The sequence below is a fragment of the Micromonospora sp. BS32 genome, from assembly GCF_059089345.1.
On the sequence record NZ_JBSSHR010000006.1, the window covers coordinates 55,280 to 278,224 of the forward strand.

The 222,945-nt window shown below is 73.4% G+C and carries 211 protein-coding genes, 3 tRNA genes, 2 pseudogenes and 2 riboswitches (2 of these 218 only partly in view); of the genes and pseudogenes, 83 read left to right on the forward strand and 133 right to left on the reverse strand.

The window, feature by feature from the left end; all coding sequences use genetic code 11:
• The 7 genes and pseudogenes from AC5RWQ_RS11760 to AC5RWQ_RS11790 all read right to left on the reverse strand — a co-directional run.
• Positions 1-187: the 5' portion of a hypothetical protein gene (locus tag AC5RWQ_RS11760; RefSeq protein ID WP_494282776.1), read on the reverse strand. 167 nt of this gene lie to the left of the window's left edge; 187 of the gene's 354 nt are visible here — the first part of the coding sequence; its start codon is at positions 185-187; the stop codon falls past the left edge of the window.
• A 551-nt stretch (positions 188-738) separates the two neighbouring features.
• Positions 739-813 (reverse strand) — tRNA-Val (locus AC5RWQ_RS11765).
• A gap of 85 nt (positions 814-898) precedes the next feature.
• Positions 899-1,366 carry a peroxiredoxin gene (locus tag AC5RWQ_RS11770; protein WP_334485760.1) on the reverse strand — a complete coding sequence of 156 codons (468 nt, stop codon included), beginning with the start codon at positions 1,364-1,366 and terminating at the stop codon, positions 899-901.
• Between the two features lie 82 nt (positions 1,367-1,448).
• The gene (locus AC5RWQ_RS11775; protein WP_334485758.1) at positions 1,449-1,886 is read right to left on the reverse strand and encodes a DUF3052 domain-containing protein; all 438 of its coding nucleotides are present in this window, start codon (positions 1,884-1,886) and stop codon (positions 1,449-1,451) included.
• A gap of 111 nt (positions 1,887-1,997) precedes the next feature.
• Entirely contained in the window at positions 1,998-4,307 is a 2,310-nt protein-coding gene (locus tag AC5RWQ_RS11780; protein ID WP_494282972.1) for a thiamine pyrophosphate-dependent enzyme, read from the reverse strand.
• A 21-nt stretch (positions 4,308-4,328) separates the two neighbouring features.
• Positions 4,329-4,760, reverse strand: a pseudogene (locus AC5RWQ_RS11785) (transketolase); the annotation flags it as partial.
• A 51-nt stretch (positions 4,761-4,811) separates the two neighbouring features.
• Complete coding sequence (locus AC5RWQ_RS11790) at positions 4,812-5,291, reverse strand: MarR family winged helix-turn-helix transcriptional regulator (RefSeq protein ID WP_494282777.1); 480 nt, start codon at positions 5,289-5,291, stop codon at positions 4,812-4,814.
• A 176-nt stretch (positions 5,292-5,467) separates the two neighbouring features.
• Here AC5RWQ_RS11790 and AC5RWQ_RS11795 point away from each other — a divergent pair, with 176 nt between their 5' ends.
• Positions 5,468-7,114 (forward strand): alkaline phosphatase D family protein, encoded by a 1,647-nt coding sequence (locus tag AC5RWQ_RS11795; protein ID WP_494282778.1) that lies wholly within the window; start codon positions 5,468-5,470, stop codon positions 7,112-7,114.
• Positions 7,115-7,150: 36 nt separating this feature from the next.
• On the opposite strand, the gene AC5RWQ_RS11800 is transcribed toward AC5RWQ_RS11795, so the two are convergent.
• Positions 7,151-7,555: a YjbQ family protein gene (locus AC5RWQ_RS11800; protein WP_494282779.1), complete on the reverse strand. Its 405-nt coding sequence runs from the start codon at positions 7,553-7,555 to the stop codon at positions 7,151-7,153.
• Positions 7,556-7,578: 23 nt separating this feature from the next.
• Complete coding sequence (locus tag AC5RWQ_RS11805) at positions 7,579-7,992, reverse strand: hypothetical protein (RefSeq protein WP_494282780.1); 414 nt, start codon at positions 7,990-7,992, stop codon at positions 7,579-7,581.
• Positions 7,993-8,172: 180 nt separating this feature from the next.
• Between AC5RWQ_RS11805 and aceE the strand changes: the two genes are divergently transcribed.
• Positions 8,173-10,917 carry a pyruvate dehydrogenase (acetyl-transferring), homodimeric type gene (aceE, locus tag AC5RWQ_RS11810; protein ID WP_494282781.1) on the forward strand — a complete coding sequence of 915 codons (2,745 nt, stop codon included), beginning with the start codon at positions 8,173-8,175 and terminating at the stop codon, positions 10,915-10,917.
• 144 nt (positions 10,918-11,061) lie between these two features.
• Here the strand turns inward: aceE and AC5RWQ_RS11815 are convergent, their stop codons facing one another.
• The gene (locus AC5RWQ_RS11815) at positions 11,062-11,508 is read right to left on the reverse strand and encodes an SRPBCC family protein (protein WP_334485748.1); all 447 of its coding nucleotides are present in this window, start codon (positions 11,506-11,508) and stop codon (positions 11,062-11,064) included.
• Positions 11,509-11,692: 184 nt separating this feature from the next.
• Between AC5RWQ_RS11815 and AC5RWQ_RS11820 the strand changes: the two genes are divergently transcribed.
• The 3 genes from AC5RWQ_RS11820 to gltX are packed head-to-tail and all read left to right on the forward strand — an operon-like array spanning position 11,693 to position 15,745.
• Complete coding sequence (locus tag AC5RWQ_RS11820; protein WP_494282782.1) at positions 11,693-13,018, forward strand: GH1 family beta-glucosidase; 1,326 nt, start codon at positions 11,693-11,695, stop codon at positions 13,016-13,018.
• Entirely contained in the window at positions 13,015-14,292 is a 1,278-nt protein-coding gene (locus tag AC5RWQ_RS11825) for an MFS transporter (protein ID WP_494282783.1), read from the forward strand. Before AC5RWQ_RS11820 ends, AC5RWQ_RS11825 begins: the two co-directional genes overlap by 4 nt.
• Before the next feature lie 43 nt (positions 14,293-14,335).
• Entirely contained in the window at positions 14,336-15,745 is a 1,410-nt protein-coding gene (gene gltX, locus AC5RWQ_RS11830) for a glutamate--tRNA ligase (protein ID WP_494282784.1), read from the forward strand.
• Between the two features lie 22 nt (positions 15,746-15,767).
• Here the strand turns inward: gltX and AC5RWQ_RS11835 are convergent, their stop codons facing one another.
• Entirely contained in the window at positions 15,768-16,316 is a 549-nt protein-coding gene (locus AC5RWQ_RS11835) for a copper resistance CopC family protein (RefSeq protein WP_494282785.1), read from the reverse strand.
• Positions 16,317-16,591: 275 nt separating this feature from the next.
• Here AC5RWQ_RS11835 and AC5RWQ_RS11840 point away from each other — a divergent pair, with 275 nt between their 5' ends.
• Positions 16,592-17,248: a hypothetical protein gene (locus AC5RWQ_RS11840; RefSeq protein ID WP_494282786.1), complete on the forward strand. Its 657-nt coding sequence runs from the start codon at positions 16,592-16,594 to the stop codon at positions 17,246-17,248.
• A 15-nt stretch (positions 17,249-17,263) separates the two neighbouring features.
• Here AC5RWQ_RS11840 and AC5RWQ_RS11845 read toward each other — a convergent pair whose 3' ends face one another.
• Positions 17,264-17,632 (reverse strand): hypothetical protein, encoded by a 369-nt coding sequence (locus AC5RWQ_RS11845; RefSeq protein WP_494282787.1) that lies wholly within the window; start codon positions 17,630-17,632, stop codon positions 17,264-17,266.
• 165 nt (positions 17,633-17,797) lie between these two features.
• Here AC5RWQ_RS11845 and AC5RWQ_RS11850 point away from each other — a divergent pair, with 165 nt between their 5' ends.
• From AC5RWQ_RS11850 to AC5RWQ_RS11880, 7 genes are all read left to right on the forward strand, one after another.
• Positions 17,798-19,099, forward strand: coding sequence for a PucR family transcriptional regulator (locus AC5RWQ_RS11850; protein ID WP_494282788.1), 1,302 nt, complete (start codon positions 17,798-17,800; stop codon positions 19,097-19,099).
• 78 nt (positions 19,100-19,177) lie between these two features.
• On the forward strand, positions 19,178-20,347 hold the full coding sequence (locus AC5RWQ_RS11855) for an acyltransferase domain-containing protein (protein WP_494282789.1): 1,170 nt from the start codon (positions 19,178-19,180) through the stop codon (positions 20,345-20,347).
• Positions 20,347-21,291, forward strand: coding sequence for a beta-ketoacyl-ACP synthase III (locus AC5RWQ_RS11860; RefSeq protein ID WP_494282790.1), 945 nt, complete (start codon positions 20,347-20,349; stop codon positions 21,289-21,291). Before AC5RWQ_RS11855 ends, AC5RWQ_RS11860 begins: the two co-directional genes overlap by 1 nt.
• Positions 21,292-21,357: 66 nt before the next feature.
• A complete protein-coding gene (locus AC5RWQ_RS11865) occupies positions 21,358-21,597 on the forward strand; it encodes an acyl carrier protein (RefSeq protein ID WP_334485728.1) in 240 nt (79 codons plus the stop codon).
• Position 21,598: 1 nt separating this feature from the next.
• Complete coding sequence (fabF, locus tag AC5RWQ_RS11870) at positions 21,599-22,825, forward strand: beta-ketoacyl-ACP synthase II (RefSeq protein WP_494282791.1); 1,227 nt, start codon at positions 21,599-21,601, stop codon at positions 22,823-22,825.
• Positions 22,826-22,847: 22 nt separating this feature from the next.
• Positions 22,848-24,272, forward strand: a complete 1,425-nt coding sequence (locus AC5RWQ_RS11875; RefSeq protein ID WP_494282792.1) for an acyl-CoA carboxylase subunit beta — start codon at positions 22,848-22,850, stop codon at positions 24,270-24,272.
• A 163-nt stretch (positions 24,273-24,435) separates the two neighbouring features.
• On the forward strand, positions 24,436-25,149 hold the full coding sequence (locus AC5RWQ_RS11880) for a class I SAM-dependent methyltransferase (RefSeq protein ID WP_494282793.1): 714 nt from the start codon (positions 24,436-24,438) through the stop codon (positions 25,147-25,149).
• 16 nt (positions 25,150-25,165) lie between these two features.
• Here the strand turns inward: AC5RWQ_RS11880 and AC5RWQ_RS11885 are convergent, their stop codons facing one another.
• From AC5RWQ_RS11885 to AC5RWQ_RS11895, 3 genes are all read right to left on the reverse strand, one after another.
• On the reverse strand, positions 25,166-27,442 hold the full coding sequence (locus tag AC5RWQ_RS11885) for a hypothetical protein (protein WP_494282794.1): 2,277 nt from the start codon (positions 27,440-27,442) through the stop codon (positions 25,166-25,168).
• Between the two features lie 120 nt (positions 27,443-27,562).
• Entirely contained in the window at positions 27,563-29,305 is a 1,743-nt protein-coding gene (locus AC5RWQ_RS11890) for a glycoside hydrolase family 3 protein (RefSeq protein ID WP_494282795.1), read from the reverse strand.
• Positions 29,306-29,402: 97 nt separating this feature from the next.
• On the reverse strand, positions 29,403-29,894 hold the full coding sequence (locus AC5RWQ_RS11895; RefSeq protein WP_334485715.1) for a DUF3145 domain-containing protein: 492 nt from the start codon (positions 29,892-29,894) through the stop codon (positions 29,403-29,405).
• A gap of 319 nt (positions 29,895-30,213) precedes the next feature.
• On the opposite strand from AC5RWQ_RS11895, the gene AC5RWQ_RS11900 reads away from it, so the two are divergent.
• Positions 30,214-30,543: a hypothetical protein gene (locus AC5RWQ_RS11900; protein WP_088960914.1), complete on the forward strand. Its 330-nt coding sequence runs from the start codon at positions 30,214-30,216 to the stop codon at positions 30,541-30,543.
• Between the two features lie 80 nt (positions 30,544-30,623).
• Here AC5RWQ_RS11900 and AC5RWQ_RS11905 read toward each other — a convergent pair whose 3' ends face one another.
• A complete protein-coding gene (locus AC5RWQ_RS11905) occupies positions 30,624-31,250 on the reverse strand; it encodes a carbonic anhydrase (protein WP_494282796.1) in 627 nt (208 codons plus the stop codon).
• A gap of 152 nt (positions 31,251-31,402) precedes the next feature.
• Here AC5RWQ_RS11905 and AC5RWQ_RS11910 point away from each other — a divergent pair, with 152 nt between their 5' ends.
• From AC5RWQ_RS11910 to AC5RWQ_RS11930, 5 genes are all read left to right on the forward strand, one after another.
• Positions 31,403-32,326: an alpha/beta fold hydrolase gene (locus tag AC5RWQ_RS11910; RefSeq protein ID WP_494282797.1), complete on the forward strand. Its 924-nt coding sequence runs from the start codon at positions 31,403-31,405 to the stop codon at positions 32,324-32,326.
• A gap of 133 nt (positions 32,327-32,459) precedes the next feature.
• Positions 32,460-34,577 carry a HelD family protein gene (locus tag AC5RWQ_RS11915; protein ID WP_494282798.1) on the forward strand — a complete coding sequence of 706 codons (2,118 nt, stop codon included), beginning with the start codon at positions 32,460-32,462 and terminating at the stop codon, positions 34,575-34,577.
• Positions 34,578-34,671: 94 nt separating this feature from the next.
• Positions 34,672-35,586: a cation diffusion facilitator family transporter gene (locus tag AC5RWQ_RS11920; protein ID WP_494282799.1), complete on the forward strand. Its 915-nt coding sequence runs from the start codon at positions 34,672-34,674 to the stop codon at positions 35,584-35,586.
• 154 nt (positions 35,587-35,740) lie between these two features.
• Positions 35,741-35,871, forward strand: a riboswitch (cyclic di-AMP (ydaO/yuaA leader).
• 4 nt (positions 35,872-35,875) lie between these two features.
• Positions 35,876-36,949: a coiled-coil domain-containing protein gene (locus AC5RWQ_RS11925; RefSeq protein ID WP_494282800.1), complete on the forward strand. Its 1,074-nt coding sequence runs from the start codon at positions 35,876-35,878 to the stop codon at positions 36,947-36,949.
• A gap of 112 nt (positions 36,950-37,061) precedes the next feature.
• On the forward strand, positions 37,062-37,568 hold the full coding sequence (locus AC5RWQ_RS11930; protein ID WP_494282801.1) for a hypothetical protein: 507 nt from the start codon (positions 37,062-37,064) through the stop codon (positions 37,566-37,568).
• An 11-nt stretch (positions 37,569-37,579) separates the two neighbouring features.
• On the opposite strand, the gene AC5RWQ_RS11935 is transcribed toward AC5RWQ_RS11930, so the two are convergent.
• Both AC5RWQ_RS11935 and AC5RWQ_RS11940 read right to left on the reverse strand, forming a co-directional pair.
• On the reverse strand, positions 37,580-38,047 hold the full coding sequence (locus AC5RWQ_RS11935) for an SRPBCC family protein (protein WP_494282802.1): 468 nt from the start codon (positions 38,045-38,047) through the stop codon (positions 37,580-37,582).
• Between the two features lie 303 nt (positions 38,048-38,350).
• On the reverse strand, positions 38,351-38,713 hold the full coding sequence (locus tag AC5RWQ_RS11940; protein WP_334485701.1) for an STAS domain-containing protein: 363 nt from the start codon (positions 38,711-38,713) through the stop codon (positions 38,351-38,353).
• 281 nt (positions 38,714-38,994) lie between these two features.
• Between AC5RWQ_RS11940 and AC5RWQ_RS11945 the strand changes: the two genes are divergently transcribed.
• Entirely contained in the window at positions 38,995-39,138 is a 144-nt protein-coding gene (locus AC5RWQ_RS11945; RefSeq protein ID WP_494282803.1) for a hypothetical protein, read from the forward strand.
• A 119-nt stretch (positions 39,139-39,257) separates the two neighbouring features.
• On the forward strand, positions 39,258-39,665 hold the full coding sequence (locus AC5RWQ_RS11950; protein ID WP_494282804.1) for a hypothetical protein: 408 nt from the start codon (positions 39,258-39,260) through the stop codon (positions 39,663-39,665).
• Positions 39,666-39,889: 224 nt separating this feature from the next.
• Here the strand turns inward: AC5RWQ_RS11950 and AC5RWQ_RS11955 are convergent, their stop codons facing one another.
• Positions 39,890-41,605: a hypothetical protein gene (locus AC5RWQ_RS11955; RefSeq protein WP_494282805.1), complete on the reverse strand. Its 1,716-nt coding sequence runs from the start codon at positions 41,603-41,605 to the stop codon at positions 39,890-39,892.
• 189 nt (positions 41,606-41,794) lie between these two features.
• Between AC5RWQ_RS11955 and AC5RWQ_RS11960 the strand changes: the two genes are divergently transcribed.
• Genes AC5RWQ_RS11960 through AC5RWQ_RS11970 form a run of 3 tightly spaced genes read left to right on the forward strand, consistent with a single transcriptional unit; the run spans position 41,795 to position 43,572 of the window.
• A complete protein-coding gene (locus AC5RWQ_RS11960; protein WP_494282806.1) occupies positions 41,795-42,475 on the forward strand; it encodes a BON domain-containing protein in 681 nt (226 codons plus the stop codon).
• A 54-nt stretch (positions 42,476-42,529) separates the two neighbouring features.
• A complete protein-coding gene (locus tag AC5RWQ_RS11965; RefSeq protein WP_494282807.1) occupies positions 42,530-43,027 on the forward strand; it encodes a redoxin domain-containing protein in 498 nt (165 codons plus the stop codon).
• Positions 43,024-43,572, forward strand: a complete 549-nt coding sequence (locus tag AC5RWQ_RS11970; protein WP_494282808.1) for a DsbA family protein — start codon at positions 43,024-43,026, stop codon at positions 43,570-43,572. The genes AC5RWQ_RS11965 and AC5RWQ_RS11970 overlap by 4 nt, the downstream gene beginning before the upstream one ends.
• A 23-nt stretch (positions 43,573-43,595) precedes the next feature.
• Here the strand turns inward: AC5RWQ_RS11970 and AC5RWQ_RS11975 are convergent, their stop codons facing one another.
• Positions 43,596-46,325, reverse strand: a complete 2,730-nt coding sequence (locus tag AC5RWQ_RS11975) for a helix-turn-helix transcriptional regulator (RefSeq protein WP_494282809.1) — start codon at positions 46,323-46,325, stop codon at positions 43,596-43,598.
• A gap of 183 nt (positions 46,326-46,508) precedes the next feature.
• Between AC5RWQ_RS11975 and AC5RWQ_RS11980 the strand changes: the two genes are divergently transcribed.
• A complete protein-coding gene (locus tag AC5RWQ_RS11980) occupies positions 46,509-46,946 on the forward strand; it encodes a hypothetical protein (protein ID WP_494282810.1) in 438 nt (145 codons plus the stop codon).
• Positions 46,947-46,975: 29 nt separating this feature from the next.
• Positions 46,976-48,157: a saccharopine dehydrogenase family protein gene (locus AC5RWQ_RS11985; RefSeq protein WP_494282811.1), complete on the forward strand. Its 1,182-nt coding sequence runs from the start codon at positions 46,976-46,978 to the stop codon at positions 48,155-48,157.
• A gap of 4 nt (positions 48,158-48,161) precedes the next feature.
• On the opposite strand, the gene AC5RWQ_RS11990 is transcribed toward AC5RWQ_RS11985, so the two are convergent.
• Complete coding sequence (locus AC5RWQ_RS11990; protein ID WP_494282812.1) at positions 48,162-48,842, reverse strand: lysophospholipid acyltransferase family protein; 681 nt, start codon at positions 48,840-48,842, stop codon at positions 48,162-48,164.
• 86 nt (positions 48,843-48,928) lie between these two features.
• Here AC5RWQ_RS11990 and AC5RWQ_RS11995 point away from each other — a divergent pair, with 86 nt between their 5' ends.
• The 3 genes from AC5RWQ_RS11995 (at position 48,929) to serS (ending at position 52,478) form a co-directional block, all read left to right on the forward strand.
• Complete coding sequence (locus AC5RWQ_RS11995) at positions 48,929-49,546, forward strand: TetR/AcrR family transcriptional regulator (protein ID WP_494282813.1); 618 nt, start codon at positions 48,929-48,931, stop codon at positions 49,544-49,546.
• 46 nt (positions 49,547-49,592) lie between these two features.
• Complete coding sequence (locus tag AC5RWQ_RS12000; protein WP_494282973.1) at positions 49,593-50,678, forward strand: DNA polymerase III subunit beta family protein; 1,086 nt, start codon at positions 49,593-49,595, stop codon at positions 50,676-50,678.
• Between the two features lie 513 nt (positions 50,679-51,191).
• The gene (gene serS / locus AC5RWQ_RS12005; RefSeq protein ID WP_494282814.1) at positions 51,192-52,478 is read left to right on the forward strand and encodes a serine--tRNA ligase; all 1,287 of its coding nucleotides are present in this window, start codon (positions 51,192-51,194) and stop codon (positions 52,476-52,478) included.
• On the opposite strand, the gene AC5RWQ_RS12010 is transcribed toward serS, so the two are convergent.
• From AC5RWQ_RS12010 to AC5RWQ_RS12025, 4 genes are read right to left on the reverse strand one after another with little or no spacing between them, the layout of a single operon-like run.
• The gene (locus AC5RWQ_RS12010) at positions 52,462-53,343 is read right to left on the reverse strand and encodes a cytochrome c biogenesis CcdA family protein (RefSeq protein WP_494282815.1); all 882 of its coding nucleotides are present in this window, start codon (positions 53,341-53,343) and stop codon (positions 52,462-52,464) included. The two genes, serS and AC5RWQ_RS12010, sit on opposite strands and share 17 nt — an antisense overlap.
• On the reverse strand, positions 53,343-53,981 hold the full coding sequence (locus AC5RWQ_RS12015) for a TlpA family protein disulfide reductase (protein WP_494282816.1): 639 nt from the start codon (positions 53,979-53,981) through the stop codon (positions 53,343-53,345). The genes AC5RWQ_RS12010 and AC5RWQ_RS12015 overlap by 1 nt, the downstream gene beginning before the upstream one ends.
• Positions 53,982-54,004: 23 nt before the next feature.
• A complete protein-coding gene (locus AC5RWQ_RS12020) occupies positions 54,005-55,471 on the reverse strand; it encodes an NADH-ubiquinone oxidoreductase-F iron-sulfur binding region domain-containing protein (protein ID WP_494282817.1) in 1,467 nt (488 codons plus the stop codon).
• Complete coding sequence (locus AC5RWQ_RS12025) at positions 55,468-57,006, reverse strand: ferric reductase-like transmembrane domain-containing protein (RefSeq protein WP_494282818.1); 1,539 nt, start codon at positions 57,004-57,006, stop codon at positions 55,468-55,470. Before AC5RWQ_RS12025 ends, AC5RWQ_RS12020 begins: the two co-directional genes overlap by 4 nt.
• A gap of 295 nt (positions 57,007-57,301) precedes the next feature.
• Here AC5RWQ_RS12025 and AC5RWQ_RS12030 point away from each other — a divergent pair, with 295 nt between their 5' ends.
• Together AC5RWQ_RS12030 and AC5RWQ_RS12035 are read left to right on the forward strand one after the other, a co-directional pair.
• A complete protein-coding gene (locus AC5RWQ_RS12030) occupies positions 57,302-58,747 on the forward strand; it encodes an alpha-amylase (RefSeq protein WP_494282819.1) in 1,446 nt (481 codons plus the stop codon).
• Between the two features lie 121 nt (positions 58,748-58,868).
• Positions 58,869-59,312 carry a DUF4362 domain-containing protein gene (locus tag AC5RWQ_RS12035; protein WP_494282820.1) on the forward strand — a complete coding sequence of 148 codons (444 nt, stop codon included), beginning with the start codon at positions 58,869-58,871 and terminating at the stop codon, positions 59,310-59,312.
• Positions 59,313-59,351: 39 nt separating this feature from the next.
• On the opposite strand, the gene AC5RWQ_RS12040 is transcribed toward AC5RWQ_RS12035, so the two are convergent.
• The 4 genes from AC5RWQ_RS12040 to AC5RWQ_RS12055 are packed head-to-tail and all read right to left on the reverse strand — an operon-like array spanning position 59,352 to position 62,848.
• The gene (locus AC5RWQ_RS12040; protein WP_494282821.1) at positions 59,352-59,975 is read right to left on the reverse strand and encodes a response regulator transcription factor; all 624 of its coding nucleotides are present in this window, start codon (positions 59,973-59,975) and stop codon (positions 59,352-59,354) included.
• Positions 59,972-61,105 (reverse strand): sensor histidine kinase, encoded by a 1,134-nt coding sequence (locus AC5RWQ_RS12045; RefSeq protein ID WP_494282974.1) that lies wholly within the window; start codon positions 61,103-61,105, stop codon positions 59,972-59,974. The genes AC5RWQ_RS12040 and AC5RWQ_RS12045 overlap by 4 nt, the downstream gene beginning before the upstream one ends.
• Positions 61,106-61,134: 29 nt before the next feature.
• Positions 61,135-61,941, reverse strand: a complete 807-nt coding sequence (locus AC5RWQ_RS12050) for an ABC transporter permease (protein ID WP_494282822.1) — start codon at positions 61,939-61,941, stop codon at positions 61,135-61,137.
• A 1-nt stretch (position 61,942) separates the two neighbouring features.
• Positions 61,943-62,848: an ABC transporter ATP-binding protein gene (locus tag AC5RWQ_RS12055; RefSeq protein ID WP_494282823.1), complete on the reverse strand. Its 906-nt coding sequence runs from the start codon at positions 62,846-62,848 to the stop codon at positions 61,943-61,945.
• 147 nt (positions 62,849-62,995) lie between these two features.
• Between AC5RWQ_RS12055 and AC5RWQ_RS12060 the strand changes: the two genes are divergently transcribed.
• Together AC5RWQ_RS12060 and AC5RWQ_RS12065 are read left to right on the forward strand one after the other, a co-directional pair.
• On the forward strand, positions 62,996-63,847 hold the full coding sequence (locus AC5RWQ_RS12060; protein WP_494282824.1) for an alpha/beta hydrolase: 852 nt from the start codon (positions 62,996-62,998) through the stop codon (positions 63,845-63,847).
• Positions 63,848-63,893: 46 nt separating this feature from the next.
• Positions 63,894-65,033 (forward strand): site-2 protease family protein, encoded by a 1,140-nt coding sequence (locus tag AC5RWQ_RS12065; RefSeq protein ID WP_494282825.1) that lies wholly within the window; start codon positions 63,894-63,896, stop codon positions 65,031-65,033.
• Positions 65,034-65,045: 12 nt separating this feature from the next.
• On the opposite strand, the gene AC5RWQ_RS12070 is transcribed toward AC5RWQ_RS12065, so the two are convergent.
• A complete protein-coding gene (locus AC5RWQ_RS12070) occupies positions 65,046-66,326 on the reverse strand; it encodes an FAD-binding protein (RefSeq protein ID WP_494282826.1) in 1,281 nt (426 codons plus the stop codon).
• A gap of 6 nt (positions 66,327-66,332) precedes the next feature.
• Between AC5RWQ_RS12070 and AC5RWQ_RS12075 the strand changes: the two genes are divergently transcribed.
• The gene (locus tag AC5RWQ_RS12075; protein WP_494282827.1) at positions 66,333-66,731 is read left to right on the forward strand and encodes a hypothetical protein; all 399 of its coding nucleotides are present in this window, start codon (positions 66,333-66,335) and stop codon (positions 66,729-66,731) included.
• A 319-nt stretch (positions 66,732-67,050) separates the two neighbouring features.
• Here the strand turns inward: AC5RWQ_RS12075 and AC5RWQ_RS12080 are convergent, their stop codons facing one another.
• Positions 67,051-67,980, reverse strand: coding sequence for an LLM class F420-dependent oxidoreductase (locus tag AC5RWQ_RS12080; RefSeq protein WP_494282828.1), 930 nt, complete (start codon positions 67,978-67,980; stop codon positions 67,051-67,053).
• Between the two features lie 112 nt (positions 67,981-68,092).
• Here AC5RWQ_RS12080 and AC5RWQ_RS12085 point away from each other — a divergent pair, with 112 nt between their 5' ends.
• Both AC5RWQ_RS12085 and AC5RWQ_RS12090 read left to right on the forward strand, forming a co-directional pair.
• Positions 68,093-68,401, forward strand: coding sequence for an ArsR/SmtB family transcription factor (locus AC5RWQ_RS12085; protein ID WP_494282829.1), 309 nt, complete (start codon positions 68,093-68,095; stop codon positions 68,399-68,401).
• 2 nt (positions 68,402-68,403) lie between these two features.
• On the forward strand, positions 68,404-68,937 hold the full coding sequence (locus tag AC5RWQ_RS12090) for an SRPBCC family protein (protein ID WP_494282830.1): 534 nt from the start codon (positions 68,404-68,406) through the stop codon (positions 68,935-68,937).
• 5 nt (positions 68,938-68,942) lie between these two features.
• On the opposite strand, the gene AC5RWQ_RS12095 is transcribed toward AC5RWQ_RS12090, so the two are convergent.
• On the reverse strand, positions 68,943-70,151 hold the full coding sequence (locus AC5RWQ_RS12095; RefSeq protein WP_494282831.1) for an FAD-dependent monooxygenase: 1,209 nt from the start codon (positions 70,149-70,151) through the stop codon (positions 68,943-68,945).
• Between the two features lie 72 nt (positions 70,152-70,223).
• Between AC5RWQ_RS12095 and AC5RWQ_RS12100 the strand changes: the two genes are divergently transcribed.
• On the forward strand, positions 70,224-70,808 hold the full coding sequence (locus AC5RWQ_RS12100; protein ID WP_494282832.1) for a TetR/AcrR family transcriptional regulator: 585 nt from the start codon (positions 70,224-70,226) through the stop codon (positions 70,806-70,808).
• Between the two features lie 44 nt (positions 70,809-70,852).
• On the opposite strand, the gene AC5RWQ_RS12105 is transcribed toward AC5RWQ_RS12100, so the two are convergent.
• The 6 genes from AC5RWQ_RS12105 to AC5RWQ_RS12130 form a co-directional block, all read right to left on the reverse strand.
• Entirely contained in the window at positions 70,853-71,815 is a 963-nt protein-coding gene (locus AC5RWQ_RS12105; protein WP_494282975.1) for a TIGR03560 family F420-dependent LLM class oxidoreductase, read from the reverse strand.
• Between the two features lie 31 nt (positions 71,816-71,846).
• Complete coding sequence (locus AC5RWQ_RS12110) at positions 71,847-73,826, reverse strand: GTP-binding protein (RefSeq protein WP_494282833.1); 1,980 nt, start codon at positions 73,824-73,826, stop codon at positions 71,847-71,849.
• A gap of 180 nt (positions 73,827-74,006) precedes the next feature.
• Positions 74,007-75,044, reverse strand: a complete 1,038-nt coding sequence (locus tag AC5RWQ_RS12115; RefSeq protein ID WP_494282834.1) for a hypothetical protein — start codon at positions 75,042-75,044, stop codon at positions 74,007-74,009.
• On the reverse strand, positions 75,044-75,313 hold the full coding sequence (locus AC5RWQ_RS12120; RefSeq protein ID WP_334485635.1) for a hypothetical protein: 270 nt from the start codon (positions 75,311-75,313) through the stop codon (positions 75,044-75,046). The genes AC5RWQ_RS12115 and AC5RWQ_RS12120 overlap by 1 nt, the downstream gene beginning before the upstream one ends.
• 422 nt (positions 75,314-75,735) lie before the next feature.
• Positions 75,736-76,122 carry a hypothetical protein gene (locus AC5RWQ_RS12125; RefSeq protein WP_494282835.1) on the reverse strand — a complete coding sequence of 129 codons (387 nt, stop codon included), beginning with the start codon at positions 76,120-76,122 and terminating at the stop codon, positions 75,736-75,738.
• A 65-nt stretch (positions 76,123-76,187) separates the two neighbouring features.
• Positions 76,188-76,982 (reverse strand): class I SAM-dependent methyltransferase, encoded by a 795-nt coding sequence (locus AC5RWQ_RS12130; RefSeq protein WP_494282836.1) that lies wholly within the window; start codon positions 76,980-76,982, stop codon positions 76,188-76,190.
• A 174-nt stretch (positions 76,983-77,156) separates the two neighbouring features.
• Here AC5RWQ_RS12130 and AC5RWQ_RS12135 point away from each other — a divergent pair, with 174 nt between their 5' ends.
• The gene (locus AC5RWQ_RS12135; protein WP_494282837.1) at positions 77,157-78,332 is read left to right on the forward strand and encodes a zinc-dependent alcohol dehydrogenase; all 1,176 of its coding nucleotides are present in this window, start codon (positions 77,157-77,159) and stop codon (positions 78,330-78,332) included.
• Positions 78,333-78,362: 30 nt separating this feature from the next.
• Here the strand turns inward: AC5RWQ_RS12135 and AC5RWQ_RS12140 are convergent, their stop codons facing one another.
• Positions 78,363-78,803, reverse strand: coding sequence for a VOC family protein (locus tag AC5RWQ_RS12140; RefSeq protein ID WP_494282838.1), 441 nt, complete (start codon positions 78,801-78,803; stop codon positions 78,363-78,365).
• A 92-nt stretch (positions 78,804-78,895) separates the two neighbouring features.
• Between AC5RWQ_RS12140 and AC5RWQ_RS12145 the strand changes: the two genes are divergently transcribed.
• From AC5RWQ_RS12145 to AC5RWQ_RS12160, 4 genes are all read left to right on the forward strand, one after another.
• The gene (locus tag AC5RWQ_RS12145) at positions 78,896-79,867 is read left to right on the forward strand and encodes a helix-turn-helix transcriptional regulator (protein WP_494282839.1); all 972 of its coding nucleotides are present in this window, start codon (positions 78,896-78,898) and stop codon (positions 79,865-79,867) included.
• 150 nt (positions 79,868-80,017) lie between these two features.
• Positions 80,018-80,728 (forward strand): alpha/beta hydrolase, encoded by a 711-nt coding sequence (locus AC5RWQ_RS12150; protein ID WP_494282840.1) that lies wholly within the window; start codon positions 80,018-80,020, stop codon positions 80,726-80,728.
• Positions 80,729-81,031: 303 nt separating this feature from the next.
• The gene (locus AC5RWQ_RS12155; protein ID WP_494282841.1) at positions 81,032-81,550 is read left to right on the forward strand and encodes a hypothetical protein; all 519 of its coding nucleotides are present in this window, start codon (positions 81,032-81,034) and stop codon (positions 81,548-81,550) included.
• Between the two features lie 147 nt (positions 81,551-81,697).
• Complete coding sequence (locus tag AC5RWQ_RS12160; RefSeq protein WP_494282842.1) at positions 81,698-82,339, forward strand: GNAT family N-acetyltransferase; 642 nt, start codon at positions 81,698-81,700, stop codon at positions 82,337-82,339.
• A gap of 335 nt (positions 82,340-82,674) precedes the next feature.
• Here the strand turns inward: AC5RWQ_RS12160 and AC5RWQ_RS12165 are convergent, their stop codons facing one another.
• Entirely contained in the window at positions 82,675-84,003 is a 1,329-nt protein-coding gene (locus AC5RWQ_RS12165) for a hypothetical protein (protein ID WP_494282843.1), read from the reverse strand.
• 7 nt (positions 84,004-84,010) lie between these two features.
• Positions 84,011-84,313, reverse strand: a pseudogene (locus AC5RWQ_RS12170) (tyrosine-type recombinase/integrase); the annotation flags it as partial.
• Here AC5RWQ_RS12170 and AC5RWQ_RS12175 point away from each other — a divergent pair.
• From AC5RWQ_RS12175 to AC5RWQ_RS12190, 4 genes are all read left to right on the forward strand, one after another.
• On the forward strand, positions 84,258-84,632 hold the full coding sequence (locus AC5RWQ_RS12175) for a hypothetical protein (protein ID WP_494282984.1): 375 nt from the start codon (positions 84,258-84,260) through the stop codon (positions 84,630-84,632). The pseudogene AC5RWQ_RS12170 and the gene AC5RWQ_RS12175 overlap by 56 nt on opposite strands.
• 44 nt (positions 84,633-84,676) lie before the next feature.
• Positions 84,677-85,312 carry a hypothetical protein gene (locus AC5RWQ_RS12180; protein WP_494282844.1) on the forward strand — a complete coding sequence of 212 codons (636 nt, stop codon included), beginning with the start codon at positions 84,677-84,679 and terminating at the stop codon, positions 85,310-85,312.
• Between the two features lie 406 nt (positions 85,313-85,718).
• Positions 85,719-85,898, forward strand: coding sequence for a hypothetical protein (locus AC5RWQ_RS12185; protein ID WP_494282845.1), 180 nt, complete (start codon positions 85,719-85,721; stop codon positions 85,896-85,898).
• 6 nt (positions 85,899-85,904) lie between these two features.
• Entirely contained in the window at positions 85,905-86,468 is a 564-nt protein-coding gene (locus AC5RWQ_RS12190) for a site-specific integrase (protein ID WP_494282976.1), read from the forward strand.
• Between the two features lie 14 nt (positions 86,469-86,482).
• On the opposite strand, the gene AC5RWQ_RS12195 is transcribed toward AC5RWQ_RS12190, so the two are convergent.
• The 4 genes from AC5RWQ_RS12195 to AC5RWQ_RS12210 all read right to left on the reverse strand — a co-directional run bounded on the left by AC5RWQ_RS12195 (position 86,483) and on the right by AC5RWQ_RS12210 (position 90,484).
• A tRNA-Ile gene (locus AC5RWQ_RS12195) sits at positions 86,483-86,559 on the reverse strand.
• 149 nt (positions 86,560-86,708) lie between these two features.
• On the reverse strand, positions 86,709-87,950 hold the full coding sequence (locus tag AC5RWQ_RS12200; protein ID WP_494282846.1) for an FAD-dependent oxidoreductase: 1,242 nt from the start codon (positions 87,948-87,950) through the stop codon (positions 86,709-86,711).
• Entirely contained in the window at positions 87,940-90,063 is a 2,124-nt protein-coding gene (locus tag AC5RWQ_RS12205) for an MMPL family transporter (RefSeq protein WP_494282847.1), read from the reverse strand. Before AC5RWQ_RS12205 ends, AC5RWQ_RS12200 begins: the two co-directional genes overlap by 11 nt.
• 348 nt (positions 90,064-90,411) lie before the next feature.
• A tRNA-Asn gene (locus tag AC5RWQ_RS12210) sits at positions 90,412-90,484 on the reverse strand.
• Between the two features lie 288 nt (positions 90,485-90,772).
• On the opposite strand from AC5RWQ_RS12210, the gene AC5RWQ_RS12215 reads away from it, so the two are divergent.
• From AC5RWQ_RS12215 to AC5RWQ_RS12230, 4 genes are all read left to right on the forward strand, one after another.
• Entirely contained in the window at positions 90,773-91,153 is a 381-nt protein-coding gene (locus AC5RWQ_RS12215; RefSeq protein WP_494282848.1) for a hypothetical protein, read from the forward strand.
• Positions 91,154-91,412: 259 nt separating this feature from the next.
• On the forward strand, positions 91,413-94,748 hold the full coding sequence (locus AC5RWQ_RS12220) for a ThuA domain-containing protein (RefSeq protein ID WP_494282849.1): 3,336 nt from the start codon (positions 91,413-91,415) through the stop codon (positions 94,746-94,748).
• An 88-nt stretch (positions 94,749-94,836) separates the two neighbouring features.
• Positions 94,837-95,907 carry a sugar phosphate isomerase/epimerase family protein gene (locus tag AC5RWQ_RS12225; RefSeq protein ID WP_494282850.1) on the forward strand — a complete coding sequence of 357 codons (1,071 nt, stop codon included), beginning with the start codon at positions 94,837-94,839 and terminating at the stop codon, positions 95,905-95,907.
• A 108-nt stretch (positions 95,908-96,015) separates the two neighbouring features.
• Positions 96,016-97,200 (forward strand): ROK family transcriptional regulator, encoded by a 1,185-nt coding sequence (locus AC5RWQ_RS12230; protein WP_494282851.1) that lies wholly within the window; start codon positions 96,016-96,018, stop codon positions 97,198-97,200.
• A 93-nt stretch (positions 97,201-97,293) separates the two neighbouring features.
• On the opposite strand, the gene AC5RWQ_RS12235 is transcribed toward AC5RWQ_RS12230, so the two are convergent.
• The 25 genes from AC5RWQ_RS12235 to AC5RWQ_RS12355 all read right to left on the reverse strand — a co-directional run bounded on the left by AC5RWQ_RS12235 (position 97,294) and on the right by AC5RWQ_RS12355 (position 127,558).
• Positions 97,294-98,304, reverse strand: a complete 1,011-nt coding sequence (locus tag AC5RWQ_RS12235) for a sugar phosphate isomerase/epimerase family protein (RefSeq protein WP_494282852.1) — start codon at positions 98,302-98,304, stop codon at positions 97,294-97,296.
• A gap of 234 nt (positions 98,305-98,538) precedes the next feature.
• A complete protein-coding gene (locus AC5RWQ_RS12240; RefSeq protein WP_494282853.1) occupies positions 98,539-99,366 on the reverse strand; it encodes an ABC transporter permease in 828 nt (275 codons plus the stop codon).
• Entirely contained in the window at positions 99,363-100,301 is a 939-nt protein-coding gene (locus tag AC5RWQ_RS12245) for an ATP-binding cassette domain-containing protein (RefSeq protein WP_494282854.1), read from the reverse strand. The genes AC5RWQ_RS12240 and AC5RWQ_RS12245 overlap by 4 nt, the downstream gene beginning before the upstream one ends.
• A gap of 100 nt (positions 100,302-100,401) precedes the next feature.
• Positions 100,402-101,082, reverse strand: coding sequence for a response regulator transcription factor (locus AC5RWQ_RS12250; protein ID WP_494282855.1), 681 nt, complete (start codon positions 101,080-101,082; stop codon positions 100,402-100,404).
• A complete protein-coding gene (locus AC5RWQ_RS12255; protein ID WP_494282856.1) occupies positions 101,079-102,356 on the reverse strand; it encodes a sensor histidine kinase in 1,278 nt (425 codons plus the stop codon). Before AC5RWQ_RS12255 ends, AC5RWQ_RS12250 begins: the two co-directional genes overlap by 4 nt.
• 139 nt (positions 102,357-102,495) lie before the next feature.
• Positions 102,496-104,607, reverse strand: coding sequence for a ThuA domain-containing protein (locus AC5RWQ_RS12260; RefSeq protein ID WP_494282857.1), 2,112 nt, complete (start codon positions 104,605-104,607; stop codon positions 102,496-102,498).
• Between the two features lie 62 nt (positions 104,608-104,669).
• On the reverse strand, positions 104,670-107,528 hold the full coding sequence (locus AC5RWQ_RS12265) for a PQQ-dependent sugar dehydrogenase (protein ID WP_494282858.1): 2,859 nt from the start codon (positions 107,526-107,528) through the stop codon (positions 104,670-104,672).
• 367 nt (positions 107,529-107,895) lie between these two features.
• On the reverse strand, positions 107,896-108,963 hold the full coding sequence (locus AC5RWQ_RS12270) for a polyprenyl synthetase family protein (protein ID WP_494282859.1): 1,068 nt from the start codon (positions 108,961-108,963) through the stop codon (positions 107,896-107,898).
• On the reverse strand, positions 108,960-110,366 hold the full coding sequence (locus tag AC5RWQ_RS12275) for an alkaline phosphatase family protein (RefSeq protein WP_494282860.1): 1,407 nt from the start codon (positions 110,364-110,366) through the stop codon (positions 108,960-108,962). The genes AC5RWQ_RS12270 and AC5RWQ_RS12275 overlap by 4 nt, the downstream gene beginning before the upstream one ends.
• The gene (gene eboE, locus AC5RWQ_RS12280; RefSeq protein WP_494282861.1) at positions 110,363-111,553 is read right to left on the reverse strand and encodes a metabolite traffic protein EboE; all 1,191 of its coding nucleotides are present in this window, start codon (positions 111,551-111,553) and stop codon (positions 110,363-110,365) included. The genes AC5RWQ_RS12275 and eboE overlap by 4 nt, the downstream gene beginning before the upstream one ends.
• Positions 111,553-112,404, reverse strand: a complete 852-nt coding sequence (locus tag AC5RWQ_RS12285) for a TatD family hydrolase (RefSeq protein ID WP_334492337.1) — start codon at positions 112,402-112,404, stop codon at positions 111,553-111,555. Before AC5RWQ_RS12285 ends, eboE begins: the two co-directional genes overlap by 1 nt.
• Positions 112,405-113,004, reverse strand: a complete 600-nt coding sequence (locus tag AC5RWQ_RS12290; protein WP_494282862.1) for an EboA domain-containing protein — start codon at positions 113,002-113,004, stop codon at positions 112,405-112,407.
• Between the two features lie 60 nt (positions 113,005-113,064).
• Complete coding sequence (locus AC5RWQ_RS12295; RefSeq protein ID WP_494282863.1) at positions 113,065-114,012, reverse strand: sugar phosphate isomerase/epimerase family protein; 948 nt, start codon at positions 114,010-114,012, stop codon at positions 113,065-113,067.
• The gene (locus tag AC5RWQ_RS12300) at positions 114,009-114,857 is read right to left on the reverse strand and encodes an SCO3242 family prenyltransferase (protein WP_494282864.1); all 849 of its coding nucleotides are present in this window, start codon (positions 114,855-114,857) and stop codon (positions 114,009-114,011) included. Before AC5RWQ_RS12300 ends, AC5RWQ_RS12295 begins: the two co-directional genes overlap by 4 nt.
• Positions 114,854-116,002, reverse strand: a complete 1,149-nt coding sequence (locus tag AC5RWQ_RS12305) for an inositol-3-phosphate synthase (protein ID WP_494282865.1) — start codon at positions 116,000-116,002, stop codon at positions 114,854-114,856. Before AC5RWQ_RS12305 ends, AC5RWQ_RS12300 begins: the two co-directional genes overlap by 4 nt.
• Positions 116,003-116,421: 419 nt before the next feature.
• On the reverse strand, positions 116,422-117,630 hold the full coding sequence (locus AC5RWQ_RS12310; protein ID WP_494282866.1) for a Gfo/Idh/MocA family protein: 1,209 nt from the start codon (positions 117,628-117,630) through the stop codon (positions 116,422-116,424).
• Between the two features lie 20 nt (positions 117,631-117,650).
• Positions 117,651-118,700 (reverse strand): substrate-binding domain-containing protein, encoded by a 1,050-nt coding sequence (locus tag AC5RWQ_RS12315; protein ID WP_494282867.1) that lies wholly within the window; start codon positions 118,698-118,700, stop codon positions 117,651-117,653.
• 128 nt (positions 118,701-118,828) lie between these two features.
• Positions 118,829-119,947, reverse strand: coding sequence for an ABC transporter permease (locus tag AC5RWQ_RS12320; RefSeq protein ID WP_494282868.1), 1,119 nt, complete (start codon positions 119,945-119,947; stop codon positions 118,829-118,831).
• A 31-nt stretch (positions 119,948-119,978) separates the two neighbouring features.
• Entirely contained in the window at positions 119,979-121,490 is a 1,512-nt protein-coding gene (locus AC5RWQ_RS12325) for a sugar ABC transporter ATP-binding protein (protein ID WP_494282977.1), read from the reverse strand.
• Positions 121,491-121,636: 146 nt separating this feature from the next.
• Positions 121,637-122,815 (reverse strand): ROK family transcriptional regulator, encoded by a 1,179-nt coding sequence (locus tag AC5RWQ_RS12330; protein ID WP_494282869.1) that lies wholly within the window; start codon positions 122,813-122,815, stop codon positions 121,637-121,639.
• 267 nt (positions 122,816-123,082) lie between these two features.
• A complete protein-coding gene (locus AC5RWQ_RS12335) occupies positions 123,083-124,198 on the reverse strand; it encodes a YihY/virulence factor BrkB family protein (protein ID WP_494282870.1) in 1,116 nt (371 codons plus the stop codon).
• 66 nt (positions 124,199-124,264) lie between these two features.
• Entirely contained in the window at positions 124,265-125,074 is an 810-nt protein-coding gene (locus AC5RWQ_RS12340) for an ABC transporter permease (RefSeq protein WP_494282871.1), read from the reverse strand.
• 9 nt (positions 125,075-125,083) lie between these two features.
• On the reverse strand, positions 125,084-125,872 hold the full coding sequence (locus tag AC5RWQ_RS12345) for an ABC transporter permease (RefSeq protein ID WP_494282978.1): 789 nt from the start codon (positions 125,870-125,872) through the stop codon (positions 125,084-125,086).
• A gap of 78 nt (positions 125,873-125,950) precedes the next feature.
• Positions 125,951-126,550, reverse strand: a complete 600-nt coding sequence (locus AC5RWQ_RS12350) for a dihydrofolate reductase family protein (RefSeq protein ID WP_494282872.1) — start codon at positions 126,548-126,550, stop codon at positions 125,951-125,953.
• A gap of 75 nt (positions 126,551-126,625) precedes the next feature.
• Positions 126,626-127,558, reverse strand: coding sequence for an ABC transporter ATP-binding protein (locus AC5RWQ_RS12355; RefSeq protein ID WP_494282873.1), 933 nt, complete (start codon positions 127,556-127,558; stop codon positions 126,626-126,628).
• A 370-nt stretch (positions 127,559-127,928) separates the two neighbouring features.
• On the opposite strand from AC5RWQ_RS12355, the gene AC5RWQ_RS12360 reads away from it, so the two are divergent.
• The 5 genes from AC5RWQ_RS12360 (at position 127,929) to AC5RWQ_RS12380 (ending at position 135,036) form a co-directional block, all read left to right on the forward strand.
• Entirely contained in the window at positions 127,929-130,133 is a 2,205-nt protein-coding gene (locus AC5RWQ_RS12360; RefSeq protein ID WP_494282874.1) for a TRAP transporter permease, read from the forward strand.
• Positions 130,130-131,149 carry a TAXI family TRAP transporter solute-binding subunit gene (locus AC5RWQ_RS12365; protein ID WP_494282875.1) on the forward strand — a complete coding sequence of 340 codons (1,020 nt, stop codon included), beginning with the start codon at positions 130,130-130,132 and terminating at the stop codon, positions 131,147-131,149. The genes AC5RWQ_RS12360 and AC5RWQ_RS12365 overlap by 4 nt, the downstream gene beginning before the upstream one ends.
• A 64-nt stretch (positions 131,150-131,213) precedes the next feature.
• Positions 131,214-133,682, forward strand: coding sequence for a sensor histidine kinase (locus tag AC5RWQ_RS12370; protein ID WP_494282876.1), 2,469 nt, complete (start codon positions 131,214-131,216; stop codon positions 133,680-133,682).
• Positions 133,679-134,071 (forward strand): roadblock/LC7 domain-containing protein, encoded by a 393-nt coding sequence (locus AC5RWQ_RS12375; RefSeq protein WP_334492366.1) that lies wholly within the window; start codon positions 133,679-133,681, stop codon positions 134,069-134,071. Before AC5RWQ_RS12370 ends, AC5RWQ_RS12375 begins: the two co-directional genes overlap by 4 nt.
• Positions 134,068-135,036, forward strand: coding sequence for a TAXI family TRAP transporter solute-binding subunit (locus AC5RWQ_RS12380; RefSeq protein ID WP_494282877.1), 969 nt, complete (start codon positions 134,068-134,070; stop codon positions 135,034-135,036). Before AC5RWQ_RS12375 ends, AC5RWQ_RS12380 begins: the two co-directional genes overlap by 4 nt.
• A gap of 4 nt (positions 135,037-135,040) precedes the next feature.
• On the opposite strand, the gene AC5RWQ_RS12385 is transcribed toward AC5RWQ_RS12380, so the two are convergent.
• The 6 genes from AC5RWQ_RS12385 to AC5RWQ_RS12410 form a co-directional block, all read right to left on the reverse strand.
• A complete protein-coding gene (locus AC5RWQ_RS12385; protein ID WP_334492370.1) occupies positions 135,041-135,577 on the reverse strand; it encodes a hypothetical protein in 537 nt (178 codons plus the stop codon).
• Positions 135,577-137,451: a DNA primase gene (gene dnaG, locus AC5RWQ_RS12390; RefSeq protein WP_494282878.1), complete on the reverse strand. Its 1,875-nt coding sequence runs from the start codon at positions 137,449-137,451 to the stop codon at positions 135,577-135,579. Before dnaG ends, AC5RWQ_RS12385 begins: the two co-directional genes overlap by 1 nt.
• Positions 137,452-137,533: 82 nt before the next feature.
• Complete coding sequence (locus AC5RWQ_RS12395) at positions 137,534-139,174, reverse strand: BCCT family transporter (RefSeq protein WP_494282879.1); 1,641 nt, start codon at positions 139,172-139,174, stop codon at positions 137,534-137,536.
• 93 nt (positions 139,175-139,267) lie between these two features.
• Positions 139,268-140,101: a siderophore-interacting protein gene (locus tag AC5RWQ_RS12400; protein ID WP_494282880.1), complete on the reverse strand. Its 834-nt coding sequence runs from the start codon at positions 140,099-140,101 to the stop codon at positions 139,268-139,270.
• A 14-nt stretch (positions 140,102-140,115) separates the two neighbouring features.
• Complete coding sequence (locus AC5RWQ_RS12405) at positions 140,116-141,432, reverse strand: deoxyguanosinetriphosphate triphosphohydrolase (protein ID WP_494282881.1); 1,317 nt, start codon at positions 141,430-141,432, stop codon at positions 140,116-140,118.
• Positions 141,433-141,435: 3 nt separating this feature from the next.
• The gene (locus tag AC5RWQ_RS12410) at positions 141,436-141,786 is read right to left on the reverse strand and encodes a VOC family protein (protein WP_494282882.1); all 351 of its coding nucleotides are present in this window, start codon (positions 141,784-141,786) and stop codon (positions 141,436-141,438) included.
• Between the two features lie 230 nt (positions 141,787-142,016).
• Between AC5RWQ_RS12410 and AC5RWQ_RS12415 the strand changes: the two genes are divergently transcribed.
• Positions 142,017-142,508, forward strand: a complete 492-nt coding sequence (locus AC5RWQ_RS12415; protein WP_494282883.1) for a roadblock/LC7 domain-containing protein — start codon at positions 142,017-142,019, stop codon at positions 142,506-142,508.
• Between the two features lie 80 nt (positions 142,509-142,588).
• Here the strand turns inward: AC5RWQ_RS12415 and ppdK are convergent, their stop codons facing one another.
• On the reverse strand, positions 142,589-145,297 hold the full coding sequence (ppdK, locus tag AC5RWQ_RS12420; protein ID WP_494282884.1) for a pyruvate, phosphate dikinase: 2,709 nt from the start codon (positions 145,295-145,297) through the stop codon (positions 142,589-142,591).
• Positions 145,298-145,609: 312 nt separating this feature from the next.
• Here ppdK and AC5RWQ_RS12425 point away from each other — a divergent pair, with 312 nt between their 5' ends.
• Both AC5RWQ_RS12425 and AC5RWQ_RS12430 read left to right on the forward strand, forming a co-directional pair.
• Positions 145,610-147,472, forward strand: coding sequence for a beta-N-acetylhexosaminidase (locus AC5RWQ_RS12425; protein ID WP_494282885.1), 1,863 nt, complete (start codon positions 145,610-145,612; stop codon positions 147,470-147,472).
• Positions 147,473-148,358: 886 nt separating this feature from the next.
• Positions 148,359-149,006: a C39 family peptidase gene (locus AC5RWQ_RS12430; protein WP_494282886.1), complete on the forward strand. Its 648-nt coding sequence runs from the start codon at positions 148,359-148,361 to the stop codon at positions 149,004-149,006.
• Between the two features lie 67 nt (positions 149,007-149,073).
• Here the strand turns inward: AC5RWQ_RS12430 and dusB are convergent, their stop codons facing one another.
• The 7 genes from dusB to AC5RWQ_RS12465 form a co-directional block, all read right to left on the reverse strand.
• Complete coding sequence (gene dusB, locus AC5RWQ_RS12435; RefSeq protein WP_494282887.1) at positions 149,074-150,246, reverse strand: tRNA dihydrouridine synthase DusB; 1,173 nt, start codon at positions 150,244-150,246, stop codon at positions 149,074-149,076.
• Between the two features lie 103 nt (positions 150,247-150,349).
• On the reverse strand, positions 150,350-151,177 hold the full coding sequence (locus AC5RWQ_RS12440) for a hypothetical protein (RefSeq protein WP_494282888.1): 828 nt from the start codon (positions 151,175-151,177) through the stop codon (positions 150,350-150,352).
• Positions 151,170-152,105, reverse strand: a complete 936-nt coding sequence (locus AC5RWQ_RS12445) for a hypothetical protein (protein ID WP_494282889.1) — start codon at positions 152,103-152,105, stop codon at positions 151,170-151,172. The genes AC5RWQ_RS12440 and AC5RWQ_RS12445 overlap by 8 nt, the downstream gene beginning before the upstream one ends.
• Positions 152,106-152,178: 73 nt before the next feature.
• Positions 152,179-153,021: a hypothetical protein gene (locus AC5RWQ_RS12450; RefSeq protein ID WP_494282890.1), complete on the reverse strand. Its 843-nt coding sequence runs from the start codon at positions 153,019-153,021 to the stop codon at positions 152,179-152,181.
• A gap of 161 nt (positions 153,022-153,182) precedes the next feature.
• Positions 153,183-154,562, reverse strand: a complete 1,380-nt coding sequence (locus tag AC5RWQ_RS12455) for a glycine--tRNA ligase (protein WP_494282891.1) — start codon at positions 154,560-154,562, stop codon at positions 153,183-153,185.
• Between the two features lie 114 nt (positions 154,563-154,676).
• Entirely contained in the window at positions 154,677-155,150 is a 474-nt protein-coding gene (locus tag AC5RWQ_RS12460; RefSeq protein WP_494282979.1) for a hypothetical protein, read from the reverse strand.
• A 117-nt stretch (positions 155,151-155,267) separates the two neighbouring features.
• Positions 155,268-155,609, reverse strand: coding sequence for an antibiotic biosynthesis monooxygenase family protein (locus AC5RWQ_RS12465; RefSeq protein ID WP_494282892.1), 342 nt, complete (start codon positions 155,607-155,609; stop codon positions 155,268-155,270).
• 27 nt (positions 155,610-155,636) lie between these two features.
• Here AC5RWQ_RS12465 and AC5RWQ_RS12470 point away from each other — a divergent pair, with 27 nt between their 5' ends.
• Genes AC5RWQ_RS12470 through AC5RWQ_RS12505 form a run of 8 tightly spaced genes read left to right on the forward strand, consistent with a single transcriptional unit; the run spans position 155,637 to position 160,085 of the window.
• A complete protein-coding gene (locus AC5RWQ_RS12470; RefSeq protein ID WP_494282893.1) occupies positions 155,637-155,894 on the forward strand; it encodes a DUF6703 family protein in 258 nt (85 codons plus the stop codon).
• 54 nt (positions 155,895-155,948) lie between these two features.
• A complete protein-coding gene (locus AC5RWQ_RS12475) occupies positions 155,949-156,893 on the forward strand; it encodes a metal ABC transporter substrate-binding protein (protein ID WP_494282894.1) in 945 nt (314 codons plus the stop codon).
• Positions 156,890-157,651: a metal ABC transporter ATP-binding protein gene (locus tag AC5RWQ_RS12480; RefSeq protein ID WP_334493105.1), complete on the forward strand. Its 762-nt coding sequence runs from the start codon at positions 156,890-156,892 to the stop codon at positions 157,649-157,651. The genes AC5RWQ_RS12475 and AC5RWQ_RS12480 overlap by 4 nt, the downstream gene beginning before the upstream one ends.
• Position 157,652: 1 nt before the next feature.
• Positions 157,653-158,519 (forward strand): metal ABC transporter permease, encoded by an 867-nt coding sequence (locus AC5RWQ_RS12485; RefSeq protein ID WP_494282895.1) that lies wholly within the window; start codon positions 157,653-157,655, stop codon positions 158,517-158,519.
• 43 nt (positions 158,520-158,562) lie between these two features.
• Positions 158,563-158,862: an ArsR/SmtB family transcription factor gene (locus AC5RWQ_RS12490; RefSeq protein ID WP_334493112.1), complete on the forward strand. Its 300-nt coding sequence runs from the start codon at positions 158,563-158,565 to the stop codon at positions 158,860-158,862.
• The gene (locus AC5RWQ_RS12495; protein WP_334493115.1) at positions 158,859-159,251 is read left to right on the forward strand and encodes a Fur family transcriptional regulator; all 393 of its coding nucleotides are present in this window, start codon (positions 158,859-158,861) and stop codon (positions 159,249-159,251) included. The genes AC5RWQ_RS12490 and AC5RWQ_RS12495 overlap by 4 nt, the downstream gene beginning before the upstream one ends.
• 51 nt (positions 159,252-159,302) lie before the next feature.
• A complete protein-coding gene (locus tag AC5RWQ_RS12500; protein ID WP_334493118.1) occupies positions 159,303-159,908 on the forward strand; it encodes a hypothetical protein in 606 nt (201 codons plus the stop codon).
• A 9-nt stretch (positions 159,909-159,917) separates the two neighbouring features.
• Complete coding sequence (locus tag AC5RWQ_RS12505; RefSeq protein ID WP_334493121.1) at positions 159,918-160,085, forward strand: hypothetical protein; 168 nt, start codon at positions 159,918-159,920, stop codon at positions 160,083-160,085.
• A gap of 112 nt (positions 160,086-160,197) precedes the next feature.
• Here the strand turns inward: AC5RWQ_RS12505 and AC5RWQ_RS12510 are convergent, their stop codons facing one another.
• The 4 genes from AC5RWQ_RS12510 to AC5RWQ_RS12525 all read right to left on the reverse strand — a co-directional run bounded on the left by AC5RWQ_RS12510 (position 160,198) and on the right by AC5RWQ_RS12525 (position 164,486).
• A complete protein-coding gene (locus AC5RWQ_RS12510) occupies positions 160,198-162,168 on the reverse strand; it encodes an acyl-CoA dehydrogenase family protein (protein WP_494282896.1) in 1,971 nt (656 codons plus the stop codon).
• 132 nt (positions 162,169-162,300) lie between these two features.
• Positions 162,301-162,804: a DUF6328 family protein gene (locus tag AC5RWQ_RS12515; RefSeq protein ID WP_494282897.1), complete on the reverse strand. Its 504-nt coding sequence runs from the start codon at positions 162,802-162,804 to the stop codon at positions 162,301-162,303.
• Positions 162,805-162,892: 88 nt separating this feature from the next.
• The gene (locus tag AC5RWQ_RS12520; protein WP_494282898.1) at positions 162,893-163,642 is read right to left on the reverse strand and encodes a sugar isomerase domain-containing protein; all 750 of its coding nucleotides are present in this window, start codon (positions 163,640-163,642) and stop codon (positions 162,893-162,895) included.
• 13 nt (positions 163,643-163,655) lie between these two features.
• Complete coding sequence (locus AC5RWQ_RS12525) at positions 163,656-164,486, reverse strand: alpha/beta fold hydrolase (protein WP_494282899.1); 831 nt, start codon at positions 164,484-164,486, stop codon at positions 163,656-163,658.
• A gap of 98 nt (positions 164,487-164,584) precedes the next feature.
• Positions 164,585-164,690, forward strand: a riboswitch (TPP riboswitch).
• Between the two features lie 74 nt (positions 164,691-164,764).
• Between AC5RWQ_RS12525 and AC5RWQ_RS12530 the strand changes: the two genes are divergently transcribed.
• The 3 genes from AC5RWQ_RS12530 (at position 164,765) to AC5RWQ_RS12540 (ending at position 167,727) form a co-directional block, all read left to right on the forward strand.
• Complete coding sequence (locus AC5RWQ_RS12530) at positions 164,765-165,355, forward strand: ECF transporter S component (RefSeq protein WP_494282900.1); 591 nt, start codon at positions 164,765-164,767, stop codon at positions 165,353-165,355.
• Between the two features lie 93 nt (positions 165,356-165,448).
• Entirely contained in the window at positions 165,449-166,930 is a 1,482-nt protein-coding gene (locus AC5RWQ_RS12535; protein WP_494282901.1) for an ABC transporter ATP-binding protein, read from the forward strand.
• The gene (locus tag AC5RWQ_RS12540) at positions 166,927-167,727 is read left to right on the forward strand and encodes an energy-coupling factor transporter transmembrane component T family protein (protein WP_494282902.1); all 801 of its coding nucleotides are present in this window, start codon (positions 166,927-166,929) and stop codon (positions 167,725-167,727) included. The genes AC5RWQ_RS12535 and AC5RWQ_RS12540 overlap by 4 nt, the downstream gene beginning before the upstream one ends.
• A gap of 95 nt (positions 167,728-167,822) precedes the next feature.
• Here AC5RWQ_RS12540 and AC5RWQ_RS12545 read toward each other — a convergent pair whose 3' ends face one another.
• Positions 167,823-168,092: a hypothetical protein gene (locus AC5RWQ_RS12545; RefSeq protein ID WP_494282903.1), complete on the reverse strand. Its 270-nt coding sequence runs from the start codon at positions 168,090-168,092 to the stop codon at positions 167,823-167,825.
• A gap of 244 nt (positions 168,093-168,336) precedes the next feature.
• Between AC5RWQ_RS12545 and AC5RWQ_RS12550 the strand changes: the two genes are divergently transcribed.
• Together AC5RWQ_RS12550 and gnd are read left to right on the forward strand one after the other, a co-directional pair.
• On the forward strand, positions 168,337-168,633 hold the full coding sequence (locus AC5RWQ_RS12550; protein ID WP_334493146.1) for an MTH1187 family thiamine-binding protein: 297 nt from the start codon (positions 168,337-168,339) through the stop codon (positions 168,631-168,633).
• A 122-nt stretch (positions 168,634-168,755) separates the two neighbouring features.
• Complete coding sequence (gene gnd / locus AC5RWQ_RS12555) at positions 168,756-170,198, forward strand: NADP-dependent phosphogluconate dehydrogenase (RefSeq protein WP_494282904.1); 1,443 nt, start codon at positions 168,756-168,758, stop codon at positions 170,196-170,198.
• 39 nt (positions 170,199-170,237) lie between these two features.
• Here the strand turns inward: gnd and AC5RWQ_RS12560 are convergent, their stop codons facing one another.
• From AC5RWQ_RS12560 to recO, 5 genes are all read right to left on the reverse strand, one after another.
• Complete coding sequence (locus tag AC5RWQ_RS12560; protein ID WP_494282905.1) at positions 170,238-171,005, reverse strand: pirin family protein; 768 nt, start codon at positions 171,003-171,005, stop codon at positions 170,238-170,240.
• Entirely contained in the window at positions 171,002-171,223 is a 222-nt protein-coding gene (locus AC5RWQ_RS12565; RefSeq protein WP_494282906.1) for a thioredoxin reductase, read from the reverse strand. Before AC5RWQ_RS12565 ends, AC5RWQ_RS12560 begins: the two co-directional genes overlap by 4 nt.
• A gap of 136 nt (positions 171,224-171,359) precedes the next feature.
• Positions 171,360-171,545, reverse strand: a complete 186-nt coding sequence (locus AC5RWQ_RS12570; protein WP_334493157.1) for a hypothetical protein — start codon at positions 171,543-171,545, stop codon at positions 171,360-171,362.
• Between the two features lie 69 nt (positions 171,546-171,614).
• On the reverse strand, positions 171,615-172,391 hold the full coding sequence (locus tag AC5RWQ_RS12575; RefSeq protein ID WP_334493168.1) for an isoprenyl transferase: 777 nt from the start codon (positions 172,389-172,391) through the stop codon (positions 171,615-171,617).
• Between the two features lie 32 nt (positions 172,392-172,423).
• Complete coding sequence (gene recO / locus AC5RWQ_RS12580; protein WP_494282907.1) at positions 172,424-173,329, reverse strand: DNA repair protein RecO; 906 nt, start codon at positions 173,327-173,329, stop codon at positions 172,424-172,426.
• A gap of 102 nt (positions 173,330-173,431) precedes the next feature.
• On the opposite strand from recO, the gene AC5RWQ_RS12585 reads away from it, so the two are divergent.
• The gene (locus tag AC5RWQ_RS12585) at positions 173,432-174,208 is read left to right on the forward strand and encodes a DUF4097 family beta strand repeat-containing protein (RefSeq protein ID WP_494282908.1); all 777 of its coding nucleotides are present in this window, start codon (positions 173,432-173,434) and stop codon (positions 174,206-174,208) included.
• On the opposite strand, the gene AC5RWQ_RS12590 is transcribed toward AC5RWQ_RS12585, so the two are convergent.
• From AC5RWQ_RS12590 to AC5RWQ_RS12630, 9 genes are all read right to left on the reverse strand, one after another.
• Entirely contained in the window at positions 174,195-175,322 is a 1,128-nt protein-coding gene (locus AC5RWQ_RS12590) for an acyltransferase family protein (protein WP_494282909.1), read from the reverse strand. The genes AC5RWQ_RS12585 and AC5RWQ_RS12590 overlap by 14 nt on opposite strands.
• A gap of 130 nt (positions 175,323-175,452) precedes the next feature.
• On the reverse strand, positions 175,453-176,346 hold the full coding sequence (locus AC5RWQ_RS12595) for an NAD-dependent epimerase/dehydratase family protein (RefSeq protein ID WP_494282910.1): 894 nt from the start codon (positions 176,344-176,346) through the stop codon (positions 175,453-175,455).
• Positions 176,346-177,242, reverse strand: a complete 897-nt coding sequence (gene era, locus AC5RWQ_RS12600; protein WP_494282911.1) for a GTPase Era — start codon at positions 177,240-177,242, stop codon at positions 176,346-176,348. The genes AC5RWQ_RS12595 and era overlap by 1 nt, the downstream gene beginning before the upstream one ends.
• Complete coding sequence (locus AC5RWQ_RS12605) at positions 177,239-177,625, reverse strand: cytidine deaminase-like protein (RefSeq protein WP_334490920.1); 387 nt, start codon at positions 177,623-177,625, stop codon at positions 177,239-177,241. Before AC5RWQ_RS12605 ends, era begins: the two co-directional genes overlap by 4 nt.
• A complete protein-coding gene (locus AC5RWQ_RS12610) occupies positions 177,618-179,018 on the reverse strand; it encodes a hemolysin family protein (RefSeq protein WP_494282980.1) in 1,401 nt (466 codons plus the stop codon). Before AC5RWQ_RS12610 ends, AC5RWQ_RS12605 begins: the two co-directional genes overlap by 8 nt.
• Complete coding sequence (ybeY, locus tag AC5RWQ_RS12615; protein WP_494282912.1) at positions 178,994-179,467, reverse strand: rRNA maturation RNase YbeY; 474 nt, start codon at positions 179,465-179,467, stop codon at positions 178,994-178,996. The genes AC5RWQ_RS12610 and ybeY overlap by 25 nt, the downstream gene beginning before the upstream one ends.
• A 15-nt stretch (positions 179,468-179,482) precedes the next feature.
• The gene (locus AC5RWQ_RS12620) at positions 179,483-180,538 is read right to left on the reverse strand and encodes a PhoH family protein (RefSeq protein WP_494282913.1); all 1,056 of its coding nucleotides are present in this window, start codon (positions 180,536-180,538) and stop codon (positions 179,483-179,485) included.
• A gap of 278 nt (positions 180,539-180,816) precedes the next feature.
• Entirely contained in the window at positions 180,817-182,187 is a 1,371-nt protein-coding gene (locus AC5RWQ_RS12625) for a serine hydrolase domain-containing protein (RefSeq protein WP_494282914.1), read from the reverse strand.
• Positions 182,184-182,543, reverse strand: coding sequence for a histidine triad nucleotide-binding protein (locus AC5RWQ_RS12630; protein ID WP_334490924.1), 360 nt, complete (start codon positions 182,541-182,543; stop codon positions 182,184-182,186). Before AC5RWQ_RS12630 ends, AC5RWQ_RS12625 begins: the two co-directional genes overlap by 4 nt.
• Positions 182,544-182,589: 46 nt before the next feature.
• Between AC5RWQ_RS12630 and AC5RWQ_RS12635 the strand changes: the two genes are divergently transcribed.
• Positions 182,590-183,351, forward strand: a complete 762-nt coding sequence (locus tag AC5RWQ_RS12635; protein WP_494282915.1) for an SDR family NAD(P)-dependent oxidoreductase — start codon at positions 182,590-182,592, stop codon at positions 183,349-183,351.
• A gap of 73 nt (positions 183,352-183,424) precedes the next feature.
• A complete protein-coding gene (ppk2, locus tag AC5RWQ_RS12640) occupies positions 183,425-184,339 on the forward strand; it encodes a polyphosphate kinase 2 (protein WP_494282916.1) in 915 nt (304 codons plus the stop codon).
• 9 nt (positions 184,340-184,348) lie between these two features.
• On the opposite strand, the gene AC5RWQ_RS12645 is transcribed toward ppk2, so the two are convergent.
• The 3 genes from AC5RWQ_RS12645 to hrcA form a co-directional block, all read right to left on the reverse strand.
• Positions 184,349-185,083 carry a 16S rRNA (uracil(1498)-N(3))-methyltransferase gene (locus AC5RWQ_RS12645; protein ID WP_494282917.1) on the reverse strand — a complete coding sequence of 245 codons (735 nt, stop codon included), beginning with the start codon at positions 185,081-185,083 and terminating at the stop codon, positions 184,349-184,351.
• A gap of 1 nt (position 185,084) precedes the next feature.
• Positions 185,085-186,230, reverse strand: coding sequence for a molecular chaperone DnaJ (gene dnaJ, locus AC5RWQ_RS12650; protein WP_494282981.1), 1,146 nt, complete (start codon positions 186,228-186,230; stop codon positions 185,085-185,087).
• A gap of 75 nt (positions 186,231-186,305) precedes the next feature.
• Positions 186,306-187,328 (reverse strand): heat-inducible transcriptional repressor HrcA, encoded by a 1,023-nt coding sequence (gene hrcA / locus AC5RWQ_RS12655; RefSeq protein WP_334490928.1) that lies wholly within the window; start codon positions 187,326-187,328, stop codon positions 186,306-186,308.
• A gap of 211 nt (positions 187,329-187,539) precedes the next feature.
• Here hrcA and AC5RWQ_RS12660 point away from each other — a divergent pair, with 211 nt between their 5' ends.
• A complete protein-coding gene (locus tag AC5RWQ_RS12660) occupies positions 187,540-188,148 on the forward strand; it encodes a DUF4870 domain-containing protein (RefSeq protein ID WP_494282918.1) in 609 nt (202 codons plus the stop codon).
• A gap of 41 nt (positions 188,149-188,189) precedes the next feature.
• Here AC5RWQ_RS12660 and hemW read toward each other — a convergent pair whose 3' ends face one another.
• Positions 188,190-189,413 (reverse strand): radical SAM family heme chaperone HemW, encoded by a 1,224-nt coding sequence (hemW, locus tag AC5RWQ_RS12665; protein WP_494282919.1) that lies wholly within the window; start codon positions 189,411-189,413, stop codon positions 188,190-188,192.
• Between the two features lie 19 nt (positions 189,414-189,432).
• On the opposite strand from hemW, the gene AC5RWQ_RS12670 reads away from it, so the two are divergent.
• Both AC5RWQ_RS12670 and AC5RWQ_RS12675 read left to right on the forward strand, forming a co-directional pair.
• Positions 189,433-190,215 (forward strand): enoyl-CoA hydratase-related protein, encoded by a 783-nt coding sequence (locus tag AC5RWQ_RS12670; protein ID WP_494282920.1) that lies wholly within the window; start codon positions 189,433-189,435, stop codon positions 190,213-190,215.
• 95 nt (positions 190,216-190,310) lie between these two features.
• Entirely contained in the window at positions 190,311-191,177 is an 867-nt protein-coding gene (locus AC5RWQ_RS12675) for a hypothetical protein (RefSeq protein ID WP_494282921.1), read from the forward strand.
• 13 nt (positions 191,178-191,190) lie between these two features.
• Here the strand turns inward: AC5RWQ_RS12675 and AC5RWQ_RS12680 are convergent, their stop codons facing one another.
• From AC5RWQ_RS12680 to AC5RWQ_RS12710, 7 genes are all read right to left on the reverse strand, one after another.
• A complete protein-coding gene (locus tag AC5RWQ_RS12680; RefSeq protein ID WP_494282922.1) occupies positions 191,191-191,832 on the reverse strand; it encodes an MOSC domain-containing protein in 642 nt (213 codons plus the stop codon).
• Positions 191,833-191,878: 46 nt separating this feature from the next.
• Positions 191,879-192,709, reverse strand: a complete 831-nt coding sequence (locus AC5RWQ_RS12685; RefSeq protein ID WP_494282923.1) for a carbohydrate ABC transporter permease — start codon at positions 192,707-192,709, stop codon at positions 191,879-191,881.
• Positions 192,706-193,692, reverse strand: a complete 987-nt coding sequence (locus tag AC5RWQ_RS12690) for a carbohydrate ABC transporter permease (RefSeq protein ID WP_494282924.1) — start codon at positions 193,690-193,692, stop codon at positions 192,706-192,708. Before AC5RWQ_RS12690 ends, AC5RWQ_RS12685 begins: the two co-directional genes overlap by 4 nt.
• Complete coding sequence (locus tag AC5RWQ_RS12695; RefSeq protein WP_494282925.1) at positions 193,689-194,978, reverse strand: sugar ABC transporter substrate-binding protein; 1,290 nt, start codon at positions 194,976-194,978, stop codon at positions 193,689-193,691. The genes AC5RWQ_RS12690 and AC5RWQ_RS12695 overlap by 4 nt, the downstream gene beginning before the upstream one ends.
• 234 nt (positions 194,979-195,212) lie before the next feature.
• Positions 195,213-195,497: a GlsB/YeaQ/YmgE family stress response membrane protein gene (locus AC5RWQ_RS12700; RefSeq protein ID WP_494282926.1), complete on the reverse strand. Its 285-nt coding sequence runs from the start codon at positions 195,495-195,497 to the stop codon at positions 195,213-195,215.
• A gap of 657 nt (positions 195,498-196,154) precedes the next feature.
• The gene (locus AC5RWQ_RS12705; protein WP_494282927.1) at positions 196,155-196,697 is read right to left on the reverse strand and encodes a 2'-5' RNA ligase family protein; all 543 of its coding nucleotides are present in this window, start codon (positions 196,695-196,697) and stop codon (positions 196,155-196,157) included.
• Between the two features lie 126 nt (positions 196,698-196,823).
• The gene (locus tag AC5RWQ_RS12710; protein ID WP_494282928.1) at positions 196,824-197,351 is read right to left on the reverse strand and encodes a PadR family transcriptional regulator; all 528 of its coding nucleotides are present in this window, start codon (positions 197,349-197,351) and stop codon (positions 196,824-196,826) included.
• A gap of 62 nt (positions 197,352-197,413) precedes the next feature.
• Between AC5RWQ_RS12710 and AC5RWQ_RS12715 the strand changes: the two genes are divergently transcribed.
• On the forward strand, positions 197,414-198,166 hold the full coding sequence (locus AC5RWQ_RS12715; protein ID WP_494282929.1) for an alpha/beta fold hydrolase: 753 nt from the start codon (positions 197,414-197,416) through the stop codon (positions 198,164-198,166).
• Positions 198,167-198,476: 310 nt separating this feature from the next.
• Here the strand turns inward: AC5RWQ_RS12715 and AC5RWQ_RS12720 are convergent, their stop codons facing one another.
• The 3 genes from AC5RWQ_RS12720 to AC5RWQ_RS12730 form a co-directional block, all read right to left on the reverse strand.
• A complete protein-coding gene (locus AC5RWQ_RS12720; RefSeq protein WP_494282930.1) occupies positions 198,477-198,761 on the reverse strand; it encodes a GlsB/YeaQ/YmgE family stress response membrane protein in 285 nt (94 codons plus the stop codon).
• A 302-nt stretch (positions 198,762-199,063) separates the two neighbouring features.
• On the reverse strand, positions 199,064-200,941 hold the full coding sequence (lepA, locus tag AC5RWQ_RS12725) for a translation elongation factor 4 (protein WP_494282931.1): 1,878 nt from the start codon (positions 200,939-200,941) through the stop codon (positions 199,064-199,066).
• 118 nt (positions 200,942-201,059) lie between these two features.
• On the reverse strand, positions 201,060-201,596 hold the full coding sequence (locus AC5RWQ_RS12730) for a DUF4240 domain-containing protein (protein ID WP_494282932.1): 537 nt from the start codon (positions 201,594-201,596) through the stop codon (positions 201,060-201,062).
• A 106-nt stretch (positions 201,597-201,702) separates the two neighbouring features.
• Between AC5RWQ_RS12730 and AC5RWQ_RS12735 the strand changes: the two genes are divergently transcribed.
• The gene (locus AC5RWQ_RS12735) at positions 201,703-202,707 is read left to right on the forward strand and encodes a phosphotransferase family protein (RefSeq protein WP_494282933.1); all 1,005 of its coding nucleotides are present in this window, start codon (positions 201,703-201,705) and stop codon (positions 202,705-202,707) included.
• Positions 202,708-202,823: 116 nt separating this feature from the next.
• Positions 202,824-203,090, forward strand: a complete 267-nt coding sequence (gene rpsT / locus AC5RWQ_RS12740; RefSeq protein ID WP_494282934.1) for a 30S ribosomal protein S20 — start codon at positions 202,824-202,826, stop codon at positions 203,088-203,090.
• Between the two features lie 96 nt (positions 203,091-203,186).
• Here the strand turns inward: rpsT and AC5RWQ_RS12745 are convergent, their stop codons facing one another.
• From AC5RWQ_RS12745 to pepN, 10 genes are all read right to left on the reverse strand, one after another.
• Entirely contained in the window at positions 203,187-203,672 is a 486-nt protein-coding gene (locus AC5RWQ_RS12745) for a hypothetical protein (protein ID WP_494282935.1), read from the reverse strand.
• Entirely contained in the window at positions 203,669-204,658 is a 990-nt protein-coding gene (gene holA, locus AC5RWQ_RS12750) for a DNA polymerase III subunit delta (RefSeq protein WP_494282982.1), read from the reverse strand. Before holA ends, AC5RWQ_RS12745 begins: the two co-directional genes overlap by 4 nt.
• A gap of 147 nt (positions 204,659-204,805) precedes the next feature.
• Positions 204,806-207,202, reverse strand: coding sequence for a ComEC/Rec2 family competence protein (locus AC5RWQ_RS12755; protein ID WP_494282936.1), 2,397 nt, complete (start codon positions 207,200-207,202; stop codon positions 204,806-204,808).
• Positions 207,199-208,161 carry a ComEA family DNA-binding protein gene (locus AC5RWQ_RS12760; protein WP_494282937.1) on the reverse strand — a complete coding sequence of 321 codons (963 nt, stop codon included), beginning with the start codon at positions 208,159-208,161 and terminating at the stop codon, positions 207,199-207,201. Before AC5RWQ_RS12760 ends, AC5RWQ_RS12755 begins: the two co-directional genes overlap by 4 nt.
• A gap of 126 nt (positions 208,162-208,287) precedes the next feature.
• Complete coding sequence (locus AC5RWQ_RS12765) at positions 208,288-209,055, reverse strand: SDR family NAD(P)-dependent oxidoreductase (RefSeq protein ID WP_494282938.1); 768 nt, start codon at positions 209,053-209,055, stop codon at positions 208,288-208,290.
• Between the two features lie 41 nt (positions 209,056-209,096).
• Positions 209,097-209,966 (reverse strand): DegV family protein, encoded by an 870-nt coding sequence (locus tag AC5RWQ_RS12770; RefSeq protein ID WP_494282939.1) that lies wholly within the window; start codon positions 209,964-209,966, stop codon positions 209,097-209,099.
• Positions 209,967-210,014: 48 nt separating this feature from the next.
• Entirely contained in the window at positions 210,015-210,662 is a 648-nt protein-coding gene (locus AC5RWQ_RS12775) for a histidine phosphatase family protein (protein ID WP_494282940.1), read from the reverse strand.
• Entirely contained in the window at positions 210,659-211,069 is a 411-nt protein-coding gene (rsfS, locus tag AC5RWQ_RS12780; RefSeq protein ID WP_334490958.1) for a ribosome silencing factor, read from the reverse strand. Before rsfS ends, AC5RWQ_RS12775 begins: the two co-directional genes overlap by 4 nt.
• 110 nt (positions 211,070-211,179) lie before the next feature.
• Positions 211,180-211,776, reverse strand: coding sequence for a nicotinate-nucleotide adenylyltransferase (nadD, locus tag AC5RWQ_RS12785; protein ID WP_334490959.1), 597 nt, complete (start codon positions 211,774-211,776; stop codon positions 211,180-211,182).
• A 69-nt stretch (positions 211,777-211,845) separates the two neighbouring features.
• The gene (gene pepN / locus AC5RWQ_RS12790; RefSeq protein ID WP_494282941.1) at positions 211,846-214,362 is read right to left on the reverse strand and encodes an aminopeptidase N; all 2,517 of its coding nucleotides are present in this window, start codon (positions 214,360-214,362) and stop codon (positions 211,846-211,848) included.
• Between the two features lie 66 nt (positions 214,363-214,428).
• Between pepN and AC5RWQ_RS12795 the strand changes: the two genes are divergently transcribed.
• Entirely contained in the window at positions 214,429-214,647 is a 219-nt protein-coding gene (locus tag AC5RWQ_RS12795) for a DUF397 domain-containing protein (RefSeq protein ID WP_334490961.1), read from the forward strand.
• A 14-nt stretch (positions 214,648-214,661) separates the two neighbouring features.
• On the opposite strand, the gene AC5RWQ_RS12800 is transcribed toward AC5RWQ_RS12795, so the two are convergent.
• On the reverse strand, positions 214,662-215,069 hold the full coding sequence (locus AC5RWQ_RS12800) for a hypothetical protein (protein WP_494282942.1): 408 nt from the start codon (positions 215,067-215,069) through the stop codon (positions 214,662-214,664).
• Between the two features lie 231 nt (positions 215,070-215,300).
• Here AC5RWQ_RS12800 and AC5RWQ_RS12805 point away from each other — a divergent pair, with 231 nt between their 5' ends.
• Positions 215,301-216,569, forward strand: a complete 1,269-nt coding sequence (locus AC5RWQ_RS12805) for a cytochrome P450 (protein ID WP_494282943.1) — start codon at positions 215,301-215,303, stop codon at positions 216,567-216,569.
• Between the two features lie 49 nt (positions 216,570-216,618).
• Here the strand turns inward: AC5RWQ_RS12805 and AC5RWQ_RS12810 are convergent, their stop codons facing one another.
• From AC5RWQ_RS12810 to AC5RWQ_RS12830, 5 genes are read right to left on the reverse strand one after another with little or no spacing between them, the layout of a single operon-like run.
• Positions 216,619-217,077 carry a hypothetical protein gene (locus tag AC5RWQ_RS12810; protein WP_334490964.1) on the reverse strand — a complete coding sequence of 153 codons (459 nt, stop codon included), beginning with the start codon at positions 217,075-217,077 and terminating at the stop codon, positions 216,619-216,621.
• A 1-nt stretch (position 217,078) separates the two neighbouring features.
• On the reverse strand, positions 217,079-219,553 hold the full coding sequence (locus AC5RWQ_RS12815; protein WP_494282944.1) for a molybdopterin oxidoreductase family protein: 2,475 nt from the start codon (positions 219,551-219,553) through the stop codon (positions 217,079-217,081).
• Between the two features lie 3 nt (positions 219,554-219,556).
• The gene (locus AC5RWQ_RS12820) at positions 219,557-220,096 is read right to left on the reverse strand and encodes an HPP family protein (protein WP_494282945.1); all 540 of its coding nucleotides are present in this window, start codon (positions 220,094-220,096) and stop codon (positions 219,557-219,559) included.
• A 57-nt stretch (positions 220,097-220,153) separates the two neighbouring features.
• Positions 220,154-221,329: a zinc-dependent alcohol dehydrogenase gene (locus AC5RWQ_RS12825; RefSeq protein WP_494282946.1), complete on the reverse strand. Its 1,176-nt coding sequence runs from the start codon at positions 221,327-221,329 to the stop codon at positions 220,154-220,156.
• On the reverse strand, positions 221,326-221,967 hold the full coding sequence (locus AC5RWQ_RS12830; protein ID WP_494282947.1) for an SRPBCC family protein: 642 nt from the start codon (positions 221,965-221,967) through the stop codon (positions 221,326-221,328). Before AC5RWQ_RS12830 ends, AC5RWQ_RS12825 begins: the two co-directional genes overlap by 4 nt.
• Before the next feature lie 137 nt (positions 221,968-222,104).
• On the opposite strand from AC5RWQ_RS12830, the gene AC5RWQ_RS12835 reads away from it, so the two are divergent.
• Positions 222,105-222,945, forward strand: the 5' portion of a protein-coding gene (locus tag AC5RWQ_RS12835; RefSeq protein WP_494282948.1) for a glycosyltransferase family 2 protein. Its footprint extends 227 nt past the window's final position; the window shows 841 of its 1,068 coding nt (coding positions 1-841); the start codon lies at positions 222,105-222,107; its stop codon lies beyond the right edge, outside the window.

Sequence of the window (222,945 nt, forward strand, 5' to 3'; positions counted from 1 at the left end):
CCAGCACTCCGACCACTGCCGCGATGTAGACCCAGAACTCGGTTGTCCGCAGCGACGGCTTCGTCTCCGTTCCGGGCGCCTGAACCGGCCGCTCGCCGTCCATCACCATGGGCATCTGGCGCGGTGCCTCCCGCGCCCCCGCCGCCCGGTCGGGTGCCTGCTGTCTGGATGCAGCCTGTGTGCTCATCTTTCCTCCTGGATGCGATGAGTCATTCCCTGCATTCCCCCGCCCTGATGCCGAGTTCCGGCCACGTACGTTCGCTGGTTCACGGCGAGGTCATCCGTGTCTACCCGACCCCCCGAAGCGGTAACTCCCACCACCGAACGGGGATCCGTAACTCGTTGTGACGCACCAGACAGGTCAGCCGCGCCAGCGGCGACCTGGTACAACGGGGCCTATCGCAGCGCGGAGCCCCGCCGGACCTTCGATGATGCAGACCGACGGGGCTCCGTGTTGCTTCGGGCGACCTACCGGTTGGTACGCGGGTCGTTGTCGCGCGTGCGGCTGCCGGCCTTGGCCAGGCCCCGGCTGATCAGGTAGCCGACGGTCAGCAGGGTGATGAACCACCAGGCCTTGTCGCACGTTGAAGATCTACGCGCATACGAACCTTGAGGCGATGCGGGCGGCGGTGAAGCGTCTTGACGACGAACTGGACTAAGCCGTCCTCGTTGCTACATGCGCTGCTACAAACGAGGCGCGAGCGTGATCTTGTGATTGGCTCCATTGCTGGTCAATCGTGGTGGGCGCGGCAGGTTTCGAACCTGCGACCCCTCGCTTGTAAGGCGAGTGCTCTCCCACTGAGCTACGCGCCCGGAACGCCCGTAGGAGCGGGCCGGAGGCTGGCAAGCTTACCTGCCGGCCACCGGCCCGGTCGAACGGTGTGCCCCGGTCAGGGCGTCAGGCGGCGACGGCCTCGGCGAGGGCCTTGCGCCAGCCCTGCTGGTCCCGCGCCTCGCCCGGCATGTTCATCTCGGCGAACCGGACGACGCCAGCCTTGTCGATGACGAAGGTGCCCCGGTTGGCGATGCCGGCGACGTCGTTGAAGACGCCGTACGCCTGGGCGACCGCGCCGTGCGGCCAGAAGTCGGCCAGCAGCGGGAACTGGTAGCCCTCCTTCTCGGCCCAGATCTTGTGGCTGTACACCGAGTCGACGCTGACCGTGAGCACCTGGACGTCGTCGTTGACGTACTCGTTGAGGTTGTCCCGCACCTCGCAGAGCTCGCCCTGGCAGATGCCGGTGAACGCGAGCGGGTAGAAGACCAGCAGCACGGTGCGCTTGCCGCGGAAGTCCGAGAGACGGACCTCCTGGTTGTTCTGGTCCTTGAGCACGAAGTCCGGCGCCTCGGCGCCAACCTCGATCGGCATGCAAGCTCCTCGGGAGTTGAGTCTCGGTGGCATCAGCCTGCCACACCCGGCGGCGTCCGCCGCCGGGCCTCCGACGTGCCGGTTACTTCTTGTTCTTGGAGCCGCGGCGCAGCACGAGGCGGGCGCCGCTCCAGTCCCGGCCCGCGTTGATCGTCGAGGTCTGCTGCAGCCCCGCGGTCTGCGCCGACTCGGCGACCTCGCTCGGCTCGACGTGCCCGTCGCGCCCGGCCTTGGGGGTCAGCAGCCACACGACACCGGCGTCGGCCAATGGGCCGAGGGCGTCCACGAGGAGTTCGAAGAGGTCACCGTCGCCGTCGCGGTACCAGACCAGCACCGCGTCGACCACCTCGTCGGTGTCCTCGTCGACCAGCTCTCCACAGCGGTCGGTCAGGGCGTCCCGGAGATCCTGGTCGACGTCGTCGTCGTACCCCATCTCCATGACGACCATCCCCGGTTCGATCCCGAACCGGTCCGCCAGGCTGCGTACCCCGTCGGCGGCCTGACCAGCGGTCGCGCTCACTGTCGCGTGCCTCCTCATCTCATCCCTGCTCGCGGCGTCGGGTGACGCCGTCAGGCAAAGTCCACACAGTTGCGGCCCACCGCGCAAGTGGCGCACCGGGTGGAACGGAATTTACCGTGCCAGCAGCGTACGGGCACCCTGGGTAATGGCTTCCTCCGACACCAGAACCTGTCGAGCGGCCGGACCTAATGGTACAAACGAGTCAACTGCGGCTACTCGCCGCGCCGCGCCCACATATCCGGCATCCACCAGCGCCGCGATGATCCCCTCCCCCACCCCGCCGGAGCGGCGCGTCTCGTCCACCACCAGCACCCGGCCCGTCGCCGAGGCCTCCCGGATGATGTCCGCCACCGGCAGCGGGGCCAGCCAGCGCAGGTCCACCACCCGGCTGCCGATCCCCTCGTCGGCGAGGGTGGCCGCCGCCCGCAGCGAGAGTCGTACCCCGTTACCGAAGGTGAGAATCGTGATGTCCTCGGCCGACCCGACGCCGTAGACCCGGGCCCGGCCGATCGGCACGTGCCCGGCCGCCCAGGCACCCGGCTCCGCGTACCGCCCCAGCCACTCGCCGTCGCCCGGGGAGTACAGGTCACGGGTGTGGTAGAGCGCGATCGGCTCCAGAAAGACGCAGACGGTGCCGTCCACCGCCGCGCTGGCCAGGCAGGTCCGCAGCATCGGCGCGGCGTCGTCCGGCCGCGCCGGCACCGCGACCACCAGCCCCGGCACATCCCGGAGTACGGCCACCGAGTTGTCGTTGTGGAAGTGCCCGCCGAACCCCTCCTGGTACGCCAGCCCCGGCACCCGCACCACCATCGGATTGCGGAACGCCCCGGCCGAGAAGAACTGCATGGTGGCCGCCTCGCCGCGCAGCTGGTCCTCGGCGTTGTGCAGGTACGCCAGGTACTGGATCTCCGGCACCGGCAGCATCCCGGCCAGGCCGGCGCCCAGCCCGAGGCCGAGGACCGACGTCTCGTCCAGCAGGGTGTCGAAGACCCGGGCCGCGCCGAACCTTTCGCGCAGACCCTTGGTCACCCCGTACACCCCGCCCTTGGCGGCGACGTCCTCGCCGAAGACGGCCATGCCGGGGTGGTCGAGCATCCCGTCGGCGAGCGCGGCGTTGATGCTCTGCGCCAGGGTGAGCGGGCCGGCCAGTTCCGGTGGCCGGTCGGCGAACGCGGCCGCCCGGGCGGCCGCGTCCGGGCCGACGGCCCGGGCCGCCGCCTCGGCCACCGCGGTGGAGACCCGCGACGGCCGGCGCGGGGCGAGCGGGGCGACCACCTCGGCGGGGGTGGCGAGCTTCGGCTCGTCCAGCACCTCCTCGGCGATCCGGCGCACCTGCCAGCCCCGCTCGTCGTACCGGGCGAGCAGTTCCGCACCGGCGGCCACCCCGGCCTCCACCAGCAGCCGGGCGGTGGCCAGCACCGGATCGCGGGCCTCGTCGGCGGCGATCTCCGCGGCGCTGCGGTACGCGGTCTCCGCGTCGGCGCCCGCGTGCCCCATCAGCCGTACCGTCCGCAGGTGCAGCACGGCCGGCCGGCGGTGCCGGCGCACCCAGGCCGCGGCCTCGGCCGCCGCCGCGTACGTCCCGACCGGGTCGTCCCCTTCCGCGGAGAAGTACCGGATGCCGGGGCGGGCCCGCAGCGTCCGCTCCACCCACCCCTGCGGGGAGCGGACGCTGATGCCCAGCCCGTTGTCCTCGCAGACGAAGAGAACCGGGATGCGCAACCCGGTGTGGTCGTACCAGCCGGCGGTGTTCAGCGCGGCGGTGGCGCTGGCGTGGTTGACCGAGGCGTCGCCGAACGAGCAGACCACGATGGCGTCGCGGGGCCACGGCGAGCGGAGCGTGTCGCCTCCGTCGCGGCGCCCGGCGGTGTCGAGCCGGCGCAGCCGTTCCACGGCCAGCCCAAGCCCGACGGCCCGGGGCAGGTGTGAGGCGACGGTGGAGGTGGTGGGGACGACGGCCAGGTCGGCCCGGCCGAACACCTTGTGCCGGCCGCCGGCGATCGGCTCACTGGCGGAGGCGACCATCCCGCGCAGCACGTCCCGCGCCGCCCCGGCGTACGCGTCCTCCCGGCCACCGGCAGGGTCCCCGGTCGGCCCGCCCGGCAGGACGTCGGCGTCACCGCCAGCGCGCGGCTCGAAGCCGGCGCGCGGCTCGAAGCCGGCCGGGGCGGCGATGTCGACGTCGAGCGGTTCGGTGACGCCGTCGGCGTCGACCTGGTAGGCCGCCGCCCCGAGCTGACGGGGCACGGGTGCCGACAAGGTGACGACCGGGCCGCCCGCCGCCGGCGCGCGGTCTCCCCTGCCCTCGGCGCGCGCGCCCTGGTCGCCGGTCACCGCGGCGGCGCCCGGGTCGGCACCGGGACCGGTCGAGCCGGCCTCGACGTCAGGGTCGACATCGGGACCCGCGGACCCGGCACCCACGCCAGGGGCGGTCCCGGCCTCCCCGGCCGCGTCCTCGCGGACCGCGCCCTCCGGGCCCGCGACCTCGCCCCTCTCGCCGGCCGGGCCCGTGGTGGCGGGGAACTCGTCGGCGGCCTGGGCGGCCCGCAGGCAGAAGAACGCGCCGGAGCGATAGTGCAGCAGCGCCGGGTCGGACGGGCGCAGTGCGGCGGCGACCGCCGCGTTGCTCTCGTGCCCGGCGGAGCCGATCGTGTAGAAGCCCTCGTCGAAGCTGCGCAGCCAGCGCCCGGCCAGGTCGAGCTGGCGGCTGGTGACCTGCGCGTCGAAGAGGGCGAGCAACTGCCGCCCGGTCAGCGCGGCGCCCGCACCGACCGGCTCGGCCGGGTCACTGCGCCGCTCGGGCTCGGGCAGCGCGCCCAGGGCCTCCCGGAACCGGTCGTCGAGATCTTGCGGCGTGGTCACGTCGGACAGCATTACCGACGAACGCCAGGGTCGCCCACTCAGACACGATCCGCCCGCGCGGGGTCACTCCGCCGCGCACTGCTCCGGGCAGCCACCGTCGGAGACCTTGAAGACCAGGTCGCGCAGGGTGGCGAGCTCGTCGGTGCTCAGCCCGGCGAGCAGCCGCGAGTCGGACATCACCCGGTGCACCCGGTCGCGCGTCCGGCGACCCGCCTCGGTCACCAGCAGCGTCTTCTGCCGCCGGTCGGCCGGATCGACCCGCCGCTCGACCAGGCCGGCCTGCTCCAGCTTGTCGACCAGTGCGGTCACGTTGGACCGGTCGCAGCGCAGCTGCTCGGCCAGGTCGCGGGCGGGCAGCGGGCGGTCCGGGTCGAGTTCGGCCAACGCCCGGGCGGCGGCCGGGGTCAGCCCCAGCTCGCCGATCTCGACGTCCTGGTAGTGCCGGATCGCGGAGGCGATGTGCATGATCCGCCGCACCGTGTCGCCGGCGAGCCCGGAGCGGTCGCCCAGGTCAGACCCGGCGGGAACGGTGCTCTGCGTCATGCCTCACATCGTACTTGCGGCTCAATAGTTGAATAGCTCCACTACACGCGTGTGTGGTCGCACGGGTTGTTGTTAGGCGAAAAGCGACAGACCGGCACCCCTGCTCTTCACCTCGCGGCCATCGATGCTCGCCAGGCTCTCCAGGTCGAGAAGGAACAAACCTGGGGAGGCCATCCGTGACCCTGTCCCGACGTACCATCCTGCTCTCCGGCGCCGCGCTCGGCGCCGCCGGCGCGGTGACCGGCCTGACCACGGCGGCCGGCGCAGCCCCGGCCGGCCCGCTGCGGCGCGACCCGTTCACCCTCGGGGTGGCCTCCGGCGACCCGGACCACGAGGGCTTCGTGCTCTGGACCCGACTAGCGCCGGAGCCCCTCGCGGAGGACGGCCTCGGCGGGATGCCGGGCCGGATCGTCCCGGTGCACTGGGAACTCGCCGCCGACGAGGGCTTCCGGCACGTGCTACGGCGCGGGGTCGAGCTGGCCCGGCCGGAATCGGCGCACAGCGTGCACGTCGAGCTGGACGGGCTGCTGCCCGCCCGGGAGTACTTCTACCGGTTCCGGGTCGAGGGCTGGCTCTCCCCCGCCGGCCGGACCCGGACCGCGCCGGCACCGTGGGCGATGCCGGCCGCGCTGGCCATGGGCTTCGTCTCCTGCTCCCAGTACGAGCACGGGTACTTCACCGCGTACCGGCGGCTGGCCGAGACCGAGCCGGAGCTGATCCTGCACCTGGGCGACTACCAGTACGAGTACGCGAAGGACACCTACACCGTCCCGGGCGGCAACCCGCGCGACCACGAGGGGCCCGAGACCCGCACGCTGGCGAACTACCGGCAACGGCACGCCCAGTACAAGACCGACGCCGACCTGCAGGCCGCGCACGCGGTCGCCCCCTGGGTGGTGGTCTTCGACGACCACGAGGTGGAGAACAACTGGGCCGACGAGGTACCCGAGGCGCCGGACCCGGAGTTCTTGGCCCGGCGGGTGGCGGCGTTCCAGGCGTACTACGAGAACATGCCGCTGCGCCGGATTTCGGTCCCCCGCGGCATCGACATGCAGCTCTACCGGCGGGTGCGCTGGGGTCGGCTGGCCACCTTCCACATGCTCGACACCCGGCAGTACCGCGACGACCAGGCCTGCGGCGACGGCTACAAGAACTGCGCGGCGGCGTCCGACCCGACCCGCTCGATCATCGGGGCGGAGCAGGAGGCCTGGCTGTTGGACGGCTTCCGCCGCTCCGAGGCCCGCTGGGACATCCTCGGCCAGCAGGTCTTCTTCGCCCAGCGGGACAACAACGCCGGCCCGCTGACCGTGACCAGCATGGACGCCTGGGACGGGTACGTCGCCTCCCGCGACCGGATCACCCGGGGCTGGGTGGCCGCCGGGGTCCGCAACCCGGTGGTGCTCACCGGCGACGTGCACGCCCACTGGGCCAGCGACCTGAAGCTGGACTACGCCGACCCGACCTCCCGCACGGTCGGCAGCGAGCTGGTCTGCTCCTCGATCACCTCGGGCGGGGACGGCGCCGACTCGGCCAGCGGCTCGCACCCCTGGCTGAAGATCAACCCGCACCTGCGCTTCCAGAACAACCTGCGCGGGTACGTCCGCACCACGATCACCCCGAGCCAGCTCGCGGCCGACTTCGACGTGCTGCCGTACGTCAGCCGGCCGGACGCGCCGGCGTACACCCGGGCGTCGTTCGTGATCGAGAACGGGGCGCCCGGCCTGCACCAGACGTACGACCGCCCGCCGGCGTCACCCCGCGCCCTCTCCCCCAACCCCGACCTGGCCGACCAGACCGTCGACTCCGAAACCACCCGCCCCTAACCCCCCGCCCACCGGGGGCCCTCGCAAAGGGCGGGGTTAGGCGGGGAGGAAGGAGAAGCGGATCTGGCGGGTGGGGTTGTCGCCGTTGGGGTCGACCAGGCAGATCGACTGCCAGGTGCCGAGTTGGAGGCGGCCGCCGAGCACCGGCAGCGTGGCGTACGGCGGGACGAAGGCGGGGAGCACGTGGTCGCGCCCGTGGCCCGGCGAGCCGTGCCGGTGCCGCCAGCGGTCGTCGGCGGGGAGCAGGTCGTCGATCGCCCGGAGCAGGTCGTCGTCGGAGCCGGAGCCGGTCTCGATGATCGCCAGCCCGGCGGTGGCGTGCGGGACGAAGACGTGCAGCAGGCCGTCGCCCTGTCCGGAGACGAACCGCTCGGCCTCGGCGGTGATGTCCTGGACGGTCGGCCGGGACCCGGTCCGGACGGTGATCACCTCACTACGCATACCGCGCATTCTGCCCCAGCGGCTCAGTTGCCGCCGCCACCGGACCCGCCGCCGTCACCACCACCCGACCAGCCGCCACCCGACCAGCCGGTGTCGCCGCCGCCGGACCCGCCGCCCGCCGACGGACTCGGACCGCCGTCACCGGGACCTCCCCCACCGCCGTCCCCGCCGCGACCGCCGCCGTCGGGAAGGCCGAAGCCGAAGATCCCGGTCGGGCCGCCCGCGGACGGTTCGATCCGGGGCGCCCCGATCAGCGGTGGCACCGGGGACGGCGCGGGGGTCCGGGCCGTCGCCAGCCCGACGCCGAGCAGCAGGAGCCCGAGCACCCCGAAGGGCGCCACGGCCAGATCGCCACGGACCACGCCGGCCAGCGCGACGATCAGGCCGACGGCGCCGAGCAGAGCCGAGCCGGCGCCGAGCACCCGTCGCGTCGTCATGGCCGCACGGTAGGGGGCCGGGGCAAGACGGCTCGCGTGGCGCCGCCGCCGATCGCGCAAAGTTACTGGTGGGTACCTGTGTTGAGCGTCGCGTCTGGGGGAGGGAGACGTGACGACGAGCGCCACGAGGGGGCAGGATGGCGCTAGAGACCTATCCCACACACAACCGAGGGAACGCCTGTGGCTACGGAACGCAAGCGCCCGGTGATCACCGCTGGTCTGCCGAGCCAGCTTCCGGACATCGACCCTGAAGAGACCGGCGAATGGGTCGAGTCGCTCGACGGTGTCATCGACGAACGCGGGACCAAGCGCGCCCGCTACGTCATGCTGCGCCTGCTGGAGCGGGCCCGCGAGCGCCAGGTCGGGGTGCCGTCGCTGACCACCACCGACTACATCAACTCGATCCCGCCGGAGCGCGAGCCCTGGTTCCCGGGTGACGAGCACGTCGAGCGGCGGATCCGGGCGTACGTCCGGTGGAACGCGGCGATGCTGGTGCACCGGGCGCAGCGCCCGGAGATCGGCGTCGGCGGGCACATCTCCACCTTCGCCAGCTCCGCCTCGCTCTACGAGGTGGGCTTCAACCACTTCTTCCGGGGCAAGAACCACCCCGGCGGTGGGGACCACATCTACTACCAGGGCCACGCCTCCCCCGGCATGTACGCCCGGGCGTACCTGGAGGGCCGGCTCTCCGAGCACCAGCTCGACGGGTTCCGCCAGGAGCTGTCCCACCCGGGCGGCGGCCTGCCGTCGTACCCGCACCCGCGGCTGATGCCGGACTTCTGGGAGTTCCCCACCGTCTCGATGGGCCTCGGCGGCCTGAACGCCATCTACCAGGCCCGGTTCAACCGCTACCTGCACCACCGCGGCATCAAGGACACCTCCGACCAGCACGTCTGGGCGTTCCTCGGCGACGGCGAGATGGACGAGCCGGAGACGCTCGGCGCGATCGGGGTGGCCGCCCGCGAGGAGCTGGACAACCTCACCTTCGTGATCAACTGCAACCTGCAGCGGCTGGACGGGCCGGTCCGGGGCAACGGCAAGGTCATGCAGGAGCTGGAGGCGTTCTTCCGGGGCGCCGGCTGGAACGTCATCAAGGTGGTCTGGGGCCGCGAGTGGGACCCGCTGCTCGCCGCGGACACCGACGGTGCGCTGGTCAACCTGATGAACACCACCCCCGACGGTGACTACCAGACCTACAAGGCGGAGTCCGGGGCGTACGTCCGGGAGCACTTCTTCGGCCGCGACCAGCGGACCCGCAAGATGGTCGAGCACCTCAGCGACGACGAGATCTGGAACCTCAAGCGGGGTGGCCACGACTACCGCAAGCTCTACGCGGCCTACAAGGCGGCGACCGAGCACACCGGGCAGCCGACGGTCATCCTGGCCAAGACGATCAAGGGCTGGACGCTCGGTTCGCACTTCGAGGGCCGCAACGCCACCCACCAGATGAAGAAGCTGACGCTGGAGGATCTCAAGCTCTTCCGCGACCGCCTCTACCTGGACATCCCGGACAAGCAGCTGGAGGACAACCCCTACCTGCCGCCGTACTTCACCCCGGGTGAGAAGTCCGACGAGATGGCGTACCTCAAGGAGCGGCGGCAGCAGCTCGGCGGGTACCTGCCGTCCCGGCGGACCAGTTTCAAGTCGCTGGCGATCCCCGGCACCGAGCGGTTCTCCGACGTCAAGCGGGGCTCGGGCAAGCAGAAGGTGGCCACCACGATGGCCTTCGTCCGCCTGCTCAAGGACCTGATGAAGGACAAGGAGTTCGGCAAGCGCTGGGTGCCGATCATCCCGGACGAGGCGCGCACCTTCGGCCTGGACTCGATCTTCCCGACCGCGAAGATCTACTCGCCGCACGGCCAGCGGTACACCTCGGTCGACCGGGAGCTGTTCCTGTCGTACAAGGAGTCGACCGTCGGGCAGATCCTGCACGAGGGGATCAACGAGGCCGGCTCGGTCGCCTCGTTCACCGCGGCCGGGTCGTCGTACGCCACGCACGACGAGCCGATGATCCCGATGTACATCTTCTACTCGATGTTCGGGTTCCAGCGCACCGGCGACGGGTTCTGGGCGGCGGCGGACCAGATGACCCGTGGCTTCGTGCTCGGCGCGACCGCCGGCCGGACCACGCTCAACGGCGAGGGGCTCCAGCACGAGGACGGCCACTCGATGCTGATCGCCGCCACCAACCCGGCGGTGGTCGCGTACGACCCGGCGTTCGCGTTCGAGATCGCGCACATCGTGGAGAACGGCCTGCACCGGATGTACGGCGAGAAGCAGGAGAACGTCTTCTACTACCTCACCGTCTACAACGAGCCGATCCACCAGCCGGCGGAGCCGTCCGGCGTGGACGTGGAGGGGCTGCTCAAGGGCATCTACCGCTACTCCGCCGCGCCGGAGGTGGGCGGGGACGCGCCGAGGGCGAACATCATGGCCTCCGGCACGGGCATGCAGTGGGCGCTCAAGGCCCAGCAGCTGCTCGCCCAGGACTGGGGGGTGGCCGCCGACGTCTGGTCGGTGACCTCCTGGACCGAGCTGCGCCGCGACGCGGTGGAGTGCGAGGAGCACAACCTGCTCCACCCGGGCAGCGAGCCGAAGGTGCCGTACATCCAGCAGAAGCTGGCCGACGCCGACGGGCCGAAGGTCGCGGTCAGCGACTGGATGCGCGCGGTGCCGGACCTGATCGCCCGCTGGGTGCCCGGCGACTTCACCTCGCTCGGCACCGATGGCTTCGGCATGTCGGACACCCGGCACGCGCTGCGCCGGCACTTCCACGTCGACGCCGAGTCGATCACGGTCGCCGCGCTGCGGCAGCTCGCTCTGCGTGGCACCGTACCGGCGAACGTGCCGGCCGAGGCCGCCAAGAAGTACGCCATCGACGACGTCAACGCCGCCCCGGTCGGCGAGACCGGCGGCGACAGCTAGTCCCCGCGTACGCGAGAAGGGGCCCGGCGCACGACGCGCCGGGCCCCTTCTCGCGGGCGACCCGCGACAACGGCGGTGGTCCGGCGTCCCTGGCGGGGAGGCCGGGCCACCGCCGGTGCGGGTGACGCCGGGGATGTGACTCGGTCAGCCGACGGCGGCCAGGTCGGTGAGCCGGGCCAACGAGTCCTCCAGGTCGGCGCCGACCCGACGCAGCCCGAGCCGCAGCAGCGCGGCCTTGACCGGGCCGGCCGGCCAGCGGACGACGATGAGCCGGACGATCGTGCCGCCCTCCTCCTCGTCCGCGGTGAGCTGGACGTAGATCTCGGTGCGCGCCTCGGCCCGGGCACCGGCGCCCTTGGCCCGCTCCCGCCAGCCGATCAGGGTCGGCTCCTGGTAGGCGATCACCTCGGCCTCGTGCGCCGAGCCACGCCCGGCCTGGACCAGTTGCCGCCGCCCGAAGCCCTCCCCCGAGAGGACCTCGGCCGCCCGAACCCCCGCCAGCCAGGCCGGCAACTGCTCGGCCCGCTGTACGACGTCCCAGACCGCTTCCACCGGCGCCATCACGTGCGCACTGCGTTCCACGAGGATCATTCTGTTCTTCCCCCACTGAGGACATCCGCGATATTCCGCACTCTATGCGCAAATTTGGACTTACCCGGACGGGTTCGGTAAAGACACGCCGAAAACCCTTGCGCCCGGATCGTCGCCGGCCTATGGCGCGCCGCCACGCCCGAGCCCTAGAGTGCGAGCACGCTTCGCGTTTCCAGGAGGGCGAATGACGACCGCGCCGCTGCCCCACTTCCCGGCCGGCTTCGGCTGGGGGGTCTCCACCTCCGCGTACCAGATCGAGGGCGGCGCGGACGCCGACGGCCGCGCTCCGTCCATCTGGGACACCTTCGCCCACGCCCCCGGCCGGATCGCCGACGGCAGCACCGGCGACGTGGCCTGCGACCACTACCACCGGCACGCCGAGGACGTCGCGTTGATGGCCGGGCTGGGCGTCTCCGGGTACCGGTTCTCAATCTCCTGGCCCCGGGTCCAGCCGACCGGCTCCGGGCCGGTCAACCCCGCCGGGCTGGACTTCTACGACCGCCTGGTGGACGACCTGCTCGCCGTCGGGATCGACCCGGTGGCCACGCTCTTCCACTGGGACCTGCCGCAATCCCTGGAGGACGCCGGCGGCTGGCTGAACCGGGACACCGCGCACCGCTTCGCCGAGTACGCCGACCTGGTCGCCGCCCGTCTCGGTGACCGGGTGAAGCTCTGGATCACCCTCAACGAGCCGTTCATCCACATGAGCCTCGGGCACGGCACCGGAGTGCACGCCCCGGGGCGGTTCCTGCTCTTCGACGCCTTCCCCGTGGCCCACCACCAGCTCCTCGGGCACGGCCTGGCGGTCGCCGCGCTGCGCGCCCGCAGCACCAGCCCGGTCGCCATCGCCAACAACTACTCGCCGGTGGTGCTCAAGGGCGACACCGACGCCGACCGGGCCGCCGGCCTGGCGTACGACGCGCTGCACAACCGGCTCTTCACCGACCCGCTGCTCGGCCGGGGCTACCCGCCCGGCTTCGACCCCGCGGTGGTGCGCGACGGCGACCTGGAGGTGATCGCCGCGCCGATCGACGTGCTCGGGGTGAACTACTACAGCCCGACCGGCATCCGGGCCCCGGAGGAGGACGCGCCGCTGCCGTTCGACCTGGTCCCGCTGGACGGGTACCCGCGCACCGCGTTCGACTGGCCGGTGGTCCCCGACGGGCTGCGCGACCTGCTGGTCGGCCTGCGCGACCGGTACGGCGACGCACTGCCGGAGATCCAGATCACCGAGGGCGGCTGCGCGTACGACGACACCCCGGACGCCGAGGGCCGGGTGCACGACCCGGAGCGGATCGCGTACCTCGACGGCCACCTGCGCGCGGTGCGCGCGGCGATCGACGCGGGCGTCGACGTGACCGGGTACTTCGTCTGGTCGCTGCTGGACAACTGGGAGTGGGCGGAGGGCTTCACCAAGCGCTTCGGCCTGGTGCACGTCGACTTCGCCACCCAGGTCCGCACCCCGAAGTCCTCGTACGCCTGGTACCGGGACCAGGTCGTCCGGCGATGACCACCGTCAACCCGACGCCGACCTCGTTGCCGGCGGCGCTGGCCGAACCGGTCGTGCCGGTGCGCCGCGGCTGGATCGCGCTGATCTTCGCGGCCAACCTGGGCGTCTGGATGGCCTTCTTCACCCCGATCCAGGTGCTCCTGCCGCAGCAGGTGGAACGGATCGCGCCGGCCGACAAGGAGGCGATGCTGGCCGTCGTCACCGGGCTGGGCGCGCTGGCCGCGGTGCTGGTCAACCCGCTCGCCGGGGCGCTGTCGGACCGTACCTGCCTGCGGTTGGCCGGGCGGGAGTTCGGCCGGCGGCACGTCTGGACCGCCGGCGGCGCGGTGCTCGGCGCGCTCGCCCTGGTGCTGCTGGCCCGGCAGCAGACCATCGCCGGGGTGGCGCTGGGCTGGGTGGCCGCCCAGGTCTGCTTCAACGCGATGCTGGCCAGCCTGACCGCCGCCATCCCGGACCGGGTGCCGGTCGTGCAGCGCGGCGGGGTCTCCGGCTGGGTGGGCATCCCGCAGGCCCTCGGGCTGGTCGTCGGCGCGGTGCTGGTCACCACCCTGGTCCGCGGCACCCTCGCCGGGTACGCGGTGATCGCGCTGGCGGTGCTGCTGTTGTCGCTGCCGTTCGCGCTGCTCACCGCCGACGACCCGCTGCCCCGGGCGCACCGGCCGGCGCTGCGGCTGCGGGAGCTGGCCGCCTCGATGTGGATCGACCCGCGCCGGCACCCGGACTTCGCCTGGGCCTGGATCACCCGGTTCCTGGTCCAGATCGGCAACGCCCTGGGCACCCTCTACCTGCTGTACTTCCTCACCGACGGGGTGCGCCACCCGGATCCCGAGGGCGCGCTGCTGGTGCTGATCCTGCTCTACACCCTCGGCATGATCCTCACCGCCGTGGTCGCCGGCCGGCTCTCCGACCGCTCCGGCCGGCGCAAGGTCTTCGTGATCACCTCGGGCGTGGTGATGGCGGTGGCGGCGCTCCTGCTGGCCGCCGCGCCGGTCTGGTCCATGGCGATCGCCGCGGCGTTGCTGCTCGGCGCCGGCTACGGGGTCTACCTGTCGGTGGACGCGGCGCTGATCACCGAGGTGCTGCCCCGCGCCACCGACCGGGCCAAGGACCTCGGGGTGATCAACATCGCCAACTCGGCGCCGCAGGTGCTCGGCCCGGCGATCTCCGCCCCGATCGTGGTGCACCTGGGCGGCTACCCCACCCTGTACGCCGTCACCGCCGCGGTCACCCTGCTCGGCAGCGCCCTGGTCCTCAAGATCCGCTCGGTCCGCTGACCCCTGGGGTAAACGGCTGGCCGACCGCCGTAGGCTTGGGGACGTGACGGTACGTGTGCGATTCGCCCCCTCCCCGACCGGTATGTTCCACGTCGGCGGCGCCCGCTCGGCGCTGCAGAACTGGATCTACGCCAAGCAGCAGGGCGGGGTGTTCGTGCTGCGCATCGAGGACACCGACGCCGCGCGCAACAAGCCCGAATGGACCGAGGGGATCCTCTCGGCGCTGGACTGGATCGGCATCGCCCGGGGCAGCTACGAGGGCCCGTACTTCCAGTCGACGAATGCCGGCGAGCACCGCGCCGCCGCCCAGCGGCTCCACGAAGCCGGCCGGGCGTACTACTGCGACTGCACCCGGGAGGCCGTCCAGGCCCGCACCGGCTCGCAGTACCAGGGCTACGACGGCTTCTGCCGGGACCGGGGCCTGGAGCCGGGCGAGGGGCGCGCGCTGCGCTTCCGTACCCCCGACGAGGGCGAGACCGTGGTGGTCGACCTGATCCGCGGCGAGCCGACCTTCGAGAACAAGCTGATCGAGGACTTCGTCATCGCCCGCGGTGACGGCTCGCCGGTCTTCCTGCTGGCCAACGTGGTCGACGACATGACCATGGGGATCACCCACGTGATCCGGGCCGAGGAGCACCTGCCGAACACCCCGAAGCAGCAGCTCCTCTGGGACGCGCTGGGGGTCAAGCCGCCGGTCTGGGCGCACGTTCCGGTGGTGGTCAACGAGAAGCGGCAGAAGCTGTCCAAGCGGCGCGACAAGGTGGCCCTGGAGGCGTACCGGGACGAGGGCTACCTCGCCGACGCGATGCGTAACTACCTGATGCTGCTCGGCTGGGCGCCGTCCGGCGACCGGGAGATCGTGCCCTGGTCGGTCATCGAGGAGGAGTTCCGGCTGGAGGAGGTCAACCCCTCCCCCGCGTTCTTCGACGAGAAGAAGCTGCGCGCCTTCAACGGCGAGTACATCCGGGCGCTGCCGGTCGACGAGTTCGTCGCCGCCTGCCAGCCCTGGCTCACCGGCACCGACACCATCCCGCCGCCGCCGTGGCAGCCGGAGGAGTTCGACGCCGCGGCGTTCGCGGCGGTCGCCCCGCTGGCGCAGACCCGGATCGCGGTGCTCAGCGAGATCGTGCCGAACGTCGACTTCCTCTTCCTGGCCGACCCGCTGATCGACGAGGGCGCCTGGGTCAAGGCGATGAAGGAGGGCGCCGCCGAGCTGCTCGACGCGGCGATCGCCGGGTACGAGGGGCTGGGCTCCTGGAACGCGGAGACGCTGAAGTCGACGCTGGAGGCGGTGGGCGCCGAGCGCGGCCTGAAGCTGGGCAAGGCGCAGGCCCCGGTCCGGGTCGCGGTCACCGGCCGCACCGTCGGGCTGCCGCTGTTCGAGTCGCTGGAGGTACTCTGCCGCGAGCGCACCCTGGCCCGCCTCCGCGCTGCCCGGCTCCGCCTGATCTGACGCACCGCCGGGCCCTCCGCCGTCAGGGGCGGGGGGACCGGCGGCGCAGGAACAGGGTGGCGAGCGCGGCGAGCGCCACCAGGGCGCCGACGGCCCAGAGCCAGCCACGACCGCCCCCGTCGGCCGCGTCGTCGGCGGCCGGCACGGCCTGGGCCGGCGGGGTGGATCCGACCGTGGTCGGGGCGGCGGACGGCGTGGTGGGGGTGGACGGCGTCGCGGTGGGCGGCTGGGCAGCCGTGCCGGTGGTCAGGGTGAACCGCACCTCCCCCTGCACCGGGTGGCCGTCGCTGGACGCCAACTGGTAGCCGACGATGTACAGGCCGGCCTTCCCGGCCCTGAACGGCACGCTGACCCGGCTGCCGGAGAAGCTCGGCGCGCCCCCGGCGGCCGGCACGTTGTCCGGTCCGACCACTGTGATCTTCGTCGTTTCCGGCTGCGGCCGGGCCAGGAAGCGCAACTCGATCCGCTCCGGCGCCGCCGCCACCCGGGCCCCGTCGGCCGGGTTGCTGCCGGTCAACGAGTTGTGCGCGAACGCCGGCGTGGCCGGCAGCAACGAAACACCCAGCGCCACGCCGACAAGCGCTGGAAACGTGTACGCCGCACGTGCGACCCTGCCCCCCATGGGACCCTCCGCGAAGGTACGATCCGCGCGCTGATCACGCGGCTGCCCATTAGTCGGCCCGGGATCCCAGATAGTTCCAAAGACAGTTCCCACAGCTGCAACCGAACGACGTTCCGCGGAGTCTCTGAGGTGATGGCCCGGCCTGCCGGCACGGTCACCGACGTCGACCACCCGACGCGTGGCCCGCAGCACAGCCATCCATCGAACGGGGCGAGGAGGCGGCGATGGTCACAAGGGTGAGGCGACTGCTCGTCACGGTTGCGGCGGTTGTGCTGGCGCTGACCGTCGGGACAGCGACGGCGGCACAGGCGCACCGGGTCCCGCCGAAGCCGGCGCCACCGGCCGGCGTGGACATCACCGGCGACGGGCTGACCGAGCCGCTGCGACTGCGGGCCGACACCCAGCCCGCGTACGTGCTGGCGGTGCTCGACCAGGTCAACTGGTTCGGCCGCACCGGTTCCCGCACCGGGCCGGCGCCGGCGAACCTCGGTCCGAAGTACACGGTGGTGGTGCTCTCCGGCGACGTGCCGAAGCAGACCTTCGACCTCTACCCGCTGGCCAAGGGCGGGCCGCGGGTCTACCGGCCGGCGAAGCAGCCCGACCGGCGCAAGACCAACGCCGGGTGGTTCCTGGGCCGGCTCACCATGTCCGAGACGCTGCGTACCGCCGGGGTGCCGCTGGAGCGGCAGTTCGACACGCTCAGCGGCGGAATCGGCGGCGGCGAGCGGGTCATCCCGGAGGACTCCCTCAACCCGGGCAAGGACATCGGGGCCGCCTTCGGCGAACTCCAGCGGCTGCTGCTGCTCAACGCCGGCGTGATGCTGGTGATCACCTGCGGGTTGGCCGGGATCGCGCTGCTGATCCGCCGCCGTACCCGCTGATCCCCTCCCCGGTGGTCAGCACCAGCGGTGCGGCGGCCGCTCCCGGCGCTGCGGCCGGCGGCTGGGGCGGACCGGGCCGTGCCGGTGCGCCCCGGCCCAGCCGGCCAGGTCGCTGCGGCAGCTACGGGGGGCGGAGTGGTCGGGCTCGGCGGCGTGCGGAGGCGGGCCCGGCTCGACGCCGCCCGGCACGGCGGTCTCGGCGTCGCGCTGCCGGGGCAGCGACACCTCCTCGTCGGCCCACTCGGGCGCCCAGCAGACCTGGTCGATCGGCACGGGCAGCGCGACCAGCCGACGGTGCGGCCGGACGGCCCCCGACTGGTCGTGGTGGCCCGGCCGGCAGGGCTCGCCCTGGGCGCAGCCGTGATCGGCCTCCCCGTGCGCCATCCCGGTCTCTCCTCACGCTCGCCTCGCGCGCCGGGAGGACGCCCCGGCAGCAGTGCCACGGTACTGGCCGGCACCGACGGCGCATACAGCCGCACCCCCGGGTCGCCGCCGCCCTCCGACCGGCGAGATCGTCATCGCTGCGCGGGGCGAGGCCGGTAGGCCGACGTGGATGACCTGCGCAAAACGTGTCAGGCTGGTCCGGTGAGCGAGCCGGGCGGTACCGAGCTGTCGGCCACCCTGCGCCGGATCGAGCGGGCGGCGGGGGCGTTGGCGACGGCCAGCGTGGCCCGGATGGACGAGACGCTGCCCTGGTTCCGGGAGCTGCCGGCCGACCAGCGCTCCTGGGTCATGCTCGTGGCGCAGGCGGGTGCCCGGTCGCTGGTGCAGTGGCTCCGGGAGGGCGGGGGCACCGCCGACAGCACCCAGGAGGTCTCCGACGAGGTCTTCGCCACCGCCCCGCAGGCCCTCGCCCGCTCGATCAGCCTCCAGCAGACCGTGGCCCTGATCAAGGTGACCATCGACGTGGTCGAGGAGCAGGTGTCGCACCTGGCCGTGCCGGGCGAGGAGCAGCAGCTCCGCGAGGCGGTGCTGCGCTTCTCCCGCGAGATCGCCTTCGCCGCCGCCCGGGTCTACGCCCGGGCCGCCGAGTCGCGCGGCTCGTGGGACGCCCGGCTCCAGGCGTTGCTGGTCGACGCGCTGCTGCGCGGCGACTCCCCGGACGTGCTGGCCAGCCGGGCCGCCGCGCTGGGCTGGCCGGACGCGCCGCCGGTGGCGGTCGCGGTGGGCCGCTCCCCGGGCGGCGAGGTGGCCGCCGTGCTGCACACCGTCTACCGGCAGGCCCGCCGGATCGGCGTGGAGGTGATCGGCGGCGTGCACGGCGACCGGCTGGTCATCGTGCTCGGCGGCGCGGCGGACCCGCTGGCCGCCACCGAGAAGCTGCTCACCGCGTTCGGCGAGGGACCGGTGGTGGTCGGGCCGGCCGTGCCCAGCCTGGACGAGGCGACCGAGTCGGCGCGGGCCGCGCTGGCCGGCTACCGCGCCGCGCCGGCCTGGCCCACCGCGCCGCGCCCGGTGCCGGCGGCGGACCTGCTGCCCGAGCGGGCCCTCGCCGGGGACGCCGAGGCCCGCCGGCGGCTGCGCCACGACGTGTACGCCACACTGGCCCGCGCCGGTGGGGAGCTGCTGGAGACCCTGGACGCCTTCTTCGCAGCCGGCGGGACGCTGGAGAGCGCCGCCCGGGCGCTCTTCGTGCACCCGAACACGGTCCGTTACCGGCTGCGCCGGATCTCCGAGGTGACCGGCTTCTCGCCGCTGTCGCCGCGGGACGCGTTCGCCCTCCAGGTGGCGCTGACTGTGGGTCGGCTGGACCCGGTCGTCCCGGCCGTCGCAGCGGTCCCGACCCAGACATTGGGCCCAGCCGTCAGGAAAACATCACAGACAGGTGATGATCCTCGCCGATCTTTGTAGGATCCCTCCAAAGGTTCTAGTGCGGTTTGGTCGGGGGCGGCACAGCGCTACCCATTGGTATCCGGGAGAGTCATAGACGTGCTCGCCGTACTCTCGCCCGGCCAGGGTTCCCAGAAACCCGGCTTCCTGACTCCCTGGCTCGACCTTCCCGGCACCGAGGCGCGACTGCGCTGGTGGTCGGCGCTCGCCGGGGTCGACCTGGTGCACCTCGGCACGAAGGCCGACGCCGACGAGATCAAGGACACCGCGCGCACCCAGCCGCTGCTGGTCGCCGCCGCCCTGCTCGCCGCCGAGCACCTCCCGATGTACGACGTCGGTCTCACCGCCGGGCACAGCGTCGGCGAGTTGGGCGCCGCCGCGCTCGCCGGGGTGCTCCCCGCCGAGGCGGCGATCACCCTCGCCGGGGTACGCGGCCGGGAGATGGCCGCCGCCTGCGCGCTGGAGCCCACCGGGATGGCCGCCGTGCTCGGCGGCGACCCGGACGAGGTGCTCGCCGCGCTGGCCGCCCACGGGCTGCACCCGGCCAACCGCAACGGCGCCGGCCAGATCGTCGCCGCCGGCGCGCTGGACGCGCTGGACAAGCTCGCCGCCGAGCCGCCGGCGAAGACCCGGATCATCCGGCTCCAGGTGGCCGGGGCGTTCCACACCCCGTACATGGCGCCCGCCGAGGCCGCTCTGGCCGGCGTGGCCGCCGGGATCACCCCCACCGACCCGGCCCGTATCCTCGTCTCCAACCTGGACGGGTCGGCGGTCAACCACGGCCGGGAGATCCTCCAGCGGCTGGTCCGCCAGGTCACCGCGCCGGTGCGCTGGGACCTGTGCATGCGTACCCTGGCCGACCTCGGGGTCACCGGCGTGATCGAGCTGCCGCCGGCCGGCACCCTGGCCGGCCTGGTCAAGCGGGAGCTCAAGGGCGCCGGCGCGCCGGAGATCGTCACCCTGAACACTCCTGACGACCTGCCCGCCGCGCGGGACCTGATCGCCCGGCACAGCGGCCTGCGCGGCCACGAGCCGGTGATCCAGTTCCGGGTGGTGGTCTCCCCCGCCGCCGGCACCTTCGCTCCGACCGAGGAGCTCACCGAGGGCGCCGACCTGCGCGCCGGCCAGGTGATCGGGCACGTCGCCACCCGCCAGGGGCCGGTCGAGGTGACCGCGCACGACAGCGGGCTGCTCACCGAGTGGCTCGCCCACCACGACGACCCGGTCGCGCCGGGCCAACCGCTCGCCCGCATCGGAGGACAGCACTGATGGCCGGTTCCCGGATCGTGTCCATGGGGCACTACCAGCCGTCCCGGGTGGTGACCAACGACGACATCGCCCAGTTGGTCGACACCAACGACGAGTGGATCAGGGACCGGGTCGGCATCGTCACCCGGCGGATCGCCGGCGACGAGACGGTGGCCGACATGGCGGCGGCCGCCGCCGACAAGGCCCTGGCCAACTCCGGCCTCACCGCCGCCGACATCGACCTGGTCGTGGTGGCCACCTGCACCTCGGTCGACCGCAGCCCCAACGTGGCCTGCCGGGTCGCCGCGAAGCTCGGCATCACCGCGCCGGGCGCGTACGACCTCAACACCGCCTGCTCGGGCTTCGCCTACGCGCTGGGCACCGTGGACCACGCCATCCGGGCCGGCGCGTCGCGCAACGCGATCGTCATCGGCGCGGAGAAGCTCTCCGACTTCACCGACTGGACCGACCGCTCCACCTGCATCATCTTCGGCGACGGCGCCGGGGCGGCGGTGGTCACCGCGACCGCCGACGACGAGCCGGCCGGGGTGGGTCCGGTGGTCTGGGGTTCGGTGCCGGAGAAGAGCGACGCGGTCCGGATCGAGGGCTGGCGGCCGTACATCCAGCAGGAGGGGCAGTCGGTCTTCCGCTGGGCCACCACCGCGCTGGCGCCGCTGGCCCTGCAGGCCTGCGAACGGGCCGGGGTCGCCCCGTCCGAGCTGGCCGCGTTCGTGCCGCACCAGGCCAACGCCCGGATCATCGACGGCATCGTCAAGCGGCTCAACATCCCGAACGCGATCATCGCCAAGGACATCGTCGAGTCCGGCAACACTTCCGCGGCGAGCGTCCCGCTCGCCCTGTCCAAGCTGGTGGAGCGGCGGGAGGTGCCCTCGGGCGCCCCGGTCCTGCTCTTCGGCTTCGGCGGCGGCCTGACCTACGCCGGTCAGGTCATCCGCTGCCCGTGAACCCGGCGCGTCCCGCGCCGTCCCGCCGACCGGCGGGAAAACCCCCTATGAGAGGAACCAACCGCAATGACCCGTGACGAGATCACCGCCGGCCTCGCCGAGATCCTCGAAGAGGTTGCCGGGGTGAACCCGGACGACGTGGCCGAGGGGAAGTCCTTCACCGACGACCTGGACGTCGACTCGCTCTCCATGGTGGAGGTCGTGGTCGCCGCCGAGGAGAAGTTCGGCGTCAAGATCCCGGACAACGAGGTGCAGAACCTGAAGACCGTCGGGGACGCCGTCAGCTTCATCGAGGCGCAGTCCTGATATGAGTCGCCCCGACGTCGTCGTCACCGGGCTCGGCGCGACCACCCCGCTGGGCGGGGACGTCGCGTCGACCTGGGACGCCATGCTCGCCGGCCGCTCCGGGGTGACTGCCCTCACCCAGGAGTGGGCCGAGCAACTGCCGGTCCGGATCGCCGCCCCGCTGGCGGTGGATCCGGCCGGGCTGATCGACCGCGTGAAGCTGCGCCGGTTGGACCGCTCCGAGGCGATCGCGATCATCGCGGCGCAGCAGGCCTGGGCGGACGCCGGCCTGGCCGACTCCGGGCTCGACCCGGAGCGGTTGGGCGTCAGCGTCGGCTCCGGCATCGGCGGCGCGCTGACCCTGCTCGCCCAGGACGACATCCTGGAGGCGTCCGGTCCGCGCCGGGTGTCCCCGCACACCATCCCGATGCTGATGCCGAACGGCCCGGCCGCCTGGGTCGGGCTGGAGCTGGGCGCCAAGGCCGGCGTGCACTCGGTGGCCAGCGCCTGTGCCACCGGCGCGGAGGCCATCGCGCTGGGCCTGGACATGATCCGCGCCGGCCGGGCCGACGTGGTGGTGGCCGGCGGCACCGAGGCGGTCATCCACCCGCTGCCGATCGCCGGCTTCGCGTCGATGCGGGCCATGTCGACCCGCAACGACGAGCCGGAGCGGGCCTCCCGCCCGTGGGACAAGGGCCGGGACGGCTTCGTGCTCGGCGAGGGCGCCGGGGTGATCGTGCTGGAGAGCGCCGAGCACGCCGCCGCCCGCGGCGCCCGGGTGTACGCGCGCCTCGCCGGCGCGGGGATCACCTCCGACGCGTACGACATCGTGCAGCCGCACGCCGAGGGTGCGGGCGCCATTCGGGCGATCGCGAAGGCCATCGCCGACGCGGACGTGGCGAAGACCGACATCACCCACGTCAACGCGCACGCCACCTCCACCCCGGTCGGCGACATGCTGGAGATCGGCGCGCTGCACAAGGCGCTCGGTGACCACCCGGTGCTGTCGGCGACCAAGTCGATGACCGGTCACCTGCTCGGCGCGGCCGGGGCGCTGGAGTCGATCGCCACCATCCTGGCCATCCGCGACGGTGTCGTCCCTCCGACGATCAACCTGGATGACCCGGACGATGGTCTGAGCCTGGAGGTGGCCGCCCACAAGGCGCGCCACATGGAGATCCCCGCCGCGTTGAACAACGCGTTCGGCTTCGGCGGTCACAACGTGGCTCTCGTCTTCACGCGTGCCTGACACCACAGCCTTGGAGGCTCAAGTGACAGCGACCGCCGTCAGCGCGGGCAGCTCGACAGTCGATTACCGGGATCCCGAGGTCCGGCTCCGGGCCCTGTTCGACGCGGGTTCCCTGCGTCTGCTGGCGCCGCGGGACACCTCCGGCGTGCTCTGGGCGCGGGGCGAGATCGACGGCACGCCGGCGATCGCGTACGCCACCGACGCCACGAGGATGGGCGGCGCGATGGGCACCGACGGGTGCCGGCACGTCGTCGACGCGATCGACACCGCCGTTCGGGAGCGGGTGCCGGTGCTCGGCCTCTGGCATTCCGGCGGGGCTCGGCTGGCCGAGGGCGTGGTCGCGCTCGACGCCGTCGGGCAGGTCTTCGCCGCCATGGTCCGGGCCTCCGGCCGGGTGCCGCAGATCTCCGTGGTCCTCGGCCCGGCGGCCGGTGGCGCGGCGTACGGGCCGGCGCTGACCGACATCGTGGTGATGAGCGGCGCCGGGCGGATCTTCGTGACCGGGCCCGAGGTGGTCCGCAGCGTCACCGGCGAGCAGGTCGACATGGAGCGCCTCGGCGGGCCCGAGCCGCACGGCCGGCGCTCCGGCGTGGTGCACGTGACCTGCGCGGACGACGAGACGGCGATGACCGAGTCGCGCAAGCTCGCCGCGCTGCTGGGCCGCCAGGGCCGGCTCTGTCCGGACGACGTGCCGACCGGTGTGGCCGACGGCCACGACCTGACCGCGAAGATGCCCGTCGAGACCAACCGGGCCTACGACGTGAAGCCGGTGGTCAAGGCGCTGCTCGACGCGCCGGGCGTGGAGCTGCACGCGAAGTGGGCGCCGAACGTGGTCACCACGCTCGGCCGGTTCGCCGGCCGGACGGTCGGCGTGATCGCCAACAACCCGCTGCGGCTGGGTGGCTGCCTCGACGCGTCCAGCGCCGAGAAGGCGGCCCGGTTCGTGCGGATGTGCGACTCGCTCGGGGTGCCGCTGATCGTGCTGGTCGACGTCCCCGGCTACCTGCCCGGCCTGGGCCAGGAGTGGGACGGCGTGGTCCGGCGCGGAGCGAAGCTGCTGCACGCGTTCGCCGAGGCGGTGGTGCCGCGGGTGACCCTGGTGACCCGCAAGGCGTACGGCGGCGCGTACATCGCGATGAACTCCCGCTCGCTCGGCGCCACCGCGGTGTTCGCCTGGCCGAACGCGGAGGTCGCGGTGATGGGTGCCAGCGCCGCGGTCAACATCCTGCACCGCAAGAAGCTCGCCGCCGCGCCGGCGGAGCAGCGGGAGACGCTGCGGGCGCAGCTGATCGAGGAGCAGACCCGGGTCGCCGGCGGGGTGAACCGGGCGCTGGAGATCGGCGTGGTGGACGACGTGATCAAGCCGGGGGAGACCCGGCGCCGGATCGCCGAGGCGCTCGCCGCGGCCCCGGCCGCCCGGGGCGCACACGGCAACATCCCGCTGTAGGCAGGTCGATGTGGTCAGGGCCCGCCGCTCGGTGAGCGCGGGCCCTGGCCGTGTCTCGGCCCCGGTCGCGCCGCCGGTGGCGCGACCGGGTTCCTCCGAACGGCCGCACAGCCGCCGAACCGCTAGGGTGAGGGCCGTCGACAGCCCGCCCGAGGAGTACGCCGTGGAAGCGACCGAGATCCGCAAACTCGCCGCGCTCGAGGACACCCACTGGTGGTACCGCGAGCGGCGCGCGCTGCTCGTACGGTCGCTGGACCGGCTGGCCGCCGGCGGGGTGCGTCCCTCGGAGGCGCTGGACATCGGCGCGGCCGGCGGCGGCAACACCCGGGTACTGCGCGCGCACGGCTGGCGACCGCTGGCGCTGGAATACAGCGTGGAGGGCGCCGGCGTGGCCCGCGAACGCGGGCTGGACGTGATCAGGGGCGACGCGCGGCGGCTACCCGTCCGGTCGGCCCGGCTGGGCCTGGTGGTCGCCTTCGACATCCTCGAGCACTTCGACGAGGACTACCTCGCCGCCGCGGAGATCCGCCGCACCCTGCGCCCGGGCGGCACGGCGCTGATCGCCGTCCCCGCCGACATGGCGCTCTGGTCGGCGCACGACGTCGCGGTGGGGCACGTCCGCCGCTACGACCGGGAGTCGCTGCGCGCGGTGATCGAGAAGGCCGGCCTGGTGGTGGACGAACTGTGGAGCTGGAACGTGCTGCTCCGCCCGGTGGCCGCCTGGCGGCGCCGCCACTCCTCCGGCAGCGACCTGGACGACCTCAACCCGGTGGTCAACCTGGGACTGCGGACGATCGTCACCGCCGAGCGGTACCTGCCGGTGCGGTCGCTGCCCGGCGTCACGCTGATGCTGCGGGCCCACCGCCCGGCGGAGTGACCCGGCGCCGGCCCGGTCAGCGGAGCCGGTAGACCGCCATCCGGGAGTTGGCGTAGCGCAGGTCGGCCAGCGCGGCCAGCTCCGGCGCCTCCGGCTCCTCCTGCCGGTCGACGACCAGCCAGCGCACCCCGTACCGGTCGCGCAGCTCGGCCAAGCCGTCGGCGGTCGGGGCGGCGAACGCGGCATCGTTGGCGCGCAGCCGCGCCTGGTCCCAGAACGGGGCGTACGGGCCGCCGGGCAGGCCGACCATCCGGGGCGCGAACGCCCACCCCTCCACCAGCACCGACCGCTGGCTGTACCCGCTGAGCCAGAACGAGCGGGCGTCGCACCAGCCGCTGACCACCGCGCGGCAGTGCACGTTGGTGGCGACCACGTCGTCCGGGGCGCTGTGCGCGTACACCCAGCGGGCGGCCTGCACCCGGGAGGCCGGCATCCGCTCCACCGGGTACGCCCCGCCGTTCGGGTACTGCCGGGCCGCCGCCGCGTCCAGCACCAACCCGGGGGCGCCGGCGACCAGCACCGCGGTGAGCAGCACCGCGCCGCCCCGGCCGGACAGCCCGGGCCAGCGGCCGACCAGCCCGGGCCAGAGCAGCGCCACCAGCAGGATCAGTACCAGCAGCGCCGCGGCCCAGCAGAGCAGCGGCAACACCGGGGCGTACGGCCGGCCGGGCGGCACGGTGGTCGGAAAGCGCAACTGGTACCCGGTCAGCAGCAGCGCGAAGGCGGCGGCGCCCGCGCCGAGCAGCGCCCCGGCGCGGCGGGTCAGCGCCGCCCGGTCGAGCAGCTCGACGTACCCCCACGCGGACAGCAGCACCCCGAAGGCGAACCCGGACCGGGTGAAGTACTGGTTGCTGCTGCCGGGGTGCCCGACCAGCAGGTAGATCGCCGGGCCGGCGAGCGCCCCGCCGAGCAGGAACACCTGCACCGGCTCCAGCCGCCACCGGCGCAGCCGGAGCAGCGCCAGCACGCCGGCGAGCCGGAGCTCAAGGTTGAGCAGGAAGGCGACGGCCACACCGGTCCAGAGCAGCGCGCCCACCCCGGCCCAGTGCCCCTCGCCCACGTACGGACGCAGCCCGGACAGCGGGTCCACGGTCACCCCGTGACTCTCGAACGCGAACAGCACGGCGGTGGCGAAGACCTGCGCCGCCACGGCCAGACCCGCGGCGACGAACACCGCCCGGGGCAACCGCCGCCGGGTCACCAGGGTGACCGCGGCGGTGAGGGCCAGCGCGGCCAGCACCACCGGCACCGAGCTGGCCTTGGCCCCGGTGGCGGCGGCGAGCAGGACCGCCGCGAGCACCCAGGCGCCCCGGCCGACCGGCGGCACCGTCGTGCCCCGGGCCCGCCCGACGATCTCCGCGAGCACGGCGATCAGCGGCAGCAGCAGCACCCAGCTGTACGTCATCGAGGGGCTGCCCCAGACGATGAAGGTGGCCTGGGTGCCGAAGAGCTGCCGGACGCCGTTCTCGTAGCCGAACTCGCCCACGGTGAACATCAGCGCGGCGGCGATCACCCCGGCGTACGGCCGGCCGGTTACCCGCCAGCCCACCACGGCGACCAGGACCGCGGCGAGCGCGCAGAGCGCCGGCACCCCGAGCCGGAAGAAGACCGTGGGCAGGTCCACGCCGCTGACCAGGCTGGCCGCCGCCAGGTGGGCGAAGCCGAACCAGTGGTAGTGCAGCGGCTCGCCGGCGACCTGCGGCACGTCCAGCGGCGCCTGGTGGGTGGCCGCGCCGGCCAGCGAGAGCTGGAACGCCAGGTCGATGTACTGGGCCTGCCCCTCGTCGGTGGGCAGGACCGGGTTGACCCGCAGGAACGAGTGGTACAGGTAGAGGGTGAAGCCGGCCACCACCGCGGCGAGCGACCAGGACCAGCCGGCGGGCACCGGGACCAGGTCACGGGGGCGCCAGTGCCGACGCAGCCGGGGCAGCGCGGCGAACGGCACCAGCACGGCCAGCGGCCAGAGCCACAGCCGGTCGGGCGCCCCGGCGGCGGTGAACACCGCCCAGCCGGCCAGCTCCAGCACCAGCCCGACGGCGGCGCCCATCGCCAGGTCCTCGACCAGGGTGTGCGGGTGCCGGCGCAGCGCCCGCCAGACCAGCGTGCCGGGCAGCACCACGGCCAGCCCGGCGTACGCGGTGTAGCGGAGCAGGTCGACCGGGGAGGTACCGGCCGCGAGCAGCACGACCGCGATCACCGCGTACCCGGCCAGGGCGGGGGCGAGCCGGAGCGCGGCCGGGCGGCGCGGGACGGCGGTCGACGGGGCGGCGTCCCCGGTGGCGAGCGCGGTCACCGTGGGCGGCCGGCCGGCGTGGGTCCCGTCACGGTGCTCGTCTCTCCCGTCGTCGGCTGGCGGACGGTCGCACGCTATCAGCCGGGCCGGACCGCGCTCCCCGGTTCGGAACGGCCCCGGTCAGCCGGCGCAGCTGGTGGCGGGCAGGCCGGGCACCGGCACCGGCGAGCGGCCCGCGGGGCGGGCCTTACCGGCGAGCACCCGGGCGAGCGCGTCCATCGAGGTACGGGTGGAGGAGTAGGTCGCCAGCAGGGTCGGCGAGGTCGCCTTCTCCAGCACGTACGGGGTGTCCATGGCGACGGTCACCGCCGCGTCGGCCTTCAGGTCGCCGCTGTCGTCGCCGTACCCGACCAGGTGGACGCCGGTGCCGCCGTTCGGGACCACCGGCACGCCGGCGGCGGTCAGGGCCTCGGTCAGCGCGGCCCGGGTCCGGTCCCGGCCGGCCGACGAGGTGACGGTCACCGGGCCGCGTACCGGTGCGGCGCAGGCGCCGCGCAGCTGGGTCACCGCGGCCGCGGCGAGGGCGGCGGCCGCCGCCCGGTGCGCGGGGCTGTTCAGGGCGGACATGGCTGGGGCGGGCCGGTCGGCGAGCCGGAACTTCATGGTCAGCACCCGGGTGGCCGCCTCGACCAGCCGGGCCCGGGGCAGCGAGCCGCCGCGCAGGGCGGCGAGCAGCCCGTCGTACGCCTGGCCGACGTTCGGGGTCATCAGGATCAGGTCGTTGCCGGCGAGCAGGGCCCGGACGGCCGCCTCGCCGGGCGCCCAGCGCTTGGCCGGCGGCATGTTCATCCCGTCGGTGACCACCACGCCGGTGAAGCCGAGCTGGCCGCGGAGCACGTCGGTGAGGAGCTTGTGCGAGAAGGTGGCCGGGGTGCCCGGGTCGACCGAACGGACGTCGAGGTGGGCGGACATCACCGCCATCGCCCCGGCGTCGATCCCGGCGCGGAACGGCGGGAAGGCGGTGGCGTCGAGTTCGGCCCGGGACTGGCCGACCACCGGCATCTCCTGGTGCGAGTCGGCGGCGCTGAGTCCGTGGCCGGGGAAGTGCTTGACGCTGGCCGCGACACCGCTGCTCTGCAGTCCCTTCACCGCGCCGGCGACCTGCGGGGAGACCCGTCGCGGGTCGGCGCCGAACGAGCGGGAGCCGATCACCGTGCTGCGGGTGGCGAGCACGTCGGCGACCGGCGCGAAGTCCATGTTGATCCCCATCGCGGCCAGCTCGGCGCCGGCGGCCCGCCAGGCGGCCTCGGTCAGCGCCGGCTTGTCGGCGGCCCCGGCGGCGAGCGCGCTGGGCAGGGCGGTGACGCCGTCGGTGATCCGGGTGACCACCCCGTACTCCTGGTCGGTGCCGACCAGGAAGGGCGCCGGGCCGGTGGGGAGCTTCCCGGCGGCGGCGCGCAGCCCGGTGGTCAGCTCGCGGACCTGAGCCGGGTTGTCGACGTTCGTGGTGGCCTGGTTGCCGGAGGTGGGGTCGTCGGCGCTGAAGCCGACCAGGATCAGCCCGCCGACGCGGTACTTCGTGATCATCTCGGCGGGGGTGTCGACCCCGGCGAGGGCCTGGTTGCCGGCCGCGGAACCGGGGGACACCTTGGTGGCGGAGCTGCCGTAGGCGTAGGGCATCAGCACCTGGCCGACCAGGTCCTCGTCGGCGAGGGCGCCGACCAGCGCGGCGGCCCGGGCGGCCGGGTCCGCGGGGTCGACGGGGATGGCCGCCGGCGTGCCGGTGGGGCTCACGGCGGCGGTCGACGGGCTGGCCGTCGGGCGGGGTCGCGCTGTCTCCGCCGAGCAGCCGGAGACGAGCAGCGCGGTCAGGGTGGCGAGGGCGACGCCGGCACGTCGCGGGGAGGTCGACACATGACCCATCAAACCCGTTGCCGACTTATCGGGGCAACCCGACCGGACGGCGGGCGGTGCGGGGCGTGCCCGTCCGGACCGGGCTGTCCTGGTACACCGGACCGGCTCAGCCCACCCGGGTGAGCAGCGTCACCGGGGCGCCGTCGCCGGCGTAGCGGTACGGCTCCAGCTCGGCGTCCCAGGCCGTGCCGAGCGCCTTGTCCAGGGCGTGCGCCAGCGCCTCCGGGGCCCGGGCGGCGGCCATCAGGCTGCGCAGCCGGTCCTCGCCGAGCTGGATGTCGCCGGCCGCGCCGACGGTGGCCCGGAACAGGCCGCGGCCGGGCACGTACATGAAGCGCTCCCCGTCGGCGCCCGAGCTGGGCTCCTCGGTGACCTCGAAACGGATCATGGGCCACTGCCGGAGGGCAGCAGCCAGTTCGGCGCCCGTCCCCGGGCTACCGGTCCACCCGCACTCGGCCCGGCGGGCGCCGGGATCGACGGGCTGTGCCGTCCACTGCAGGTTGACCGGCGCGGCGAGGACGCGCGCGATCGCCCACTCGACGTGCGAGCACACGGCGAGCGGGGTCGAGTGGACGTATACGACGCCACGCGTTGGCACGGTGACCTCCCGGAGACCGAGGTGCGTCTTCCCCTACGACCTCGACCACCCGAGTGGTTCCTGCGACACATCATGACTGCTGTGACGGATGGTACGCCAGGGAATCGGAAAATTCGCCGGTCGGAAATACCCGGACCGGTGACCTCGGTTGTGCTCTCCGACAGGCACGGTGGCCAGCCAGGCATCGTGGTCGTGTACAGTTCTCTGGGCGGTTCTGTGCCGCCGTACATCTTCGCGGGCTGAGGCTCACCCGGGCGTCATCCGCATACAGCCCCCGGACGATTCCCGTCCTCCCGTACGTCTTGCAAGGAGTACCTCCGTGGCGAGCAACACCTCTAAGACCGCGCGCGCGTCAGTCCGGGCCGGCCAGGCTGGCCAGGGTGGCGCCCTCAGCGTGCTGGGCGAGTTCAAGTACCTCATCCCGCTCAACGGCGGCAAGCACGCCTACGTGCGGAACCTGACCAACGGCAAGACCGCGCACCTGCGGACCGACTCGGACGCCTTCGTCGAGGAGATCCGGGTGCTGGCCGCCGCCGGCCACGCCGCCAAGATCCGCGCTGAGATCAACAACCTCGCCGCCACCCACCCGGGCGACGGCTGGGACAAGACCGAGAAGCGCCTCGTCGAGGCCGGCGTCTTCGAGGGCTGAGCCCTCCCCCAGAGCGACACCTGGAACCGCCCGTCGGGTCACCCCGGCGGGCGGTTCCGCCTTTCCAGCGCCCGCGACCGTCAGCGGTCGAGCAGGGCGACGTCACCGGTGGCCAGGTCGTACAGGGCGCCGACCACGTCGACCCGCCCCTCGGCGACCGGCCCGGCGAGCAGCTCGTCGGCGCCGAGCGCGGCCACCGTCCGCAGCACGTGCCGGCGGACCGCCAGCGGGTGCGCCCGGGGGTCGTCGGCGCCCACCTCCGCCACCGCCGGGGCGATCTGGTCCACCAGGTAGCCCAGCGACCCGTCGGGGCGCCGCCCGGTACGCAGGGTGTCGACCGCCGAGGCGACCGCCCCGCAGCGCTCGTGCCCGAGCACCATCACCAGCGGCACCCCGAGCTGGTGCACCACGTACTCGATGGAGCCGCAGACCGCGCGGTCCAGCACGTGCGCGCCGGTGCGGATCACGCAGATCGATCCGAAGGTCTGGTCGAAGATCGCCTCCAGCGGAACCCGCGAGTCGATGCAGCCCAGCACCACCGCGTACGGCTGCTGGTCGCCGGAGGCGACGGCCGCCGCGGCGGTCACGTCGTGCCCGTGCACCGGGCGGCCACTGACGAAGCGCCGGTTGCCGGCGAGCAGCTCGGCCAGGGCGGACCGCGGGGTCCGGCCCGGTCCGGGGATCGGCGGTGGCGTGGACGGGCGCATGTCCCCCAGCCTCGTCACCGATCCGACGCCGCGGGGCGGGTTGCGAATCTTCTCACCACCACGGTTGGCGTGGTGTCATGACGGGTAGCCGGTGTGTCACCCACCGGGCCTACTCCGGTGGTGGGAACCGGGCGGCCCGGGGGAGGTGGCGAATGTCGGAGCAGCGGGAGGTACGACTGCCGGACGACGTACGCCTGCACGTCGAGGTCACCGGCCCGACGGACGCGGCGGTGACCGTGGTCATGCTGCACGGCTGGACCCTGGACGGGCGGGCCTGGCACCGGCAGCTGACCGACCTGCGGGAGCGCTTCGGCGACGCGGTCCGGGTGGTCACCTACGACGCCCGGGGCCACGGCCGGTCCAGCTGCATGGCCCTGCGCACGGCGACCCTGGCCCAGCTCGGCGACGACCTGGCCGCGGTGCTGGACGAGGTGGCCCCGACCGGCCCGGTGCTGCTCGTCGGGCACTCGATGGGCGGGATGACCGTGATGGAGTACGCCCACCGCCACCCTGAGCACTTCGCCGCCCGGACCGCCGGCCTGGTCTTCGTCTCCACCACCGCCGAGGGGCACACGCACACCGTCTACGGCCTCTCCCCCCGCATCGCCCGGCTGATCCGGCTGGCCGAGACCACCGGCGCCGGGGTGCTGGCCCGGTGCGGTTCGTGGCGGCCGCCCCGGGCGCTGCTGCGCGCCCTCCGGCCGAGCATCCGCTGGATGCTCTTCGGCGACCGTTGCGAGCCGTCGGACATCCGCCTGGTGACCTCGGCGGTGGCCCGGGCCTCGCTGCGCTCGATCGGCGGGTTCCGCGCCTCGATCGGCGACCAGCACCGGCTGGACACCCTCGCGGCGCTGGCGCACGTGCCGGCGGCGGCGCTGGTCGGCGACCGGGACCGGCTCACCCCGCCGCCGTGCGCGCAGTCGATCGCGGCGGCGCTGCCGGTGACCGAGCTGACCGTCTGCCCGGGCGCCGGGCACATGCTGATGATGGAACGGCCGGACGAGGTGAACGCCGCCCTGGCCGGGGTGCTGCGCCGGGTGCTGACCGGCGCCCCGGAGACGACCCCGGCGGGCTGAGCCGGCTGCGGGCGGGTGGCCCACGTCGCCGGCCACGGCACGGCCTCGACGGGTGCCCGTACGCTGCCCGTACCCTCATTCTCCGTCCGGCGCGTCCGCGCCCGGCCGCCGCCGCCGCTCAGGAGCCCGTACGTTGACCGACCAGACCACCCTGGAACAGGAGATGGCCGCCGAGCAGCGGCACCTCGACCGGGTGTACGCCCGCCTCGCCGAACTCCGTCTCGCGGCGGCCCGTGCGGAGCGGGACGGCTACCGGCTCGCCCGGGTCGGCAATTTCGGGGCGCTGGTCGAGCGGGACGCGATGGTCTTCCACGCCGCGCAGCGCCGGCACATGCTGGACGCCGAGCACGAGGGGCTGGTCTTCGGCCGGTTGGACCTGCGCGACCGGCAGGTGCTGCACGTCGGGCGCCTCGGGGTGCGCGGCGAGGACGCCGAGACGCTGGTGGTCGACTGGCGCGCACCGGCCGCCGCCGCCTTCTACCAGGCCACCCCGGCGGAGCCGCTGGGCGTGGTGCGGCGGCGCACCATCAGCTCGGCCAACGAGAAGGTCACCCGGATCGAGGACGACCTGCTCGACCCGGAGTCGGCGCCGCCGGACCTGGCGGTGGTCGGTGACGGGGCGCTGCTGGCCACCCTCTCCAGGGCGACCGGGCGCGGGATGCGGGACATCGTCGCCACCATCCAGCGCGAGCAGGACGAGGCGATCCGCTCCCCCGGTTCCGGGGTCACGATCGTCTCCGGCGGCCCGGGCACCGGCAAGACGGCGGTCGCCCTGCACCGGGCGGCGTACCTGCTCTACTCCGACCGCAGCCGGTACGCCGGCGGCGGCATCCTGGTGGTCGGCCCCTCCTCGGTCTTCGTCGAGTACATCGCCTCGGTGCTCCCGTCGCTGGGCGAGGAGACCGCCACCCTGCACTCGCTCGGCTCGCTCTTCCCCGGCATGTCGGCGACCCGGACCGACCCGCCGGAGGTGGCGGCGGTTAAGGGTTCGCTGCGGATTCGCCGGGTGCTGGAACGGGCGGTGCGGGACGCCGTACCGGGTGGCCCGGGCGAGCTGCGCCTGCTCTACCGGGGCACGCTGCTGCGGCTGGAGCGCCGTGAGCTGGACGGGATCCGGGACCGGGTGCTGTCCCGGGGGGCGCGGCGCAACGAGGTGCGTCGGGCCGGCTTCGACGCGGTACTCGCCGCGCTGTACGCCCAGGCCCGGCGGTTGATCGTCGCCCGCCTGCCGGAGCAGCCCGCCTTCGAGGACGAGATCATCGACCGGCCGGAGTTCCGGGAGTTCCTCAAGGCGTGGTGGCCCCGGCTGCACCCCCGGCACGTGCTGGGCTGGCTGGCCCGCCCGGAGCGGCTGCGCCGGTACGCCGGGGACGTCCTGTCCCGGGCGGAGATCACCCTGCTCGGCGAGGCGTACCGGACGCTGGACACCGAGGGGCTCACGGTGGCCGACATCGCCCTGCTGGACGAGCTGGACGCGATGCTGGGCAAGCCGGTGCGGCCGGCGAAGCAGAAGCGCGACCCGTTCCAGCTGGCGGGCGGGGTCCGGGAGCTGAGCACCTTCGGCGACCGACAGCGTGCCGCCCGGGCGGCGGCCCGGGAACGTCCGGAGGACTACCGCGACTACGCGCACGTGGTGGTGGACGAGTCGCAGGACGTCTCGCCGATGCAGTGGCGGATGGTCGGCCGGCGGGGCCGGCTGGCGTCCTGGACGGTGGTCGGCGACCCGGCGCAGACCGCGTGGTCGGGCGACCCGGCGGAGCTGGACCGGGCCCGCGACCAGGCACTCGGCCGCCGCCGGCGGCACCGGTTCGTGCTCACCACCAACTACCGCAACTCCGCGGAGATCTTCGCGGTGGCGGCGGCGGAGATCCGTCGGCTGCACCCGGACCTGGCGCTGCCGACGGCGGTCCGCTCCACCGGGGTCGATCCGGTCGCGCTGACCGTCCCGGCGGCGGAGCTGGCAGCCGCGACCGTGGAGGCGGTGGAGACGCTGCTCGCCGAGGTCGAGGGGACGGTCGGGGTGATCACTCCGGTGCCGCGCCGGGACGAGGTGGCCGGCTGGCTCGCCGACGGTACGGGCGCCGGCCGGCTCCAGGTGGTGACGAGCCTCCAGGCCAAGGGCATGGAGTACGACGGTGTGGTGCTGGTCTGCCCCAGCGAGATCCGCGCGGAGCCCTCCGGCGTGCGCACCCTCTACGTGGCCCTCTCCCGCGCCACGCAACGCCTGACCACCCTCGACCCCACTCCCTGACCCCCACCACCCCACCCCCGAGCGGGTGGGTTGGATATATAGCGATGTGAGCATAGGTTGGGTCGGGTGCGCGGCGGGGACGGAAGGTGTGGGCGTGGGCGGAGGGCATGACCACAGCGGGGCGGTCACCAACGCCGCGCAGCGGCACCGGGGGCGACTCTGGGCGGCCTTCGGGCTGCTCGCCGCGCTCATGGTGGTCGAGGCGGTCACCGCCTTCGGCACCGGTTCGCTGGCCCTGCTCTCCGACGCCGGGCACATGTTCACCGACGTGCTCGGCATCGGGATGGCCCTGGCCGCCATCACCGCCACCCGGCTCGCCGACCGAGACCCCCAGCGCACCTTCGGGCTCTACCGGCTGGAGGTGCTCGCCGCGCTGGCCAACGCCGTGCTGCTCAGCGGGGTCGCGGTCTACGTCCTGATCGAGGCGGTACGCCGGTTCGGCAATCCGCCCGAGGTGGTCACCGGCCCGATGCTCGCGGTGGCGCTGCTCGGCCTGCTCGCCAACGTCGCCGCGTTCGCCCTGCTCCGCCCGGGCGCCAAGGAGAGCCTCAACCTGCGCGGGGCGTACCTGGAGGTGGTCGGGGACCTGCTCGGCTCGCTCGGCGTGATCGGCGCGGCGCTGCTCATCGCCGGCACCGGCTGGTGGTGGGCCGACCCGGCGGTGGCCGTGGCGATCGGCGTGTTCATCCTCCCCCGCACGTGGCGGCTCGGCCGGGCGGCGGTGCGCATCCTGGTCCAGGCCGCGCCGGAGCACCTCCAGGTGACCGCGGTGCACGATCGGCTGACCGCCGTCCCCGGCGTGGCCGAGGTGCACGACCTGCACGTCTGGACGCTCACCTCCGGCATGGACGTGGCCTCCGCCCACCTGACCACCATCCCGGGCGCCGAGGTCGGGACGGTGCTCGCCGCCGCCCGCAGCGCCCTGCACGAGGACTTCCACATCGAGCACGCCACCCTGCAGATCGAGCCGGGCGCGTCGCCCGGCGGCTGCGGGCCGTCGCACTGGTAGTTAGCGGCTCCTTAAGAAATCCACCCCATTTATCCTCTTGTCCCTCCTTCAACAGGTTTCCCTCGCGTACCGTCAGTCACGAAACGGGCGGGTGTCACACCCGTACCGGTAGGCTCGGTCCCGGCCTCCGCCCGGCGGCGCCCATCGGTGCCGGCGGTGGCCGTCGCCTAATCGCCCTCGAGGCGAGCCGGGGAACCATGTTCGTGGGGTGCATCCGCGTCAGCGGTAGGGATCTTCCGTCCCGAACCCGTCAGCTAACCCGGTCGGCGGCTGACGGAAGGACATGTGCATGCACGTACGACGCACCACCGCGCGGCTGCTGGCCGCGGTCGCCGCGACGCTCGCCCTGGGCGTGTCGTCCGCGCCGGTCGCCACGCCGGCCGTGGCCGCACCCAGCACCGCCCGGCTCGCCGCCCCCGGCGACGACGACGAGGGCGGCAGCCCCGAGCTGCGGGCCCAGCTCGACGCGGCCAGCAAGGGCTGGCTCGACGCCCGGGCCGCGCTGGACCGCTCCACCAAACGGCAGCAGGCGCTCACCGCCCAGCTCAAGACTGTCGAGGCGGAACTGGGCGTGCGCAACGGCAAGGTCAGCGAGATCGCCGGCGTGGCGTACCGGACGGGCCGCCTCGGGCCGGTCTCGGCGCTGCTCAGCAGCTCCTCCCCGGAGGGCTTCCTGGACCGGGCCGCGGCGCTGGAGACGGTCGCCGCCAACGAGGACCGGGAACTGCGCAACCTCATCCGGACCCGGGACGAGGCCACCCGGACGCGCGCCGCGATCGACCGCGAAGTCATCGAGGAGCGCCGCCAGGTCACCGTGATGGCCAAGCGCAAGCAGCAGGCCGAGCGGGCGCTCGAGGTCGCCGCCGCCCAGAAGCCCGACCCGCCCGCCGCCGCCGACAGTGGCGGGTCCACCTCGGGTACGTCCACCGCGAACGCCAAGCCGGCGACCCGCAACCCCGACGGCTCCTGGCCGCCGGAGTCGTGCAGCATCGACGACCCGACGCCCGCCGACGGCTGCATCACCCCGCGGATGCTCAACGCGCTCCAGCAGGCCCAGGCCGCCGGCTTCAAGAGGTACGTCTCCTGCTACCGGCCCAGTGGCTCCGGCGAGCACCCCAAGGGGCGGGCCTGTGACTTCGCCGCCCAGGTCAGCGGCTTCGGCGGGGACGCCACCGGCGGCGACAGGACGTACGGCAACAACCTGGCCGCGTACTTCATCCGCAACGCCGACCGGCTCGGTGTGCTCTACGTGATCTGGTACCGGCAGATCTGGCTGCCCAGCAGCGGCTGGAAGTCGTACAGCGGGGCGGGCGGGGACCCGTCCAGCGACCACACCAACCACGTGCACCTGTCGGTGTACTGACCCGGGTACGCCGGTGGCCCGCCCCGGGCCACCGGCGTACGTCCCCGGCCGTACGCCGGATGTCGTCGCCCGGCCCACGACGGGCCGCTCCCGGCCGACGAGCATCGGGGACATGGCCAGACTCTCCCCCGACGCCCGCAAGACCCTGCTCACCCTGCACCTGGTGACCTCGCTGGGCTGGCTCGGCGCCGACCTGGTGCTGCTGACCCTCGGCGTCGCCGGGCTGCGGGGGGCCGACCCGGAGGTGGTCTACCCGGCGGCCGCGCTGCTCGTCACCTGGCTCTTCGCGCCGCTGAGCGTGCTGGTCTGGCTGGTCGGCGTGGCCAGCGCGCTGCTCACCCCGTGGGGGCTGCTCCGGCACCGGTGGGTGCTGGTCAAGCTCGCGGTGACCACGGTGATGCTGGGCCTGGTGCTGTTCCAGCTCACGCCGCGCATCCAGGCCGCCGCCGCTCCGGACGCCACCGCGCACCTGCGGGCCGACGTGGTGATCGCCCCGAGCGTCTCCACCGTCCTACTGGTCGCGCTGACCGTGATCTCCACCTGGAAGCCGTGGGGACGCACCCGCCGCGGTGTCACGGCCCGCCGGACACCGGTGGCGGCCGCCGCGGGCCGTCGCTGACCGGGGTGTGGTCAGCCGGTGGCCGGGCCGCCGCCGGCCTCCCTGCCCAGGACCGCGCCGAGCCGGCTGGCCAGCCCCAGGTGGGCGGCCCGGGCCTGGCGGAAGGCGTACCCGAACAGCGGCGCGGGCGCCGCCAGGGTGATCTCCACGTCGATCCGCAGCACGCCGGCCTCCTCCCGGAGCCGGGTGTGGTTGCGTACGGTCGTGCCGGGCTGCTGGCGGGCCACCGTGACGATCTCGTTGTCGGTCACCACCAGGACGTCGGCCTGGTAGGTGACCGGGAAGCGCAGCGGACCCACCTCCAGCCGGTCGGTGATCGCGTAGCTGGCCCGGGCGCCCGGGCGGGGCGGCAACCGGCGGACCCGGACGATCAGCGGGTGCAGCTCCTCCTGCCGGGCCAGGTCGCTCAGCAGCGCCACCGCATCCGCCCGTGAGCAGCGCGCCTGCACCGTGTAGCTGAACGACTCCCGCCGGACCACTGCGCCTCCACCACCCTCGTCGGTGGCCCGATCGTGCCGTAACCGGAGCGACCTGGCAACGCGTGTGCGCTGGCGGGGCGTGGACGGGTGGACCCAGGCGGCGTGATTCGTTCCCGTCATCAAGTTTGTAGCGTCCGATGGGCCCGTCCCGGGGTCGGGCTCTGGTGGCGCGAGGCCGGTGGGCCGGGCGTCCCTTTGGACGCTACAAACTTGATGACGTTGGCGAATCACCCGAGACATGGGCGTGTGCGCTGGTGGGGGCTCGGCTCGACGGGCGGTGACGGCCCGGGGCCGCGACCGCGCTCAGGCGCCGGGAAGGACCTCGGGGGTGGCGGCGCCGGCGAAGTAGGGCTCGGGGGCGCCGAAGAGGCCGAGCAGGCCGGTCACCCAGAGCTGGCGGTGCACGAACCGGCTCGGCTCGGTGACCACCAGCTTGACGCCGCTGACCTCGGCGGTCTGGAAGCCGGCCACCATCGCGCTGATGCCGACGGAGTCGATGAAGCTGACGAGCCGCATGTTGAGCTCGATCCGAGCCGGACGCCCCTTCGCGAGCACCTCGGCGATCGCCTCACGCACCTCGTACGCGGTGTCGACGTCGATTTCGCCACGCGGGGCGATCTCGACGACACCACCCTGCAGAACCGACTTCACGATCGACAGGCTCACGCGAGCACCTCCACTCGCCCGTCCATGGGCGCCTCATCAGTACGCGGGCCGCGACCGAGCGTATTCCTCCGACGGCCTCGGTCGCCACCCCTCGGGATGAGCAATTCGCGGATCCGGACGGACCGGGCCCGCTCCAACCGACCCAGGGTAGCGGTCGCCCGCCACCCGATTCGGGATCCGGTCCGCCCGGCGAGCCGCCGGCCGCTTGTCCTCCCGGTTTGCCCCGACTGCCTAGGCTCGCGGGAGAGACGGGTCACCACTACGGCGGAAGGATCGCATCGATGATCAGGAGACTGCTCGGCCTGGCCGGCGTCGGCGCGCTGCTCGCTCTCGTCCTGGCCTGCGGCTTCGGTGGCGGGGACGACGACGATGACGACGGCGACGACGACTTCGCCCGCGCGGCCGCGGCGGCCATGGTGCGCTAGGACGCGGGTTTGCGGGCCGCCCCGGCTGGGCACTGGCCGGAGAGCGGACTGTGACGCGCCGCTGAGACGTCGACGTCCGAAGTGGCCGCAGACTTCGGCACCCCGAGGAGGTAACCACGATGTTCGGTAGCAACCTGCTGGAGCGCCGCAGCAAGCCCGAGCGGATCGCCGACCAGGCCTGGCAGCAACTGGCCGCGGCGATCGGCAACGCCGGCGACAGCGTTCGCGACGCCGCCAGGACCGTCCGCGGCGGCGGGGGCTCCGGGCTCTCCGACGCGGGCGACCTGGTCGGCTCGGCCGCGGACGAGGCCCGCCGGCGGGCCACCCTGGCCTTCGACGCGCTGGCCGGGCGCCGTCCGGCCCTGCCGTGGACGCTGCTGATCAGCGCGGCGCTCGTCGGCGCCGCCATCGGCTGGGCCGCCGGCACCGCCGCGCGGGCGGCCGGCAGCCGCGACCGGTCCGTCGACGACATCGAGTTCGTTGACGTGGACCGGCCGAGCTCCCCGGTCACCGGCCTGGACAGCTGAGCGCCACCGCACTGCCCGCGGCACACGCACCGGGACCGGGCCCCGGCCGACGGACGGGTCGGCCGGGGCCTTTGCGCGTCAGCGGCTGGTGCAGGTGACCGCCGGTACGCCGTTGTTCCCGCTCCAGTTGCCGAGGAAGCCCACGCTGCCGAGGAAGGGATTCCCCCTAACCGATCGAAACGGCTTCATGGAAGCGCTCTCACGCCTATCGCACGGGGCAGCCGTCAGTCCAGGTGGAAGACGACTCCGTCGGCGACCACCTCGCGGCGCACGCCCAGCCCGTCCACCGGCCGGCCGGCCGCGTCCTGCCAGGGGGTGCCCGCCGCGTACCGGGGCAGCAGCACCACCGTGCGCACCCCGACCGCCTGCAGGTACGCCACCGAGCCGACGTCCGGGAAGGACACGCTCGCCGCGCGGATCGACTCCTGCGAGGCCGGGGTGAACGAGGCCAGCCCGTTGACCACCCGGGGGAAGCCGTCGGTCGACCAGAGCATCACGTGGTACTCGCGGATGCCGTCGCTGGGCAGCACCAGCGCCGGGCCGGCGATCCCGTGCAGCGCCACCGGCTCGGCCGGCACCGGCACGTGCGGCGTCCGGTTGACCCCCTCCAGCAGCACCAGCGCCACCGGCAGCACCAGCGCCCAGCGGGCCGCCCGGCGCGCACGGCCGGCAGCCGTCGGGTCCTCCCGCACGGTCAACCCCCCGGCGGCCAGGACACCCAGCAGCAGGGTCGTCCAGAGCACCAGCCGGCCCGGGGTGCGCACCCCGTCCCAGCCCGGCACGTGCCGGACCAGCGTCAGGTACCCCGGGTCGCCGTCACCGCCGAACGTGCTGCCCGCGGCCAGGGCCACGCTGAACAGCACCCCGGCGGCCAGCGCCAGCCGGTGCCGCACCCGCCAGACGGAGAAGAAGAGGCCGGCCAGCGCCAGCCCGACCAGCGTGATCCCGGGCAGCAGGGTCATCTCCCCCGGAAAGCCGAGGACCGTCCGGGCCGACTCGTGCCGCTCCCCCCACAGCCAGGACTGCGGCGGCGCGGTCAGAAAGCCCGACCACGGCGGGGAGAACATCGCGATCTGGGCCGCCGTCCGCCGGCCCTCCGGGTGCCGGGCCACCACCTGCAGGTAGGGCGCGGCCATCAGCAGGGTCACCCCGGCGAACCCGACCACACCCGCCAGGTCGGCCAGGAGCAGCCCGCGCGGAACGGCCGGCCGGAGCCGCCGCCGCCACCAGGTCAGCGCGTACCCGCCGGCCACGACCAGGCAGAGCACCCCCAGGGCGTACGCGAAGGGCAGGCCGATGCCGAAGCCCAGGGTGACCTGCCAGGCGGCGACCGCCCACCCGGCGGCCGCCCAGCCGGGACGCACCCGATCGGCCCGGTGGCCGTGCCGCAGCGACCAGCCGTGCCCCCGGGCCAACATGGCCAGCGACAGGGCGATCCCGCCGACGCAGAGCACGTGCAGGTGCCCGGCCTGGGCCAGCTTCCACGGGGCGTACGCGAAGGAGGCCCCGGCCACCGCCGCGCCGGCCCGGCCGGCCCCCAACTGCCGGCTCAGCGCGTACGCCCCGACCAGGGCGAGCGCGTGCACCAGCACGTACAGCAGGTTGTAGCGGACCACCGCGGCCACCGGCCCGTCACCCACCAGCCCGAACGGGGCGAAGCCCAGCAGGGTGTCCGAGTAGGCGTAGGTGTACGGCTCGGGGAAGAACGTGTTCGAGTGCCACAGGTGCGCCGGGTCGGTGGCTAGCGCGTGCCCGCCCCAGGCGAGCTGCCACGCCTGCAACGTCGGGTCCCCGGTGTCCTGCGGGATGGTGCCGGCCGGGTCCCGCAGGGTGGGCCAGGTCAGCGCGGCGGCCGTGGCCAGCGCGGCGAGCACGGCGAGGGTCCACTCGTGCCGGCCGCACCGCCACATCGCCCGTGCCGCCCGGCGCATCCGGTCCATCCGCCCCGCCCCTCCGCCGACCCGCCAGATCGTGCCCCGCGCCGGGCCCGCTTGTCGACGCCGCCGGACACCCGCCGACCCGTCCGCTCACCCGGATCGGGGGAGGAGGGCTCATCCCGGGCGGTGACAGGCTCGCCACCGGCGGGCCGCGACCCGCGGCCGCGGACCCCTCTCGGGAGGAGTGCACGCATGGCCACGGCCAGCACCGTCACGCGTACCGACCAGGACCTGCAGAACGACGTCCTCGACGAGCTGACCTGGGAGCCCCGGGTGAGCGCGAGCCAGGTGGGCGTCGCCGTCACCGAGGGGGTGGTGACGCTGACCGGGTGGGTGGACAGCTACGCCGCCAAGTGGGCGGCCGAGCGGGCCGCGCACCGGGTGGCCCGCGTCCGCGCGGTCGCCAACGACCTGACCGTCCGGATCGGCCCGTCGGCCGAGCGCACCGACCCGGAACTGGCCGGCGCGGCCGAGCACGCCCTCGCGTGGGACGCCTTCGTGCCGGTGGAGGACCTCCAGGTGACCGTCGCCAACGGCTGGGTGACGTTGCGCGGCGCGGTGGAGTGGGAGTACCAGCGCCGGGCCGCCGAGCGGGTGGTCGGCCGGTTGACCGGCGTACGCGGGGTGAGCAACGGCATCACCGTCCGGCCGGCGACCCCGCCGAGCGGCGACGACCTGCCCGTCCGCATCGTCGACGCGCTCGTTCGCAGCGGGGCCACCGACCCGGACCGGGTCAGCGTCCGGATCTACGGCGACACCGCCGTCCTCAACGGCCAGGTCCACTCCGTGCCCGAGCGCGACGAGGTGGAACGGATCGTCTGGTCGGCCCCGGGCATCCGGGAGGTGCACAACCACCTGTCGGTGGCCGGCTGAGACCACCCGGGCCGGGTGAGCTGTGCTCACCCGGCCCGGCGGCAGGGTGGGGGCATGAGTGATTCCGACGGGCTGATCCGCCCCGGGAGCCCGGCCCCCGACTTCACCCTGCCGGCCACCCCGGACGGGCGTCGGACGGGTCCCGGGCAGTTCCGTGACCGGCCGGTGGTGCTCGCCTTCTACCCGGCCGACTGGAGCCCGGTCTGTGGCGACCAGATGGTGCTCTACCAGGCCGCGATGCCGGAGTTCGACCGGTACGGTGCGGCGGTGCTGGGCATCTCGGTGGACAGCGTCTGGTCGCAGCGGGCCTTCGCCGACGCCAAGGGCATCCGCTTCCCGCTGCTGGCCGACTTCGAGCCCAAGGGCGAGGTCGCCCGGCGGTACGGCGCGTATACCCCGGCCGGGCAGGCCGCGCGGGCCCTGGTGGTGATCGACCCGGCGGGGACGATGGCCTGGAGCTACCTCTCCCCCGCCGAGGTCAACCCGGGCGCCGACGGCATCCTCGACGCGCTGGAACAGCTCGGCACCGACCGGCGGGTGGTGGCCGGATGACCACGCCGCTGCAGGCCACCCCCCGGCTGCGGGTCCCGGTGACCGACGTCGACCACATCCGCGGGCCGGTGGACGCGCCGGTCACCATCGTCGAGTACGGCGACTTCCAGTGCCGGTTCTGCGGAGCGGCCCACCCCAACCTGGCCGAGGTGCTGCGCCAGCGGGCCGACACCGTCCGGCTGGTCTACCGGCACTTCCCGATCGCCAACGTGCATCCACACGCCGAGAACGCGGCCGAGGTCGCCGAGGCGGCCGGCCGGCGGGACCGGTTCTGGGAGATGCACGACTGGCTCTACGAGCACCAGGACCAGCTCGACCCGGTGCACCTGTCGCTCGGGGTGGAGCAGCTCGGCCTGCCACCGGTCGAGATCAGCGCGGAGACCGAGCGGCACGCGTACGCCGACCGGGTGCGGCACGACTTCGTCGGCGGCATCCGCAGCGGGGTGAACGGCACGCCCACCCTGTTCATCGGCGGCATCCGCCACGAGGGCGGCTACGACGTGCCCGAACTCCTCACCGCGGTGGACGCCGCCGCCGCCGCATAACCACCACCGACAGGCGGGCACGGTTAGATCAGGCGGAGTTCGCGGGCTCGGCGGACCGCCTCGCGGCGGCGGGTGGCGTCGAGCTTGCGGTAGATGTTGCGGACGTGGGTCTTGACCGTGTTGACCGACAGGGACAGCTCGCTGGCGATCTCCACGTTGGACAGGATGCTCTGCAGGTAGCGCAGGATGGTCAACTCCCGCTCGGTGAGCGGCTCGTCCAGGGCCCGGCGCGGACCGGCCGGCCCGCGCTCCGCCGGCTCCTCGGCGCCCCGCACCAGATCGCTGACGATGGGCCAGTGCGCGGTGCCGGAGTCGAGGTGGGCGGCGAGCAGATCCCGGACCACCGGCTCCGATCGGGTGAAGACCCGCCGGTACCCCTGCGGGCCGGCCAGGTCGAGGGCCCGTTCCAGCAGCCGCCCCGCCCGCCGGTCGTCCCCGCCCCGGCGGGCCAGCACCGCGTGCAGCAGCCCGGCGGCGAGGCGTACCGACACCGGCCAGCCGTCGGCGGCCGGGCCGTCCCAGTCCGGCAGGGCGTACCCGGCCGCCCGGACGTCACCGGCGCGCAGCTCCACCCGGGCCAGGGCCAGCGCCAGCACCGGCGCCGGGTCGGGCTCGCAGGCCCGGTCGGCGAGCAGCCGCCGGGCGGTGTCCAGGTCGCCCTGCTCGCCCCGCAGGTCCGCCTCCAGGGCGAGCAGCCGGTCGGCCAGCTCGCCCCGCTCGGTGAGCCGTTCCCGGGCCCGGACGACGACCTGGATCGCCCCGGCCGGCTCCCCGGCGTCGCGCAGCAGCGCACCCCGGCACAGCGCCGCCGCGCCCGCGACGGTCGCCTCACCGGCAGCCGGGCCGGCCAGCGCCAGCTGTGCGCTCGCCTCCTCCGGCTGGTCCCGGTGCAGCGCCACCAGGGCCAGCGCCAGGTGTGCGTGGGCGCAGTCGGCCCGGCTCGACCAGCCGTGGGAGGGCGGCATCGCCAGCGCCACGCGCGCCGTCTCCTCGGCCGCCACCAGCTCCCCGGCCAGCGCGTGCAGCAGCGCCAGCCGGGCCGCGCAGACCAGCTCGGTACGCGGTCGGCCGCCCCGTCGGGCGGCCGGCAGCGCCGCGCCGAACCGGGCCGCCGCCGCCCGCAGGTCCCCCGCGGCGAGGTCGACCAGCCCGAGCGCGGTCCCGGCCACCGCTCGGACGTCGGCGTCCTCGCCCGCACCGGCGCGCGGATCGTCGTCCACCGCCGCGCCGGCCCCGGCCGCGGCGCCCGCCGACTCACCGGCGGTACGCCCGTCCGGCCCCCGGGTGGCGAGCAGCCGGGCGGCGGCGCGGCGCACCTCGGCGGGGTCACCGGCCAGCCGGGCCAGGCTGAGTTCCAGCGCGGTGGCCAGCATCCGGAACCGGTCCCGGCGCGGCGCGGGCAGCGGCCGGGCCGCCTCCACCGCCTCCCGCAGCCGGTCGGCGGCGGCGGTGACGTCCCCGGCGTACGCCCGCTCGGCCGCGCGGGCCAACGCCAGCTCGGGATCCCGGCGGACCGCCTCCGGCGGCGGCGCCGGCGGCGGTCCACCGGCCGGTTCCCCGTCGTACGGGGCCAGCTCCGGCCAGCCGGTGAGCAGCAGCTCGGCGGCCCGGTCCCACTCCCCGGCGGCGAGCGCGTGCCGCAGCGCCTCGGCCGGCCGGTCGTGCCCGGCGAACCAGCCCGCCGCCCGCAGGTGCAGGTCACGCCGCTCGTCCCCGGCGAGCCCGGTCAGCTCCTCGCGGAGCAGGTCGGCCAGGAGTGGGTGGCAGCGGTACCAGGGCGGGTCGCTGTCGTCCCGGCGCAGGAAGCCGCTGTCCCGGGCCAGCCCGGCCAGCAGCTGCCCGCCGTCGGTACGGCCGGTCAACGCGTCCGCCAGGTCGGCCCGGACGGCGCCCGCCACCGCCGTCCGCCGCAGCAGCTCCCGGGCCTCCGGGGCGAGCCCGTCCAGCACCTCGGCCCGCAGGTACGCGGCGATCGCCGGCTCGTCCCCGCCGAACCGCTCCGCCCAGCGCTCCGGGTCGGGCCGGTCCCGCGCCGCCAGCGCGGCGAACCGCAGGCCGGCCGGCCAGCCGCCGGTCCGCTCGCGCAGCCGGGCCACCGCCGTGGCCGGCAGCGGCACCCCGTGTGCGACCAGCAGGTCGGCCACCTCGTCGGTGGTGAAGGCCAGCTCGTCGGGGCCGATCTCGGTCAGCTCGCCGGAGAGCCGCAGCCGGTGCAGAGCCGGCGGCAGGTCGGTGCGCGCCCCGGCGACCAGGCGCAGCCGCTGGTCGGTGTGGCGCAGCAGGAAGTCCAGCCCGCTCAGCGCCGCGGGATCGGTGATCCGGTGCAGGTCGTCCAGGACCAGCAGGACGGGCCGTTCCCGGGCGGCGAGCGCGGCGGCGAGCAGTTCCAGCTGGTCGGGACGGGGCGGGGTGGCCGGCACCGGCGGGCCGTCGCCCTCCGCCGCGCCGCGCAGCGCCGCCGCCAGGTACGCCCAGAGCCGCTCCCCGCTGTCCCCGGCCTCGACCTGCACCCAGGCCGGCCCGGGCTGCGCCGCCGCGCCGGCCCACGAGGCGAGCAGGGTGGTCTTGCCCCAGCCGGCCGGCGCCCGGACCAGGGTGACCGCCCCGACCGCCCCCTCGTCGAGCCGGTGCAGCAGCCGGGGGCGCAGCAGCACCGGCTCGGGCAGCGCGGGCGGCGCGAGGCGGGACGTCAGCAACGGGGCCGGACCGGCCGCCGCTTCGGCGATCCCGTTGCTGCTGAGCTGCTGCGGCATCCATCCACCTCCGTCGGCGCGCGGTCCTCCCCCGGCGGGCGGCGGTTACCCGACGGGAACCCGTTCACCCCTTCGGGACGAGCCCGCTTCACCCGGGTACCGGCGAGCCTGGGCGCACCGGGTCACCGGCCGCAGCCGACGAGGAACGGCGGGCCGGAACGACGGGAGGTGCGGGTGATACGGATGCGACGGCTGACCGGCGGCGGTCTCGCGCTCGCCGCGGCGGCGCTCGGCGCGGCCACGCTGGGCGCCCTGGTCGGACCCCGGCGGTCCGGCTGGCCCCGCGCGACGGGTGACGCTTCGCGCCGCGGCCGCTGGCAGGTGGTGACGGTGGCCCGCCCGCGCGCGGAGCTGCTGCCCGGCGGACGGTGGCCGGAGCCGCTGCGGCCGCTGGACGGCGCGGTGGAGCTGCACCTGCGGCCGGCCCCCGGCGGGCGCGGCACCGAGCTGGCGGTCCGGCCGCTCGGCGGCGTGCGCACCCTGCCCGGGATGGCCGCCCACCTGGTCGGCGACGACCCCGGCCGGTACCTGCGGGACGTGCTGCGCCGGGTCAGGCAGCTCGCCGAGACCGGCGAGCTGCTGCTCCCGGAGCGTGCCCGGTGGGACCGGCCGGCGGGGTGAACGCGGCTCACGGATGGCACACTCGGCGGATGCGCGACGACCGCCCGTACGACCTCGTCCTGTTCGGCGCGACCGGCTTCACCGGCGGGCTGACCGCGGAGTACCTCGCCCGGCACGCCCCCGACGGGCTGCGCTGGGCCCTGGCCGGCCGTAACCCGACGAAGCTGGCGACGGTCCGGGACCGGCTCGCCGACATCGACCCGGCGCTGGCCGAGCTGCCGCTGCTCACCGCCGACGTCACCGATGCCGCCTCACTCCAGGCGGCCGCGGCGGCCGCCCGGGTGGTGGCCAGCACGGTCGGGCCGTACATCCACCACGGTGAGCCGCTGGTGGCCGCCTGCGCCGCCGCCGGCACCGACTACCTGGACATCACCGGCGAGCCGGAGTTCGTCGACCTGATGTACGTGCGGCACCACGCCGAGGCGGTGCGGACCGGGGCCCGGCTGGTGCACGCCTGCGGCTTCGACTCGATCCCGCACGACCTGGGCGCCTGGTACACGGTCAAGCAGCTGCCCACCGACGGGCCGGTCACCGTGGACGGCTTCGTCCGGGCGGGCGGGAAGTTCTCCGCCGGGACGTACCACTCGGCGCTCACCGCGTTCTCCCGTACCGGGGAGATGAGCCGGGCGGCGAAGGCCCGCCGGGCGGTCGAACCGCGGCCGGAGGGCCGCCGGGTCCGCGCGGTGCCCGGGAAGGTGGGCCGGTCGAAGGAGATCGGCATGTGGGCGGTGCCGCTGCCCACCATCGACCCGCAGGTGGTCCGCCGATCCGCGGCGGCCCGCCCGGAGTACGGCCCGGACTTTCGCTACCGGCACTTCGCCGCGGTGAAGCGGCTGCCGACGATCCTGGCCGCCGGGGTCGGGATGGCCGGCCTGGTGGGTCTGGTGAAGCTGCCGCCGACCCGGCGCTGGCTGCTCGGCCGGCTCGCCTCGGGCCAGGGGCCGAGCGCGGCGACCCGGGCGAAGTCCTGGTTCAGAGTCCGGTTCGTCGGCACCGGCGGCGGGCGGACGGTGCTCACCGAGGTCGCCGGCGGCGACCCGGGCTACGACGAGACGGCGAAGATGCTCGCCGAGTCGGCGCTCTGCCTCGCCCTGGACGACCTGCCGGCGACCTCCGGCCAGGTCACCCCGGTCGTCGCGATGGGCGACGCCCTGCTGGACCGGCTGGTGCGGGCGGGGATGACGTTCCGGGTGCTGGACCAGCCCCGCTGACCGCTCAGCCCGGCTCGTCGCCGGGCGGCGGGTTGTACGTCGAGACCCGCTCCTGCCCGGAGAGGTCACCGATGGCGTCCATGATCCGGTCGGTGACCTGGCGGCGGGCCCGGGCGGAGGCGGCCTGGCCCGCGTGTTCGGGGAACGCCAACGGCCGGCCGAACCGGACCCCGGGTTTCCCGCCGCCGGGCAGCACCACCCCGGCCGAACCGAGGCGGACCGTCCCGGTCACCGCCACCGGCACCACCGAAGCGCCGGAGGCCAGCGCCAGCCAGGCCACTCCGGTGCGTCCCCGGTGCAACCGGCCGTCCCGGGAGCGGGTGCCCTCCGGGTAGATGCCGAACGCGCCGCCGTCGGCGAGCACCGCCAGGGCGGTGTCGAGCGAGGACTGGAAGTCCCGGTTGACCCCGCGCCGTACCGGGATCGCGCCCAGGCCGGTGAAGAACTGGCGGCTCAGCAGCCCGGTGACGCCCCGGCCCTCGAAGTACTCGGCCTTGGCCAGGAACGCCACCGGCCGGGGAGCGGCCAGCGGGATCAGCACACTGTCCAGAAAGGACAGGTGGTTGCTGGCCAGGATGACGGGACCGGTGGCGGGCACCTGTCCCGCGCCCTGCACGGTGGGTCGCCAGGCGATCCGCATCAGCGGGCGCAGCACGGCGCGGGCGGTGACGGCGGCTCGGGGCACGGGCACTCCTGGGGCGAGAGGGTGTCCGCACTATAGCGAACGAACGTTCGGCCGTTATAACGCCGAATCGTGGCTACACTGACCGGATGAGTCCCCGCTCGTCCCTGGCCGAGGCAGCCCGTACCCGCAGCGCGATCCTGGCGCGCGGCGCCGCGGTCGCCTCGGTCGAGGGCCTGGCCGGGCTGACCATCGGCCGGCTCGCCGCCGACCTCGGGATGAGCAAGTCCGGGCTGCTCGGGCCGTTCGGCAGCAAGGAGAGCCTCCAGCTCCAGGTCGTCGAGGCCGCCGCCGACGTCTTCTGGCGGGAGATCTGGGAACCGGTCGCGGACCGCCCCGCCGGTCTCGCCCGACTCGCCGCCGTCTGCGGCAGCTGGGTGCGCCACCTGGCCGACCCGGTCTACCCCGGCGGATGCTTCTTCGTCGCCGCCGCCAGCGAGTTCGACGACCGGCCGGGCCCGGTCCGCGACCTGATCATCGGGTACGCCGACCGGTGGCACCGGGAGCTGCGCGAGCAGGCCCGCCGGGCGGTGGCCGACGGTGACCTGCCGGCCGGCACCGACCCGGAGCAGCTGGTCTTCGAGCTGACCGGGCTCGTGCTGGCGCTGCACCAGGCGCTGCGGCTGCGCCACGACCCCGACGCGGTGTCCCGCGCATGCCGGGGCATGGCCCGGCTGCTCGGCGTGCCCGTGCAGCCCACGGCTTGACCCTCGACCTGGTTGAGGCCACAGGATCATCGGCGTGGAGAGTGAACTGCGCAGCATCGGCGAGCTGGCCCGGGCCAGCGGGCTGACCGTCAGCGCCCTGCGGTTCTACGACCGCTGCGGGCTGCTGGCCCCGGCGCTGGTGGATCCGGTGACCGGGTACCGCTGGTACACCGACGACCAGGTGGCGCCGGCCCGGCTGGTGGCCGGGCTGCGCCGGGTCGGCATGCCGCTGGCGGAGATCGCCGCCGCGCTGCGGCACCGCGCCGAGCCGGCGATGGTCGGGCGGCTGCTCGACGGGCACCTGCGCCGGCTCGAGGACGGCCTCGCCGACGCCCGCCGCGAGCTCTCCCGGATCCGCGCCCTGGTCGACCCCGAGGAGAACCCGATGACCACCCGCCTTGTGCTGTCCCGCGTCGACCTGGCCGCGGCCGTCGACGCCGTCCGCTTCGCCGTCGGCACCGACCCCGACCTGCCGGTGCTGTCCGGCGTGCTGTTCGACGTCGAGCCGGACGGCGTACGACTGGTCGCCACCGACCGGCACCGGCTGGCGGTGGCGCGTACCGCCGGGAAGGTGGACGGCCCCCCGGTGCCGGTGCTGCTGCCGGTGGCCGCGGTCGACGAGCTCCGCGCCCTGCTGGGCACCGGCGTCGGGGTCACCCCGCAGGCACACCTGACGGTCACCGGCGGCCAGGTCACCGTCGCCGTCGCCGGCAGCGAGCTCACCACCTCCGCGCTGCCGTACGACTTTCCCGACTATCGCCGACTGTTGCGCCGGGCCGCCGGTGACGGGCCGACCCGGCGGATCCCGGTCGACGGGGCCGCCCTGCGGGCCGCGCTGCGCCGCCCGGATGCGCCCACCGTGGCGAAGGAGCACGACGGGGCGCCGCTCGCGGTGACCGTGCTCGGCCTGGACGACCGGGACGGGCTGCGCCTGCTCGGGCCGGACGAGCTGACCGGCGGCGACCCGGACGAGCTGCGGATCGGGGTGAACGGCGGCTACCTGCTCGACGCGCTGGACGCGGCCGGCGGGGCGCAGCTGGTGCTGGAGCTGGACGGCCCGATCGCCCCGCTGGCCGTGCGGCGCTCCGGGGACGAGGACGCCTTCTCCGTGCTGATGCCGATCCGGCTCTGACGGACCGCGGCCACGGTATGGCCGCCGGTCGGGTGGGCCGGCGGGCCAGGCGGCCGGTGGGCCGGTGGCCGGCGGGGCACCGCACTCGGCGGCCTCCCGATCGGTTACCTACGGTCAACCAAGCCCCTACCTCCGCACCCCCTGTTCCGTCCCTTTGCTCTGCTGCCCTCCCGGCAACAACCACCCTGGGTGACTGTTGCGTCGGGGGCAGCAGAGCAAAGCGCGCGAAGGAGGGGTCCGATGGCCGGGCGAGGCGGCACGGAAGAGCCTGGTCAGCGACGTTCGGCTGAGGGTGGCCCGGCCGGTGGAGCGGACGAGCCGGAAAACCGCTCACCCAGCGTGACACCATGGGCCGACCCGCCCAGGTGACGGACCGTTGCCGTCCGGTGGCCGAGGCGATGCCCGGCGGACCCGGTCGGGCGAGCGGCCGTCCGGGCGGGGCTGGGCGCGAGGAGGCGCGACGGTAGCATCTGTGGGTCCACCCGACATCCCGGACGGAGCGTACGGAGCAGCATGCTCGACATGGAGTTGATCCGGAAGGATCGCGAGGCGGTGGCGACCGCGCTGGCGAAGCGACTGGATCCCGCCGAGGTCAACCGGGTCCTGGACGAGATCCAGCGGCTCGACCAGGAACGCCGTGCCCTGATCACCGAAATCGACGCCGAGCGGCAGCGCCGCAAGGCCGACGCGCGGGCGTACGCGGCGGCGAAGCGCGCCGGCAGCGAGCCGGAGGTCTCCGCGCCGGAGGCCGGCCGTAAGCAGCTGGCCGAGCTGGAGTCCGAGCTGGACCAGGTGCAGTCCCGGCTGCACGGCACGATGAGCGAGCTGCCCAACCTGCCCGCCGACGACGTCGTCGCCGGCGGCAAGGAGGCCAACCGGGTGGTGAAGACCTTCGGCGAACCGCCGGTGATCGAGAAGATCCGCGACCACGTCGAGCTGAGCCGGATGCTGGGACTGGTCGACCACGAGCGGGGCGTCAAGCTCGGTGGCTCCGGCTTCTGGATGTACACCGGCATGGGCGCCCGGCTGGAGTGGGCGCTGCTCAACTTCTTGATCGAGCGGAACGTCGAGGCCGGTTACGAGTTCCTGCTCCCGCCGCACCTGCTGCTGGACAGCGCCGGCTTCGCCGCCGGCCAGTTCCCCAAGTTCTACGACGACGTCTACCACCTGGACAAGGAGTCCGCCCCCCGCGGGCAGTTCCTGCTGCCCACCTCGGAGACGGCGATCCTCGGGGCGTACCAGAACGAGATCCTGGAGACGGCGAAGCTGCCGCTGAAGGCGTTCGCGTACACGCCGTGCTACCGGCGGGAGGCGGCCGGCTCGCACTCCGACGAGCGGGGCACAGTGCGCGGCCACCAGTTCAACAAGGTGGAGATCTTCCAGTTCACCCTGCCGGAGCAGGCGGGCGCCGCGCTGGAGGAGATGGTCACCCACGCGGAGAGCCTGGTCGAGAGCCTCGGCCTGCACTACCAGCGCACCCTCCTGTCGGCCGGCGACGCCAGTGCGGCGATGAAGAAGACGCTCGACATCGAGGTCTGGATGCCGAGCACCGGCAAGTACAAGGAGGTCTCGTCGGTCTCCTGGGGCGGCGACTACCAGGCCCGCCGGGCGGCCATCCGCTACCGCGAGCCGGGTGGCAAGCAGACCCGCTTCGTGCACACCCTCAACGGTTCGGCGCTGGCCACCAGCCGGCTCTTCCCGGCCATCCTGGAGCAGTTCCAGCAGCCCGACGGCTCGGTGCTGGTGCCCGAGGTGCTCCGCGACCGGCTGGGCACGGACCGGCTCACGGCGACCCGCTGACCGCGCTCCGATCGGCGGGGGCCCGGGTTCTCCCGGCCCCCGCCCTCCGGCGGGTCAGCACCGCGGCGACCAGCAGCGCCACCAGCGCACCCGCGAGCACCCCGGGGCCGACCGCGTCCAGGGCCGCGACCAGAGCCCGCTGGACCCGGGCCGCACCGACCACCACCGGGTCGCCGAACGCGTCGTGCCGGCCCTGCGCGAGCCGGACCTCGTACCAGCCGTACCAGGCGACGTAGCCGCCGGCGAGCAGCAGCACCAGGCCGCTGAGCCGGGGCACCCACGCGCCGGCGCCACGCAGCCCGGCCACCACCCGGCCGCGCAGCAGCGCCACGCCGAGCGCGGCCACCGCGACCACCAGGCCCATCCCGATCGCGTACGCGACGAAGAGCACCAGCCCGCGCAGCGTCGAGCCGGCCTGGAGGCTGGTCACCACGATCGCCAGGAACGGGGCGATCGTGCAGGTCAGCGAGGCCAGCGCGTACGCCATCCCGAACAGCGCCATGGAGCCCCACGACCGGGTCAGCCGGGGCGCCCGCCCACCCCAGCGCGGGGCGGGCAGCCGCCGGCCGGCCAGCAGCCAGCAGCCCACCAGCAGCAGCCCGAGCCCGAGGGTCACGGTGAGCCAGGGCAGCCGGGGGCGCAGCCAGTCGGCCAGCGGCGCCAGGGCCAGCCCGAAGGCGCCGAAGACCAGCACGTACCCGGTGGTCAGCCCGGCCGTCGCGGTCAGCGCCCGGCGGACCGCGCCGCCGGTCTCCGGTGCCCCGGCGACCAGCAGCGACAGGTACGCCGGCAGCATCGCGAAGCCGCACGGGTTCACCGCACCGAGCATGCCGGCGGTGAGCGCGAGCAGCAGCGGGGCGGTCATCAGCCGGCCAACGCGGCGACCCGGCGGGTGAGGTCCTCGCCGTCCAGGAAGCCCTGGTGGACGACCTTCCCGTTCCGGTCGATGATCAGGAAGGTGCTCTGCTCGACCACCTCGAAGCGCCGCCAGAGCGCCCCGGCCCGGTCGTCGAGCTGGGGCGTCCCGGCCAGGTCGAACTCGGTGACGAACTCCTTCATCGCCCGCTGCTCGCCCAGCCCGGCCACCCCGATGATGGGCACGGTGTCCCGGTACTTCGGGGCGATCTCGGCGACCGTCCACGCCTGGCTGGCGCAGGTCGCGCACCAGGGCGCCCAGAACCAGAGCACCACCGGCCGGCCGGCCAACTCGGCGGCGGAGAAGGCCGTACCGTCCAGGGTCCTTGCGGTGAACCGCAGCGTTTCGGGCACCGCGACCGGCGGCTTCGCGGCGCCCGGCGCGCTCGGCGCCGGTGAGCCGACGGCGTACGGGGACGCGGTGCCCACCGGCACCGCGACCTCGGCGGACGGCCGGGCCGGGGCGGGGCCCACCTCGCAGGCACCGCCGGCCAGCAGGACGGCGCCCAGCGCCGCGACGGTGGCGGCGGACCGCGCCCGGGCGGCCGCTCGTCCACCTGGTTGGTTCCTCCGGTACGACGACCGCATCCGCGTCTCCTTGAGTGGGCGAGCTACTCGGCCTTGGCCAGCCGCAGCGCGAGCTCGGGGCAGACCTTGACCGCCTTGATCGCGCCCTCCTTGAGCCAGGTCGGCACGGGGGTGGGCGGGAAGGCGGGATATCCGTTGGCGTCCAGCCGGATGAAGTCCGGCACCACGTGCGCGCAGAGCCCGTGCCCGTCGCAGCGGGACCAGTCCAGGGTGAGCTTCTGCGGGTTGGCGTCGGGCGCGCCGGGCAGCCCCAGCACGCCCATGACCCGCCGCCCGCATCCCTCACCGGTGGTGTGCAGCCGCAGGTCCTCGGCGAAGACCTCCATCGCGGAGAGCGCGAACCGGGCCGTACCGTCGGGGTGGCTGCACGCGCCGCGGCCCTTGACGACACCGGCGGCGGCCCGGACGACCTCCACCGGCGCGCTGCCGGAGACCGCCAGGTCGACGGCGCGGGCCAGGTCGGGCAGCCCCATCTTGCACGGTCCGCACTGGCCGGCGGACTCGCCGGCCAGGTAGCGGACCACCTGCGCGGCCTCGCCGAGCGGGCAGGTGTCGTCGGCGAGCGGGACGATGATGCCGGCGCCCAGCGTGCCGCCGACCCTGGTGAGACCCTTGCGGGAGACCTCCGCCCGGTCCGCGGCGTCCTGGCTGATCCACTTGCCGTGGTAGCCGCCCATCAGGATGCCGGGCCCGTCGGGCACCTCGCAGAGGTCGAGGATCTCCCGCAGCGGGGTGCCGGCGGCGCACTCGACCACGGCCGGGCGCTTCGCCGCGCCGGTCACCGTGAGCAGTACCGTGCCGGGCTCCTCGTCGGTGCCGAGCGCCGCGTACTCGTACGGGCCGAGTCGGGCGGCGACGGCGAGCTGGGCGTACGTCTCGGCGTTGGAGAGCAGGGTGGGCAGCCCGCCGACGCCAGAGTCGCTGGAGCGCTTCTTGGTGCCCGGCGGGATGTGCGGCAGGCCGTTGATCCCGTTGACCAGCGCGCCGCCCTCACCGGAGATGAACCGGTGCGGCACGGTGACGATGCTGGTCGGCACCGGCATCCGCCGTTCCTGCAGCGCCTCGGTGAGCGAGTCCCGGCCGATGTCGTCGTCGGCCACCCCGATCACGATCTCTTCGGCATCCAGCGCGTACGCGGCCAGCGCGGCGCCGTCGAGGATCAGGTGCGGCGCCCGGGTGAGCAGCACCTTGTCCTTCCAACTGGCCGGCTCGCCCTCGGTGGCGTTGACCACCACCACGGCGGGGAGGTTCTGCCGCTCGCAGGACTCCAGCACCGCTGTGAGCTTGCGGAAGAGCGGGAAACCCGCGCCACCCTTGCCCTTGAGCTGGATGCTCTCGGCCAGCCGCAGCAGGTTGGCCGGCTCCACCGGGCCGATCGGGCCGTGCACCTCCTCGTGCGCGATCAGGTCGAGGCGGCCGAACTCGGCGAAGCCGGCGGTGAGCCGGGGCTCCCCGACGCAGGCCACCGGGGGCACCTTCGTGCGCATCACTTCGCCTCACCCCGCAGCCCCGCCCAGTACGCGCCGTCGACCGCGTCCGCGTCGGCCCGGCGGCGCCGCCGGCGGCTGTCGGCGTTGGCCTTCAGCGCCCGACGCGAGGCCAGGTCGACCAGGGTCGGGGTGTCGTCGACGGGCAGTTCGTCGCCGAGGTAGCGGGCCGGCGGACGCCAGTAGTCCGGCTCCTCCGGCACGTCGTCGGCGACGCTGTGCCGGCCGGCGCCGCTGTGCGGGGTGGCCGAGATCGGCTCGGCGGAGACGGGCAGCGAGGCTTCCCAGCGGCGCGGGCTGTCCCACGGCTCCTCGGGTTCCTCCAGCCGGGGCGGCGCGGAGTAGCGGGCGACCAGGTCGTCGTCCCGCCGGGACCGCCGGCCCACGGAGACCGGCGCGACGTCCTCGTCGAGCCGGTCCCGCCGACCGCCGGAGACCGGGGCGACGTCCTCGTCGCGGCGGCGTCGGGCGGGCCGGTCGACGGTCTCCTCGACCTGTCGGCGGGCGGCCGGCGCCAGGTCCCGCTCGCGGCGCCGGGGCACCGGCTCCAGCTCCTCGTCGCGGCGGGTACGGCCGGCGCGGACCGGCTCGCGCAGGGTGCCCGGCTCGGGGACGACCGGCACGGTGAACCGCTCCGGGTCGCGGCGGCGGGCGGTGCCGGTCGGCGCGCTCCACGAGGTGGCCGTGGTCTCGGCCCAGCCGCCGTCGCGGCCGCGCAAGCGTTCCTCCTCCCGGGCCTCGCTCTTGCGCCGGCCGAGGCCGCCCAGCAGCGACCGGCCGCTGCCCTCGTCGCTCACCCGGACGGTCATCGCCTGGTTCAGCACCGCGGCCTGGTGCTGCTCCCGGCTGCGCCTGCCCAGGTGGACGGAGAGCCGCACCATCAGTGCCACCACCACCAGCAGTACGCAGGCCAGGTAGCTCAGGGTGACCCAGGACTTCGCCGTACGCCCGGCGTTGAGGCCGTGCACCAGCGCGAACGGCCAGGAGACGTACGCCAGCGAGTGCAGCGTCCGCCACAGCCACTTCGGACCGACGCCGGCGAAGCGGACCCGGATGATGCCGGTCCAGAGCACGCTCACCATCAGGAACGCGGCCACCGTGCCGAGGCCGACGTAGAGCCCCCGGCCGCCGACGAACGGCACCACCGCGTCGGTGGGCCCGGCCCGGCCGATGGCGATCTTCGTGGTCACGTGGAAGACCAGCCCGGCGACGCCGAGGATGCCGGTGGCCCGGTGCGCGGACTGGAGCAGGACCCGGTGCCGGATCATCAGCACCAGCCGGTCGGTGGCGAGCAGCCCCATCATCACGGTGAGGCTCAGCGAGACCAGGGCCACCACCCCGGCGAAGAATTCGGTGAAGAAGAAGCCGTAGGCGTACATCGTGCCGCCGGCTCCGGTGAGTTCCACGCCCGCCCAGGCCAGGGCGAGGACGGACGCGGCCAACAGTGCCATCGTGGACTTCGACACGGTCCGGACCCCACGGCTGGTCGTGGTGGTCCGGACGGTCGTCGCCTTCGGGTTCTGCTTTGCCCGGGCCATCTGCTCCCCGATCGTGTCTCACGGCGGCGCTGCCACCGGCCGACCCTGCTCCCTCATCCAGTACGGACGTCCGGCGCGTACGGATCAGCGTCGGTGGCGAATTTCTCGGCGGACCCGTCGAACCGACCCGGCCCGGAGCGCGTGTAGCGCGGTACGCAACGACGGATGTCCATCCGTTGACAGTCCCTGCAACGCGCTTGTAACCTTTCGGAAAAATTTCAGCCAAGACTGCAAGAAGCCGTCAGCTGAACCCCTCCCCCGCACTGCCACCATCCCCCGAACCCCAGGAGTCCCCATGCATCGACGTCGATGCCGCTCCGCCCTCCTCGCGCTCACCGCGGTCGCGAGCCTGCTGGTACCGACCGCCGTGGCGGCACCCCCGGCCGCCGCGGCCACGCCCGGCACCAAGAAGGTCATCGTCCAGCTCTTCGAGTGGAACTGGACCTCGGTGGCCAGCGAGTGCACCAACGTGCTCGGCCCGAAGGGCTACGGCTACGTCCAGGTCTCCCCGCCCCAGGAGCACGTCAACAGCAGCCCCTGGTGGGTGGCCTATCAGCCGGTCAGCTACAAGATCGAGTCCCGGAAGGGCACCCGGGCGCAGTTCCAGTCGATGGTCACCACCTGCCACAACGCGGGCGTGAAGGTCCTCGTCGACACCGTGGTCAACCACATGTCCGGCCAGGAGAACGGCGGCACCGGCTGGGCCGGCACCAGCTACGGCCACTACAACTACCCGGGCACCTACGGCTCGCAGGACTTCCACTACTGCGGGCGCAACGGCAACAACGACATCGTCAACTACGGCGACCGGTACGAGGTGCAGAACTGCGAGCTGGTCAACCTCTCCGACCTCAAGACCGAGTCGGACTACGTCCGCACCCGGCTGGCGACGTACATGAACGACCTGCTCTCCCTCGGGGTCGACGGGTTCCGGCTGGACGCCAGCAAGCACATGCCGGCCGCCGACATCGCCGCCATCAAGGGCAAGCTCTCCCGGTCGGCGTACATCGTGCAGGAGGTCATCTACGGCGCCGGTGAGCCGATCCAGCCGACCGAGTACACCGGCAACGGCGACGTGCACGAGTTCCGCTACGGCAAGGACCTCGCCCGGATGTTCAACAGCGAGCGCCTGGCGTACCTGAAGAACTTCGGCGAGGCGTGGGGCTACCTGCCCAGCGGCCAGGCGGTGGCCTTCGTGGACAACCACGACACCCAGCGCGAGGGCGGGGTGCTGACCTACAAGAACGGCGGGGCGTACGCCCTGGCGAACGCCTTCATGCTGGCCTGGCCGTACGGCACGCCGGCGGTCATGTCGAGCTTCTCGTTCAGCAACAAGGACCAGGGTCCGCCCTCGGACGCCAGCAACAAGATCTCGAACACCACCTGCTACTCGGGCTGGGAGTGCGAGCATCGCTGGCGGGTCGTCGCCAACATGGTCGGCTTCAACAACGCCACCCAGGGCGCGGCGGTCGCCAACTGGTACGACAACGGCTACCAGCACATCGCGTTCAGCCGGGCCGGCAAGGGCTACCTGACCATCAACGACGAGGACTTCGCGGTCAGCGGCCGGTCGTACTACACCGGGCTCCCCGCCGGCCGGTACTGCGACGTGATCCACGGTGACTTCGTCAACGGCTCGTGCAGCGGCCCGGTCATCACGGTGGACTCCGCCGGCTGGTTCGCGGCCACCATCCCGGCGCACGACGCGGTCGCCATCCACGTCGGCGCCAAGCTGCCCTGACCGTCGGCGTCCCGACCGATCCGGGGCTCCCACCCGCGCCTGATCCGGCCGGGTGGGAGCCCCGCACGCTCTCCACCCTTCAGCGCGGGAACCGGCGGCGGGCGTGCCACGTCGGACTCGCATGGGGACCACCCGAACCGCGCCACTGGCGTTGCTGCTCGCCCTCGCCGCCTGCACCCCGACCGAGAGCGGCCCGGCCGCCGCGCCGTCCGGCCCGTCCGTACCCCCGCCCAGCACCACCGCGCCGGCCACGGACGCCGTACGGGAATGCGGCACCTGGACCGTCGCCCAGGGCGGGGAGCTGCCCGCGCGCGCCGCCGGCTGCCTCCTCGACGCGGTCCGCGACCGCCGCCCCGCCCGACTGGTCGTCACCCGACCCACCGTGGAGGGCGACCCGATCACCACCAGCTTCGTCGCAGGGTCGGACGGGCGGGTCGAGGTGACCGAGGACGGCCGGCTGGACCGGTTCGGCTCCGGGCGGATCGAGCGGCGGACCTGCACCGCCGTCACCCTCGACCACGGGTGGCCGGTCGGCGCCACCTGCTCCCCGCCACGACCCGGCTGACCCCTCCCCTGACGGGAGCGGCGGGCGGCATGGCGGGGATCAGTCGCCGAGCAGCCAGCCGTTCTCCTCGGCGATCCGCACCGCCGCGGCCCGGTTGCGGGCCCCGGTCTTGCCGATCGCGGCGGAGAGGTGGTTGCGCACCGTCCCCTCGGACAGGTGCAGCGCCCGGGCCAGGTCGGCGACCGTGCCGCCGCCCCGGGCGGCGCGCAGCACGTCGGTCTCCCGCTCGGTCAGCGGGCTCGCCCCGGTCGCCAGGGTCTCCGCCGCCAGGGTCGGGTCGACCACCCGCAGGCCGGCGTGCACCCGGCGGACCGCGTCGGCGAGCTGCCGGGCCGGGGTGTCCTTGACCACGAACCCATTCGCCCCGGCCTCCATCGCCCGACGCAGGTAGCCCGGCCGGCCGAAGGTGGTCACCACCAGCACCCGACAGCCGGGCAGCGCCGCCCGCAGCGCGGCGGTGGCGGCGATGCCGTCCAGCCCGGGCATCTCCACGTCCAGCAACGCCACGTCCGGCGCACAGCGCCGGGCCGCGTCCACCACCTCGTCGCCCCGGCCCACCTCGGCCACCACGTCGAGATCCGGCTCCAGCGAGAGCAGCGCGGCCAGCGCGCCGCGGACCAGCGCCTGGTCGTCGGCGAGCAGCAGCCGGATCGGCACGCTCACCGCGCCGTCTCCGGCACGGCGACCCGGAGCAGGAAGCCGGGCCCGTCGGTCCGCCGGCCCACGCTGACCGTGCCGTCCAGCCGGCGGGCCCGTTCGCGCAGCCCGGTCAGCCCGTGCCCGACGCCACCGTCGACCTCGGACGGTCCCCGCCCGTCGTCGGCGATCTCCACCCGGTCCGGGGCCACCCGGATCACGCACCTCCGGGCCCCGCTGTGCCGTACCACGTTGGTCACTCCCTCCCGGACGGTCCAGCCGAACAGCTCGTCCCGCGCCGCCGGCAGCTCCGGCGGGTCGTCCGGCAGCTCCGCGACGATGCCCGCCGCGGCCAGCGCCGTCCGGGCGCCGGCCAGTTCGTCGGCCAGGCCGATCCCCCGATACGCCCCGACGGTGCGCCGCACGTCGGCCAGGGCCTCCCGGGCCAGCCGCTCGACGTCGGCGATCTCGGTGGCCGCCCGGGCCGGGTCCAACTCCAGCAGCCGCCCGGCCAGCTCCGCCTTGACCGCCACCACCGTCAGCGAGTGGCCGAGGATGTCGTGCAGGTCGCGAGCGGTGCGGGCGCGTTCCTCGGCGACCGCCAGCCGGCCGATCTCGGCCTGGGCGGCCTGGAGCTCGGCGTTGCGCTGGGCCAGCCGGCTCACCCCGAACATGGCGAACGAGGCGAGCAGCACCGCGAAGACCAGGGTGCTCTCCGCCTCCCAGGCGGGCACCAGCCGGGCCGCCACCGGCGGGGTCGCCGCGGCGAGCGCGACCACCGCCAGCGCCGGCCCGGGCGGCAGCAGGAAGACCGCCGCCGCGGCCACGAAGACCAGGGTGGTCATCCAGTCGCCCCCGGTGCCCGGGATGGCGGCCACGCCCAGCGCGAGCAGCGCCCCGAGGAACGTCCAGGCCCGGCGGCGCGGAATAGGCAGATGCCGCTGCCGTCGGTGCCGGGCCCACTCGAAGACGAGCAGGTAGCCGATGCCGAACGCCACCAGGGTCAGCACGCCGACCACCCGCCGCCAGAGCTGCTCCTGGTGCAGGGCGGTGACCAGCGGAGTGTTGAGGAAGAAGAGCCAGACCCCGGCGAGCAGCCAGCCGGTGATCCGCCAGCGGCGGTTCACCGGCTGGAGCCGGGGCGGCGGGGCGTCCATTTCGTACACGCTAGCCTCCGCCGGACCGGTCAGACCCGGGTGGTGTCCCGGCGGAACAGCCGGGCCGCGCCGAGGCCGAACAGCGCCGTCCAGCCGACCAGGTTCGCCACCGCTGCCAGGCTCACCCCGTCGTCGGTGAGCGGGGCGCGGGCCAGTTCACCGACGCCGTACACCGGGGTGAACCGGGCGATCTGCCCGAACACGTCGGGCAGCAGGTCCAGCGGGACGAAGAGGCCGCCGAACATGGCCAGGATGGCCAGGATCGGGCCCATGAACTGCATGACGTTCTCGGCCGGGGCGAGGTAGCCGACGAAGAGGCCGAAGGCCGCGAAGACCAGCGAACCGAGCCAGGCCGCGAGGCCGGCCAGCAGCCAGACGTACGCCGGTACCCGCACCCCGGAGGCCGCGCCGACGGTGAACTCGACGAGCACGGCGAGCAGCCCGAGCACCATCGCGGTGGCCACCTTGGTCGCCACGTACGCGGCCGGGTGCAGCGGGGTGAGCCGGAGCTGGCGGCTCCAGCCGAGCGCCCGTTCGGTGGCGACCGCCGCGCCGGCGCTGGTGGTGGCGACCATGGCCGCGTAGACGGCCAGGCTGATCATGATCCAGGCGGTGACCGGCCGGCCGTTGGGCAGTTCCTGGCCGCGCTGCGGCAGGCCGAAGAGGAGGAAGAAGACGGCCGGCATGACCAGGGTGAACATCAGCGTGCGTCGGTTGCGCAGCACCCGGCGGATCTCGATGGCGAGCACCGCCGGGGAGAAACCGCCGAGGGCGGGCGGGCGCCGGTCGGTGGGGTCGGCGGCGGGCGGGGTGCTGGTGGCGGAGGTCAGGGTCATCTCAGGCTCCGACGGTCTCGGCGGCGGTCAGGGCGAGGAAGGCGTCCTCGAGGTTGCGGGAGGTGATCTCCACGTCCCGGGCGGCGGTCCGGGTGAGCAGGTGCCGGGCCACCGCGTCCGAGTCGCCGGTACGGATCAGCACGGCGTCCCCGCGTACCTCGACCGTCTCGACGCCCGGCAGGGCGGCGAGCCCGGCCTGGTCGGCGGCCGGGAGGGTGGCGCGGACGATGCGCCCGGCGGCCAGGTTCTTGATCTCGGCGGTGCTGCCGTCGGCTACCACCCGCCCCCGCCGGACCAGCACGATCCGGTCGGCGTACGCGTCGGCCTCGTCGAGGTAGTGGGTGGCGAAGATGACGGTCCGGCCGGCCCGGGCGTCGGCCCGGATCGCCTGCCAGAAGTCCCGCCGCCCCTCGACGTCCATCCCGGTGGTCGGCTCGTCGAGGACCATCACGTCCGGGTCGGAGAGCAGCGCCAGGGCGAAGCGCAGCCGCTGCTGCTGGCCGCCGGAGCACTTCCCGACCAGCCGGTCGGCGAGCTCGGCGATCCCGGCCCGCGCCAGCACCTCGGCGACCGGCCGGGTACGGCCGTGGAAGTGCGCGGTCATCCGTACCGTCTCGGCGACGGTGAGGTCCTTGAGCAGGCCGCCGCTCTGCATGACGGCGGCCACCCGGCCGTGCCGGACCGCCTCGGCGGGGGTGCCGCCGAACAGCCGGACGGTACCGGCGTCCGGGCGGGCCAGGCCGAGCAGCAGGTCGATGGTGGTGGTCTTGCCGGCGCCGTTGGGGCCGAGGAAGGCCACCACCTCGCCGGCGGAGATGCGCAGGTCGAGACCGTCGACGGCGGTCACCGGTCCGAAGCTCTTGCGGAGGCCGGCCAGCTCGACGGCCGGGTGCGTACTACTGGTCATGACTCTGATGCTCCGGCGTGCCGGCCGCCCGGTCCCGGAGCGCGCGTCACGTTCAAGGCATGACAAATGTCAGGCCCGGCCAGATTCCCGCGGCTTCCGGCGGGTAACCGCGGGGTCCGCGCACCGCCGCACCCCGGGAGGGACGCCATGGGCACCGCGCCGATCGGACGGGTCGACACGATCGTGCTGATCCACGGCCTCTGGATGACATCGCGCAGCTGGGAGGGGTGGGCCCGGCACTTCCGGGCGCTCGGCTTCCGGGTGGTGACGCCCGCCTGGCCCGGCATGGAGGGCGAGGTGGAGGCGCTGCGGCAGGACCCGGCTCCGATCGCCGGGGTCACCCTGGACCGGATCATCGACCACCACACGGCGGTGATCCGGGAGCTGCCGAACCCGCCGATCGTGATGGGGCACTCCTTCGGTGGGCTGGTCACCCAGGTGCTGCTCGACCGTGGGCTCGGCGCGGCCGCCGTGGCGATCGCTCCGGCGGCGCCCAGGGGCGTGCTCCGGCTGCCGGTGAGCACGCTGCGCGCGGCGTACCCGGTGCTGCGCAGCCCGGCCAACCGGCACCGGGCGGTGCCGTTCACGCCCGAACAGTTCCGCTACGCCTTCGGCAACACGCTCAGCGCGGAGGACTCCGACCGGGCCTGGCAGCGGTACGCCGTCCCGGCCGCCGGCCACGTGCTCTTCGAGGGGGCGTTCGCCAACCTCGACCCGCGCTCCGCCGCCACGGTCGACACCCGGCGCGACGACCGGGGGCCGCTGCTGCTGATCGCCGGGGCCGCGGACCACGTCTCCCCGCCGCAGCTGGTCAAGGCGAACGCGGGGATCTACCAGAAGTCGCGGGCCGTCACCGCGTACCACGAGTTTCCGGGGCGGTCGCACTTCACCGTGGGAGAGCGGGGCTGGGAGAAGGTCGCCGACTACGCGCTGGACTGGGCGGTGGAGATGGCCTCGACCCGGTCTCCGGCGATCGTCGGCGAAGCACCCCGCTGGTGACCTCCGGCCCTGGCATGGGACGGCGTACCCGGGGTATGACGGGGACATGAGGGCGAGCTTCCGGCTTGGCCGGATCGCGGGCGTACCCGTCGGGGTCAACTGGAGCGTCCTGGTCATCTTCCTGCTGATCGCCTGGGGGCTGTCGGCCAACCTGTTCCCCCGGTCGTACCCGGGCCGGCCCACCTGGCAGTACGTGCTGGCCGGGCTGGCCGCCGCGGTGGTCTTCTTCGTCGGCCTGCTGGCCCACGAGGTCTCCCACGCGGTGGTCGCCAAGCGCAACGGCCTCCAGGTGAAGGGGATCACCCTGTGGCTCTTCGGCGGGGTCGCCGAGCTGAGCGGCGAGGCGCCGAACCCGGGCGCGGAGCTGCGCATCGCCGGCATCGGCCCGCTGGTCAGCCTGGTCCTCGGCTTCTTCTTCGGCGGCATCGCCGTCGTGCTGGCACTGGCCGGGCAGGGCGGGCTGCTGCTCGGCTCGCTGTCCTGGCTGGCCGGCATCAACATCCTGCTGGCGATCTTCAACATCCTGCCCGCCGCGCCGCTGGACGGCGGCCGGCTGCTGCGCGCCGCCGTGTGGAAGGCGACCGGCGACCGGACGAGAGCGTCGGTGGTGGCTGCCCGGGCCGGCTGGATCCTCGGTGCCCTGCTCATCGGGCTGGGGCTGCTCCAGTTCCTGACCGGTTCCGGGGTGGGTGGGCTCTGGCTGGCGCTGATCGGCTGGTTCCTGATCGGTGCGGCCGGTGTCGAGGAGCGGCAGGCGAAGATGGGCAGCGCGCTGGCCGGCGTCCGGGTCGGCGAGGTGATGACCCCGCAACCGCAGACCGCCTCGGCGGAGATGACCGTCGCCGACTTCGTCGACCACTACCTCTTCGCGTACCGGCACTCGGCGCTGCCGCTGACCGAGGAGGGCCGGCCGACCGGCCTGGTCACCCTGGACCGGGTACGCGGGATCCCCGCCGACCGGCGGGCCACCACCACGCTGGCCGAGGTCTCCTGCCGGGCCGAGGACCTGGTGCTGGCCCGGCCGGAGGAACAGCTCAACGAGCTGCTCCCCCGGCTCAGTCAGTGCGCCGACGGCCGCGCCCTGGTGGTCACCGACGGCCGGCTGGTCGGCATCGTCTCGCCCAGCGACATCAGCCGGGCGGTGCAGCGCGGCAGCCTGCGCGACCAAATGGCCGGCCGTCACTGACGGCCGGCTGGGTCAGTCCCGGGGGAAGTACCGGTCCAGCAGCTCGGTGCGGAATGTGCCGGCCGGGTCCAGCTCGGCCAGCAGGGTGCGGAAGTCGTCGTACCGGGGGTAGCCGGCGGCGGCCGCGGCCGGGTCCAGGGTGAAGACCTTGCCCCAGTGCGGGCGGGGCGCGAAGGGCGCGAGCCGCTGCTCGATGTCGGCCACCACCGGCAGCACCCGGGCGGCGTCGGCGATCCAGGTGAAGTGCACGGCCAGGCTGTCCCGCCCCTGGTTCGGGCTGAGCCACAGCTCGTCGGCGGCGACCGTACGCAGCTCGCAGACCTGGAGCACCGCCGCGATCCGGTCCCGCATCCCGTCCAGTGCGGCGAGCGCGTCGGCCGCCGCCGCGCGGGGCAGGTGGTACTCGGATTGGAGCTCCTCGCCGCTGCTCGGGGTGAACCCCAGCCGGAAGTGCGGCAGCCGCTCGTGCCACGGACCGGCCTCGCCGAGCTGGGGTGTGCAGTTGACCGGGTCCATGCCGGCCACCGGGTGCACCGGCGCGTCGGCCGCCGTGGTGCCGAGCCAGTCGGCCGGGGGCGGCGGCTGGTCGGCGAGCTGCTTGCGCCAGACCTGGTCGATCGCCGACGACCGCCAGGTGGTGAAACCGCTGACGCTGTACGCCGAGCCGAACGCCGCGTCGAGCGCCTCGCGGGGCAGGTCACGCCGGACGTACTGGCGGATCGCGAAGGTCGGCACGACGTCCAGGGTGACCCGGGTGATCACGCCGAGCGCGCCGAGGGAGACCACCATGCCGGCGAACCGGGGATCGGACCGGTCCACGGTGAGCAGGTCACCGTCGGCGGTGACCAGTTCCAGCCCGGCGACCGCGGCGGCGAGGTTGCGGTTGCCGTCGCCGGAGCCGTGGGTGCCGGTGGCCACCGCGCCGGCCACCGAGATGTGCGGCAGGGAGGCGAGGTTGGCCACGGCCAGGCCCTCGGCGTGCAGCCGGGTGGCCAGGTCGCCGTGGCGCAGGCCGCCGGCCACCGTGGCCGTGCCGCGCTCCCGGTCGATCTCGACGGTGGGCGGCAGCCCGGCCAGCGAGATCAGGTCGCCGGTGGTGTCGCCGAACCGGTTGAACGAGTGGCCGGTGCCGAGGGCGCGGACCCGCTCGGTGCCGGCGACGAGCCGGCGCAGCTCGTCCACGGTGGACGGCCGGTGCAGGCGGCGGGCCGCGTAGGCGACGTTGCCGGCCCAGTTGCGCTGCACGTCGTACCCCCGTCCGGGCGGTTGTCGGCGCCGCCCCCGGGGAACCATACGTCGATGAGCAGCTACCGCGACCCGACCCTGCACGGTGACGTCTACCCGTCGGAGGAGGAGATCGACCCGACCGGCGTCGGGCTGGAGCCGGTGAGCGCGGCACCCGCGGCGTACCGGACCGCGCCGGTGCCGGCGCCCACCCCGGAGCCGGAGCCCGGCCCGCCGCCCGGACCGGGGCCGGCCCCGCGGGTGGGCGAGCCCGGCTCGCTGTCGATCGTCACCCACCACCTGGACGGCTCGACCCAGGTGGTCACCGACCTGGACGGCGACGGGATCGCCGACGTGGTGCAGTTCGACCTGGACGGCGACGGCGTCCCGGACATCACCTACCTGGACAGTGACCGGGACGGCCGGCTGGACACGGTACTGCGCGAGCCGGGCGCCACGGGCCCACGCCGCTGACCATCGCCCGTCACTGACCGCCCGGCGCCGCCCGGCGCCGACCGTCCGTCACCGGCCGGAGCGGATGTCGCAACGAGCGATATGACGCAGCGTCATAATCATGACGGAGAGTCATACCGCTCCTTGCCGGAAGCGGCGGGCCGGACATCACCCAGCGTGATCGGACGGCGGGCATGGGCCGCAGGCAGCCGACCCCATCCGGTCGGTCGGTGACGTGACCGGCCCGCAGGCGCGGGCCGCAGGCAGCCGACCCGGGCGGTCACGCGCCATGACCGGCCCGCGGCGCGGGCCGCCGAGCGCGGGCGGCGCGGCGCAGGCGTCAGAGCTGCGGCATCACCTCGGCGGCGACCAGCTCCAGGTGGTCCAGGTCGGCCAGGTCGAGCAGCTGGAGGTAGAGGCGCTGGCTGCCGATCTCGGCGTACCGGCCGATCTTGTCGACCACCTCGGCCGGCGTGCCGGCAAGGCCGTTCTCGCGCAGCTCGGCCGGCTCCCGGCCGATCGCTGCGGCGCGCCGGGCGATCTCCGCCTCGTCCCGGCCGCAGCAGAGCACCAGGGCGTTGGACCAGGTCATCGCGGCGGCGTCCCGGCCGATCGCGGCGCACGCCTCGCGGACCCGGCCGAACTGCGCGGCGGAGTCCGCCAGCGAGGCGAACGGCAGGTTGAACTCGTCGGCGTACCGGGCGGCCAGCCGCGGCGTGCGCTTCGGGCCCATCCCGCCGAGCAGGATCGGCGGGCGGGGCTGCTGCACCGGCTTGGGCAACGCCGGCGAGTCGCTGACCGGGTAGTACGTGCCGGGGAAGTCGAAGGTCTTGCCGGCCGGGGTCTCCCAGAGGCCGGTGATGACGGCGAGCTGCTCCTCCAGCCGATCGAAGCGTTCCCCCAGCGCCGGGAAGGGCATTCCGTACGCGCGGTGTTCCTCGGCGTACCAGCCGGTGCCGATGCCCAACTCGACCCGGCCACCGCTCATCTGGTCGACCTGGGCGACGGTGATGGCCAGTGGGCCGGGCAGCCGGAATGTGGCGGCGGTCATCAGCGTGCCGAGTCGGATCCGGGAGGTCTCCCGGGCCAGGCCGGCCAGGGTGGTCCAGGCGTCGGTCGGGCCGGGCTCCCCGCTCACGTCGCCCATCTTCAGGTAGTGGTCGGAGCGGAAGAAGGCGCCGTATCCGGCGTCCTCCGCGGCGCGGGCCACGGCGAGCAGCTGGTCGTAGCTGGCGCCCTGCTGGGGTTCGGTGAAGATCCGCAGTTCCATGTTCCGAGCATATGGACCCTGCCCGGCCGCCACTGCGGTACGGGCGTGGCCGCCGTACTCGCCGCCTCTTCATTCCTTGACAGGCATATGAGTATCGGGGCATATTGTGGTGGTGTCCGTTGACGCCTTCGCCGTCCTGGCCGAGCCGACCCGGCGCCGGATCCTCGACGCGCTACGGCGCTCGGAGCACAGCGTCGGTGAGCTGGTCGACGCGCTGGGCATGAGCCAGCCGGCCGTCTCCAAGCACCTCAAGGTGCTCCGCGAGGCCGGCTTCGTCACCTGCCGGACGGCGGCCCAACAGCGCATCTACCGCATCGACGTCGGCCCGTTCCAGGCCGTGGACGGCTGGCTGGCGCCGTACCGCCGGATGTGGGCGGCCCACCTCGACGCCCTCGAACGCCATCTCGACAGTCAGGAGTGACGATGGACCGCGACTCGTTCCGCCCCGGCCCGCTCGCCGACGTCGCCCGGGAGCCGGCCGACCACGGCCGCTCCACCCTGGTCTTCCTCCGCGAGCTGCGGCACGAACCGGACCGGGTGTGGGCGGCGCTGACCGACCCGGCCCGGCTCGCCGAGTGGGCGCCCTTCCTCGCCAGCCGCGACCTGGGCACGGTCGGCGACGCCACGCTCAGCACGGTCAACGGTGACGAGGTCACCGACCAGCCGTCCCGGGTGCTCCGCGCCGAGCGGCCGACGCTGCTGGAGTACACCTGGGGCGACGGGCTGCTCCGCTGGGAGCTGACCCCGATGGCCGGTGGCACCCGGCTCGCCCTGCGGCACACGGTCGACGAGCCGGGGCTCGCCCCGATGGTGGCGGCGGGCTGGCACCTCTGCCTCGACGTGGCCGGCCACCTGCTCGACGGCGACCCGGTCGGGCCGATCCGCGGCGCGGAGGCGAAGAACTTCGGCTGGGACGACCTGCGCGCCGGGTACGCCGAGCGGCTGGGCCACGCCTGACCCGCTCAGCGACGCTCGGCGGCCGGGGCGTCCGGCAGGGTGATCGCGTTCGCCGCCCGGCGGATCGGCGCGGTCACCCGCCGGACCATCGCGTCCCGGCCGGGCAGGTGCGGCATCAGCCGCAGCATCAGCAGCTGGAAGCGGATCTGCGTGGCCGAGCCGAGCACCATGCCCTTGAGGTTACGGTCGGCGAGCCCCTGGTTCGCGGCCACGAACGGGCGCATCCGGCGTTCGTACCCGGCGAGCCCGGCGGCCGGGTCGCCCGCCGCCCGGGCCAGCTCGGCGGCCAGCACGTACGCGCCGACCAGGGCGAGGCTGGTGCCCTGCCCCGAGGCCGGCGACGGCCCGTACCCGGCGTCGCCGACCAGGGCGATCCGGCCGGTGGACCAGCGGTCCATCCGCACCTGGGTGATCGCGTCGAGATAGAGGTCGGGGGCGTCCGCCGCGGCGTCCAGCAGGCGCGGCACCTGCCAGCCCTGCCCGGCGAAGGCCCCGGCGAGCAGCGCCCGCCCGGCGGCGGCATCCCGGTGGTCGTGGTCGCCGGCGGGTGAGCGGAACAGGAAGAGCGCCCGGGCGGCGGGGGCGCCGGCCGTGCGGTAGACGCCGACCGTACGGCCCGGCGTCACGTGCATCAACTCGGTGCGGTCGGCGCCGAAGTGGGCCGGCACGGTGCAGACGGCGATGTGGTGCCCGAGCGGGCGCAGGTAGGACGCCTCGGGCCCGAAGGCGAGCCGACGCACCGTCGAGTGCAGCCCGTCCGCGCCGACGACCAGGTCGAACCGGCGGGGTGCGGCGCGCCGGAAGGTGACGTCCACGCCGCCGGGGGTTTCGGTGAGCCCGGTGACCGAGTCGTCGTAGCGGTGTTCCACGCCGTCGGTGGCGGCGGTCAGGATCCGGACCAGGTCACCGCGCATGATCTCGAGGTCGTCGCCCTCACGGCCGCCGAACAGCGCAGCGTCCATGGTGGCCAGCTCACGGCCCCGGTCGTCCAGGAAGCGGGCCAGCCGCATTCCGGCGTCGTGCCGGCGGAGCCGCCCGGCCAGTCCCATCCGGTCGAGGACGGTCAGCGCCGCGCCCCGTACGTCCACCTTGTAGCCACCGTCGCGCGGTGCCGGGGCGCGCTCGACGACGGTCGGTCGGAAGCCGTGACGGCGCAGCCACCAGGCGAGCGCGGAGCCGGCGATGCCACCACCGGAGATGAGGACGTCAGTCATGGCCGCCACTGTACAAACGTGTCGCACATATGTGCAACACGTTTGTGCCAGCATTCGGCTAGGCTGGGCGGCATGGGAAACCGTGAGGACCTGCTGGCCGGCGCCCGGCGCTGCCTGGAGGAGAAGGGCTACGCCGCCACCACCGCGCGGGACGTCGCCTCCGCCGCGGGCACCAGCCTCGCCGCGATCGGCTACCACTTCGGCACCACCCGGCAGCTGCTCGACCAGGTGCTCTTCGACGCGATGGAGGAGTGGGGCGCGGAGCTGGAAAGACTCCTCGCCGCAGGGGCCGGGGCGGACGCCACCGGCGCCGAGCGCTTCGAGGCGATCTGGGCCCGGGTCATCGAGTCCTTCACCCGGCTACGGCCGCTCTGGGCCGTCCAGTTCGAACTGATCGGCGCGATGGACCGCTCCCCCGAGCTACGGGAGGCCTTCGCGGCCGCCAACCGGCGGGCTCGGCTCGGGCTGGCCGCCATCTTCCACCGGCTCGACCCGGCGGCCGACGAGGCGAAGGCACTGGCCCTCGGCGCGTTCTACCAGGCCATGCTCGGCGGCCTGGCCGCCCAGTCGCTGGTCGACCCGGCCGGCGTCCCCACCGCCGCAGAGCTGACCGAGGCCCTGCGCACCGCCGCCGGGGAGCTCGCCGCGCTGGGCTGACGGAGTCGGCCCCGGGACCCGTGGCCGGGGCTGCGACTGACGGATCAGGCCAGGTGCGGGGCCACCTCGCGGGCAAAGAGCCGGATCGGCTCCGGGTCGGTCGGCTCGTGGAAGTAGAGCATCAGGTACTCGATGCCCGCGTCCCGCAGGCCGAGGAAGATCTCGACGAGCCGCTCCGGGGTGCCGACCGCGCTGCCGGCGGCCACCTCGACCCGCTCCCGCCCGCGCAGGTGCGGGGTGAGCCGGCCGGTCACCTCGGCCTCGGTCGCGCCGGTGAAGACCGACAGCGAGGCGGTCTTCAGGATGCGGTCGTAGTCGCGGCCGACGTCGGCGCAGTGCCCGGCCAGCACGTCCAGCTTCTGCCGGTAGAAGGCCGGGTCCGTGTGGTCGGTCAGGTTGCAGGCGTCGGCGTAGCGGGCCACCGTGCGCAGGGTGCGCTTCTCGCCCGCCCCGCCGACCAGCAACGGAACGTACGGGCGCTGCACCCCGACCGGCACGTTCTGCGCGTCGCGCACCGAGTGGTACCGGCCCTCGACGGTGGAGACCGGCTGGCGCAGCATGGTGGAGACCACCCGGGCGGCGTCGTCCAGCCGGCCCAGCCGCTCCCCCGTCGACGGGTACGGCTGCTCGTAGCCGTAGGCGTCGTACTCGCGCTGGTCCCAGCCGGCGCCCAGGCCGAGGAAGGCCCGGCCGCCGCTGGCCACGTCCAGGGTGGACGCCATCTTGGCCAGCAGCGCCGGGTTGCGCAGGCTGTTGCAGGTGACGATCTGCCCGAGCCGGACCCGGCGGGTCTCCCGGGCGATCGCGGCAAGGCTGGTCCAGCACTCGAAGGTGGTCTCCGGCTCACCCGAGACGGCCTGCACGTGGTCGTAGAGCCAGACCGAGTCGGCGCCCAGCTCGTCGGCCTCCCGGGCCACCCCGACCATCGCCTCGAACTGCGCGACCGGGTCGGCGAGGTGGGTGAGGTCCGACCGCCAGCCCTGGGGCAGCACCACGCCCCACCGCATCCCGCTCACGCCGTCTCCTCGTTTTTCCGGATCACCCCGGCGAGGGTAGTGGCCCGGGCGGCCCCGGCGTACCCAGGTCCCGCCGGGCCAGGAAGCGGGTGTACTCGACCCGGTCGTACGGGTTGCCGTCGCCGCGCGCCCGGCGGGGCGGCTCCCCCGCCACCGGCCGGTCCCCGTACGGCTCGGACCACCACAGCCCCTCCCCGCCGGAGAGGTCGGGCAGCCGGCGCCGCGCCTCGGGAACCAGCCGGGCCGGCAGCTCGCCGGTGACCCGCCAGCTTCCCCGGCCGGGCAGGGTGCCGTCGATGCGCGCCGCCAGCCCGGCCAGCTGTCCGGTCACCGCGCCCAGCCGATCCTGCGGCACCTCCACCTCGAACCGGTGGCACGGCTCGTGCACCCGGGTGCCGGCCCGGGCCAGCGCCTGGGCCAGCACGTACGGGGTGAGGGCACGGAAGTCGCCGGCGCTGCTCACCGGCGCCCAGTAGCCGCTGCGGATCAGGGTGACCGTGACGTCGGTGACCGGCCAGCCGTGCACGCCCTGCTCCAGCGCGGTGTGCACGGCCACCTCGATCGCGACGTGGAAGGCGGGCAGCAGCGAGCCGCGCTCGACGGCCAGCCGGTAGCGCACGCCCCGCCCCGGTTCGACGCGCAGCCCGACGGTGGCCAGGAAGCCGTTGCCGATGATCTCCTCGGCAGTACCGACGCCGACCGGCCGTTCCAGGTGGATCAGCCGGCTCGGGGCGAAGCGCGCCTCGACGCCGTACCGCTCGGCCAGGGTCGCGGCGAGCACCTCCCGCTGCACCTCCCCGTAGAGCAGCACCGCGCTCTCCCCGTCCGGCGTCACCCGGGTCCGGATCAGCGGGTCGGCGTCGGCCAGGGTGAGCAGTGCGGCGTGCAGGGCGGCGGCCTGGTCGGGCCGGGCCGGCCGGACCACCGTCTCCAGGCTGGGCGGCGGGAAGTGCTGGCGGTTCTCGAGCCCGTCGGCGGTGCCGAGCTGGTCGCCGATCCGGGCTTCCGGCAGACCGCGCAGCCGGGCGATCCGCCCGGCGGTGAGCCGGTCGGCGGTCGGGTCGCCCGCCACGTCCAGCGCGGTGACCTGTCCCCGGTGCCGGGTCACCCGGCCGTCCGGCTCCCGCCGGTACACGCTCACCCGCCGCCGGCGGCGCAGCTCCCCGCCGTACGAGCGGACGTGCGCGACCTTCTCCCCGCCGGGGTCGCGTTCCACGGCGAAGACCCGGGCCCGCAGCGCCGGCTCGGCCGGCGGGGACGGCGGCAGCAGGTGGGCGATCCCGGCCAGCAGCTCGGGGACGCCCGCGCCGGTGAGCGCCGAGCCGAACCAGAGCGGGTGCACCACCCCGGCGGCGGTCCGGTCGCGCAGCACGGCGCGGACCTGCCGGCGCCCGGGGGTACGCTCCTCGACGAGCGCGGCGAGCAGCCGGTCGTCGTGGTCGGCGAGGGTGGTGGCCCAGCGCGTGACGGCCTCGGGGGCGCGGTGGTCGTACCCGATGAAGGTGGCCTCGGCCGTGCCGGGCGCGCGGACCGTGCCCATCGGCATGGCCGCCGGGGTGAGCAGCCGGGCGACGTCGGCGAGCAGGTCGTCGACCCGGGCGCCGGCCCGGTCGATCTTGTTGATGAAGAGCAGCGTGGGCAGCCGAAGGGCGGTGAGGGTGCGCATCAGCAGGCGGCTGTGCGGTTGCACGCCCTCGACCGCGGAGAGCACCAGGACGGCGCCGTCGAGCACGCCGAGCGCCCGCTCGACCTCGGCGACGAAGTCCGCGTGGCCGGGGGTGTCGATCAGGTTGACCCGGCGCCGGCCGACGGTGAAGCCGGCCACCGCGGAGCGGATGGTGATGCCGCGCCGGCGTTCGATCTCGTCGGTGTCGGTACGGGTGGTGCCGGCGTCGACGCTGCCGAGGCGGTCGATGACGCCGGTGTCGAAGAGCAGGCGCTCGGTTAGGCTGGTCTTACCGGCGTCGACGTGCGCCAGGATGCCGATGTTGACGGTCTGCATGGGTTGACGGGTCCTCGATAACTCGCGTCCGGATGGGCGGGAAGTTGTCGAGTCGGCGCATCGTTCCTGCTCCCGTCGTCGGTGACCGCGTTGTCGCCAGGCTGGCACCGCCCGGCGGGGGCGTCCAGCGAATTCCACCGCGCGGTGGCGTCGGGGCCGGCCCCGACGCCACCGGCCCCGTCACACGTACGGCTTGGTGGCGTACGCCGAACGCAGCGCCGCCAGCCCGGTCGCCTTCGGCGACAGGGTGCCCCAACCCGAGTTGAAGTAGTTGGTCCGGACGATCCGCGGGCCCCGCTCGGCGTTGAGCTGGGCGATGGCCGACGGGACGGTCGCGATCCAGGCGGCCTGGTCGGGGAACTCGGCCACCCGCACCCCCCACTCGGCGATGATCACCGGCCGGGAGAGCGCCACCGGGCCGAGGTCGGCCACCGCCCAGTCCTTCGTGCGGCGGAACCGGCCGAGCGCCGTGTGGCTGGGATCGGTGGCGTAGACGTTCCACTGGAGGAAGTCCAGCCGGGACATCAACGACTCCGGGTGGGTGCGCTGGAAGCACGCCCGGTCGAAGCCGCCCGATCCCACCGAGAAGGTGGTGCCGGCCGGCAGCGCCCGGGCCCGGAACCAGTTCACGATGTACGTCATCGCCTGCACCGCCCGGGCGTCCGAGTCCGCCCAGTTGTACGACACCCCCGACTCGGTGGTGCCGAACTCGTGGTCGGTGTCCAGCTCGGAGGCGAGCTGGATGGTCACCGCGAAGCCCATCGCGCGGTACTGGGACAGTGCCCGGGCGAAGAGCCCGTCGCACTGGCCGGCCAGCACCTGCCCGTACCCGTACGCCTTCGGCCAGGTGGTGCCCGGCCGCTGCTGGATGGTCATCGCCGGGGCGGGCACGGTGTAGCTCACCCCGTCGACCGTGAACGTCTGCGCCCCGGTGTTGGCGTTGCCGTAGTGCTTCAGCTCCAGCACCATGTTGATCTTGATGCCGTTCTGCCCCAGGGTGAGCAGCCACCCCTTGTTGTACCCGGGAAAGGTGTACCCGTCGGCGAGGCTGCGGTACTGGGTGAGCGAGCGGAAGTTGCCGCCCGTCATGTCGGCCGTCGGATCGGCGTTCCCGGAGAGGTAGTAGCCGCCCAGCACCGGCGGGGCGATCGTGTAGTCGGCGGTCGCGATGGCGGTGCGCCCGCCGTTGTCGCGGACCGTCACGGTGACGCGGGGCATCACGCCACCGCCCGGTACACGGCCACCCCGCCGGTGTCCGAGACCTTCGTCCAGGTACGACCGGAGTCGTCGGTGACGGTCAGGGTCAGCGGGTCGATCACCGCGGTGACCTTGACCGGGGCGCTGCTGTTGCCCTGCGAGTCGGTCACCACGATGGTGACCGTGACGGGCTTCGTGTCCGGGTCGCCGTAGGTGACCGTGAGGGTCATCTGATCGCCCGGCGAGTAGGTGGATGCGTTCAGGCTTGCGCTGACGGTGGGAGCGGCCATGTCCGCCCCCTCCTCTCTTGCTCGCCCGGTCGTAGCACGCGGGCCGCCGCGATCAGCGGAAGGGGCCGCCGGCGCGCCGGCCGGAGGTGGTGACGTCCTTGTCCTGACGGAACCGCACCGCGCCCTGGCGCCCGGGGCGGCACGACCCGACCCGACGGGGCCGGGTACGCGGTCGGACCGGCAGGGCCGTGTCCGCCACGGTCGACTCCGGCCGGGCGCGGCGATGGCGGCGTCGGCGGGGACCGTCAGGTCGCCCGCCGGGCCGGAGGAATGGGATGTGGCCCGCCACCCGCAGCCCTCTCACCTGCATAAACAGTGCCCTGGGGAGGCTCGCGCGTCCAGTCGGGTATTTGTCGGAGACGATGTCCGAGCAGGTGATGGCGCTCTTCGCGGTGCCGTGCCCGGGTGGCCTGGCGACAGGCTCAGCGCCTGCGTCGACGCAGCAGGTGCGCTCCCCCGCTCACCACCGTCACGCCGACCCCCGTCCCGACCAGCACCAGCACCGCCCCGACCGCCCACAGCCCGCTGTCGTCGGTCGACGCCGCACGCACCGCCCAGGCCGCGGTGAAGGCGAGGGTCATCACCGGGACGACCAGCCACGGTCGCAGCCACCAGCCCGCCACGGCGGCGACCACGGCCAGGGTGAGCACGCAGCCGACCACCTGCCACGGCTGGTACGGCCCGCTGGTCGCGCCGGTCTCCGGGTCGGTGGTGTAGCCGGTGTCCCAGCCCAGCCAGGCCCACCAGGTGGCGACGGTCGCCAGGGCGAGGAGCAGCCCGGCGAGGAGAGCACGCGTCGTCTTGTTCACGGTCCGATCCTTCCGGCGCGGGCGGCGGCGCGGATGAGCATCCCTACTCACGGTCGGCCGCGGCGTCAGACCGCTGGGGCGCCCCGGATCGCCCAGGCGCGGGCGGTGAGCCGGATCGTCCCGTCGGCACCGGTCGGTACCCGGGTGCGCAGCAGCTCGCGCAGGGCCTCCCGGTCCGGCTCGGCGAGCGAGGCGACGTAGCCGGGCGCGGAGCCCTGCCCACCGAGGAACGGGGTCCAGAAGTCGTCGAAGTCGGCGAAGACGGTGGGCACGTCGACGGGGCGTACCGTCACGTCCCGCAGCCCGGCTCCCGCCCAGAGCGCCCGCAGCGGCTCCGGCCGGCACATCGCGTACCGCCGGGCCTCGTCCCGTTCCACCGCGGCGGGGTCGCACAGCACGGCCGCATCCCAGAAGTGGCGCATCATGGCCATGCCCTCGGCGTAGTCCCAGACGTACGCGGCGGCGACGCCTCCCGGCCGGAGGACCCGGGCGAACTCGGCGACGGCGCGGGGCGGCTCGGGGACGAAGTTGAGCGCCAGTCCACTGACGACGACGTCGACGTCGTGGTGGGCCAGGGGCAGCTCGCGGGCGTCACCGACCTCGAAGGTGACGCGCGGGTCGGCGATCCGGTGGCGGGCGTGCGCGACGAACCCGGTGGAGGTGTCGACGCCGGTGACGGTGCGCGGGTCGGCGAGGCCGAGCACGGTCGAGGTCAGCGCCCCGGTGCCGCAGCCCACGTCGAGCCAGCGCCGCCCGGGCGGCTGGTCCAGCCAGCGCACGAAGGCGTCCGCCACCTGACGGCTCCACCGACCGACGTACGCCTCGTAGGCCGCGCCGTCGGCCCAGACCTGGTCCGCCATGCGCACACCATACGGGCCACGTCGGTGGCTTCGCGCTCCCTGGACGAGCGGGCGTACGGGCGAAGTGTCGGAATCAGCGGTGGCACCGCTGAGCGATATAGGAGAATCCGCCCGTGTTGGTGCCGTTTCCTTGGGCGCCGTTCCTGAGACATTCGGAAGCGCCGTGGGGCGGGGATGAAGGCACTGGTGTGGCAGGGCGCGAACGAGCTTGCGGTGACCCAGGTGCCGGAGCCGCAGCTGCGCAACGAGCAGGACATGATCGTCCGGGTACGCAAGACCGTCACCTGCGGCGCCGATCTGCATCTCCTCGGCGGCCACATCCCGTTCCTGGAGCGCGGTGACGTCCTCGGCCACGAGTTCCTGGGCGAGGTGGTCGAGGTCGGTCCGCGGGTACGCAGGCACAGGGTGGGCGACCGGGTGGTGGTCTGCTCGTTCGTCTCCTGCGGCCGCTGCTGGTACTGCCGGCAGGAACAGTTCTCCCTGTGCGACAACGGCAACACCAACCCGGCGATCACCGAGGCAGCCTGGGGCTTCGCGCCCGCCGGCTGCTACGGCTACTCCCACGCGCTGGGCGGCTTCGCCGGCAGCCACGCCGAGTACATCCGGGTCCCCTACGCCGACCAGGGCGCCTTCACCGTGCCGGAAGGGGTGAGCGACGAGCGCGCCCTGTTCGCCTCCGACGCCGCCCCCGCCGGCTGGATGGGAGCGGACCTCGCCGGCGTGCGGCCGGGCGACGTGGTCGCGGTGTGGGGCGCGGGCGGGGTGGGTCAGCTGGCGGCCCGCGCGGCCGTCCTGCTGGGTGCCGAACGGGTCGTCATCATCGACCAGCTCGACGATCGGCTGCGGATGGCCGCGACGTACGTGGGCGTCGAGACACTGAACTACCGGACCCAGGACATCGGTGGCGAGCTGCGGGAACGTAGCGGCGGGCGCGGCCCGGACGTGTGCATCGAGGCGGTCGGGATGGAGTCGCACAGCACCGGCCCGCGGTACTGGTACGACCAGCTCAAGCAGCGGCTGCGCCGGGCATCCGACCGGCCGATCGCCGCTCGGGAGGCGGTCCACCACTGCCGCAAGGGCGGCAGCGTCTTCCTGTTGGGCGGGTACGCGGGGCCGATGGACAAGTTCCCGGTCGGCGCGCTGACGAACAAGGGGTTGACCGTGCGCGGCGCCCAACAGCACGGACACCGCTACATCCCGATGCTGCTCGAACGGATGGCCCGCGGCGAGCTGGTCACCGAACACCTCGCGACGCACACCATGTCACTCGACGACGCTCCCCGCGGCTACCACATGTTCAAGAACAGGACCGACGGTTGCGTACGCGCGGTCTTCGAGCCCGCCCGCTGAATCGTGGCCCTGACTCGGCGGGCCGCCTCCTCACGCGGACTGCGACACGCAGAACTCGTTGCCCTCGGGGTCGGCGAGCGTGACCCAGGTGTGCGGGCCCTGCCGGCCGTTGTGCAGGAACGTGGCCCCGCGCGCGACCAGGCCCGCCACTGTCGGCTCCACGTCGTCGGTGCCGATACGCACGTCCAGGTGCATCCGGTTCTTCACCGTCTTCGGCTCGGGGACCAGCTGGAACAGCATCCTCGGCGCGCGCTGCAGACCCTCCGGGTGGGCGATCGCCGCCCCCTCCTTCCAGACGAGTACGCCGTCGTGCAGCTTCGTGTCGCTCTCCGTGGCGTACCCGGCGCTGATCATCCGGCGGATGAACGCCTCGTCCGAGGGCTCGACCTGCCAGCCCAGCGTCTCGGCCCACCAGTCCGCCAGCGTGTGCGGATCCGCGCAGCCCACCGTCACCTGAAACTCGTACGCCATCGCCGCCATCTCCTCTCGATGTGCCGCTTCGTGCGCAACGCTAGCCGTAATTGCGGACACTTTAGGTCCTCGTTCGGTGGAACACTGGCAACGTGCTCGACGCCTCCGCCCGCCTCCTACGGCTGCTGTCCCTGCTGCCGTCACGGCCGGAGTGGACCGGGCCGGAGCTGGCCGGTCGCCTCGGTGTCACCGTGCGGACGCTGCGCCGCGACGTGGCCAAGCTTCGTGAGCTCGGCTATCCCGTCCACGCGGCGCCCGGGGTCGCGGGTGGCTACCGGTTCGGCGCCGGGACGACGCTGCCACCGCTGTTGCTCGACGACGAGGAAGCGGTCGCGGTCGCCCTCAGCCTGCGTACCGCGACGAGCTCCACGGCGACCGGGATCGCCGAGACCGCACTGCGCGCACTGGCAAAGCTCGAACGGATACTTCCGGCCCGGCTGCGTACCCGCACCGCGGCCCTGAAGCTGGCCACCGTCCCGCTGGAATCGCAGGCGGCCACGGTCGACCCGGATGTCCTCGTCGCGCTCGCCGAGGCCTGCCAGAGCCAGCAACGGTTGGGCTTCGCCTACCAGCGGCACGACGGCAGTGTCAGCGCACGCACGGTGGAGCCGCACCGGCTGGTCCACACCGGTCGGCGCTGGTATCTGGTCGCCCGCGACCGGGAACGAGACGACTGGCGTACGTTCCGCGTGGACCGCATCAGTGGACCGCTCACCAGCGGGCCCCGCTTCACACCCCACGACCCGCCGGACGCGGCGGCGTTCGTGGCCGGTGCGATCACGACGGCGCCCTACCGGTTCCAGGCCCGCATCCGGGTACACGCACCAGCGCACGTCGTCGGCGCGCGGATTCCCGCCACCGCCGGAGTCGTCGAAGCCGTCGACGACGGCAGCTGCCTGCTGACCACGGGGGCGGATTCGCTGACCTACCTCGCTGTGCGACTGGCGGGCCTCGGGCCGGACTTCACCGTCCTCGAACCGCCCGAGCTGGTGGACGAGCTGAGGGCGCTGGCGGACCGCCTCACCCGCGTGGTCGGCGCTCATGGCGCGGATCCGCGCCGGTGAGCGCCATGCCACGTCGACCCGACGCGATGGAGTTGGCTCGGCTGACAGCCAAGCCAACGGCTGTCACTGGGCGGTGATGCGTGAGCCTGCGGTGTCTGCTGTCGGCAGAGCGGATGGCGGTGGGCGGCGGATGTCATGGAAGGTGAACCGATGGATGCCGCGTTCGTTCTTGTGCACAGCCCGTCGGCGGGGCCGCTGACCTGGGCGCCGGTGGAGGCGAGGCTGAAGGCTGCCGGCGCCACGGCGGTGGTGCCCTCGCTGCTCGGCGTGGCGGACGCGGGTCCGCCGTTCTGGCCGTTCGTCGCGGAGGCCGTCGGCAGGGCCATCGGCCAGCTGCCGCCGAGCCAACCGGTCGTACTGGTGGCGCACAGTAATGCCGGGCTCTTCGTCCCGGTCATCGCCGAGGCTGTCCGGCCACGGGTAGCCGGCTGCCTGTTCGTGGACGCGGCGTTGCCCGCCCGCACCGGACCGACGCCGGTCGCGCCGCCCGAGCTGCTCGACTTTCTGCGGCCGAAGGTGACCGGTGGCCGGCTACCGCCATGGACGCAGTGGTGGGACGAGTCCGACGTCGCGCCGATGTTTCCGGATCCGCAGACCCGGCGGGGCGTTTCGGCCGAGCAGCCCAGGCTGCCCCTGCGCTACTACGAGGAACAGGTGCCGGTGCCGGACGGCTGGGACACCGCGCCGTGCGGGTATCTGCTGTTCGGCCCGCCATACGACCAGGCGGCGCAGGACGCGCGGGAACGTGGCTGGGACGTCGACCACGTCCCCGGCCATCATCTGCACCAGCTGGTAGCACCGGACGCGGTTGCCGCCAGCATCATCGCCATGTCTGCCAGCTGGTGCTCGCCGGTCGGCTGAGCCGTACTTCTTCCTCGGGCTACAGCCGTTCGAAGCTCTCCATCCCGGCGAGTTCGAGCACGTTGGGCGAGTACCGGTGGAAACCGCGAGCGTCGGGTGGGCGGGGCCGTCGGCACCCGGGATCGTGGAATCGTCCGCAGCGGGCGGGACTCGAACCCCGCAACCGAGGATTACGAGATCAAATGCCCGTCCCGCCGACCTGGGCGCATGCGGATTCAGCAGCGGGAATTCGCGCACAGAGCACCAAGGAGCTGCGCCAAGTGACTTGTTCGGGGTGCTTGCGTGCGGAGGTAATGTCTGCCCATGATCGAGACCGTCTCACCGAAGCGCGGGAGCCTGGTCGGGCCAATTGCAGTCGTACTCGCGTGCATCAGTCTGACCCTGTCACTCGTCACGTGTGCGGTGGTTGGACTGGGCGAGCACTTCGGTGGCTCGGACCTGCAGTCCGCGCCGGAGGTCGCCAGCGCGTCCCAGGTTGAGGCCGTCGCCCACGTAACCCTTCCACCGGGTGCCGTGATGCTGTCCGCCGCCTACAGCAACGGCCTGGAAACGCGGCTCTCGGCAAAGATCCGCCTGCCTCGCAACGAACTCGACTCCTTCATCGCGTCGGCGGCGGTCACCGCGCCCCTCACTCCCGGACTTCGAGCAGTCACCGCGAAGCACAACGTCGGCGGTGGCAACCTGCGGAAGCCCGAGACCGCCAAGACCGTATCCGGCATCGACGAGGAGCAACCTACGACCGACGGCACACGTCGCTCTCTCCCGGTCGACCTCGGCGTACCTGGCTCGGTCACGGTGTACCTGTATGCCGGCCGTGGTTGAGCTTGCGAACGCCCGCAGCTGCCGCGATCCGTGTGGATCACCATCTGAGGGACCTCCAGCGACGCACGGGCGTGCGATCGTGCCGAGATCAGTGGGGCCGGTGTATGTCGGTAGCGCAGGCAGATCCTGGTCGACAAGATGTGGCACATGCTCGCTGATCTGTGGCCTCAATATGGGCTGACCATCGCCACACCGCACCTGCAGCTGCGCCTACCACGCGAGGAGGAGCTCGCTGAACTCGCCGACCTCGCAGGTGAGGGCGTGCATCCACCCGGCGAGCGGCCATTCCTCACCCCGTGGACCGACGGCACCCGTGCCGACCGGGCGCGGTTCGTCCTACAGGGACACTGGCACCAGCTTGCCTCGTGGGACGTGGCAGCGTGGCGACTGGGGATGGGCGTCTTCCGCGCGGGACACCCGATCGGCGTGGTCACACTTCGCGCACACGACTTCCCGGTGGTTCGGCAGGTGACGACGTCGTCCTGGCTCGGCGTGGAGCACCAAGGCAAGGGGTACGGAACCGAAGCGAGGGTCGGACTACTCACCCTTGCCTTCGATCATCTCGGTGCCACCGCTGCGCTGACCGAGGTGTTTCAGGACAACCATTCCTCTCAGGGCGTCTCCCGCAAACTCGGCTACGAGCACGACGGCATCTCCGTCGACGCGCGCGGCGGTGAAGCGGTGGTCTCCGACCGTTTGCGTCTGACTCTGCATAGCTGGCGCCAGCAGAAGCGGCCCGCCGTGACGGTTGACGGCATGGACGCCTGCCGAGCGTCCTTTGGCCTTTGAGCGGGTATCCGGATCTGCCGCTGGTCGTGCGGCCGACCAAGACGGAGTGGCAGCCGGGACTCGGCCCGGGCACAGCCGGGCGGGAACAATACGACGGTGTCAGACCTTCCTGAGCCGCTCGGCTACCGCCTTATCACCGGACCCGATGATGCTGAATTCTGCGCCGCCGCAATGAGCACAGATCGCTCACGTCCAGGCAGGACAGCCGATATCCGCAGAGCCTTGTTCGCTACGGCTTCAACGTGACGCCACCTCCTGGGCAACGACTCCAACAGGAGGGCATGCGCCGTCGCGGCAGCAGCAACTGCGAGCTCCATTACCATATGATATCGCTCCTACCAAGCAGCCTGTGAGGAGTTAGCGAGGATGATCCGCTGCGCCAGGAACCGGATCAGACCCGTATCCACGCTTAATTTGCGAGCCTCGGGACTGTTAGGCAACAGCAACTCAATGCCTCGCGGACCGCCGTCCTCCTTTGCGTGCACAATTCGACACCTAATCGCATAAATTCGCTTGGCAACTTGATCGGAGACAGGAAAACCTTTGTCACTCAACACTAATGGCGGAACCCCTACAAGCTGCTTAGCATTCGCAAGGAACTTCTCACGATCCGGGTCTTCGCGCACATAGTCGGCAATCATGGAGTTGTCAACGCAATTCCCAATGAGGATCTTGAGTTGCTCCTCTTCTGACGTGAAGCCCTTGCCGGCAGCTTGCGCCAACCGCATCAGGCTAGCTACCTCACTATCACTTCCGAAGTCGAAGCCAGGATCACGCAGTCTTTGCTTAATTCGCTTCACAGTGGCGGCATGCAGATGAGCAGGAAAGAAAAACTCCATGGACTGATAGTAGGCCAGATAGACCATCAGAGGCATTTCCCTTATGGACCGCGCATAAGAATAAAGCGAAAGAGCCTCGGGCGCATAGGCGTTGCGCGGAATATACGCCACCCTCTCATAACGTTTCCTGGCGTCACCCCTTGGCCGTATTCGAACATCTCTCACTAGATGAAGAGCGAGCCTTGCGGAGCAATCGTACAAAAGGTCCAGATCGAAGAAGATTGCTGAGGCGAGCCGCGTCAATAGGTTGAGTGCGTCATCGTGCCGCATTCCTGGGTCGACTGTCAGCTTCAGGCTCAGGGAGTTCCCGAGTCGGCCAGCACCTCGCTCCGCCATCGCTAAGGGGGCTGTGGCGGGAGATATCTCGGCACGGACCGAGGGTGCGGTACTCGCACTAATCAGCCTTAAAGCATTCGGCTCAGGGGAAGCGGCTGCCAACTCCGGCGAAAGGCAGCCGGCCTCCTCTGCGCGGCAGCGCGCTCGATGTATGCGCACAATTGCCGAGCTTAAAGATCTCAGAAGTTGACCCGAGCTGAACTCATCGATCAACGCCTCAATCTTGCCAGTGGCACGTTCGTATACGGCCGCCCAATCGCCCAAGAATACCCAAGAATCAAAACCGGACGCCAAGAACGTTTCTGCATGGTCGCCACCAACCGTGACCATTCGCTTGTCGCGCCCGTTGGGAATTTCGAGCAAAATGAAGGGATCCTCGTAGGCCTTACCGAACTCATCCTCTTCTTCTGTCGTATGGCGTTCGAATTTCATCGAAGCCGCTTCAGCACGAGCAGCTATCTGGTCTAAATTTTCTATCCTGGAGGGCACCAGATCATCATATAGATTGCAGCCCCCTCCGAGAACCTTCACTTGGCTGCGTCGGCGCCCCTACTCGGCCGAAGGGCATCCGCGCCGCAAGGGTGGCGGCGGCACGTTGATCCGATTCTGACAACCACGCTGCATACACCCTCAGCATCGTGGCGCCGCCTCTCCCATGGCCGAGTCGACCAGCAACCGTCCGGACGTCCACCCCCACTGCAATTAGCTCGGTTGCCGAGTAGTGCCGCAGAGCGTGCAAATTCGTGGCGATGCCGAGGCGCGCGGCCATCCGGCTAAATCGCTGCGTGGCCGTGTCTGGCACGGGGTGCCTGACGGAGTTGCTGGTCCAGCTCGGTGACCGTGGCCTGGTCGCCATGGTCAAGATGGGCGGCGAACGCCAACGGGGCCGCTGGACGGTGCTGGTGTCGGGCAACCCGCTGGGCGGGGACTTCGTGCGGTGGGACGGCGACGACCTGGGGGCCGGGCTGTCGCGGGTGACACTGGGCGAGCAGTTCTTGGTTGTCCTTGAACATCTCCTGGGAGCGCTGCCAAGCCTCCGCGTGGTCACGGAACTGGACGCCGTCCACCGGCTCCAAGCCCTGCCAGCGTTGGGCTGGCAGGGGCGGGCGGTCTTGTAGGGGCCACCCGACCGATGAACATCTGTTAATGTGCCCGGCAATGCATGGATCCGTCGCTCTGCGACCTCGGCCGCAGGCCGGACAACACGGGGGAGATTCGGTTGCGAATTCAAAAGCTACTGACCGCTGCCGCCATTGCGCTCGCCGCCGTTCTGGTCGGGGGTGCTCCGGCGCAGGCCGCGCCGGGCGATGTCGCGCAGGACCGTCCGTTCGCCCAGCAGGCCCGTGCCAGCAAGCTCTCCGGGGAGCAGACGTCAGCCCTTCAGGCGAAGGTGGACGGCTACCTCCGAAAGGTCGGCGGGACGCAGACCGCTCTGAACAGAATCGAGTTTGCCGGCGGCGTGCTGCTTGTCACCGTGCCGGGCGAGGAGCACCCGCGGGACTTCATCTCCGCGCCGCAACTCGTCGCCGCAGGCAGCCCTTGTTTGTGGGACCAGTACAACGGCTATTTCTGTGCCTCCCGCTATACGGGATTTTCCGGCGACGAGCTCAGTTGGTACTACTGCGGCACATACAACATGCCGTGGTCCGGCTACGGCTCGTGGCGGAACAACCAGACCCGCGGCACGGTCGCTCGCTTCTACAACTACAGCGGTGGCCTGGTCTACTCGACGCCTGGGGCCTACAGTTCCAGCACCAGCTACAACTGGACTCCGATCTACAAGATCAAGCCCTGCTGACCAGCACCCGTCCCGGCGAATGAACGAGTCGAGGCCCCTCCGCCGAGGGGCCTCGACTCGTCGTACCTCTGGTGTGGGTGGCCGGATTTGAATCGACGACCTCGTCGTCCCGAAAACGGGCACGTGACACCAGCGGATGTCGTCCGGTGCTGTCTGGCGCCGCTTGCCATGACCGCCGTGTTGTCGAGTGGGGTGCGTTGTCGGTCGTTGCCGATGCTCTCGCTGCCTTTCAGGTGCAGCTCAAGCCGTCGATCCGCCAGCGGTACGCCAGCCTCCTTCGGATGCAGGTGCTTCCGGTGTGGGAACGCGTCCCGCTGTCGGCAGTGACGCATGCTGACGTTGGCGAGTGGGTGCGGCGGATGACGCAGGCGGGCTTGCGCCGTCCACCGTTCGGCAGGCACATCGGGTGTTCTCGTTGCTGCTGGCGCTGGCGGTTCGTGACGGCCGGCTCGCTCGGAACGTCTCGGCAGGTGTCCGGTTGCCACGGGTGGGACGCGCCGAGAAGGTGTTCCTGACGCACGTCCAGGTGGGCGAGCTGGCGGCGGCGGCAGAGCCGCACGGGCTGATCATTCGGGTGCTCGCCTAAACGGGGCTGCGTTGGGGCGAGCTGGCGGCGCTACGAGTGCGGCGTGTGGACCTGGTGAAGCGTCGGCTGCTCGTGGCGGAGTCGGTGACCGAGGTCAACGGTCGGGCGGTGTTCGGCACGCCGAAGACGCACCAACGCCGGTCGGTGCCGCTCCACCGGTTCCTGGTCGAGCCGATGGCCGCGCAGATCGCCGGCCGCGCCCGTGACGAGTTGGTGTTCACGTCTCCGGCCGGCGAGGTGTTGCGTAACAACAACTTCCGCCGCCGGGTCTTCGATCGCGCTGCGGAGTCGATCGGTCTTGCCGGCCTCACTCCGCACGAGCTGCGGCACACGGCGGCAAGTCTGGCGGTGGCCGAGGGCGCCAACGTGAAGGCGGTGCAGCGGATGCTCGGGCACGCCTCTGCGGCGATGACGCTGGACGTCTACGCGAACCTGTTCGAGGACGACCTGGACCAGGTGGCGGACCGCCTCGACCGTGCGGCGGCTCGTGCTGCTGCGGACTCAGTGCGGACTGACGGCGTGGGTCCCGATCTTGACGCGGTTCGTCCGAGCCGTCAGCACCCCGCCTGAACAGGGCGTTTCCGTGGTGGGGCGGGCGGGACTCGAACCCGCGACCGAGGGATTATGAGTCCCCTGCTCTAACCCGCTGAGCTACCGCCCCGATACCGCGCCGGATCGTAACCCGCCCGCCGGATCACCGGCCACCACCGAACCGGCAGGAACCCGCCGGGCCGGCACGATGGGCTACGCGAGGATAACAGTCAGCAGCCGCCCGCAAGTGCCCCGACAAGCGGGCCGGATGTCCTCCGCTCAGCCGACCGCGCGCAGCTCCGCCAGCACCGCCCCCGCGGTCCGCCAGCCGCTGGCCAGCGCTCCCTGGATGGACGGGCTGTCCCGGTGGTCCCCGCAGACGAAGAGCCCCTCCCCCAGCGCGACGGGCTTGCGCAGCCGCCCCTGCGGCGGCGGCGCGGCGGGCAGCGCGTCGGGGACGGAGACGGTGGTCAGGTGGGTCCAGTCCGCGGTCGACCGCCCGTAGAGCCGGTCCAGTTCACCCCGGATCATCGGCTCCGGCGGCGCGGACGTCCCGACCACCGAGGTGGCCACCAGGTGCCGCCCCGCCGGCGCGTACGTCGGCGCGGCCTTGCTGATCACCACGGTGTTGGCGACCAGTTCCCGGCGGTCCCCGTCGAGCAGCAGGATCGGCTCGTCCAGCGGCGCGTCGTCGGTGCTGTGGTAGTAGGTGGTGTAGCTGTGCATCCGTACTCGGGACAGGCCGGGCAGCAGGCTGCCCGCCGCGGGCGGGTCCACGGCGACCACGACGGCCCGGCAGCCGATGTCACCGGCCTGGGTGCGGACCCGGCCGGGCGTGACCTCGGCGACCGGGGTGTCCAGCTCGATCAGGTCGGCGGGGAGCGGGTCGGCGATCGCCTGGGGCAGCGCGGCCATTCCCCGCGCGGGCAGGCCGATCCGGCCGCGCACGAAGGACCGCAGGATCATCGCCAGGACGTGGCTGGAGGTCTCCAGCTCCCGGTCGATGAGGACCCCGGAGAGGAACGGCCGGATCAGCTCCTCGATGATGGCGTCGGAGAGCCCGGCGCGGCGCAGCGCCACCTCGCTGGTCGTCTCGGTGGCGCTCAGCAGGCGGCTCGTGGGCAGGGTCGCGCAGCCGGTGGCGAGCGCGGCGAAGCGCAGCCGGTCGAGCAGCGTTCCCACGCCGGCCAGCGCGGTGCCGGGCGCGCCGGTGGGTTGACGCAGCGGGTTGACCAGCCGGTCCAGCCGGTCACCGCGGCGCACCAGCACGCCGGAGGTGAACCAGCCCAGGTCCAGGGTGGCCAGGTCGAGCAGGGTGCCCAGCCTCGGGTAGGCGGTGTTGAGCACCTGGAAACCGCGGTCGAGCAGGTAGCCGTCGACCCGGTCGGTGGCGACCCGGCCGCCGAGCCGGCCGCCGGCCTCCAGCAGCCGCCACGGCACGCCGGCGCGGTGCAGCCGCCGGGCGGCGGCCAGTCCGGCGAGGCCACCGCCGACGATGACGACGTCCGTCTCAGCGAGCACGCCCGGCCTCCGTCTCGTTCCGGGCCCCGCGCGACAGCCGGCTGGGCCACCAGATCTTCGGCCCGATGTCGTACGACAGCGCGGGCACCAGCAGCGAGCGGACCACGATGGTGTCCAGGAGTACGCCCACCGCGACCGTCACGCCCAGTTCCACCAGCACCACCAGCGGGAGGACGGCCAGCGCGGAGAAGGTCGCGGCGAGCACGACGCCGGCGGAGGTGATCACCCCGCCGGTGACGGCGAGACCGGCGAGCACGCCGGCCCGGGTGCCCCGCTTGACGGACTCCTCGCGGACCCGGCTCATCAGGAAGATGTTGTAGTCGATGCCGAGGGCGACCAGGAAGACGAACGCGAAGAGCGGGAACGACTGGTCGACGCCGGGGAAGTCGAGGAGGTACCGAAAGATCAGCGCGCAGAGCCCGAGCGTGGCGAGGAACGACAGCACCACGGTCGCGATCAGCAGCAGCGGGGCGAGCAGCGCGCGCAGCAGCAGCGCCAGGATCACCGCGATCACCACCAGGACCACCGGGATGATCACGTTGCGGTCCCGGGTGGACGCGTCGGAGGTGTCCACGTTGATCGCGGTGAAGCCGCCGACGACGGAGTCGGAGCCGGGCACCCGGTGCACCGCCGCGCGGAGGTCGCGGATGGCCCGCTCGGCGCCGTCGCTGTCCGGCGGGTCGGCGAGGGTGGCCTCCAGCTCGACCCGCCCGTCGACCACCTTGGGGGGCGCGTTCGGGTCCGGCGGGCCGGCCTGCCCGCCGGTGACCGGGCGGACGGCGGCGACCCCGCGTACGCCCTGGGCCACCTGGGCGACCTGCTGGGCGGTCTCCTGCCGGGTGAAGATCGTCGCCGGACTGCCGGTGCCGGCCGGGAAGTGCCGGGCGATCGCCTCCTGCCCGGCGACCGAGTCGGTGCGCTTGGTGAACAGGTCGGACTGGCCCAGGGTGGTGACGCCGAGCTGGGTGAGCCCGATGGTGAGCAGGGCGAGCAGCACGGCGGTGGTCAGCCAGACCACCCGGGCCCGGCGGGCGACGAAGCCGGCGACCCGGCTCCAGATGCCGTGCTCGCTCTGCGGGTCGGCCTGGTCCGCCCGGGGCTTACGCGGCCAGAAGGCCCACCGTCCGCCGAGCACCAGCAGCGCGGGCAGGAAGGTGAGCATCACGACCAGGGTGGCGGCGATGCCGACCGCGGCGACCGGGCCGAGCGCCCGGTTGGAGTTGAGGCTGGACAGCAGCAGGCAGAGCAGGCTGACGATGACGGTGGCGCCGGAGGCGACGATCGCCGGGGCGGCGCCCCGCCAGGCGGTCTTCATGGCGTCCCAGGGGCGCTCGTGCCGGTGCAGCTCCTCGCGGTAGCGGGCGATCAGCAGCAGCGCGTAGTCGGTGCCGGCGCCGAAGACCAGCACGGTGAGGATGCCCTGCGCCTGCCCGTTCAGTTTGATCACGTCGTTCTTCGCCAGGTAGTAGACGAAGACCGACGCCACCGAGTACGACATCCCGGCGGCCAGCAGCGGGGCGATCCAGAGCACCGGGCTGCGGTACACGATCAGCAGGATGATCAGCACCACCACCAGGGTGACCAGCAGCAGCGGCCCGTCGATCGCGCCGAACACCTCGATCAGGTCGGCGAGCAGGCCGGCCGGGCCGGCGACGTCCACGGTGAGGCCGTCCCGGTCGGCGCCGGCGATGCCGCGCAGTTGGTCGACCACCTCCCCGATCCGTTCGCCCTCGGATCCGTCGATCGGCACGACCACCTGGAGGGCCTGGCCGTCCTGGCTGGGGATGGGCGGGGGCACCGGCTTGACCACGCCCTTGATCTCGCCGAACCGGGCGACGTCCGCCGCGGCGCGCTGCCGGTCGGCGTCGGTGATGCCGGAGGTGCGCTCGTAGATCACCAGCGCGGGGGTGGTCTCCTTCTCGACGAAGCCGGCGGCCAGGTTCTGCGCCCGGGTCGCCTCGGCGTCGGTGGGCAGGAAGGAGGCGTTGTCGTTCGTCGCGACGTCGCCGAGCTTGCCGGAGTACGGCCCGGCGATGCCCCCGACCACCAGCCAGCCCAGCACGACCGCCACCGCGACCAGCGTGGCAATGCCGCGGCCCCGTCTACCGGCCATCTCCACCCCTCAGATCGACGCACCAATCGACGCAGCGGGAGTCTAAGTCGACATGGGCCATCCTGCCGCCCGAGGGAGCCGCCCGTGACCTAAACCGCCCACCCGGCCGGCGGCCCTCGCCCCCGGCGCCGCCCGCTCGCCGGCCCGGTTCCGGGTGCGCTTGTGGTCGCCGGGGCAGCAACAGCTGCACCCGCGGGTGCCCGCGGCATCCGACCCGGGAGTCCCGGGGCGTGGCGGCCGACAGCGTGGGCGAGGCCGGCGTGCTCGCGGCGCGGGACCTGGCGGCGGCCGTCCGGAGCAGCGAAAACGCCCGCCGGCAGGGCCGACGGGCGTTGGGCTGGAGCAGAGCTCCCCCGTTTGGACTCGAACCAAAAACCTGCCGGTTAACAGCCGGCTGCTCTGCCAATTGAGCTACGGGGGACCGCTTCGTCGCCTCGTTCCGGATCTCCCCGGCGCTCGGCGACGGCACAAGAGTACAGGATTCCCGGGGGGTCTGGTCCAGGGGGTTACCCCGTCGCGTCGGCCGGGCGGAAGGGTCCGGACCCACAAGAAGAATACCGACAAATCGTCATCCGGGCACACGGAGGCATGAGCGCGGAGCAGGATGGGTAGTTAGCTGCCGACAGAGGACGACGTGGGCGCGACATGGTCGGTCCCGCGGGGGGAACCCGGCGGGAACGGCGGAGCGTCAGGTACGGAAGGAGCCGCCATGCGCGGAAAGATCATGTTTCTTGGCGGGCTGGCTGCGGGCTTCGTCCTGGGCGCCCGTGCCGGCCGAGAGAAGTACGAGGAGCTGGTCGTCCGGGGCCGCAAGGTGCTCGACCACCCGACCGTCCAGGAGGCGGCCGGGGTCGCGCAGGCCCAGGCGAACCGGCTCTACTCGGAGGGCAAGGACAAGCTCGGCCAGTCCAAGCTGGGCGAGAAGCTCGGCACCAGCAACAACGGTGGCAAGCAGGAGCTGACCGCCGCCGACGACGCCTTCGCGGGCACGCCGGCCACGGTTGGCGCCAAGTCGTCCACCAGCTCCACCAGCTCGTCGAGCACGACCCCGAAGCCGAAGGCGCCGGGCACCAACGCCAGCACCATCTGACCGTTCGTACGTCATCGGGTCGGTCGCCGCAGGGCGACCGGCCCGCTTTCGTGTGCCCGCACGATCCATTCCGGACTTTTGCTGTTCCAGAGCAAAAGTTCGAGCTGTTCATCGCAAACTTTTGCGTCCAACCTCTTCTCTTTCGTCTCGCACGCAAATATCGTCCTGCGTAGAACCTGGCCAGGCTCTCGTCACCTCACAGCGACCTCCTCAGCCTCGTCCCGGCTGAGGCGGACCCGCCCGACCAGAGCGAGGTTCGATGCGCAGACCATTCGGCCGCAGGGCCGTCATCCATCTCAGCCTGCTCGCCCTCGTCGGCGCGACGCTCGTCGCGACGACGGAGCGGCAGCCGACGCCGGCGCAGGCCGCGCCGGTACCGGCCGCGCCGGCGGCCGTCAGCAACGGCATCGAGTACAAGGTGCTCGTCTTCACCCGGTCGGCCACCGGGGCCAACCCCGCCGCCACCACCGCCGGGGTGCAGGCCATCCAGCAACTCGGGCGCGACCGGCGCTTCACCGTCGAGGTCACCGACGACGCCCGCAAGTTCGACGAATCGCACCTGAAGCAGTTCCGCACGGTGGTCTTCCTGAACACCGTCGGCGACGTGCTGACCGACACCCAGCAGGCCGCCTTCGAGCAGTACTACCGCGACGGCGGCGGCTTCGTCGGCGTCCACTCCGCGATCGAGGCCGAGCCGGAGTGGTCCTTCCTGACCAACGTGCTCGGCACCCGGGCCACCACCGCCTCCGCGGTGAGCCGGGCGACGGTCACCGTCGCGGACCGGGTCCACCCCGCCTCCGAGACGCTGCCGCAGCGCTGGAGCACCACCGACCGCTGGTACAACTTCGCGGCCAACGTCCGGGGCGTCTCGCACGTGCTGGCCACGGTGGACGAGAAGACGTACCCCGGCGGCACCATGGGCTACGACCACCCGGTGACCTGGTGCAAGGACTACCAGGGCGGCCGGTCCTTCTACACCGGACTCGGTGCGACCGCGGAGAGCTACGGCAGCACCGACCTCCGCGCCCACCTGGGCGGGGCGATCCAGTGGGCGGCCGGGGTGACCGACGGCGACTGCGGCGCGACCGTGCTGGCCAACTACCAGATGACGGTGATCGGGGCGCAGCCCAACGTCAACGAGCCGATCGGCTTCGACGTGCTCCCCGACGGCCGGGTGATCCAGACCGACCGGCGCGGCGGCGTACGCCTGCACGACCCGGAGAGCAACGCGACCACCGTGCTGGCCCAGATCCCGGTCTACACCCACAGCGAGGACGGGATGTACGGCCCGGCGATCGACAACGACTTCGCCAACAACAAGTGGGTCTACCTCTACTACGCGCCCCCGTTGGACACCCCGGTCGGAGGCGCGCCGACCACCAGCACCGACCCGACGGCCTGGGACCAGTGGAAGGGTTACTTCCAGCTCTCCCGGTTCAAGTTCGTCGACGGGGAGACCCCGTCGCTCGATGTGAGCACGGAGCAGAAGATCCTCCAGGTGCCGGTGGACCGGGGGGCCTGCTGCCACGTGGCCGGTGACATCGCGTTCGACTCGAAGAACAACCTCTGGCTGGTCACCGGGGACGACACCCCGGCCGGCGGTGGCGGCTCCGGCGGCTTCTCGCCGCACAACGACTCGGTCAGTGCCACCGGCGTCTACCAGGCGCCCTTCGTGGACGCCAGGCGCAGCGCGGCCAACACCAACGACCTGCGCGGCAAGATCCTGCGGATCGCGGTGGGGGCGGACGGCTCGTACACCGTGCCGGCGGGCAACCTCTTCCCGGCCGGCACCGGAAAGACCCGCCCGGAGATCTACGCGATGGGCTTCCGGAACCCGTTCCGGATCACCCTCGACAAGAACGACGTCGCCTACATCACCGACTACTCCCCCGACTCCTCGACCGCCGCGGTCGGCCGTGGGCCGGCGGGCACCGGCCGGATGATGGTGGTCGACAAGCCGGCGAACTACGGCTGGCCGATGTGCGTGCAGCCGAACCTGCCGTACATCGAGATGGACTGGACCACCAGCCCGATCTCGCCGATCGCGCCCTTCGACTGCGCGGCGCCGAAGAACACCTCCCGGCACAACACGGGCCTCACGGACCTGCCGGCGGTGGAGAAGTCCGAGCTGTGGTACTCGTTCCAGGCGCCGACCCCGTGCCCGGAGTCGTACCTGTCGACGCCGACGCTGACCTGTCCGGTGCTCTTCCCGGAGCTCGGCACGGGCGGTGTCGGCCCGCACGGCGCGGCGAAGTACGACTTCGACCCGGAGCTGAGGTCGGAGACGAAGTTCCCCGAGTACTACGACGGCGCGATCTTCTTCGGCGAGTTCACCCGGGACACCCTCAAGGAGGTCCGGCTGGACGACAAGGGTGACATCCTGAAGATCAACAATGTGCTGAACTGCGGTCAGGCGCCCACCACCCCGGCCAAGCCGTTCCTCTGCGACAACCCGATGGACATGCGCTGGGGCGCGGACGGCAACTTCTACCTGCTGACGTACGGGGACGGGTTCTTCGCCGTCAATCCGGACGCGGCGATGGTGAAGTTCAGCTACGTCAAGGGCCTGCGGGCGCCGAACGCCGTACTGACGGCCACCCCGACCAACGGGATCGCGCCGCTGACCGTGGCCTTCTCCAGCGAGGGGTCGAAGGACCCGGACCCGGCCGACTCGATCTCGTTCGCCTGGGACTTCGACGGTAACGGCAGCACCGACTCGATCGACCCGAACCCGTCGCACACCTACACCACCAACGGCGTCTACACCGCCCGGCTGACGGTGACCGACTCCAGCGGCAAGACGGCGTCGGCGAACACCACCATCACGGTCGGCAACACCGCGCCGACCGTGACCGTCAACACCCCGCTCGAGGGCGGCTTCTTCAGCTGGGGCGACGACATCCCCTGGTCGGTGACCGTCACCGATCCGGAGGACGGGCCGGTCGACTGCGCCAAGGTCGAGGTGACCTTCGTCCTCGGCCACGACCAGCACGGCCACGGCGAGACCAACCAGTTCGGCTGCTCCGGGGTGCTGCCCACCGAGCCGGACGACGCCTCGCACGGCGGCTACATCTACGGCGTGGTCAGCGCGTCGTACACCGACGGCGGGGCGAACGGGCAGCCGGCGCTGACCACGGTGGACCAGCAGATCGTCCAGGCCAAGCGCCAGGAGGTCGAGTTCGCCGGCGACGAGTCCGGCACCACGGTCGGCGCGAGCGCCGACACCGGGGGCGGGCAGCAGCGTGGCAGCCTCGACAACGGCGACTGGATCGCGATCAACAACACCGTGAACCTGACGAACATGCAGTCGGTGACGCTGCGTACCTCCGGTGGCAGCGCCGCCACCGCTGGGCAGCCCCGGTTCGGCGTCCAGTTCCGGCTCGACTCCCCCACCGGCCCGCTGCTGACCACCGCCACGGTCAACGCCACCAGCGGCAACAACGCCTTCACCAGCACCACCGTGCCGTTCACCGACCCGGGCGGCACGCACCGGCTCTACCTGGTCTTCACCACCGTTCCCGGCGGCCCGACCAGCGGTTTCGGCAACCTCAACTGGGTCGAGTTCACCGGTCAGGGCATCGGCGTCACCCCGTGACGACCCCGGGTGGGGCCACCGCCGGTGGCCCCACCCGCGCCCCCGGACCACCGTCCATCACCAGTCAGCACGGAAGGGCAGCCACCAGATGAACACACAGCAAGGAATGAGCCGTCGCCGGATGCTCGGCACCGTCGCCGGGGCCGCCGGCGCGGTCGCCGTCGGCGCCGCGGGCTGGGCCTCCTCCGCCGCCGCGGAGGGCAACGGCCTGCTCGTCCCCACCGCCAAGCGCGGCATCATCCTGTACAGCGTCCGCGACCGGATCGGCGCCGCGCCGGACGCCTCGGGAGTGCCGTACGGCTTCGAGCGGGTGCTCGGCCGGCTCGCCGAGATCGGCTACAAGGAGGTCGAGTTCGCCGGATACACCCAGAACACCGGGATCCTCGGCCGGCAGATCACCCCCGAGGAGATCCGCAAGATCCTGGACGACAACGGGCTGCGGGCGAACGGCTCGCACGCCTCGGTCCCGAGCACCGTCACCCCGGACACCATCGCCGCGTTCGAGCGGACGCTGGACACCGCCGAGATCCTCGGCATGACCAACATCGGTACCGGCAACGACCCGACCGGCAGCAACTACAAGGCCGACTGGGACGCCGCCGCCGACCGGTGGAACACGTTCGGCGAGATGGCCGCCGCCCGCGGGCTGAAGCTCTACACCCACAACCACGACGCGGCGTACAACTTCCTGCTGGACAGCGGCCCGCTCGACGCGATGGGCCGGCCGACCCGGTCGACCGGCGTCCGCAAGCTCGAGTACTTCTTCGGGCTGACCAACCCGGAGTGGGTCTGGTTCGAGATGGACATCTACTGGGCGCACGTGGCGCAGTACCGGTACCGCAGCTACACCGACCCGGACGGGGTGACGCAGACGAACATCTTCGACCCGCTGGCCACGGTGGCGACCCGGACCACGCGCTTCCCGCTGTTCCACGCCAAGGACGGCGCGTTCAACCCGGCCAACTCCGCCGGGTACGACATGGTGCCGCTCGGCCAGGGCGACATCGACTACGGCACCTTCTTCGCCAACATGGGCGCGAAGGGCTACCACAACCCGATGTGGGAGCAGGACAACGCGCCCGGCGGCACCGCCGACCCCGGTCGCTCGCTGCGCTACGCGGAGATCAGCTACCAGCACATGTCGGGTCTGCGGGGCTGACCGACCCGACCGGAGCAACAGGGGGGCCGCGCCCGGGAAACCGGGTGCGGCCCCTCCCGTCACACGGCGGTGACGTCGATGTGGCAGATTCCGGATGGAGGTGATCGCATGACGCTCGTCGGACCGGAGAACCCGGACCAGGCGCGGCTGCTCCGGCTGCTACGCGACGACGGCCCCCGCTCCCGGGTCGAGCTGGCGGACGTCCTGGGCCTCACCCGGGCCCGATTCGCCGCCGAGGTGGACCGGCTGACCGACCAGGGCCTGGTGGAGGCCGCGGGACCAGCCGCGTCCCGGGGCGGCCGCCGCTCCTCGCTGCTCCGGGTCGCCGGGCAGGTCCGCTTCGGCGCGGTGGCCGTCGGCACCGGGCGGCTCGAGGTGGCGCTGACCGACGGCGAGCTGACCGTGCTCTCCCGGCTCGGCGAGCCGGTCGACGTCCGGAGCGGCCCGGAGGAGGTGGTCGGCCGCGCCGTCGAGCTGCTCGGCAAGCTCCGCGCCGAGGCCGGGCTGTCCCGGCTGACCGGGGTGGGCGTCGCCCTGCCGGCGCCGGTCGCCGTCCGCGAGGGGACCGCGGTCTCCTCGCCGGCCATGCCGGGCTGGCACCATTTCCCGGTCCGGGACGCGATCGCCGCCGAGCTGGCCTGCCCGGTGCAGGTCGACAACGACGCCAACGCCATGGCGCTCGGCGAACAGCACGCCGGGACCGGTCGGCCGTTCGACGACTTCCTCTACGTCAAGCTCGGCGACGCCATCGGGTGCGGGCTGGTGCTCGGCGGCGCGCTCTACCGGGGCGCGACCAGCGGGGCCGGCGACATCGGGCACCTGCGGCTGACCGAGGACGGCCCGCTCTGCGGCTGCGGCAACACCGGCTGCGTGGAGGCGTACTGTGGGGACGCCGCCCTGATCCGGGAGGCGCTGGCCGCCGCGCACGCCGGCCGGTCCGGGGCGCTGAGCGACCGGCTGGTCGAGGCCGGGACGCTGACCATGGCCGACGTCGCCCGGGCGGCGACCGCCGGGGATGTCACCGCCCAGGCCCTGGTCCGCGACAGCGCCCGCCGGCTGGGGCAGGTCCTGGTGGGTCTGGTCAGCTTCTTCAACCCGGCCATCGTGATCATCGGCGGTGCGACCCCCGGTATCGGTCCCGTCATGCTCGCCGAGATCCGCGCGGTGGTCTACCGGCGCTCGACCCCGCTCGCCACCGGCAGCATGCCGATCGTCCTGTCCGACGTGGACGACCGCGCCGCTCTGGTGGGTGCGGCCCGCATGATCAGCGAGCACGTCTTCGCGGCCTGCTGATCACGTTCCGGTCGGCGAGGTGGCGGCATCCGGACCGTCGGCGCCTCAGCACGGCGTTCCCGGGGCCGGGTCGGCCCCGGGAACGCCCGGGGATCAGTCCCGGCCGCTGCTGAACGCCGCGTCGAACGCCGCCGCCGGGGCGTCGAAGGCGAGCCGGCGGACGAACTCCAGCGCCTCCGGCGCGCCGACCAGCCGGTCCATCCCGGCGTCCTCCCACTCGACGGAGATCGGCCCGGTGTACCCGATCGCGTTCAAGGCCCGGAAGCAGTCCTCCCACGGCACGTCGCCGTGCCCCGTCGAGACGAAGTCCCAGCCCCGGCGCAGGTCCGCCCAGGGCAGGTGGGAGGAGAGCCGGCCGCGCCGGCCGTCGCCGGTGCGCACCTTCGCGTCCTTGCAGTCGACGTGGTAGATCCGGTCGGCGAAGTCGAGGATGAAGTTCACCGGGTCCAGCTCCTGCCACACGAAGTGCGACGGGTCCCAGTTCAGCCCGAACGCCGGCCGGTGCCCGATCGCCTCCAGGGCCCGCTTCGTGGTCCAGTAGTCGTACGCGATCTCGCTGGGGTGCACCTCGTGCGCGAACCGCACCCCGACGGAGTCGAAGACGTCGAGGATCGGGTTCCACCGGTCGGCGAAGTCCTGGTAGCCCCGCTCGATCATCGCCGGCGGCACCGGCGGGAACATGGCCAGGGTGTGCCAGATCGACGAGCCGGTGAAGCCGACCACCGTGTCCACGCCGAGCTTCGCCGCCGCCCGGGCGGTGTCCTTCATCTCCTCGGCGGCTCGCCGGCGGACCCCCTCGGGCTCACCGTCGCCCCAGATCCGGGCCGGCAGGATGTCCCGGTGCCGCTCGTCGATCGGGTGGTCGCAGACGGCCTGGCCGACCAGGTGGTTGGAGATGGCGAAGACCTTCAGGTGGTGCTTGGCGAGGGTCTCCCGCTTCCGGTCGACGTACGAGTCGTCGGCGAGCGCCTTGTCGACCTCGAAGTGGTCGCCCCAGCAGGCGATCTCCAGCCCGTCGTAGCCCCACTCGGAGGCGAGCCGGCAGACCTCGTCGAACGGCAGATCGGCCCACTGGCCGGTGAAGAGCGTGATCGGTCGCGCCATCGTCTGTCTCCCCTGTCGTGATGGGGATTCCTGAGCGGGACCGGGGCGAGGGAGCCGGGCCGGTACGCGGCGGCCAGCACGGATCACCGGTGGGTGCGCGGGCGCACCTGGGCCCGGCGGGTTGCGCCTCCCGTCGGGTCACCGGCCACCGCGCGGGTCGCCGCCCTCACTCTAGGGCCGCCGGGACCGGCGCGGAAGAGTCCGCCCCGGCCCCGGCCCGGCCGGCGTACCGGGTCAGGCGTCGCGCCGCCGGAGCAGGACGGCGGCGGCGCCGACCAGCACCACCAGCCAGCCCACGAAGACGGCCAGCCCCGCGCCCGGGGAGAGCAGGTCCGGGCTGGACGAGATCGACATGAACGCCTGGCCGGCGTTCGACGGCAGGTACGGCGAGATCGTGTCCGACCAGCTCTCCGGCAGCAGCGAGGTGAGCCCGGGGATCACCAGCAGCAGCGCCACCACGCTGGTCAGCGCCCCGGCGGTGTTGCGCAGCAGGGCGCCCAGCGCCATCCCGAGCACCCCCACCCCGGCCAGGTAGAACGCCGTGCCGAGCACCGCGCGCAGCACCCCGTCGTCGGCCAGCGAGATGCCCTTGTCGCCCAGGATGGCCTGCCCGCCGAGGAAGGTGAGCAGCACCGTCGGCACCAGCAGCGCGAGGGAGACGCCGGTCAGCACGGTGACCTTGCCGGCCAGCACCGGCCAGCGCCTCGGCACGGCGGTCAGCGAGGACCGGATCATGCCGGTGGAGTACTCGCCGGCCACCAGCAGTACGCCGAGCGTGCCGATGAGCAGTTGGGCGAGGTTCACCCCGCCGAGGCTGGCGCCGAGCGGGTCCAGCGAGGACGGCCCGCCGGGTGGGGCCGGAGAACCGGGTTCGATGGTGGTGTCGGACAGGAACGCCGAGAAGCCGAGGCCCAGGCCGGCGAAGACGAGCACGGCGGCGGCCAGCATGATCAGGGACGAGCGCAGCGAGCGGAACTTGATCCACTCCGAGCGGACCACCCGCCACCAGGTGACCTTCGCGTCGGCGGGGACGGTGGCGGGGGCGAGCGTGGCGGTGGTCATCGGGCGCTCCTTCCGGCGGGGACGGGCTGGGCGGTGTCGCCGTGGTACTCGACGGCGTCGCGGGTCATGGTCATGAACGCCTCCTCCAGGGAGGCCTCGGTGGCGGCGAGCTCGTGCAGGGTGAGACCGGCGTCGGCGGCCCGGTCGCCGATCTGCTCCCGGGTCAGCCCGGTCACCTCCAGCAGGCCCGGCTCGCCGCTGGTCACCGTGACGTCCGGGCCGACCAGCAGGTCGCGCAGCGTGGTGGCCTGCGGGGAGCGGACCCGGACGGTGGTCCGGGACGCCTGCCGGGTGAACTCGGCCAGCGAGACGTCGGCGATCAGCCGACCCTTGCCGACCACGACCAGGTGCTCGGCGGTCTGCGCCATCTCGCTCATCAGGTGCGACGAGACGAAGACCGTCCGTCCCTCGGCGGCGAGCCCCTTGAGCAGCCCGCGGATCCACCGGATGCCGTCCGGGTCGAGGCCGTTGACCGGCTCGTCGAGCATCACCACCTTCGGGTCCCCGAGCAGCGCGGCGGCGATGCCGAGCCGCTGGCCCATGCCGAGGGAAAAGCCGCCGGCCCGCTTGCCGGCCACCTCGTGCAGACCGACCAGGTCGATCACCTCGTCGACCCGCCGGCGACCGATGCCGGTGGTGGCCGCCATGGCGAGCAGGTGGTTGCGGGCGGAGCGGCCGGTGTGCACGGCCTTCGCCTCCAGCAGCGCGCCGATCTCGCGCAGCGGGGCCCGGTGCTCGGCGTACCGGCGGCCGTTGACGGTCACCGTGCCGGAGGTCGGGGCGTCCAGGCCGAGGATCATCCGCATGGTGGTGGACTTGCCGGCGCCGTTGGGGCCCAGGAAGCCGGTGACGATTCCCTGCTTCACCTGGAAGGTCAGGTCGTCGACGGCGAGCTTGTCGCCGTAGCGCTTGCTGAGGTTGGCCACGTCAATCATGCGGCCAACGATCGCCCGCGTACCCGGGCCGCCGCGTCGGCCACCCGCGGACACCTGCGCGTACCGCAGCCGCGGTAGCGGGCGGCCCCGACTACCGCGCTCAGGGCGCCGGCGGCTCCCCCGCCCGGACCAGCCCGCTCTGGTACGCGACCACGACGAGCTGCGCCCGGTCCCGCGCGCCGAGCTTCATCATCGCCCGGTTGACGTGGGTCTTCGCGGTCAGCGGGGAGACCACCAGGCGCTCGGCGATCTGCTCGTTGGACAGCCCGCCGGCGACCAGGGTGAGCACCTCCCGCTCCCGGTCGGTGAGCACCCGCAGCTGCTCAGGGGTGGCCTTCGGGTCCGGTTCCGGCTGGGCCAGGAACCGGGCGATCAGCCCACGGGTGGCCTTCGGGGACAGCAGTGCCTCGCCGGCCGCGACGGTACGGATGGCGTCGAGCAGCTCGGTCGGCTCGACCCCCTTGCCGAGGAAGCCGCTGGCACCCGCACGCAGCGCCTGGAAGACGTACTCGTCCATCTCGAAGGTGGTCAGGATCAGCACCCGTACGCCGGCCAGGTCCTCGTCGGCGGTGATCTCGGCGGTGGCGGCGAGGCCGTCCATCTCCGGCATCCGGATGTCCATCAGCACGACGTCGGCGCGGGTGCTGCGGGCCCGGTCGACGGCCTCCCGACCGGTGGCCGCCTCGCCGACCACGGTGAGGTCGGGCGCGGAGTCGATGAGCACCCGGAAACCGGCTCGCAGCAGCTTCTGGTCGTCGGCCAGCAACACCCGGACGGTCACTCGGCCTCCTCGGGTGCGGGCAGCTCCGCGCGGACCAGCCAACCGCCGCCGGTGCGGGGGCCGGCGGAGAAGGCGCCGCCGACGGTCTCGGCGCGCTCGCGCATGCCGACCAGCCCCAGCCCGCCCCCCGCCCCGGCGCCCCGGTCCGGTGCGACCGCGCCGGTGCTGGTGGCCCCGGGCCGGTCGGCGGCGGGCGTGGGGGTGTCGGTGGCACCGGCCCGGTCGGGCGGGACGGCGGCGTCCGGCCGGGGCGGGCCGTCGTCGCGTACCTCGATGGTGACGCCGTCGGCGTCGTAGCACAGGCGGACGGCGGCGGCCGCCCCCGGCGCGTGCTTGTGCGCGTTGGTCAGCGACTCCTGGATGATCCGGTACGCCGCGACGTCGACCGCGGTGGGCAGCGGGCGGGGCTGACCGGCGACGGTCCAGCGCACCGGCTGACCGGCGCTGAAGCCCTCGACGAGGGCGTCCAGCCGGTTCAGGCTGGGCGCCGGCTCGGTGGGGGCGTCGCTCTCCCCGGCGCCGCGCAGCACCCCGAGCAGGGTAGCCAGTTCCTCCAGCGTGGTCCGGCTCGCCGCGCGGACGTGCCCCAGCGCCTCCTCGGCCGCCTCCGGCTGCCCGCGCAGCAGGTGCCCGGCCACCCCGGCCTGCACGTTGATCAACGCGATGTGGTGCGCCACCACGTCGTGCAGTTCCCGGGCGATGCGCAGCCGCTCCTCGGCGACCCGGCGCAGCGCCTCCTCCTCGCGGGTCTGCTCGGCCCGGCGGGCCCGCTCCTCCAGCACGGCCACGTACGCCCGCCGGCTGCGTACCGCGTCGCCGAAGGCGACCGCGACGCCGAACCAGAGCAGCAGCACCACCACGGCCGGGTCGAGCGCTCCGACGCCGAGGGTGGCCACGGCGGCCACGGCGACCGCGAGGGCGCTCACCGCGCCGGCGACGGCGGCGGTCCGCCGGTCGGTGCGGGTGGCGACGGTGTACGCGGCGATCGCCACGATGATCACGAAGGGCCCCCGGGCGAGGCCGGTGAGCTGCGCGGCGATCACGGTGACGGTGGCCAGGACGAGGACCGGCAGCGGGTACCGGCGGCGGAGCACCAGCCCTGCGCAGCCCAGCGCGGCGAGCAGCACGGCGCCGACCGTGAGCGGGGCGCGGGGCGGGCCGCCGGGCGGGTTGACCGGCAGCAGGCTGACCGCGAGGAGGGCGGCGGCCAGCAGCGCGTCGGCGACCGTGGGGTGCTCCCGCGCGACCCGGCGCCACTCCGCGAGGGGTCCCATGCGGTCAAGGTACGGCAGGTCGCCGCCGGTCCGGCGGGCACGTCCGGGGATCCGGGGTCCCCCGGTCGGCCAGGCACGGTGAGCGTGCCGCCCGGGGCGGCACGCTCACCGTGGGCTCGTCGGGGGACGGGTCAACGGATCAGGGCAGGGTCCACTTCTGGTTGGTCGCGGCGGTGCAGGTCCAGAGCTGGACCGGGGTGCTGTCGGCGGAGTTGTTGCCGGCCACGTCCAGGCACTTGCCGGACTGCAGGTTGCGCAGCGTCCCGTCGGCCTGGGCGGACCAGTTCTGCGCCCCGGTGCCGTTGCAGGTCCAGAGCTGGATCTTCGTGCCGTCGGCGGAGCCGCCGCCGGAGACGTCCAGGCACTTGCCGAGCGCCCTGATCGTGCTGTTCGGCGTCACGGTCCAGGTCTGCGCGGCGGTGCCGTTGCAGGTGTAGAGCTGGATCTGGGTGCCGTCGGCGGTGCCACTGCCGCGCACGTCGAGGCACTTGCCGGCCAGGCCTTTGATCGGGCCGGTCCCGCCGGTCCCGCCGGTGCCGCCGCGGACGAGGGTGAAGTCGTCCACGTCGAACAGGCCCGTACCGGTGCCGGTGTAGGTCAGGTAGAGGTTCTGGCTGCCGGCGGGCACCCCGCTCAGCGCGGTGCTGACGGTGGCGAAGGTGGTCCAGCTGCCGGTGTTGGGCACCGCGACCGAGCCGAGGACGGCGCCGGTGGTCGAGCCGGTCCGGACCTGGATGGTGCCGCCCGGCCCGCCGGAGACCACCCGGGCCTGGAACGAGGTCACCCCGGTCAGGTCCTGCCCCTGGTACGCCGACCAGTCGCCCGGGTCGATGTAGCCGAGGGTCTGCCCGCCGTTAGCGCCGGTCTTGGTGAACGGGGTGACCCCGCTCGCCGCGCTGTACGCCTCGGCCTGGACGGTGGTGTTCCCGGTCGGCGTGCCGCCCAGTTCCTTGATCCGGATGTTGCGGAACGAGACGTCGTCACCGGTGCCGTGGTTCTGGATGCCGATGTGGCCGGCGAGGGAGCGGGCCGGGTCGGTGTTGGTGAAGTCGTTGATCTTCGACCCGTTGAGGAAGACCTGCAGCCGTTCCCCCTCGACCAGCAGCTCGTAGGTGTTCCACTCCCCCGGCGGGTTCAGCGCCGCGTCCCGGGCCGCGATGTCGGCGGCCTTGAACGTGTAGACGGCGCCGGTGGTCCGGTCGACCGCGTCGGTGGCGTCGATCTGCACCTCGTAGCCGTTGTTGACCGCCGAGTACGGGTCGGTCGACGGCGGGAAGCCGATGAAGACTCCGGAGTTGTCGTCCCCGGCCAGCCTCCAGTCCAGCTTCAGCGAGTAGTTGGTGAACTGCCGCGAGCTGTACCAGTAGAGGCCGAGGCCGCCGGTCGAGCTCAGGGTGGCGTCGGCGTTGGTGAACCCGCCCGGCCCGGCCTGGGACCAGCCGGTGGTGGAGCCGTTGTAGAGGCTGGTGTAGCCGGTCTCCGGGCGGCAGTCGGCCTTCGTGCGGCCGGCCGCGTACCGGATGCCGCCGAGCAGGTGGGCGCGGAACGCCGGCTCCGAGTAGGACGCCTGGGTGTGCCCGCCGCCGGTGTAGAAGGACCGTCCGCCGCTGTAGGTCTTGCACCAGGAGTGCGGGTGGTCGCCGCTCATCGACCCGCCGGTGTACGACGACTCGTCCAGGGTGGCCAGCACGTGCGCGGTGGAGCGGGCGTTGGTGCGGTAGTTGTACCACTCGTCGGTGCGGGTCCAGCTCGGGCCGAGGTGGGCGGTGGCGGCGTGCGCCCGGTCCTCCACCTTGACGGTGGCCTGCTGGATCGCCGGGTGGGAGGCGAACCAGGCGCCGACCAGGTTGCCGTAGAACGGCCAGTCGTATTCGGTGTCGGCGGCGGAGTGCACCCCGACGAAGCCGCCGCCGGAGCCGATGTACGACTCGAAGGCGGCCTGCTGGGTGGTGTTGAGCACGTCGCCGGTGGTGTTGAGGAAGACGACCGCCTCGTACTGGGCGAGGTTGCCCGTGGTGAACGCGGCGGCGTCCTCGGTGGCGGTGACGGTGAAGTTGTTGGCGGCGCCGAGGTCCCGGACGGCCTGGGTGCCGACCGCGATGGAGTCGTGCCGGAAGCCGGCGGTCCGGGAGAAGACCAGCACGTCGTACGGGGCGTCGGCGGCGGCCGCCGGGGTGGCGGGGATGGTGCAGGCGACAGCGGCGAGGACGGCGGTGGCCGCGCCGAGAACGGGTCGCAGGATGCTGCGCATGTCGGGGTTCCCCTCTCGGGTGGGCGGGGGCCCGAGCGCCGGGCCCCCGCGCGTTCACTCGGTTACGGCAGGGTCCACTTCTGGTTGGCGGCGCCGGTGCAGGTCCACAGGTGGACCGGGGTGCTGTCGGCGGAGTTGTTGCCGGAGACGTCCAGGCACTTGCCGGACTGCGGGTTGCGTACCGACCCGTCGGCCTGCGCGGACCAGTTCTGCGCGCCGGTGCCGTTGCAGGTCCAGAGCTGGATCTTCGTGCCGTCGGCGGAGCCGCCGCCGGAGACGTCCAGGCACATGCCGAGCGCCTTGACCGTCGAGTTCGGGGTGACCGTCCAGCTCTGCGCGGCGGTGCCGTTGCAGGTGTAGAGCTGGATCTGGGTGCCGTCGGCGGTGGCCGCGCCCCGCACGTCGAGGCACTTGCCGGCGAGCCCGACTATCGGCCCGGTGCGCACGGCGGCCGTGGTGAAGGTGAACGAGTCGACGTCGTAGAGCGCCCCGGTGCCACCGGCGAAGGTCAGGTAGAGCGTGGTGGTGCCGGCCGGGGCGCCGGAGATCGCGCCGGTGACGGTGGTGAACGAGTCCCAGGCGCCGGTGACCGGGACGGTGACGGAGCCGAGCACCGTGCCGGTGGGCGAGCCGGCCCGTACCTGGAGGGTGCCGCCGGCCCCGGCCGAGGAGACCCGGGCGCTGAACGAGGTGACGCTGCCGAGCTGGTACGGCTCGAACGCGATCCAGTCGCCGTTGCTGATGTCGCCGACGGTCTTGCCGCCCTCGGCGGTGGTCTTGGCGAACGTGTTGATGCCGGACGAGGTCTTGAAGTGCTCGGCCTGCCGGTGCCGGGGCTGCAGAGTGTGCTGGGTGTGCGTGGTGAGTCCGCCGGTGTCGGTGTACTCGGCGTCGAAGATCGCGAAGATGTTCGCCGCGTCGTCGTGCTCGCCGTCGACCGGGATGCTGATCGAGCCGGTGCAGCCGCTGGCCGAGGTGATCTGGTGACCGTGCTGGTCGTGGCCGAGCACGTAGGTCATCTTGACCTTCGTGCAGTCGATCGTGCCGTCCTCCGGGTCGGTGACGGTGATCCGGAACGGCACCGTGTCGCCGTAGGAGAAGAGCTGGCCGTTGCCGGGGTTGTTCACGGTGACCGTCGGCGCGGTGTTGCCGACGGTGATCACCACGCTGGCGTTGCCGGTGGCGTTCTGCGGGTCCTTCACCGTGAGGGTGGCGGTGTAGCTGCCGTTCGCGGTGTAGGTGTGCGCGGGGTTCGCGGCCGTCGAGGTGGTGCCGTCACCGAACGCCCACGAATAGGTCAGCGCGCCGCCCTCCGGGTCCGACGACCCGGCCGAGGAGAAGTTCACCGTCAACGGCGCCGCGCCGGAGGTCCGGTCGGCGCTGGCCCGGGCGACCGGGGCCCGGTTGCCGGAGCCGATGTAGTCGAAGCGGTACAGCGCCGAGTTGGCGTCGCCGTTGAAGTAGCCGGTGCCGTAGTCGAGCACGTAGTACGCCCCGTCCGGTCCGAACGCCGAGTCCATCACCTGCTTGCCGGTCCACGGGAAGGCGTCGATGGTGCCCGGCGTGCCGTCGGCGTTGAGGTGGATCGGCTTGATCCAGCCGCGGCCGAACTCGGTGGCGAAGAACTGCCCGTCAAAGGACTGCGGGAACTTCGTGGTGGAGGCCGAGGAGGCGTTGTAGCGGTAGACCGGGCCGGCCATCGGCGACTCGGAGCCGCCGCCGAACTCGGTGGGGGTGCCGGCGTCGCCGCCGTACCGGATCCAGGCGGCCTTCGCCGCCGGCAGGGTGCTCTGCCCGGTGTTGCGGAACGAGTTGTTGGTGGGGCCGCCGGCGCAGTTGAACTTGGCGCCGGCGGTGCCGGCGGCGAAGTCCCATTCGGCGTACGTCTCGGCGGCGGTGTTGGTGCCGGTGCAGTACGGCCAGCCGTAGTTGCCGGGGGCGGTGACCCGGTCGAACTCGACCTGGCCGCTGGGCCCGCGGCTGGAGCTGCTGCCGGCGTCCGGCCCGTAGTCGCCGACGTAGACGATGCCGGTGGCCTTGTCGACGCTCATCCGGAACGGGTTGCGGAAGCCCATCGCGTAGATCTCCGGGCGGGCCTTCGCGGTACCGACCGGGAACAGGTTGCCCGAGGGGATCGAGTACGACCCGTCGGCGTTGACCTTGATGCGCAGGATCTTGCCGCGCAGGTCGTTGGTGTTGGCGGCGCTGCGCTGCGCGTCGTACGCCGGGTTGCGGTTGGTCCGTTCGTCGATCGGCGCGTAGCCGGCGGAGTCGAACGGGTTGGTGTCGTCGCCGGTGGAGAGGTAGAGGTTGCCGGCGGCGTCGAAGTCGATGTCCCCGCCGACGTGGCAGCAGATGCCCCGGTCGGCCGGGACGTCCAGCACGTCGACCCGGCTGGCCTGGTTGACGGTGAAGTCGGCGTTGAGGTTGAACCGGGAGAGCCGGTTGACGCCCTGCCAGGCGGAGAAGTCGGTGCCGGTGGCGGGCGCGTCCCCGCCGGGCGTGGCCAGCGGCGGGGCGTAGTAGAGGTAGATCTGCCGGTTGCTGGCGAAGTTCGGGTCGACCCCGACGCCTTGGAGGCCCTCCTCGTCGTGGTTGTAGACGGAGAGGGTGCCGATCACCGTGGTGGTGCCGGCGGCGTCGGTGCGGCGCAGCGTGCCGTTGCGGGCGGTGTGCAGGACGGAGCGGTCGGGCAGCACCGCGAGGGACATCGGCTCGCCGGTCTCGGCGACGCCGCGGGCCAGCTCGACCTGCTGGAAGTCGCTGGCGGTGATGGGGTGGGCGGCGACGGGGGCCGGACCGCCGAGGGCGGTGGGGCCGGCCGCCAGGTTGACCGTGCCGGCCGCGCCGATCAGGAGCAGTGCGGATACGGCGGTGAACCATCGTCGGGGGCGGTGGGGTGTGGTGTCCTCGATGGACATGCTTGCTGTCCCTTCCTGACGAGCGACTGCCAGGCGGGCGCGCGCCGTCGCGCCGGTGCCGTGTACGGGGGTGCGGCAGGCCTGCCGGGTGCCGTGCCGGCCGGCCGTGACCACGGACCGCAGCGTGGGCCACGGGATGGTCACCAGTCGATGGGTTACCGCGCCGCCGGTTCACCTCGACGAAACATGTTCGTGATGGCACGAACATTAAGGGGGATCGATATCCTTGTCCATACCTTCTGCCCAAGCAACCCGAACTTTCGCTCATCCAGTCGAAAGTTGCGCGGCGTGTCGCGGCGCGGCGGCGGATTCCGGCATGAGCGATATGACGCAGCGGGCGACACGCCCGAGAACCCGGGTCCACCGGTCAGCGGCGGCGGTCGACGGCCTGGTCGGCCAGGGCGCCCAGCGCGGCCCTGGCCGGCTCGACCAACCGGACCCGCTCCAGGGCGGCCCGGGCCGCGTCGGCGCGCACCCGGATCAGCCGCTCGATCTCGTCCCGGGCCCCGGTCGACTCGATGATCGCGCGCAGCTCCGCCGCGCCAGCGGCGTCCAGTGCGGGATTGCCGTGCAACTCGCGCAGCAGGGCGCCCTGAGCCCGGTCCGCGCCGGCCCGGGCCAGCGCCATCATCACCGTCGGCTTGCCCTCGCGCAGGTCGTCCAGGGTGGACTTGCCGGTCACCACCGGGTCGCCGAAGACGCCCAGCACGTCGTCGCGGAGCTGGAAGGCGTCCCCCAGCGGATCGCCGAAGTCGGCCAGCGCGGACACCAGCTCCGGCTCCGCACCGGCCAGCGCGGCGCCGATCTGCAACGGGCGGGTCACGGTGTACCGGGCCGCCTTCATCCGGATCACCGTCAGCGCGCTGGCCACCGAGCCGTCGCCCACGCCGGAGACCAGGTCCAGGTACTCCCCCGCGATCACCTCGGTCCGCATCCGGGCGAAGACCGCGTAACCCCGGCACACCTGCGCGGTGCTCAGCCCGCATTCGTGGAACATCTGGTCCGACCAGGCGGCGCAGAGGTCCCCGCAGAGCAGCGCGGTGTTCCGCCCGTACGCCTCCGGGTCGCCCCGCCAGGCGGACCGGGCGTGCCGGTCGGCGAAGAGCCGGTGCACCGAGGGTTCCCCCCGGCGGCGGTCGCTGCCGTCGAGGATGTCGTCGTGGATCAGCGCGAACGCGTGGAACAGCTCCAGCGCCGCCGCCGCGACCACGATCGGCCGGCCGTCCGCGCCGCCGGCGCCCCGCCAGCCCCAGTAACAGAAGAGCGGGCGCAGCCGCTTCCCACCGGTCAGTACGAACCGGTGCAGCGCGGCGAAGACCCCGCGCGGCGCGCCGTCCGGCCAGTCCGGGCCCTGCCGGTCGAGGAAGGCCACCAGCTCGGCGTCGAACCGCTCCCGCAGGCCGCTGGCGTCGGCGGGCGCCGCGGCGAGGGTCACCGCTCCGCCCCCCGGCCACCCGGCTTCAGTCCCGCCAGCTCCAGCAGCAGCGCCTTGACCTCGGTGGCGGCGAACCGGTCCCGGGCGGCGGCCGGATCGGAGCAGAGCAGCACCGGGGCGTCCGCCGGGTCGGCGGGGAGCCGGCCGTGCGAGCCGCGAATCGCGCGGGCGCCGGCGTCCAACCCGACCACGCTCATCAGGTAGCGCAGGCCGAGCTTCTTGCGGGCCAGCGCGACCGCCGCCCGGCGCTTCGCCGCCCCCGGCGCCGCCGGGTCGAAGAAGAGCTCGGCGGGGTCGTAACCCGGCTTCCGGTGAATGTCCACGAGCCGGGCGAAGTCCGGGGCGCGGTCGTCGTCGAGCCAGTAGTAGTAGGTGAACCAGGCGTCGGGCTCGGCCAGCAGCACCAGCTCGCCGGCGCGCGGATGGTCCAGCCCGGCCGCCGCCTTGCCGTCGGCGTCCAGTACCTCGGCCACCCCGGGCAGGCCGGCGCAGAGCTTCGCCACCGCCGGCACGTCCGCCGGGTCGCGGACGTACACGTGGGCGATCTGGTGGTCGGCGACCGCGAAGGCCCGCGACGTCCACGGGTCCAGGTACTCCATCCCGGCCTGGGTGTAGACCCGCAGCAGCCCCTCGGCGCGCAGCAGCCGGTTGACGTCCACCGGCCGGGACACGTCGGTGATGCCGTACTCCGAGAGCACCACCACCGTGGCGTCGCGGGCCCGCGCCGCGTCCAGCAGCGGGGCGAGCACCGCGTCCAGCTCGGCCGCCGCGGCGGCGGCCCGGGGCGAGGACGGGCCGAAACGTTGCAGGTCGTAGTCCAGATGCGGGACGTAGACCAGGGTCAGGTCCGGGGCGTGGTCGGCGAGGATCCGCTCCGCCGCCCGACAGATCCACCGCGACGACGGCAGTCCGGTGCCCGGCCCCCAGTAGGTGAAGAGCGGGAAGGTGCCCAGCGCGGCGGTGAGCGTGTCGTGCAGCTCCGGCGGGTCCGTCCAGCAGTCCGGTTCCTTTCGCCCGTCGGCGTGGTAGACCGGGCGCGGGGTGACCGTCCAGTCGACGTCCGCGCCCATCGCGTACCACCAGCAGACGTTGGCCACCGTGTAACCCGGCTCGACCCGGCGGGCCGCCTGCCAGAGCTTCTCCCCGCCGACCAGCGCGTGGTGCTGCCGCCACAGCAGCACCTCGCCCAGGTCGCGGAAGTACCACCCGTTGCCGACGATCCCGTGCCCGGACGGCGGCTCGCCGGTCAGCAGGGTCGCCTGCGCCGAGCAGGTCACCGCGGGCAGCACCGTGCCCAGCTCGGCGGTGAACCCGCCCTCGGCGACCGCGCGCAGCCGGGGCATGTGCGCCAGCAGTCGCGGGGTCAGCCCGACCACGTCCAGCACCACCAGCCGCCTGCTCATGCCGGCACCTCGCTTCGCTCGGCGGTCAGGCCGAGGGCGACCAGCTCGTCGCGGGCGAAGGCCAGCTCCGCGGCGATCCCCGCGGCCAGCTCCGCGTCGGTGCGCGGCCGTCGCGCCGCCGGCAGCACCCCCCAGGTGTACGTCTCGACGTCGAGGTGGTCGCAGCCGGCGGCCGACCCGGCGAAGAGCGCGGCCAGCGCGGCGCGCAGCACCGGCACGGTCGAGGTCAGCGGCGGCTCGGGTGGGGCGTGCAGCGGTACGTGGTAGTGCACCCGCCAGGGGCCGGGCAGCCCGGCGGCCAGCGCGGCGTCCAGGTCGTCGGCGGCGTACCCGGGGCCGGCCGGATCCACCGCCCCCGCGCAGCCGGCGGCCCGGGTCTGGTGCAGGAAGCGCGGCTCGACCCAGCGGCCCAACGTGTCGGCCGCCCCGACCGGGTCGGCCGCCTCCAGGGCGGCGGAGACCTGCACCTTGACCACCGGGATGCCGGCGGCGGCCAGCCGGGCCAGCGCCTCGGCCGGCTCCTCCCAGGCACAGGCGAGGTGGGCCAGGTCCAGGCAGACGCCGAGCCGTCCGGTGTCGACGCCGGCCAGCAGCGTGGCGGCCTGCGCGCTGCTCTCCACCACGCAGCCCGGTTCCGGCTCGAAGCCGACCCGGACGCACCGGCCGGTGTCCCGCTCGACGGCGGCGAGCCCGGCCGCGAGCCGGTCCAGCCGGTGCCGGGCGGCGTCGGCGCGGGCCGCGTCCCAGGGCTGGCGCCAGGCCAGTGGGAGGGTGGAGACCGATCCCCGGGCCGCGTCGTCGGGGAGCAGGTCGGCCAGGATCCGGGCCAGGTGCAGGGTGTGGTCCAGCCGGGCGTCGGTGGTCCAGTCCGGCTGGTACACCGCGCCCTTGACCACCGGCGCCTGGAAGGCCGCGTACGGGAAGCCGTTGAGGGTGACCACCTCCAGGCCCCGCCCGTCCAGCGCGGCCCGCAGCCGGCGGCGGGCGGCCGGGTCGGCGGCCAGCGCGGCGGCGGCCGGCGCGGCCAGCCACAGCCCGAGCCCGAGCCGGTCGACGCCCAGCGCCTCCCGGACCGGTACGGCGTGGGTGTCCAGTTGGGCGAGGACGCCGACGAGGTCCTCGGCGGGGTGCACGTTGGTGCAGTATCCGAGATGGACGGTGCTGCCGTCGGCGTGGATGAGGCGCATCAGCTGCCGCCGCGCAGGATCGAGTTGCCCTCGAACGTGCCGACCTGAGGGTCCAGGTCGGTCGGGTCGAGCTTGCCGGACTGGCCGTAGAACTCCACCGGGTTGCGCCAGAGCACCCGGTCGACGTCGTCGTCGGTGAAGCCGGCCAGCAGCATCGCCTCCCCGGTGGCCCGGGTGAGCAGCGGGTCGGACCGCCCCCAGTCGGCGGCGGAGTTGACCAGCATCCGCTCGGTCCCGTACGCCTTGAGCAGCTCCACCATCCGCGGCGGCGACATCTTGGTGTCCGGGTAGATGGAGAAGCCCAGCCAGCAGCCGGTGTCCCGGACCAGCTTCACGGTCACCTCGTTGAGGTGGTCGAGCACCACCCGCCCGGGCTCGATGCCGGACTCGGCGACCACGGCGAGGCTGCGCTCGACGCCGCGCGCCTTGTCCCGGTGCGGGGTGTGCACCAGCGCCGGCAGGTCGTGCGCGACGGCCAGGGCGAGCTGGGCGGCGAAGGCCGCGTCCTCCTCGGGGGTCATCGAGTCGTAGCCGATCTCGCCGACCGCCACCACCGCGTCCTTGTCGAGGTAGCGGGGCAGCAGGTCGAGCACCGGACGGCAGCGCGGGTCGTTGGCCTCCTTCGGGTTCAGCGCCACCGTGGCGTGGTGCCGGACGCCGAACTGCCCGGCCCGGAACGGCTCCCAGCCGATCAGCGAATCGAAGTAGTCGGCGAAGGAGGCGGCGCTGGTGCGCGGCTGGCCGAGCCAGAACGCGGGTTCGACCACCGCGCGGACACCGGCAGCGGCCATCCGCTCGTAGTCGTCGGTGGTCCGCGACGTCATGTGGATGTGCGGGTCGAAGATGCGCATTCACGCCTCCCTGACGGTGAGCCGGTCGAGCAGGTCGGTGGCGTCGGCGGGCAGTTGCCGGCCGGCGGCGTGCCGTTCCGCGGCGAGCGCGGCGAGCATCGCCGCAAGCTCGCCGTCGGCGCGGGTGTCCAGGTCGGTCACGGCGGCCAGCGGGACGCCGACGAACACGCACTTGAGCACCGCCTGCCGCCATGCGGCGTCGTCCAGGTGCCGGGCGTACGGGCCGAGCGCCGCGGCGACGAGCCGGGTGTCGTTGGTGCGGATCGCGTCGTGCAGCAGCGGCAACCCGGCCGCGCCGATCGGCAGCAGCGGCAGCGCCTTGAGCACCGCCCGCCGTTCGGCGGCGTCACCGTGCCGGTAGAGCGCCTCGGCGTGGGTCGCGTGGTCGGCGGGGAGCGCGGCGAGCAGCAGCGCCCGGGCCGCCTCGTCGGCGGTCCAGTCGGGCGCGCCGGGCAGCGCGCCCCGGCCGCAGCGCCGGCCGGCGGCCGGGAAGGACAGCGCGATCGTCGTGGGCTCGACCGCGACCCGGCGCAGCGCCGTGTCCAGCCAGTCGGGATCGGGTACGCCCTCCAGCGCGGCCCGCAGTCGATCCGGTGTCATCCGTCTCTCCTCCCTCGTGCTGCTGCTCTCTGGCCGCCCGTCGCGCACCGGGCGGGTGCCTCACCCCGTCCTTTGCTCTGCTTCACCCCCGGCAACAGCCGGTGTCCGGATATCGGACGTCCGGCGTTGCGTCCGCGGCAGCAGAGCAAAGGGCGCGTCCGGGTGGTCCGTGCTCGGTCCGGCGGCGCGCAGGAAGTCCAGCGACCGGGCGGCGACGGTGGGCGCGGCGTGCGAGTGCCGGGGCAGCTCCACCGCGACCAGTCCCCGGTAGCCGGCGTCGGCGAGGGCGCGCAGCACCGGCGGGAAATCGATCTCGCCGGTGCCGAACTCCAGGTGCTCGTGCACGCCCCGGCGCATGTCGTCGATCTGCACGTTGACCAGATGCGCGGCCACCTCGTGGACGCAGTCCGGCACCGGCCGGGGCTCCAGGCAGCGGCAGTGTCCGATGTCGAGGGTGATACCGAAGCGCGTCGGCTCACCGAGCGCGCGGCGCAGCCGCCACCAGCCGGCGATGTCCTCGACCAGCATCCCCGGCTCCGGCTCGAAGCCGAGCGGCACGCCGGCCCGGTCGGCGGCGTCGACCACCGTCGCGCAGCCGGCGACCAGCCGGTCCCAGGCGGTCGTGGGCGGGACGCCGTCGGGGCGGACGCCGGCCCAGTAGCTGACCGCCTCCGCGCCGAGGTCCGCGCCGATCCGGACGGCCCGGGTCAGGAAGTCGATCCGCCGGGACGGGTCGTCGTGCAGCAGCGTGGGTGCGTGCTTACGCCAGGGGTCGAGCAGGTAGCGGGCGCCGGTCTCGACCACCACGGCGAGCCCGAGGGAGTCGAGCCGGCGGGCGACCTCGGCTACCCTTCGGGCCAGCCCGGGCGCGTACGGGTCGAGATGGTCGTGGTCGAGGGTGAGCGCGACGCCCCGGTAGCCCAGCTCGGCGATGACGGCGAGGGCGTCGTCCAGCCGGTGGTTGGCGAAGCCGTTGGTGCCGTAGCCGAAGCGGAGCGGGGCGGTCATGTCGGCGAGACCTTCCGGGCCAGCCGGCGACCCAGCGGCGCGGCCGCGGCGACGGCCAGGCCGAGCAGCCCGGCGCCGGCCCGCGCGGTGAGCGCCCCCTGCAACGCGGGGAGGCCGGTGATCCCCGCACCGACGGCCGCCCGGACCCGGCCGGCGGATGGGTCGGCGACCACCCGGGCCTGCGCGCCGCCGTACCGGGCGACGTACGCGCCGGCGAGCGCGACCGGCAGCACGGCGGCCGGGCGGGACGCGGCGGCGGCGAGCGCGACCAGGGCGGTGCCGGCGAGGGTACGCCGAGGCAGCGCGGCATCGGCCCCGGTGACCTCGCGGCGGGAGAGCGCGGTGACCGTCCAGGTGTGCGCGGCGACGGTGAGCGCGGCGGGCACCGCCCGGGCCAGCCGGCCGCCGCTGGCGCCGAGCAGCACGTCCAGCCCCCGGCAGGCGGCCATCACGGCCGGCCCGACGGCGGTGTTCTTCGCGACCAGGTCGTACCCCCAGATGGTGGCGGCGAGCGGCAGCGCGACGGCGGTGGCGCGGCGACCGCCCGCGGCGGCGGCCAGGCCCAGGCCGGCGGCGGTGAGCCCGGCGGCGAGGCCGACCGCGGCGGCCGAGGTCACCCGACCGCTGGGAATTGGCCGCTCCGGCCGTTCGACCGCGTCGAGCCGGCGGTCGGCCCAGTCGTTGGCGGCCATCCCGGCCCAGTAGAGCAGCACCGAGGCGCCGGCCAGGCCGGCGGTACGCGGACCGAGCGCCCGGGCCGCGGCGGCGCCGGCGACCACGTCCCCCGGTACGGAGAGCGCGGCCGGCGCCCGGACCAGCTCGGCCAAATCGGCGAAAGTGCTCACGGCGCCACCTGAGCGTGCAGCCGGGTGGTGAAGTCGACCAGCCGCTGCCACTGCTCGCCGAGCGAGTGGGTGGGCGCGCCGAGCGGGTCCTTGAAGAAGAACGCCAGGTCGGTCAGGGGACCCACCGCGCCGGCGGCGTGTGCGGCGGCGGTGAGCCGGGCCAGGTCCAGCACGAGCGGCGCGGCCAGCGCGGAGTCGCAGCCGTGCCAGGTGAACTCCATCCGCATCCCGGTGCCGAGGAAGCCGGCGAAGGTGATCAGATCCCAGGCGGTCTTGAAGTCGCCCAGCTCCTCGACGTACTCGATCCGGGTGCCGCCCTGCGGCAGGTAGCCGAGCGTCTCGCCGAGCACCCGCTGCTTGCTGCTCACCTTCGCCGCGTTGGCGGCCGGGTCGGCGAGGGTGGCGCCGTCGCCGCCGCCGAGCAGGTTCACCCCGGACCAGGAGCGCACGGCCAGGTGCCGCATCGCGAACATCGGGGCGAGCACCGACTTGACCAGGGTCTCCCCGGTCTTGCCGTCGTGCCCGGCGTACGGCAGGCCGCGCGCGACCGCGAGTGCCGCCAGCGCGGGCAGCCGCAGCCCGGTTGACGGGGTGAAGTCGACGTACGGGCAGGCCGCCTCGAGCGCCGCGTACGCGTAGAGCGAGCTGGGCGGCAGCACCTCGTCGGGGCCGGCGAGCGCGGCGGCCAGGGCCGCCGGGTCGGCGTGCCCGGGGTGCGGGCGGGCGGCCGGTTCGGTGGCGGAGACGTTGACCACCACCACCCGGTCCAGCCGGTGCCGGGCCCGGAAGGCGGTGAGGTCGGCGATGACGGTGGCGGCCCGGTCGGCCTGGCTGCCGCCGGTGGGGGCGGGACGCAGGTCCTCCTCGACGGCGGCGAGGTCGGCGGCGAGCGCGACGGCCAGCCGGGCGGGCAGCACTCCCGCGTCGGCCAGCGTCTCGGCCCGCTTGGTGAGCGGGGTGGCGGCCACGTCGTGGCCACCGAGGACGAGGTCGGCGAAAGCCGGCAGCGCGGGACCGCGCAGCGCGGGCAGCTCGGTGACGCAGCCGGTCGGGCCGGTCAGCCCGGCCCGCAGGGCGAGCGCTCCGACGATGCCGGTGGTCGCGACCGAGCCGCGCGCTCCCACCAGCCAGACACCCGTACGCATGGTGCTCCTTTCGATGGGGTTGGCCCCGTCCGCCCCGGTGCCCGGGTTGACGCCGGGCCCGGCGCCGGCGCCGGCGTCGGCGGCGCCGACGCCGGACCGACCTACCGACCACAGTGGACGGACGGGGCTGGCAGGCAGGGTCGGTGGGCGTCTCGGCCCTGCCTCCCCCGCATCCGACCGGCGGCGGCGCGCCCGCGATCGGACGTTCGGTCGGCGACCGGTCACCCGGTCACCTCGGCTGGTCACGGTCCTCCGGCGCGACCGGGGAATCCCGGTCCGGCCGCACCGGACGACCGTCGTACGCGTGCGCCACCGGGTCGTGACGGCCCGGCCGCACGCCCTCCCGACGCCGACCCCGTCCCGGCCGCGGGGCGCAACCGCGGCCGGTCCCTCGCCGGTCGGCGGCGGGAGGTGGCCTGTCAGACGGCGAGCGCGGCCAGGGCCGGCTCCACCTCGGTCCACCGGGAGCCCAGCTCCGCCGACCGGGTCACCGCGTCCAGCACCAGCTGGACCTGCAACGCGTCGGCGAAGGACGGCGTCGGGTCGGCGCCGGTGGCGACCGCCTCGACGAAGTCGCGCATCTGGTGGGTGAAGGAGTGCTCGTAGCCGATGATGTGGCCCGGCGGCCACCACGCCGACATGTACGGGTGCTCCGCCTCGGTCACCAGGATCCGGGTGAAGCCCTGCTCGGCGGCGGGCCGGGTGGCGTCGTAGAACTCCAGTTCGTTGAGGCGTTCCAGGTCGAAGACCACGGTGCCGAGCGAACCGTTGATCTCCACCCGGAGGGCGTTCTTGCGGCCGGTGGCGAACCGGCTCGCCTCGTACGTGGCCAGCGGCCCGTCCTCCAGCCGGGCGACGAAGACGGCGGCGTCGTCCACGGTGACCGGGCCGGTCCCCGTACCGTTGCCGTCGGCCTGGGCGGTGAGGCCGCTCGCACCGGCCGGCAACGGCCGTTCCTTCACGAAGGTCTCGGTGACCGCGCTGACCCCGGTGATCCGCTGGCCGGTGACGTACTGGGTCAGGTCGATGATGTGCGCCCCGATGTCGCCGAGCGCCCCGGACCCCGCCTTGTCCCTCTGCAACCGCCAGACCAGCGGGAACTGCGGGTCGACGATCCAATCCTGCAGGTACGCCGCCCGGACGTGCCGGATCACCCCGAGCCGCCCCTCGGCGACGAGCTGCCGCATCAGGGCGACCGCGGGCACCCGGCGGTAGTTGAACCCGCACATCGACCGGACCCCGGCGGCCCGGGCGGTGGCCGCGGCGGCGGTCATCGCCCGCGCCTCGGACACCGTGTTGGCCAGCGGCTTCTCGCAGAGCACGTGCTTGCCGGCGGCCAGCGCGGCGAGCGCGATCTCGGCGTGGCTGTCCCCCGGCGTGCAGATGTCGACCACGTCGATCTCGTCGGAGGCGACCAGGGCCCGCCAGTCCGTGGTGTACGCGTCCCAGCCGAGCCGGTCGGCCGCGTCGGCCACCTTCTGCGCGTCCCGGCCGCAGATCATCGCCATCCGGGCCCGCGCCGGCAGGTCGTACACCCGGTTCACGGTCCGCCAGGCCTGCGAGTGCGCGGCGCCCATGAACGCGTAGCCGACCATGCCGACCCGCAGTTCGCTGTGGTGAGTGGACAAGGTGGGTCTCCCCCCGTGTGTCAGAACCCGAGCTTGAGGTAGTTGCTCGCGTTCTCCTTGGTGATCGTCTCGGAGGCGAGCACGATCTCCTTGGGCACCTGGAGTTCCACCAGGTCGGACATGCCCTTGCCCTGGCCGATCAGTCGGGCCAGGGAGATGGCCGAGGAGGCCATCGACGGGCTGTAGGTGACGGTGGCCTTGAGCACCGTGTTGTCGGCCTGGATGTCCTCCATCGCCTTCTTCGAGCCGGCCCCGCCGACCATGAAGAACTCCTTGCGGTTGGCCTGGTTCACCGCGGCGAGGACACCGATGCCCTGGTCGTCGTCGTGGTTCCAGAGCGCGTCGAGCTTCGGCAGCGCCTGGAACAGTCCGGTCGCGGCCTGCTGGCCGGAGTCGGCGGTGAACTCCGCCGGCCGCCGGTTGGCCACCCGCATCCCGTTCGCCGCGAGGGTGTCGGCGAAGCCCTTGGAGCGTTCCTGGGTCAGCTCCAGCGAGTCGATGCCGGGGATCTCCCCGATCACCGGGTTGCTGACGCCCTTGGCCTTGAGCTGCGCCACGATGTAGGTGGCCGCGGCCACCCCCATGCCGTAGTTGTCGCCCTTGATCTGCAACCGGTAGGCCCGCGCGTCGGGGAAGGCCCGGTCCAGGTTGACCACCGGGATGCCGGCCTTCATCGCCTCCAGGCCGAAGGCGTTGAGCTCCTTGCCGTCGTGCGGCAGCAGCACGATCACGTCGGGCTTCTGCGCGACCAGGGTGGACAGCGCCGCCCGCTGCGCCGCCGCGTCCGCGCCGGCCTCGACCGACTTGAACTCCACGTCGGAGTACGCCTGGGCCTGCGCCTTGGCGTTGTTGGTGATGGCGGCGATCCAGCCGTGGTCGGCGGCCGGGGCGGAGAAGCCGAGGACGACCTTCTTGCCCGGCTCGTTGTTGCCGCCGGCCGCCGCGGCCTTGGTCTGCGCGGCGGTCGGCTCGGTCTCGTTGCTGGTGCAACCGGTGAGGAGCACACCGGCGCCGACGGCGGCCCCGCCGAGGAGCAGCCGGCGGCGGGACAGGTCACGGAACTGGGTCATGACGACCTCCTGAAGTGACGGTGGTGGGGTGGAAAAGGGTGCGCGGTACCCGGCCACCGTTTCAGGGGTGGCCGCCGAGGAGCGGTGGGTGGAGGGAGGGCGGCGTCCACCCGGGACGCCGCGCGCGGTCAGGAGGTGGTGGCCCGGTTGCGGCCAAGGAACTGGGTGAGGCTGCGCAACTGCACCTGCTGGACCAGGACGGCGCCGACGATGATGCCGCCCTTGACCATGTTCTGGGCCTCGGTGGAGAGGCCGTTGATGGCGAAGAGGTTGGTGATGGTGGAGAAGATCAGCACCCCGAGCAGGGAGCCGACGATGGTGCCCCGGCCGCCGCTGAGCAACGTCCCGCCGATGATCGCCGCGGCGATCGCGTCCAGCTCGTAGAGGTTGGCCATGGCCGCCTGGGCGGAGTTGGCCTGCGCGGTCAGCATGATCGCGGCGATCCCGCAGCAGAGCCCGGAAAGCGCGTAGAGCAGCAGGGTGTGCCGGCGGACGTCGATACCGGCGAGCCGGGCCGCCTCCGGGTTGCCACCGACGGCGACCGTACGCCGGCCGAAGGTGGTCCGGTTGAGCAGCACCCAGCCGGCGGCCACCACGGCGGCCAGAATGTAGACCAGCAGCGGGATGCCGAGCAGGTCGGTGCTGGCGATGCCGTTGATGAACGTGTTGTCCGAGACCTGCGTCTGCTTGTCGGAGATCTCGGCGGCCAGACCGCGGGCGGCCACCATCATGGCCAGCGTGGCGATGAACGGCACCAGCCGCCCGTACGAGACGAGCAGGCCGTTGACCAGCCCGACCGCCACGCCCACGGTCAGCGCGGTGAAGATCATGCCGCCCGCGCCGTAGCTCTGGGTGGCGACCGTGGTGCACCAGACCCCGGCCAGCGCGACGATCGCGCCGACCGACAGGTCGATGCCGCCGCCGATGATCACGAAGGTCATCCCGACGGTGACCACACCGACCACCGAGGCCAGCTTGAGGATGGTCAGGGTGTTGTTCCACACCCAGTCCGGGTTGGAGTAGAGGTCCCACCGGGTCGCGGCGCCGATCACGACCAGCACCACCAGCACCCCGATCAGGCCGAGGTTGCGCTTCGCGCCCTCGCCGCCGTCCCCGTGCCACCAGGAGAGCCGCCGCGGGGCGCTCTTCGCGGTGGCCGCCGCCGTCTCCGCCGGGTCGACCGGTGGGGACTGCGCCGGCAGGCCCGGCGGCCGGTCCGGTGTCGCGGTCCCGGTCGCCTCGCTCATGACTCCACCTCACTGGGCTCGCTGCGCTGGTTCATGCCGGCGCGCCTTCCATCAGGGACCCCGCCATGACGAGGTCGAGCACGGTGTTCTCGTCCAGTTCGCCGGCCGGCGCCTCGCGCACCATCCGGCCCTCGCGCATGACCAGCACCCGGTCGGCCAGGCCGAGCACCTCGGGCACCTCGCTGGAGACCAGCAGCACCCCGACACCCTGCGCGGCCAGCTCCCGGATCACCCGGTAGAGCTCCGCCCTGGCCCCCACGTCGACACCCCGGGTCGGCTCGTCGAGCAGCAGCAGCCGGGTGTCGCCGAGCAGCCAGCGCCCGACCACCACCTTCTGCTGGTTGCCGCCGGAGAGGGTGCGGACCGGCCGGCGCACGTCGCTCGGCCGCAACTGGAGGCGCTCGGCGATCCGCTCCGCCGCCGCCCGCTCCCGCCCGGCGTCGGTGAACCCGAGGCGGGCGTACCGGCTGAAGGTGGCCAGCGTGACATTGCGGTGGATGGGCTCGCCGAGCAGCAGCGCCTGGCTCTTGCGCTCCTCGGGGGCCATGCCCATGCCGGCCCGTACCGCCGCGCCGACACTGCCGGGTCGCAGCGCCCGCCCGGCCATCCGGACGGTGCCGCTGTCCGGGTGACGGGCGCCGAAGATGGTCTCCAGCAGCTCGGAGCGACCGGAGCCGACCAGCCCGGCGATGCCGACGATCTCACCGGCCCGCACGTCGAGCGACACGTCGGCGAACTCGCCGCTGCGGCTCAACCCCTCGACCCGGAGCAGCTCGTCGCCGCCGGCGGTGTCGTCCGGGCGGTCCGGGAAGACGTACTCCATGGCCCGGCCGGTCATCTTCGCGACCAGGTCCCGGGTCGGGGTGTCGCGGGCCGGCAGGTTCGCCGCGGTGGTCCGGCCGTCCTTGAGTACGGTCACCCGGTCGCCGATCTCGCGGATCTCCTCCATCCGGTGCGAGATGTAGATGACCGCGATGCCCTGCGCGGTGAGCTCCCGGATGATCCGGAAGAGGTTGCCCACCTCGTCGTGGGCCAGCACCGCGCTCGGCTCGTCCATGATGATCAGTCGGGCCTCGTGGGAGAGCGCCCGGGCCATGCTGACCACCTGCTTGCCGGCCGCGGGCAGGGCCCGGACCATCCGGCCCGGCGGGATCTCGCCGTGGCCGAGCCGGGACAGGATCTCCCGGGTACGGCGGGCCATCAGTCCGCGCCGGACGAAACCGGCCCGGCGCGGCTCGTGGCCGAGGAAGGCGTTCTCCGCGACGGAGAGGTCCTCGACCAGGTCGAGCTCCTGGTAGATGGTGGCGATGCCGGCGCGCATCGCGGCCTGCGGGTTGGCGAACGCGGCCGGCTCGCCCCGCCACTCCACCCGGCCGGAGTCCGGCCGGTGCACCCCGGCGAGCACCTTGATCAGGGTGGACTTGCCGGCGCCGTTCTGCCCGAGCAGGCAGTGCACCTCGCCGGCCCGCACCTCCAGCTGCACCCCGTCGAGCGCCCGTACGCCGGGGAAGGTCTTGACCACGTCGGTGAGGCGCAGGACCACTTCGCCGGCGACGGCGTCGGCGGGCGGTGTGACCAGCGGCCGGCCGGCGACGAACCCGTCGGTCCCGGCGTCCGGGCCGCGCTCGGCCGGCGGCCGGCCGGCGGGCTCGGTCGTCGCGGCGCCCGGGTCGGCGGGCGTCGGCGCGGTCATGACGCCTCCCCGAAGGCGATGTCGCTGGCCAGCACCGCGGCCCCGGCCACGCCGGCCCGGGGGCCCAGCTCGGAGAGGACGACCGGCAGGTTGCCGGTGGCCAGCGGCAGCGAGCGGCGGTAGACCACGCTGCGGATCTCGGCGAGCAGGATGTGGCCCAGGTGGGCCAGGCCGCCACCGATCACGATCATCGACGGGTTGGTGAAGCTGACCAGCCCGGCCAGCACCTGCCCGACCCGCCGGCCCCCGTCGCGGATCAGCTGGATGCAGGTGACGTCCCCCTCCACCGCCCCCTCCGCGACGTCGCGGGCGGTGAGCACGCCGCGGGCGGCGAGCCGCTCGGCCAGCGCCGGGGCGGTGCCGGCGCGGCCGGCGGCGGTCGCCTCGCGGGCCAGTGCGGCGCCGCTGAACACCGCCTCCAGGCAGCCGGCGTTGCCGCAGGAACACATCGGACCGTGCGCGTCGACCTGGATGTGGCCGATGTCCCCGGCGCAGCCGTCGGTGCCCCGGTAGACCTCGCCGCTGAGGTAGATCCCGCACCCTATTCCGGTGCCGATCTTGATGAAGAGGAAGTCGTCGACCGAGTGGGCCACTCCGCCGTGCCGCTCCCCGATGGCCATGATGTTCACGTCGTTGTCGACCACCGCCGGGCAGCCGTGCTCCCGGGTGAGCAGCTCACGCACCGGGAACCGGTCCCAGCCGGGCATGATCGGTGGCGAGACCGGCACGCCGTCGCGGAAGCTCACCGGCCCGGGCACCCCGATGCCCACCGCGTCCAGCTTCTCGTACGCCCCGTCGACCTTGGCCTTGTGCAGCAGGTCGTTGACCCGGTGCAGGATGGCCTTGGGCCCGGAGCGGATGTCGGCCGCCTCCGCGTACGCGGCGATCGGCTCCAGCCGGCCGTTGACCACCTCGACGTCGATCGAGCTGGCGCCCAGGTCGACGGCGGCGAACCGGAGCCGGGGGTCCAGCTCGACCAGGGTGGAGCGCCGGCCGCCCCGGGAGGCCGCGAGCCCCGCCTCGGCGACCATGCCGAGGGCGACCAGCCGGTCGAGCTCGGCATGGAGTCGCGGGCGCGGCATCTGCAACCGGTCGCCCAGCTCCGCCCGGGACGCGGGGCCCTCATCGCGCAGCAGCCGCAGCAGCCGCAGGTGCAGGGGGTCTGCCGTCCGCACGGGACTCACCTCCGCATCGGGGGTTCACATCGCCGTGACGTCGATGTGTTGTGTCCGACACAGTAGGAGACTTCCGCGCCGCCTGTCCATAGCTTCGGTCGATCTGTCACCAACTTTTGTCCGATCAAACAAAAGCGAGTAGTTGATCAAGGAAAGTTGCCTGGTCGCCGAGACCCGTGGCCGCTCCTCAATGGATGGGTGGCCCGGACACGACTCCGCCCCGCCGCGATGCGCGACGGGGCGGACGAGGCGAAAATGGCCGGGCGGTCAGCGACCGCGGGCGTTGCGCTTCTTCTTGAGCTTGCGGTCGTCGCGCAGCTCCACGTACGGCTCCTCATCCGGGTTGTGGCCGGCGGAGATGGCCCGGCTGCGCTCCAGCTCCGCGTCGAACTCGGCGCCCAGCAGGATCGCGACGTTGCTCAGCCAGAGCCAGACCAGGAAGATGATCACGCCGGCCAGCGCGCCGTACGTCTTGTTGTACGACCCGAAGTTGCTGACGTAGAAGGCGAACAGGCCGGAGATCACCAGCCAGATCACCACCGCCAGCACGCCACCCGGGCTGACCCAGCGGAAACCGCCGTGCCGGGCGTTGGGCGAGGCCCAGTAGAGGATCGCGAACATCAGGCTGACCAGGAGCAGCAGCACCGGCCACTTGGCGATGTTCCAGACAGTCACCGCGGTCGAGCCCAACCCGATCGCGCTGCCCACCTGCTCGGCGAAGCCGCCGGTGAAGACCACGATCACCGCGCAGGCCAGCAGCATCACGCCGATCACCGCGGTGACCCCGAGCCGGATCGGCAGGGTCTTCCAGATCGGCCGCCCCTCCGGCACGTCGTAGATGGTGTTCGAGGCGCGCATGAACGCGGCGATGTAGCCGGACGCCGACCAGAAGGCGGCGAGCACACCGACGATCGCGGCGAGGCTGGCCAGCCCGCCGGACTGCCTGGCCTGATCGATCGCGCCCTCGATGATCTTCTGGATGTTGTCGTCCGGGACCGCCTGGCCGACGGTGTCCTTGACCCCCTCGGTCGCCCGGGTGCCGAGCAGGCCGAGGATGGAGATCAGCACCAGCAGACCGGGGAAGATCGACAGGACGCCGTAGTAGGTCAGCGCGGCGGCCCAGTCGGTCAGGCTGTCGTCCTGGAACTCCTTGACGGTCCGCTTCAGCGCCGCCTGCCAACTGGTGCCGGGAAGCTTGGCCGGGCTGTCCGGCCCCTCGCCCGGGCCGACCGGCCGGCTACCGGCGCCCGCGTCGTGCCGACCGCCGAACCGGTTCCGGTCGGACCGGGTGGCGGACGCGTCCCGATCGTGCCGGGCACCGGTCGCCGTGCCGGCGCCGTCGCGGTTCCGCCCCGTGCCCGCGGATGTCTCGTCGGAGGCCATCGCCCCTCCTCGTGGTTCGGCGTGTGTCCCCCTCGTCATGCCCCGACCGGGCCGCCCCTTAACCCGCTACTTGTACAGCAGCCGGTTCATCCGCCGGGACGCGGCGGCGAGCCCGAGCGCGGTGAGCACCAGCAGGTAGGCCACGTCGAGCAGCCACCACCAGCCGGCCCCGCCCACGCAGACGCCGCGCAGCAGGTGCACCGAGCGGTAGAGCGGGCTCGCCTCCACCACCCAGTGCAGCAGCGCCGGATAGGACTCGGCGGGGACGAAGGTGCCGGAGAAGAGGAAGAGGGCGAACTGCCCGGAGGCCATCAGGTCGAAGTCCTGCCAGCTGCGCATCAGGGTGGACAGCGCCATGCCGACCGCGCCGAAGGTGAACCCGACCAGCACGGCCGCCGGGAACGCCGCGAGGGCCCGCCCGACGGTGGTGAGGTCCATCGCCACCATCACCACCAGGAAGGCCGCCGAGTAGGCCGAGCCGCGCACCATCGCCCAGCCCAGCTCGCCCAGCGCGATCTCGATCGGCCGTACCGGGGTGGCGATGATGCCGTCGTAGAGCTTGAGGTACTTCAGCTTGCCGAAGAAGTTGAAGGTGGTCTCGGCCAGCGCCCCGAACATCGCCGAGGAGGCCAGCATGGCCGGCGCGACGAACGCCGCGTACGCCACCGGCCGGCCGTCGGGCAGGGTGAACCCGTCGATCAGCTTGCCCACCCCGACGCCGATCGAGAAGAGGTAGAGCACCGGCTCGACGAAGCCGGAGAGCAGCAGCAGCCAGTAGACCGGCTTGAGCGCCGCCACGTTGCGCCCGACCACCGAGGCGGAGCGGCGGGAGGTGCCCGAGACGTCGAGCAGCCGGGACAGGACCAGAGTGACCACGAGCCCCTCCTAGACCACGAGCCGGCGGCGGAAGACCCGGACGGCGAGCAGCCAGCCGGCCGCCGCCCAGGCGGCGAGGTAGGCCAGGTGGCCGAGGACCGACCACTGCGGCGCGGTGCCCAGGGTGGCCGCCCGGCACAGGTCGACGGCGTGCCAGAGGGGCGTCGCGTACGCCAGCCAGCGCAGCGCCCCGGGCAGCGAATCGACCGGAAAGAAGATGCCGGAGAAGAGGCTCATCGGGATCACCGCGAAGCGGAACAGCATGGCCAGCCAGCTGTCGCTCGGCACCGCTGCGGCGTACGCGAAGGTCGGCGCGGCGACGGCCAGGCAGAGCAGCGCCACCACCGGCAGGGTGGCCAGCGCCCAGCCCGACCGCAGCGCCCCGAACAGGGCCGTCACCAGCAGGAACGCCACGCTGGTGGTGAGCACCCGGAACAGCACGAAGGCCAGGTGGCCGGCGAGGATGTCGCCGACCCGCAACGGCGCGGCCCCCTGCGCGAAGTAGGTCTTGATCCACTGGAAGTTGCTGAACACCGGCCAGGTCGCCTCGCCGACGGCCACCTGCAACGCGGTCGAGGCGAGCAGCCCGGGCACGATCCAGTCGAGGTAGCGCACCCCGTCGACGCCCTGGTCGACGTAGGCGCCGACGCCGAGGCCGAAGCCGAGCACGGTCAGCGTCGGCAGCAGGAAGGACGAGAACACCCCGGCCCGCCAGGTGCGTCGGTAGCCGGTCAGGTGGTGGGCCAGCACCGCCAGCGCCGGCACCCGGGGCAGCGCCGGCCGGGACCGCTGCGTCATGCTCACCGCTGACCTCCTCCTCGCTCGCCGTGCAGCACGGCCTTCCTACCGTCCGGGTACGACAGGCCGCCGGCCACCCTACGGCGTCGCGCCGGCCGCCTCCTTCGAATTCCCCGCGCCGCCGCCCGCTCGGCGCGGCACCGCGTAGTGCAGGTCGGGCAGCAGGGCCGGGTCGTCGCGGTCGAGCTGGCGCAGCCGCACCGGCCCACCGCCGGTGCGGTCGAAGAGACGGACGCCCTCGCCGAGCAGGACCGGCGCGACGTGGATCAGGATGTCGTCGAGCAGCCCTCGGTCCAGGCACTGGCGGGCGGTCCGCGCCCCGAAGACCACCACGTCGCGACCGCCGGCCGCCGCCCGGGCCCGCGCCACCGCCGCACCGACGTCCCCCGAGACGCCGTGGACGTCGGGCCCGTCGATCTCCTCCGGCCGGTGGGTGAGCACCAGGAGCGGCCCGTGCCACGCCCCGCCGTACGGCCGCTGGCCCATCGCCCGGCCCACGTCCCAGCTGCGTCGGCCGGCGAGGATCGCCCCGGTGGATGCGACAACCGCGTCGGCCGCCCCGCTCACCCGGTGCCCCTGCCCGAAGAACCAGTCCATCCCGTCGCCGGGGCCGGTGATGAAACCGTCCACGGACATGGTCACGTGCCAGCGCACCAGCCCGCCGCCGCCGTCCACCATGGTCGTCTCCCTTCGTTCGGTCCGCTCCAGAGGTGGACGACGGGGCGACCGGGAACTCATCGGTGCGGCGGCGGATCAGTCGACCAGGGTGCGGCCGGTCAGGTGCAGGAAGACGTCCTCCAGACTGCTGCGCCGCACCAGCACGGCCGCCGGGGTCAGGCCGCGGGCCTCGACCTGGGCGACCGCCGCATCGCCGTCTGGGACGTAGAGCAGGATCCGGTCGGGCAGCACCTCGACCCGCTCCCCCAGCCCGTCGAGCTTGCCGGCGAACGCCTCCTGCGACTCGGCCGGGAAGCGCAGCTCCACCACCTCGCGGGTGGAGTGCTCGGTGATCAGCGCGCGGGGTGAGCCCTCGGCGACGATCCGCCCGCCGTCCATCACCACCAGGCGGTCACAGAGCTGCTCCGCCTCGTCCATGTAGTGGGTGGTCAGCACCAGCGTGACCCCCTGCTGCTTGAGCCGGAACAGCCGCTCCCAGACCAGGTGCCGGGCCTGCGGGTCGAGCCCGGTGGTCGGCTCGTCGAGCAGCACCAGCTCGGGGTCGTTGACCAGGGCGCGGGCGATGGTGAGCCGGCGCTTCATGCCGCCGGAGAGCGGCTCCACCTTGCTGTCGGCCCGCTCGGTGAGCTGCACGAAGTCGAGCAGCTCCGCGGCGCGCTCCCGGGCGACCCGGCGGGGCACCCCGAAGTAGCGGGCGTAGGTGAGCAGGTTCTCCCGGACGGTCAGCTCGGGGTCGAGATTGTCGAGCTGGGGGCAGACGCCGAGCCGGGCCCGGATGGCGGTGCCGTCGCGGACCGGGTCCATGCCGAGGATGCGCAGCTCCCCGTCGCTGGGCGGGGAGATGCAGCCGATCATCCGCATGGTGGAGGACTTGCCGGCGCCGTTGGGACCGAGGAACCCGAACGCCTCGCCCGGGCGCACCTCCACGTCGATGCCGTCGACGGCGGTGAAGTCGCCGAACCGCTTCACCAGCCCGCGCGCCCGGATGAGGGGTTGAACAGTGGTCACCGGGAGACCCTAGCGACCAGGCCCGACACCTTCGAGCGGTTTCGCCGCCGCGACGAGCCGCGCCCACCCGGACACGGAGAGTGAGTATGCTACGCAAAGTCACCGACCGGGTCGGAGCAGTGAACGGTGACGCCACCGCCGACCGGCACGCCGACGCCCACCAGAGACGGGCCATCTTTTCCCAAAGTGGACAGATCTTTTTCGGACTTTCCGATGCGGTCGGGATTGTCAACGGCTACGGACGAGTCACCTATTAAATCGGTCGCACATTCCGGTTCCTCTGCGTGATCAGAGGCGACAAATCATTACTCAGCGCAATGATAAACAGCAATGTTCCATGAGCTGCCCAATTCGCGTATCGTGCCCCCTCGTGTCGTCCGTGCGCTCCTCCGACGGCCCCGCGCCGCAGCCGCCGCAGGGCGGCTCCGCCGACCCGGGCACCGCGCCGACCGGCACATCCGTCGCCCTGCCGGCCGAGCCGCCGACGACAGTGGACGCCGCCGGCAGGCCGGAGACGCGCGACCTCGCCGCCCAGTTCGAGGACGAGAAACCGGGACGCGTCCTCTCCGGACCGACCGGGATCCTCGTCACCGGCGCCACCCTGGCGATCGCGCTGCTCGCACTCGGGCAGGTCTTCCACCCGCTGCCGCAGGGCAGCAAGTACTACCTGATCATTTTCCTGGCCGGCGTGCTCCCGACGGTCTTCCTGGCGTACCCCTCGGGTCTGCGCCTGCCCCGGCGCCGGCCGGCGGTGGCGCCCGCGGCCGGCCGACCGGCGAGGCCCGACCGGCCCACCGTGGCGGACTGGGCGCTGGCCGCGGCGGCGCTGCTCAGCTGCCTCTACCCGGTGCTCCCGGTCACCCTGGGCGCCGGCGGCGGGGGGTACGACGCGTTCCTCGACCGGCAGGGCCTGCTGGTCGGTCTGGACGTGGCGATGGGCACCGCGCTGCTGCTCCTGCTGCTGGAGGCCTGCCGGCGCACCACCGGCTGGATCCTGCCGGCGGTCTGCCTGCTCTTCCTCGGCTACGGCTACTACGGCGGGCTGCTGCCGCAGTCCTGGCCGGTGGCCCACGCGGGGCTGGACTTCGGCCAGCTCGTCGACGCGTTCTACAACTCCGACAGCGGCTTCTACGGCACCCCGCTGGACGTCGCGGCCTCGTACATCGTGCTCTTCACCGTCTACGGCGCGGTGCTGGACCTCTCCGGCGCCGGGCGGTTCTTCGTGAAACTCTCCGCCGCCGCGTTCCGACGCTCCCGCACCGCCGCCGGGCGCACCGCCGTCGCCTCCGGCTTTCTGCTGGGCACCGTCTCCGGGTCGGGGGCCGCCACGACGGTGAGCATCGGCGCGGTCACCTGGCCGATCCTGCGCCGGGCCGGCTACCCGGCGGAACGGGCCGGCGGCATGCTCGCCGCGGCCGGCGTCGGAGCGATCCTCTCCCCGCCCACCCTCGGCGCGGCCGCCTTCATCATCGCCGAGTACCTGGGCGTGTCGTACCTCCAGGTGCTCGGCTGGGCAACCATCCCGACGATCCTCTACTACCTCGGCATCCTGCTCTCCGTGGAGATCGACGCCCGGCGCTCCGGGGTCCGACCGGTGGTCATCGAGACCGCATCGGCGGGACGGCTGCTGGCCCGCTTCGGCTACCACTTCCTCTCCCTGTTCGTGATCATCGCGCTGCTCGCCGTCGGGGTCTCCGCGACGAAGGCGGTGGTCGCCGCGACCGCGCTGGCTGCCGCGCTCTCCTTCCTGGACCGACGGCACCGGCTGACCCCGGCCCGGCTGGTCGCCGCGCTCAGCACCGGGGTACGCGGCGTCCTCGCGGTGAGCGCGGTCTGCGCCGCGGCCGGCATCATCACCGCCACCACCACCAGGACCGGGCTCGGCCCGCAGGCCGCCGCGCTGCTGGTCGGCGGCGCGCGCACGGTCAGCTCCGACCCGGCGGTGGTGCTGGCGCTCACCGCGCTGCTCGCCGCCGTCGCGCTCAGCCTGCTCGGGTTGGCCGTGCCGGTCACCGCCTCCTTCGTCATCGGCTGGGTGATCATCGGTCCGGCCCTGCTGAACCTCGGCGTCGCCGCGCCCGCCGCAGCGATGTTCGTCTTCTACTTCGCGGTGCTGTCCGAGGTCTCCCCGCCGACCGCGCTCGCCGCGGTGGCCGCCGCCGCGGTCACCGGCGGCCGGCTGGTGCCGACCATGTGGCAGACCCTGCGGTACGCCCTGCCGGCCTACCTGATCCCGATCGCCTTCGTGATCACCCCCGCCGGCCTCGGGCTGCTCGGCATCGGCGGGCCGGGGCGGATCGCCGTCGCCACGCTCGCCTCCGCGCTCAGCGTGGCCGTGCTGGCGGTCGCGGCGGGTGGCTGGCTGCCCGGCGTCGGCCCGGCCGGCGTACCGGAGCGGGTGCTCGGCGTGCTCGCCGGCTCGGCGCTGCTCTGGCTGGAACCCGTACCCGTCACGGTCGGCGCGGTCCTGGCCGCCGCCGTGGTGGCGGGTGTGCTCGTACGACGCGGCGCCGCCGGCCGGACCGGCGGGCCGTGGGCAGGTTCATCGAGTAATCCTGGGGAGGAGACAGCGTGAGACGAATCGACGTGCGCATCGCCGTGGGGGTGAGCGCGCTGGCGCTGGTCGCGGCGGGCACCGCCGGATGCGGTGGCCAGCAGGACACCGCGGCCAAGGACGACGCGGCCAGCGAGGTCACCTGCAAGGTCACCGACAGCCCCCGGGTCGGGATCGCCACCGGCAACGCCACCGGCGTCTACTACGTGGTCGGCAACGCGCTCGCCGGCCAACTCTCCGGGGCCACCGACGGCAAGCTGACCGGCACCGCCGCCGAGACCGGCGCCTCCGTGCAGAACATCGAACAGCTCGTCGCCGGCCAGTACGACGTGGCCTTCTCGCTCTTCGACACCGCGGTCAACGCGGTGCAGGGCAAGGGCACCTTCACCTCGCCCCAGCCGGTCCAGGCGCTGGCCCGGATCTACGACAACTACACCCAGGTCGTCGTACGGGCCGACGCCGGGATCACCTCGGTGGCCGAGATGAAGGGCAAGAAGATCTCCACCGGTTCGCCGAAGTCCGGCACCGAGGTGATCGCCAACCGGCTGCTCACCGCCGCCGGACTCGACCCGGCCAAGGACGTCCAGGCCCAGCGGCTCGACCTCGCCAAGACCGTCGAGGGGATCAAGGACGGCAGCATCGACGGGTTCTTCTGGTCCGGCGGGGTGCCCACCGGTGGGCTGACCGACCTCTTCACCACCGCCGGGGACAAGGTGAAGTTCATCGACATCACCCCGCTGCTGCCCAAGATGACCGAGCTCAACCCGGCGTACCAGGCGGGCACCATCAAGGCCGACGTGTACCGGACGGCGGCGGACACCCCGACCATCCTGGTGCCCAACGTGCTGTTGGTCCGCAAGGACCTCGACGCGAACGTCGCCTGCGCGATCACCAGGACGGTCTTCGAGAAGAAGGACGCCCTGGCCCAGGCCAACCCGGCCGCCAAGGGCATCAGCCTGGACAACGCCCGCAGGACCGACCCCGTACCGCTGCACCGTGGCGCGGAGAAGGCGCTGCAGGACCTCGGCGCGAGCTGATCCGCCGTCGCCGGGTCGGGCCACTGTGCCCGACCCGGCACCCCGACCCGATCCGGAGACCCGCGTGCCGCTCGCCCGCCCCGCCCGCGTCCGTCGGCACCACAAGCCCGCCGACCGGACCGACCGGCTCTGGTCGGTCCGCACCCAGCTGCTCGCGCCGATCCTGGTGGCCACGATCGGCCTGGTGGTGCTGGGCGCCGGGCAGACCGACACCGCGCTGGACGCCGCCACCGACGCCGACCGGGCCCGGGTGCTGGCCGGCACCGCGACCGCCACCGTCCGGCTGGTGCACGAACTGGAACGGGAACTCGGCGAGACCGCGATCCTGCGTCAGCGCAGCGGTGGCGTCGGCCAGCCGCTGGTCGACGCCCAGCAGCGGCGGGTGGACGCCGCCGTCGAGCGGTACCGCGCCGCCAGCCGGGCCGCCGCCCGGGCCGCCCCCGACCTCGACCGGGTGCTCGACGACGCCGGCCGGCAGCTCGACCAGCTCGACCCGACCCGCAAGCTGGCCCAGGACTCGGCCACCGCCGACCCGACGTACGTGGCGCTGGTCGACTCGCTGCTCGCCGTCGCCGACGCCCTGCCCGCCCAGGTGCGCAACACCGACCTCGCCAACGGCGCCCGCGAGGTGGCCGCCGTCGCCGCCCAGGAGCATCTCGCCTCGCTGGAGCGGGACCTGCTGCGCACCGTCTTCGTCCGGGGCCAGCTGGCCGGCGGGGAACTCGTCCGGCTCGGCCAGCTGCGCGGCGCCCGGGACCAGCGGCAGGCCGAGTTCTCCCGGATCGCCGGGGGCCGGGCGGCCGACGCGTACGACCGGCTGGTCACCGGCGCCGACGTGGTCAACGCCCGCCGGATCCGCGACGCCGCCCTCACCGCCGACACCGACCCGACCGCGGCGAAGACCGACGGCGACGCCTGGTACGTGGCGCAGAGCGGGACGATCCGGCGGTACAACCTGCTCGGCCGGGAGCTCTCCGAGGAGCTGGACGGACAGGCCGCGGCGCTGGCCGGGGACACCCGTCGTCGGGCCCTGGTGACCGCCGGGGCGACCACGGCGGTGGCGCTGGCCTCGCTGCTCGCCGCGGCGCTGCTCGCCGTGCGCACCAGCCGCCGGCTGCGCCGGTTGCGGGTCGCCGCCCTCACCATGGCGCACCGGGAGCTGCCCGACCGGATCACCGCGATCGCGGCCGGCGACGGCGCGCCGCCCGAGGGCACCGCGAGCCGGCTCACCGCGGGGATCAGCCACGGCCGGGACGAGGTCGCCCAGGTGGCCGAGGCTTTCGACACGGTGAACCGGGCCGCGCTGCGGCTCGCCGGCGAGCAGGCCGAGCTGCGGTTGGACGTCACCCGGATGGTCGAGGCGCTGGCCCGGCGGATCCGTACGCTGATCACCCGCCAGCTGCGGCTGCTCGACGAGTTCGAGCGCGAGGAGACCGACCCGGACGCGCTGGACCGGTTGTTCGCGCTCGACCACCTGGCCGCCCGGATGCGCCGCAACGGGGAGAACCTGCTGGTCCTGGCCGGTGGCGAGCCGGGCCGGGCGTACGAGGGGACGCATCTGCTCTCCGACGTGGTCCGGGCGGCGGCCGCGGAGATCGAGGAGTACCCGCGGGTGGAGATCGACGTGCCGACCGCGGCGGTGCACGGCGCGGTGGTCGGCAACCTGGCCCACCTGATCGCCGAGCTGCTGGAGAACGCCACCGTCTACTCCCCACCGGACTCACCGGTGCAGGTGGACGGCCGGCGTACCGTCGACGGGCTGACCCTGCGCGTGCACGACCAGGGCATCGGGATCAGCGACAGCCGGCTCACCGCGGTCAACGAGCGGCTGCTCGCCCCGGCCACCCTCTCCAGCGCGGCGGCCGGCAGCATGGGCCTGCACGTGGTGGCCCACCTCGCCGCCCGGCACGGGGTACGGGTGCAGTTGCACAACGCCGGCAGCGGCACGATCGCCCAGGTGGACGTGCCGGAGGCGGCGCTGACCCGGGTGGAGACGGTCGACCGTCGCCCCGCCCCGGGCCGCCGCCCGGCGTCCTCGCCCGCCGCCTGGTTCCGCCCGCGCGCCGGCGCGCCGGGGGCCGCCACGACCGTGCCTGCCGCGCTGGCCCCGCCCCGGCCGGTCGACGGCACCGCCCGGCCCGGCCCGGCGAGCACCCACCGGGCCCCGACGGTGACCCTGCCGGTGATCGGCTCCCGTCCCCCGGCCGAGCCGAGCGCCCCGACACCGGGTGGGGCGACACCGGGTGCCGCGACACCGGCCGCCCCGGTGCCGAATGCCCCGGTGCCGGCCGCCCCGGTGCCGGGTGCCACGCCCCCGCCGGCCGCGCCGCGCCGGACCACCGGCGCCGGCCTGCCCCGCCGGATCCGGGGCGGTGAGCTGCCGACCGGCCTGCACCACGTCCCGCCGCCCCGGCCGGACGGCGACCTGCTCGACCCCGAGGTGGTGCGGGCCCGACTGTCCGCGCTCGCCGAAGGGGTGGCCACCGCGATGCGACGCGACCAGCCTCCGACACCCACCAGGAGAACCGAATGACCCCTCCCGTGAGCGCCGGCCTCGACTGGCTCCTGGCGAACTTCGCCGAGCAGGTCCCGGACGTGTCGCACGCCCTCGCGGTCTCCGGCGACGGGCTGCGGCTGGCCGCCTCGCCCGATCTCTGCGCCGACCAGGTCGACCAGCTCGCCGCCGTGATCAGTGGCCTGGCCAGCCTGACCGTGGGTGCCGCCCGGTTGATGTCCGCCGGCCGGGTACGGCAGCAGATCGTCGACATGGACGGCGGGGTGCTGCTGGTGATGGCGGTCGGCGAGCGGGCGCTGCTCGGGGTGCTGGCCTCCCCCGGCTGCGACCTCGGGCAGATCGGCTTCGAGACGGCGACGCTGGTGCAGCGGGTGGCGGAGGCGCTGGAACCGGCGGTGCGGGCATGACCGTCCGGCCACTGCGCGCGCTCGCCGTGCTGCTGGTGGCCGCGCTCGCCGGCGCCGGCTGCGGCGGCGGCGATCCGGAGCCCCAGGCCTGGCACGGCGGGCGGATCTTCCTCGCCACCGGCAACACCACCGGCGTGTACTACCAGCTCGGCGGCGGCTACGCGGACGTGATCAGCCGGCACCTGCCCGGGTACGAGGCGCGCGCCGAGCCCACCGGGGCGTCGGTCGAGAACATCAACCGGCTCGCCACCGGCGACATGGAGGTCGCCTTCAGCCTGGCCGACACGGCGGCGGACGCGGTGGCCGGGCGGGGCGCCTTCACCCGGCCCCAGCCGGTCCGGGCGCTGGCCCGGGTGTATCGCAACTACACCCACGTGATCGTCCGGACCGACGCGAAGATCACCACCTTCGCCGGGCTGCGCGGTAAGCGGGTCTCCACCGGCTCGCCGAAGTCCGGCACGGACGTCATCGCCGGGCGGCTGCTCGCCGCCGCGGGCATGGACCCGGACCGGGACGTGTCCCGGGTGACGCTGTCGCTGCCGGAGACCGCGAAGCGGATGCGCGCCGGCACCCTGGACGCCATGTTCTTCTCCGGCGGCCTGCCCACCCCGGGGATCGCCGACCTGCTCTCCAGCGCGCCGGGACGGTTCGCCCTGCTGCCGATCGCCGACCTGATCGAGCCGCTGACCGCCCGGTACGGCTCGGTCTACACCACGGCCGAGCTGCCCCGGGAGGCGTACGCCACGGCGACGGGCACCCCGACGGTCACGGTGGCGAACGTGATCCTGGTGCCCCAGGACATGCCGGACCAGCTGGCGTACGACCTGACCCGGCTGCTCTTCGCGTACCAGGGGGACCTGATCGGGGTGCACCCGGAGGCGGGCAACTTCACCCGGGAGAGCGCGGCCGGCACCGGTCCGATCCCGCTGCACCCGGGCGCGGCACGCTTCTACCGGGGCGGCTGACGGCTCAGACGTCCGCCGGGGCGGTGGCGGCCCGGGCCGCCGCGACCAGCCGGTCGGTCTCGGCCAGCACCGCCTCGTCGTCGACCGGGGTGCCGGGCTCGTAGCGGACCGTCCAGGCCAGGCCGTCGGCGCCGGCGACCCGCCGGGCCGCGATCCGTCCCGCGCCGCCGGGCACCGGGTGCTGCTCGGTGTACGCCACCGAGCGGGTCACCCGGGCCCGCACCTGGTGCGGCAGGTCGCCCGGGTCGAGCAGGAGGTAGGTCTCGGCGGGGCAGTCGGCCACCACCTGGTAGCCGTCCCGGTCGGTGACCCGCTCGGCCGGAGTGACGGTCAGCTCGCGGCCGGACCAGACCGCCTTGAGGATGTCGTGCCAGCCGAGCCGGTGCGGCCGGCCGGGCAGCCAGAGCCCGAGGTTGCTGGCGACCACCACGCCGTCGCCCTCGCCGTTGCCGGCGGTGGCCCAGGCCAGCACCCGCTCGTCGTCGGCCAGCGGGGGCCGGGCGGCGGGCGGCAGTTTCGGTTTCCGGCCGAACAGTCCCATCACAGTCCTCCCGCGGCCTGCTCGCGCAGCGCCCGCGCGTGCTGCTCCAGCGAGAGCAGTTCCCCGAAGAGGGCGAAGTACTCGTCCTTGTTGTTGACCGGGTTGACCCGCTGGATCTTCGATTTGAGGTCCCGGATCCGGGCGGTCACCGAGCCCCACTGCAACTGGGCCACCGTGATCGAGACGTACCTCGGGTCGGGCTCTCCGTCGATCCGCAGCGGCTCGACGGAGAGCTCCCCGATCAGGGCCTGCGCGACGAGGTCGTCGCAGGCGTCGCGGACCGAGGAGATCCAGACGGCGCCGCCGGCCGCCGCCGCGGCACCGCCGGCCGCGGCGATCGCCGCCCGGACGGCGGCGTGTACCGGGTGCCGGTAGGCCGAGGCCTCGACCGCGTCGAACATCGGCCCGGCGAGCACCGGCTCCTGGAGGGCGAGCTTCAGCGCCTCCCGCTCGACCATCGACTGGGGGCTGTCCACCGCCGGCTCCGCCACCCGGGACCGGGCCGGCGCGGGGCCGGTCCTGCCCCCGGTGTCCGGGGCGGCGTCGGCGGCGAGCACCGCCCGCTGCACCGGCTCGATCTCCATGCCGAGGTCGCCGGCGAGCTTGCGGACGTACTCGGGGCGCTTCTCCCGGTCCTTGATCTTGGCGACCAGTGGGGCGGCCCGGCGCATCGCCTCCACCCGGCCGTCGACGGTGTCCAGGTCGTACCGGTTGATCACGTGGCGGAGGGCGAAGTCGACGAGCGGCTCGCGGCGGGCGACCAGGTCGCGCACGGCCAGATCACCCTTGGCCAGCCGCAGCTCACACGGGTCCATGTTGTCCGGGCTGACCGCGATGAAGGTACGGCCGACGAAGCGCTGGTCGTCCTCGAAGGCGCGCAGCGCCGCCTTCTGCCCGGCGGCGTCCCCGTCGAAGGTGAAGATGACCTCGCCGGCCACCGCGTCGGTGTCCAGCAGCAGCCGGCGCAGCACCCCGATGTGGTCGCTGCCGAACGCGGTGCCGCAGGTCGCCACGGCCGTGGTCACCCCGGCCAGGTGGCAAGCCATCACGTCGGTGTAGCCCTCGACCACGACCACCTTGCCCTGCTTGGCGATCTCCCGCTTGGCCTGGTCGATGCCGTAGAGGACGTGCGACTTCTTGTAGATCGGCGTCTCGGGGGTGTTGAGGTATTTCGGGCCGTCGTCGTCGGCGAAGAGCTTGCGGGCGCCGAAGCCGATCACGTCGCCGGTGATGTCCCGGATCGGCCACATCAGCCGGCGCCGGAACCGGTCGATCAGGGTGCCCGAGCGGGACGGGCGGGACAGCCCGGCCGTGACCAGCTCGTCGTGGCTGAAGCCCTGCTGGCGCAGGTGCTTGGTGAGCAGGTCCCAGGCGTCCGGGGCGAAGCCGCAGCCGTACCGCTCGGCGGCGGCCCGGTCGAAGCCGCGCTGGGCGAGGAACTCCCGCGCCGGCCGGGCGCCCGCCGTGCTGAGCTGGGCCCGGTAGAACTCCACCGCCGCCGCGTGCGCCGCCACCAGGCGCTGCTTCTGCCCCTGCTGCGGCCGGGCGCGCGGCGCGACGTTGTCGTTCTCGATGTAGCGCAGCTGGATGCCGACGCGGTCGGCGAGCCGCTCGACGGACTCGACGAAGCTCAGGTGCTCGGCGTCCATCAGGAACTTGATCGCGTCGCCGCCGGCGCCGCAGCCGAAGCAGTACCAGACGTTGCGGGCGGGCGAGACGTTGAACGACGGGCTCTTCTCGTCGTGGAACGGGCAGAGCCCCTTGAGGTTGCCGCCGCCGGCCGACTTGAGGGTCACCGTGTCCGAGATCACCTCGGCGATGGAGGTGCGCTCCCGGACCAGCGCGATGTCCTCGTCCCGGATCCGCCCCGCCATGGTCCCACCCCCTCGGCCCTACATCCTGCCCTGTCGGACGGACGATCCGCCGCCGGGGGGACGGCGTGTGGCGCAACCCGCGTCAGCCCGGCCCGCGGTGGAACCAGCGGGTCACCGGTGGCGGGTCCTCCTCCTCGTAGGACCGGGCGGCGCGCACCGCGGCGGCGATCCCGTACGGCCGGGGCCGGGTCGGGCGCGGGTTGACGGCCGGATCCTGCGCCATGTCCCGCAGCAGCGCCACGGCGAGGCCGAGCATCACCACCACGAACGGCAGCGCGACCAGGATCGTCGCCTGCTGGAGGGCGGCCAGACCCCCGGCGAGCAGCAGCGCCGCGGCGACCGCGCCGATCAGCACCCCCCAGAGCACCACCACGCCCCGATGTGGCCGCAGCGAACCCCGGGAGCTCAGCGAGCCCAGTACGAGCGCCGCCGAGTCGGCCCCCGTGATGAAGAAGAGCGCCACCAGCACCGACGCCAGCACGGTGGTCAGCGTGGCCAACGGCAGCGCCTGGAGCAGGCCGAAGAGCGCGTTCTCGGTGCTGGCTCTCACGTCGCCGACCAGGTCGCGGGCGCCGGTGGTCTGCACCCGCAGGGCGGTGCCACCCATGATCGCGAACCAGACGATGCTGGCCCCACTGGGCACCAGCAGCACCCCGGTGACGAACTGCCGGATCGTGCGGCCCTTCGAGATCCGGGCGATGAAGATGCCGACGAACGGCGCCCAGGAGATCCACCACGCCCAGTAGAAGATGGTCCACGCGCCCAGCCAGGCCGGGTCGGAGAACGCCCCGGTCCGGGTGGACATGACGGTCAGGTGGCTGAGGTAGTCACCGACCGAGGCCGGCAGCACCTCCAGCGTGTAGATGGTCGGCCCGGCCACGAAGACGAAGACCATCAGCCCGACCGCCAGCACCACGTTGCTGGTGGAGAGCCACTTGATGCCCTTGTGCAGGCCGGTGAAGGCGGAGACCACGAACGCGGCGGTGAGCGCGGCGATCACCAGCAGCTCGACCGCGGTGCTGTCCGGCACGGCGGTCGCGCTGCCCAGGCCGGCGGCCACCTGGAGAGCGCCCAGGCCGAGGCTGGTGGCCGAGCCGAAGACGGTGGCGAAGACCGCCAGCAGGTCGACCGCCTGGCCGATCCGGCCGTACGCCCGCCGGCCGAGCAGCGGCTCGAAGGCCGCGGAGATCCGGCTGCCGCGCTGCTTGCGGAACGTCGAGTACGCCAGCGCCAGCGCGGCGATCGCGTAGATCCCCCACGGGTGCAGCGTCCAGTGGAACAGGGTGTACTGCATCGCCGCCTCGGCGGCGGCCGGGGATTGCGGCGGCACGTGGGCGGCGGGCGGCGGCGAGGCGTAGTGCTGGATCGGCTCGGCGACCGCGTAGAAGACCAGGCCGATGCCCATGCCGGTGCTGAACATCATCGACACCCAGGCGAGCGTGCTGAACTCCGGTTCGTCGTCGTCCGCGCCGAGGCGGATGCGGCCGAAGCGGGAGGCCGCGATCACCACCGAGAGGACCAGGAACGCGTCGGCGGCCACCACGAAGAACCAGCCGAACGTGCTGATCACCCAGCCCAGGCCGGCCTTGCCGAAGCCGGCCAGCGAGCTGCCGCCGAGCATGCCCCAGCCGACCACCGCCAGCACCCCGACGACGCCCAGCACCAGCACCACCGGGTCGGTACGCCCGGTGGGCCCGGCCACCTCCCGCGCCTGCTCCGCCATGGTCACATCGTGCGGGGGCGCAATGGGCGGACAGGTCACATGTCGCCGGCTGTCACCGGAACGGGCCGCGGGCGAGCCGGGGGCCCGGGGCCGTCAGACGACGGCGGTGGCCTCCTCGGCCTCCACCTGGCGGTTCCAGTCCGCCTTGGTACGGCGCCAGCCCTCGTCGTCCATGCCGCGCCGCCAGTAGCCGGAGATGGAGAGCGCCTCCCGGGGCACGCCCCGCTCGACCCGCAACAGTCGGCGCAGCTCCTTGACCGAGGCGGCCTCGCCGTGGACGAAGGCGCACACCGCGCCGGACGGGAAGTCGAGCGCCCGGACGGCCTCGACCAGCGCCTCGCCCACCGGCCGGCCGCCCCGGTGCAGCCAGCTCAGCTCCACCCTGCCGGGGCTGGCCAGCGGCAGCTCGTCGGCCGGGCCCGCCACCTCGACGAAGACCTTCGCCGGGGCGCCGGCCGGCAGCCGCTCCAGCGCGGCGGCGATCGCCGGCAGGGCGCTCTCGTCCCCGGCCAGCAGGTGCCAGTCGGCGGCCGGGTCCGGGGCGTACGCGCCGCCGGGGCCGGTGAAGAGCACCTCGTCGCCCGGGCGCAGCGCCGCAGCCCACGGGCCGGCCAGCCCTTCGTCACCGTGGTGCACCACGTCGACGGTCAGCTCCCCGGCCGCCGGGTCCCAGGCCCGCACGGTGTACGCGCGCAGCCGGGGCCACTGCCCCGCCGGGTACTCCCGCTTGATGGTCGCCAGGTCCACCGGACGCGGGTACGTCACGCCGGCCGGCGGGAAGACCAGCTTGATGTAGTGGTCGGTGTACTCGCCCACCGGCAGTCCGGCCAGTTCCTCCCCGCCGAGCACGAGGCGGATCAGGTGCGGGGTGGGCCGCTCGGTCCGTACGACCCGGGCGGACGTGACTGTCTTGGGGCGCTCCGTCATGCAGTTAGGCTAGCCTAAGTCGGCCACCCGCCCCCAGTCGGTGGTCCGGCGCCGTCGGCCGACGGCGTGATGGTCCGGTCGACCAGGCGGGCGTGCCAGGCCAGGGCCGCCGGGTCGGTGAGCGAGGCGACCTGGTCGACCACCACCCGCAGCCGGGCGGCGTCGTCCCCGGCGGCCCGCCACAGCGGCGCGAAGACCGGGTCCAGCACGTCCGGCGCCCGGTCGGCCAGGGCGGCGACCAGTTCGGCGAGGATCTCCCGCTGCCGCTCGTACCGGGCGCGCGCGCCGGCCCGGCGCATCACGTACCGCCAGGCCATCCCCTTCAGCAGGGCGCACTGGGCCCGGATCCGGCGAGGCACGACCAGGTCGGCGGCGTACCGGCGGTGCGGGCCGGAGCCGAAGCGCTCCCGGGTGGCGCTCACCACGGTGGAGACGAAGCGGCCGGTGAGCACGCTGGTGGTGGTCTTCAGGGCGACCTGCGCCCGGTGGCTGCCGTCGTACCCGGCGAGCGGGGCGAGCACCGGCTCGGCGAGCAGCTCGACCAGCACCTCGCCCAGGTCGGCCGGGGACTCGCCGGAGTACACGGCGGCCGCGTCGACGCAGAGCGCGGTCCGCTCGTCCGGGTCGTCGAGCAGCGGGCGCAGCGACAGGTACCCGCCGTGGATGCCGTCCTCCACGTCGTGCACCGAGTACGCCACGTCGTCGGCCCAGTCCATCACCTGCGCCTCCAGGCAGCGCCGGGCGCCACCGGGCAGGCCGTCGCCGGCCGGGGCGCCGGCCCGCAGCCAGTCGAAGACCGGCCGGTCGTCGGCGTACACGCCGAACTTGCGCAGCCCGGGCTGGCGGGGCCAGGGGTACTTGGTGACCGCGTCGAGCGAGGCCCGGGTGAGGTTCAGCCCGGCCGGGGCGCTGTCGGGCGCCAGCACCTTGGCCTCCAGCCGGGTCAGCACCCGCAGCGTCTGCGCGTTGCCCTCGAACCCGCCGCAGGGCGCGGCGAGCCGGTCGAGGGCGTCCTCACCGTTGTGCCCGAACGGCGGGTGCCCGAGGTCGTGGGCCAGCCCGGCGACGTCGACCACGTCCGGGTCGCAGCCCAGCCGGGCGCCCATCTCCCGGGCGATCTGGGCCACCTCCAGCGAGTGGGTCAGCCGGGTACGCAGGAAGTCGTCGGTGCCGGCGAGGTGTACCTGGGTCTTGGCGGCGAGCCGGCGGAAGGCCGCCGAGTGCAGCACCCGGGCCCGGTCCCGCTCGTACGGCGACCGCCCGTAGCCGGTGTCCTTGGGCGGCTCCTCGACCCGACGGCAGGCGTCGGCCGCGTCCTCGTCGACGCCCACCGCTCAGCCCTGCGGCCGGAGCACGCAGAACTCGTTGCCCTCGGGGTCGGCCAGCACGGTCCAGTAGACGTCGCCCTGGTCGATGTCGACGTGCCGGGCGCCCATGTCGACCAGCCGTTCGACCTCGGCCTCCTGGTCGTCGGGGGCCAGGTCGAGGTGGATCCGGTTCTTGGTGCGCTTGGCCTCGGCCACTGGAACGAAGACGATGCCGGGCAGCCGGTCGGCGGACCGGCGGATCTCCACCGCGTCCGCGTCCTCGCTGACCACCTGGTAGCCGAGCGCCTCGGCCCACCAGCGGGCCAGCCGGCCCGGGTCCAGGGCGTCGACGGTCATGCTTGCCCAGACGCTGGTCATGCAGCCACCCTCCACCGGTCGTCCGCATCGGTCGCGGGAGCCCAGGTTACGCCGGAACGGGCGGTGCGGCCCGCCGACGAGCCCCGGAGGACGCGCCCGCAACCGCCGATCGGACCGGCTTGTCGTCCGATCGCCGACCGGCACGGGATCGCGGGACGGCGTGGCCTTCGGTAGCGTTCCGGAAGCGGTACGTGACGTGAAGGACCGGAACGCGAGGATCGGGGGCGCTCGTGGACGTCGAAGCGGTGATGGACGGGGAGCTGCGGGGGTTGCGGCGGCGCCGGCCCGAGGTGACCGGCACGGTGCTGGCCGGCCGGGACGGCCTGCTGATCTCCAGCGACCTGCCATCGACGGAGGCGGTCCACCTGGCCGCCCTCTCCGCGGTGGGCTTCGGCCTCGGGCACCAGGTCGCCCACACGGTGTGCCGGAGCGGCTTCCGGGAGTCGGTGGTGCGCACCGCCACCGCCACGGTGGTGACCTACCCGGCCGGGCGGCACGCGCTGCTCACGCTGGTCACCGGGGCGGCGACCGACCTGGAGGGGTTGCACGAGGAGGCTCGGGCGGTGGCCGACCGGGCCGGCTCGGTGGTCGACACGCACCGCTGCGGGACGGGCGCCACGCCGGTGCGCCAGGCGGACGGCGCGCTGGCCACGCGTACCCCGATGACGACGCTGCCGCGCCGCGTCACCCGGTCGACGGGCCGTCGGCGGCCACCGGTCTGACCGGCGGGCCGGCCCCGGGGACGGCGACGGCGACGGCCCCGGGGTCGGGGCCGCCGCCGTGCTGGTGGTGCGAGCGCTGGTCAGCGGCTGTCGGAGCCGGCCGTCTCGATGGCGGCGCGGCCGGCCTCCAGCCGGGCCACCGGCACCCGGAACGGCGAGCAGGAGACGTAGTCCAGCCCCACCTCGTGGAAGAAGTGCACCGAGTCGGGGTCACCGCCGTGCTCGCCGCAGACACCGAGCTTCAGCTCCGGGCGGGCGGCCCGGCCCTCCTCGGCGGCGATCCGGATCAGCCGGCCGACGCCCTCCCGGTCGATGGACTCGAACGGCGAGATGCCGAAGATGCCCAGCTCCAGGTAGCGCCAGAAGAACGCGCCCTCGACGTCGTCGCGGGAGAAGCCCCAGCCCATCTGGGTCAGGTCGTTGGTGCCGAAGGAGAAGAACTGCGCCGCCTCCGCGATCTGCCCGGCGGTCAGCGCCGCCCGGGGCACCTCGATCATGGTGCCGATCAGCACGTCGACGCCGCTGTCCCCGACCACCTCCGCGATGATCTTCTCGGCCTCGGCGCGTACCGTCTCCAGCTCCTGGACCGCCCCGACCAGCGGGACCATGATCTCCGGGCAGGCGGACGCGCCGTCCCGGGTGACCGCCACGGCGGCTTCCGTGATGGCCCGGACCTGCATCGCGAAGAGGCCGGGGATGACCAGGCCGAGGCGGACGCCCCGCAGGCCCAGCATCGGGTTCTCCTCGTGCATCCGCCGGACGGCGGCGAGCAGCGCCTCCTCCTTGGCGACGTCCTCGCCGCGCTCCTGGGCGACGGCGACGTTGACCGCGAGCTGCTCCAGCGGGGGCAGGAACTCGTGCAGCGGCGGGTCGATCAGCCGCACGGTGACCGGCAGTCCGTCCATCTCGCGGAAGATCTCCACGAAGTCGTCGCGCTGCAACGGCAGCAGCGCGTCGAGCGCCGCCTCCCGCTCGTCGTCGGTGCGGGCCAGGATCAGCCGCTCCACCAGCTCGCGGCGGTCGCCGAGGAACATGTGCTCGGTGCGGCACAGGCCGATGCCCTGGGCACCGAACCGCCGCGCCCGGGCCGCGTCCGCGCCGGTGTCGGCGTTCGCGCGGACCGCCAGCCGCCGGTTGGCGTCGGCGTGCGTCATGATCCGGTGTACGGCCCGGACCAGCGCGTTGTCGATGTGTGCCGGGTCGAGACTGCCCTCGAAGTACTGCACCACCTCCGACGGCATGACCGGCACCTCGCCGAGGTAGACCTTGCCGGTGGTGCCGTCGATGGAGACGATGTCCCCCTCGTTGACGGTCTGTCCGCCGACGATGAACTTCTTCGCCGGGACGTTGACGTCGATCTCGTCGGCGCCGGAGACGCAGGTCTTGCCCATGCCGCGGGCGACCACGGCGGCGTGGCTGGTCTTGCCGCCACGCGAGGTGAGGATGCCCTTGGCGGCGATCATGCCGTTGAGGTCGTCCGGGTTGGTCTCCCGGCGGACCAGGATCACCGACTCGCCCTCGGCGGCGAGTTCGACCGCGCGGGCGGAGGTGAAGACCACCTTGCCGGAGGCCGCGCCCGGGGAGGCGCCGATGCCCTTGGCGACCGGCTGGAAGTCGTGGTCGAGCTGGAAGCGCGGGAACATCAGCTGGGCGAGCTGTGCGCCGTTGACCCGGTGCAGCGCCTCGTCCAGGTCGATCAGGCCCTCGTCGACGAGCTGGCCGGCGATGACGAACGCGGCGGCGGCGGTGCGCTTGCCGACCCGGGTCTGGAGCATCCAGAGCTTGCCGCGCTCGATGGTGAACTCGATGTCGCAGAGGTCCTTGTAGTGCTCCTCGAGCCGGGCCATGTAGCTGAGCAGCTCGTCGTAGGACTTCTTGTCCAGCTGCTCGAGCTCCTGCAACGGCACGGTGTTGCGGATGCCGGCGACCACGTCCTCGCCCTGGGCGTTGGCCAGGTAGTCGCCGTAGATGCCCTGCGCGCCGCTTCCCGGGTCGCGGGTGAAGGCGACGCCGGTGCCCGAGTCGGAGCCGAGGTTGCCGAAGACCATCGCCACCACGTTGACCGCGGTGCCGAGGTCGGCGGGGATGCGCTCCTGGCGGCGGTAGACCACCGCGCGCTCGGCGTTCCACGACTCGAAGACCGCGCGGATGGCCAGGTCGAGCTGCTCCCGCGGCTCCTGCGGGAACTCCCGGCCGGTGTGCTTGGCGAAGATCTTCTTGTACGCGTCGACGAGCCCGCGCAGGTCGGCGGCGTCGAGGTCGAGGTCGTTCTTCGTACCCTTGGCGCGTTTGGCCTCGTCGAGCGCGTGCTCGAACTCCTCGCCCGGCACCTCGCAGACGGTCTTGCCGAACATCTGGATCAGGCGGCGGTAGGAGTCCCAGGCGAAGCGGTCGTTGCCGCCGGCCTGCCGGCTGAGCCCGACGACGCTGCGGTCGTTGAGGCCGACGTTGAGGACGGTCTCCATCATGCCGGGCATGGAGAACTTGGCGCCGGAGCGTACGGATACCAGCAGCGGGTCGTCCGGGTCGCCCAGCCGGCGGCCCATGCCCTGCTCCAGGGACTCCAGGTGCGCTTCGATCTGGCCGGCCAGCCCCTCCGGCTCCGCGCCGGTGGTGAGGTACGCCTTGCACGCCTCGGTGGTGATGGTGAAACCGGGTGGGACCGGTAGGCCGAGATTCGTCATCTCGGCCAGGTTGGCCCCCTTGCCGCCGAGCAGGTCCTTGAGGTCCCTGTTGCCCTCGGCGAAGTCGTAGACGTACTTGTGATCCACGGTCTCTTGCGCTGCCACCAGGAGCCTCCCACGCGCGCCGGAATTGACACTTAACGAAGGTTCAGTTGCTCATACCCCGGGGCCGACCACCGCTAATCCCGGCGTCGTCAGCGTTCGGTGGGCGAAGGTTAAGCGAACATCGAGTGGGCTGGGACCGTTCGGTGACAATCGGCACAACCATCACCACTATCCGCGTACGTACCGGTTTCTGGGAGCGCTTCCATGCGCACGATCACGCAATTCCGGCTCCCCTCGTACCCTTGACGACGCTGGATCCGCTGAACCTGACTTTTGCCATATCCCCCGCGATTACACCCCGGAGCCGTCACCGTGCCGTCCACCTCGTCCCGCAGCCCCGAGACCGGCCAGGAACCGCCCGCCCAGACCGTCCTGCCCGGCCAGGAGCCGGCCGCGGGCGACCTCGCCCGGGCCGCCGCCCGGACGGCCGGCGACCTGCTCACGCCGCCCGCCCCGGCCCGGCTCGGCGACGTGGTGCCGGCCCCCGCGCGGGTCGACCCGGACCCGGCCGCCGATTTCACCCTCTCCGCCGACGTGGCGCTGCGGGTCACCCCGGTCCCGGCCGCCCGGGACGTCGCCGAGCAGCTCGCCGCGCTGCTGCGACCCGCCACCGGGTACCTGCTCCCGGTCACCGACCCGGCCGGCGCCGGATCGGAAGGCCCGCTGGTGCTCAGCCTGGCCGCCGCGACGCCCCCGGCCGGTGCCGGCCCGGTCCACCCCACCGACGTGGACGACCTGGGCGACGAGGGCTACCGGCTGGATGTCACCGCCGCCGAGGTCCGGATCACCGCCGGCACCGCGACCGGGCTCTTCCACGGGGTGCAGACGCTGCGTCAGCTGCTGCCCGCGGCGATCGAGAGCCCGGCCCCGGTCGCCGCGCGCTGGGTGGTGCCCGGCGGGATGATCGTCGACCGGCCCCGGTTCCCGTACCGGGGGGCGATGCTGGACGTGTCCCGGCACTTCTTCGCCGTCCCCGACGTGCTCCGGGTCGTCGACCACCTGGCCCGGTACAAGCTCAACCACCTGCACCTGCACCTCACCGACGACCAGGGCTGGCGGATCGCCGTCGACTCCTGGCCCCGGCTGACCAGCGTCGGCGGGACGACCGAGGTCGGCGGCGGCCCCGGCGGCTGGTACACCGCGGCCGACTACCGGCGGATCGTCCGGTACGCCGCCCGCCGGCACGTCACCGTCGTCCCCGAGATCGACCTGCCAGGGCACACCAACGCGGCGCTGGTCGCGTACCCCGAGCTGGCACCGGGGAGGATCGCGCCACCGCCGTACACCGGCACCGAGGTCGGCTTCAGCTACCTCGACCCCACCGACGAGCGGACGTACGACTTTGTCGCCGACGTGCTCGGCGAGGTCGCCGCGCTCACCCCCGGGCCGTGGCTGCACATCGGCGGGGACGAGGCGTTCAAGGTCAAGGGCGAGGCGTACACCGGCTTCGTGGAGCGGGCGCAGCGGATCGTCGCCGGGCTCGGCAAGACGGTGGTCGGCTGGCACCAGATCGCGCCGGCCGGGCACACCGAGGGGCGGGTGCTCCAGTGGTGGGGCACCAACGGTGACGACCCGGTCGTCGCCGAGGCGGTACGCCGGGGCGCCCGACTCATCCTCTCCCCCGGCAACCACGCCTACCTGGACATGAAGTACGCCCCGGACACCCCGATCGGGCACGACTGGGCGGGTCTGATCGACGTGCGACGTGCGTACGACTGGGACCCGGGCAGTCACCTGACCGATGTGCCGGTGGAGGCGGTCCTCGGTGTCGGAGCGCCGCTCTGGACCGAGTCGGTCACCTCGCTGGCGGAGGTCGAGTTCATGCTCCTGCCCCGGCTGCCCGCCCTCGCCGAGCTGGGCTGGTCGCCCCGGGCCACCCACGACTGGGCCGGGTTCCGCACCCGGCTGGCCGGACACGGCCCGCGCTGGACCACCGCCGGCATCTCCTTCCACCGCTCGCCCGAGATCCCCTGGACGGCCGAACCGCCCACCCCGGCCGAGCAGGTGGCGCCTGCCGCGCAGTCCGCGCCAGCCGCGCAGGCTGGGCGGGACGACAAGGGGGCGCCGACACAGCCAGCCGCGTCCCCCGGGACGCTCCGGCTTCCCGCCCAAAGGCGCCGGGACGCCCCGGACCCCGCTGGTCCAGATGCCCGACCTGGTGTGACTTCGGGTTGACGGGTTGAGCGACGGTAGGGGCGGACCAAGTGGCCCCGCCCACCGTCGGACCAGGTGGCTTTGCCCACCGTCGGGCCGGGTGGTCCCGCCCGCCGCTACAAACTTGATGACGCGAACGAATCGCGGATGAACGGACATCCGATTCGTTGACGACATCAAGTTTGTAGTGTCCGAAACGGCGCCCCGGCCGCCAACGCACAGAGCATCCTCGGGCACCACCAACGCCCCGGATGCGGCGTCAGGTCCGCTCCCGAGGCCGTGTCGCCGCCCCGACGGTCGCCCCCGGACCGGGGCGGCTTCCCGAGGCCGTGTCGCCGCCCCGACGGTCGCCGACCGGCCCGAACGCCCCCGCCCGAGCGCCCCCGCCCGAGCGGTCCGGCCCGAGCGCCCCCGCCCGAGCGGTCCGGCCCGAGCGGTCCGGCCCGAGCGGTCCGGATCGAGCACCCCGGCCCCGAGCGCCCCGGCCCGACCGGTCCGACCCCCGATGTCCGATTCCTCCCGGGCGGCCACGGCCCAGTTGTCCGGCCTGACCTGCGGGGTCCCGTGCTCGGGGCCACCCCCAGCCTGGAATCGGTGGGGGGTCGGGGGCGTTGTACATGGCATACCACCGCGGCTCCCCCGCCCGGCAGGTAAGCCCGAAGCGCAGGCCGATGGAATGCCCGGCCGGCCGGGCCGGTTACATCCCCCGCACCACCCGAGCAGGCCGATGGAATGCCCGGCCCGCCACCACGGTTACATCCCCCGGACCCCCGAGCAGGCCCCCGGCCGCCGGCCGCGCCTCGCGCAGATCCCCCCGATCGCCGGGCCGTCCGAATCTGACTTCCCCTCGCGCGGCGCCCACCCCCTGGGCGTGCCGCGTATCCCCCGACCAGAGGAGCACGCCATCATGCGTACCGATCTGATCCGCAAGACCGTCCTGACCGCTGCTGGTGTCGCCGCCACCGCCGGTGGCATCGCCGGCCCCGCCATCGCCGCCCACGCCGCCCCCGCCGACAAGACCCAGGTCGTCGCCGATCGCAAGGGTCACGGCGAGCGGGAGCTGAACGTGCGCTACGAGGCTCAGCCCAACTTCTACTACTGCGGCCCCGCCGCCACCCGCAACGCCCTGAGCGTGCTGGGTAAGAACATCGACGTGGACGCCATGGCCAAGGAGATGGGCACCACCGAGGCCGGCACCAACAGCATCAACGACATCACCCCGGTCCTGAACAAGGAGACCGGCAAGACCTACCACTCGGTGGAGATCCGCCAGAGCAAGGCCGACGACAAGCAGACCGACAAGCTGCGCGCCGACATCGTCCGCACGATCGACGACGGGCGGGCCGTGGTCGCCAACATCGCCGGCACCACCACCGACACCGACGGCAACACCCACTCCTTCGAGGGTGGCCACTACATCAGCGTCGTGGGCTACCGCGACGGCGGCAACACCGTGACGATCGCGGACTCGGCCGACCCGAACATGGCCTCCTACCGGATCAGCGTGGACAACCTCGCCGACTGGATCGCCACCCGCGGCTACACCGCGTCCTGACGATCCACCTGCACCAACGACGAAAGGGCCCGACCCCACCAGGGGTCGGGCCCTTTCGTCGGTCCGGTCAGCCGCCGGAGTCGGCCAGCTCCGCACCCTCGGGCACGGTGTCGTCGTCGCGGCTGGCCAGCCAGCCGTCCGGCAGGAAGACCTTGCCCGGCGAGTTGGTACGCCCGCGGGGCTGGCCCAGCGTGGCCACCGGGAACGGCTCGGTCGGGTCGAGCTTGCCGAGCAGGTCGTCGAGCTGCGCCAGGCTCTCGATCATGGCCAGCTCCCGACGCAGCTCACTGCCGACGGGGAAGCCCTTGAGATACCAGGCGACGTGCTTGCGGAAGTCGGTGCAGCCGTCCCGCTCGCCCCGGGCCGGGTTGCGCGCGCCCACGGTGAACTGGTCGACCAGCAGCTCGGCGTGGCGGCGCATGGTCGCCGCGACCTCGCCGAGGCCGGGTAGCCGCCGCTCCGGGCGCCCGTCGAAGGCGGCCTCCAGGTCGGCGAAGAGCCACGGCCGACCCAGGCAGCCCCGGCCGATGACCACCCCGTCCACCCCGGTGTGGGCGACCATCCGCAGCGCGTCGTCGGCCTCCCAGATGTCGCCGTTGCCGAGCACCGGCACGTCGAGGGCCTGCTTGAGGGTGGCGATCGCGTCCCAGTCGGCGGTGCCGGAGTAGCGCTGCGCGGCCGTACGCCCGTGCAGGGCGACCGCCGCCACCCCGGCGTCCTGGGCGGCGAGACCCGCCTCGACGTACGTCAGGTGCTCGTCGTCGATGCCCTTGCGCATCTTCACGGTGACCGGCACACCGGCGGGTGACGCGGCGTCCACCGCGGCCCTCACCAGCCGGGCGAAGAGCCGGCGACGCCACGGCAGGGCCGACCCGCCGCCCTTGCGGGTGACCTTCGGGACCGGGCAGCCGAAGTTCAGGTCGATGTGGTCGGCGAGGTTCTTTTCCACCACGATCCGCACGGCGGCGGCGGTGATCTCCGGGTCGGTGCCGTAGAGCTGGAGGCTGCGCGGCTTTTCGTTGTCGCCGAAGGCGATCATGCGCAGCGTCTTCGGGTTCCGCTCGACCAGCGCGATGGTGGTGATCATCTCGCAGACGTAGATGCCACCGCCCTGCTCCCGGCAGAGCTGCCGGAAGCCGACGTTGGTGATGCCGGCCATCGGCGCAAGCACCACGGGCGGCCACACCTGGTGGGGGCCGATAGTGAGCGGGCGGAGGACGGGGGCGGCGGAACTGGTCACGTACCCAAGAATCCCATGCCGGCGGCGACCCGCCACGGCCCGGTGGCCGGTCGCCGCCGCGATGGTGAGCGAACTCGCACCGCGACGGCGACCGGCGTACGGATCAGTACGTGCCGGGGTCGGCCAGGATCAGCCCACAGACGTCCACGATGACCGAGGTGGCCGAGTGGACGTAGATGCCGAACGACAGCGGGGTGCCGTTGTAGCTGCCCAGCTGCACCTCGACCAGGTTCGACAGCACCTGGTTCGGCCCCCACCAGTTCAGCGAGGACGTGCCCGGCTTGGCGATCGAGGAGCTGTACGCGGTGAGGAAGCCGCCGGAGACGGTCCCCGCCACCGTGATGTTGACGTACGCCGCGGTGGCCTTCTCGGCCAGCGCCGGCGGTACGTTCTTCACCGTCACGTGGATGATCTTGCCGGCCTGCAGCTTGCCGGAGAGCACGTTCCCCGCGCCGGTGACCACGTTGGCGCTGTAGGTGGCCATCGAGCGGGTGTCCAGGATGCGCTTCGGCGCGACGGCCAGCGTCCGGTTCGCCCAGCGGGACGTGTTGACGTACGCCTTCGTCCCGGCCTTGCCGCCGATGACCAGGTCGCCCGAGTCGTTGATCGCCAGCGAGCCGGTGGGCAGGTCCGCCGGGATCGACGCGTCCGGGGTGGGCGCGAGGATCAACGGCGGACGCCCGTCGCCGTGGGTGAGGGTCAGGGTCGGGGTGGCCGACGAGCCGCCGACCAGCAGCGTCTCGGCCGTGCCGGCGTCGTTGGGCTGCCCGGCGAGCACCGGATCGCCGGCCGCCGCCTCCGCCGGCGTGGCGACGACGGCCGCGACCCCGACGCCGGCGCCGACCGCGAGGCCGCCCTTCACGATCCGTCGACGGGTGGTCGAGGAGCTCTGGTCGCTGGTCATGCTGCTGCTCTCCTCGTGGTCACGCACCGGTCCGCACCTCGCGGTCACCGCGCTCGGCGGCCTCCTTGATCACCTGGGCCCGCACTCCGCTGGTGCCGGAGTCCGCCGCGAGGCGGTCGCCGGAGACGGCCTTCACATTGTTGATCACGGCCGAGTCCGGGTGGAACACCAGCAGGCCGGTGACGTCCAGGATCACCGCCGTCGCGCCGACGGCCACCCAGATGGCCACCACGTCCTCGTAGTACTCCCCGGCGTCGGTCTCGTACGCGCCGAGCTGGGAGATCACGCCGTTGGAGAGCAGCTGGCCGGCGCCCCACCAGTTGATCGTCGAGGCGGTGGGCAGGTTGCCCCGGCCCCAGACCGTGGCGAAGCCGCCCCGCGCGGTGTTGGCGACGGTGACGTTGCCCATCAGGCCGTCGCCGTAGTCGACGATGTCGCGCAGGTGCACGACCAGCAGGGTGTCGGGGAGCACCCGGCCCTGCGAGTCGACCCGGTTGGCGCCCTCGAGGAGCCGGGCGCGGCCGGCCGCGCTACGGCTGTCGAGCACCCGGGTCGGCGGGATCGGCACCAGCATGGTGGCGTTCGCCGTGGTCAGCGCCTCGTACTGCGCGTACGAGCTGTCGACAGCCTTCTGCACTCCGAGGCCGTCGGGCGTGGAGACCAGCCCACCGCCCCACCCGAAGGTGGAGGACTTGCGCGTCAGCTGCAGGGTCGCACCGGTGGTGTTCTGCAGGGCCAGCGTGGCGGCCCCGCCCCCGGCGGCGCTGGTCACGGTGGTGTGCAGGCCCCCCGTGGTGGCTCCGCCGAGGACGACCGGGTCACCGGTCGCGGCGGCGGCGGGCGTGGCGTTGGCCGCGGTCACCGCCGTGGCGGCGACCGCGGCGCCACCGGTGACGGCGGCGCGCCGCAGCAGCGTGCGCCGCGAGGCGGAGCGGTCAGGTTCGGACGACGTCATTCTTCATTCCCCCGTGGGCTGGGTTGACGGGCGGCGGGTGGCTGCCGACGCGCGGTGCGCGCGTCCGGGCCGCCTAGGCACGGCTGACGAGCACCTGGCTCGGGTGGCCGACCAGCAGGCTGGTCATGTCGAGGATCACGTGGGTCGGCGAGGCGGTGGCCTGGAGCGTCAGCACGCTGCGGTACGCCCCGACGGCGCCGAGTTCGGTGAAGAGGAAGTTCGACAGGACCTGCCCGCTGGTCCACCAGTTCACCGTGGAGGTGGCCGGCTTGGTGCCGCTGCCCCACACGGTCAGCACGCCGCCACCGGTCATTCCGGCCACGGTCACGTTGCCCTTGAGCGCGTAGCCATCCCGAACATAGCTGTCCAGACTGAGCACGATCGGCTTGCCGGGGACCAGCCGGCCGCTGGAGTCGAGGTCACCCGCACCGGAGACGATGGCGCGCCGCAGGTTCGGGTCCCGGGTGTCGAGCACCCGGGTCGGCGCGACCGCCACCGAGGTGGTCGCCCACTCCGACGTCCAGGCCCAGCCGACGGTGGCGTTGTCGACGTTGTCCACCCCGGCCTTGACGAACAGGTCACCCTGGTTGTCGACGGCCAGCGTGCCGAGCTCGGAGTCGAACACCTGGGGGTAGAGGTTGTCGCCGGGAACGAGCCGCAGCGGCGCCCCCGCGGTGTTCTTCAGCAGCAGCGTGCCGTAGCCGTTCGTGGCGTTCACCGTCGTGGTGGTCGGGCCGGCGTCGTTGGTCGTACCCATGATGAGGTTGTCGCCCGGGGCGGCCTGGGCCGTGCCGGGCAGCCCCACCGCGGCGGCGACACCCGCGCCGGCGGTGGTGGCGGCGGCCGTGGCGGCGCGGCGCAGCAGACGCCGTCGCTTCGGGTCGTGGTCGTGGTCCTGTGGCGACTCGTGCGTCATGCACACTCCCCCGTGACGAGATTCAACGCCGGGAATGCTCGCACGAGTTGGCAGCCGGCTCAACCACCGGTCCGGCCGGTCGGCCCATTGGTCCGGATGGCCCGAAAAAGAGCGACGGCCCCGCCCCGGCGAGCCGGGGGCGGGGCCGTCGGACGCCTCGGTCAGCAGCCGGGCAGGCGCTCGATCAGGTAGCGCTCGACCTGGTCCAGGGCGACCCGCTCCTGGGCCATGGTGTCCCGGTTGCGCACGGTCACCGCGTCGTCGTCGAGGGTGTCGAAGTCGACGGTGACGCAGAACGGGGTGCCGATCTCGTCCTGCCGGCGGTAGCGGCGGCCGATCGCCTGCGAGTCGTCGAACTCGACCACCCAGCGCTTGCGCAGCTGGGCGGCGAGGCCCTTGGCCTTCGGGGAGAGCGCCTCGTTGCGGGACAGCGGCAGCACCGCCACCTTCACCGGGGCCAGCCGCGGGTCGAAGCGCATCACGGTGCGCTTGTCCACGCCGCCCTTGGTGTTCGGGGCCTCGTCCTCGTCGTACGCCTCGAGCAGGAAGGCCAGCACCGCGCGGGTGAGGCCGGCGGCCGGCTCGATCACGTACGGCATCCAGCGCTCGCTCTTGGCCTGGTCGAAGTAGGACAGGTCGACGCCGGAGTGCTTGCTGTGCGTGGAGAGGTCGAAGTCGGTGCGGTTGGCGATGCCCTCCAGCTCGGCGAACTCGCTGCCGCCGAACTGGAACCGGTACTCGATGTCGACGGTGCGCTTCGAGTAGTGGGAGAGCTTCTCCTTGGGGTGCTCGTAGAGGCGCAGGTTGTCGGCGGAGAGGCCGAGGTCGAGGTACCAGTTCCAGCGCTCCTGGAGCCAGTACTCGTGCCACTGCTCGTCCGAGCCCGGCTCGACGAAGAACTCCATCTCCATCTGCTCGAACTCGCGGGTCCGGAAGATGAAGTTGCCCGGGGTGATCTCGTTGCGGAACGACTTGCCGGTCTGCGCGATGCCGAACGGTGGCTTCTTGCGGGCGACCGTCTCGACGTTCTTGTAGTTGACGAAGATGCCCTGGGCGGTCTCCGGGCGCAGGTAGTGCATGCCCTCGTCGCTCTCCACCGGGCCGAGGTAGGTCTTCATCAGGCCGTTGAACATCTTCGGCTCGGTGAAGGTGCCCTTGTTGCCGCAGTTGGGGCAGTTCAGCTCCTGGAGCGAGGTCAGCGGCTTGCCGTGCTTCTCGGCGTACGCCTCCTCCAGGTGGTCCGCGCGGAACCGCTTGTGGCAGGACTGGCACTCGGTCAGCGGGTCGACGAACTCGGCGATGTGGCCGGAGGCCTCCCAGACCTTGCGGGCCAGGATGACCGCGGAGTCCAGGCCGACGACGTCGTCGCGCTGCTGGACCATGGTCTTCCACCACTGCCGGCGGACGTTCTCCTTCAACTCCACGCCGAGCGGACCGTAGTCCCACGCCGACCGGGTGCCCCCGTAGATCTCGCTGGAGGGGAAGACGAAGCCTCGGCGCTTGGCGAGACTGACGACGGCGTCGATACGGTCGGCTGGCATGTTTCCTCCTACGCCGGCTGGCGGTCGGCGGGGACGCGATGTGGACGGAACGAACAGTTCGGGACAACGGTACGACCAGTGACGCCCCGAGCCCAGCAGAATACTCCGGACGGGTCAGCTGACCCCGCAGACCTCCATGCCGCCGGTCTGCTGGTCGGCGGCGAGGGTGACCTGCTGGGTCTCCCGGCCGCCGCCGCTGAGGGTCACGTCGACCGGCACGGTCAGCGCCGTCGGGTCCACCTCACCGACCCGGTAGGCGGCCACCGGCGGCTCGTCGGCCACCCGCTGGGCGAAGTCCGCCCGCGACTCGCGCCGCTGCGCGTCGTCGCAGAGCTTGTCGTACGCCTTGCCGAACTCCCGCTCGACCAGCGCCCGGTAGTAGGAGTCGGTGACCGACTTGCCCTGCTCCTCGACGGCCTGCACGTTGCTGACGACCAGGCCGATGGCGGCCGCGCCGCCCCCGCCGCAGCAGATCAGCAGGGCGAGCGCACCCACGCCGAGCCCCAGCCAGAGCCGGACCCGGCCACCCTCGGTCGGCGGCGCGGCGAACGGCGGGACCACCCCGGGCCCCGGCGGCGGGCCGGGCACTCCCGGGTCGCTCCCGGACCCGGGCGGCGGGGTGCCGTCCCGGCCGGGGATCGAGGGGTACGGCGGTGGGGCTGCCGGGCCGGGAGCGGTCATAGGAGCAGGGTAGTGCCCGCCGTCTCAGCGGTGCGGACTCGTGGCCCGATCACTGGTGGCCACCACGACCTCACCGCCCGGTGCGGCACTGGCCAGCGTCTCGTACGCGGACGGCTCGTCGAGCGACTCGGCGAGCAGCGGCACCGCGGCGATCTTGACGTCGAAGCCGCCGAGCGCCCGCCGGTAGGTGCCGACCGACTCCCACTCGGTGACCAGGCACCAGTGCCGGGGGTCGTCGAGCGCCCGGAGCAGCTCACCGCGCAGGTAGCCGGGGCGGGCGGCGAGCGCGGTCAGGGCGGCGTGCGCCCGGATGGCGAAGTCGTCCGCGCCATCGACGTCGACCACGAACCGGTTGGTCACCAGCACCGGGTTCCTCCTCGTAGAGTCTGTGGGATGCAGCGTACGCAGAGCCTTCTGCTGGCCCGGCTGGCCCGGGCGAACCCGACGTCGGTGTTCCTCGCCACGCTGGTCGTGGTGCTGGTGGCGTTCTTCGCGCCGGGGCCGGTCGGCGGCGTGCTGCTGCTGGCGCTGGCCGCCGGGCTGGGCTTCCTGCTGGCCACCACCTGGCCGGTGCAGACGCCGCGGACCCGGGCGCTCCGGCTCGTCATCCTGACGTTGTTGATCGCAGTGGCCCTGGTCAAGCTGCTCTGACATGCAATCATGCGTTTTTGACAATCATTGTCGTTGCCACGGACAGTTGACGACATGACCGTCCGCTCCGTGTCCCGCGCCCTGACCGCCGTCGCCGCACTGCTGGCCCTCGGCGGCGCCGCCGCCTGCTCCACCGACGGCGCCGGCGCCGACCCGGACCGGGTGGACGTGGTGGCGGCCTTCTATCCGTTGCAGTTCGTGGCGGAGCGGGTCGGCGGGGACGCCGTCCGGGTCACCAACCTGGCCAAACCAGGCGCCGAGCCGCACGACCTGGAACTCAACCCGGGCCAGGTGGGCCAGGTCAGCGAGGCCGAGCTGGTCGTCTACCTCAAGGGCTTCCAGCCGGCGGTGGACGAAGCCGTCGACCAGAACGCGGCGAAGCGCGCATTCGACGTGGCCACCGTGCAGCCGCTGCTGAGCGGCGCGGCCGGCGGGCACGAACACGAGGGTGAGGCCGGTCACGCCGAGCAGGAGTCCGGCGGCAAGGACCCACACCTCTGGCTCGACCCGACCCGGCTGGCCACCGTCGCCGACCGGCTCGCCCAGCGGCTCGGCCAGGTCGACCCGGACCGGGCCGCCGACTACACCGCCCGGGCCACCGCACTTCGCGGCGAGCTGAAGAAGCTCGACACCGACTACACCGCCGGCCTGGAGACCTGCCAGCGCCGGGAGATCGTGGTCAGCCACACCGCCTTCGGCTACCTCGCCGAGCGCTACCGGCTGGAGCAGGTCGGCCTGACCGGCCTCACCCCCGACACCGAGCCCTCCCCGCAGCGACTGGCCGAGGTCGCCCGGGAGGCCCGGGAGCACGGCGCCACCACGATCTTCTTCGAGACGCTGGTCAGCCCGAAGGTCGCCGAGACCATCGCCGCCGAGGTCGGCGCGAAGACCGCCGTCCTCGACCCGCTCGAAGGGCTCTCCGGTGACGGCGGCGACGACTACCTTTCGGTGATGCGCACCAACCTGGCCACCCTGCGGACCGCGCTGGGGTGCTCGTGACCACGCCGGTGATCCACGTCGCGCACGCCGCGGCCGGCTACGACGGCCGCCCCGTGCTGCGGGACGTCTCGCTGACCGTCACCGCCGGCGAGGTGGTGGCCGTCCTCGGCGCCAACGGCTCCGGCAAGTCCACCCTGATCCGCGCCGTGCTCGGGCTGGTCCCGCTCGGCTCCGGGTCGGTGGAGCTCTTCGGCACCCCGCTGCGCCGGTTCCGGCAGTGGCAGCGGATCGGGTACGTCCCGCAGCGGCTCGGCGCCGGCAGCGGCGTACCGGCGACCGTGCGCGAGGTGGTCGCCTCCGGCCGGCTGGCCCGCCGGGGCGTGCTGCGTCCGCCGGGCCGCGCCGACCGGGTGGCGGTCGACGCGGCACTGCACGCGGTCGGCCTCGCCGACCGGGCGGGCGACCCGGTGTCCACCCTCTCCGGCGGCCAGCAGCAACGCACCCTGATCGCCCGGGCGCTGGCCGGGCAGCCGGAGCTGCTGGTGCTCGACGAGCCGACCGCCGGTGTCGACGCGGCCAGCCAGGAGGCGTTCGCGGGGGCGCTGCGCGACTTCACGGCCGGCGGCGGCAGCGTGCTGCTCGTCGCCCACGAGCTGGGCCCGCTGCGCCCGCTGATCAGCCGGGCGGTCGTCGTCCACCAGGGCGGCATCTGCCACGACGGCGCCGTGCCCGAACCGGCCGGCCACCACGCGGAGCCCGACCACGACCACGTGCACCCGCACGGTCCCGAGGAGCCCGCCGGGCTGTGGAGCAGCTGACATGAACCTCTTCCAGTACGACTTCATGTGGCGGGCGCTGCTCGGGGCGCTGGTGATCGGGCTGGCCGCCCCGGCGCTCGGCATCTACCTGGTGCAGCGCCGGCTGGCCCTGATCGGCGACGGCATCGGGCACGTGGCGCTCACCGGTGTCGGTGCCGGCCTGCTGCTCAACCGCTCCCCGGTGCTGGTGGCGGTGATCGCCGCGACCCTCGGCGCGATCACCATCGAGCTGGTCCGGGCTCGCGGGCGTACCTCCGGGGACCTGGCGCTGGCGCTGCTCTTCTACGGCGGCATCGCCGGCGGCGTGATGCTGGTCGGGCTCTCCGACGCCAGCAGCGCCAACCTCAACGCGTACCTGTTCGGGTCGCTCACCACCACCTCGAAGACCGACCTGGCCACCATCGCGGTGCTCGGCGCGGCCATCGGCGTCACCATGCTGGCGCTGCGCCCGGCGCTCTTCGCGGTCTGCCACGACGAGGAGTACGCCCGGGTCTCCGGGCTGCCGGTGCGGGCGTTGAACCTGCTGCTGGCGGTCGCCACCGCGGTGACCGTGACCATCGCCATGCGGGCCGTCGGGGTGCTGCTGATCAGCGCCCTGATGGTGGTGCCGGTGGCCACCGCCCAGCAGGTGACCAGGGGCTTCCGCAGCACCATGACGGCGGCCATGACGCTCGGCCTCTTCGCCGCCGGCGCCGGGGTCTGGGTGGCCGCCAACGCCAACACCGCCCCGGGCGCCTCGGTGGTGCTGCTGGCGATCGCCTCGTTCCTGGTGGTCGCGGTCGGTGCCGCCGGCTGGCGGGCGCTGCGCCGGCGGACGGCGCCGACCGACCTGACGGCCCACGAGCCGCACGAGGTGGTGCTCCGGTGACTCAGGGGCACGGGCTGTCGGCGGTATTGGTTACCGTTGCAACGTGACCGGCAGCAACGGCTATGACGCCTTCGAGGGCGCGGGCGACCTGCTGCGCGCCCTCTCCGCCCCGATCCGGCTGGCGATCGTGAGCGAGCTGGCGCAGGGTGAGAGGTGCGTCCACGAGCTGGTGGAGAAGCTCGGCGCGGCGCAGCCGCTGGTCTCCCAGCATCTGCGGGTGCTGCGCGGCGCCGGCGTGGTGCGCGGCTCCCGGCGTGGCCGCGAGATCGCGTACGCGCTGGTCGACGAGCACGTGGCGCACATCGTGGCCGACGCGGTCAGCCACGCCGGGGAGGGGTCATGACCGAGGGAGCCGTGCGCAACACCCGGCAGCGGTCGGCGGTGAGCGCCCTGCTCGCCGAGGTCGAGGGCTTCCACAGCGCCCAGGACCTGCACGCCATGCTGCGCGCCCGCGGTGAACGGGTCGGGCTCACCACCGTCTACCGGACGTTGCAGGGGCTCGCCGACGCCGGCGACATCGACGTGATGCGCCCGCCCGGCGGGGAGCACCTCTACCGCCGGTGCAGCGAGGGCCACCACCACCATCTGGTCTGCCGCGCCTGCGGGCGCACCGTCGAGGTGGCCGGGCCGACGGTGGAGACCTGGGCCGAGCGGGTGGCGGCCCAGCACGGCTACGCCGACGTCAGCCACACCCTGGAGATCTTCGGCACCTGCCCGGAGTGCGCGGGCTGACCACCCGCGCGGGGGGTGCCGGGCGGGCCGTGCCGTGGCACGCTGTCCGGCGTGAAGATCTACGCTGACCGTTTTCCGGTCGCCCTCCGTCAGCTCCTGACCGACCTGCTCGTCGTCGTCTGGGTCTATGCGGCGATCCGCTTCGCCCGCTGGCTGTACGACCTGGTGGAGAAGCTCGCCGTACCCGGACGGAAGCTGGAGGGGGCCGGCACCGGCCTCGCCGACAACCTGGCCGACGCCGGCGGCAAGGTCGGCCGGGTGCCGCTGGTCGGCGACGAGCTGACCGGCCCGTTCACCAAGGCCGCCGACGCCGCCCGGGCGGTCGCCGAGGCGGGCCGGGACCAGCAGGACCTGGTCGGCCAGCTCGCCCTGGCGTTGAGCATCGCCGTGCTGGTCTTCCCGCTCGGCCTGGTGCTCTTCGGCTGGCTGCCGCTGCGGTTGCGCTGGATGCGCCGGGCCGCCTCGGCGAAGGCGCTGGCCGTCGCCCCGGCCGGGCGGGACCTGCTGGCCCTGCGGGCGCTGGCGAACCAGCCGCTGCGCCAGCTCACGAAGATCGATCCGGACGTGGCCGAGGCGTGGCGGCGCGGCGACGACGCCACCGTCGACCGACTCGCCGCGCTGGAGCTGCGCCGACTCGGCCTGCGCGGTGCCCGATAGGGTGTGGCGGTGCTCTGGTTCCTGATCGTCATCGCCGTGCTGCTGCTCGGGTACGCCGCCGTCCTGGTGAGCTTCGTCCGCCGGGGGCGCAAGATCCCGCCGGCGGCCTACCTGGTGCTCGCGGCGTTCAACGGGCTGATCCTGGCCGGCGTGCTGGCCTGGGCGATCGCCCGCTGACCGCGCCGGGCCGCGCCCGCGCCGCCCGGATTGCCGGCCGGCCGGCGGGCACGGCGACCGCCAGCTGCGGCAGGTCGCGTCCGCGACCCGCCGCAGCATGTGCGGACGGGCGTCAGCGCGCCGGCGGGATGCGGCGCCGGACGTCCTGGGCGGTGGACGGACCGGGTGACCAGGGAGCCACCCAGGGCGCGTCGGCCGGCGGGGTGATCACGCCCTCCTCGATGCCGGCGTACCGGCCGGCGAGGATCCGCTTCGCGGCCGCCACGTCGACCGAGTCGGTGTTGTCCCAGAGCGCGGTGAAGAGCTGCTCGACCCGGATCCGCGCCTGCCGGCAGAACAGGTCGGCCAGCTCGACGTTCTCCGGGCGGGTGTCCTTCTCCGCGTTGGCCCGGACGCAGACCGAGGCCATCGCGAACAGCTCCGCGCCGATGTCCACCACCCGGCCGAGGAACGCCTGCTTGCGCTCCATCTTTCCCTGCCAGCGCGACATCGCGTAGAAGGTCGACCGGGCCAGCTTGCGCGACGAGCGCTCCACCAGCCGCAGGTGCCCGGCGAGCGTCCCGAACTCCGCGTACGCCCCGGGGCTCTGCCCCTTGCCCACCGCGAGAGTCGGCAGCCACTTCGCGTAGAAGGCACCGGCCCGCGCCCCCGCCCTGGCCTTGCGACCGAGCCCGGCATCCGGGTCGATGATGTCGCCGGCCACCGCGAGGTGCGCGTCGACCGCCTCCCGGGCGATCAGCAGGTGCATGATCTCGGTGGAACCCTCGAAGATCCGGTTGATCCGAAGGTCGCGGACCAGCTGCTCGACCGCGGCCGGTCGCTCGCCGCGGGCGGCCAGCGAGTCGGCCGTCTCGTAGCCGCGCCCGCCCCGGATCTGCACCAGCTCGTCGCCGATCTTCCACGCCATCTCGCTGGCGTAGAGCTTGACCAGCGCCGCCTCGATCCGGATGTCGTTGCGGTCGTCGTCGGCGAGCAGGCAGCAGAGGTCGAGCATGGTCTCCATGCCGTACGTCGTGGCCGCGATGAAGGCGAGCTTCTGCGCGACCGCCTCGTGCTCGCCGACCGGCCGGCCCCACTGCACCCGGTCGGCGGCCCACTCCCGGGCCACGTTCAGCGACCACTTCCCGGCGCCCACGCACATCGCCGGCAGCGACAGCCGGCCGGTGTTCAGGGTGGTGAGCGCGATCTTCAGGCCCTTGCCCTCGCCGCCGATCACGTTCTCCTTCGGCACGAAGACGTCGTGGAAGCGGGTGAGACTGTTCTCCAGGCCGCGCAGCCCGACGAAGGCGTTGCGCCGCTCGACGGTGATGCCCTCGCTGTCGCCCTCCACCACGAAGGCGGTGATGCCGCCCCGCCGGCCCTCGGCGGCGGACACCCGGGCCATCACCACCAGCAGCGTGGCGACCGTGCCGTTGGTGGCCCAGAGCTTGACCCCGTTGAGCCGGTAGCCGGTGCCGTCGGCGGTCGGCTCGGCGGTCGTGGCCAACCGGGCCGGGTCGGAGCCGACGTCCGGCTCGGTGAGCAGGAAAGCAGAGACCTCGCCGGCCGCCAGCCGGGGCAGGAACGTCTGCTTCTGCTCGTCGGTGCCGAACATCTTCAGCGGCTGCGGCACGCCGATGGACTGGTGGGCGGAGAGCAGCGCGCCGATCGCCGGGCTGACCGAGCCGGCCAGCATCAGCGCCCGGCAGTAGTGCAGGTTGCTCAGCCCGAGGCCGCCGTACTTCCGGTCGATCTTCATGCCGAAGGCGCCCAGCCGGGCCAGCCCGTGGAACACCTCGTCCGGGATGGACGCGTCCCGCTCGATCGCCGCGCCGTCCACCTCGGAGCGCAGGTACGCCCCGAACTCGGTGAGGAACGCCTCGGCCCGCTCGACGTCCGCCGGGTCGGATTGCGGCCACGGGTCGATCAGGTCGAGCCGGAACCGGCCGAGGAAGAGTTCCTTGCCGAAGCTGGGCCGGTCCCAGGCGGACTCCCGGGCCGCCTCGGCGACCTGGCGGGCCTCCTTCTCGGAGACCTGACCCGCCTCGGCGGGCAGCGGCCCGGCGCCGTCCTGGGTGGGTGTGCTGTCCTGCGTCGTGGTCACGGCTGCCCCCTCGAACCTCGGTCCGGCTGCGGAAACGTGCTCGACAAACAGCACGCTACCCCCGGTTGTTACCCAGGGGTAGCGTTCGTCGCACGTCCGATTTTCCGACCGGGTGGCGGTTGCCGCCGCCGCTCAGTCGCCGGTCAGCACCTCCGGCTCGTCATCGTCGTCGTCGATCTCGTCGTCGCCCCAGTTGCGCCGAGCGAACGGCAGGATCATCCAGAAGGTCAGGAACCACAGCGCGGTGAGCCCGCTGAGCACGAAGGCGAGGCCGCGGTCGAGCACGAAGTCGGTGATCAGCAGCACCGCGCTGACCATGGAGACCAGCATGAAGGCGAGGCCGCCGGTGGCCATCCGGTGCGCGAAGCGGACCAGCTCCGGCTTGCGACCCTGGCGGAACAGCGCCCGGTGGAAGGCGACCGGCGAGATGATCATCGCGGTGGCGGCGGCCGCCGACAGCAGCGCGACGATGTAGACGTCCTTCTGGAACTGGGTGGTCCGGGTGAAGCCGTTGCTGAACGGCAGGGTCAGCAGGAAGGCGAAGAGGATCTGCACGCCGGTCTGGGCGACCCGCAGCTCCTGGAGCAGGTCGGCGAAGTTGCGCTGCCAGCGCTGCTTCTCGGATTCCTTCGACACGCGCAACCTCCGGTGAGACGGTACTGCCCGTGGGCGTCACCCACGGGCAGCTCCGAATTTCCCCATCGGACGCCGCCGCGAAACCGGTTCAGGAACCCCGGCGGATCCGGCCGGCGTACCGGGCCTCCAGCGCGGCGTTGTGCTCGTCGCCGCCGGCGATGTTGGCCGACAGGTAGACCGGGGGCCGCTCCCCCGCCGCGATCAGCCGGGCCACCGTCTCGGTCACGATCTGCTGCGCCAGCAGGGCCGCGGTGATGGAGGAGACCGCGCCGACCGCGCCGCCGCCCGGCAACGGCAGGGTCGCGTCACCGTACGGGGCGCCGTTGTCGAGCACCACGTCGGCGAAGTCGGCGAGCTTGCGCCCGGACGGGTGCCGCGAGGTCATCCGGCCGGAGTGCTCCGCCGAGGTGATGGCGATCAGCCGGTGGCCGTGCTCCTTCACCACCGAGGCGAACTCCACCATCGCGCCGTTGACACCGGAGTTGGAGGCCAGCACGAAGACGTCCGGCGGGCTGACCGGGGCCAGCTCGTAGAGCCGGTGCGCCACGGCCGGGTCGCGTTCCAGGTGCGGCCCGAGGACGCTGGCCGGCTCCCCGCCGAGCAGCACCAGGTCGCGCAGCGCGATCCGGTTCGTCGGCACCAGCCCGCCGGCCCGGCCGGCGATCTCCATGGCCAGCGCCTCGGAGTGGCCGGTGCCGAAGGCGTGGATCACCCCGTCGGCCCGCAGCGCCTCGGCGAGCAGGTCGGCCGCCCGGCCCACCGCCTCCCGCTGGCCGGCCGCCACCCGGGCCATCGTCGCGGTCACCACGGCCAGGTACTCCTCGGCGCTCACCGTCATGCTTCCTCCGCTCTCAGGCCAGCCCACGGGCACGGGCCAGGATCGCCTCGGCCAGCGGGCCGGGGGCCTCGTCGGGGATCCAGTGGGTGACCCCGGGAAACGTCACGAACCGGTAGTCGCCCGTCACGTGGCGGGCGCACGCCTCGGCGCCCGTCCGGCCGAGGGCGACGTCCTGGTCGCTCCAGACGTAGGTGGTCGGCACGTCGACCGGGCCGACGGCCTTCATGTCGTCCCCGGACATCGCCCGGTACCAGTTGAGCGCGCCGGTCAGCGCGCCCGGCTCCCGCATCGGCTCGGCGTACCGGGCCACCCGGGCGGCGTCGCCGACGCCGGAGAGCAGCCGGCGCAGGGCGGCGGCCCGCGCCGCCAGCAGCAACTTCTCCGCCACGCCCGTCCGACGGAACAGCACCATGTACGAGGAGCGCGCCTTCTGCCGGGTGTCGTGCTTCAGGGCGTACCCGAAGGCCGCCGGATGGGGCACGGAGACCGCGGTGAGGGTGCGCACCCGGTCGGGGTGCTTGGCGGCGAGGGCCCAGGCGACCACGGCGCCCCAGTCGTGCCCGACCACGTGGGCGGCGTCGACGCCCAGCGCGTCGAGCACCGCCACCGCGTCGGCGACCAGCTCCGGGAGCCGGTAGGCGGCGACCTCGGTCGGCCGGCTGCCCGGGGAGTAGCCCCGCTGGTCCGGGGCGTGGGTACGCAGCCCGGCGGCGTGCAGCGCCGGCACCACGTCGTCCCACTCCCCGCCGTGCTGGGGGAAGCCGTGCAGCAGGAGGACGGGTTCGCCATCCTCCGGGCCGCCGGTGCGTACCTCGAAGGTCAGTCCTCGCGCCTCGACCCGCATGATCGGCAGCCTAGCCGCAGCGACCCGCCCGGGCATCCGCCCGACCGGGCGGGCGAGCCGTCGCCGCAGCTCGGTGCTAGCGTCTGCCGAGACAACTTCACATCCGACAGGGGAGCGCACAGCGCTGAGAGTGCGGGCACCGCCCGCAGACCCTCGAACCTGATCTGGGTAATGCCAGCGCAGGGAGTTCGGTCGACCTCCAGCCGCGCCGCCGTCCGGCAGCAACCGGGCGCGGCGTGCGTCTTCTCCTGGTTCGATCATCTGAACTGGGAGCCATCATGAACCACACGGACAGCAACCGGTGGCGGACCGTCGACATCGTGGTCGCCTCGGTGATCGCCGTCGCCTTCGGCGTCATCTTCTGGGCCTGGGGCCTGCTCTGGAGCGCCACGGACGCCGCGTTCGCCTTCTTCCCGCCGGCGCAGACGCTGATCTACGGCGTCTGGCTGGTCCCGGCGGTGCTCGGCGGCCTGGTCATCCGCAAGCCGGGCGCCTCGCTCTACTGCGAGCTGGTGGCCGCGATCGTCTCCGCGCTGCTGGGCAGCCAGTGGGGCGGCATCGTGATCGTGCAGGGCCTGATGCAGGGCGTGGGCGCGGAGCTGGCGTTCGCCGCGTTCCGCTACCGGTCGTTCCGGCTGCCGACCGCGCTGCTGGCCGGCGCGCTGACCGGCCTGACCGCGGCGGTCTTCGACTTCGTCTACTGGAACAAGGCCACCGACCTGACCAGCTACCGGATCCCCTACGCGCTGCTCACCATCGTCAGCGCGACGATCATCGCGGGCGCCGGCTCGTACTACCTGACGGCCGCCCTGGCCCGCACCGGCGTCCTGGACCGCTTCCCCGCCGGCCGCGACCGCGCCACGGTCTGACCGCGTTCCCACCATGTTGATCATGAGGTTGACGGCGATGTGGATCTCCCGAAGTGCCGCCAACCTCATGATCGACGGGGCAGGGTGGGAGCCGTGAGCGCGGTGGAACTGCGCGGGTTCGGATGGCGGCACGCCGGGCGGAGGGCGTGGGCCGTCCGGGGAGTCGACCTGCAGGTGGAGCACGGGGAGCGGGTGCTGCTGCTCGGGCCCTCGGGGGCCGGGAAGAGCACCCTGCTGACCGCGCTCGCGGGGCTGCTGCCGGAGGACTCCGGTGAGCAGGAGGGGACCGTCGAGATCGACGGGCTCGACCCGCGCAAGGACCGGGAACGGGTCGGCATCGTCTTTCAGGACCCGGAGACCCAGCTGGTGATGGCCCGCTGCGGCGACGACGTCGCGTTCGGGCTGGAGAACCGGGGCGTACCGGCCGGCGAGATCTGGCCCCGGGTCGAGGAGGCGCTGCGCCGGGTCGGCTTCCCTTACCACCGGGACCGGCCCACCGCCGCCCTCTCCGGCGGCGAGCAGCAACGCCTCGCCCTGGCCGGCGCGCTCGCCCTGCGCCCCGGCCTGCTGCTGCTCGACGAGCCGACCGCCAACCTGGACCCGGCCGGCGCCGAGCTGGTCCGCCGGGCCGTCGCCGGCGCGCTGGACGCCGACACCACCCTGATCCTGGTCGAGCACCGGATCGCCGAGGCGCTGCCGCTGGTCGACCGGGTGGTGGTGCTCGAACCGGGCGGCGGCGTCCGCGCGGACGGGCCACCGGAGGCGGTCTTCGCCGCGCACGGCGACGCCCTCGCCGCCGAGGGCGTCTGGGTGCCCGGCCGGACCATCCCGCCCCGGCACGCCACCGCCCCCGCCGGGGACCGGTTGCTCACCGCCGACCAGCTCGGCCTGCCACCCCGGCTGGGCGGCACCGACCTGGCGGTACGCGCCGGCGAGGCACTCGCCGTGCTCGGCCCGAACGGCGCCGGCAAGTCCACCCTCGCCCTGCTGCTCGGCGGGCTGCTCCGCCCCGGCACCGGCCGGGTCACCGCCACCGACGCGCTGGCCGGCACCGACGCCCGCACTCCCCCGCACCGCTGGCGGGCGCCCGCGCTGGCCCGCCGGATCGGCTCGGTCTTCCAGGACCCGGAGCACCAGTTCGTCACCGGTACCGTCTTCGACGAGCTGGCGCTCGGTCCGCGCCGCACCGGCCGCCCACCGGCGGAGGTGCGGGCCACCGTGGACGGTCTGCTGGAGCGGCTGCGGCTGGCGAAGCTGGCCGGCGCCAACCCGTACACCCTCTCCGGCGGGGAGGCGCGGCGGCTGAGCGTGGCGACCGCCCTGGCCACCGCGCCCCGCCTGGTGATCTGCGACGAACCGACCTTCGGCCAGGACCGGCGGACCTGGGGGGAGCTGGTCGACCTCTTCGCCGACCTGCGCGACGCCGGACACGGCGTGGTGACGGTGACCCACGACGCGGACTTCGTCGCCGCGCTCGCCGACCGCACCGTCACCCTGCCCGGGCGAGCCGGTCCCGGTGCCGCCACCGTCGGCCCGCGCGCCGCGGACGGTGGCGGGCCGGAGCGTCTGCCGTGATCAGCCTGGAACCGGTCGCGACGCCCGGGGCGCCGCTGGCCCGGCGCAATCCGGTGGCCAAGCTGGCCGCCGCGCTGGTGTTCACGTTCGTCCTGGTCGCCACGCTCGACCCGGTGGCACCGGCGATCGCCATCGCGGTCGAGCTGGCGGTGCTGCCGCTGTTCGGGATCCGCTACCGGGTGCTGGCCCGCCGGGCGCTGCCGCTGCTGGCCAGCGGGCTCGGCATCCTCGTCACCCTGGTGCTCTTCGCCGCCGACCGGTCCGGCCCGGTGCTGCTCGACGCCGGGCCGCTGCTGGTGACGCAGGGCGTCCTGGTCACCGCGCTCGGCCTGGTGCTGCGGACCTTCGCGGTGGCGCTGCCCGGGGTGATCGTCTTCGCCACCACCGACCCGACCGACCTGGCCGACGCGCTGATCCAGAACGCGAAGGCGCCGGCCCGCTTCGCCCTCGGCGCGCTGGCCGCGTTCCGGCTGGTGCCGCTGCTCGGCCAGGAGTGGCAGATGATCGCGATGGCCCGCCGGGCACGCGGCGTGGACGCCGGGCGCAATCCCGTGGCGAAGCTACGGCTCTTCATCTCGACGGCATTCGCCCTGCTGGTCGGCGCGATCCGTCGGGGCATCCGGCTGGCGGTGGCGATGGACGCCCGCGGCTTCGACGCCGGCACCCCCCGTACGGTGGCCCGCCGGCAGCACTTCGGCCGGGCGGACTGGCTGCTGATCGCGGCGGCGGCGGTACTGGCCGGCGGCGCGCTGGCGGTCAGCATCGCCCTCGGCGCGTTCCGGCCGCTGATCGGCTGAACGCACCCTGGGACGCGCCGCGCCCGGCTGCGCCGAACACTGCGGGCCGGAGCCGGGTGCGGCCGCCCACCGGGACGACCGCACCCGGACACCGGTCAGCTGCGCCGGAAGGCGTACCGCCGGGTCTGACCGCGGGCGGCGGTGCCGCCCACGCCGCCCCGGACCGGCGGACCGCCGCGCGGCGGCGGGGTGACCGGCGCCGGCCGGGCGGGCTCGGGCTCCGGCGCGGCCGGCAGCTCGACCGGGTGTGACAGCGCCACGGTGAGCGGGTCGACCGGTTCGGGCCGCGCGGCGAGCGGACCGGGCACGGCCGGCGCCGGTGGAGACTTCTTCGGGGACTTCTTCGGGTGTCGCTTGGCGGGCACGCGCCGCCTCCTTCGCGAACGGGACCGCGCCGCCGGGCGGGCGGTCGACGGGCAGGGACGACCCGGGCGACCCGACCACGCGGACACCGCACGAACGGGGGTGGGGATGCGGACGCCCGGAGGGCACGGACCCACGGCGACAGGCGGCGGGTCGGCTCGGAAGTGAGGGCGTCAGTTGCGCATGCCGGCAGGTTAGCCGCCGGGCGACGCCGGCCGCACCCGATTTACCGGCACAATCGGCGGCATGCTGATCGCGTTCTCGATCACCCCGCTCGGCGTGGGTGAGTCCGTCGGCGACCTGGTCGCCGAGGCCGTCCGGGTGGTCCGCGCCTCGGGCCTGCCGAACCGTACCGACGCCATGTTCACCACCGTCGAGGGCGAGTGGGACGAGGTGATGGCGGTGGTCAAGCAGGCGGTCGACGTGGTCGCCGCGCGGGCGCCCCGGGTCAGCGTGGTACTCAAGGCCGATGTCCGACCGGGGGTGACCGACGCGCTGACCGGCAAGGTCGCCCACGTCGAGGCGCGGCTCGCCGAGGGCTGAGCGCCCGGCCGCCGCGACGCCGCGCGCCCCGCCGGTCACCGACCGTCGATGAGACGGCCCACGTCGCCGCCGACCGCGATACGGTCGCAGGACGGGCATGCCGACGGAGGGTGGCGGTACGGATGGTGGAGCGGGCGACGGCGCAGATCGGCGTGACCGGGCTGGCGGTGATGGGCCGCAACCTGGCCCGGAACCTGGCCCGCAACGGCTTCACCGTGGCGGTGCACAACCGCTCGCCGGAGCGCACCCGCAGCCTGGTCGCCGAGCACGGCGACGAGGGCACCTTCGTGCCGTCGGAGTCCCTGACGGACTTCGTCGCCTCGCTGGAACGCCCCCGCGCGGTGATCGTGATGGTCAAGGCGGGCGGCCCCACCGACGCGGTGATCGACGAACTGGTCCCGCTGCTGGAGGAGGGGGACATCGTCGTCGACTGCGGCAACGCGCACTTCGCCGACACCCGCCGCCGGGAGGAGGCGCTGCGGGCCCACGGGCTGCACTTCGTCGGCACCGGCGTCTCCGGCGGCGAGGAGGGCGCGCTGCGCGGGCCGAGCATCATGCCGGGCGGCTCGGCGGAGTCGTACCAGAAGCTCGGGCCAATGTTCGAGAAGATCGCCGCGCAGGTCGACGGCACCCCGTGCTGCCGGCACATCGGGCCGGACGGCGCCGGGCACTTCGTCAAGATGGTCCACAACGGCATCGAGTACGCCGACATGCAGCTCATCGCCGAGGCGTACGACCTGCTGCGGGCGGGGCTGTCGGCGAGCCCGGCGGAGATCGCGGAGATCTTCCGGGAGTGGAACACCGGCGAGCTGGAGTCGTTCCTCATCGAGATCACCGCCGACGTGCTGGCGCACACCGACGCGGCCACCGGCAAGGCTTTCGTGGACGTGGTGCTGGACCAGGCCGAGCAGAAGGGCACCGGCCGCTGGACGGTGCAGATCGCGCTCGACCTCGGCATCCCGATCACCGGCATCGCCGAGGCGACCTTCGCCCGGTCGCTCTCCGGCCACGCCGACCAGCGTGCGGCGGCCCGCCGGGCGTTCCCCGACGCCGGCGAGAAGTGGCAGGTCGAGGAGCGGGACGCCTTCGTCGAGGACGTCCGGCGGGCGCTGCTGGCCAGCAAGATCGTCGCGTACGCGCAGGGCTTCGACCAGATCCGGGCCGGCAGTGACGAGTACGACTGGGACATCGACCTGGGCGGCACCGCCACCATCTGGCGGGGCGGCTGCATCATCCGGGCCCGCTTCCTGGACCGGATCCGGGAGGCGTACGACGGGCAGCCGGAGCTGCCGACGCTGCTGGTGGCGCCGTACTTCGCCGACCGGGTCAGCGCCGGCGTGCCGGGCTGGCGGCGGGTGGTGGCGGACGCGGCCCGGGCCGGCGTGCCCACCCCGGCGTTCTCCTCGTCGCTGGCCTACTTCGACGCGCTGCGCGCGGAGCGGCTGCCGGCGGCGCTGATCCAAGGGCTGCGGGACAACTTCGGCGCGCACACCTACCGCCGGGTGGACCGGGAGGGCTCGTTCCACACCCTCTGGGCGGGGGACCGCTCCGAGGTGGCGGGCTGAGGCGGCGTACGTCCGGCGCGGCGGCGCGTCCCCACGCCGTCAGGCGAGGGTCGCGTGCATCTCCCAGACCAGGATCTCGGCCGGCTCGGCGGCGCTGACCCGCTGACCGCCGGTCATCGTGATCCGGGCGGCGTCGCCCTCGCCGAGGTGTCCGCTGCCCTCCAGGTTGACCGCGCCGCTGGGCACGTAGAGGTGCAGGAAGGGGGCGTCAGGGAGGGTGACCTCCTCGCCGGGGGCGAGCCGGGCGGCGTGCAGGGTGGCGTACCGGTTGCGGATCCGGATGGCGGACGCGCCGTCGTACCGTTCCATCCCCGAGGCGACCGGGACGAGGCCGCCGCGGAGCAGCTCGTCGCCGATCTCCAGCTGCTCGTAGCCGGGGTCGACGCCCTCCTCGTCGGGGAGCACCCACATCTGCACGAAGTGGACCGGGTCCTGGTGCGGGGCGGTGTGGTCCAGCCGCCAGGAGTCGTTCTTCTCGGAGTGCAGGATGCCGGTGCCGGCGCTCATCCGCTGGGCCAACCCGGGATAGATGACGCCGGAGTGGCCGGTGGAGTCCTGGTGCACCAGGGAGCCGCGCAGCACCCAGGTGACGATCTCCATGTCCTCGTGCGGGTGGGTCTCGAAGCCGGTGCCCGGGTGGACCACGTCGTCGTTGTTGACCAGCAGCAGTCCGTGGTGGGTGTTCGCCGGGTCGTAGTGCCGGGAGAACGAGAAGGAGTGCTTGGAATCGAGCCAGGAGAGCCGGGTGCCGAACCGGTCGGCGGCTCGCCGGACGTCCACCGCCGGCGCGGGGGCCAGGGCCGTCACCAGGCACGCTGCCCGGTCTCGGTGGGGGCCCAGGTCAGCGCCGGCTCCCCGTTGGCCAGCTCGGCGATCTCCCCGGCCCGTACGGCGGGGGTGTGCCCCAGCTCCGTGCAGTGCTGCTCGGCGATCTCCGCGCAGATGGCCGCCACCTGCTCACACATCGGGCTGCCGAGATCCGCCGCGTTCAACGCCATGATCATCTTGTACCGCAGGTCCGCCATTGCCCACCCCCACGCCGATCCTACGTGGATCATGGAGCCGTGGTGGCCGGTTCACCTCGGCACGGACCGCGGTGCGGCACCGGACACGACGACGGCGCCGCACCCCGGAAGGGGGCGGCGCCATCGGGCGATCGCGTCACCAGAACCGGCGGCGCTTGGCCTTCTGCGGGCGCAGCATGTCGGCGCCCTTGTTGAGCAGGCGGCTCACGCCGGTCGGGCCACGCCGGGCCTCCAGCGTGTGGCTGAGCCGACGGGCGCCGGCCGCCGCGAGCGGCACGGCGACCGCCATGACCGCCCACTGGGCAATCCGCTTCTGAATCATGTGGGTTCACCTCCGCGTCGTGTCTGCTGACTGAGGAGGTACCCCACCGAACGGCCGGCCAATCGTGAGCTACGTCCGCGGCGCGACCGGATTGGGCAGGGCGCCGCCGAACCGGCGGTCCCGCTGCGCGTACAGCTCGCAGGCGTACCAGAGGTGCCGGCGGTCGAAGTCCGGCCAGAGCGTGTCCAGGAAGACCAGCTCCGCGTACGCGGTCTGCCAGAGCAGGAAGTTGGAGATCCGCTCCTCGCCGGAAGGGCGCAGGAAGAGGTCCACCTCGGGGATCTCCGGGTGGTAGAGGTACTTCGCGACCGTCTTCTCGGTGACCTTGCCGGGGTCGAGCCGGCCGGCGGCCACGTCCCGGGCGATCGCGGCCGCCGCGTCGGCGATCTCCGCCTGGCCGCCGTAGTTGACGCAGAACTGGAGGGTCAGCGTCGAGTTGCCCCGGGACATCTCCTCCGCGGTCTGCAACTCGGAGATGACGCTCTTCCACAGCCGGCCGGCCCGCCCCGACCAGACCACCCGGACACCGAGGTCGACCAGCTGGTCCCGGCGGCGGCGGATGACGTCCCGGTTGAAGCCCATCAGGAACCGCACCTCGTCCGGCGAGCGCCGCCAGTTCTCGGTGGAGAACGCGTACGCCGACAGGTAGGGCACACCCAGCTCGATCGCGCCCTCGATGGTGTCGAAGAGGCTGTGCTCGCCCTGCTCGTGACCCTTGGTGCGGGGCAGGCCGCGCTCCTTGGCCCAGCGGCCGTTGCCGTCCATCACCACGGCGATGTGCTTCGGCAGCGCCTCCGCGGGCAGCGCCGGCGGCCGGGCGCCCGACGGGTGCGGTGTCGGCGGCACCGGCTCGCGCCGGCCGGCCCTCAACGATCGGATCACTCGGTCATCCCCCTGTCCACGCCCTCCACCCCGGCGCCCGCACCACGCGGCGGCGGGACCGGACCGGCCGCGCCACCGCCCAGAGGCAGCACCAGACCGGCCACCGCACCGGGCGAGGCAGCCGGGCCGGCCGCCGGGGCGCCCCGGTCGACCAGCGGCAGCGAGCGTAGCGCGCGCTCCAGATGCCACTGCAGGTGCGCCGCGACCAGGCCGCTGCACTCCCGGCGTACCCCCGTCTCGGCGGCGTCGGCGACCCGCCAGTCGCCGCTGGTCAGCGCGGACATCAGCTCGATGGTGGCCGGGGCCGGGTGGGCCGCCCCCGGCGGCCGGCAGTCCGGGCAGACCGCGCCCCCCGCGGGCACCGAGAAGGCCCGGTGCCGCCCCGGCGTGCCGCAGACCGCACAGGCGATCAAGGCCGGCGCCCAGCCGGCCAGCGTCATCCCGCGCAGCAGGTAGGCGTCGAGCACCAGCGTGGTCGCGTGCTCCCCCAGGGCCAGCGCCTTCAGCGCGCCGAGGGTGAGCTGGAACAGCCGCAGCGAGGGCTCCCGCTCGACCGGAGTGAGCCGCTCGGCGGTCTCGGCGATCGCGCTCGCCGTCGTGTAGCGGGGGTAGTCGCCGAGGAAGCGCTTGCCGTAGAGGTCGATCCCCTCGACCTGGCTGACCGTGTGCAGCGAGCTGCCGTGGTTGCCCTTCGGGTCGCCGGCGAGCTGGAGGTCGACGTGCCCGAACGGCTCCAGGCGGGCGCCGAACTTGCTGGTGGTGCGCCGGATGCCCCGGGCCACCGCACGCAGCCGGCCGTGCCGGCGGGTGAGCAGGGTGATGATCCGGTCGGACTCGCCGAGTTTCTGCACGCGCAGGACCACCGCGTCGTCGCGGTAGAGCTGTCGGCGGTACCCGGCCATCCGGTCATTCTCCCTCGGGGTCGGAAATCAGGGTCGGTTCGGGGTGGACCGGCGTGACGTCCCGGATGTGCCGCGCCCGGGACCGACCGTAGGTTGCTGGCCATGGCACCGCACCGCACCGCCGTCGCCCTGGGCGCGACCGCCGTCCTCATCCTCACCGCGGGGTGTGACAGCCTCGCCTCCCGGCGGCTGGACTTCGACACCACCGAGTCGGCCACCGTCAGCCGGATCACCGTGCTGCCCGGCGCGGGCGACGTGACGATCCGCGCCACCGGGCCGGCCACCGGGGTACGGGTCAAGCGGGTGCTGCGCTACCAGGGCGACCAGCCCGACACCACGTACGAGATCCGGGGCGGGGAACTGATCCTGGACACCGAGTGCGGCCCGCACTGCTCCGTGTCGTACGAGGTGACCGCCCCGCCCGGGGTGCGGGTGCAGGGCGAGACCGGCTCCGGCGACCTCGTCCTGACGAAGACCGGCCCGGTCGACCTCAGGCTCGGCTCGGGCAACATCCAGGTGGCCGGCGCGACCGGGGCGGTCCGCGCGGAGACCGGCTCGGGCAACATCGAGGTGCAGGACGTCGCCGCCCCGGTCGACCTGCACGCCGCGTCCGGCGACATCACCGCGCTACGGCTCGGCGGCCAGGTGGCGGCCGAGACCGGCTCCGGCAACGTCACCGTCGAGCTGGACCGGCCCGCCTCGGCGCGGGTCCGGGCGTCCAGCGGCGACGTGGAGCTGGTGGTGCCCGCCGGCCGGTACCGGGTCCGGTCCAGCACCGGCTCCGGCGACGCGCAACTGGGCGTCACCGACGACCCGGGGGCGTCGCTGGTGCTGGACGTGGGCACCGGCAGCGGGAACGTGACGGTCAGTCAGCGTTGAGTTCGACCGTTGTCGGCTCCGCCGACCGCTGCGCCGGCACCCGGGCGGCGGCCCCGGCGGGGGCGGGGCTGGTCGGCACCGCGACGGCGGCCCGGGTCGTACGCGCGCCCGGCCGCCGGCGGCCGGGCACCAGCTCGGGTGGGCGCCCGGCAGCCACGTCCTCCACCCAGCCGACGAGCAGCGTGACCACCCCGACCAGGGCGAAGACCAGCACCACCCGGACGGCCAGTCCGAGCGGGTCCCGGGGGCCCCAGCCGACCAGGCCGACCAGCGGGGTGAGCGCCACCACGAAGGACATGTGCCAGAGGTAGACGGTGAGCGCCCGCCGGTTCACCACGGTCACCAGCCGGCCGAACGCGGCGGAGCGGTCCACCCAGGCGACGGCGACCGGGGCCCGGCCGATCACGACGAGGATGAACGCCGCCGACCAGAGCGCGTTGCCGAGCGGGATGTCGTTGAGGTCGTACCCGCGTGGGCCGGGATGGGTGAGGATCCAGGCCGCGCCCGCCCCGCCGAGCAGCACCGCGGCCGGCACCACCACCCGGTTGGCGAGCCGGCGCAGCATCCCGTCGTGGTGGGCGAAGCCGAGCAGCCAGGCGCCGAAGTAGAGCCCGAAGTGCCGCAGCGCGGTCGATGCGGCCGGCAGGACGCCCAGCTCGATCGCGACGAGCAGGGCGTACGGGGCCAGCAGGGTGGGCAGCGGGGCGCGCCGGAACAGCCAGAGCGCCGCCGGTGAGGCGAGCACGAACCAGAGGTAGTCGCGCAGGTACCAGATCGGGCTGAGCGCCAACGCCCCCCAGTAGTTGGCCGGCGGATCGGCGATCGGGAAGAGCCAGAGCAGCACCTTCGAGGTCGGCGCGAGACCGGTCAGCAGCATGGCCGGCACGAAGACGGCGGCCACCACCCAGAGCGAGGGCAGCAGGCGACGCAGGCGGCGCAGCACCGCGGGCGGTCCGGACCGGTCCAGGGAGGCCGCCATCAGCGACCCGGCGAGGGCGAACATGATCGACATCGCCGGGAAGATCAGCGTCAGCGCGGCCAGTCCGGTGACGTGGTAGACGACGACGCGGACGATGGCCAGGAAGCGGAGCAGATCGAGGTATCGGTTACGCATCAGGCGGCATCTGTGTCGGGGGCGGGGAGGGTCGGTCCTCCCTACCCTCCGGCCCGACCTCGGGAAACCGTCACGCGGCCGGGCGGGAAGTGAAACTTCCCATATGTCGGCCGGGCGGGCGCCCGAGGGTTCAGCGGGCCTCGCCGAGCGGCCGGGCGCAGAAGGACCCGCCGAGCAGCCCGGAGGCTCTCCACTCGTCCTCGCTGGGCAGGTCCGCGCCGGCGTGCGCCTCGGCGTCGTCCCGCGGTTCGTACCCGATCTCCCGCCCCTCGGTGAGCGACCACCACCGCCGGGTGTTGGCGCTGACCCCCCAGATCACCCGGAAGCCGGTGACCCCGGTGGTCAGGCAGGCGGTGACGAGCCGCACGCAGTCGTCCGGGGAGAGCCACATGTCCAGACCACGCCGGCCGGGCGGATCCGGGAAGCAGGCGCCGATCCGCAGGGCGAACACGGTCATCCCGAACCGGTCGGCGTAGAGGCTGCCGAGCGACTCCACGGCGGCCTTGCTCCAGCCGTAGTAGGTGTCCGGCCGGGGGAAGGCGTCGGCCGGGACGCCGTCGGGCCCGCGCGGGGCGGGCACGCCACCGGCGGGTCCGTCGGCCGCGGGCAGACCCGCGGCCTCGTCGCGATAGAAGCCGACCGCGTGGTTGGACGAGGCCAGAATCACCCGGGGTACGCCGGCGACCCGCGCCGCCTCCAGCAGGGTACGGGTCCCCTCGACGTTGACCCGCAGGATCTTCTCCCAGCTGTCCTCGCCGCTGAGGGCGGCCAGGTGCAGCACCGCGTCCACCCCGGCGCAGGCCCGACCGACCGCCTCGGCGTCGCCCAACCCGGCCCGGACGATCTCCACCGGCTCACCCGGCCCGGCCGGCTCCTGCTCCCGCTCGTCCAGCAGCCGCAACGCCAGCCCCGGGCCCGCCAGCCGGGGCCGCAGCATCCGGCCGATCCGGCCGGCCGCGCCGGTGACCAGCACCCGGCGGGACGGGGGGTCCCCCGCCCGCGCGGACGCCGGTCCGGCCGCCATCAGAAGCCGAGCTTGCGCAGCTGCTTCGGGTCCCGCTGCCAGTCCTTCGCCACCCGGACGTGCAGGTCGAGATAGACCCGGGTGCCGAGGAGCTCCTCGATCTCCTTGCGCGCCCGGGTGCCGACGTCCTTGAGCCGGCTGGCCCGGTGACCGAGCACGATCGCCTTCTGGCTGGGCCGCTCGACGTAGAGGTCGGCGTAGATCTTCATGACCTGACCCTCGGGCATCATCTCCTCCACCACCACGGCGATGGAGTGCGGCAGCTCGTCCCGGACCCCCTCCAGGGCGGCCTCCCGGATCAGCTCGGCGACCATCACCTGCTCCGGGTCCTCGGTGAGCATGTCGTCCGGGTAGAGCTGCGGCGATGGCGGCAGGTAGCCGGTCATCACGTCGACCAGGGTGTCCACCTGGTGCCCGGAGACCGCGCTCACCGGCACCACGGCGGCGAACTCGCCCAGCTCACTGACCGCGAGCAGCTGCTCGGCGAGCCGCTTCTTGTCGACCAGGTCGGTCTTGGTCACCACGGCGAGCACGGTGGCCTTCAGCTCGGCCAGCTCGCCGCTGATGAACCGGTCGCCCCGGCCCACCGGCTCGTCCGCCGGGATGCAGAGGCCGATCACGTCGACCTCCGACCAGGTCGACCGGACCAGGTCGTTGAGGCGCTCGCCGAGCAGCGTCCGGGGGCGGTGCAGGCCGGGAGTGTCGACCAGCACGAGCTGCGAGTCGGGGCGGTGCAGCACCGCCCGGATCACGTGCCGGGTGGTCTGCGGCTTGTTCGAGGTGATCGCGATCTTCTGCCCGACGATGGCGTTGGTCAGCGTCGACTTGCCCGCGTTGGGTCGCCCGACGAAGCAGGCGAAGCCCGCCCGGTACGGCCGCTCCTCGGTGCCGGTCACTCGACCACCGTGCCGAGGACGGTGCCGTCCGGAGCGGCCACGTGGATCGGCGCGTCCACCGCGAGGTCGCGCACCGCCGCATGCCCGGCGCCGTCCAGCGTCGACGCCTCGGTCACCACCACGGCCGCCTCCAGCCGGCTCGCCCCCGCCGCGACGGCGGAGGCGACCGCGAGCTGCAACGCGGTGATGGTCAGCGAGGGCAGCGACACGCTCGCCGCGGCGTACGTCCGGCCGTCCTGGTCGCGGACCGCCGCACCCTCGACGGCGCCGACCCGGCCCCGGGCCCCCCGCGCCAGGACGACCAGCTTGCCGTCCTCCGCGCTCAGCTCGGCCGGGTCGGACGGGGTGGGCCGGGCGGCCGGTACGACGGGTGTATCAGGCATCGGCGGGTTGCCTCTCCTCGGTTCTGGTCTGGTTGTCACGGTCCTCGGCGGGGCCGGGGCGGGACGACTCGTCGCCCGACTCCACCCGGCTCACCAGCACGGTGTCTATCCGGTTGCGCCGGCCGGTGGTGCCCTCCGCCAGCAGGCGCAGGCCGGCCACGTCGGCGTACGCGCCGGGGATCGGCACCCGGCCCAGGTACTGGGCCAGCAGGCCGCCGACGGTCTCCACCTCGTCGGTGGGGAGTTCGGTGTCGAACAGCTCGCCCAGGTTCTCCACCGGAAGCCGGGCGGTGACCCGCACCGCGCCGTCCCCCAGGTGTTCCACCGGCGGGCGTTCGACATCGTACTCGTCGGTGATCTCACCGACGATCTCCTCCAGGATGTCCTCGATGGTGACCAGGCCGCCGGTGCCGCCGTACTCGTCGACGACGATGACCAGGTGGTTGCGGGCCGCCTGCATCTCCGACAGCAGGTCGTCGACCGGCTTGGACTCGGGCACGAAGGTGGCCGGGCGCATCAGCTGGGCGACCGGCAGCTCGTCGGCGCGCGGGTCGTCGCCCTGGGTACGCCGGATCAGGTCCTTGAGGTAGAGCACGCCGAGCACGTCGTCGACGCTCTCGCCGATCACCGGGATCCGCGAGAAACCGGAGCGCAGGAAGAGCGCGAGCGCCTGGGAGAGGGTCTTACTCTCCTCTATCCACACCATCTCGGTACGCGGCACCATCACCTCGCGGGCGATGGTGTCACCGAGGGCGAAGACCGAGTGGATCATCTGCCGCTCGCCGTGCTCCACAACGCCGCGCTGCTCGGCCAGGTCGACCAGCTCGCGCAGCTCGACCTGGCTGGCGAACGGCCCCTCCCGGAAGCCGCGCCCCGGGGTGACCGCGTTGCCGACCAGGATCAGCAGCGAGGCGAGCGGGTTGAGCGCCCGGCCCAGCCAGCGGACCAGCGGCGCGACCGACCGGCCCACCGCGTACGCGTGCTGTCGGCCGATGGTGCGTGGTGCCACGCCGACCACGACGAAGCTGACCACGGTCATCGCGCCGGCGGTGACCAGGGCGGCCCGCCAGCCGGCGCCGAAGCTGTCCACCGCGACCAGCGCCACCAGGGTGGTGGCTGTCAGCTCGGCGAGCAGCCGGAGCAGGAGCAGAAGGTTGAGGTGGCGCACCACGTCGCCGGCGACGACCTGGAGGGTCCGCGCGCCGCGTACCCCGTCCCGGGCCAGCTCGGCGGCCCGGGCCGGGGAGACGGCGGCGAGCGCCGCCTCGGTCATCGCGATGAGGCCGGCGAGCACCACCAGCCCCGCCGCGAAGAAGATGAGCTGGATGTCGGGCAGGCCGGCTGTGGGGCCGGCCGCGAGTATGTCCATCACCGGGACCGGGTCGACCGCCAGCTGGCCAGCAGTCGGGCCTGGAGCGCGAACATCTCCCGCTCCTCCTCCGGCTCGGCGTGGTCGTAGCCGAGCAGGTGCAGCACACCGTGCACGGTGAGCAGGTGCAGCTCGTCGGCGGCGGAGTGGCCGGCCACGGCGGCCTGCTTGGCGGCCACCTCCGGGCAGAGCACGATGTCACCGAGCAGGGCCGGCTCGCCGCCGGACGGAGAGCTCTCCCCCGGCCCGTGGTCGACGCTGCCCTCGTCCATGGGGAAGGCGAGCACGTCGGTCGGCCCGTCCCCGCCCATCCAGCGGTGGTTGAGCTCGGTCATGTAGTCGATGTCGACCAGCAGCACGGAGAGCTCGGCGAGGGGGTTGACCCCCATCTCGTCGAGAGCGTGGCGGGCCACGGCGAGCACGGCGTCGGTGTCGACCTCGACACCGGACTCGTTGGCGATCTCGATGGACAACTGTCTTCCTCTGGTCTAGCGGCGCCGGCCGGCCCGGCCGCCCTGGGCGGTCCGCCCGGGCACGGCGTGCACGCTCTGCGCCTGCTGGTTCTCCCGCTCGTCCCAGCGGGCGTACGCGTCGACGATCTCCCCGACCAGCTTGTGCCGGACCACGTCCGCGCTTGAGAGCTGGGCGAAGTGCACGTCCTCGACGTTCTCCAGGATCTCCCGGACCACCCGCAGGCCGCTGGTCGTCCCGCCGGGGAGGTCCACCTGGGTGACGTCACCGGTCACCACGATCTTGGAACCGAAGCCGAGCCGGGTGAGGAACATCTTCATCTGCTCGGGCGTGGTGTTCTGCGCCTCGTCCAGGATGATGAACGCGTCGTTGAGGGTACGGCCCCGCATGTAGGCCAGCGGCGCCACCTCGATCGTGCCGGCGGCCATCAGCTTCGGGATGGACTCCGGGTCGAGCATGTCGTGCAGCGCGTCGTAGAGCGGACGCAGGTAGGGGTCGATCTTCTCGTTCAGGGTGCCGGGCAGGAAGCCCAGCCGCTCCCCCGCCTCGACCGCCGGCCGGGTGAGGATGATCCGGTTGACCTGCTTGGCCTGGAGCGCCTGGACGGCCTTCGCCATCGCCAGGTAGGTCTTGCCGGTGCCGGCGGGGCCGATGCCGAAGACGATGGTGTTCTCGTCGATGGCGTCGACGTAACGCTTCTGCCCGAGCGTCTTGGGGCGGATGGTGCGCCCGCGCCGGGAGAGGATGTTGAGCGTCAGAACCTCGGCGGGCCGCTCGGCGCTGCCCTGCTCGAGCATGCCGACGGTACGCCGAACGGCGTCAGTGGTCAGGGTCTCGCCTTTCTCGATCAGTTCGAGCAGCTCGCTGAAGAGGCGCTCGGCGAGGGCGTTGTCCGCGGGCGCGCCGGTGATGGTGATCTCGTTGCCGCGCACGTGCACGTCACTGTTGACCGAGCGTTCGACGAGTCGCAGGATCTCGTCGCCCGCGCCGAGCAGGTTCACCATGATCTTCGAGTCGGGGACCGTGATCCTGGTCTGCACCCGGAGCGGGCCGGGAGGTGGGGTGCCGGTCATAGATCGGGCCCGTCGGGCCCTGTGCCACCTGCTTCCGATCTCAGCGCCGGGCCCTGCTGGGGCGGCGTGCGGACGATACGCCCATCGTATCCGTTCAACACCGGCGGCACCGCGCCCATTTCCCCCGCCTCCGGGCCACCGCGACCGCCCGCCGGCCGGGGACCGCGGACGCCTTCCCCGATGAGCGGTATGACCCTCCGTCATGAATATGACCCGGAGTCATACCGCTCGTCACGGAATCGCGCCGGGCGACCGACCCGCCCGAACGGCCACGGCGGTCAGGCGCGGAAGTCGTACCGGTCGAAGGTCTCCTGGTGCCGGGTGAACCGGTAGGTCGCCCAGTGCAGCGCGACCACCGTCCCGGCCGGGTCCCGGGTCAGCCGGAGCAGCTCGCCCACCTCCCGGCCAGAGACCGTGCGGAACACGTCCGGGGTGTCCGGCAGCGGCGCGAAGACCGCCGGCGGCTTGCCCGCCGGGTCGCCGGCGCCCCGGGCCCGCAGCGTCCCGTCGTGCCAGGAGAAGACGTACTCGAAGCCCTCGCCCCACCAGCGCCCCAGCATGGCGCGCAGCGGCCCCGGGGCGGGCTCGCCCGGACGCCACGGCGCGACGTCCGCCGGGTCGTGCTCGGCGGACGCGGCGAGCAGCTGGTGCGGCAGCTCGAAGACCTCCGCGGCCGTCCCCGAGGAGCCGAGCACCGCGCAGCCCATCGCGCCGGCCGTGCCGTCGCCGCCGCGCCGGCCGTAGACCGCGGCCAGGAAGCCCGGCATCGCGCCGTCGTGCCCGACGTGGACCACCCGGTCCGGGAACGGCAGCAGGATCAGGCCGAGGCCGAAGCCGGCCGCCCAGACCGTCTCGTCGGTGGGGGTCAGCGGCCAGCGCATCTCGTCCAGGGTGGCCGGGGCGAGCACCGCGCCGGCCGGGTCCAGCGCCGCCGGATCGGCCAGGAACGCCGCCCACCGGGCCATGTCCGTCGCGGTGCTCCAGAGCTGGGCGGCCGGGCCCACCGCGCCGAAGTCGGTCGGCGGCTCCGGGTGCGCCTCGTCGGAGTACGCGTCCACCAGGAAGCCGGTCGCCGCGTCCGGTCCCGGCGTCACCGAGGTGTGGGCCAGCCCGAGCGGGCCGAGCACCCGCTCGGCGAGCACCTCGGCCCAGGTTCCCCCGCGCAACTGGCCGACCAGCCGGCCGAGCAGCGCCATCCCCAGGTTGGAGTAGTGGTAGCGGCGGCCGGTCGGCAGCACCTTCTCCACCCTGGCCAGGTCGGCGACCAGCTCGTCGACCGCCGGGGCGCGCAGGCTGTCCCAGACGTCCCCGTACGGCTCCCGTTGCAGGCCGGCGGTGTGCGAGAGCAGCCGGCGCACGGTCAGGTCGCCGTGCGCCGGCAGGTCCAGGTGCCGGTCGAGCGGGTCGTCCAGGTCGAGCAGCCCGTCGTCGCGGCACTGCATCACCAGCACGGAGGTGAACGTCTTGGTCACCGAACCGATCCGGAAGTGGGTGCCCGGACCGAGGTCGGTGTCGTTGCCGGTGCCGCCGACCTCGCAGGTCCACAGCGGCCGGTCGGCGCGGTGCAGGGCCACCGCGAGCGCCGGCACCCGGGCCTGCGCCTGGACCCGGCGGACCAGCCGGCCGAGCCGGTCGTCCCCTCCCGTCACGCCAGGTCCCGGGCCAGCATCGGGCCCAGCGGGGCGCCGCCGAGCAGGTGCGCGTGGACGTGGAAGACCTCCTGGCCGCCGTACCTGCCGGTGTTGAACATCAGCCGGAAGCCGTCGCCGAGCAGCCCCTCGTCCTCGGCCACGGCGGCGGCCGTGGCCAGCACCTCGCCGGCCAGCGCCGGGTCGCCCTGCGCGAGCGTGGCCACGTCGGCGTAGTGCTCCTTGGTGATCACCAGGACGTGCACCGGGGCCTTCGGGCCGATGTCACGGAAGGCGAGCGTGGTGGCGGTTTCCCGGACGATCGTGGCCGGGATCTCCCCGGCGACGATGCGGCAGAACAGGCAGTCGGATCCCATCGGGGCATGGTAAGGCGCGTCGGGCCGCTGGGGCATGATGTGCCCCGTGACTTCACGGGCGGTACTGGTGACGGGAGCCTCGCGGGGCATCGGGCGGGCGGTGGCCCGGGCGTTCGCCGCGGGCGGGGACCGGGTGGCGATCCACCACCGCGACTCGGCGGAGCTGGCCGAACGGCTGCGGACGGAACTGCCCGGCGAGGGCCACGTCGTGGTCCGCGCCGACCTGGCCGACCCCGACGGGGTACGGGCCATGGTCGACGAGGCGGCCGAGCTGCTCGGCGGGTTGGACGTGCTGGTCAACAACGCCGGCGTCTTCGGCCCGGCGGACCCACCGCACCCGGTCTTCGAAAGCTCCTACGACCAGTGGCGGCAGCGCTGGCGCGAGGTCCTGGACACCAACCTGTTCGGGGCGGCGAACGCCTCCTGGTGCGCCGCCCAGCACATGCGCGACCGGGGCGGCCGGATCGTCAACGTCTCCTCCCGGGGCGCGTTCCGGGGCGAGCCGGCGAACCCCGCCTACGGGGCCAGCAAGGCCGGGTTGAACGCGATGGGGCAGTCGCTCGCGGTGGCGCTGGCGCCGTACGGCATCGCGGTGGCGACCGTCGCCCCCGGCTTCGTCGAGACCGACATGACCAACGAGCACCTGAAGTCGCCGCGCGGCGACGCCGTCCGGGCGCAGAGCCCGTTCGGCCGGGTCGCCCGCCCCGAGGAGATCGCCGCGGCGGTGCACTGGCTCGCCTCCCCGGCGGCCGAGTGGGCCTCCGGCACCGTCGTCGACCTCAACGGCGCCTCCTACCTGCGCACCTGACCGGCACCGTTCAGCAAACTGCCAGCCGGCCGGACGTGGCTGAACACCGCCCGGCGGGGTAACTGCCCAGGGCATGAACGACACCCCCACCCCGCTGGACCTCTCCGCCGACTTCCGGGTGGACGCCGGGCACGACGACGACCCGGTGCTGCTGCGACCCGACGGCACCCCGGTGGACACCTGGCGCGAGGACTACCCGTACGACGAGCGGATGCCCCGCGACGAGTACGACCACCACAAGCGGCTGCTCCAGATCGAGCTGCTCAAGCTCCAGGACTGGGTCAAGGAGTCCGGCGAGCGGCTGGTGATCCTCTTCGAGGGGCGGGACGCGGCCGGCAAGGGCGGCACCATCAAGCGCTTCATGGAGCACCTCAACCCGCGCGGCGCGAAGGTGGTGGCGCTGGTCAAGCCGAACGAGCGGGAGGCCGGCCAGTGGTACTTCCAGCGCTGGCTGGCGCACCTGCCGGCGGCCGGCGAGATCGTGCTCTTCGACCGGTCCTGGTACAACCGGGCCGGCGTGGAGCGGGTGATGGGCTTCTGCACCCGCAACGAGTACCTGGAGTTCCTGCGCCAGGCCCCCGAGCTGGAACGGATGCTGGTCCGCTCCGGCATCCGGCTGGTCAAGTTCTGGTTCTCGGTGTCGCAGAACGAGCAGCGCACCCGCTTCGCCGTCCGCCAGGTCGACCCGGTACGGCAGTGGAAGCTCTCCCCGATGGACCTCGCCTCGCTGGACCGCTGGGACGAGTACACCGAGGCGAAGGAGGCGATGTTCTTCTGGACCGACACCGCCGACGCGCCGTGGACGGTGGTGAAGAGCAACGACAAGAAGCGGGCCCGGCTGGAGGCGATGCGGCACGTGCTGAGCCGCTTCGACTACACCGGCCGGGACCCGGACGTGGTCGGCGTGCCCGATCCGCTGATCGTCGGCCCGGCCGGCCTGGACCTGCGCCCGGAGGAGGAGCCGGTGCCGGTCTTCCCCCGCCCCTGAGCCCGTCGCCTACCAGCGTCCGAGGCGGGTGGCGAGCACGCTGAGCGCGGCGACCCCGGCGGTCGAGGTGCGCAGCACCGACGGGCCCAGCCGGACCGGCCGGGCGCCCGCCTCGACGAACGCGGTCAGCTCCACCGGGGCGATGCCGCCCTCCGGCCCGACCACCAGCACGATCTCCCCGGTTCCGGACAGCTCGGCCGTGGTCAGCCGCTCCTCGGCCTCCTCGTGCAGCACGAACGCCGCACCCGCGCCGGCGATCCGGCGGGCCACCGTGCCGGTCGACTCGTCCGGGGCGCCGGCCACCACCGGCAGCCACGCCCGGCGGGCCTGCTTGGCCGCCTCCCGCGCGGTCGCCGCCCACTTCTCCCGGGCCCGTACGCCCCGGTCACCGCGCCACTGGGTGACCGAGCGGGACGCCGCCCAGGGCACGATCTCGTCCACCCCGACCTCGGTCATCGCCTGCACGGCCAGCTCGCCCCGGTCCCCCTTGGCGATGCCCTGCACCACGACGACCCGGGGCACCGGCGCGTCGACGTACCCCCGGGAGGTGACCCGCAGGTCGAGCACGCCCCGGCCGACGGCGGCGACCACCGCGGCGGCGGTGCCGCCCCGGCCGTCGGCCAGCAGCAGCTCCTCGCCGACGCGCAGCCGCTGCACGTTCGCGGCGTGGTGCCCCTCCGGCCCGTCCAGGGTCAGCGAGTCGCCGGTGGGCAGCGCCTCGACCAGGAACAGCGGCGCCGACACCTCAGGCGTGCCCGTTGAAGGCGTCGCGCATCCGGGAGAAGAAGCCGCCCTGCTTGGTCAGCTCGGCGACCTCCTCGCCCCGGGTCTTGGCGAAGTCGCGGAGCATCTTCTCCTGGTCGGCGTCGAGCTTGGTGGGGGTGCGCACGTCGAGGTGGACGTAGAGGTCACCCCGGCCGGTGCCGCGCAGGTGCGGTACGCCCCGGGCGCGCAGCCGCAGGGTGCTGCCCGGCTGGGTACCGGCCTTGACGTCCACCGTCTCCTCGCTGTCGAGGGTCTTGATGGTCAGCCGGGTGCCGAGCGCGGCGGCGGTCATCGGCACGGTGACCCGGCAGTGCAGGTCGTCGCCCTTGCGGGAGTAGACGTCGTGCGTCCGCTCGTGGATCTCCACGTAGAGGTCGCCGGCGGTGCCACCGCCCGGCCCGACCTCGCCCTGCTGGGCCAGCCGGATCCGCATGCCGTCCTCGACCCCGGCGGGGATCTTGACGGTCAGCGAGCGGCGGGTGCGGACCCGGCCGTCACCGGCGCAGGTCGGGCAGGGGTGCGGGATGGTGCTGCCGTAGCCCTGGCAGACGGTGCACGGGCGGGCGGAGACCACCTGGCCGAGGAAGGTCCGCTGGACCGACTGCACCTCGCCCCGGCCACCGCACGCCTCGCAGGTGGCCAGGTGGGTGCCGGCCGCGGTGCCCGCGCCCGAGCAGGTGGTGCAGAGCACGGCGGTGTCGACGGTGATCGGCGCCTCGACGCCGAACGCCGTCTCGTGCAGGTCGAGTTCCAGCCGCAGGATCGCGTCGGCGCCCGGCCGCGTACGCGGCCGCGGCCCCCGGGCGCCACCGGCGGCGCCGCCGAAGAAGGCGTCCATGATGTCCTGGAAGCCGACGAACGGCCCCGCCCCACCGGGCCCCCCAGGTCCACCGGCACCCCCGCCGCCCGGGGCGAGCGGGTCACCGCCCAGGTCGACGATCTGCCGTTTCCGGTCGTCCGAGAGGACCTCGTACGCGGCGTTGATGTCCTTGAACTTCTCCTGTGCCTCCGGGTCCGGATTGACGTCCGGGTGGAACTGCCGCGCCAGCTTGCGGTAGGCGCGCTTGATCTCGTCGTCGGAGGCCTCCCGGCTCACGCCGAGAATGCCGTAGTAGTCCCTGGCCACTGCGTTCGATGTCCTCATGTTCGTCTCGCGTTGCGCCGGTCGTCGGCCGGAGCCGGCCGCCGGCCCCTGCCTGGGTCAGTTCTGGGCCAGCAGCTCGCCCACGTAGCGTGCCACGGCCCTCACCGTGGCGATGGTGCCGGGGTAGTCCATCCGGGTGGGGCCCAACACGCCGAGCCCCCCGAGCGCGGTCGCCCCCGGCCCGTACCCGGTGCTGACCACCGAGGCGGCCCGCAGGTTGTCGATCTCGTTCTCGTCGCCGATCAGCACCCGGGTGGTGGTGGACTCCGCCTCGCCGATCAGCTTGAGCATCACCACCTCCTCCTCCAGGGCCTCCAGGATGGGTCGCAGCGAGCCCTGGAAGTCGAGCAGGCCGCCCCGGGTGAGGTTGGCGGTGCCGGCCAGCGCGATCCGCTCCTCGTGCCGCTCGACCAGCGTCTCCAGCAGCACGGTCGACAGCGTGGTCATCGCCCCGCGCAGGTGCGGCGCGGCCTCCTCGACCAGCGCCTGGACCAGCGGCGGGGTCTCCGACAGCCGGCTGCCGACCAGCTTCTCGTTGACCAGCCGGCGCAGGTCGGTGACGTCCTCGGCGGGGATCGGCGTGGGCAGCTCGACCAGCCGCTGCTCGACCCGGCCGGTGTCGGCGATCATGACGAGCATCAGCCGGGTGGTGGAGATCGGCACCAGCTCCAGGTGCCGCACCGAGGAGCGGGCCAGCGAGGGGTACTGCACCACGGCCACCTGCCGGGTCAGCTGCGCCAGCAGCCGGACGGTGCGGTGCACCACGTCGTCGAGGTCGACCGCACCGACCAGGAAGCGCTCGATGGCCCGGCGCTCGGCCGGGCTGAGCGGCTTGACCCGGGAGAGCCGGTCGACGAAGAGCCGGTAGCCGCGGTCGGTGGGCACCCGGCCGGCACTGGTGTGCGGCTGCCGGATGTAGCCCTCCTCCTCCAGCACGGCCATGTCGTTGCGGACCGTCGCCGGGGAGACGCCCAGCTGGTGCCGCTCGACGAGCGCGCGGCTGCCGACCGGCTCCTGCGTGGCCACGTAGTCCTCGACGATCGCGCGCAGGACGGCCAGTTTGCGGTCGTCGAGACCCATCTCCCCACCTCCTGACGCACGTCGGCCCGGGCGCGTGCGCGCGGGCGAGCGCTCTGGCACTCGACTGTAGCGAGTGCCAGTCTACGTCGGCGGCCCCACTGACGCGATGATCAGCGCCGGACCGTCGGTGCGGCACCAGGGCCGATCAGCCGGACATCCCGGGCGTTGTCGCTCTGGTGCCCCCTTGCCACCAGCCCCTACCGTGACGTCCATGACTGAACCACCTCGCCCTCCGGGCGCGGGCGACCCCGGCGCCCAGCCGGACCCGACCGCCCCCTCGGGCTCGTCGTACGAGCCCCCCACCGCACCACTGTCCGGGGCACCCGGAGCGGGCGGCTATCCCCCGCCCGGCGGCTATCCGCCACCTCCCGGGGGCCAGCCACCGTCGGGCGGCTACCCCCCGCCCGGCGGTTACTCCGCGCCCGGCGTCGGCTATCCGACCGGCGGCGCGTACGGCGCCCCGAGCGGCGGCTGGGCCAACAACGAGGACAAGACCTGGGCGCTGATCGCGCACTTCGGCGGCGCCGCGGCGATGTTCGTCAGCGGCGGTGTGCTCGGCTGGCTTCCCCCGCTGGTCGCCATGCTGGCCCGCGGCAACCAGTCGCCGACCGTGCGGCAGCACGCCGTCGCGGCGCTCAACTTCCAGCTGCTCTGGTCGATCATCGGTCTGGTCGGCTGGATCCTGGTCTGTGCCGTGATCGGCTTCATCCCGGTCGCCGCGGCGGTCATCCTCGGTGTGGTCTTCGGCATCCTGGGCGGCGTCAAGGCCAACGAGGGTGTGCTCTACCGCTACCCGATGAGCATCAGCATGATCAAGTGAGCCGCCGGCCGGCCTCCGGGCCGGCCGGCCGCTCCGCCCGCTCAGGGCAGCAGGTCGCGTACCACCGCGTCGGCGAGCAGCCGCCCGCGCAGGGTGAGCACCGCCCGCCCGGCGGCGAACTGCGCCGGAGCCAGCAGGCCGTCGGCGAGCGCCCGCTCGGCGCCCGCCCGGCCGGGCCCGTCCAGGGCGTCCAGCGGCAGCCCGGAGGCGAGCCGCAGCCGCAGCATCACGTCCTCCATGTGCGCCTCGTCGGGCGTGAGCAGCTCCCGGGCCAGGCCGGGTGACTCCCCCGCCGCAAGGCGCTTCGCGTACGCCGAGGGGTGCTTGACGTTCCACCAGCGCACCCCGCCGACGTGGCTGTGCGCGCCGGGGCCGAGCCCCCACCAGTCCGCGCCGGTCCAGTAGAGCAGGTTGTGCCGGCACCGGGCCGCCTCGGAACGGGCCCAGTTGGAAACCTCGTACCAGGAGAATCCGGCCGCGTCGAGGGCGGCCTCCGCGGCCAGGTAGCGGTCGGCCGCCACGTCGTCGGAGGGGTACGGCAGCTCGCCCCGACGCATCCGGGCGGCCAGCCGGGTGCCGTCCTCCACGATCAGGGCGTACGCGCTGACGTGATCCACCCCGGCCGCCACCACCCGCTCCAGCGAGGCGGCGAAGTCGTCGGCGCTCTCCCCCGGCGTGCCGTAGATCAGGTCCAGGTTGACGTGGTCGAACCCGGCGTCGCGGGCCTCCAGGGCGGCGGCGGTGGCCCGGCCGGCGCTGTGCTTGCGGTCGAGGATCGCCAGCACCCCCGGCGCGGCGGACTGCATACCCAGCGAGATCCGGGTGTACCCGGCCGCCCGCAGCGTCCGCAGCGACTCGGGGGTGACCGACTCCGGGTTGGCCTCGGTGCTGACCTCCGCGTCGGCGGCCAGCCCCCAGGTCCGGTCGATGCCGTCCAGGATCCGCGCCAGGTCGTCGGCGGGGAGCAGGGTCGGGGTGCCGCCCCCGACGAAGACGGTGTCCACCCGCGGCGGCGGGGTGGCACCGAGCACCCGGGCGGCCAACGCCAGCTCGGCCAGCACGGTGTCGGCGTACGACTCGCGGTCGGCGCCCCCGCCCAGCTCCGCCGCCGTGTAGGTGTTGAAGTCGCAGTAGCCGCAGCGGCTGGCACAGAACGGGACGTGCACGTACACCCCGAAACCGCGCGCGCCGACCGAGGTCAGGGCGGCGGCGGGCAGCGAGCCGTCGACGGGGACGGTCTCGCCTTCTGGAAGGACGCCGGGCATGGCCACTAGTGTGCCCGGCATGACCTCTCCCGACGCGCTCGTGCGGGTCTCCACGGCCCGCGGGGTGACCACCCTCACCCTGGACAGCCCGCACAACCGCAACGCGCTCTCCACTCCCCTGATGACCGAGCTGCTGGCCGGGCTCGCCGACGCGGTCGCCGACGACACGGTCCGGGCGGTCGTGCTGGACCACACCGGCCCGGTCTTCTGCTCCGGGGCGGACCTGAAGGAGACCGCGGCCGCGTACGCCAGCGGCAGGGTGCCCGCCGGGATGCTCGGTGACGTGCTCGCGGCGGTCTGGGAGTGCCCGAAGCCGGTGCTGGCGAAGGTGGCCGGGCCGGCCCGGGCCGGCGGGCTGGGCCTGATCGCGGCGGCCGACCTGGCGGTCTGCGCCGAGGAGGCGACGTTCGCCTTCACCGAGGTGCGGATCGGGGTGATCCCGGCGGTCATCTCGGCCACCGTGCTCCCCCGGCTGCACCCCCGGGCCGCCGCCGAGCTGTACCTCACCGGGGACACCTTCGACGGTCGGCGGGCCGCCGAGATCGGCCTGGTGACCGCCGCGGTGCCGGCGGGCGACCTGGCCGCCGCCGTGGAGCGCTACTGCGCGTCGCTGGTACGCGGCGCCCCGGGGGCGTTGGCCGGGGCGAAGGAGCTGCTGCGCCGGCCGGCCGCGACCGACCTGCGCGCCGAGATCGCCGACCTGGCCGCGCTGTCCACCGGCTACTTCCTCTCCGACGAGGGCCGCGAAGGGGTGCTGGCCTTCCGCGAAAAAAGGAACGCGAGCTGGGTGCCAATCGATTAGACCGTTTTCTCTGTTTGCTCCCGGGAATGTGAACCGGTCGGCCGACCCGGCTCGCGTCTTCCGGGACGTACGCTTGGCGAACTGTCGAAAGGGAGGTGCGGGTGCGAACTCGGGCATTCGTGACAGCCGGTGTGGTCGTGGCGGTGATCGCCCTGCTCGGGGTGTTCGTCGTCATCCGCCAACTCGGCGGGCAGCTTCGACTCCCGGTGGCCAGTCGCACCTGCACCGTCCAGGCCGACGGCACCGTCATCCTGGACGCCGACCAGATGGCGAACGCCGCGACCATCGCCGCGATCGGCATGCAGCGGCAGATGCCCGAGCGGGCGGTCGTGGTCGCCCTGGCCACCGCCTACCAGGAGTCCGACCTGCGCAACCTGCCCGACGGCGACCGGGACTCGATCGGCCTGTTCCAGCAGCGCCCGAGCCAGGGTTGGGGCACCCCCGAGGAGATCCGCAACGAGCGGTACGCGGCGGACCGGTTCTACGCCGCGCTGAAGAAGGTGCGCGGCTGGCAGGACATGGAGGTCACCGAGGCCGCCCAGGCGGTGCAGCGCTCGGCGTTCCCCACCGCCTACCAGAAGTGGGCGGACGAGTCGCAGGTGCTGACCCGGGCCCTGCTCGGCGACGCGACCGGCGCGGTGGCCTGCACGGTGGGCCGGACGCCGGCGATGCGCGGCGCGGCGGCCGCGGCCGCGCTCACCCAGGGCCTGACCCTCGACTGGGGTCTGCCGGCCACCGCGACGGCGGCCGAGCTGACCGGGCTGACCGTGCCGGCGGCCGACGACCGCGACGGCTGGCGGTACGCGCACTGGCTGGTCTCCCACGCCACCGACCACGGGGTGAAGCGGGTCCGCTTCGGCGATCTGGAGTGGACCGCCCGGGGCGGCAACTGGGCCAGGGTGGCCGATGGCCGGCCGACCGGCGGCCGGGTGCTGGCGGAGGTCTTCGCCGCCGAGCAGTGAGGCGCCGGCCCGGTCAGTGGGTGTCGGCGAGCCGGCGGCGGACCCGGTCCCGCAGCGGCTCGGGCAGCTCGGGCACGTCGAGCAGCCGGGGCAGCAGCTCCGGCTCCAGGCTCATCGCCCGGAACACCTCGCCGATGGTCACGCCGTGCGCGGGGCGGTCCACCACCTCGACCGGGTCACCCGCGCCGACCTCGCCCTCGCGCAGCACCCGCAGGTACGCCCCCGGCGCCGCCCGAGCGGTGAACCGCTTGATCAGGTCGGGTACGCCCCAGAAGCCGGCGAAGGTGGTGCACGGGGTGCGGGGCTTGGTCACCTGGAGCAGCGCGGAGCCGACCGCCCACTGCTCACCGATCACCGCGCCGGTGATGTCGATCGCCCAGGTGGTGAGGTTCTCGCCGAAGCCGCCGGGGCGGATGCCGGTGTCCATTTCGGCCGCCCACCACTGGGCGTCCTCCTCGGCGTAGGCGTAGACCGCCTGGTCGGGGCCGCCGTGGTGGGCCCGCTCGCCGATGAAGTCGCCCTCCACGCCGTCGACCCGCAGCAGCACCGGCCCGTTCACCGGCCGCTTGTCGATGCCGGTGCGGCCGCTCGCGTCGCCCGCCCACTCCGCCTCGGTCACCACGCCGAGGTTCACCGCCGCCACCCTGCCAGTCATGGCGGTGAGCCTAACCGCGGGCGAAGATCCGCGACAGCGGCCGGGCTCAGCCCTTGACCGCGCCGGCGACCAGGCCGGAGACCATCCGGCGCTGCACCAGCAGGAAGAAGATGACCACCGGCAGGGTGAACAGCGTCGAGGCGGCCATCACCGAACCCCAGGCGGTGTCGTCGCGGCCGAAGAAGAAGGTCATCGCCACCGGCAGGGTGTACCGGTTCTGGTCGTTGACGAAGGTCAGCGCGAAGATCAGCTCGTTCCAGGCGGTGATGAACGAGAAGATGCTCGTCGCCACCAGGCCGGGGGCCACCAGCGGGAAGAGAATCCGCCGGAACGTCTGCGCCCGGCTCGCCCCGTCGATCGCCGCTGCCTCCTCCAGCTCCTTCGGCACCGCCGCCACGAAGCCGCGCAGCATCCAGACCGCGAACGGCAGCGAGAAGCCGAGGTACGTGAGGATCAGGCTGGGCAGGGTGTTGTAGAGCCCGAGCCGCTGGATCATCAGGAACAGCGGGATGACCAGCGCTTCCAGCGGGATCATCTGGACCACCAGCAGCATGATCAGGAAGCTGGTCCGCAGCCGGAACCGGAACCGCGCCACCGCGGTCGCGGCCAGCAGCGCCACCAGCCCGCTGAGCAGGACCGTGCTCACCGCGACGAGCGCGCTGTTGAGGAAGAAGTCGGCGAAGGTCACGCCCGGGATCAGGTTGCCGGTGAGGATCTCCCGGTAGTGCTCCAGGGTCGGCTCGGCCGGCACCGGTCGGGGGGTCGCCGCAAATATCTCCCGGTTCGGCTTCAGCGAGGTGGCGACCATCCAGTAGACCGGGAACGCCGCGAAGAGCGCCACCAGCAGGCCGGCCGCGTTGAGGGCGACCTTCTTCACGACTCGTCCTCCTGCCTGAGCACCATCCGGACGTACAGACCGGTCACCACCAGCAGGATCAGCGTGAGGATGACCGCGATCGCCGAGCCCACGCCGTACTTCGGCGGCGGCGAGAAGGCCTCGGCGTACGAGTAGATGGAGAGCATGAACGTCGGCCGGTCCTGGGTGCCGCCGGCCAGCACGAACTGCTGGGTGAAGACCTTGAAGTCCCAGATGGTGGAGAGCACGATCAGGATCCCGAAGACCGGCCGGAGCAGCGGGAAGGTGATCCTCCAGAAGACCTTCCACGGCCCGGCCCCGTCGACCCGGGCCGCCTCGTGCAGTTCGCTCGGCACGCTCTTCAGCCCGGCGAGCACGCTGACCGCGATGAACGGGAACGAGTGCCAGACCACCACCAGGGTGAGGATGGCGAAGAAGAGCAGCGGCGAGTTGAACCAGCCGTACCCGGTCCAGTCGCTGCGCCCGAAGAGCGCCGTCGACAGGCCGTCCGGCAGCTTGTTGAACAGCCAGGTCACCAGGCCGGACGTGTCGTCGAAGATCCACTTCCAGACGATGGTGCCGGTCAGCGCCGGGGTGGCCCAGGCGAGCATCACGCAGCTGGCGACGAAGGTGGCCATCCGCTTGCCGAGCCGGTTGAGCAGCAGCCCCACCAGGGTGCCCAGGATCATCGTGAGCACCACGTTCGCCGCGGCGAAGAGCACCGTGTTGCGCAGCACCGTGCGGAAGAACGGGTCGCCGAGGATCTGGGTGTAGTTGGCCAGCCCCACCCACGGCCACTCGCGGTCGCCGCGCAACTGCCGGACGCTGTCCAGCTTGTAGAACGACATCGCCACCACCTGGCCGAGCGGCCAGAGCAGCAGCACCCCGATCACCACCAGGCAGGGCAGCAGGAGCAGGTACGGCAGGCGGTCCACGCGGGGCCGCCGCCGCGCGGGGGTCTCCCGCGCGGCGGCCGTCCCGGTGGGCTTGGTCAGTGTGCTCACTTGCTGTTCAAGATGCCTTCCATCTCGCCCGCCGCGTCGGCCGTGGCCTGCTCGACCGTCTTCTGGCCCTTGATGACCGAGCTGTTCATCGCCTGGGTCACGGTCTTGGTCCGGCTGACCTCGACCCACTTCGGGGTCAGCGGGGTGAGCTTGGTGTTCTGCATGGTGGTGGCGAACGCGCCCATCACCTTGTCGTTGGCGTAGTTGTTGCCGCCGACCAGGTCGGAGTAGACCGGGAAGAAGTTCAGGCTGCTGGCGAACTCCTTGTCCTTCTGCTTGCTGAGCAGCACGGTCAGGTAGTCCCAGGCCAGCGCCTGACGCTTGCTGTCCTTCCAGAGCGCGATGTCGGAGCCGCCGGCGAAGGCCGGGGCCGGCTTGCCGTCCGGGCCGGGGATGGGGAACGTGCCCCACACCTTCTCGATCTCCGGGTTGTCCTTCTTCATCGCGCCGCCCTGCCAGCTGCCGGCGAACGCCATGGCGGCCTTGCCGGTGGCGAACTGGGTCCGGGCGTCGACCTCGTTCCAGCCGGCGGCGGCCGGCGGGGCGACCTTGTGCACGGTCACCAGGTCCGTCCAGAACTTGACCGCCTTCTGCGCCTCCGGCGTGTTGTAGCCGGACTTCCAGCTGTCACCCTGCTTGGTGGCGATCTCCCCGCCGGCACCCCAGAGGAAGGAGTAGAAGGGCAGCTCGGAGTTGCCCGGCAGTGCGATGCCGTAGGTGCCCGGCTTCTTGGCCTGCACCGCCTTGGCGACGGAGACCAGCTCCTCCCAGTTCGTCGGCGGCTGCACGCCGGCCTCGGCGAACCAGTCGGTGCGGTAGTAGATGGCCCGGACGCCCGCGTACCAGGGGACGCCGTACTGCTTGCCGTCGAGCTGGGCGTTCTTCACCAGGTCGGGAAGGATGTCCTTCCCCTCGGTCCAGCCGGCGAACTTGTCCGTGACGTCGGCGAGCGCCTCCTGGGCGGCCCAGCCCTGGGTCTCGGTGTTGCCCAGCTCGGTGACGTCCGGCCCCTCACCGCCGGCGAGGGCGGCCTGGAACTTCTTCGGCGCCTCCAGCCAGGGGATGTACTGGACGACCACGTCGGTGTCCGGATGCTTCTTCTTGAACTCGGTCTCGACGCCGTCGAGGAACGTCGTCTGGGCGTCGCCGCCCTCGCCCATCATCCAGACCGTCAGCTTGCTGTTGTCGGCGGTTTCGTCATCGCCGGAGCCCCCGCAACCGGCGAGCACCATCGCGGCCGAGGCCACGACGGCGGTGACCGGAGCCAGCCGCTTCCACCTGTTCACGCCACTTCTCCCTCGCGCCGCTTGGCACAAACCTTCTCTGCCGCACCCTAGTAGGAAAAATTCCTTTACGACAGGGGGTGGCGACGGGCGAGGCGACCGTACCGCAGCCCGCAGGCGGCGGGGCAGGGCCGGACGGCGGCTGCGGGAGCCCGGCGACGGAGGCAACCGGACACACGCGAGCGGGCGCCCGACCCCTGGGGGTCGGGCGCCCGCTGAGAATGCGGTGTGGCGAAATTACCGGTGGGTGACGCCGCGACGACGACCCACGCCGGAGACCAGGGCCACGGCGACCGCGGCGAGCAGGACCTGCAGCAGGAACTCGCGCCAGTCGAAGCCGGCGGTGTCGGCGAAGCCCGACGCCCGGGCGATGATCGTGCCCAGCAGCGCGGCGCCGATGCCGACCAGCATGTGCAGCCAGATCGGCATGTTCTGCCGACCCGGCACGACCAGGCGGCCCAGCGCGCCGACGATCAGGCCGACGACGATGGCGGTGATGATGCCCCAGACGGTGAACTCCACGACCGTCCTCCTTCTCTAGGTATGTCACACGATGTGTGGTTGTTAGCGTGATCGATAAGTTCCCGAACCCGCGATTTTCCAAACCGACTTTCGGGCCGATCGGGGATGGAATCTCGCTGGGCTGCGGATACTTCCGAGAAATCTGGACCCGACGAAGGTGGGCGACCGGTCCGCAGCGGCACGGCCAACCCGGTGGCCCGCCGTGGCGGTCCCTTCCGACTCACGGTCAACCCGGGCGGAGGCGGCCCGGTCACGTCACACGCGAGCGGGGGCGCTGTCCTCCGTCGACTGATGCGGGACACATGTCCGCCAACTGATCTGCGACACCTCGGCGCGCTGATCGCGCAGAAGCGGACGTTCGGTCAGCGACCTCAACGGCGCGCCGTGAGGGGCACGAGGACTCTGCCCTCGTCACTGGCGGGGACGAAGAGGATGAGCACGCCGGCGACGATGACCAGAGCGGTGATTGCTACCTGCGTGCGCGGCGCACCCCCGACATCTTGAGACATCGCTACAGTCTCGGTCATCCGCCATGGTCTCCGCAGGAGCCGTATCGCCGAACATCGAATGCCGGCGGTCATCGCCGCGTCTTGATCCCGCGTTCCTCGCCCAACCTTCCGCGATCCGCCGGCACCGACCAGCGGCAAGAGAGGACGTTCAACTCCTGTCCGGCTCAGCCAACGGAAACGTGGTCTGCCTGATCCAAGTGTCGCTGTCATCGGCCTGAGCGATGAGCGTCATCTTCCGAGCACGTCCCACGATGGGCAGATGCTGTTCGAGGGCCCGTTCTGCAGCTTGCATGTCCTCCAAGTCGCAGCCATGAGCCACTGTCAGGTGAGGCACGACGTCGTCAAACTGCCCCTCGAACGGCGGGAAATTCGGGAAGGCTGTGTGCACGAGCTCTGTGAGGATCCGGAAGGGCTGGGGATCCTCCGGCGCGAGCCACAGAACCTCGTCGCCAAACCATGCGGTGCGGGTCAGTCGGAAGTCGAACGCCGCGGTGTTGGCGAAGATCCGCCGAAGCTCAGCTACGACCACCAGGTCGATCTGAGCTGGAGGCACGAACGGGAACAGCACGGTGACGTGGGCCGGGACCCCTAGCCGGGCGCTGGCGTCGAGCACGTCACGGTGGCGTCCCACTGCCGCTTCCGCCTCGGGAACCTCGAGTATCAGGCCACTTCGACGGAGCACCGCACCCATGGCCCGAGCCTAGATCTCGGCGTCGACCGGGGACGCACCGGACTCGGGATGCACGCGCGGACAGCGGCAGATGTGCGCGTTGGTGTGGGCTGCGGACAGTCGGCCTACCGAAGTCGATCCGGGTGGTCATCGCGTGAGTGATGTCAGCATTTCCCGCAGCCAGGCGATCTCGGTGCGGCTGGTGGCGGTGGCGATGCGGAACAGTCCTCGGCGGAAGGGGTCGTCGGGAAAGTCGTCGGCGCGCAGCGGTCGGTCGCCGTCCCAGAAGAAGCTCGCCGGCTGGGTGAGGAAACTGAGCCGGCGGTGCAGCACGGCCCCTTGGGCTGCTGGGTCGTCGAGATGGTGCAGGAAGGCCAGCAGCGTGAACCAGCGGTTCTCGTCGGTGATGAACAGCTCGTCGGGTGTGCGGAGCTGACGCAGCAACTCCGCGTGTCCGGCCGGGCTCAGGATCAGCACGTGCCGTGGTGCCGCCACCTGGCCAGCCTGCACGTCGCGACGCAGCAAGCCCGCACGTTCCATGCGTTTGATCGTCGGGTACAGCGTCCCGTCCGCGATCGGCCGGACGTGGCCCGTGAGTGCAGCCACGCGTCTGCGCAGCTCGTACCCGTGCAACGGGGCGTCGGCCAGGAAGCCCATTATCGCGAACTCCAACACCGTGCTAGCTTACCTCGACAGCGTGATACCTCGAACACGAGGTACCGGTCAGGAGGTACGTGATGCGCGGCGCCCAGGTGCGACCAGATGGCACGACGATCCGCTGGGTGGAGCTCCCCGGCGCCGAACCCACTCGGGTCTACCTGCACGGGCTCGGCGCCTCCTCGCCGGCGTACTACGCGGCGGTGGCCACCAACCCCGCCCTCGCCGGACGGCGCAGCCTGCTGATGGATCTGCTCGGGCACGGCATCAGCGACCGGCCCGCCGACGCCTCGTACACGCTGGAGGAGCACGCCGACCTCCTCGCTACCGCGCTGACAGCAGCCGGGGTCGGCGCCACAGAGGTGATCGCACACAGCATGGGCGGCGCCGTAGCCATCGTCCTGGCCGCCCGCCATCCACACCTTGTTTCCGCACTGGTCCTTGTCGACGCCACCCTCGACCCGCAGCCTCCGGGCGTCGGCATCCACGCCCGCTACACCGAGGAGCAGTTCGTACACGGCGACGGCCGAGCCGAGACGCTCACCCGAGTCGGCACGGCCTGGGCGGCGACGATGCGACTCACTGGTCCGGAGGCGCTTTACCGCACCGCGGCACACCTCGGCCGCGGCACCACCCCCACCATGCGTGATCTGCTGCTCGAACTGCCCGTGCCGCGCACATACCTCCACCCGGCCGACAACGAACCGATCGGTGCGCGCGCCCTGACCGACGCCGGCGTGCGGGTGGTCGCCGTGCCAGACGCCGGCCACAACATCATGCTGGACAACCCCGACGGCTTCGTCGCGGCTACAGCCGCGGCATTGCGGGCGTAGCGCGAGCGTTCCATCCGCAATTCGGGAGTTGAGGACCGGTCAACCCTGCGACCGTCGCCGGCGCGACTCGCGGCAGGTGTGGGTGCTCAAGACCGCCGATCGACCGCGGCGGTGCCCAGCGCCGAACGCCGGTAGCGGATCTCGTGCCGGTGGCGTTCGCTTCGTCGGCAGCAACCTGCCGCTAGGTCGCTGGATCTGTCGCACATCAGTTGACGGACATGTGTCGCGGATCTTTTGTCGGATCACCACCGCGAGCGGGCGCCCGTACCCGAGGGGTACGGACGCCCGCTGAGCGTGCGATGTTGCGAAATTACCGGTGGGTGACGCCGCGACGACGACCCACGCCGGAGACCAGGGCCACGGCGACCGCGGCCAGCAGGACCTGCAGCAGGAACTCACGCCAGTCGAAGCCGGCGGTGTCGGCGAAGCCCGACGCCCGGGCGATGATCGTGCCCAGCAGCGCGGCGCCGATGCCGACCAGCATGTGCAGCCAGATCGGCATGTTCTGGCGGCCCGGCACGACCAGGCGGCCCAGAGCGCCGACGATGAGACCAACAACGATCGCGGTGATGATGCCCCAAACGGTGAGCTCCACGGTCGCCCTCCTCCTGAATGTTCGAGTCGCACGGTGTGTGCGGTTCTTGTCGTGACCGGTAGATGCCCGAACCGCCGAAAAACCAAACCGACTCAACGGAACAGGCGTCGTCCCAGGTCGATGCACACCCGTCGCGTCGGTTCCCGAACGACACGTCCGCGCAGGTCAGGGCAGGCCTCCCGGCCCGGGCACGGGGTAACGGAACATCGAAAAATTCACCGGTACGACCCGCGCGCACCGACGGAAACGGCCGGCATCCCGCCCGAGACAGGGGTGCCGGCCGTCGTCGACGAACGGTGGAGCTACTTCTTGCCGGCCGCCTTGCCGTCCCCCGAGTCGGAGGAGAGGGCGGCGATGAAGGCCTCCTGCGGGACCTCCACCCGGCCCACCATCTTCATCCGCTTCTTGCCCTCCTTCTGCTTCTCCAGCAGCTTGCGCTTACGGCTGATGTCACCGCCGTAGCACTTGGCGAGCACGTCCTTGCGGATGGCGCGGATGGTCTCCCGGGCGATGACCCGGCTGCCGATGGCCGCCTGGATGGGCACCTCGAACTGCTGGCGCGGGATCAGGTTGCGCAGCTTCGCCGCGATGCTGACCCCGTAGTTGTACGCCTTGTCCTTGTGCACGATCGCGCTGAACGCGTCCACCGGCTCGCCGTGCAGGAGGATGTCCACCTTCACCAGGTCGGACGCCTGCTCGCCGGAGGGCTCGTAGTCCAGCGACGCGTAGCCCTTGGTCCGGCTCTTCAACTGGTCGAAGAAGTCGAAGATGATCTCGGCGAGCGGCAGCGTGTAGCGCAGCTCCACCCGGTCGGCGGAGAGGTAGTCCATGCCGAGCAGGCTGCCCCGACGCCCCTGGCACAGCTCCATCACCGCGCCGACGTAGTCGTTCGGGGTCAGCACGGTGGCCCGGACGACCGGCTCGTACACCTCGGCGATCTTGCCGGTGGGGTACTCGCTCGGGTTGGTCACCACGATCTCCTCACCGTCATCCGTGATGGCCCGGTAGACCACGTTCGGCGCGGTGGAGATGAGGTCGAGGTTGTACTCCCGCTCCAGCCGCTCCCGGATAATCTCCAGGTGCAGCAGGCCGAGGAAGCCGCAGCGGAAGCCGAAGCCCAGCGCCCCCGAGGTCTCCGGCTCGTAGTCGAGCGCGGCGTCGTTCAGCTTGAGCTTGTCCAGCGCCTCACGGAGGTTCGGGTAGTCCGAGCCGTCGATCGGGTAGAGCCCCGAGTAGACCATCGGCTTCGGATCCTTGTAACCACCGAGCGCCTCGGTCGCCGGCCGGGAGTTGATGGTGACCGTGTCACCGACCCGGGACTGCCGGACGTCCTTCACGCCGGTGATCAGATAGCCCACCTCGCCGACGCCGAGCGCGTCGGCCTTCACCATCTCCGGCGAGATCACCCCGATCTCCAACAACTCGTGCACGGCACCGGTGGACATCATCTTGATCCGGTCCCGGGCACTGATCAGGCCGTCGATCACCCGGACGTAGGTGACCACGCCACGGTAGACGTCGTACACCGAGTCGAAGATCATCGCCCGGGCGGGCGCGGCGGCGTCGCCGACCGGCGGCCTGAACTGCCGGACGATCTCGTCCAGCAGGTACGGCACGCCCTCACCGGTCTTGCCGGAGACCCTGATGCAGTCCGCCGGGTCGCCGCCGATCAGGTGCGCCAACTCCTCGGCGTACTTCTCCGGCTGGGCGGCCGGCAGGTCGATCTTGTTGAGGACCGGGATGATGCGCAGGTCGTTCTCGAGCGCCAGGTAGAGGTTGGCCAGCGTCTGCGCCTCGATGCCCTGGGCGGCGTCGACCAGCAGGACCGCGCCCTCGCAGGCGGCCAGCGACCGGGAGACCTCATAGGTGAAGTCGACGTGACCCGGGGTGTCGATCATGTTGAGCACGGCCTGTTCGCCGGCCCGCTCCCCCTCGCGGACGGTCCACGGCATCCGGACGGCCTGGCTCTTGATGGTGATGCCGCGCTCGCGCTCGATGTCCATCCGGTCGAGGTACTGGGCACGCATCTGCCGGGGGTCGACCACGCCGGTGAGCTGCAGCATCCGGTCGGCCAACGTCGACTTCCCGTGGTCGATGTGGGCGATGATGCCGAAGTTCCTGAGGCGCGCCGGGTCGGTGGCACCAGGAGCGTTCGCGCCGGGATCGAGCGTCGGTGGCACAGCTGTCCGTTCTGGTCGGCTGACGTGAGCGGGCCGGCGCGACGCCGGCCCCCTCTATGCTCCCACGTCGCCCGCGACGCGGTCCGATCACTCCAGGGTGCCGGCCCACCGCCCGCGGTCACTCCTCGGGCGGCTCCACGAAGAGCGCGGCCAGCCGGGGCAGCCGACGGCGCGCCTCGTCCTCGTCGTCGAAGTCCCAGAAGTCGTTGAGGTCGGGTGCCGCGACCGGGTCGCGCTCCGCCGGCAGCTCGGTCGCGGTCGCCTTCCGGTACGCGTCCCAGGGCACCGTGAGCATCTCCGGGCAGCGGAACTCCTCGCCGCTGAGCGAGGCGGCCCGCACCCGGGGCAGCTCGGCCAGCACGTCCGGGTCACCGACCGCCCTGGCGAAGACCGACCGGCCCTGGGTCATCAACCAGCCCCGGAAGTACTCGAAGTCGTCGTCGGAGGCGCCCCCGTTGATCAGGTAGGCCGCGCCCCAGAGGTCGACCTGGTAGGAGGCGGCGAGCACCCGCTGCTGGTGGCGGGCGTACCCGACGATGTCCTCCGGATCGCGCTCGGCCAGCAGGGCGACCGCCCGGGCGGCGACCGCCGGCGCCTCACCGCCGCCACCGACCCGAGCCTGCTCGATCAACTGCCAGAAGTCGTCGGTCCTCATGGCCTGGCAGTCTCCCAGACCCACTCCCGTCCCCGGTCGGGCAGCGGGAACATCGCGGCGAGTCGTGGGAAGTCCAGTCCCCGGGGGGAACGCCGGGCGGGGCAGCATGGGAGGGGTGACCACCAGCCCGCCGCCGTACCACGGCACCGCCGTACGGCCCGACTGGTCGGCGCTGCCCCGCGGGCTGCGGGACGCGGTGGCCGCCCGGCTCGGCGCGCCCGTCGTGTCCGCACGTACCGCCGGGGCCGGCTTCACCAGCGGGTTCGCCGCCGTGCTGAACACCGCGGACGGCGGCCGGGCCTTCGTCAAGGCCGCCGACCTGACCCGGCAGCGCCACCTCGCCGACTGGTACGCCCGGGAGGGAGCGGTCCTGGCCCGGCTCCCCGCCGGCCTGCCGGTCCCCCGGCCGCGCTGGGCGCTCGCCGACTCGGGCTGGTACGCGCTCTGCTTGGACGCGATCGACGGGCGGACGCCCCGGCTGCCCTGGGACCCGGCCGAGCGGGACGCCGTCCTCGCCGGGTACGCCGAGGTGGCCGCCGCGCTCGCCCGACCCCCCGCCGACCTGGTCGCCCTCGGGCTGCCCCGGCTGGCCGACCTGGCCCGCGACGACATCCTCTGGTGGGGTGAGGTGGCCGCCGGCCGCGAGCCGGCGCCGCCGCTGCCCGGCTGGGCCGACGCCCGGCTGCCCGAGCTGGTCGCGCTGGAGTCCCGGCTGCCGGCGTACGCCGCCGCCGGCCACGGCCTGGTGCACGGGGACCTGCGGATGGACAACGTGCTCCTCGACGCCGACGGCCGGGCCTGGTTCTGCGACTGGACGTGGCTCTGTCACGGCCCGGCCTGGTTCGACCTGGTCAGCCTCCTGATCACCGGGTACCCGGGCGGCGCGGATCTGGACGGGGTCTTCACCGGCCACCCGGCCACGGCCGGCGCCCCGCCGGACGCCCTGGACGTGACGCTGGCCGCCCTCGCCGGCTACCACCTCACCTCGGCGGCGGCCCCGGACCCGGCGGTCGCGGGGGCGGGGGCGGCATCCCCGCATCTGCGGGCGCACCAGCGGTTCAGCGGGGAGCGGGCGCTCGCCTGGCTGGCCGCTCGGCGGGGCTGGGGCTGAGCCGTTTTGGCTCGTCCCGGCCAACCTGGTAACCTGGCTCTTCGCGCAGCGATGACGCCTGTTCGTCGTCGCGCGCGGCAACAGACCATACCGAGCTATCAAGACGAGGCTGTCGCGTGGCGAACATCAAGTCCCAGATCAAGCGCAACCGGCAGAACGAGAAGGCCCGGCTGCGCAACAAGTCGGTCAAGTCGTCGCTGAAGACCGCCATCCGCAAGTTCCACGAGGCTGCGGAGGCCGGTGACGCCGAGAAGGCTGCCGTCCTCATGCGTGACGCCGCCCGCAAGCTGGACAAGGCCGCCAGCAAGGGCGTGATCCACGCCAACCAGGCGGCCAACCGGAAGTCGGCGATCTCCAAGCGCGTCGGCTCGCTCTCGGCCTGACCCAGAGCAACTTCAGACCTGACCGGAAGCCCCGGGCGGCGACGCCCGGGGCTTCCGGTGTCCGTGTCCCGGCCGATCGTCGCGACGTCGGGCCGGTCAGTCGGCGACGTCGGGCCGGTCAGGAGCGCCCCGGCGGGCCTCGGTGATCCACCCGGGGGCGTCACCCTCGGTGGGTGACGCCGGCCACTCCACCCGTCCGGCGTACGTCTCGGTGGTCACCACCACGCCCGGCACCGTCCGGGGCACCCGGGCCCGGCCGACCACCGGCTCCATCTGCCGCCGGAACCGGTCCCGTTCCTGCTCGGGCACGAGCGCCGCCGAGCGGACCACCATCTCGGCCACCATGTCGTTGAGCTTCACCATCAGGGCCACCACCGCCGGCAGGACCAGCACCGCCCACCAGCTCACCAGCTCGGCCAGGGCGAGCAGCACGGCGAGCGCGACGGCGCCCTCGAAGAAGAGGAAGCAGAGCACCCCGCCCGGGTTCACGAACCGCAGACCAAGCAGCCGGGCGTAGAGCGGGCGGTACCGCTCGTCCTCGCTCGGCACCGTCGTCCACGGCGTGCGGGCGGGGCCGGTCACCGGGCGCCACCCCGTCGGGCGGCCGCGACCGAGAAGATCGCCTTCTCCAGCGCGTACGCCCGGTCGTCGGCGCCACCCTTGACCGCGGCGTTGCACTCCGCTGCGGCCCGCATCGCCTCGACCAGCCCTTCCGGGGTCCAGCCCCGCACCCGCTGCTGAGCATTCTTGATCTTCCAGCCGGGCATGCCGAGGGCGCTGGCCAGCTGGTACGGGTCGCCCCGCCCGGCGGCGGCCACCCGGGCCACCGTCCGCACCCCGTCGGCGAGGGCATCGGCGATCGGCACCGGGTCGACCCCGACGTGCAGCGCCCAGCGCAGCGCCTCCAGCGCCGCCGGGACGTCGCCCACCATGGCGGCGTCGGCGACCGTGAAACCGGTCACCTCGACCTGGCCTTTGTAGTACCGGGCCACCGCGTCCGCGCCAATGCGACCGTCAGTGTCGGCGAGGAGCTGCGAGCAGGCGGCTGCCAGATCGCGCAGTTCGTTGCCGACCGCGGCGATCAGCGCCTCGGCGCCGTCCTCGTTGCACCGCCCACCGCCCCGCCGGATCTCGTCCCGGACGAACGCCATCCGGTCACGGTGCGCCTTTTGCCCCTTAAACTTCGCCACGGGCACCACCGTGGCGCCGCCCGCACGGAGGCCGTCGGCAAAGGCCTTACCCTTGGCACCGCCCAGGTGCAGCACCACCAGATGGACGTCCGGGTCAGGGTTCTTCGCGTACGCGAGCAGCGCGGCGACCAGGTCCTTGCGGGCGTCCTGCGCGGAGTGGAGCACCAGCACCCGGCGGCCGCCGAAGAGGGACGGGCTGAGCATCTCGGCGATCTCGCCGACGGTGAGCGACCCGGCCTGGTACTCCCGGACGTCGACGTCCGGGTCGACGCTGCGGACCTTCGCCACGGCTTCGCTCACCGCGCGCGTGGCGAGTAGCTCCTCATCGCCGAGGACGAGCAGAATGGGAGCGAGGCTGGGGGCGGTCACGCCGCCCATCTTGGCACGGCTCACCGCGGGTACGGGCCTGCTCGTGAGCCGCTGTGACGGCTGACCCCGCACTCAGCGCAAAAGCAGACATTTACGTCGATTACCGCGCCGACACTGGCAATCCGCCGCTATCTCCGAACTTTCCTCGGTCCACGCTCACCGCTGCCCCGGTGGCAGTCCCCGGGTCACCACCGCCAACCCGTGCGGCCCGACCACCACGGCCACGTCGCCGTCGGTGTCGGTCCGCAGGACCCGCGCCCCGCCCCGGGACAGCCGGGCCAGCACGGTCAGACTCGGGTGGCCGTAGTCGTTGCCGGCCCCGACCTCGACCAGGGCGACCCGCGGCCGGACCGCGTCCAGGAAGGCCGGGTCCTGGTAGGCGCTGCCGTGGTGGGCGACCTTGAGCACCTCGGCGCGGAGCGCGCCGGCCGACACCCGGTCCAGCAGGGCGCGCTGCTCCTCGGTCTCCGCGTCCCCCGGCAGCAGCACCCGCACCCCGGCCACGGTGGCCCGCAGCACCAACGAGTTGTTGTTCGGGTCGGAACGGGTGCCCCGCAGCGGGTACGGCGGCCCGAGCGCGACCAGCTCCAGCCCGCCGGCCCGGTACGACCACCCGGCCGCCGGTACGCCGAGACCGGCCGAACCCGCCGCCGCGGCCGCCACCAGTTCCCGCCCGGCCGCCGGCTCGGGTAGTCCCGGGGTCAACACGGCGGACACCCGCCGCCCCCGGAACACCCCCGCCACCCCGCCCACGTGGTCGGCGTGGAAGTGGCTCACCACCAGCAGCGGAACCTCCCGGACGCCGAGCCGCCGCAGGCAACCGTCCACTGCGGACGGCTCCGGACCGGCGTCGACCACCACGGCCCGCCCGGCGGCCACCGGGAGGACCAGCGCGTCGCCCTGGCCCACCGCACAGCCGACCACCAGCCAGCCGTCCGGCGGCCAACCGCCGGCGACCAGCCGGACCGGCAGGGTGCCGAGAACCACCGCGACGGCGCAGACGGCGACGAGCCGGCGGATGACCGGCCGGCGGGTGGCCACGAGCAGCCCCACGGTGAGCCCGGCCAGCAGCAGCGCGCCGGGCACCCCGCCCGGCCACGGCAGGGTGCCCGCCGGCAGCCGGGCCCCGACCCGCGCCACGGTCACCAGCCACCACGCCGGCCAGCTCGCCAGCCAGGCGGCGAAAGCGGCGCCGGCCGGCCAGAGCGGTGAGATCACGGCGGCCACCACCCCGAGCACCGTGGCGGGCGCGATAGCCGGCACCACCAGCAGGTTGGCCGGCACGGCCACCAGGCTGACCGTCCCCGAGACGCCAGCCACCACGGGCCCACAGGTCACCTGCGCGGCCGCCGGCACCGCGAGCGCCTCGGCCAGCCCGGGCGGCACGCCCCACCGGCGCAGCGCGTCGCGCCACCCGGGGGCGAGCAGCAGCAGCCCGCCGGTGGCCAGGACGGAGAGGGCGAAGCCGGCGTCACCGGCGAGGTCCGGATCCAGCAGCACCAGGACGGCCACCGCGGCCCCCAGCGCCGGCAGCGCCGCCCGGGGTCGGCCGGCGGCCAGCGCGGCCAGCCCGATCGCGCCCATGGTCGCGGCGCGGACCACGCTCGGCGAGGGACGGACCAGGACGACGAACCCGAGCAGGGCCAGCCCGCAGAGCACGGCGGCCAGCCGCGGGCCGGCGCGGGACCAGCGGGCGAGCAGCAGGACCGCGCCGACCACGATCGCCACGTTGGAGCCGGAGACGGCGTTGAGGTGCGTCATCCCGGTGGTCCGGAAGTCCTCCTCTACCGCGGCGGGCAGCCGGCTGGTGTCCCCGACCACCAGTCCGGGGAGCACGCCGCCCTGCTCGTCCGGGAGCGGGGCGCAGGCCCGTTGCAGCCCGGCGCGGAGCGTACCGGCGGCCCGTTGGAGCCACGGCGGCGGTCCGAGCGGGACGGGCGGACCGGCGGCGCTGAGGACGGCTGCGGTGAGATCGCCGCCCCGGGGCGCGCTCAGCCGCCCCTCGGTGGTGAGCCGCTGCCCCGGCAGCTGCCCCCGCCAGGCCGGATCGGTGGCGAGCACCAGAACACGGACCGGGGCGCGCAGCCGCGCGCCGCCCGGGCCGGTGAGGCGGATCAGCTCCCCCGCCACCAGCAGGGTGGCCGGGCGGCCCGGCGCGCCGCGGATCGGACGAGGGTCGTCCCGGACGACCAGCTCGGCGGTGACCCGGGCGCGCTGGTCCACCAGCACGCGCAGGGCAGGGGCGTCGCGCACGTGCAGCCGGGCCGCGGTGGCGCTCGCGCCGCAGACCACGCCGATGAGCACCGCCACCGCGATCCAGCCGTACCGGCGGACCGGGCCGCTCGGCCGCCCGACGAAGCCGAGCAGGTGCCCGGCCCCGAGACCGGCCAGGCCGGCGGCGGACGTGGCGAGCAGCGCAGCCGTCGGAGCGGTGAGGTGCAGGCAGGCCAGCGCGGTCAGCCAGGCGGCCACGGCGAGGCCGGCCAGCCGCAGGTCGGGGGCCTCGGGGGCACGCTCCGGCGGTGCGCCGTGCGGACCGGTCGCCCGGCTCACACCGTCACCAGGTCCTTGAGCTGCTCGTACCGGGCGTCGCCGATGCCCTCGACCTGGCGCAGGTCGCCCACCGAGCGGAAGCCGCCCTGCTGGTCGCGGTGGGTCAGGATCCGCTGGGCGAGCACCGGGCCGACCCCGGGCAGCGCGTCGAGCTGCGCCAGCGTCGCGGTGTTGAGGTTCAGCCGCCCGCCCGCCGCCGGGGCCGCGCCCCCGGCGGACGCGCCCGCCGGCCCGGCCTGGCCGGCCGGGGCGGCGACGCCGACCAGGATGAGTTCCCCGTCGGCGACCTTGCGGGCGGGATTGAGCAGGGCGACGTCGACGCCGGGCAACGCCCCGCCGGCAGCCTCGACGGCGTCGGCGACCCGAGCCCCGGCCGGCACCCGGACCAGCCCGGGACGGCGTACCTTGCCGGCGACGGCGACCACCAGCTCGCCGCCGGGATTCGCGGCCGGCACGGCGGCGGCCGACGGGTCCGCGGCGCTCGACGCGGCGATCGCCGGCTCCGGCCGGACCGGCTCGGCCCGCGGTCGGGACCGCCACGACCAGAAGCCGGCCCCGAGCACGACTAGCACGGCCACGACGGCGAGCGCCCGAACACCGCGCCGGCCGGGGTCGAACGCCCCGGGCCCGGGCAGCCGGGACACCGGCGGATCGGCCCGGCCCGGGTCGTCCTCGATCGCCGGCTGCTGGTCCTGCTCCCTCGCACCGGCCGGCCACGACGCGGACCGCCCGGTCGGGTCCGGCGCACCGGGCCACGGGGCGGGCCGGCGCGCACCGGGCCACGGGGCGGGCCGGCGCGCACCGGCCGGGCCGCGCCGGGGCGGGTCGTCCACCCCGGGCGACGGCTCGCCGGGCACCCGGCTCGGGCGCGGCCACGCGACCGGCGGGTGCCCCTCCCCCGCCGGGTCGACCAGCCGGGACAACCGCCGCCGCACGATGGACTCCTCGTCGTCTGACACGGCGCGACGGTAGGGCCGTCCCGGCGTCGCGGTCAGCTCGTCGAGGGTCCGCTGTGGACAACCGAGCGGCCTGTGGACAACCGCCTGATCATGCCCGGATCTGCTATGGCAGCGGCTGCTGAGAGCTCAGCGCGCCTCGGGATCCTGGCCCAGCGCGGCCCGTCCGCCGTCCACCGGCAGCACCACGCCGTTCACGAAGCCCGCCCCCGCCGACAGCAGGAACGCCACCACTTCGGCCACCTCATCGGCGCGCCCGATCCGGCCCACCGGGTGCAGCCGGGCCAGTTCCCGCTCGACCCGCTCCGCCGCGGCCGGTTCCGCCCCGGCCAGGAAGTCGGCGTGCCGCTCGGTGGCGATCGAGCCGAGCGCAACCGCGTTGGTCCGGATGCCCCGAGCGCCGTACTCCACGGCCAACGCCCGGGTCAGGCCCTCGACGGCGGCCTTCGCGGTGGCGTACGGCAGGCAGCCAGGCACCGGTCGATTGGCCTGGTGGGAGGAGACGTTGACGATCGCCCCGCCGGTGTCGGCGGCGAGGAACCGGCGGACGGCGGTGGCCGCGCCGACCACCGCCGGGGCGAGGTTGAGCTCGATCAGCGTCAGCACCTCGGCGGCGGGCGCGGTGTGGACCGACGCGTCCCGGAACACCGCGGCGTTGTTGACCCAGCCAGCCAGCGGCGCGACGCGCTCGGCCAGGTCGGCGGCGTGCGCGGTGACCTGCTCGTCGGCGGCGTCGCCGATCACCGGCACCAGCCGGTCGGCGGCCGGGTGCGCGGCCAGCCAGGCCAGTGCGTCGGCGTCCCGCTCGACGACCACCACCGTGCCGCCGCCGTCGAGCAGCCGGTGCACCACGGCCCGCCCGACGCCCCGGCCGCCGCCGGTCACCACGTACGACATCCGGTCCCCCGTTCCCCGGCGCTGACGGCCAGTCGTCCAGCTCAGTGGCCGGGCTGCTCCGGCGCCGGGCGTCGGTGCACCACCACGCTGGCCAGCCCCGGCCCGGCGTGCGCGGCGACCACCGCGCCCGCCTCGGAGACGTACGTGTCGTGCAGCCGGTCGCCGAGCCGGGCGGTGAGCGCCTCGACGAGCTGCGCGGCACGTTGCGGCGCGGCCAGGTGGTGCACCCCCAGGTCCACCTCGGCGTCGCCGGCCGCCTCGACGGCGAGGTCGACCAGGCGGGCCACGCCCCGGCTTGCGGTGCGCACCTTGTCCTTGAGCACGATCGCGCCATCCGGCATGTGCATGATCGGCTTGACCGAGAGGGCGGTGCCGAGCAGCGCCTCGGCCGCGTTGATCCGGCCGCCCCGGCGCATGAACTCCAGCGTGTCGACGTAGAACCAGATCGTCGTCCGGTCGACGGCGGCGAGCGCCGCGTCGCGTACCCCGGACAGGTCGGCGCCGGCCTCCGCGGCGGCGGCCGCCGCGAGCACCGGGAAGCCCAGGCCCATGCCGGTGGAGCGGCTGTCGACCACGGTTACCCGGTCGCCGACCTCGGCGGCGGCGAGACGCGCCGCCTCGACCGTGCCGGAGAGTTCCGCCGACAGGTGTACGGAGACCACGCCGTCGGCACCGGCGTCGAGCAGTTCCCGGTAGGTCCGGGCGAACTGCTCGGGGGACGGCCGGGACGTGCTCACCGAGACCCGCCGGCCGCCGAGCACCCGGGTCGCGTCGGCCGGGAAGGTCTCCACCCCCTCCAGCCCCTCCGCGCCGTTGAGCACGACGGTCAGCGGCACCACGGTGAGCCGGTGCGCCTGCACCAGCTCGGGCGGAAGGTAGGCGGTGGAGTCGGTGACGACCGCGACGGGCATGCCCGGCACGCTAGCCGATCCGCGCGCCGGACGCCCGGGCCGGACGGCTCAGACTGGCTCGGCCGGCGCCGAGCGGGTGATCAGGCCGACATTGTGGGCGCGCAGGTGCCAGCCCGGGGCGGCACGCCGCGTCACGCCGTCGTCGTACCGCAGCTCGGTCCAGTGGCAGTTGGCCAGCGACCCGAGGGAGCGCAGCACCGAGTGGTCCCAGCCGAGCAGATGACCCACGCCCTGCCGGGCGCCACCACCGTGGGTGGTCACCACGACGGTCCCGCCGTCGGCGAGGTCGGCGGCCTCCTGGAAGGCGGTGCCGAGGCGCTTGCCGAGGTCGTCGAGGTTCTCGATCTCGGCGCCCGGGTCGGGGTCGCCGGCCCGCCAGCGGGCGTACTCATCGGGGAAGCGCGCGGCGGCCTCGGTGAGGGCGAGCCCCTGCCACAGGCCGAAGTGGCGCTCCCGCAGTCGCGGGTCGGTGCGGACCGGCAGGCCGGTGAGTTCGGCCAGGGCGTCGGCGGTCGCCGCGGCCCGGCTGAGGTCAGAGGCCACGATGACGTCGGGCCGCAGCGCCGCGAGCAGCGGCGCGGCGGCCCGCGCCTGCTCCCGGCCGAGGTCGTTCAGCGGCACGTCGGTCTGGCCCTGGACGCGGCTTGCGGCGTTCCAGTCGGTGTTGCCGTGCCGCCAGACGATCAGCCGGGTCATTCCGTGGCGGCGGAGGAGCCGGCCGCTTCGGCCTCGACCAGGTCGCGGTCGACGAACGGGATCGTCGGGCAGTCCTTCCACAGCCGGTCGAGCGCGTAGAACTCGCGCTCCTCGGTGTGCTGGACGTGCACCACGATGTCGACGTAGTCGAGCAGCACCCAGCGGCCACCCCGCTCGCCCTCGCGGCGGAGCGGCTTGGCCTTCTCCGGCAGCTCGAGCAGGCGCTCCTCGATGGCGTCGACGATGGCCAGCACCTGACGCTCGTTGGGGGCGGAAGCGACCAGGAACGCGTCCGTGATCGCGAGCTGATCGCCCACGTCGATGATGACGATGTCCTCGGCCTTCTTGTCGGCCGCGGCCTGGGCGGCGGCCATCGCCAGCTCGTGAGCGCGTTCGGAAACTGTCACCGTTCTCCTTCGATCAACCGTGCGACCCTCCAAGCGTCTCACACCCGGCGGCGCGACGACTTGTCAGTTCTGGCCCATTACGGGGACGAACGACCCCAGAACGGGCGAATTCACGGCTGGTAAAGGCGCCGTTTCGCGATGTACTGCACCACACCGTCCGGCACCAGGTACCAGACCGGCTCACCCCGGGCGACGCGGGCGCGGCAGTCGGTGGACGAGATCGCCATCGCCGGCACCTGCACCAGGCTGACCGTGTCGGCGGGCAGGTGCTTGTCGGTCAGCTCGAAGCCGGGCCGGGTGACGCCGATGAAGTGGGCCAGCTCGAAGATCTCGTCCAGGTCCTTCCAGGAGAGGATCCGCTCCAACGCGTCCGCGCCGGTGATGAAGAAGAGCTGGACCTTCGGGCCGTACTCGTTGTGCAGGTCGCGCAGGGTGTCGACGGTGTAGGTGGGGCCGCCGCGGTCGATGTCGACCCGGCTGACCTGGAACCGCGGGTTGGAGGCGGTGGCAATCACCGTCATCAGGTAGCGGTCCTCGGGCGGGCTGACCGGTTCGTCGGCCTTCTGCCAGGGCTGCCCGGTCGGGACGAAGACCACCTCGTCCAGGCCGAACCGGTCCGCCACCTCGCTGGCCGCCACCAGGTGCCCGTGGTGGATCGGGTCGAACGTGCCGCCCATGATCCCGATTCGCCGGATGTCTTCCTCCACCCGACGATCGTAGGCCGGGCACGGCCGGCGGCCCGTTCGGGCCGCCGGCCGTCGGAGTTCACCCACCCGTCAGGCGCCCGCCGCGGCCACCGCCGTCCTGGCCACCAGCGCCCGCCGCAGGTCGTCGGCCGCGTCGATGACCACCCGGCGCAGGCCCGGGGTGAGGTCGTCGCGGCCCAGCAGCGCCGCGGCCGAATCCAGGGTCGGCTGGGCCACCGCGTAGCGGGGGAAGGAGAGGCCGGCCACCCGGTCGGCCACCCAGGGGGTACGCCGCCGCGCGGCGTCCGGCATGTCGATGAAGTACCGCTCGACGTACGCCGCGGTCAGCTCGGCCTGCTCGGGCTGCCAGAAGCCCTCGGCGGTCGCCTCGACCAGCCGGTTGGACAGCTCGGTGTTCCGGGTGATGATCTCCCAGGCCGCCTCCTTGGCCGGCAGCTCGGGCAGCGCCGCCCGGCACAGGGCGGCCCGCTCGGCACCGGTGGCGCTCGGGTCGGCGGTGGCCTCGGTGGCGATCTCGGTCTCGCCGGCGGCGCCCAGCACCACCATCCGGCGCAGCAGCGCCCAGCGCAGCTCGGCGTCGACCGCCAGCCCCTCCGGCACCCCGTGGCCGGCGAGCCAGCCGCGCAGCAGATCCGCGTCGGCGGTCGCGGCGATCAGGCCGCGTGCCGCCGCGAGCTGGAGCGAGCCGCCGGCGGGGGCGCCGTCGAGCAGCGTGGCGCAGGCCCCGGCGATCCGGAGCAGGGCGGCGTCCCGGGCGAACGGGTCGAGGTAGCGGTCGACCAGGGCGTGGCTGCGCCCGAGCACCTGCTCGGCGATGACCACCTCGGTCTCGGCGGGCAGCGCCGCGTCGATCAGCGCCACCACGCCGGCGACCGGGCGCTCCCCGTCGGAGGCCGCGTCGAGCGCCTCACCCCAGAGCAGCGCCCGGGCCAGCGGGTCGTCCAGCCCGGGCAGCACCATCGGCACCGCGTCGGCGGAGGCGGGGTCGAGGCGGATCTTGGCGAAGGTGAGGTCGCCGTCGTTGGGCAGCAGCAGCCCGGTGGCCGGCTCTCCCACCAGCGCGGCGAGGTCGGTGTGGCCCTTGTCGGCTTCGGGGTCGAGGTCCACCTCGAACCGGTGCGTCGCGGCCCCCGTGCCGTACCGGCCCACGCCGATGCGGTGCGGGCGCAGCACCGGGTACGCCTCGGGCGCGGTCTGCACCACCGCCGCCTCGGTCCACCGGCCGTCGGCGTCCACCGCGGTCCGCACCCGCAGCGTGTTGACCTGCGGCCGGCGCAGCCAGCGCTCCGCCCAGTCGGCGAGATCCCGGCCGCTGGCCGCGCTGAGGCTGGCCAGCAGGTCGGCGAGGGTGGCGTTGCCGAACCGGTGCGCGGCGAAGTGCGCGTTGAGCCCGGCCAGGAAGGCGTCGTCACCGAGCCACGCCACCAGCTGGCGCAGCACGCTGGCGCCCTTGGCGTACGAGATGCCGTCGAAGTTGAGCAACGCCTGGGCCGCGTCGGCGACCTCCTCCGGGGCGACCGGGTGGGTCGACGGACGCTGGTCGGCGGCGTACCCCCAGGCCTTGCGGCGGATCGCGAACGTCGTCCACGCCTGGTCGAACCGGGTCGCCTCGGCGGTCACCCGGGTGCCCAGGTACTCCGCGAAGGACTCGTTCAGCCACAGGTCGTCCCACCAGCGCATGGTGACCAGGTCGCCGAACCACATGTGGGCCATCTCGTGGGCGATGGTGGTCGCCCGCAGCTCCCGCTCGGTGTCGGTGACCGCCGAGCGGAAGATGTAGTCGTCGCGGAGGGTGACCAGGCCGGGGTTCTCCATCGCGCCGGCGTTGAACTCGGGCACGAACGCCTGGTCGTACTTGCCGAACGGGTAGCGCTCGGCGAAGAGCTGGTGGAACCGGTCCAGGCACTGCTTCGTGACGGTGAAGATCTCCTCGATGTCGGCGTCGAGGTGGGCCGCCAGCGAGCGGCGGCAGTAGACGCCCAGCGGGATGCCGTCGTGCTCGTCGCGGCGGACGTGCCAGGGCCCGGCGACCAGCGAGACGAAGTAGGTGGAGAGCGGCGCGGTCGGGGCGAACTCCCAGCGGCCGGGTGCGGGGTTCGCGGCGAGGGCGCCGTTGGCCGCGACCGTCCACTCGGGCGGGGCGGTCACCGACAGGGTCACCGGGGCCTTGAGGTCGGGCTGGTCGAAGGCGGCGAAGATGCGCGGCGCGTCGTCCAGGAAGGACATCGCGTAGAGGTAGGTCTCGCCGTCGGCGGGGTCGACGAAGCGGTGCATCCCCTCGCCGGTGTTCGTGTACGCCATCTCGGCGGTCACGGTGAGGGTGTTCTCCGCGGCGAGGTCGGTCAGCGGGAGTCGGCCGTCGGCCAGCGCGCCCGGGTCGAGATCGCGGTCGTTGAGGCGTACCCCGCGCAGGGCCGCCGGCTTGACCTCGACGAACGTCTCGGCGCCGGGGGTGGCCCGGAAGCGGATGGTGGCGGTCGAGCGGAAGCGCTCGCCGCCGCCGGTCAGGTCGAGGTCCACCTGGTAGGACTCGACGGTGATCAGCGCGCGACGCGCGGTCGCCTCTACACGGGTCAGGCTCGGCATCCGCTTATCCTGCCCGACGAGGAGCCGGACCGGCTCCCCACGGCGCGTGGTGATGGAGGACGAACAATGGGTCAGCACCCCAAGGGCGATTTCGACCTGTCCCGGGCGGTCTGGCAGCGGGCCGAGGGCGACACCACCGACAGCGCGGTCGAGGTCGCCTTCGTCGACGACCTGATCGGCATGCGCAACTCGGCCGAGCCGGACGGCCCGGTGCTGGTCTTCACCCAGGCCGAGTGGGACGCCTTCGTCGCCGGCGCCCAGGACGGCGAGTTCGACCTCGACTGACCGCCGGACCCGGCTCACCCGTCCCCCTCGCCCCAGCCGAGCCCGCCGGGGCCGGGGGCGTGATGGAAACCGGGATGGTCGGCCACGTCGGTGCAGCGCTCGCCGTCGGGGCCGACCGCGCCACAGAAGAGCCGCGCCGCCCGGTGCCAGGCGTCGGCCGGCGAGAGCGCGGCCGCGCCGAGCGCCAGCTCCGGGCGGAGCAGGCTCAGCGCCTCGGCGTACGCCACGGCGAGGTCGCGGGCCTGCTCCGGCCCGTCGGCCTCGAACCCGAGGTGGGCGGTGAAGTGCCGGGGCGACCGGGTCGCCCGCCGGGGCGACCGGATGAGCGGGGCGTCCCCCGGCCGCGGGCCGGCCCCGCCCCGGCCGCCGATGCCGTCCACCGCCCGCCGCTGCCGCCAGTACGGCGGCCTGTCCTCCCGCATCGGTCCTCCCCGTCGTCGACACCGGCCGGGCATCCGCCGCCCACCCGGGAACGACCCAACCAGGTTTCCGGCGTCCTGGGAGGGGCCAGCGAACGACCCGTCCGCTGGCCCACACCCCGGCCGCGGGTCCCGCCGGCCTCCCCGCGCCCGAGGGGATTCGGCCGCCTCGACCCGGGTAGACGTACCCGGCCGACCAGCTCGGCCGATCGTCGTCCGTGTCAGGAGCAGCCGATGGCCACCACCGTCCCCGCCGACCGCAGCCCGGAGAGCACGCTGGCGTTCCTCCGCGAGGGATACCGCTACATCAGCTCCCGCTGCGACCGCTACGGCAGCGACATCTTCACCACCCGGCTGCTGCTGGAACCGACCATCTGCCTGCGCGGCCGGCCGGCGGCGGTGCTCTTCTACGACCCGGAACGCTTCGTCCGGGAGGGCGCCATGCCGGTACGGGGGCAGCGGACGCTGACCGGGCGCCGCGGGGTCCAAGGGCTGGACGGGCCGGCCCACCGCGACCGCAAGGGCATGTTCCTGTCGCTGATGACGCCGGCCGGGATCCGCGAGCTGGTCCGGCTCTTCACCGACGAGTGGCAGGCCCGCGTCCCGGCGTGGGAGCGGTCCGGCCCGGTGGGGCTCTACGACGAGGTGGGCCGGATCCTCACCCGGGCGGTCTGCGCCTGGGCCGGGGTGCCGCTGGCCGAGCCGGAGGTCGCCCGGCGCACCGACGACCTGCACGCGATGATCGACGGTCCGGCCGCCGTCGGCCCCCGGCACTGGCGCGGGGTGCTCGGCCGCCGCCGGGGCGAGCGCTGGGTCGGCGACCTGATCGAGCGGGCCCGGGTCGGCACCCTGCCCGCCGCCGAGGGCAGCGCGCTGCGGACCATCGCCGAGCACCGGGACGGGCAGGGCCGCCTGCTGCCCCGCCGGATCGCCGCGGTGGAGCTGCTCAACGTGCTGCGCCCGACCGTCGCCGTCGACCGGTACGTGGTCTTCGCCGCGCTGGCCCTGCACGACCACCCGTCCTGGCGGGAACGGGTCCGCGCCGGTGCCGACGTCACCGAGTGCTTCGTCCAGGAGGTCCGCCGCTACTACCCGTTCTTCCCGGTGGCCGCCGCCCGGGTCCGGCGCTCCTTCGACTGGCGGGGGCAGCACTTCCCGCAGGGCCGGCGGGTGCTGCTCGACCTGTACGGCACGAACCACCACCCGCAACTGTGGCCCGAGCCGGAACGCTTCCGCCCGGAGCGCTTCACCGGCTGGCGGGACGACCCGTACGGCTTCGTGCCGCAGGGCGGTGGCGAGCACCTCGGCGGGCACCGCTGCGCCGGCGAGTGGATCACCATCGAGCTGATGAAGCGGGCGGTGACCCTGCTGACCGGTTCGATGCGCTACGAGGTGCCCCCGCAGGACCTGTCGCTGGACCTCAGCCGGATGCCGACGATGCCGCCCAGCGGCTTCCTCATCGACGACGTCCGCCGCATCGACCAGGACGGCCACGTCGACTAGGACGACCCCCCGGTCGTCCAGCAGGCGATGGAGCCGGTGCCGGACGACCTCAGTCGGCGACCACCAGGGCCTGCGGGGCGGCCTGCTTCATCCGGGTCCGCAGCCACTTCAGCTGGACGGCGGTCTCCCCCTCGCAGGTCCGCACCACCGCCAGCAGCTCCTCGTCGCGGGCGCCGTACGCGGCCTGCCCGACCACCGCCCAGCAGATGTCGCACTCGGCGGCCATCAGGTAGAGGTCCTGGAGGTCGCGCAGCAGCCCGATGCCGCCGGTACGCGTGCCGGAGAAGAGCTCCGAGTGCAGCCGGTCCGGCTCGGCCGGGGCGTCCTCGGCGTACCGGTGGGCGAAGGGAGCCAGCTTCTCCGCGTGCTGGCGGCACTGGGTGGCCAACTTCTCACACGTGTGGAAGACGTCCGGTTCCTCCCGGTGCGCCTGGCCGACCTCGACGAACGCGTCGCCGAGCCGATTCTGCGCCTTGTGCAGCAGGCCGAGGTAGTGGGCGAGGTGCATCTCAGGCCACCTCCGATCGGGCCTCGGCGGCCGGTCCGCCGACTGTGGCGGGGATGCCGGCGTCGTCCGGCGGGGCGCAGCCGCCCACGGTGGGCGCGGGCGCGGGACGGCCACCGGAGTCGGCCTCCTTCACCACCCGGACCGCGGCCACCTTGAAGATCGGCTGCTTGGAGACCGGATCCCAGGCGGTGATGGTCAGCTCGTTGGCGGCCCGGGTGTGCCGGTCACCGGCGCCGGCCTCCCCGGGAGCGCCGGGGCCGGGTCCGGCGGGCCCGGCGGCGTCCCAGTAGCCGTAGTGGAAGGGGAGGAAGACCACGCCGGGGCGTACCCCGCAGATCCGGGCCCGGGCCCGGACGGCGCCGCGCGGCGACTCCACCCGGACCTGGTCGCCCTCCCCCACGCCGAGCCGGCGCGCGTCGTCCGGGTTGAGCTCCACCCAGACCTCCGGGGCGGCGTGCTCCAGCTGGGGGGCTCGGCCGGTCTTTGTCCGGGTGTGGAACTGGTAGACCGTGCGGCCGGTGGTGAGCAGCATCGGATGCTCGTCGCTCGGTACCTCCGGCGACGGTTGGTACGGCGCCGCGTGCAGGAACGCCCGCCCGGCCGGCTGCTTCGCGCGGTACTCGTCGGGCAGCAGCTCGGCCCCGGTGGCCAGGTCGTGCCCGTACGTCTCGCAGTAGTCCGGGTCGGTGTGGAAGACCCCGTCGGTGTAGAGCCGCTCGGTGCCGTCCGGGTGCTCCGGCGTGCACGGCCACTGGATGCCGCCGCCGCGCAGCCGGTCGTAGGTGATCGCGGTGTAGTCGCAGGGCCGCCCGCGGGAGCACTCCTTCCACGCCTCGAACACCTCCTCCGGCCCGGTCCACCGGATCAGCGGGTCGCCGTCGCGGTCCCGGAAGTCCATCCGGCGCGCGTAGTCCAGGAAGATGTCCAGGTCGGCGCGGGCCTCGCCGGGTGGGTCGACCGCCTTCTCGGACAGGTGCACGGTCCGGTCGACGTTGGTGAAGGTGCCGGTCTTCTCGGCCCAGGTCGCGGCGGGCAGCACCACGTCGGCCAGCTCGGCGGTCTCGGTGAGGAAGAGGTCCTGGACGACCAGGAACAGCTCCGGCTTCGTCAGGATCCGCCGGATCCGGGCCAGGTCGGGCAGGGACACGGCCGGGTTGGTGGCCGAGACCCAGAGCAGCTTGATCGAGCCTTGCTCGGCGTACCGGAAGATCTGCATGGCGTGGGTCGGCGGCGACCAGTGCGGGATGGTGTCCACCTCGACGTTCCAGAGCCGGGCCAGCTCGGCGACGTGGTCGGGGTTCTCCCAGTTGCGCAGCCCGGGCAGGTCGCCGTCGGCGCCGCACTCCCGGTTGTTCTGCGCGGTGGGCTGGCCGTTCATCTGGTAGATCCCCGCGCCCGGCCGGCCGATCATGCCGCGCACCAGGTGCAGGTTGTTGACCGCACAGGACGCCGCGGTCGCCTGGTTGGACTGGTAGAAGCCTTGAAGCACGGTGGAGAGCAGCCGGTCCGCGTGGCCGAGCAGCTCGGCGGCCCGCTCGACGTCCCGGGCCGGCAGGTCGCAAATCTCGGCGACCTTCGCCACCGGGTAGTCCTCGACCACCTGGCACAGCTCGTCGAAGCCGACCGTGTGCGCCCGCACGTACGCCTCGTCGTACCAGCCGCGGTGGATCAGCTCGCGGAGCAGGCCGTTGAGCAGCGCCAGGTTGGTGCCGGTGCGGATCGGCAGGTGCAGGTCGGCCTCCCGGGCCACCGGTGTGGCACGCGGGTCGACCGCCAGCATCGCCGGCGGGTTGGGCCCGCGCCGGCGGTCCAGCATCCGGGTCCAGAGCACCGTCTGGGTCTCCGCGACGTTGTGCCCCCAGAGTGCGATCGCGTCGCAGTGGTCCACATCGGTGTACGACCCGGGCTGCCCGTCGGTGCCGAAGCTCGCCTTGAGCGCCGCGGCGGCGGTGGCCGTGCAGAGCCGGGTGTTGCCGTCCATGTGCGGGGTGCCGATGCCGGCCTTCCCGATCACCCCGAGGGTGTAGTACTCCTCCAGGAAGAGCTGGCCACTGGTGTAGAAGCCGAAGTGTCCCCAGCCGCCCGGGCCGTCCAGCAGCTCCTTCGAGCGGGCCACGATCCGGCCCATCGCGGTGTCCCAGTCCGTCTCGACCAGCCGGTCGCCGTCGCGCACCAGCGGGTGGCGCAGCCGGTCCGGGCTGTGGTTGGCCTGCCAGCCGTAGAGGTCCTTGGGGCCGAGCCGACCGTGGTTGACCCGGTCGCCGGCCCGGCCGCGTACCCCGACGATCCGGCCGCCGGCCACCGCGATGTCCATCGCGTCCCCGTTGGAGTGCAGGATCGACGCGCTCGGCATCCAGCGCTCCACATCGGCCTCGGTACGTCCGTCGGCGAGGAAGCTGTCCACCCGTACCGGCCACTTTTCGCCCGGCCCGTACGGCGTGCGCGGACCCCACGGGTCGGCGATCCGGTCCACCATCTCTCAGTCCTCCTTCGACGACGAGCCCCACAGCGGCATCTGGCGGCCGGTGGCCCGGTTGAACAGCACATCGACGACGGTCACCAGCAGGACCGCGCCGAACGCGATGATCAGTTGGGTGGGGGTGTGCAGCAGGCCGAGGCTCACGATCAGGGTGGTCGCGCCGGCCGGCGGGTGCGCGGCGTTCAGCAGCACCAGCACCGCGGCGGTGACCGCGAGGGAGCCCGCGGCGGCGAGGATCCGCGGCGCCGACACCCCCTCCACGAGCGCCGACGGGTGGTCGGCCAGGCCGGTCAGCTCGAGCAGGGCGTACCCGGCTAGCAACGCCACCAGGTGGCCGATCACGGTGTTGCGCGGCGAGGACTCGGGCTTGCCGGGCTGCTCGACGTGGAGCATGACGGCGGGCCCGAGGCTGGGGAAGAGCCACGGCTGGCGGGTCAGCAGGGCGACCGTGCCGGCCACCACCAGGGCGACCGCGCTGCCGGTGAACGCCCGGGTCGCGGCACCGGCGCGGGGCGGCGTCTCATCGATCTCCGGTGTCATGACGGGTGCTGTACCCCGCCGCCGGTGGTCGAATCGACGCACGCCCCGCCTAATCGGTCAGACCGCCGGGTGCAGCACGCTACGCAGGCAGGCGTCCTGCTTCTTCTCGAAGATCTCGTAGCCGCGCACCCCGTCCTCCAGGGACATCGGGTGGGTGGCCAGGTAACCGGGGTCGATCTCCCCGGCGGCGAGCCGGTCCAGCAGCATCGGGATGTAGCGCGGAGCGTGCATCTGCCCCATCCGCAGCACCAGGGCCTTGTTCATGGCGGCGCCGAGCGGGAACTTGTCGACCAGCCCGCCGTAGACGCCGACGATGCTGACCGTGCCACCCTTGCGCGCGGCCATGATGGCCTGCCGGACCGAGGTGGGCCGGTCGGTCTGGAGCCGGGCGGTCTGCTTGGCCTTGTCGTACGCGTAGATCGGGCCGACGTCGTGCGCCTCCATGCCGACCGCCTCGATGCAGGCGTCCGGGCCCCGGCCGGCGGTCATCTCACGCAGCGCCTCCAGCACGTCGGTCTCGGCGTAGTTGACGGTTTCCACGCCGAGCCGGTCGGCGGCGGCGGCGAGCCGCTCCGGCAGCCGGTCGATCATGATGACCCGTTCCGCGCCGAGCAGCTGGGCGGCGCGGGCGGCCATCTGGCCCACCCCGCCGGCGCCCCAGACGGCCACCACCTCGCCACCTTTCAGGCCGCATAGGTCGGCGGCCATCCAGCCGGTCGGCATGGCGTCGGAGGCGAAGACCGCGGCGTCGTCCGCCACCCCGTCGGGCACCTTGAACGCGCCCACGTCGCCGAACGGCACCCGGATGTACTCGGCGTGGCTGCCGGAGTAGCCGCCGGCGGCGTGCGAGTAGCCGAGGATGCCGGCCGGCGAGTGGCCCCAGAGCTTCTCCGGGATGATCGGCTGCGGGTTGGAGTTGTCGCAGAGCGAGTACTGCTCGGTGCGGCAGTACCAGCAGCCGCCGCAGGCCACCACCGAGCCGACCACCACCCGGTCGCCGACCTTGAGCCGCTGCACGGCGGGCCCGGTCTCCACGACCTCGCCCATGAACTCGTGGCCGAGGATGTCGCCCTCCCGCATCGCCGGCAGGAAGCCGTTGATCAGGTGCAGGTCGGAGCCGCAGACGCTGCTGGCCCGGACCTTGACGACGATGTCGCCCTCGGCGCGGATCCGCGGCTCCGGCACGTCCCGTACCGCGAGCTTGCCGACCCCTTCCCAGCAGAGCGCCCTCACGGCCGTCCTCCCGTCGTCAACGCCTCTCGGACCTTGTCGGTCGCCGCCTCCTGCGTCGGGGTGCGCCCGGACGGGTCGTGCCGGGTCTCGATCATCTGGCCGCACTCGACCAGCGACTTGATCCGGCGCAGCGCGTCGCGCAGGCCCAGGTCCGGGTCGTGGCCCCGGGCCAGGCCGATCGCCCGGCGCAGCGGCCCGCCCACCCGGTAGCGCAGCTCGGCGCGGATCTCGGTGCCCCGGTCCTGCGGGGCGGGGGCCAGGTCGACGTGGCCCTGCTGCCGGAACGGCCTGTCGGTGACCGCCCAGCTCAGCCGGCCCGGGCCGTCGACGGTGATCTCGGCACGCCACTCGGTGCCACCGCCGGCCGGGTCGCGGGCCACGCAACGCCACCGGTTGTCGGCGAGCTGTTCCAGGGTGGCCCACTCGGCCAGGGCCCGGTCCAGCCGCTCCCGGTCGGTCCAGAAGCCGATGACGGCGTCCATCGGGCGGTCGACGGTGATCCCGCGCCGCACCACGTACCAGCCGTTCTGCCGGTCGGGCTGGTGGCGGCGGCGCCGGCGGGCCACCATCCGGCCGACCCCGACCGCGGTCACGGTGCTGGCGCCGAGCAGCGCCCACCTCGTTCCGTTGCTGGTCATCACGTCTCCTCCACCCGGGGCCCGGGGATGGACTCCCGCATCCACAGCCGCTACCCGTCGAGACGCCGTCGAAACGCCCCGGTTTGACCGATCCGATCGCGGGCATGCCGCGATCACCACCGAGTAGGGAGCCGTCGATGTCACTCCTCCATGGCCGAAGCGCCCCCCGTACCGCACCCCGTACGACCGCCCGTGCCGGTCACCTGCCGTCCGCCCCCGCCGGCGCCCCACCAGGCCGGCTCCCCGTCGAGTACGTCCTGCCGCTGCGCTGGCCGGACGACGAGGCCCTGCCCGAACTGACCGGCTACCTGCGCGACCTCGCCCGGCTGGTCGACGTGACCGTGGTCGACGGCTCCCCGCCGGAGGTCTTCGCCCGGCACGCCGGGGCCTGGCACGGCCTGGTCCGGCACCTCGCCCCCGGCCCGGCGGTCCGCGGGGTCAACGGCAAGGTCCGGGGCGTGCTGACCGGGGTCGCGGCGGCCCGGCACGAGCACGTGGTGATCGCCGACGACGACGTCCGCTACGACGAGGCGGGGCTGCGGGCAGCGCACCGGCTGCTGGGCGCGTTCGACCTGGTCCGCCCGCAGAACTACTTCGACCCGCTGCCCTGGCACGCCTGGTGGGACACCGGCCGGACGCTGCTCAACCGGGCCCTCGCCGCGGACTGGCCGGGTACCCTCGCCGTGCGCCGGAGCACCTTCCAGGCGATGGGTGGCTACGACCCGGACGTGCTCTTCGAGAACCTGGAACTGGTCCGGACGGTGCGGGCGTACGGCGGGACCGAGGTCGCCCCGCCCTGGCTGCACGTGCGCCGACTCCCCCCGACCGCCGCGCACTTCCGTGGCCAGCGGGTCCGCCAGGCGTACGACGACCTGGCCCAGCCGGCCCGGCTGCTGGTCTCGCTGGCGGTGCTGCCCGGTGTGGCGGCCGCGGTCGCCACCCGCCGGTCGGGCCTGCTGCTGGCGGCCGCCGTGACGA

Excerpts from the sequence above, each read along its gene's own strand:
- AC5RWQ_RS12285 (WP_334492337.1), bottom strand. The coding sequence starts at position 112,404 with ATGCGCATCTTCGACCCGCACATCCACATGACGTCGCGGACCACCGAC.
- AC5RWQ_RS12100 (WP_494282832.1), top strand. The coding sequence starts at position 70,224 with ATGGGAAACCGTGAGGACCTGCTGGCCGGCGCCCGGCGCTGCCTGGAG.
- AC5RWQ_RS12025 (WP_494282818.1), bottom strand. The coding sequence starts at position 57,006 with ATGGCCCGGGCAAAGCAGAACCCGAAGGCGACGACCGTCCGGACCACC.
- AC5RWQ_RS12820 (WP_494282945.1), bottom strand. The coding sequence starts at position 220,096 with ATGACACCGGAGATCGATGAGACGCCGCCCCGCGCCGGTGCCGCGACC.
- AC5RWQ_RS12055 (WP_494282823.1), bottom strand. The coding sequence starts at position 62,848 with ATGACCAGTAGTACGCACCCGGCCGTCGAGCTGGCCGGCCTCCGCAAG.
- AC5RWQ_RS12445 (WP_494282889.1), bottom strand. The coding sequence starts at position 152,105 with ATGACGTCGTCCGAACCTGACCGCTCCGCCTCGCGGCGCACGCTGCTG.
- recO (WP_494282907.1), bottom strand. The coding sequence starts at position 173,329 with ATGGCCGGGTACCGCCGACAGCTCTACCGCGACGACGCGGTGGTCCTG.
- AC5RWQ_RS12080 (WP_494282828.1), bottom strand. The coding sequence starts at position 67,980 with ATGGAACTGCGGATCTTCACCGAACCCCAGCAGGGCGCCAGCTACGAC.
- AC5RWQ_RS12245 (WP_494282854.1), bottom strand. The coding sequence starts at position 100,301 with ATGATTGACGTGGCCAACCTCAGCAAGCGCTACGGCGACAAGCTCGCC.
- AC5RWQ_RS12800 (WP_494282942.1), bottom strand. The coding sequence starts at position 215,069 with ATGCGGGAGGACAGGCCGCCGTACTGGCGGCAGCGGCGGGCGGTGGAC.
- AC5RWQ_RS12060 (WP_494282824.1), top strand. The coding sequence starts at position 62,996 with ATGGGCACCGCGCCGATCGGACGGGTCGACACGATCGTGCTGATCCAC.
- AC5RWQ_RS12030 (WP_494282819.1), top strand. The coding sequence starts at position 57,302 with ATGCATCGACGTCGATGCCGCTCCGCCCTCCTCGCGCTCACCGCGGTC.
- AC5RWQ_RS11970 (WP_494282808.1), top strand. The coding sequence starts at position 43,024 with ATGACCACGCCGCTGCAGGCCACCCCCCGGCTGCGGGTCCCGGTGACC.
- AC5RWQ_RS11770 (WP_334485760.1), bottom strand. The coding sequence starts at position 1,366 with ATGCCGATCGAGGTTGGCGCCGAGGCGCCGGACTTCGTGCTCAAGGAC.
- AC5RWQ_RS12670 (WP_494282920.1), top strand. The coding sequence starts at position 189,433 with ATGACCTCTCCCGACGCGCTCGTGCGGGTCTCCACGGCCCGCGGGGTG.
- AC5RWQ_RS11825 (WP_494282783.1), top strand. The coding sequence starts at position 13,015 with ATGACCACCGTCAACCCGACGCCGACCTCGTTGCCGGCGGCGCTGGCC.
- AC5RWQ_RS12205 (WP_494282847.1), bottom strand. The coding sequence starts at position 90,063 with ATGGCCGGTAGACGGGGCCGCGGCATTGCCACGCTGGTCGCGGTGGCG.
- AC5RWQ_RS12215 (WP_494282848.1), top strand. The coding sequence starts at position 90,773 with ATGCGCGGAAAGATCATGTTTCTTGGCGGGCTGGCTGCGGGCTTCGTC.
- AC5RWQ_RS11945 (WP_494282803.1), top strand. The coding sequence starts at position 38,995 with ATGATCAGGAGACTGCTCGGCCTGGCCGGCGTCGGCGCGCTGCTCGCT.
- AC5RWQ_RS12240 (WP_494282853.1), bottom strand. The coding sequence starts at position 99,366 with ATGACCACCGCCACGCTCGCCCCCGCCACCGTCCCCGCCGACGCGAAG.
- AC5RWQ_RS11975 (WP_494282809.1), bottom strand. The coding sequence starts at position 46,325 with ATGCCGCAGCAGCTCAGCAGCAACGGGATCGCCGAAGCGGCGGCCGGT.
- AC5RWQ_RS12815 (WP_494282944.1), bottom strand. The coding sequence starts at position 219,553 with ATGGTGGACCGGATCGCCGACCCGTGGGGTCCGCGCACGCCGTACGGG.
- AC5RWQ_RS12805 (WP_494282943.1), top strand. The coding sequence starts at position 215,301 with ATGGCCACCACCGTCCCCGCCGACCGCAGCCCGGAGAGCACGCTGGCG.
- AC5RWQ_RS11905 (WP_494282796.1), bottom strand. The coding sequence starts at position 31,250 with ATGCGCCCGTCCACGCCACCGCCGATCCCCGGACCGGGCCGGACCCCG.
- AC5RWQ_RS11985 (WP_494282811.1), top strand. The coding sequence starts at position 46,976 with ATGCGCGACGACCGCCCGTACGACCTCGTCCTGTTCGGCGCGACCGGC.
- AC5RWQ_RS12010 (WP_494282815.1), bottom strand. The coding sequence starts at position 53,343 with ATGACCGCCCCGCTGCTGCTCGCGCTCACCGCCGGCATGCTCGGTGCG.
- AC5RWQ_RS12295 (WP_494282863.1), bottom strand. The coding sequence starts at position 114,012 with ATGACCGCCCCGCTCCGCTTCGGCTACGGCACCAACGGCTTCGCCAAC.
- AC5RWQ_RS12395 (WP_494282879.1), bottom strand. The coding sequence starts at position 139,174 with ATGGCGGAGCAGGCGCGGGAGGTGGCCGGGCCCACCGGGCGTACCGAC.
- hemW (WP_494282919.1), bottom strand. The coding sequence starts at position 189,413 with ATGCCCGGCGTCCTTCCAGAAGGCGAGACCGTCCCCGTCGACGGCTCG.
- AC5RWQ_RS12035 (WP_494282820.1), top strand. The coding sequence starts at position 58,869 with ATGGGGACCACCCGAACCGCGCCACTGGCGTTGCTGCTCGCCCTCGCC.
- AC5RWQ_RS12530 (WP_494282900.1), top strand. The coding sequence starts at position 164,765 with ATGAACCACACGGACAGCAACCGGTGGCGGACCGTCGACATCGTGGTC.
- AC5RWQ_RS12525 (WP_494282899.1), bottom strand. The coding sequence starts at position 164,486 with ATGCGGGTCGAGGCGCGAGGACTGACCTTCGAGGTACGCACCGGCGGC.
- AC5RWQ_RS11980 (WP_494282810.1), top strand. The coding sequence starts at position 46,509 with ATGCGACGGCTGACCGGCGGCGGTCTCGCGCTCGCCGCGGCGGCGCTC.
- AC5RWQ_RS12115 (WP_494282834.1), bottom strand. The coding sequence starts at position 75,044 with ATGCCCCGCGTCACCGTGACGGTCCGCGACAACGGCGGGCGCACCGCC.
- AC5RWQ_RS12810 (WP_334490964.1), bottom strand. The coding sequence starts at position 217,077 with ATGCACCTCGCCCACTACCTCGGCCTGCTGCACAAGGCGCAGAATCGG.
- AC5RWQ_RS12350 (WP_494282872.1), bottom strand. The coding sequence starts at position 126,550 with ATGGTGGACGGCGGCGGCGGGCTGGTGCGCTGGCACGTGACCATGTCC.
- AC5RWQ_RS12160 (WP_494282842.1), top strand. The coding sequence starts at position 81,698 with ATGCTCGCTGATCTGTGGCCTCAATATGGGCTGACCATCGCCACACCG.
- AC5RWQ_RS12430 (WP_494282886.1), top strand. The coding sequence starts at position 148,359 with ATGCGTACCGATCTGATCCGCAAGACCGTCCTGACCGCTGCTGGTGTC.
- AC5RWQ_RS12315 (WP_494282867.1), bottom strand. The coding sequence starts at position 118,700 with ATGACCCAGTTCCGTGACCTGTCCCGCCGCCGGCTGCTCCTCGGCGGG.
- AC5RWQ_RS12550 (WP_334493146.1), top strand. The coding sequence starts at position 168,337 with ATGCTGATCGCGTTCTCGATCACCCCGCTCGGCGTGGGTGAGTCCGTC.
- AC5RWQ_RS11955 (WP_494282805.1), bottom strand. The coding sequence starts at position 41,605 with ATGGACCGGATGCGCCGGGCGGCACGGGCGATGTGGCGGTGCGGCCGG.
- AC5RWQ_RS12495 (WP_334493115.1), top strand. The coding sequence starts at position 158,859 with ATGACCGAGGGAGCCGTGCGCAACACCCGGCAGCGGTCGGCGGTGAGC.
- AC5RWQ_RS12775 (WP_494282940.1), bottom strand. The coding sequence starts at position 210,662 with ATGACCCGGCTGATCGTCTGGCGGCACGGCAACACCGACTGGAACGCC.
- AC5RWQ_RS12015 (WP_494282816.1), bottom strand. The coding sequence starts at position 53,981 with ATGCGGTCGTCGTACCGGAGGAACCAACCAGGTGGACGAGCGGCCGCC.
- AC5RWQ_RS12305 (WP_494282865.1), bottom strand. The coding sequence starts at position 116,002 with ATGCGTACGGGTGTCTGGCTGGTGGGAGCGCGCGGCTCGGTCGCGACC.
- AC5RWQ_RS12135 (WP_494282837.1), top strand. The coding sequence starts at position 77,157 with ATGAAGGCACTGGTGTGGCAGGGCGCGAACGAGCTTGCGGTGACCCAG.
- AC5RWQ_RS12400 (WP_494282880.1), bottom strand. The coding sequence starts at position 140,101 with ATGACGGAGCGCCCCAAGACAGTCACGTCCGCCCGGGTCGTACGGACC.
- AC5RWQ_RS12225 (WP_494282850.1), top strand. The coding sequence starts at position 94,837 with ATGAACACACAGCAAGGAATGAGCCGTCGCCGGATGCTCGGCACCGTC.
- AC5RWQ_RS12450 (WP_494282890.1), bottom strand. The coding sequence starts at position 153,021 with ATGACGCACGAGTCGCCACAGGACCACGACCACGACCCGAAGCGACGG.
- AC5RWQ_RS11820 (WP_494282782.1), top strand. The coding sequence starts at position 11,693 with ATGACGACCGCGCCGCTGCCCCACTTCCCGGCCGGCTTCGGCTGGGGG.
- hrcA (WP_334490928.1), bottom strand. The coding sequence starts at position 187,328 with ATGGGTCTCGACGACCGCAAACTGGCCGTCCTGCGCGCGATCGTCGAG.
- AC5RWQ_RS12715 (WP_494282929.1), top strand. The coding sequence starts at position 197,414 with ATGCGCGGCGCCCAGGTGCGACCAGATGGCACGACGATCCGCTGGGTG.
- AC5RWQ_RS12320 (WP_494282868.1), bottom strand. The coding sequence starts at position 119,947 with ATGAGCGAGGCGACCGGGACCGCGACACCGGACCGGCCGCCGGGCCTG.
- AC5RWQ_RS11845 (WP_494282787.1), bottom strand. The coding sequence starts at position 17,632 with ATGGCGCACGGGGAGGCCGATCACGGCTGCGCCCAGGGCGAGCCCTGC.
- AC5RWQ_RS12620 (WP_494282913.1), bottom strand. The coding sequence starts at position 180,538 with ATGACCGGCACCCCACCTCCCGGCCCGCTCCGGGTGCAGACCAGGATC.
- serS (WP_494282814.1), top strand. The coding sequence starts at position 51,192 with ATGCTCGACATGGAGTTGATCCGGAAGGATCGCGAGGCGGTGGCGACC.
- AC5RWQ_RS11925 (WP_494282800.1), top strand. The coding sequence starts at position 35,876 with ATGCACGTACGACGCACCACCGCGCGGCTGCTGGCCGCGGTCGCCGCG.
- AC5RWQ_RS12180 (WP_494282844.1), top strand. The coding sequence starts at position 84,677 with ATGGATCCGTCGCTCTGCGACCTCGGCCGCAGGCCGGACAACACGGGG.
- AC5RWQ_RS12765 (WP_494282938.1), bottom strand. The coding sequence starts at position 209,055 with ATGTCGTACGTGGTGACCGGCGGCGGCCGGGGCGTCGGGCGGGCCGTG.
- AC5RWQ_RS12475 (WP_494282894.1), top strand. The coding sequence starts at position 155,949 with ATGACCGTCCGCTCCGTGTCCCGCGCCCTGACCGCCGTCGCCGCACTG.
- AC5RWQ_RS11840 (WP_494282786.1), top strand. The coding sequence starts at position 16,592 with ATGGTCACAAGGGTGAGGCGACTGCTCGTCACGGTTGCGGCGGTTGTG.
- AC5RWQ_RS12470 (WP_494282893.1), top strand. The coding sequence starts at position 155,637 with ATGCAGCGTACGCAGAGCCTTCTGCTGGCCCGGCTGGCCCGGGCGAAC.
- AC5RWQ_RS12265 (WP_494282858.1), bottom strand. The coding sequence starts at position 107,528 with ATGTCCATCGAGGACACCACACCCCACCGCCCCCGACGATGGTTCACC.
- AC5RWQ_RS12660 (WP_494282918.1), top strand. The coding sequence starts at position 187,540 with ATGACTGAACCACCTCGCCCTCCGGGCGCGGGCGACCCCGGCGCCCAG.
- AC5RWQ_RS12605 (WP_334490920.1), bottom strand. The coding sequence starts at position 177,625 with ATGCCTGATACACCCGTCGTACCGGCCGCCCGGCCCACCCCGTCCGAC.
- AC5RWQ_RS12275 (WP_494282860.1), bottom strand. The coding sequence starts at position 110,366 with ATGAGCAGGCGGCTGGTGGTGCTGGACGTGGTCGGGCTGACCCCGCGA.
- AC5RWQ_RS11890 (WP_494282795.1), bottom strand. The coding sequence starts at position 29,305 with ATGGGTCATGTGTCGACCTCCCCGCGACGTGCCGGCGTCGCCCTCGCC.
- AC5RWQ_RS12065 (WP_494282825.1), top strand. The coding sequence starts at position 63,894 with ATGAGGGCGAGCTTCCGGCTTGGCCGGATCGCGGGCGTACCCGTCGGG.
- AC5RWQ_RS12045 (WP_494282974.1), bottom strand. The coding sequence starts at position 61,105 with ATGGACGCCCCGCCGCCCCGGCTCCAGCCGGTGAACCGCCGCTGGCGG.
- AC5RWQ_RS12795 (WP_334490961.1), top strand. The coding sequence starts at position 214,429 with ATGGGTCAGCACCCCAAGGGCGATTTCGACCTGTCCCGGGCGGTCTGG.
- AC5RWQ_RS11800 (WP_494282779.1), bottom strand. The coding sequence starts at position 7,555 with ATGCGTAGTGAGGTGATCACCGTCCGGACCGGGTCCCGGCCGACCGTC.
- AC5RWQ_RS12730 (WP_494282932.1), bottom strand. The coding sequence starts at position 201,596 with ATGAGGACCGACGACTTCTGGCAGTTGATCGAGCAGGCTCGGGTCGGT.
- AC5RWQ_RS11790 (WP_494282777.1), bottom strand. The coding sequence starts at position 5,291 with ATGACGCAGAGCACCGTTCCCGCCGGGTCTGACCTGGGCGACCGCTCC.
- AC5RWQ_RS12110 (WP_494282833.1), bottom strand. The coding sequence starts at position 73,826 with ATGCAGACCGTCAACATCGGCATCCTGGCGCACGTCGACGCCGGTAAG.
- AC5RWQ_RS12070 (WP_494282826.1), bottom strand. The coding sequence starts at position 66,326 with ATGGTTCCCCGGGGGCGGCGCCGACAACCGCCCGGACGGGGGTACGAC.
- AC5RWQ_RS12255 (WP_494282856.1), bottom strand. The coding sequence starts at position 102,356 with ATGGGACCCCTCGCGGAGTGGCGCCGGGTCGCGCGGGAGCACCCCACG.
- AC5RWQ_RS12095 (WP_494282831.1), bottom strand. The coding sequence starts at position 70,151 with ATGACTGACGTCCTCATCTCCGGTGGTGGCATCGCCGGCTCCGCGCTC.
- AC5RWQ_RS12105 (WP_494282975.1), bottom strand. The coding sequence starts at position 71,815 with ATGCGGTGGGGCGTGGTGCTGCCCCAGGGCTGGCGGTCGGACCTCACC.
- AC5RWQ_RS12230 (WP_494282851.1), top strand. The coding sequence starts at position 96,016 with ATGACGCTCGTCGGACCGGAGAACCCGGACCAGGCGCGGCTGCTCCGG.
- AC5RWQ_RS12565 (WP_494282906.1), bottom strand. The coding sequence starts at position 171,223 with ATGGCGGACCTGCGGTACAAGATGATCATGGCGTTGAACGCGGCGGAT.
- AC5RWQ_RS12585 (WP_494282908.1), top strand. The coding sequence starts at position 173,432 with ATGGCACCGCACCGCACCGCCGTCGCCCTGGGCGCGACCGCCGTCCTC.
- AC5RWQ_RS12455 (WP_494282891.1), bottom strand. The coding sequence starts at position 154,562 with ATGCCAGCCGACCGTATCGACGCCGTCGTCAGTCTCGCCAAGCGCCGA.
- AC5RWQ_RS11950 (WP_494282804.1), top strand. The coding sequence starts at position 39,258 with ATGTTCGGTAGCAACCTGCTGGAGCGCCGCAGCAAGCCCGAGCGGATC.
- AC5RWQ_RS12050 (WP_494282822.1), bottom strand. The coding sequence starts at position 61,941 with ATGACCCTGACCTCCGCCACCAGCACCCCGCCCGCCGCCGACCCCACC.
- AC5RWQ_RS12075 (WP_494282827.1), top strand. The coding sequence starts at position 66,333 with ATGAGCAGCTACCGCGACCCGACCCTGCACGGTGACGTCTACCCGTCG.
- AC5RWQ_RS12155 (WP_494282841.1), top strand. The coding sequence starts at position 81,032 with ATGATCGAGACCGTCTCACCGAAGCGCGGGAGCCTGGTCGGGCCAATT.
- AC5RWQ_RS11930 (WP_494282801.1), top strand. The coding sequence starts at position 37,062 with ATGGCCAGACTCTCCCCCGACGCCCGCAAGACCCTGCTCACCCTGCAC.
- AC5RWQ_RS11965 (WP_494282807.1), top strand. The coding sequence starts at position 42,530 with ATGAGTGATTCCGACGGGCTGATCCGCCCCGGGAGCCCGGCCCCCGAC.
- AC5RWQ_RS12595 (WP_494282910.1), bottom strand. The coding sequence starts at position 176,346 with ATGGCGGCCGGACCGGCGTCCGCGCGGGCGGGGGACCCCCCGTCCCGC.
- AC5RWQ_RS12520 (WP_494282898.1), bottom strand. The coding sequence starts at position 163,642 with ATGACGGTGAGCGCCGAGGAGTACCTGGCCGTGGTGACCGCGACGATG.
- AC5RWQ_RS12830 (WP_494282947.1), bottom strand. The coding sequence starts at position 221,967 with ATGACCAGCAACGGAACGAGGTGGGCGCTGCTCGGCGCCAGCACCGTG.
- AC5RWQ_RS12345 (WP_494282978.1), bottom strand. The coding sequence starts at position 125,872 with ATGACGCAGCGGTCCCGGCCGGCGCTGCCCCGGGTGCCGGCGCTGGCG.
- AC5RWQ_RS12570 (WP_334493157.1), bottom strand. The coding sequence starts at position 171,545 with ATGATTCAGAAGCGGATTGCCCAGTGGGCGGTCATGGCGGTCGCCGTG.
- AC5RWQ_RS12150 (WP_494282840.1), top strand. The coding sequence starts at position 80,018 with ATGGATGCCGCGTTCGTTCTTGTGCACAGCCCGTCGGCGGGGCCGCTG.
- AC5RWQ_RS12235 (WP_494282852.1), bottom strand. The coding sequence starts at position 98,304 with ATGGCGCGACCGATCACGCTCTTCACCGGCCAGTGGGCCGATCTGCCG.
- AC5RWQ_RS12140 (WP_494282838.1), bottom strand. The coding sequence starts at position 78,803 with ATGGCGTACGAGTTTCAGGTGACGGTGGGCTGCGCGGATCCGCACACG.
- holA (WP_494282982.1), bottom strand. The coding sequence starts at position 204,658 with ATGGGCGGCGTGACCGCCCCCAGCCTCGCTCCCATTCTGCTCGTCCTC.
- AC5RWQ_RS12380 (WP_494282877.1), top strand. The coding sequence starts at position 134,068 with ATGACCGTCCGGCCACTGCGCGCGCTCGCCGTGCTGCTGGTGGCCGCG.
- ppk2 (WP_494282916.1), top strand. The coding sequence starts at position 183,425 with ATGAACGACACCCCCACCCCGCTGGACCTCTCCGCCGACTTCCGGGTG.
- AC5RWQ_RS11960 (WP_494282806.1), top strand. The coding sequence starts at position 41,795 with ATGGCCACGGCCAGCACCGTCACGCGTACCGACCAGGACCTGCAGAAC.
- fabF (WP_494282791.1), top strand. The coding sequence starts at position 21,599 with ATGAGTCGCCCCGACGTCGTCGTCACCGGGCTCGGCGCGACCACCCCG.
- AC5RWQ_RS12410 (WP_494282882.1), bottom strand. The coding sequence starts at position 141,786 with ATGACCAGCGTCTGGGCAAGCATGACCGTCGACGCCCTGGACCCGGGC.
- AC5RWQ_RS12770 (WP_494282939.1), bottom strand. The coding sequence starts at position 209,966 with ATGCCCGTCGCGGTCGTCACCGACTCCACCGCCTACCTTCCGCCCGAG.
- AC5RWQ_RS12120 (WP_334485635.1), bottom strand. The coding sequence starts at position 75,313 with ATGGCCGCTCCCACCGTCAGCGCAAGCCTGAACGCATCCACCTACTCG.
- AC5RWQ_RS12680 (WP_494282922.1), bottom strand. The coding sequence starts at position 191,832 with ATGACTGGCAGGGTGGCGGCGGTGAACCTCGGCGTGGTGACCGAGGCG.
- AC5RWQ_RS12375 (WP_334492366.1), top strand. The coding sequence starts at position 133,679 with ATGACCCCTCCCGTGAGCGCCGGCCTCGACTGGCTCCTGGCGAACTTC.
- AC5RWQ_RS12130 (WP_494282836.1), bottom strand. The coding sequence starts at position 76,982 with ATGGCGGACCAGGTCTGGGCCGACGGCGCGGCCTACGAGGCGTACGTC.
- AC5RWQ_RS12385 (WP_334492370.1), bottom strand. The coding sequence starts at position 135,577 with ATGGGACTGTTCGGCCGGAAACCGAAACTGCCGCCCGCCGCCCGGCCC.
- AC5RWQ_RS12735 (WP_494282933.1), top strand. The coding sequence starts at position 201,703 with ATGGGAGGGGTGACCACCAGCCCGCCGCCGTACCACGGCACCGCCGTA.
- gnd (WP_494282904.1), top strand. The coding sequence starts at position 168,756 with ATGGTGGAGCGGGCGACGGCGCAGATCGGCGTGACCGGGCTGGCGGTG.
- AC5RWQ_RS11805 (WP_494282780.1), bottom strand. The coding sequence starts at position 7,992 with ATGACGACGCGACGGGTGCTCGGCGCCGGCTCGGCTCTGCTCGGCGCC.
- AC5RWQ_RS12260 (WP_494282857.1), bottom strand. The coding sequence starts at position 104,607 with ATGCGCAGCATCCTGCGACCCGTTCTCGGCGCGGCCACCGCCGTCCTC.
- AC5RWQ_RS11860 (WP_494282790.1), top strand. The coding sequence starts at position 20,347 with ATGGCCGGTTCCCGGATCGTGTCCATGGGGCACTACCAGCCGTCCCGG.
- AC5RWQ_RS12485 (WP_494282895.1), top strand. The coding sequence starts at position 157,653 with ATGAACCTCTTCCAGTACGACTTCATGTGGCGGGCGCTGCTCGGGGCG.
- AC5RWQ_RS11815 (WP_334485748.1), bottom strand. The coding sequence starts at position 11,508 with ATGATCCTCGTGGAACGCAGTGCGCACGTGATGGCGCCGGTGGAAGCG.
- AC5RWQ_RS12630 (WP_334490924.1), bottom strand. The coding sequence starts at position 182,543 with ATGGGATCCGACTGCCTGTTCTGCCGCATCGTCGCCGGGGAGATCCCG.
- AC5RWQ_RS11910 (WP_494282797.1), top strand. The coding sequence starts at position 31,403 with ATGTCGGAGCAGCGGGAGGTACGACTGCCGGACGACGTACGCCTGCAC.
- AC5RWQ_RS12090 (WP_494282830.1), top strand. The coding sequence starts at position 68,404 with ATGGACCGCGACTCGTTCCGCCCCGGCCCGCTCGCCGACGTCGCCCGG.
- AC5RWQ_RS12705 (WP_494282927.1), bottom strand. The coding sequence starts at position 196,697 with ATGGGTGCGGTGCTCCGTCGAAGTGGCCTGATACTCGAGGTTCCCGAG.
- eboE (WP_494282861.1), bottom strand. The coding sequence starts at position 111,553 with ATGCGCCTCATCCACGCCGACGGCAGCACCGTCCATCTCGGATACTGC.
- dnaG (WP_494282878.1), bottom strand. The coding sequence starts at position 137,451 with ATGGCGGGGCGGATCCGGGACGAGGACATCGCGCTGGTCCGGGAGCGC.
- AC5RWQ_RS12590 (WP_494282909.1), bottom strand. The coding sequence starts at position 175,322 with ATGCGTAACCGATACCTCGATCTGCTCCGCTTCCTGGCCATCGTCCGC.
- AC5RWQ_RS11865 (WP_334485728.1), top strand. The coding sequence starts at position 21,358 with ATGACCCGTGACGAGATCACCGCCGGCCTCGCCGAGATCCTCGAAGAG.
- AC5RWQ_RS12220 (WP_494282849.1), top strand. The coding sequence starts at position 91,413 with ATGCGCAGACCATTCGGCCGCAGGGCCGTCATCCATCTCAGCCTGCTC.
- pepN (WP_494282941.1), bottom strand. The coding sequence starts at position 214,362 with ATGCCGAGCCTGACCCGTGTAGAGGCGACCGCGCGTCGCGCGCTGATC.
- AC5RWQ_RS12335 (WP_494282870.1), bottom strand. The coding sequence starts at position 124,198 with ATGGCCTCCGACGAGACATCCGCGGGCACGGGGCGGAACCGCGACGGC.
- AC5RWQ_RS12290 (WP_494282862.1), bottom strand. The coding sequence starts at position 113,004 with ATGACACCGGATCGACTGCGGGCCGCGCTGGAGGGCGTACCCGATCCC.
- AC5RWQ_RS11995 (WP_494282813.1), top strand. The coding sequence starts at position 48,929 with ATGAGTCCCCGCTCGTCCCTGGCCGAGGCAGCCCGTACCCGCAGCGCG.